This window comes from Pedobacter sp. (genome assembly GCF_037719805.1).
Classification (GTDB): domain Bacteria; phylum Bacteroidota; class Bacteroidia; order Sphingobacteriales; family Sphingobacteriaceae; genus Pedobacter.
Genome location: NZ_JBBJLZ010000001.1, coordinates 288,358 through 519,043 on the forward strand (window position 1 = coordinate 288,358; position 230,686 = coordinate 519,043).

210 protein-coding genes and 2 tRNA genes (2 of these 212 running past the window's edge) are annotated in these 230,686 nt (G+C 40.0%); 96 read left to right on the top strand and 116 right to left on the bottom strand.

What is annotated here, in order from left to right:
- Window positions 1–109: the final stretch of a class I SAM-dependent rRNA methyltransferase gene (locus WKF66_RS01350; RefSeq protein ID WP_489672601.1), read on the top strand. 1,076 nt of this gene lie to the left of the window's left edge; only the last 109 of its 1,185 coding nucleotides appear in the window; the start codon falls outside the window, past its left edge; it ends in the stop codon at window positions 107–109.
- A gap of 2 nt (window positions 110–111) precedes the next feature.
- Here WKF66_RS01350 and WKF66_RS01355 read toward each other — a convergent pair whose 3' ends face one another.
- The 7 genes from WKF66_RS01355 to WKF66_RS01385 form a co-directional block, all read right to left on the bottom strand.
- Complete coding sequence (locus WKF66_RS01355; RefSeq protein WP_489672602.1) at window positions 112–351, bottom strand: DUF6814 family protein; 240 nt, start codon at window positions 349–351, stop codon at window positions 112–114.
- Window positions 352–361: 10 nt separating this feature from the next.
- The gene (locus WKF66_RS01360; protein WP_489672603.1) at window positions 362–1,897 is read right to left on the bottom strand and encodes an MFS transporter; all 1,536 of its coding nucleotides are present in this window, start codon (window positions 1,895–1,897) and stop codon (window positions 362–364) included.
- Window positions 1,898–1,948: 51 nt separating this feature from the next.
- Window positions 1,949–3,004 carry a nucleoid-associated protein gene (locus WKF66_RS01365; protein WP_489672604.1) on the bottom strand — a complete coding sequence of 352 codons (1,056 nt, stop codon included), beginning with the start codon at window positions 3,002–3,004 and terminating at the stop codon, window positions 1,949–1,951.
- A 9-nt stretch (window positions 3,005–3,013) separates the two neighbouring features.
- A complete protein-coding gene (locus tag WKF66_RS01370; RefSeq protein ID WP_489672605.1) occupies window positions 3,014–3,802 on the bottom strand; it encodes a TerC family protein in 789 nt (262 codons plus the stop codon).
- An 81-nt stretch (window positions 3,803–3,883) separates the two neighbouring features.
- The gene (locus WKF66_RS01375; RefSeq protein ID WP_489672606.1) at window positions 3,884–5,128 is read right to left on the bottom strand and encodes a hypothetical protein; all 1,245 of its coding nucleotides are present in this window, start codon (window positions 5,126–5,128) and stop codon (window positions 3,884–3,886) included.
- A complete protein-coding gene (locus tag WKF66_RS01380; protein WP_489672607.1) occupies window positions 5,125–5,652 on the bottom strand; it encodes a hypothetical protein in 528 nt (175 codons plus the stop codon). The genes WKF66_RS01375 and WKF66_RS01380 overlap by 4 nt, the downstream gene beginning before the upstream one ends.
- A gap of 1 nt (window position 5,653) precedes the next feature.
- On the bottom strand, window positions 5,654–6,199 hold the full coding sequence (locus WKF66_RS01385; RefSeq protein ID WP_489672608.1) for an RNA polymerase sigma factor: 546 nt from the start codon (window positions 6,197–6,199) through the stop codon (window positions 5,654–5,656).
- A gap of 346 nt (window positions 6,200–6,545) precedes the next feature.
- On the opposite strand from WKF66_RS01385, the gene aspS reads away from it, so the two are divergent.
- Window positions 6,546–8,291 (top strand): aspartate--tRNA ligase, encoded by a 1,746-nt coding sequence (gene aspS, locus WKF66_RS01390; RefSeq protein WP_489672609.1) that lies wholly within the window; start codon window positions 6,546–6,548, stop codon window positions 8,289–8,291.
- 34 nt (window positions 8,292–8,325) lie between these two features.
- On the opposite strand, the gene WKF66_RS01395 is transcribed toward aspS, so the two are convergent.
- The 7 genes from WKF66_RS01395 to WKF66_RS01425 all read right to left on the bottom strand — a co-directional run bounded on the left by WKF66_RS01395 (window position 8,326) and on the right by WKF66_RS01425 (window position 13,237).
- Window positions 8,326–8,784 carry a hypothetical protein gene (locus tag WKF66_RS01395; RefSeq protein WP_489672610.1) on the bottom strand — a complete coding sequence of 153 codons (459 nt, stop codon included), beginning with the start codon at window positions 8,782–8,784 and terminating at the stop codon, window positions 8,326–8,328.
- Complete coding sequence (locus tag WKF66_RS01400; protein ID WP_489672611.1) at window positions 8,759–9,142, bottom strand: phage holin family protein; 384 nt, start codon at window positions 9,140–9,142, stop codon at window positions 8,759–8,761. Before WKF66_RS01400 ends, WKF66_RS01395 begins: the two co-directional genes overlap by 26 nt.
- A gap of 21 nt (window positions 9,143–9,163) precedes the next feature.
- The gene (locus WKF66_RS01405; RefSeq protein ID WP_489672612.1) at window positions 9,164–9,430 is read right to left on the bottom strand and encodes a YtxH domain-containing protein; all 267 of its coding nucleotides are present in this window, start codon (window positions 9,428–9,430) and stop codon (window positions 9,164–9,166) included.
- A gap of 59 nt (window positions 9,431–9,489) precedes the next feature.
- Entirely contained in the window at window positions 9,490–10,536 is a 1,047-nt protein-coding gene (locus WKF66_RS01410) for an AI-2E family transporter (protein ID WP_489672613.1), read from the bottom strand.
- A gap of 15 nt (window positions 10,537–10,551) precedes the next feature.
- Window positions 10,552–11,952, bottom strand: coding sequence for a sigma-54-dependent transcriptional regulator (locus tag WKF66_RS01415; protein WP_489672614.1), 1,401 nt, complete (start codon window positions 11,950–11,952; stop codon window positions 10,552–10,554).
- Between the two features lie 79 nt (window positions 11,953–12,031).
- On the bottom strand, window positions 12,032–12,814 hold the full coding sequence (locus WKF66_RS01420; protein WP_489672615.1) for an enoyl-CoA hydratase/isomerase family protein: 783 nt from the start codon (window positions 12,812–12,814) through the stop codon (window positions 12,032–12,034).
- A gap of 3 nt (window positions 12,815–12,817) precedes the next feature.
- Window positions 12,818–13,237, bottom strand: a complete 420-nt coding sequence (locus WKF66_RS01425) for a cobalamin B12-binding domain-containing protein (protein WP_489672616.1) — start codon at window positions 13,235–13,237, stop codon at window positions 12,818–12,820.
- A 78-nt stretch (window positions 13,238–13,315) separates the two neighbouring features.
- Between WKF66_RS01425 and WKF66_RS01430 the strand changes: the two genes are divergently transcribed.
- Window positions 13,316–14,977 carry a glutamine--tRNA ligase/YqeY domain fusion protein gene (locus WKF66_RS01430; protein ID WP_489672617.1) on the top strand — a complete coding sequence of 554 codons (1,662 nt, stop codon included), beginning with the start codon at window positions 13,316–13,318 and terminating at the stop codon, window positions 14,975–14,977.
- Between the two features lie 4 nt (window positions 14,978–14,981).
- Here the strand turns inward: WKF66_RS01430 and WKF66_RS01435 are convergent, their stop codons facing one another.
- Window positions 14,982–15,815 carry an N-acetylmuramoyl-L-alanine amidase gene (locus WKF66_RS01435; protein ID WP_489672618.1) on the bottom strand — a complete coding sequence of 278 codons (834 nt, stop codon included), beginning with the start codon at window positions 15,813–15,815 and terminating at the stop codon, window positions 14,982–14,984.
- Window positions 15,816–15,917: 102 nt separating this feature from the next.
- Here WKF66_RS01435 and WKF66_RS01440 point away from each other — a divergent pair, with 102 nt between their 5' ends.
- Entirely contained in the window at window positions 15,918–17,591 is a 1,674-nt protein-coding gene (locus tag WKF66_RS01440) for a dipeptidyl-peptidase 3 family protein (protein ID WP_489672619.1), read from the top strand.
- Between the two features lie 4 nt (window positions 17,592–17,595).
- Here WKF66_RS01440 and WKF66_RS01445 read toward each other — a convergent pair whose 3' ends face one another.
- The 8 genes from WKF66_RS01445 to gltX all read right to left on the bottom strand — a co-directional run bounded on the left by WKF66_RS01445 (window position 17,596) and on the right by gltX (window position 26,963).
- A complete protein-coding gene (locus WKF66_RS01445; RefSeq protein WP_489672620.1) occupies window positions 17,596–17,949 on the bottom strand; it encodes a response regulator in 354 nt (117 codons plus the stop codon).
- A gap of 38 nt (window positions 17,950–17,987) precedes the next feature.
- A complete protein-coding gene (locus WKF66_RS01450) occupies window positions 17,988–18,551 on the bottom strand; it encodes a chemotaxis protein CheB (RefSeq protein ID WP_489672621.1) in 564 nt (187 codons plus the stop codon).
- A complete protein-coding gene (locus WKF66_RS01455; RefSeq protein WP_489672622.1) occupies window positions 18,551–19,372 on the bottom strand; it encodes a CheR family methyltransferase in 822 nt (273 codons plus the stop codon). Before WKF66_RS01455 ends, WKF66_RS01450 begins: the two co-directional genes overlap by 1 nt.
- A complete protein-coding gene (locus WKF66_RS01460; RefSeq protein ID WP_489672623.1) occupies window positions 19,373–19,741 on the bottom strand; it encodes a response regulator in 369 nt (122 codons plus the stop codon).
- Window positions 19,742–19,744: 3 nt separating this feature from the next.
- Entirely contained in the window at window positions 19,745–23,329 is a 3,585-nt protein-coding gene (locus WKF66_RS01465; RefSeq protein ID WP_489672624.1) for a response regulator, read from the bottom strand.
- A gap of 14 nt (window positions 23,330–23,343) precedes the next feature.
- The gene (locus WKF66_RS01470) at window positions 23,344–24,468 is read right to left on the bottom strand and encodes a hybrid sensor histidine kinase/response regulator (RefSeq protein ID WP_489672625.1); all 1,125 of its coding nucleotides are present in this window, start codon (window positions 24,466–24,468) and stop codon (window positions 23,344–23,346) included.
- A 74-nt stretch (window positions 24,469–24,542) separates the two neighbouring features.
- Window positions 24,543–25,385: a KPN_02809 family neutral zinc metallopeptidase gene (ypfJ, locus tag WKF66_RS01475; RefSeq protein WP_489672626.1), complete on the bottom strand. Its 843-nt coding sequence runs from the start codon at window positions 25,383–25,385 to the stop codon at window positions 24,543–24,545.
- A 69-nt stretch (window positions 25,386–25,454) separates the two neighbouring features.
- Window positions 25,455–26,963 (bottom strand): glutamate--tRNA ligase, encoded by a 1,509-nt coding sequence (gene gltX, locus WKF66_RS01480; RefSeq protein ID WP_489672627.1) that lies wholly within the window; start codon window positions 26,961–26,963, stop codon window positions 25,455–25,457.
- A gap of 46 nt (window positions 26,964–27,009) precedes the next feature.
- On the opposite strand from gltX, the gene WKF66_RS01485 reads away from it, so the two are divergent.
- The 9 genes from WKF66_RS01485 (at window position 27,010) to WKF66_RS01525 (ending at window position 36,951) form a co-directional block, all read left to right on the top strand.
- Window positions 27,010–28,230 carry a sensor histidine kinase gene (locus tag WKF66_RS01485; RefSeq protein WP_489672628.1) on the top strand — a complete coding sequence of 407 codons (1,221 nt, stop codon included), beginning with the start codon at window positions 27,010–27,012 and terminating at the stop codon, window positions 28,228–28,230.
- Window positions 28,211–28,717, top strand: a complete 507-nt coding sequence (locus tag WKF66_RS01490) for a DinB family protein (protein WP_489672629.1) — start codon at window positions 28,211–28,213, stop codon at window positions 28,715–28,717. Before WKF66_RS01485 ends, WKF66_RS01490 begins: the two co-directional genes overlap by 20 nt.
- 98 nt (window positions 28,718–28,815) lie before the next feature.
- Window positions 28,816–28,998 carry a hypothetical protein gene (locus tag WKF66_RS01495; RefSeq protein WP_489672630.1) on the top strand — a complete coding sequence of 61 codons (183 nt, stop codon included), beginning with the start codon at window positions 28,816–28,818 and terminating at the stop codon, window positions 28,996–28,998.
- A 20-nt stretch (window positions 28,999–29,018) separates the two neighbouring features.
- Window positions 29,019–29,567 (top strand): DUF2911 domain-containing protein, encoded by a 549-nt coding sequence (locus WKF66_RS01500; RefSeq protein WP_489672631.1) that lies wholly within the window; start codon window positions 29,019–29,021, stop codon window positions 29,565–29,567.
- Between the two features lie 141 nt (window positions 29,568–29,708).
- Window positions 29,709–30,335 (top strand): TetR/AcrR family transcriptional regulator, encoded by a 627-nt coding sequence (locus WKF66_RS01505; protein ID WP_489672632.1) that lies wholly within the window; start codon window positions 29,709–29,711, stop codon window positions 30,333–30,335.
- Entirely contained in the window at window positions 30,332–31,648 is a 1,317-nt protein-coding gene (locus WKF66_RS01510; RefSeq protein ID WP_489672633.1) for a TolC family protein, read from the top strand. The genes WKF66_RS01505 and WKF66_RS01510 overlap by 4 nt, the downstream gene beginning before the upstream one ends.
- A gap of 19 nt (window positions 31,649–31,667) precedes the next feature.
- The gene (locus WKF66_RS01515) at window positions 31,668–32,711 is read left to right on the top strand and encodes an HlyD family secretion protein (RefSeq protein ID WP_489672634.1); all 1,044 of its coding nucleotides are present in this window, start codon (window positions 31,668–31,670) and stop codon (window positions 32,709–32,711) included.
- A gap of 3 nt (window positions 32,712–32,714) precedes the next feature.
- Complete coding sequence (locus tag WKF66_RS01520) at window positions 32,715–34,262, top strand: DHA2 family efflux MFS transporter permease subunit (protein WP_489672635.1); 1,548 nt, start codon at window positions 32,715–32,717, stop codon at window positions 34,260–34,262.
- Between the two features lie 100 nt (window positions 34,263–34,362).
- A complete protein-coding gene (locus WKF66_RS01525; RefSeq protein ID WP_489672636.1) occupies window positions 34,363–36,951 on the top strand; it encodes a phosphoenolpyruvate carboxylase in 2,589 nt (862 codons plus the stop codon).
- A 67-nt stretch (window positions 36,952–37,018) separates the two neighbouring features.
- Here the strand turns inward: WKF66_RS01525 and WKF66_RS01530 are convergent, their stop codons facing one another.
- From WKF66_RS01530 to WKF66_RS01580, 11 genes are all read right to left on the bottom strand, one after another.
- On the bottom strand, window positions 37,019–37,267 hold the full coding sequence (locus tag WKF66_RS01530) for a DUF6952 family protein (RefSeq protein WP_489672637.1): 249 nt from the start codon (window positions 37,265–37,267) through the stop codon (window positions 37,019–37,021).
- Entirely contained in the window at window positions 37,267–37,575 is a 309-nt protein-coding gene (locus tag WKF66_RS01535; protein WP_489672638.1) for a thioredoxin family protein, read from the bottom strand. Before WKF66_RS01535 ends, WKF66_RS01530 begins: the two co-directional genes overlap by 1 nt.
- A gap of 14 nt (window positions 37,576–37,589) precedes the next feature.
- Window positions 37,590–38,222 (bottom strand): peroxiredoxin, encoded by a 633-nt coding sequence (locus WKF66_RS01540; protein ID WP_489672639.1) that lies wholly within the window; start codon window positions 38,220–38,222, stop codon window positions 37,590–37,592.
- A 114-nt stretch (window positions 38,223–38,336) separates the two neighbouring features.
- The gene (locus WKF66_RS01545) at window positions 38,337–40,703 is read right to left on the bottom strand and encodes a S9 family peptidase (RefSeq protein WP_489672640.1); all 2,367 of its coding nucleotides are present in this window, start codon (window positions 40,701–40,703) and stop codon (window positions 38,337–38,339) included.
- 13 nt (window positions 40,704–40,716) lie between these two features.
- Entirely contained in the window at window positions 40,717–42,450 is a 1,734-nt protein-coding gene (locus WKF66_RS01550; protein ID WP_489672641.1) for a M14 family metallopeptidase, read from the bottom strand.
- Between the two features lie 12 nt (window positions 42,451–42,462).
- Window positions 42,463–44,106: a M14 family metallopeptidase gene (locus WKF66_RS01555; protein WP_489672642.1), complete on the bottom strand. Its 1,644-nt coding sequence runs from the start codon at window positions 44,104–44,106 to the stop codon at window positions 42,463–42,465.
- 84 nt (window positions 44,107–44,190) lie between these two features.
- On the bottom strand, window positions 44,191–45,372 hold the full coding sequence (locus tag WKF66_RS01560; protein WP_489672643.1) for an FAD-dependent oxidoreductase: 1,182 nt from the start codon (window positions 45,370–45,372) through the stop codon (window positions 44,191–44,193).
- Between the two features lie 176 nt (window positions 45,373–45,548).
- Entirely contained in the window at window positions 45,549–46,118 is a 570-nt protein-coding gene (locus WKF66_RS01565) for a YceI family protein (RefSeq protein WP_489672644.1), read from the bottom strand.
- A 70-nt stretch (window positions 46,119–46,188) separates the two neighbouring features.
- A complete protein-coding gene (locus WKF66_RS01570; protein WP_489672645.1) occupies window positions 46,189–46,995 on the bottom strand; it encodes a hypothetical protein in 807 nt (268 codons plus the stop codon).
- Between the two features lie 10 nt (window positions 46,996–47,005).
- Window positions 47,006–47,542, bottom strand: coding sequence for a heavy-metal-associated domain-containing protein (locus WKF66_RS01575; RefSeq protein ID WP_489672646.1), 537 nt, complete (start codon window positions 47,540–47,542; stop codon window positions 47,006–47,008).
- A gap of 75 nt (window positions 47,543–47,617) precedes the next feature.
- On the bottom strand, window positions 47,618–48,010 hold the full coding sequence (locus tag WKF66_RS01580; RefSeq protein ID WP_489672647.1) for an HYC_CC_PP family protein: 393 nt from the start codon (window positions 48,008–48,010) through the stop codon (window positions 47,618–47,620).
- Window positions 48,011–48,195: 185 nt separating this feature from the next.
- On the opposite strand from WKF66_RS01580, the gene WKF66_RS01585 reads away from it, so the two are divergent.
- The 3 genes from WKF66_RS01585 to WKF66_RS01595 are packed head-to-tail and all read left to right on the top strand — an operon-like array spanning window position 48,196 to window position 51,869.
- Entirely contained in the window at window positions 48,196–50,349 is a 2,154-nt protein-coding gene (locus WKF66_RS01585; protein ID WP_489672648.1) for an ATP-binding protein, read from the top strand.
- 45 nt (window positions 50,350–50,394) lie between these two features.
- Window positions 50,395–51,087, top strand: coding sequence for a peptidylprolyl isomerase (locus WKF66_RS01590; RefSeq protein ID WP_489672649.1), 693 nt, complete (start codon window positions 50,395–50,397; stop codon window positions 51,085–51,087).
- On the top strand, window positions 51,087–51,869 hold the full coding sequence (locus WKF66_RS01595) for an exodeoxyribonuclease III (RefSeq protein ID WP_489672650.1): 783 nt from the start codon (window positions 51,087–51,089) through the stop codon (window positions 51,867–51,869). The genes WKF66_RS01590 and WKF66_RS01595 overlap by 1 nt, the downstream gene beginning before the upstream one ends.
- Before the next feature lie 231 nt (window positions 51,870–52,100).
- Here the strand turns inward: WKF66_RS01595 and WKF66_RS01600 are convergent, their stop codons facing one another.
- From WKF66_RS01600 to WKF66_RS01630, 7 genes are all read right to left on the bottom strand, one after another.
- On the bottom strand, window positions 52,101–52,661 hold the full coding sequence (locus WKF66_RS01600) for a 5-formyltetrahydrofolate cyclo-ligase (protein WP_489672651.1): 561 nt from the start codon (window positions 52,659–52,661) through the stop codon (window positions 52,101–52,103).
- Between the two features lie 123 nt (window positions 52,662–52,784).
- Window positions 52,785–53,345, bottom strand: coding sequence for an elongation factor P (efp, locus tag WKF66_RS01605; protein WP_489672652.1), 561 nt, complete (start codon window positions 53,343–53,345; stop codon window positions 52,785–52,787).
- A 91-nt stretch (window positions 53,346–53,436) separates the two neighbouring features.
- On the bottom strand, window positions 53,437–54,051 hold the full coding sequence (locus WKF66_RS01610) for an ABC transporter ATP-binding protein (protein WP_489672653.1): 615 nt from the start codon (window positions 54,049–54,051) through the stop codon (window positions 53,437–53,439).
- 10 nt (window positions 54,052–54,061) lie between these two features.
- Window positions 54,062–54,847 (bottom strand): acyl-ACP--UDP-N-acetylglucosamine O-acyltransferase, encoded by a 786-nt coding sequence (lpxA, locus tag WKF66_RS01615; RefSeq protein WP_489672654.1) that lies wholly within the window; start codon window positions 54,845–54,847, stop codon window positions 54,062–54,064.
- Window positions 54,844–56,256, bottom strand: coding sequence for a bifunctional UDP-3-O-[3-hydroxymyristoyl] N-acetylglucosamine deacetylase/3-hydroxyacyl-ACP dehydratase (locus tag WKF66_RS01620; RefSeq protein ID WP_489672655.1), 1,413 nt, complete (start codon window positions 56,254–56,256; stop codon window positions 54,844–54,846). The genes lpxA and WKF66_RS01620 overlap by 4 nt, the downstream gene beginning before the upstream one ends.
- A gap of 5 nt (window positions 56,257–56,261) precedes the next feature.
- Window positions 56,262–57,332 carry a UDP-3-O-(3-hydroxymyristoyl)glucosamine N-acyltransferase gene (gene lpxD / locus WKF66_RS01625; RefSeq protein ID WP_489672656.1) on the bottom strand — a complete coding sequence of 357 codons (1,071 nt, stop codon included), beginning with the start codon at window positions 57,330–57,332 and terminating at the stop codon, window positions 56,262–56,264.
- Between the two features lie 121 nt (window positions 57,333–57,453).
- A complete protein-coding gene (locus WKF66_RS01630) occupies window positions 57,454–58,677 on the bottom strand; it encodes an HD domain-containing protein (protein ID WP_489672657.1) in 1,224 nt (407 codons plus the stop codon).
- A 103-nt stretch (window positions 58,678–58,780) separates the two neighbouring features.
- Here WKF66_RS01630 and porX point away from each other — a divergent pair, with 103 nt between their 5' ends.
- From porX to WKF66_RS01645, 3 genes are read left to right on the top strand one after another with little or no spacing between them, the layout of a single operon-like run.
- Complete coding sequence (gene porX, locus WKF66_RS01635; protein WP_489672658.1) at window positions 58,781–60,334, top strand: T9SS response regulator signal transducer PorX; 1,554 nt, start codon at window positions 58,781–58,783, stop codon at window positions 60,332–60,334.
- Window position 60,335: 1 nt separating this feature from the next.
- The gene (gene tsaE, locus WKF66_RS01640) at window positions 60,336–60,752 is read left to right on the top strand and encodes a tRNA (adenosine(37)-N6)-threonylcarbamoyltransferase complex ATPase subunit type 1 TsaE (protein WP_489672659.1); all 417 of its coding nucleotides are present in this window, start codon (window positions 60,336–60,338) and stop codon (window positions 60,750–60,752) included.
- Between the two features lie 60 nt (window positions 60,753–60,812).
- Entirely contained in the window at window positions 60,813–62,039 is a 1,227-nt protein-coding gene (locus WKF66_RS01645) for an alanine dehydrogenase (protein ID WP_489672660.1), read from the top strand.
- An 8-nt stretch (window positions 62,040–62,047) separates the two neighbouring features.
- Here WKF66_RS01645 and WKF66_RS01650 read toward each other — a convergent pair whose 3' ends face one another.
- A complete protein-coding gene (locus WKF66_RS01650) occupies window positions 62,048–63,367 on the bottom strand; it encodes a D-alanyl-D-alanine carboxypeptidase/D-alanyl-D-alanine-endopeptidase (RefSeq protein ID WP_489672661.1) in 1,320 nt (439 codons plus the stop codon).
- A 293-nt stretch (window positions 63,368–63,660) separates the two neighbouring features.
- On the opposite strand from WKF66_RS01650, the gene WKF66_RS01655 reads away from it, so the two are divergent.
- The 9 genes from WKF66_RS01655 (at window position 63,661) to WKF66_RS01695 (ending at window position 75,338) form a co-directional block, all read left to right on the top strand.
- On the top strand, window positions 63,661–64,527 hold the full coding sequence (locus tag WKF66_RS01655) for a phosphodiester glycosidase family protein (protein WP_489672662.1): 867 nt from the start codon (window positions 63,661–63,663) through the stop codon (window positions 64,525–64,527).
- Window positions 64,528–64,551: 24 nt separating this feature from the next.
- Window positions 64,552–65,484: a hypothetical protein gene (locus WKF66_RS01660; protein WP_489672663.1), complete on the top strand. Its 933-nt coding sequence runs from the start codon at window positions 64,552–64,554 to the stop codon at window positions 65,482–65,484.
- A 107-nt stretch (window positions 65,485–65,591) separates the two neighbouring features.
- A complete protein-coding gene (locus tag WKF66_RS01665; RefSeq protein WP_008241764.1) occupies window positions 65,592–65,783 on the top strand; it encodes a cold-shock protein in 192 nt (63 codons plus the stop codon).
- Window positions 65,784–65,891: 108 nt separating this feature from the next.
- A complete protein-coding gene (locus tag WKF66_RS01670; RefSeq protein ID WP_489672664.1) occupies window positions 65,892–66,479 on the top strand; it encodes a hypothetical protein in 588 nt (195 codons plus the stop codon).
- A 68-nt stretch (window positions 66,480–66,547) separates the two neighbouring features.
- A complete protein-coding gene (locus tag WKF66_RS01675; protein ID WP_489672665.1) occupies window positions 66,548–69,199 on the top strand; it encodes a DUF4175 family protein in 2,652 nt (883 codons plus the stop codon).
- 8 nt (window positions 69,200–69,207) lie between these two features.
- Window positions 69,208–69,654 (top strand): rRNA maturation RNase YbeY, encoded by a 447-nt coding sequence (gene ybeY / locus WKF66_RS01680; protein WP_489672666.1) that lies wholly within the window; start codon window positions 69,208–69,210, stop codon window positions 69,652–69,654.
- A 124-nt stretch (window positions 69,655–69,778) separates the two neighbouring features.
- Window positions 69,779–71,641: an ABC-F family ATP-binding cassette domain-containing protein gene (locus WKF66_RS01685; protein WP_489672667.1), complete on the top strand. Its 1,863-nt coding sequence runs from the start codon at window positions 69,779–69,781 to the stop codon at window positions 71,639–71,641.
- A gap of 62 nt (window positions 71,642–71,703) precedes the next feature.
- The gene (gene mnmG, locus WKF66_RS01690; protein ID WP_489672668.1) at window positions 71,704–73,566 is read left to right on the top strand and encodes a tRNA uridine-5-carboxymethylaminomethyl(34) synthesis enzyme MnmG; all 1,863 of its coding nucleotides are present in this window, start codon (window positions 71,704–71,706) and stop codon (window positions 73,564–73,566) included.
- A 143-nt stretch (window positions 73,567–73,709) separates the two neighbouring features.
- Window positions 73,710–75,338: an Ig-like domain-containing protein gene (locus WKF66_RS01695; protein WP_489672669.1), complete on the top strand. Its 1,629-nt coding sequence runs from the start codon at window positions 73,710–73,712 to the stop codon at window positions 75,336–75,338.
- A gap of 5 nt (window positions 75,339–75,343) precedes the next feature.
- On the opposite strand, the gene WKF66_RS01700 is transcribed toward WKF66_RS01695, so the two are convergent.
- Together WKF66_RS01700 and nadB are read right to left on the bottom strand one after the other, a co-directional pair.
- Window positions 75,344–75,853, bottom strand: a complete 510-nt coding sequence (locus WKF66_RS01700; RefSeq protein ID WP_489672670.1) for a gamma carbonic anhydrase family protein — start codon at window positions 75,851–75,853, stop codon at window positions 75,344–75,346.
- Window position 75,854: 1 nt separating this feature from the next.
- Window positions 75,855–77,441 (bottom strand): L-aspartate oxidase, encoded by a 1,587-nt coding sequence (nadB, locus tag WKF66_RS01705; RefSeq protein WP_489672671.1) that lies wholly within the window; start codon window positions 77,439–77,441, stop codon window positions 75,855–75,857.
- Window positions 77,442–77,889: 448 nt separating this feature from the next.
- On the opposite strand from nadB, the gene nadA reads away from it, so the two are divergent.
- Complete coding sequence (gene nadA / locus WKF66_RS01710) at window positions 77,890–78,888, top strand: quinolinate synthase NadA (RefSeq protein WP_489673326.1); 999 nt, start codon at window positions 77,890–77,892, stop codon at window positions 78,886–78,888.
- A gap of 32 nt (window positions 78,889–78,920) precedes the next feature.
- Complete coding sequence (thiL, locus tag WKF66_RS01715) at window positions 78,921–79,961, top strand: thiamine-phosphate kinase (RefSeq protein ID WP_489672672.1); 1,041 nt, start codon at window positions 78,921–78,923, stop codon at window positions 79,959–79,961.
- 1 nt (window position 79,962) lies between these two features.
- On the opposite strand, the gene WKF66_RS01720 is transcribed toward thiL, so the two are convergent.
- Window positions 79,963–81,207 carry a DNA recombination protein RmuC gene (locus WKF66_RS01720; RefSeq protein ID WP_489672673.1) on the bottom strand — a complete coding sequence of 415 codons (1,245 nt, stop codon included), beginning with the start codon at window positions 81,205–81,207 and terminating at the stop codon, window positions 79,963–79,965.
- 356 nt (window positions 81,208–81,563) lie between these two features.
- Here WKF66_RS01720 and WKF66_RS01725 point away from each other — a divergent pair, with 356 nt between their 5' ends.
- Window positions 81,564–82,259, top strand: coding sequence for a zinc metallopeptidase (locus WKF66_RS01725; protein WP_489672674.1), 696 nt, complete (start codon window positions 81,564–81,566; stop codon window positions 82,257–82,259).
- Here the strand turns inward: WKF66_RS01725 and apaG are convergent.
- Together apaG and dusB are read right to left on the bottom strand one after the other, a co-directional pair.
- Window positions 82,256–82,642, bottom strand: coding sequence for a Co2+/Mg2+ efflux protein ApaG (apaG, locus tag WKF66_RS01730; protein ID WP_489672675.1), 387 nt, complete (start codon window positions 82,640–82,642; stop codon window positions 82,256–82,258). The two genes, WKF66_RS01725 and apaG, sit on opposite strands and share 4 nt — an antisense overlap.
- On the bottom strand, window positions 82,627–83,625 hold the full coding sequence (gene dusB, locus WKF66_RS01735; protein ID WP_489672676.1) for a tRNA dihydrouridine synthase DusB: 999 nt from the start codon (window positions 83,623–83,625) through the stop codon (window positions 82,627–82,629). Before dusB ends, apaG begins: the two co-directional genes overlap by 16 nt.
- 53 nt (window positions 83,626–83,678) lie before the next feature.
- Between dusB and WKF66_RS01740 the strand changes: the two genes are divergently transcribed.
- Together WKF66_RS01740 and WKF66_RS01745 are read left to right on the top strand one after the other, a co-directional pair.
- Entirely contained in the window at window positions 83,679–84,584 is a 906-nt protein-coding gene (locus tag WKF66_RS01740; RefSeq protein ID WP_489672677.1) for a CPBP family intramembrane glutamic endopeptidase, read from the top strand.
- Window positions 84,581–85,387, top strand: a complete 807-nt coding sequence (locus tag WKF66_RS01745) for a phosphatidate cytidylyltransferase (RefSeq protein ID WP_489672678.1) — start codon at window positions 84,581–84,583, stop codon at window positions 85,385–85,387. The genes WKF66_RS01740 and WKF66_RS01745 overlap by 4 nt, the downstream gene beginning before the upstream one ends.
- Window positions 85,388–85,391: 4 nt before the next feature.
- Here WKF66_RS01745 and WKF66_RS01750 read toward each other — a convergent pair whose 3' ends face one another.
- On the bottom strand, window positions 85,392–85,598 hold the full coding sequence (locus WKF66_RS01750) for a DUF3820 family protein (protein ID WP_489672679.1): 207 nt from the start codon (window positions 85,596–85,598) through the stop codon (window positions 85,392–85,394).
- A 5-nt stretch (window positions 85,599–85,603) separates the two neighbouring features.
- The gene (mfd, locus tag WKF66_RS01755; RefSeq protein ID WP_489672680.1) at window positions 85,604–88,945 is read right to left on the bottom strand and encodes a transcription-repair coupling factor; all 3,342 of its coding nucleotides are present in this window, start codon (window positions 88,943–88,945) and stop codon (window positions 85,604–85,606) included.
- Between the two features lie 77 nt (window positions 88,946–89,022).
- On the opposite strand from mfd, the gene WKF66_RS01760 reads away from it, so the two are divergent.
- The 5 genes from WKF66_RS01760 to WKF66_RS01780 all read left to right on the top strand — a co-directional run bounded on the left by WKF66_RS01760 (window position 89,023) and on the right by WKF66_RS01780 (window position 93,157).
- Window positions 89,023–89,325: a DUF2752 domain-containing protein gene (locus tag WKF66_RS01760; RefSeq protein ID WP_489672681.1), complete on the top strand. Its 303-nt coding sequence runs from the start codon at window positions 89,023–89,025 to the stop codon at window positions 89,323–89,325.
- 7 nt (window positions 89,326–89,332) lie between these two features.
- A complete protein-coding gene (locus tag WKF66_RS01765) occupies window positions 89,333–89,692 on the top strand; it encodes a TM2 domain-containing protein (RefSeq protein WP_489672682.1) in 360 nt (119 codons plus the stop codon).
- Between the two features lie 28 nt (window positions 89,693–89,720).
- Window positions 89,721–90,818 carry a Nif3-like dinuclear metal center hexameric protein gene (locus tag WKF66_RS01770; RefSeq protein WP_489672683.1) on the top strand — a complete coding sequence of 366 codons (1,098 nt, stop codon included), beginning with the start codon at window positions 89,721–89,723 and terminating at the stop codon, window positions 90,816–90,818.
- The gene (locus WKF66_RS01775; protein ID WP_489672684.1) at window positions 90,818–91,561 is read left to right on the top strand and encodes a zinc ribbon domain-containing protein; all 744 of its coding nucleotides are present in this window, start codon (window positions 90,818–90,820) and stop codon (window positions 91,559–91,561) included. The genes WKF66_RS01770 and WKF66_RS01775 overlap by 1 nt, the downstream gene beginning before the upstream one ends.
- Before the next feature lie 96 nt (window positions 91,562–91,657).
- Entirely contained in the window at window positions 91,658–93,157 is a 1,500-nt protein-coding gene (locus tag WKF66_RS01780; RefSeq protein ID WP_489672685.1) for a tetratricopeptide repeat protein, read from the top strand.
- On the opposite strand, the gene WKF66_RS01785 is transcribed toward WKF66_RS01780, so the two are convergent.
- From WKF66_RS01785 to rsfS, 4 genes are all read right to left on the bottom strand, one after another.
- Window positions 93,154–94,236: a 3-oxoacyl-ACP synthase III family protein gene (locus WKF66_RS01785; protein ID WP_489672686.1), complete on the bottom strand. Its 1,083-nt coding sequence runs from the start codon at window positions 94,234–94,236 to the stop codon at window positions 93,154–93,156. The two genes, WKF66_RS01780 and WKF66_RS01785, sit on opposite strands and share 4 nt — an antisense overlap.
- A gap of 64 nt (window positions 94,237–94,300) precedes the next feature.
- Window positions 94,301–94,945 carry a LutC/YkgG family protein gene (locus WKF66_RS01790; RefSeq protein ID WP_489672687.1) on the bottom strand — a complete coding sequence of 215 codons (645 nt, stop codon included), beginning with the start codon at window positions 94,943–94,945 and terminating at the stop codon, window positions 94,301–94,303.
- A gap of 61 nt (window positions 94,946–95,006) precedes the next feature.
- Window positions 95,007–97,031 (bottom strand): ATP-dependent zinc metalloprotease FtsH, encoded by a 2,025-nt coding sequence (gene ftsH, locus WKF66_RS01795; protein WP_489672688.1) that lies wholly within the window; start codon window positions 97,029–97,031, stop codon window positions 95,007–95,009.
- Window positions 97,032–97,055: 24 nt separating this feature from the next.
- Window positions 97,056–97,430: a ribosome silencing factor gene (gene rsfS / locus WKF66_RS01800; protein WP_489672689.1), complete on the bottom strand. Its 375-nt coding sequence runs from the start codon at window positions 97,428–97,430 to the stop codon at window positions 97,056–97,058.
- Between the two features lie 41 nt (window positions 97,431–97,471).
- On the opposite strand from rsfS, the gene WKF66_RS01805 reads away from it, so the two are divergent.
- Entirely contained in the window at window positions 97,472–98,248 is a 777-nt protein-coding gene (locus WKF66_RS01805) for a biotin--[acetyl-CoA-carboxylase] ligase (RefSeq protein ID WP_489672690.1), read from the top strand.
- Window positions 98,249–98,330: 82 nt separating this feature from the next.
- Entirely contained in the window at window positions 98,331–99,314 is a 984-nt protein-coding gene (gene pfkA, locus WKF66_RS01810) for a 6-phosphofructokinase (protein ID WP_489672691.1), read from the top strand.
- Here pfkA and WKF66_RS01815 read toward each other — a convergent pair.
- On the bottom strand, window positions 99,309–99,827 hold the full coding sequence (locus tag WKF66_RS01815; RefSeq protein WP_489672692.1) for a 5' nucleotidase, NT5C type: 519 nt from the start codon (window positions 99,825–99,827) through the stop codon (window positions 99,309–99,311). The two genes, pfkA and WKF66_RS01815, sit on opposite strands and share 6 nt — an antisense overlap.
- A gap of 157 nt (window positions 99,828–99,984) precedes the next feature.
- Here WKF66_RS01815 and WKF66_RS01820 point away from each other — a divergent pair, with 157 nt between their 5' ends.
- The 4 genes from WKF66_RS01820 to rplS all read left to right on the top strand — a co-directional run bounded on the left by WKF66_RS01820 (window position 99,985) and on the right by rplS (window position 102,307).
- Window positions 99,985–100,545 carry a 30S ribosomal protein S16 gene (locus tag WKF66_RS01820; protein ID WP_489672693.1) on the top strand — a complete coding sequence of 187 codons (561 nt, stop codon included), beginning with the start codon at window positions 99,985–99,987 and terminating at the stop codon, window positions 100,543–100,545.
- A gap of 86 nt (window positions 100,546–100,631) precedes the next feature.
- Window positions 100,632–101,159 (top strand): ribosome maturation factor RimM, encoded by a 528-nt coding sequence (gene rimM / locus WKF66_RS01825; RefSeq protein ID WP_489672694.1) that lies wholly within the window; start codon window positions 100,632–100,634, stop codon window positions 101,157–101,159.
- 3 nt (window positions 101,160–101,162) lie between these two features.
- Window positions 101,163–101,840: a tRNA (guanosine(37)-N1)-methyltransferase TrmD gene (trmD, locus tag WKF66_RS01830; protein ID WP_489672695.1), complete on the top strand. Its 678-nt coding sequence runs from the start codon at window positions 101,163–101,165 to the stop codon at window positions 101,838–101,840.
- A 119-nt stretch (window positions 101,841–101,959) separates the two neighbouring features.
- Window positions 101,960–102,307: a 50S ribosomal protein L19 gene (gene rplS, locus WKF66_RS01835; protein WP_489672696.1), complete on the top strand. Its 348-nt coding sequence runs from the start codon at window positions 101,960–101,962 to the stop codon at window positions 102,305–102,307.
- Between the two features lie 131 nt (window positions 102,308–102,438).
- Here the strand turns inward: rplS and WKF66_RS01840 are convergent, their stop codons facing one another.
- Genes WKF66_RS01840 through WKF66_RS01850 form a run of 3 tightly spaced genes read right to left on the bottom strand, consistent with a single transcriptional unit; the run spans window position 102,439 to window position 105,863 of the window.
- Entirely contained in the window at window positions 102,439–103,098 is a 660-nt protein-coding gene (locus WKF66_RS01840; protein ID WP_489672697.1) for a phosphatidylserine decarboxylase family protein, read from the bottom strand.
- Between the two features lie 46 nt (window positions 103,099–103,144).
- A complete protein-coding gene (gene hpt, locus WKF66_RS01845; RefSeq protein ID WP_489672698.1) occupies window positions 103,145–103,702 on the bottom strand; it encodes a hypoxanthine phosphoribosyltransferase in 558 nt (185 codons plus the stop codon).
- A 1-nt stretch (window position 103,703) separates the two neighbouring features.
- Window positions 103,704–105,863, bottom strand: a complete 2,160-nt coding sequence (locus WKF66_RS01850) for a transglycosylase domain-containing protein (RefSeq protein WP_489672699.1) — start codon at window positions 105,861–105,863, stop codon at window positions 103,704–103,706.
- Between the two features lie 122 nt (window positions 105,864–105,985).
- Between WKF66_RS01850 and WKF66_RS01855 the strand changes: the two genes are divergently transcribed.
- Genes WKF66_RS01855 through WKF66_RS01865 form a run of 3 tightly spaced genes read left to right on the top strand, consistent with a single transcriptional unit; the run spans window position 105,986 to window position 108,027 of the window.
- Entirely contained in the window at window positions 105,986–107,056 is a 1,071-nt protein-coding gene (locus WKF66_RS01855; RefSeq protein WP_489672700.1) for an Mrp/NBP35 family ATP-binding protein, read from the top strand.
- Between the two features lie 37 nt (window positions 107,057–107,093).
- Window positions 107,094–107,339 carry a NifU family protein gene (locus tag WKF66_RS01860; RefSeq protein WP_489672701.1) on the top strand — a complete coding sequence of 82 codons (246 nt, stop codon included), beginning with the start codon at window positions 107,094–107,096 and terminating at the stop codon, window positions 107,337–107,339.
- A gap of 49 nt (window positions 107,340–107,388) precedes the next feature.
- The gene (locus tag WKF66_RS01865; RefSeq protein WP_489672702.1) at window positions 107,389–108,027 is read left to right on the top strand and encodes a hypothetical protein; all 639 of its coding nucleotides are present in this window, start codon (window positions 107,389–107,391) and stop codon (window positions 108,025–108,027) included.
- On the opposite strand, the gene def is transcribed toward WKF66_RS01865, so the two are convergent.
- Both def and WKF66_RS01875 read right to left on the bottom strand, forming a co-directional pair.
- Window positions 108,024–108,578 carry a peptide deformylase gene (gene def, locus WKF66_RS01870; protein ID WP_489672703.1) on the bottom strand — a complete coding sequence of 185 codons (555 nt, stop codon included), beginning with the start codon at window positions 108,576–108,578 and terminating at the stop codon, window positions 108,024–108,026. The genes WKF66_RS01865 and def overlap by 4 nt on opposite strands.
- Before the next feature lie 18 nt (window positions 108,579–108,596).
- On the bottom strand, window positions 108,597–109,826 hold the full coding sequence (locus tag WKF66_RS01875) for a M16 family metallopeptidase (protein WP_489672704.1): 1,230 nt from the start codon (window positions 109,824–109,826) through the stop codon (window positions 108,597–108,599).
- Between the two features lie 122 nt (window positions 109,827–109,948).
- Between WKF66_RS01875 and htpG the strand changes: the two genes are divergently transcribed.
- From htpG to WKF66_RS01900, 5 genes are all read left to right on the top strand, one after another.
- Window positions 109,949–111,838: a molecular chaperone HtpG gene (gene htpG / locus WKF66_RS01880; protein ID WP_489672705.1), complete on the top strand. Its 1,890-nt coding sequence runs from the start codon at window positions 109,949–109,951 to the stop codon at window positions 111,836–111,838.
- 162 nt (window positions 111,839–112,000) lie between these two features.
- Window positions 112,001–112,486 (top strand): Lrp/AsnC family transcriptional regulator, encoded by a 486-nt coding sequence (locus WKF66_RS01885; RefSeq protein WP_489672706.1) that lies wholly within the window; start codon window positions 112,001–112,003, stop codon window positions 112,484–112,486.
- A 116-nt stretch (window positions 112,487–112,602) separates the two neighbouring features.
- Entirely contained in the window at window positions 112,603–113,283 is a 681-nt protein-coding gene (locus tag WKF66_RS01890; protein ID WP_489672707.1) for a DUF4397 domain-containing protein, read from the top strand.
- Window positions 113,284–113,299: 16 nt separating this feature from the next.
- Window positions 113,300–113,866 (top strand): RNA polymerase sigma factor, encoded by a 567-nt coding sequence (locus tag WKF66_RS01895; RefSeq protein ID WP_489672708.1) that lies wholly within the window; start codon window positions 113,300–113,302, stop codon window positions 113,864–113,866.
- Entirely contained in the window at window positions 113,856–115,109 is a 1,254-nt protein-coding gene (locus tag WKF66_RS01900; RefSeq protein WP_489672709.1) for a porin family protein, read from the top strand. Before WKF66_RS01895 ends, WKF66_RS01900 begins: the two co-directional genes overlap by 11 nt.
- Here the strand turns inward: WKF66_RS01900 and WKF66_RS01905 are convergent, their stop codons facing one another.
- Window positions 115,110–117,260: a S9 family peptidase gene (locus WKF66_RS01905; protein ID WP_489672710.1), complete on the bottom strand. Its 2,151-nt coding sequence runs from the start codon at window positions 117,258–117,260 to the stop codon at window positions 115,110–115,112.
- Window positions 117,261–117,338: 78 nt separating this feature from the next.
- Between WKF66_RS01905 and WKF66_RS01910 the strand changes: the two genes are divergently transcribed.
- Complete coding sequence (locus WKF66_RS01910) at window positions 117,339–117,605, top strand: hypothetical protein (protein WP_489672711.1); 267 nt, start codon at window positions 117,339–117,341, stop codon at window positions 117,603–117,605.
- Here the strand turns inward: WKF66_RS01910 and WKF66_RS01915 are convergent.
- The 7 genes from WKF66_RS01915 to ruvX form a co-directional block, all read right to left on the bottom strand.
- Window positions 117,602–119,140, bottom strand: a complete 1,539-nt coding sequence (locus tag WKF66_RS01915) for a YifB family Mg chelatase-like AAA ATPase (RefSeq protein ID WP_489672712.1) — start codon at window positions 119,138–119,140, stop codon at window positions 117,602–117,604. The two genes, WKF66_RS01910 and WKF66_RS01915, sit on opposite strands and share 4 nt — an antisense overlap.
- A gap of 84 nt (window positions 119,141–119,224) precedes the next feature.
- Entirely contained in the window at window positions 119,225–120,565 is a 1,341-nt protein-coding gene (ffh, locus tag WKF66_RS01920; protein ID WP_489672713.1) for a signal recognition particle protein, read from the bottom strand.
- A gap of 94 nt (window positions 120,566–120,659) precedes the next feature.
- On the bottom strand, window positions 120,660–121,664 hold the full coding sequence (locus WKF66_RS01925) for a DUF3078 domain-containing protein (protein ID WP_489672714.1): 1,005 nt from the start codon (window positions 121,662–121,664) through the stop codon (window positions 120,660–120,662).
- A gap of 54 nt (window positions 121,665–121,718) precedes the next feature.
- A complete protein-coding gene (locus WKF66_RS01930) occupies window positions 121,719–122,471 on the bottom strand; it encodes a hypothetical protein (RefSeq protein ID WP_489672715.1) in 753 nt (250 codons plus the stop codon).
- 49 nt (window positions 122,472–122,520) lie between these two features.
- The gene (locus WKF66_RS01935) at window positions 122,521–123,438 is read right to left on the bottom strand and encodes a glucosaminidase domain-containing protein (protein WP_489672716.1); all 918 of its coding nucleotides are present in this window, start codon (window positions 123,436–123,438) and stop codon (window positions 122,521–122,523) included.
- A 4-nt stretch (window positions 123,439–123,442) separates the two neighbouring features.
- Window positions 123,443–124,072, bottom strand: a complete 630-nt coding sequence (locus WKF66_RS01940) for an O-methyltransferase (protein ID WP_489672717.1) — start codon at window positions 124,070–124,072, stop codon at window positions 123,443–123,445.
- A 26-nt stretch (window positions 124,073–124,098) separates the two neighbouring features.
- Complete coding sequence (gene ruvX / locus WKF66_RS01945) at window positions 124,099–124,512, bottom strand: Holliday junction resolvase RuvX (protein WP_489672718.1); 414 nt, start codon at window positions 124,510–124,512, stop codon at window positions 124,099–124,101.
- A gap of 305 nt (window positions 124,513–124,817) precedes the next feature.
- On the opposite strand from ruvX, the gene WKF66_RS01950 reads away from it, so the two are divergent.
- From WKF66_RS01950 to WKF66_RS01960, 3 genes are read left to right on the top strand one after another with little or no spacing between them, the layout of a single operon-like run.
- Window positions 124,818–125,966: a DNA polymerase III subunit gene (locus WKF66_RS01950; protein ID WP_489672719.1), complete on the top strand. Its 1,149-nt coding sequence runs from the start codon at window positions 124,818–124,820 to the stop codon at window positions 125,964–125,966.
- A 1-nt stretch (window position 125,967) separates the two neighbouring features.
- Complete coding sequence (ricT, locus tag WKF66_RS01955; RefSeq protein ID WP_489672720.1) at window positions 125,968–127,407, top strand: regulatory iron-sulfur-containing complex subunit RicT; 1,440 nt, start codon at window positions 125,968–125,970, stop codon at window positions 127,405–127,407.
- The gene (locus tag WKF66_RS01960) at window positions 127,400–127,867 is read left to right on the top strand and encodes a gliding motility lipoprotein GldH (RefSeq protein WP_489672721.1); all 468 of its coding nucleotides are present in this window, start codon (window positions 127,400–127,402) and stop codon (window positions 127,865–127,867) included. The genes ricT and WKF66_RS01960 overlap by 8 nt, the downstream gene beginning before the upstream one ends.
- On the opposite strand, the gene WKF66_RS01965 is transcribed toward WKF66_RS01960, so the two are convergent.
- Window positions 127,859–129,160 (bottom strand): UDP-N-acetylmuramoyl-tripeptide--D-alanyl-D-alanine ligase, encoded by a 1,302-nt coding sequence (locus tag WKF66_RS01965; protein ID WP_489672722.1) that lies wholly within the window; start codon window positions 129,158–129,160, stop codon window positions 127,859–127,861. The two genes, WKF66_RS01960 and WKF66_RS01965, sit on opposite strands and share 9 nt — an antisense overlap.
- Before the next feature lie 89 nt (window positions 129,161–129,249).
- Between WKF66_RS01965 and WKF66_RS01970 the strand changes: the two genes are divergently transcribed.
- The 7 genes from WKF66_RS01970 (at window position 129,250) to WKF66_RS02000 (ending at window position 143,861) form a co-directional block, all read left to right on the top strand.
- Complete coding sequence (locus WKF66_RS01970; RefSeq protein ID WP_489672723.1) at window positions 129,250–131,739, top strand: M14 metallopeptidase family protein; 2,490 nt, start codon at window positions 129,250–129,252, stop codon at window positions 131,737–131,739.
- A gap of 469 nt (window positions 131,740–132,208) precedes the next feature.
- Window positions 132,209–135,316: a SusC/RagA family TonB-linked outer membrane protein gene (locus tag WKF66_RS01975; protein ID WP_489672724.1), complete on the top strand. Its 3,108-nt coding sequence runs from the start codon at window positions 132,209–132,211 to the stop codon at window positions 135,314–135,316.
- A gap of 11 nt (window positions 135,317–135,327) precedes the next feature.
- A complete protein-coding gene (locus WKF66_RS01980; RefSeq protein WP_489672725.1) occupies window positions 135,328–137,007 on the top strand; it encodes a SusD/RagB family nutrient-binding outer membrane lipoprotein in 1,680 nt (559 codons plus the stop codon).
- 22 nt (window positions 137,008–137,029) lie between these two features.
- Window positions 137,030–137,962 carry a BT_3987 domain-containing protein gene (locus tag WKF66_RS01985; protein WP_489672726.1) on the top strand — a complete coding sequence of 311 codons (933 nt, stop codon included), beginning with the start codon at window positions 137,030–137,032 and terminating at the stop codon, window positions 137,960–137,962.
- A gap of 94 nt (window positions 137,963–138,056) precedes the next feature.
- The gene (locus tag WKF66_RS01990) at window positions 138,057–138,749 is read left to right on the top strand and encodes a hypothetical protein (protein WP_489672727.1); all 693 of its coding nucleotides are present in this window, start codon (window positions 138,057–138,059) and stop codon (window positions 138,747–138,749) included.
- Window positions 138,750–139,114: 365 nt separating this feature from the next.
- A complete protein-coding gene (locus WKF66_RS01995) occupies window positions 139,115–142,360 on the top strand; it encodes a SusC/RagA family TonB-linked outer membrane protein (protein ID WP_489672728.1) in 3,246 nt (1,081 codons plus the stop codon).
- A 16-nt stretch (window positions 142,361–142,376) separates the two neighbouring features.
- Window positions 142,377–143,861 carry a RagB/SusD family nutrient uptake outer membrane protein gene (locus WKF66_RS02000; RefSeq protein ID WP_489672729.1) on the top strand — a complete coding sequence of 495 codons (1,485 nt, stop codon included), beginning with the start codon at window positions 142,377–142,379 and terminating at the stop codon, window positions 143,859–143,861.
- Window positions 143,862–144,100: 239 nt separating this feature from the next.
- Here WKF66_RS02000 and WKF66_RS02005 read toward each other — a convergent pair whose 3' ends face one another.
- Window positions 144,101–144,160, bottom strand: coding sequence for a hypothetical protein (locus tag WKF66_RS02005; protein WP_489673327.1), 60 nt, complete (start codon window positions 144,158–144,160; stop codon window positions 144,101–144,103).
- 603 nt (window positions 144,161–144,763) lie between these two features.
- On the opposite strand from WKF66_RS02005, the gene WKF66_RS02010 reads away from it, so the two are divergent.
- Complete coding sequence (locus WKF66_RS02010) at window positions 144,764–146,905, top strand: RagB/SusD family nutrient uptake outer membrane protein (RefSeq protein ID WP_489672730.1); 2,142 nt, start codon at window positions 144,764–144,766, stop codon at window positions 146,903–146,905.
- A gap of 109 nt (window positions 146,906–147,014) precedes the next feature.
- On the opposite strand, the gene WKF66_RS02015 is transcribed toward WKF66_RS02010, so the two are convergent.
- Window positions 147,015–150,251 (bottom strand): S41 family peptidase, encoded by a 3,237-nt coding sequence (locus WKF66_RS02015; protein WP_489672731.1) that lies wholly within the window; start codon window positions 150,249–150,251, stop codon window positions 147,015–147,017.
- Between the two features lie 255 nt (window positions 150,252–150,506).
- Between WKF66_RS02015 and WKF66_RS02020 the strand changes: the two genes are divergently transcribed.
- Window positions 150,507–153,659 carry a SusC/RagA family TonB-linked outer membrane protein gene (locus tag WKF66_RS02020; RefSeq protein WP_489672732.1) on the top strand — a complete coding sequence of 1,051 codons (3,153 nt, stop codon included), beginning with the start codon at window positions 150,507–150,509 and terminating at the stop codon, window positions 153,657–153,659.
- 8 nt (window positions 153,660–153,667) lie between these two features.
- Window positions 153,668–155,137, top strand: coding sequence for a SusD/RagB family nutrient-binding outer membrane lipoprotein (locus WKF66_RS02025; RefSeq protein ID WP_489672733.1), 1,470 nt, complete (start codon window positions 153,668–153,670; stop codon window positions 155,135–155,137).
- 65 nt (window positions 155,138–155,202) lie between these two features.
- Here WKF66_RS02025 and WKF66_RS02030 read toward each other — a convergent pair whose 3' ends face one another.
- Window positions 155,203–156,108, bottom strand: coding sequence for a S66 peptidase family protein (locus WKF66_RS02030; protein ID WP_489672734.1), 906 nt, complete (start codon window positions 156,106–156,108; stop codon window positions 155,203–155,205).
- A 40-nt stretch (window positions 156,109–156,148) separates the two neighbouring features.
- Here WKF66_RS02030 and metG point away from each other — a divergent pair, with 40 nt between their 5' ends.
- On the top strand, window positions 156,149–158,254 hold the full coding sequence (metG, locus tag WKF66_RS02035; RefSeq protein ID WP_489672735.1) for a methionine--tRNA ligase: 2,106 nt from the start codon (window positions 156,149–156,151) through the stop codon (window positions 158,252–158,254).
- Here the strand turns inward: metG and WKF66_RS02040 are convergent.
- Entirely contained in the window at window positions 158,231–159,094 is an 864-nt protein-coding gene (locus WKF66_RS02040) for a hypothetical protein (RefSeq protein ID WP_489672736.1), read from the bottom strand. The genes metG and WKF66_RS02040 overlap by 24 nt on opposite strands.
- A 295-nt stretch (window positions 159,095–159,389) precedes the next feature.
- On the opposite strand from WKF66_RS02040, the gene WKF66_RS02045 reads away from it, so the two are divergent.
- From WKF66_RS02045 to WKF66_RS02055, 3 genes are all read left to right on the top strand, one after another.
- Window positions 159,390–159,463 (top strand) — tRNA-Arg (locus tag WKF66_RS02045).
- 51 nt (window positions 159,464–159,514) lie between these two features.
- Window positions 159,515–160,636 (top strand): tyrosine-type recombinase/integrase, encoded by a 1,122-nt coding sequence (locus WKF66_RS02050; protein WP_489672737.1) that lies wholly within the window; start codon window positions 159,515–159,517, stop codon window positions 160,634–160,636.
- A 669-nt stretch (window positions 160,637–161,305) separates the two neighbouring features.
- Window positions 161,306–161,740 (top strand): hypothetical protein, encoded by a 435-nt coding sequence (locus WKF66_RS02055; protein ID WP_489672738.1) that lies wholly within the window; start codon window positions 161,306–161,308, stop codon window positions 161,738–161,740.
- A 230-nt stretch (window positions 161,741–161,970) separates the two neighbouring features.
- Here the strand turns inward: WKF66_RS02055 and WKF66_RS02060 are convergent, their stop codons facing one another.
- Window positions 161,971–162,249, bottom strand: a complete 279-nt coding sequence (locus WKF66_RS02060) for a hypothetical protein (protein WP_489672739.1) — start codon at window positions 162,247–162,249, stop codon at window positions 161,971–161,973.
- Window positions 162,250–162,481: 232 nt separating this feature from the next.
- On the opposite strand from WKF66_RS02060, the gene WKF66_RS02065 reads away from it, so the two are divergent.
- Complete coding sequence (locus WKF66_RS02065; RefSeq protein WP_489672740.1) at window positions 162,482–162,844, top strand: hypothetical protein; 363 nt, start codon at window positions 162,482–162,484, stop codon at window positions 162,842–162,844.
- A gap of 596 nt (window positions 162,845–163,440) precedes the next feature.
- Here WKF66_RS02065 and WKF66_RS02070 read toward each other — a convergent pair.
- The 6 genes from WKF66_RS02070 to WKF66_RS02095 all read right to left on the bottom strand — a co-directional run bounded on the left by WKF66_RS02070 (window position 163,441) and on the right by WKF66_RS02095 (window position 167,521).
- A protein-coding gene (locus WKF66_RS02070; RefSeq protein WP_489672741.1) for an IS3 family transposase occupies window positions 163,441–164,519 on the bottom strand; the annotation gives its coding sequence in 2 pieces (ribosomal slippage) (window positions 163,441–164,258 and window positions 164,258–164,519; 1,080 coding nt in all).
- A 126-nt stretch (window positions 164,520–164,645) separates the two neighbouring features.
- Entirely contained in the window at window positions 164,646–165,068 is a 423-nt protein-coding gene (locus WKF66_RS02075; RefSeq protein ID WP_489672742.1) for a hypothetical protein, read from the bottom strand.
- A gap of 67 nt (window positions 165,069–165,135) precedes the next feature.
- Complete coding sequence (locus tag WKF66_RS02080) at window positions 165,136–165,360, bottom strand: SOS response-associated peptidase family protein (protein WP_489672743.1); 225 nt, start codon at window positions 165,358–165,360, stop codon at window positions 165,136–165,138.
- A 147-nt stretch (window positions 165,361–165,507) separates the two neighbouring features.
- On the bottom strand, window positions 165,508–165,768 hold the full coding sequence (locus WKF66_RS02085; protein ID WP_489672744.1) for a hypothetical protein: 261 nt from the start codon (window positions 165,766–165,768) through the stop codon (window positions 165,508–165,510).
- A gap of 274 nt (window positions 165,769–166,042) precedes the next feature.
- The gene (locus WKF66_RS02090; RefSeq protein ID WP_489672745.1) at window positions 166,043–166,423 is read right to left on the bottom strand and encodes a hypothetical protein; all 381 of its coding nucleotides are present in this window, start codon (window positions 166,421–166,423) and stop codon (window positions 166,043–166,045) included.
- Window positions 166,424–166,957: 534 nt separating this feature from the next.
- Entirely contained in the window at window positions 166,958–167,521 is a 564-nt protein-coding gene (locus WKF66_RS02095; RefSeq protein ID WP_489672746.1) for a hypothetical protein, read from the bottom strand.
- Between the two features lie 347 nt (window positions 167,522–167,868).
- Here WKF66_RS02095 and WKF66_RS02100 point away from each other — a divergent pair, with 347 nt between their 5' ends.
- Entirely contained in the window at window positions 167,869–168,474 is a 606-nt protein-coding gene (locus tag WKF66_RS02100) for a PAS domain-containing protein (RefSeq protein WP_489672747.1), read from the top strand.
- A gap of 73 nt (window positions 168,475–168,547) precedes the next feature.
- Here WKF66_RS02100 and WKF66_RS02105 read toward each other — a convergent pair whose 3' ends face one another.
- From WKF66_RS02105 to WKF66_RS02125, 5 genes are all read right to left on the bottom strand, one after another.
- The gene (locus tag WKF66_RS02105; RefSeq protein WP_489672748.1) at window positions 168,548–168,724 is read right to left on the bottom strand and encodes a hypothetical protein; all 177 of its coding nucleotides are present in this window, start codon (window positions 168,722–168,724) and stop codon (window positions 168,548–168,550) included.
- Between the two features lie 250 nt (window positions 168,725–168,974).
- Window positions 168,975–169,172 carry a hypothetical protein gene (locus WKF66_RS02110; protein ID WP_489672749.1) on the bottom strand — a complete coding sequence of 66 codons (198 nt, stop codon included), beginning with the start codon at window positions 169,170–169,172 and terminating at the stop codon, window positions 168,975–168,977.
- Window positions 169,173–169,788: 616 nt separating this feature from the next.
- Entirely contained in the window at window positions 169,789–170,103 is a 315-nt protein-coding gene (locus tag WKF66_RS02115) for a hypothetical protein (RefSeq protein ID WP_489672750.1), read from the bottom strand.
- Window positions 170,104–170,450: 347 nt separating this feature from the next.
- The gene (locus tag WKF66_RS02120) at window positions 170,451–170,945 is read right to left on the bottom strand and encodes a BLUF domain-containing protein (protein WP_489672751.1); all 495 of its coding nucleotides are present in this window, start codon (window positions 170,943–170,945) and stop codon (window positions 170,451–170,453) included.
- A gap of 228 nt (window positions 170,946–171,173) precedes the next feature.
- Entirely contained in the window at window positions 171,174–171,500 is a 327-nt protein-coding gene (locus WKF66_RS02125; RefSeq protein ID WP_489672752.1) for a helix-turn-helix domain-containing protein, read from the bottom strand.
- A 170-nt stretch (window positions 171,501–171,670) separates the two neighbouring features.
- On the opposite strand from WKF66_RS02125, the gene WKF66_RS02130 reads away from it, so the two are divergent.
- From WKF66_RS02130 to WKF66_RS02140, 3 genes are all read left to right on the top strand, one after another.
- Window positions 171,671–172,054: a response regulator gene (locus WKF66_RS02130; RefSeq protein WP_489672753.1), complete on the top strand. Its 384-nt coding sequence runs from the start codon at window positions 171,671–171,673 to the stop codon at window positions 172,052–172,054.
- A 175-nt stretch (window positions 172,055–172,229) separates the two neighbouring features.
- Window positions 172,230–173,036 (top strand): PAS domain S-box protein, encoded by an 807-nt coding sequence (locus WKF66_RS02135; protein ID WP_489672754.1) that lies wholly within the window; start codon window positions 172,230–172,232, stop codon window positions 173,034–173,036.
- Between the two features lie 30 nt (window positions 173,037–173,066).
- Window positions 173,067–173,390 (top strand): sensor histidine kinase, encoded by a 324-nt coding sequence (locus tag WKF66_RS02140; RefSeq protein ID WP_489672755.1) that lies wholly within the window; start codon window positions 173,067–173,069, stop codon window positions 173,388–173,390.
- 95 nt (window positions 173,391–173,485) lie between these two features.
- On the opposite strand, the gene WKF66_RS02145 is transcribed toward WKF66_RS02140, so the two are convergent.
- The 8 genes from WKF66_RS02145 to WKF66_RS02180 form a co-directional block, all read right to left on the bottom strand.
- A complete protein-coding gene (locus WKF66_RS02145) occupies window positions 173,486–173,746 on the bottom strand; it encodes a JAB domain-containing protein (protein ID WP_489673328.1) in 261 nt (86 codons plus the stop codon).
- A 261-nt stretch (window positions 173,747–174,007) separates the two neighbouring features.
- Window positions 174,008–174,385, bottom strand: coding sequence for a hypothetical protein (locus tag WKF66_RS02150; RefSeq protein ID WP_489672756.1), 378 nt, complete (start codon window positions 174,383–174,385; stop codon window positions 174,008–174,010).
- A 337-nt stretch (window positions 174,386–174,722) separates the two neighbouring features.
- Window positions 174,723–175,184: a JAB domain-containing protein gene (locus WKF66_RS02155; RefSeq protein ID WP_489672757.1), complete on the bottom strand. Its 462-nt coding sequence runs from the start codon at window positions 175,182–175,184 to the stop codon at window positions 174,723–174,725.
- Between the two features lie 337 nt (window positions 175,185–175,521).
- Window positions 175,522–176,250 carry a hypothetical protein gene (locus WKF66_RS02160; RefSeq protein WP_489672758.1) on the bottom strand — a complete coding sequence of 243 codons (729 nt, stop codon included), beginning with the start codon at window positions 176,248–176,250 and terminating at the stop codon, window positions 175,522–175,524.
- Window positions 176,251–176,291: 41 nt separating this feature from the next.
- On the bottom strand, window positions 176,292–176,450 hold the full coding sequence (locus tag WKF66_RS02165; protein ID WP_489672759.1) for a hypothetical protein: 159 nt from the start codon (window positions 176,448–176,450) through the stop codon (window positions 176,292–176,294).
- Window positions 176,451–176,533: 83 nt separating this feature from the next.
- Window positions 176,534–177,229, bottom strand: coding sequence for a HEPN domain-containing protein (locus tag WKF66_RS02170; protein WP_489672760.1), 696 nt, complete (start codon window positions 177,227–177,229; stop codon window positions 176,534–176,536).
- A 1-nt stretch (window position 177,230) separates the two neighbouring features.
- On the bottom strand, window positions 177,231–178,325 hold the full coding sequence (locus tag WKF66_RS02175; RefSeq protein ID WP_489672761.1) for a GmrSD restriction endonuclease domain-containing protein: 1,095 nt from the start codon (window positions 178,323–178,325) through the stop codon (window positions 177,231–177,233).
- Window positions 178,326–178,444: 119 nt separating this feature from the next.
- Window positions 178,445–179,143 (bottom strand): hypothetical protein, encoded by a 699-nt coding sequence (locus WKF66_RS02180; RefSeq protein ID WP_489672762.1) that lies wholly within the window; start codon window positions 179,141–179,143, stop codon window positions 178,445–178,447.
- A 231-nt stretch (window positions 179,144–179,374) separates the two neighbouring features.
- Here WKF66_RS02180 and WKF66_RS02185 point away from each other — a divergent pair, with 231 nt between their 5' ends.
- A complete protein-coding gene (locus tag WKF66_RS02185; RefSeq protein ID WP_489672763.1) occupies window positions 179,375–179,890 on the top strand; it encodes a hypothetical protein in 516 nt (171 codons plus the stop codon).
- 39 nt (window positions 179,891–179,929) lie between these two features.
- Here the strand turns inward: WKF66_RS02185 and WKF66_RS02190 are convergent, their stop codons facing one another.
- From WKF66_RS02190 to WKF66_RS02210, 5 genes are all read right to left on the bottom strand, one after another.
- Window positions 179,930–180,451, bottom strand: coding sequence for a hypothetical protein (locus WKF66_RS02190; protein WP_489672764.1), 522 nt, complete (start codon window positions 180,449–180,451; stop codon window positions 179,930–179,932).
- A gap of 724 nt (window positions 180,452–181,175) precedes the next feature.
- A complete protein-coding gene (locus WKF66_RS02195) occupies window positions 181,176–181,592 on the bottom strand; it encodes a hypothetical protein (RefSeq protein WP_489672765.1) in 417 nt (138 codons plus the stop codon).
- A gap of 11 nt (window positions 181,593–181,603) precedes the next feature.
- A complete protein-coding gene (locus WKF66_RS02200; RefSeq protein WP_489672766.1) occupies window positions 181,604–183,304 on the bottom strand; it encodes a hypothetical protein in 1,701 nt (566 codons plus the stop codon).
- 728 nt (window positions 183,305–184,032) lie between these two features.
- On the bottom strand, window positions 184,033–184,401 hold the full coding sequence (locus WKF66_RS02205; RefSeq protein ID WP_489672767.1) for a hypothetical protein: 369 nt from the start codon (window positions 184,399–184,401) through the stop codon (window positions 184,033–184,035).
- 1 nt (window position 184,402) lies between these two features.
- On the bottom strand, window positions 184,403–184,651 hold the full coding sequence (locus WKF66_RS02210; protein WP_489672768.1) for a hypothetical protein: 249 nt from the start codon (window positions 184,649–184,651) through the stop codon (window positions 184,403–184,405).
- Between the two features lie 115 nt (window positions 184,652–184,766).
- Here WKF66_RS02210 and WKF66_RS02215 point away from each other — a divergent pair, with 115 nt between their 5' ends.
- Window positions 184,767–184,982, top strand: coding sequence for a helix-turn-helix domain-containing protein (locus WKF66_RS02215; RefSeq protein WP_489672769.1), 216 nt, complete (start codon window positions 184,767–184,769; stop codon window positions 184,980–184,982).
- 176 nt (window positions 184,983–185,158) lie between these two features.
- Here the strand turns inward: WKF66_RS02215 and WKF66_RS02220 are convergent, their stop codons facing one another.
- The 5 genes from WKF66_RS02220 to WKF66_RS02240 all read right to left on the bottom strand — a co-directional run bounded on the left by WKF66_RS02220 (window position 185,159) and on the right by WKF66_RS02240 (window position 189,590).
- A complete protein-coding gene (locus tag WKF66_RS02220) occupies window positions 185,159–185,674 on the bottom strand; it encodes a hypothetical protein (RefSeq protein ID WP_489672770.1) in 516 nt (171 codons plus the stop codon).
- Window positions 185,675–186,185: 511 nt separating this feature from the next.
- Complete coding sequence (locus WKF66_RS02225; protein ID WP_489672771.1) at window positions 186,186–187,967, bottom strand: hypothetical protein; 1,782 nt, start codon at window positions 187,965–187,967, stop codon at window positions 186,186–186,188.
- A gap of 101 nt (window positions 187,968–188,068) precedes the next feature.
- The gene (locus WKF66_RS02230; RefSeq protein WP_489672772.1) at window positions 188,069–188,521 is read right to left on the bottom strand and encodes a hypothetical protein; all 453 of its coding nucleotides are present in this window, start codon (window positions 188,519–188,521) and stop codon (window positions 188,069–188,071) included.
- 116 nt (window positions 188,522–188,637) lie between these two features.
- A complete protein-coding gene (locus WKF66_RS02235) occupies window positions 188,638–188,940 on the bottom strand; it encodes a hypothetical protein (protein WP_489672773.1) in 303 nt (100 codons plus the stop codon).
- A gap of 68 nt (window positions 188,941–189,008) precedes the next feature.
- A complete protein-coding gene (locus tag WKF66_RS02240; RefSeq protein WP_489672774.1) occupies window positions 189,009–189,590 on the bottom strand; it encodes a hypothetical protein in 582 nt (193 codons plus the stop codon).
- 295 nt (window positions 189,591–189,885) lie between these two features.
- On the opposite strand from WKF66_RS02240, the gene WKF66_RS02245 reads away from it, so the two are divergent.
- Window positions 189,886–189,960, top strand: a tRNA-Arg gene (locus WKF66_RS02245).
- Window positions 189,961–190,177: 217 nt separating this feature from the next.
- Complete coding sequence (locus WKF66_RS02250) at window positions 190,178–190,414, top strand: Arm DNA-binding domain-containing protein (RefSeq protein ID WP_489672775.1); 237 nt, start codon at window positions 190,178–190,180, stop codon at window positions 190,412–190,414.
- Window positions 190,415–190,481: 67 nt separating this feature from the next.
- On the opposite strand, the gene WKF66_RS02255 is transcribed toward WKF66_RS02250, so the two are convergent.
- Window positions 190,482–190,739, bottom strand: a complete 258-nt coding sequence (locus WKF66_RS02255) for a hypothetical protein (protein ID WP_489672776.1) — start codon at window positions 190,737–190,739, stop codon at window positions 190,482–190,484.
- A gap of 235 nt (window positions 190,740–190,974) precedes the next feature.
- Here WKF66_RS02255 and WKF66_RS02260 point away from each other — a divergent pair, with 235 nt between their 5' ends.
- From WKF66_RS02260 to WKF66_RS02270, 3 genes are all read left to right on the top strand, one after another.
- Window positions 190,975–193,398 carry a glycoside hydrolase family 2 TIM barrel-domain containing protein gene (locus WKF66_RS02260; RefSeq protein WP_489672777.1) on the top strand — a complete coding sequence of 808 codons (2,424 nt, stop codon included), beginning with the start codon at window positions 190,975–190,977 and terminating at the stop codon, window positions 193,396–193,398.
- A 318-nt stretch (window positions 193,399–193,716) separates the two neighbouring features.
- Window positions 193,717–194,007, top strand: coding sequence for a helix-turn-helix domain-containing protein (locus WKF66_RS02265; protein WP_489672778.1), 291 nt, complete (start codon window positions 193,717–193,719; stop codon window positions 194,005–194,007).
- Entirely contained in the window at window positions 194,007–195,266 is a 1,260-nt protein-coding gene (locus tag WKF66_RS02270) for a type II toxin-antitoxin system HipA family toxin (RefSeq protein WP_489672779.1), read from the top strand. Before WKF66_RS02265 ends, WKF66_RS02270 begins: the two co-directional genes overlap by 1 nt.
- A gap of 52 nt (window positions 195,267–195,318) precedes the next feature.
- Here the strand turns inward: WKF66_RS02270 and WKF66_RS02275 are convergent, their stop codons facing one another.
- On the bottom strand, window positions 195,319–196,647 hold the full coding sequence (locus WKF66_RS02275; RefSeq protein WP_489672780.1) for a T9SS type B sorting domain-containing protein: 1,329 nt from the start codon (window positions 196,645–196,647) through the stop codon (window positions 195,319–195,321).
- Entirely contained in the window at window positions 196,598–198,127 is a 1,530-nt protein-coding gene (locus WKF66_RS02280; protein ID WP_489672781.1) for a hypothetical protein, read from the bottom strand. Before WKF66_RS02280 ends, WKF66_RS02275 begins: the two co-directional genes overlap by 50 nt.
- Before the next feature lie 170 nt (window positions 198,128–198,297).
- Between WKF66_RS02280 and WKF66_RS02285 the strand changes: the two genes are divergently transcribed.
- The 10 genes from WKF66_RS02285 to WKF66_RS02330 all read left to right on the top strand — a co-directional run bounded on the left by WKF66_RS02285 (window position 198,298) and on the right by WKF66_RS02330 (window position 211,458).
- Window positions 198,298–199,341, top strand: a complete 1,044-nt coding sequence (locus WKF66_RS02285) for a Fic family protein (RefSeq protein ID WP_489672782.1) — start codon at window positions 198,298–198,300, stop codon at window positions 199,339–199,341.
- Window positions 199,342–199,697: 356 nt separating this feature from the next.
- On the top strand, window positions 199,698–200,306 hold the full coding sequence (locus WKF66_RS02290; RefSeq protein WP_489672783.1) for an RNA polymerase sigma factor: 609 nt from the start codon (window positions 199,698–199,700) through the stop codon (window positions 200,304–200,306).
- A 90-nt stretch (window positions 200,307–200,396) separates the two neighbouring features.
- Window positions 200,397–201,566, top strand: coding sequence for a FecR family protein (locus WKF66_RS02295; protein WP_489672784.1), 1,170 nt, complete (start codon window positions 200,397–200,399; stop codon window positions 201,564–201,566).
- A gap of 351 nt (window positions 201,567–201,917) precedes the next feature.
- Window positions 201,918–205,454 carry a SusC/RagA family TonB-linked outer membrane protein gene (locus WKF66_RS02300; protein ID WP_489672785.1) on the top strand — a complete coding sequence of 1,179 codons (3,537 nt, stop codon included), beginning with the start codon at window positions 201,918–201,920 and terminating at the stop codon, window positions 205,452–205,454.
- A 10-nt stretch (window positions 205,455–205,464) separates the two neighbouring features.
- Window positions 205,465–206,844: a RagB/SusD family nutrient uptake outer membrane protein gene (locus WKF66_RS02305; RefSeq protein WP_489672786.1), complete on the top strand. Its 1,380-nt coding sequence runs from the start codon at window positions 205,465–205,467 to the stop codon at window positions 206,842–206,844.
- 10 nt (window positions 206,845–206,854) lie between these two features.
- Window positions 206,855–207,826: a discoidin domain-containing protein gene (locus tag WKF66_RS02310; protein ID WP_489672787.1), complete on the top strand. Its 972-nt coding sequence runs from the start codon at window positions 206,855–206,857 to the stop codon at window positions 207,824–207,826.
- Between the two features lie 12 nt (window positions 207,827–207,838).
- The gene (locus WKF66_RS02315; protein WP_489672788.1) at window positions 207,839–208,966 is read left to right on the top strand and encodes a redoxin domain-containing protein; all 1,128 of its coding nucleotides are present in this window, start codon (window positions 207,839–207,841) and stop codon (window positions 208,964–208,966) included.
- A 24-nt stretch (window positions 208,967–208,990) separates the two neighbouring features.
- The gene (locus WKF66_RS02320) at window positions 208,991–210,121 is read left to right on the top strand and encodes a redoxin domain-containing protein (RefSeq protein ID WP_489672789.1); all 1,131 of its coding nucleotides are present in this window, start codon (window positions 208,991–208,993) and stop codon (window positions 210,119–210,121) included.
- A gap of 53 nt (window positions 210,122–210,174) precedes the next feature.
- Window positions 210,175–210,951 (top strand): hypothetical protein, encoded by a 777-nt coding sequence (locus WKF66_RS02325; RefSeq protein ID WP_489672790.1) that lies wholly within the window; start codon window positions 210,175–210,177, stop codon window positions 210,949–210,951.
- A 243-nt stretch (window positions 210,952–211,194) separates the two neighbouring features.
- Window positions 211,195–211,458 (top strand): hypothetical protein, encoded by a 264-nt coding sequence (locus tag WKF66_RS02330; protein WP_489672791.1) that lies wholly within the window; start codon window positions 211,195–211,197, stop codon window positions 211,456–211,458.
- Window positions 211,459–211,554: 96 nt separating this feature from the next.
- Here WKF66_RS02330 and WKF66_RS02335 read toward each other — a convergent pair whose 3' ends face one another.
- The gene (locus WKF66_RS02335) at window positions 211,555–212,334 is read right to left on the bottom strand and encodes a helix-turn-helix domain-containing protein (protein ID WP_489672792.1); all 780 of its coding nucleotides are present in this window, start codon (window positions 212,332–212,334) and stop codon (window positions 211,555–211,557) included.
- A gap of 100 nt (window positions 212,335–212,434) precedes the next feature.
- Between WKF66_RS02335 and WKF66_RS02340 the strand changes: the two genes are divergently transcribed.
- Genes WKF66_RS02340 through WKF66_RS02355 form a run of 4 tightly spaced genes read left to right on the top strand, consistent with a single transcriptional unit; the run spans window position 212,435 to window position 218,160 of the window.
- Window positions 212,435–214,828, top strand: a complete 2,394-nt coding sequence (locus tag WKF66_RS02340) for a TonB-dependent receptor (protein ID WP_489672793.1) — start codon at window positions 212,435–212,437, stop codon at window positions 214,826–214,828.
- Window positions 214,829–214,861: 33 nt separating this feature from the next.
- On the top strand, window positions 214,862–216,115 hold the full coding sequence (locus WKF66_RS02345; protein ID WP_489672794.1) for a DUF4374 domain-containing protein: 1,254 nt from the start codon (window positions 214,862–214,864) through the stop codon (window positions 216,113–216,115).
- 41 nt (window positions 216,116–216,156) lie between these two features.
- Window positions 216,157–217,434 (top strand): PepSY-associated TM helix domain-containing protein, encoded by a 1,278-nt coding sequence (locus WKF66_RS02350; protein WP_489672795.1) that lies wholly within the window; start codon window positions 216,157–216,159, stop codon window positions 217,432–217,434.
- A gap of 12 nt (window positions 217,435–217,446) precedes the next feature.
- Window positions 217,447–218,160: a DUF4198 domain-containing protein gene (locus tag WKF66_RS02355; protein WP_489672796.1), complete on the top strand. Its 714-nt coding sequence runs from the start codon at window positions 217,447–217,449 to the stop codon at window positions 218,158–218,160.
- 20 nt (window positions 218,161–218,180) lie between these two features.
- Here the strand turns inward: WKF66_RS02355 and WKF66_RS02360 are convergent, their stop codons facing one another.
- From WKF66_RS02360 to WKF66_RS02405, 10 genes are all read right to left on the bottom strand, one after another.
- Window positions 218,181–219,341, bottom strand: coding sequence for a serine hydrolase domain-containing protein (locus WKF66_RS02360; protein WP_489672797.1), 1,161 nt, complete (start codon window positions 219,339–219,341; stop codon window positions 218,181–218,183).
- 136 nt (window positions 219,342–219,477) lie between these two features.
- On the bottom strand, window positions 219,478–220,221 hold the full coding sequence (locus tag WKF66_RS02365; RefSeq protein ID WP_489672798.1) for a DeoR/GlpR family DNA-binding transcription regulator: 744 nt from the start codon (window positions 220,219–220,221) through the stop codon (window positions 219,478–219,480).
- 73 nt (window positions 220,222–220,294) lie between these two features.
- Window positions 220,295–222,112, bottom strand: a complete 1,818-nt coding sequence (locus tag WKF66_RS02370; RefSeq protein ID WP_489672799.1) for a serine hydrolase domain-containing protein — start codon at window positions 222,110–222,112, stop codon at window positions 220,295–220,297.
- 33 nt (window positions 222,113–222,145) lie between these two features.
- A complete protein-coding gene (locus WKF66_RS02375) occupies window positions 222,146–223,327 on the bottom strand; it encodes a cystathionine gamma-synthase family protein (RefSeq protein ID WP_489672800.1) in 1,182 nt (393 codons plus the stop codon).
- Between the two features lie 30 nt (window positions 223,328–223,357).
- Complete coding sequence (locus tag WKF66_RS02380; RefSeq protein WP_489672801.1) at window positions 223,358–224,731, bottom strand: APC family permease; 1,374 nt, start codon at window positions 224,729–224,731, stop codon at window positions 223,358–223,360.
- A 9-nt stretch (window positions 224,732–224,740) separates the two neighbouring features.
- Window positions 224,741–225,805, bottom strand: coding sequence for a mandelate racemase/muconate lactonizing enzyme family protein (locus WKF66_RS02385; protein WP_489672802.1), 1,065 nt, complete (start codon window positions 225,803–225,805; stop codon window positions 224,741–224,743).
- Window positions 225,786–226,841 (bottom strand): N-acetyltransferase DgcN family protein, encoded by a 1,056-nt coding sequence (locus WKF66_RS02390; RefSeq protein ID WP_489672803.1) that lies wholly within the window; start codon window positions 226,839–226,841, stop codon window positions 225,786–225,788. Before WKF66_RS02390 ends, WKF66_RS02385 begins: the two co-directional genes overlap by 20 nt.
- A gap of 60 nt (window positions 226,842–226,901) precedes the next feature.
- A complete protein-coding gene (locus tag WKF66_RS02395; protein ID WP_489672804.1) occupies window positions 226,902–228,491 on the bottom strand; it encodes a serine hydrolase in 1,590 nt (529 codons plus the stop codon).
- Window positions 228,492–228,505: 14 nt separating this feature from the next.
- Entirely contained in the window at window positions 228,506–229,309 is an 804-nt protein-coding gene (locus WKF66_RS02400) for a DUF4397 domain-containing protein (protein WP_489672805.1), read from the bottom strand.
- Window positions 229,310–229,330: 21 nt separating this feature from the next.
- Window positions 229,331–230,686: the 3' portion of a SusD/RagB family nutrient-binding outer membrane lipoprotein gene (locus tag WKF66_RS02405; RefSeq protein WP_489672806.1), read on the bottom strand. It continues 300 nt past the right edge of the window; only the last 1,356 of its 1,656 coding nucleotides appear in the window; the start codon falls outside the window, past its right edge — the gene reads right to left on this strand; the stop codon is at window positions 229,331–229,333.

Below are 230,686 nucleotides of genomic sequence, written 5' to 3' on the forward strand. Positions count from 1 at the left end.
CAGAGAGGTTCAAATTATTAAGCAGTTTCACCAGCCGGAAGATCATCCTATAAGGATGTCTTTTCCAGAAGGAGAATATCTTAAAGGATTACTGCTAAGGGTGCTATAGGACTAGTCTTCGGGAAGTTTATCATATTCGCCTTTGAAAGCATAATATCCGAAGATCACTAATCCGGCACTTATGGGTATGAATATAAACAGAATAATTCCCCATTGAAGGGCGGTATTCGTTTTTGCTACGCCCTCTGCGGCTAAGCTTACCTTGTCCATCGCCTGGAAAAACAGGAAAATGATAGCCGCCGGTCCCAACACCATCCAGAATATGCCTAATCCTTTTTTTAATGCGTTCATCTTTCTTTAATTAATTGTTGCCTTCACCGTGATCGGGTTTTTTATTGGACAGATAGATTGCTCCGATAACGAAGCTTAATGCGGCAATCCCTATCGGGTACCATAGCCCTGATAAGGGTGTTGAGCCGGAGAAACTTGCAATCAGCGTAGCGATAAATGGTACCAGTCCGCCGAAGACACCATTACCCACATGGTAAGGCAGGGACATTGACGTGTACCTGATCTTTGTTGGAAATAGCTCTACTAAAAAGGCTGCTATCGGCCCATATACCATGGTAACGAGCAATATTTGGAAGAATACCAGGCCTACAAATTTCCAGAAGACAGCAGTAGATAGCTTTTTATCTTTATAAATATCTGGCGGAATCAGAGAGATCTTATTGGGATCCTCGTACTTGGTGAACGATTGAACCTGCGTGTAGGAACCTCCGCTCTTTAGCGAAATAATGGAGGTTGCCATCATCAGCGTATCGCTTGTATTGTCGATTTGTGTTCGCGTAATTATGGGCTCAGAAACAGATGCGATGTCTTGCGCGGTTACCTTAGTAACGTCGGTTTCATCCAGGAACACCTGATAAATAGGGCGGTAAAAGATAATCCCCAGGAGCATCCCTGTAAGCATGATCCACTTTCGACCCACCTTATCACTCCAGGAACCAAAGATGACAAAGAATGGTGTGGCAAAGGCGATACCCCACAAAAGGATATACCTGGAATCATTGAAATCGACTTTACACGTATTCTCTATAAAGGATTGCGCATAAAATTGACCGGTGTACCAGATCACCCCCTGGCCCATTGTTGCTCCAAACAACGCAAGCAATACCATTTTGAAGTTCGCTTTATTACTGAAGCTCTCCTTCAACGGGTTTTTTGACACCTTACCCTCTGTTTTCAGCTTGGTAAACATGGGGGACTCGTGCATTTTCATGCGGATATAGATCGAAACCCCTACTAACAATATAGACAATAGAAATGGTACTCTCCAGCCCCAATCAGCGAACGCTTCTGCGCCTAAAAGTTTCTTGGTGACGACAATGATTCCAAGGGAGAGGAATAAACCACCGGTTGCAGTAGTCTGGATCCAACTAGTGAAGAAGCCTCGTTTATTAGCCGGAGCATGCTCGGCAACGTAAGTTGCCGCGCCACCATATTCGCCACCCAGTGCAAGCCCTTGGACCAATCTCAAAATAAGTACTAGAATTGGCGCCGCATAACCGATGCTGGAATAAGAAGGTATCAAACCAATTAGGAAAGTGGATCCTCCCATTAAAACAAGCGTCAAAAGGAAGGTATACTTTCTACCAATAAGATCACCTAAGCGACCGAAAACTAAGGCACCAAAAGGCCTCACAATGAAACCTGCAGCAAAGATGGCTAGGGTATTTATTAAGGCCGAAGCACCAGCATCCGCAGGGAAAAGTTGCGCGCCAATAATAGTGGCAAGGCTTCCAAAAATATAGAAATCATACCATTCTATTAACGTACCGAGCGAAGAGGCTCCTATGACTTTAAAAATGCTGTTCTGCTGCGGTTCAGTACTCATTAACGTGGATCTATTTGGCTATGAAAATAAATCTACACTTTATTATGAAAACTACTGCTCTTCCTTAAAATAAACTTTATAGTAATTCATTGACCTATCATCGTCGAAACCCTTTTCGATCAGGTCTTTATCTCCATGGATGTAAATGTGAAAGTTCTTATCCAGCTTGATGATGCTTTTGTAAACCCTCGCCTGCTTTTTTACCGCAGCACCTGAAATGTCAAAACTATCTGGTATAGCGGCATCGAACTCTTCTTCAAAGTTCTTCTTGTAATTTTTAAAGGACGAAATACCTTCTTCATTTCCAATCACCTCATTGGAGAATTCATCTAAATCAAAGCTTTCTTTCTCTTTGAAATATTTCATTGACTTGTTCAACAGGTCGATCTTATCGGCCTTTGAAATCTCAAAGTCTTGATCCAGCTGCTCAGTGACAAAGTTCTTGTAAACGCCAAGCACGTTATTGGTCTGGTTGAAACTATCATTCCTGGTTTTTAGCTTCAGGAACTCATCTTTCCAGTAGACCGCTTCAGCACTTCGATTGGTTTGGTCTATTACTGCTACGCGGAAACCCTCCTCTTTATCGGTGTTGAAGATCAGGCATCCCTTATCCAGCTTATTAATATTGATGGCGCCTTCCTCATAACTCAGTCCGAAGCCATCATTTTCAGGATATACTTTCAGATAGGTCTCCTTCGTTTCAGATTTGAATATGCCAATTGCATCATGAAGCTCTCCGTCTATCTGAACATTTTCAAAGAAAGCTACATAAAGCTCACCAGCTTTGATCTTTGGATGTCCGGATACTTCATAGAGGTACTTTGCCAGCTCCTTGCTGTTATTATGAAACTTTTCTCCGTTTTCAAATATTTCAGCAGCAAAATGATAAACCTCGTTTAAGTTGAGGTCTGTATTGGGATGGAAAAAACGGTAAACTTCATTGGTTTTTTCAAAAGGACTTAAGAAATATTGCTGGAGCAAGTTGCGAAGCAGGTTTTCTTTCAGTGCAATCGATTGTTCAGACAATACATAGAACTCGTCCTGAGACTTGTTACCAATCCTATGGACTGACAGTTCGGCCATTGAAGCCTCAAAAAATGAAATCATACGTTGTTATTAGACCTTCTTGTCTTGTTTTGGTGAATCTTTAAGATGAACGGGGTCTTTTTTCGGACCAGTCATTTTAAGATTTAGCATTTCTACCAGTACTGAGAAAGCCATGGCAAAATAAATATATCCTTTAGGAATGTGTTGATCCAGCCCTTCCGCCAATAATGACACGCCAATTAATAACAAGAACGACAGTGCTAACATTTTAACTGTGGGGTGGTTGTTGACGAAGTCGCTAATCGTCGACGCAGAGACCATCATAATTCCTACAGCAATAACAACTGCTGCAACCATGATTTCAATATGGTCGGCCATACCGACCGCCGTAATTACAGAATCCAGCGAGAATACTACATCTAGTATCAGGATCTGAACAATAATTCCTGCAAAAGATTGAACTTTTCCTTTGATAGTATCCTCTTCTTCACCTTCTAGTTTATTATGGATCTCATGTGTACTTTTATAGATCAAGAACAACCCTCCGATGATCAGGATCAGGTCTCTTCCAGAGATGGCCATCTTCTCCAGCCACTCTTTATTAGTTACTCCAATGATATCCCCAATATTAAATAATGGATCCGTAAGTCTCATCACCCAACTTAGTGACAAAAGCAGCAATACACGTGTAAACATGGCAAGTCCCAAACCAACTGTACGTGCCCTTTTCTGTTGATCGGCAGGTAATTTTCCTGCCAGGATAGAGATAAATACAATGTTATCTATACCTAAAACGATCTCTAGAATCGTTAAGGTAAGGAGTGAGATCCAGGCTTCGGGACTGCTTAAAAATTCCATGTAGTAGTTTTGTTGCCCGCTAAGATAAAAAAAAGCTTGCTGATTACTCAACAAGCTTCTATCGTATTTGGTTTGTACGTTCTACTTAATTGTAACTGAGCCGTAATCAGATTTGATTTTTACTGTTGCGCTTCCCCCGTTACCTATCTTACCGTTATAATCTTTAGTTGATGAATAGTCTTTGGTATCATTTAGCAATTTTGCGGTCACGCGATCTGCATACTTAAAAGATGCATAACTGGTATGAACATCAAGGTCTGCATGATAATTACTGCTGAAGCCCAAAGCTATTGCGACATACTGGCCGTCAACGTTCAATGTTTTACAAGCATTGCTAATTTCTCCAACGCTGAGTTTGTTATAATCCATATCAAACCTTCCATCGCCATTTAACGAACCAACGCTGACACTTGTGTATTGGGATCTCAGATTAAGTTTACCTACTGATCCAATGGCGAGGCTGTTGTATTGTTGTTCAATATTTCCATTACCACGAATGGTTGCAATGTTGACATTGGAATATTGAACATCAAGATTTAAGTTATCTACGCTACCTATGTTTACGCCTGATCCGTACTGCTGCTTAATGGTGGCATTGCCTTTTATGGTTGTGATCTTTACCCCGGCATATTGTGTATTCAAGTCTATTGTATTTACGGTTCCAATGGTAACTGTAGAGCCGTATTGTTGTTTGATCACCGCTCCATTAAGATTCTGTACACTGCAGTTTCCGTATTGAACAGATATATAATTGTTCGAGTTTGTGAGATCCTGTGCTGTAAAATTGCCATATTGAACTTTGGCATATAGCGCACCAGAAAGATCGCCCATAGTTACGTTTCCATAAGTTTGTGATAAGGTAAGCGCGTTTGCTGCAGGCATACTCACGACGTAGTTAATGCGCACCTCTCTTCTCCAATTTTTGCCGTTGCGTCTCCCGTTGCCCCAGTTTCCATTTTCCTGAACCATTTTTGTCCTGTAGGAGATCTGATCGCCTGATTTTGAAGCTTCAATGCTTACCTGATCCAATAACTTCTGAGCTTCCTCATCTGTGTTACTGTAAGACTTAATATCGACATCTACCTGTATCTCCTTTCTATCCCATACTTTTATTTGAATGGAGCCATACTGGTTGCTCAACACGATTTTATCACTTTGATCTGCTGGAAAACTCTTACTAAAAGTTTTCGATCGCATAGGCCCATCTTCATTTTGGTACAGCGATACAGTTGTACTACTGGTATTTGCAACTACCGTCTGGGTTTGAGAAACCGCCTGACTTACTAAGAAGCATAGGATTGCTGTTAATCTGATTACATTATTCATATTCTATTCTCCTTTTTAATCTCTTCCACCTGATAAATTATTGTTAATTGTTGATTGATAACTTCTAGCTGAAGCTCTAAATTCTTTACCATTGCCTTTACGATCAACCTTCGATTAGGGCTGTTTTGTAACTCTTGTTTTAAGCGTTCATAATCAGCATCCAGCTTTTCGAGATCGGCGCTAAACTGTTTATAAAGGGCTGGATTCTCCTTTCCAAATACCTCAAGGCTGTCTTTCTTCTCTTCGATTAAGCTTGCAAAGCGCATTTCCTTTCTGGCGTAAAGGGGGTTAACATCAGCTATGCTAACTTCCTGTGGACGATTATGATAGGTATAAAAAAAACTGATGCTCATGATAGCGATAAGGGATGCGGCAATACCTATCCATACCTGCAGCCTTAAAGGCTTTTTTATTTTCTGTTCATCTAACTGATTTGCAATTCTACCCCACAGTTCCTCCGATGGTGAATCAAGATCAAACTCTCGTCTTTGACCTTTAACGTAATCTTCTAATTTTTTGCTCATCTTACCCTCTTTTCTTTTCTATTAAGCTATTTAACTTCATTTTGGCCCTCATGTACTGCGACCTGGATGTATTCTCCGAGATCTTTAAAATATGCGAGATCTCTTCATGATCATACCCTTCAAAGAGGTATAATGTTAATACAACCCTGTAACCATCTGGAAGCTGTGCCACGGCTTTCCTGATTTCCTCTACCTGGTATTGTAGATCTTCTTCGATGTGCGGTACTTCATCAGGTAGATCAACACCATCAAGACTAACAAATTCTGCTTTTCGTTTACGTAATTGATTGATGGATTTGTTAATCACAATCTGCTTTAGCCACAAGCCAAAAGTTGTTTCTTCCCTAAACGATTCCAAACGTGTAAATGCATCTAAAAAAGCTTCCTGTAAAACGTCTTCCGCTTCATCATCATCGTTAACAATTCTAAGGACAACATTATACATAGCTTTTGTATACAACTTGTACAACTCAAATTGTGCCTTCCGGTTTCCCTTCCTGCATGCTGATACCAGCTCGACATGTTTGTCTACGTATACGGTTTCCAATGTTGTTTCAATCGTTAGTTTAAAAGCAATTTGCAGTCATTCTATATGCCACCATCGTCATGCTAGCCAGATCGTCATATAAGTCACTCTCGTCATGCCGGCTCAGGCCTCACTAGTTCTCCCTTTCTCTTCCGAGATCTTGAGATAAACTCAAGATGACGGGAGGCGAGGCATAGCCAACTCCAGACTCTATTGTCAGCCTATTCCGAATCTCTGTTTTCTATAAGACATGCTGCTTATTGAAACGTTGCATGCTGCCTTAGAAATTTTAATATACCAAGTAAAATCAGTAGCTGCTGAAATATGTGGTTCAAAATCAATATTTTTGCCGCTTAATAAATTTAAGATGTTAAGAACAACTACTTGCGGTGCTTTATCTATAGAGAACTTAGGGGAAAATGTAGTCTTGTGCGGCTGGGTGCAGAAATCAAGAGACTTAGGTGGAATGACCTTTATAGACATCAGGGATAGGTACGGCATCACGCAGTTGGTTTTCAACATGGATGATAATACGGATCTGTGTGAAATGGCAAGGAGCCTTGGTCGTGAGTTTGTTATCAAAGCAAGCGGCTTCGTAGTTGAGCGTTCCAATAAAAATTTAAAGATGGCAACTGGTGAAGTGGAGATTAAGATCACTTCCCTTGAGATATTAAATGCTGCCAAATTACCTCCTTTTATGATAGAGGATGAGACTGATGGTGGTGATGATTTAAGAATGAAATACCGTTACCTCGATCTTCGTCGCAACCCTATTAGAAATAATATGGTCTTGCGACACAGGATGGCACAATCAGTTCGCAGATACCTGGATGCGCTCGACTTCATTGAAGTTGAAACTCCAGTATTGATTAAATCTACTCCAGAGGGTGCACGTGACTTCGTTGTCCCAAGTAGAATGAATGCTGGCGAATTTTACGCTCTGCCACAGTCGCCACAGACTTTTAAGCAGCTTTTAATGGTTTCTGGATTTGACAGGTACTTCCAGATCGTGAAATGCTTTAGAGATGAGGATCTACGCGCCGACAGACAGCCGGAGTTCACTCAGATTGACTGTGAGATGTCGTTTATTGAGCAAGAAGATATTCTAAATACGTTTGAAGGATTGATCAGAACGTTGTTTAAAGAGATCAAAGATATAGACCTTCCTGAGGTTCCGAGAATGCAATATGCGGATGCGATGCGTTTGTATGGTTCTGATAAGCCTGATACACGTTTTGACATGGCTTTTGTGGAACTTACAGATGTGGTTAAGTGCAAAGATTTCCCCATATTTGACAATGCCGAGCTTGTCATTGGAATTAACGCTTCGGGATGTGCCAATTATACGCGTAAGCAGGTTGATGAGTTGACAGATTTCATTAAACGTCCGCAAATAGGTGCAACCGGATTAATTTACTTAAGGCATAATGGAGATGGTTCACTTAAGTCTTCAGTTGATAAGTTTTATAGCGAAGAAGAGCTGCAAAAGTGGTCATCTGCCTTAAATACTCAGCCGGGCGATCTCGTATTGATCATGGCTGGAGCTAAAGATAGGGTGCGCAAACAACTTAGCGAACTGCGTTTAGAAATGGGAACCAGACTCGGGCTTCGTGACAAAAACAAGTTTAGCGCGTTATGGGTATTAGATTTCCCATTATTGGAATGGGATGAGGAATCCGGAAGGTTCCATGCAATGCACCATCCATTTACCTCCCCTAAGCCGGAAGATATAGACATGCTTGATACTAATCCAGCAGAGGTAAGAGCAAACGCTTATGATATGGTAGTTAATGGAACTGAAATTGGTGGGGGTTCAATAAGAATTCACGACAGAGCGTTACAAGCTTTAATGTTTAAGCACTTAGGCTTTTCTACAGAAGAGGCGCAAAAGCAATTTGGATTCTTGATGGATGCCTTTGAGTTCGGCGCTCCGCCACATGGTGGAATTGCATTTGGCTTTGATAGACTCTGTTCGATTTTTGCAGGTCTGGATAGCATAAGAGACGTAATCGCATTCCCTAAAAACAATTCGGGAAGAGACGTGATGATCGATAGTCCGTCTACTATAGATGAGAAACAATTAAAGGAGTTAAAGATTCAAACTGCCTTATAACAAAAAAGGGAACCTAAATGGTTCCCTTTTTTTATTAAAAGCTTTCCCTATCAGGGGGAATGCTATAGTCTATAGGGCGTGGCGCCTGTATCAATTTCTGTTTCTTTTTAGAACCGCCAAACCATGATTTCACCTTATGGAACATTCCTGTGAGGTGTTCTGCGTCAAGAGACTGTCCAACCTTTCCCGAGGCAAGTCCAACAAGCGCTTTGGTAATGAAACCTGAGCCCCTAAATATTGTACTATTCATCAATAGAGGAAGCGCTAATGACATCACTTTACCGCTGATATTAAGTTGCTCATCTGCTTTCTTGAAATTTGAAGGCGTAGCATACTTTTTTATCAGGTTAGCGGGTTTATATTGTTGCAGATAGATCTTTGCATCACCAACAAGTTCCTCACCCTGAATTTGTTGTCGAATCTGAAGGCTACCCATTTCAGCACGAAGTTCATCAAGATTGCTGATGTTATACTTTTTGTTTATCGTCTTCATCCTTATCTGCCATTTTGTTAAAGTAATTCTTGATTGTAAAGTTTATGATGGCCTTCTCAATATACTTGTCTTTGGTAAAATAAACGATAAGTGCCAGAAAAAGATAAATAAGTGCAACACACCCAAAACCCTGAGTAAAACTACCAAATACATCTGATAGAAATAATGCCAGGGTTAATGTCGCAAACAAAAATGCCAGTAAGAAACACACGACCACTAAGACATTAGTAACCACATCCGCAAAGATCTTTGAGACCTTTTCAACGAGATATAGTCGGGTGTACTCAACTTTGGTGTCTAAGTAGGACTTAGCATCAACGTATAAATCTTCAATACTTTTTTCTTTATGTTCTTGCATTACTTTACCTTTTTATGGTTGTTATGCGTGCTCATTCTCATCTGCAAACTCTTCTTCTGCCGGCTGAAGTTTACTTTTAACTGAAGTAACCACTTTATCTTTGAAGGCTGATAAGTTATTTATTTCATCTGCAGCTCTATCTTTTATAGACTCGCTCAGGTCTTTAAGCGACTGGCTTAATTTATCTCTAGTCTCAGTTCCTTTTTCTGGAGCAAAAAGCAAACCTAATGCTGCACCTGCAGCTAAACCTGCTAATAAACCTACTAATACTTTTGAATTATCATTCATAACTTTGCTTTTTTATGGTTAATACTAAACTGTAATCTTGGGAATTTATGCATTTATAACTAGTCGTGCTCGGAAATTGTTTTAATTCTTTCCAATCTGCCTGATGCCATGGCGCTTGTTTCATAGATCTTAATGAGCAAAATAAACCATGATAAAAGCAGTGGGCCGAAGACAAGTCCAAGGATTCCGAATAGGGGGATGCCGATAACTACGCCCAATACGGTGATTACCGGGTGTATATTTCCTACTCTCTTTGCGATCATAAAGCGCAAGACGTTATCAATGTTGATAATTACAACAAAACCAAAGATCAGCATTGCCCAACCTGCGAAATTATTGCCGTTAGCAAGCTGAAGAAGAGCTGCCGGAACAAAGACTATGGGAGGACCAAGAACAGGAACGAACGAAATAAATGTGGTTACAACTCCCCAGAATACAGGATCAGTATATCCCAAAAGGTAAAAACTGAGCCCAACGAGAGAACCCTGTACCAGAGCAATAAACCCCTGGCCTAATACATTTGCATAGGTGGTGTTGCGCATTTCTTCTGCGAAACGTTGAACATTTTGCTCTCTAAATGGGGCGTATTTAATAAGAGCCTGTTCAAACGCTTCCATCTGAACGAGCATAAAGAACAGTAAGAAGTACATTAGTAACAGTCCCAGCACTATGTTGAAGGCTCCTGAGATGATAGAAGGAAAAAGTTCCGTGGCCCATGTACCAGCCTTCTTTAGACCGTCTTCTACCAGGCTCTGGACATCCCCATTAACAGGTACAAGATGTTTTACCTTCTCCAACATTGTTTTTAAATAGGCTGGATTATTCTGCAGTTCAGCAATCTTCTCCAGCACCATACTGCTTAGCGCATAAAACGGAAGGATCAAAACAATAACTGAAATGAGAAGCAATAGAACCGCTGAAAAGTTCTTATTCCATGATCGTACTTCTACTAAGTAAATATAGCCGGGTCTTAAAATGGTATATAAAACAAGTGTGCTTAATATGGATCCAAAAATACCCTGCAAGGAATACGCAATTAAGCATCCAAGTGCTACAATGATTAGTAGGGTGATGTTGTTTCTTTGCTTATAACTAAATATGGACATACCTGTTAACTTTAGCTATGTGTCGAGATTAATAGCTCTCATCTTATTATATAACGTTTTTCTATCTATATTAAGAATCTTGGCTGCTTTAGTTTTATTGAAGTTTACCTCTCTTAAAACTTTAAGGATGGTATCATACTCGGCTTCCATGGCAGCGTTCTTTAAATCTCTTGGCTTTTCCAGCTTTACTATCGAATTTTCAATAACTGAAGCTTTGGCATAGGTGGAAATTTCAAGCGGAAGCGCCTTAAGCTGGATCTCCTGAGTTTCCGTAAGTAAAGTAGCTCTTCTTACTACATTCTTTAACTCTCTGACGTTACCAGGCCAGTTGTAAGTCATGAAGCATTGAACCACCTCTTCTGAAAAGGATTGGACGCTCCTGTTAAGTTCCTGATTTGCGACATTTAAAAAAGTATGGGCAAACACCATAATATCCTTGCCACGATAGCTCAATGGAGGAAGATCTATGGAGAATTCATTAAACCTATGGTAAAGATCTTCTCTGAAACGACCTTTTTGGATTGAGTGGCTGAGGTTTTCATTTGTCGCGACTATTATCCGTACATCCAGATCTATTTCTTTAGTACTTCCAATCCGCTTAATTTTACGCTCCTGCACTGTACGAAGTAACGCTGCCTGGATTTCGTAAGATAAATTACCTACTTCATCCAAAAAAAGAGTTCCCCCATTGGCCATCTCAAAATGACCGATCTTTGTATATAAGGCACCGGTAAAAGAGCCCTTCTCATGCCCGAAAAACTCACTTCCTGCAAGCTCTTTGGTCAACGACCCGCAGTCCATAGCCACGAAAGGGTTATCCCTACGGGGGCTATTTAAATGGATAGCCTTTGCAACCGACTCTTTGCCGGTACCACTTTCGCCGGTTAGAATCACGCTGTATGAAGTTGGTGCTACCAGCTGAATCTGCTTAAGTAATTCTTTTGACGCCGGACTTTGTCCAGCAACAAAATTATCCACCTGTATATAAGCTGGCTTAGCCAATTTATCTTTAGGGGGATCATTAACAACCTCTGCCTGATTTGCATTTAATGCAATTTGCGTCTCAATGGCCTTATTAATAGTATTAAGGATCTCATCCGGATACAATGGCTTAGTGATATAATCATATGCACCTAATTTGATGAGTTCAACGGCCAACTTGATATCAGAATAGCCCGTTATAATGATTACACCCGTGCCGGGAGACCGCTCTTTTATCTTGATCAGCATTTCCTTGCCATCAGTATCTTCCAATCTATAGTCACAAAGCACGAGGTCGTAAGTATCTCTTGAAAGATATTCCATCGCACTACTCCCAGTTGTAGCCGTTGATACGCTAAAATTGTTTCTGGTTAAAAATTTAGAAAGGAGTAGGCCGATGTTTACTTCATCATCTACAATCAATACTTTTCTCATATAACAGGGATGGGGGCTGATTATGAAATAAATATAGAAACATTTTATTACAATGGGCAAATCTTTCTACACTTGTATTTTAATGTCCTGAGAATACTGCTGCTCGTTTTTCAAGGAAAGCAGTTGTACCCTCTTTAAAATCCTGACTACTAAAACATCTTGCAAATTCTTGTATTTCTACTTCGAAACCGTCGACTCCTGAATTGGCCGATGCATTTATCGCTTTAATGGCACCTGCTACGGCAAGAGGGGCCCTCTTTTTAATTTTATTTAATATTTCTTCCGCTTTAATAATCAAAAATTCAGGAGCGACAACATAATTCACTAAGCCGATGCTTTCTGCCTGGGTTGCAGAAATCATTTCAGCAGTCGTGATGATTTCAATCGCCTTACCCTTACCAACGAGTTGGGTAAGTCGCTGTGTACCTCCATACCCCGGTATAAGACCCAAACTAACCTCTGGAAGACCCAGCTTAGCATTGTCGGAAGCAACTCTTATATGACAAGCCATTGCCAGCTCTAGCCCTCCGCCTAAGGCAAAGCCATTGATCGCGGCAACAACTGGTTTAGTTGACTGCTCAATCGCATTGAATACCGTCTCCTGACCATTCCGCGAAAGCTCCTCTGCCTGTATTTCATCAAAATCAGCAAACTCGGAAATATCTGCCCCGGCAACAAAAGCTTTAGGACCTGCACCAGTTAGCAAAATTCCCCTCACATCAGGATCAGACTGAGCCGCAGCAACAGCGGAAGCTAATTCCGACAATGTGTCTTTATTTAATGCGTTTAATTTGCTCTCCCGGTTGATTGTAATGTAAAGGATTTGTTCTCTTAGCTCAGAAGTGATATTTTGATAAGTCATAAATTAAAAGTTTCGATGTTCAGCAACCCAGGTTTGTATATAGTTCACGATGGTAACCATGGCCGTGCCTGGCGAAAAAAGCTCTCCTACGCCAATAGCTTTAAGTTTTTCAATGTCTTCTCCCGGGATAATACCGCCACCTGTTATCAGCACATTGGTTAGCTTTTTTTGTTTCATTATCTCTAGGAGTTTAGGAAAGACAGTCATGTGCGCACCTGATAGAATGGATATACCAATGGCGTCAACATCTTCCTGAAGAGCAGCATTAACCACCATTTCAGGCGTCTGTCGTAGTCCGGTATAAATTACTTCCATTCCAGCATCACGCAGGGAAGTGGCAATGACTTTTGCTCCGCGATCATGGCCATCCAGTCCAACTTTGGCTACCAAAACCCGAATTGGCCGATTTAATGAGTTACCCATAATTTATACTTAGTACACCGTAAATGTAGCTAATTTAGCCGTTTTATATTAACTTTGAGAACCTAATTTTACCATTATATGAGTGAGGAAAAATCATTGAATTTCATAGAAGAAATCATTGAGAACGATTTAAATACAGGAAAATACGAGACGCTGATCACACGTTTTCCTCCTGAGCCTAATGGATATTTACACATAGGGCATGCCAAGGCGATCTGCTTAAATTTTGGTCTTACTAAAAAATACGGTGGCTATACAAACTTAAGATTTGACGATACAAACCCGGTTACTGAAAAGACAGAATATGTTGACAGTCAACAGGAAGATATTAAATGGCTAGGTTTCCAATGGAAAAATGAGCTGTACACTTCTGATTATTTTGACACGCTTTACGACTACGCAGTTAAGCTTATTGAAGAAAATCTGGCTTACGTAGATGACAGTACAGCAGAGCAAATAGCGGAAGAAAAAGGCACCCCTACTGAGCCCGGAAGAAATAGTGAATATAGGAGCAGGACTATTGCAGAAAACCTTGATCTCTTTACCCGGATGAAAGATGGGGAGTTTGCTGACGGCGCTTGCACACTTCGTGCAAAAATTGACATGGCCAGCGTAAACATGTTGATGAGAGATCCAGTGATCTACCGCATTAAACATGCTGAGCACCACCGCACAGGTAATAAATGGTGCATTTATCCAATGTATGATTTTGCCCATGGACAAAGCGATAGTATAGAAACGATTACACATTCCATATGTACCTTGGAATATGTTGCACACCGGGAACTTTACGATTGGTTGATTGAGAAATTAGGTATATTCCCATCTAAACAATACGAATTTGCCCGTTTGAATCTTTCTTACACAGTGATGAGTAAGCGTAAGCTTTTACAACTGGTAAATGATGGGGTAGTTAGTGGCTGGGATGACCCGAGGATGCCAACCATAAGCGGATTACGCCGCAGAGGCTATACTCCTGAGAGCATCCGTGAGTTTTGCGAACGTATTGGCATTGCAAAAAGAGAGAACTTAATAGAATTGAGTCTTTTAGAGTTCTGCGTGCGGGAGCACCTAAACAAAACGGCTACAAGGGTTATGGCAGTCCTGGACCCAATCAAACTAATCATCAGCAACTATTCTGATGGCCAAGAGGAAAGTTTGGTTGGCGAGAACAATCCTGAAGCAGAAGATAAAGGTGGTTTGAGGGAGATTCCTTTCAGCAATGAATTGTGGATCGAGCGGGAGGACTTTATGGAAGTACCAGCCAAAAAGTGGTTTAGACTTGCACCTGGCGCAGTAGTTCGGCTTAAACATGCTTATATTGTAAAATGCGAAAGCTTTTTGAAAGACGATCTGGGAAATGTAACTGAAGTTCATTGCACCTATATTCCTGAATCTAAAAGTGGAGAAGATACCAGCGGCATTAATGTTAAAGGAACCATCCATTGGGTAAGTACTAAACATGCCAAAACTGCTGAAGTACGGATGTATGACCGTTTGTTCACGGTTGAATCACCAGACGCTGAAGAAGGTGACTTCAAGGATTACCTAAATGCAAATAGCGTTGAAATTCTTAAGAAAGTATACATTGAGCCTTATTTGGCAGATGCTGACAAAGACGCCCGATACCAGTTTATAAGAAAAGGCTACTATAGCCTTGACAAGGACTCTACGTCTGAGAACCTGATTTTTAACAGAACAGTTGGTTTAAAAGACGCCTGGGCAAAAGCAAACAAGTAATCTATTAGAGATACTTTTTGTAGAGATTGAACAAGATCATCTTATCCGAAGGAGTTAGTACAGGAGTGATGTCTGTCTGAACAAAGTGCCTTTTAAATGCAACAATGGCAGCTGAAATATTGCTGATATCATAACCAATTATCCTCAGTGCGAGTGTTGTATCAAACTCCACTGGGGATATTTCTAAAATATCGTCATACCACAATCCAAAACCTTTCTGAGCAAGTACCTTCCAAGGAAAATTATGGGGATCAGGCTTCCTGCTAGGTGCGATATCCGAATGTCCGATAAAATTAGCTGTTGGTATCTTATACCGCTTTTTCAATGTCGCTAAGATTTTAATTACGCCCCGAATCTGAGCTTCAGAATATGGTTCAAAGCCATCATTGTCAATCTCTATTCCAATAGAGGATGAATTTAGGTCGGTATCATTGCCCCAGCGCCCAATTCCGGCATGCTGAGCACGCAAATAATCATTAACCATTTGTACCACTTTCCCATCTCTGCCCACAACGTAGTGAGCACTCACTTCACTTTGTCCTTTAACAATGAAGGTTCGGATTGTTTGATCAGTAGATTTTTGAGCGGTATGGTGAAGGATTACGAAGTTAGGTCTACGAATGCCGAAGTTGATGGAACCAATCCACACCTGTGAATCAGCAGCCAGGGAATCGATACCTTGTGCTACAGGGGGAACTGCAGAAATGGTCTTTGCATAATCCTTTGACTGTTGTTTATAGATCTTATTAGTGGCAGCATATTTGTTTGTCGTACAGGACGCGAGAAGTATTAAAGGAATGGCTAAAAAGGGGAGAGAGAGACCTATCGTTGATTTCATAGTGCATGGATAAAGGTGTGAAATTACTATTTTTTACTATTTTAGCCCCAAATAAATCGTCAAATAATTGCGTGTCTTACATGCTAACTTACAACCCAATCTATGAAACCCTTTATAAAAGCTAGACTTTTTCTGGCAGGATGCGTCTTAGTATCCATAGTTAACGCCTGCACAAACAAAAGTTCTACGACTGTGAAACAAGAGGTTACTGGTAGGGATAGCTTACTGACCTATGTTGACGATCGTTTAAATATCTATGAAAAGGTAAAGCTGACAACAAACATTAATGATCTCACTATCTCTGAAAGACAAATCCTCCCCTTATTGATTCAAGCAGCAAAGGTAATGGATGATCTATATTGGAAGCAGGTTTACCCTCAGCGCGACAGCTTACTCAACACCATCAAAGATGAAGAAACAAAGGCTTTTATTTGGATCAACTATGGCCCCTGGGACAGGTTGAATGGCGACAAGCCCTTTGTTGCTGGCGTCGGACCTAAGCCTGATGGACTAAACTTTTATCCTGCAGGAATGACGAAACAGACATTGGAAAAGTCTGACGTAAAGGACAAATATGGTCAGTACACTGTGATCAGAGAAGAGAAACCGGGTACTTACATGTCTGTTCCCTACCACATTTTATATGCTACAGAACTCCAAAAGGCGTCGTCTTTACTTAAGCAGGCTGCTTTACTCGCAGAAGACGCTGGATTTAAAAAGTATCTTAATCTGCGTGCAGATGCATTGACGTCAGACAATTACACTGCTAGCGACTACGCCTGGCTGGATATGAAGACGAATACCCTGGACATAATTCTTGGTCCAATTGAAAACTATGAAGATAAACTTTTGAATGCAAGAGCATCTTATGAAGCTTATGTTTTAGTGAAGGATAAGGTTTGGAGCAAACGTCTTGCAAAATATGTAAGCATGCTTCCTGAACTTCAAAAGGGATTGCCTGTTGCAGCGAAGTATAAGAAAGAAAAACCAGGTACAGACTCAGAACTTAATGCTTACGATGTCATCTACTACGCGGGTGATTGCAATGCCGGATCGAAAACAATTGCCGTTAATCTCCCAAATGACGAAGTAATACAGACAAAAAAGGGAACAAGAAGATCTCAGTTGAAGAACGCAATGAAGGCCAAGTTTGATAAGATATTAGTCCCTATCTCTAAAGAACTAATCGACGCGGGTCAACAGCAGTATATAAACTTTGACGCTTTTTTTGCGAATGTTATGTTTCATGAAGTTTCTCATGGCCTGGGCATAAAGAAAACGATAACGGGCAAGGGCTTTGTTAAAGAGGCTTTACAAGAACAGTATTCGTGGCTTGAAGAAGGCAAAGCAGACATACTTGGTCTTTACATGGTTACCGGACTTCTTAAAAAAGGAGAGTTAGAGGGAGATATCAAAGAATATTATACTACTTATATGGCCGGGATTCTGAGGTCGGTTAGGTTCGGCGCGGCAAGTGCGCATGGAAAGGCAAACATGCAATGCTTTAATTATTTTAAAGAGGGCGGTGCTTTTATAAGGAATGCTAATGGTACTTATAAAGTCGACTTCGTTCAATTTGAAACGGCAATGAATAAGCTTGGCGGCCTAATATTGACATTGCAAGGGAATGGAGATAAGGCTGCCGTTGAGAAGGCCCAGAAAGAAAAAGCGATTATCACTACGGAGTTACAAGCCGACTTAGATAAGCTGACGAAAAAAGGTATCCCTGTTGATATTGTATTTGAACAAGGAGTTGATGTATTAGGCGTAAAGTAAATGCCTAAACGTGTGCGGTAATTATATCCTCTAATTCTTGTATGTCGAAGGGCTTGGACAGGTAACCATCTGCTCCAGCCTCATTTGCTAAAGCCTTAACATCGTTATTGGCAGAGAAATAAATTACCGGAATCGACTTCAAAGTGTCGTGATTTTTAAGTTCTCTTGTAGCTTCAATACCGCCAACATCAGGAAGCCAATTGTCCATAAAAATGATATCTGGTATATAGGCCATAACCTGATCTATAATATTATTTGAGGATGATGAGGTTTTAATCTCATAACCTGCATCTTCTAAAATTATAGTACAAAGTTCTAGTATATCTGCATTATCATCAAAAACAAATACTTTTTTCATTAACAGTAGCGAATTATATGAGTTGGCAAACTTATAAATTATTTAAGTGAATTTATAAATTCACCTATATTTTCAATGCTTAAAATCTCATCTATTTTAACATGCAGTTTCGCTTGAGCCGGCATGTAGGAGACTTGGGCGAAATCCGGATCCTGTATAATTGCAAGTCCACCCCAGGTTTTAACGGACTTTAAGCCATTTACCCCATCAGCATTTGATCCGGATAACAGTAAGCAGGCCAGCTTAGTCTTGTATACCTCCGCTGCGGTTTGGAAAGTCACGTCGATCGCAGGTCTTGAATAATTGATCTTCTCCGAATAATCAAAAGAGAAAGTGCGGTCTTGTTCAATAAGTAAGTGGTAATCAGATGGGGCTATGTAGATAGTTCCTGCACATATTTGCTCCTTTTCCTCTACTTCTTTTACTTTGAGCCTTGTTTTGCTGGAGAGCAGATCTGGCAGTAGAGAATCTGCCCCATGTTTGCGATGGATTACAATTATAATAGGAAAAGTTAATGCAGGATCCAATACTGGCAGTACCCTGAGAAGTACATCAAGGCTGCCGGCAGAACCCCCAATCACAAGTGCTTTACATCCGATCATTACTTAATTTTCCTCCATATCTTATTTAACGGTACTCTTTTATAAAGCTTTGAGATGTTAGAAAACTCTACCGTTTCTTTAGTACCCAAAGCCAGATACCCTAACTCTTCCAGACTTTCGTCAAAGAGGTCCAGTACTTTATGCTGTAGCTCGCGATCAAAATAGATCAGTACATTTCTACATAAGATCAATTGAAATTCATTAAAAGAATGATCTGAAACCAGGTTGTGCGTAGAAAATATCATTTTACTTCTAAGCTCATCGTTAAACTTTGCGAGAGAATAATTTGCTGTATAATAGGTCGAAAAATCATTAATGCCCCCGGAAGCGATATAATTCTCAGAATATTGCTTCATCTGACTCAAAGCAAACATGCCTTGGCGTGCTTTCTCCAGTACCACTGGATTTAGATCAGTAGCGTAAATAAGCGATTTCTGTAGTAGATTAAGTTCTTTTAAGATAATGGAAATTGAGTACGCCTCTTCGCCTGTTGAGCATCCGGCTATCCATATCCTTATGAAGGGGTAAGTGCCTAGCGCTGGAAGTACAGAATCCCTTAGCGTTTTAAAAAAAGAGGGATCTCTGAACATCTCTGTCACATTCACGGTAATCTGCTCAACGAAACGCTTAAAATATATGCTGTCGTTAATAATTCTATATCTGAACTCTGCAAAGCTTAATACCTTATCCAGTGTGTATAATCTGGTAATTCTTCTTTTTAAAGATGCTCTTGAATAACCTGTAAAATCGTAGCCATGATGTTCCAGGAGATCCGTAAGCAGTACCTCTACCTGTTCTTCATTGATAGCGCTTATATCCAATTAAAGTACGTATTTCTTAAGTAATCCTGTTAGTTCATCAACGTTGATAGGTTTTGAAACATACCCTACGGCACCTGCATTTATGCACCGTTCCCGATCTCCAACCATTGCCTGTGCAGTCACGGCAATAATCGGGATTCGATTTAATTCTGGTATTCTGCTTATTTCTGCAATTGCCTGATAGCCATCCATTCCCGGCATCATCATATCCATCAATACAACAGCGATTTCTCCATCACGCTTTAAAAGTTCGATTCCCTCTTCCCCGCCCACTGCTGATAAGCACTTATAACCTTTAGCCTTCAGAACAGCGCTTAGTGCGAAAATATTACGGTTGTCGTCGTCTATTATCAAAACTTTATTCACCATGTCTTAAACCTTGTCGTATAGCCAAACCCTGAGTAATGAGATGAGCTGATCAATATCTACAGGCTTAGAAATGTAATCAGATGCTCCCGCAGCGATGCATTTTTCCCGGTCTCCCATCATTGCTTTGGCTGTAACAGCCAGAACAGGCAATTGTTTATAGGCAGGAATCTTGCGGATCTCCCTGGTGCTTTCATAACCATCCATTTCAGGCATCATCATATCCATCAGCACAATATCTACTAAAGGGTTATCCTTAAGGAGTTGTAATGCTTCTTTTCCATCAGTAGCCGCCAGCACATGCATTTTATGTTGCTCAAGCGCTTTAGTTAGGGAGAAGATATTCCTCACATCATCGTCAGCGATCAATACAGTCTTATTATTCAAGACTTCATATAAGCCTCCTAATCGCGTAGACACAGGCTTTTTGTCACCATCATTAACCTTTTCCTCTACGAGATGAAGGAACAGACCCGCCTCATCGAGGATGCGCTGATAGGAATGGGCCGTTTTTACAACGATGGAATCAGCGTACTGCTTAATTCTGCTTTCTTCACCTTTGGAAAGGTTTTTCCCTGTAAAAATGATAATGGGAAGGTTTTCCAGCCCCTTAGTTTTTTTAATCGTTTCCAGGGTCTCATAAGCCCCTTTATCTGGAATGCCCATATCCAGAATGACACAGTCCACTTCCTTTCTTTGCAGCGCATCAATACCTTCTGCAACATCACCTGCAACTTCAGTAGTAATGCTGTAGTTGCTTAAGAAATAACTTAACGCTTCAGCATGCTGCTTATTTTCTTCAACGATCAGTACCTTTTTTGGATGTCGGCTTAGCGCATGCTCCAGTTTCTGGAAGATTTGCTGCATATGTTCCATGGCAACCGGCTTATTGATGAAATCAACAGCACCCTTTAGAAGGCTCTCTTTCTTAACCTCCAAAGAAGACATAATGTGAACGGGAATTGGCCTTGTAGCCGGGTTCGACTTTAACTCCTCCATCACCTGCCACCCATCTTTGACCGGTAACTGAATGTCTAATAATATCGCAAGAGGCCTATACAAATTTGCCAGTTCAATACCGGTGTCTCCACGAACGGCAACAACTCCCTTATACCCTCTTTTCCGGGTAAAGTCAAGCAAAATCCTTGCAAAAGAAGTATCGTCTTCTATTATGAGAATGATCTTATCCCCCTTGATAATGCGATCCCTGTCATCGCTTACCTCCTGTGGAATATGGTCTACAGTGAATCTTTCAGGCAAGGCAGGACTGTTAGGCTTACTGAAAGAACTCGCTACAACAGGTGCCGTAGGTACGATTTTCTCTTGAGCAGCTTCCTGATCAAATGGTATGGAGAAACTAAACTCACTTCCCACATGCTCCTTACTGGCTAAATTAATCTCACCCCCGAGTAGCTTGGCTAATTCCCTACTAATAGAAAGGCCCAATCCCGTTCCTCCAAACTTCCGTCTAGTGGAACCGTCTGCCTGCTGAAACGCTTCAAAAACCAACCCCTGTTTATCTGCAGGAATTCCTATTCCAGTATCGGTTACCTTAAATAATACCTTATTTTGATCTTCCTCTTTCCTTATTGTAAGCGTAACTTTTCCCTGAGACGTGAACTTAATTGCATTAGAAAGAAGGTTCTTCAAGATTTGTTCCAAGCGCATCTTGTCTGTGTTGATGTTTGGAATACCTTCTTCTAAATCTATTGCAAGCACAAGGTGCTTGTTTTTTGCAACAGGATTAAAAAGAGACCGCATATCTGTTGCTACTTCTTCAATAACGACAGGTGCAAACTCCAGGTTCATCTTGCCTGCTTCGATCTTAGAAAGGTCCAGAATTTCATCTATCAGGCCTAATAAGCCTTGTCCTGAACTTTGAATAACCTCTGCATATTCAATGTACTCTTTGTCTAGATCCTTGTTATCCGACATCAATTTAGACAACAGCAGAATGGAGTTTAATGGAGTCCGAAGCTCGTGGGACATGTTTGCAAGAAATTCTGATTTGTATTTAGTACTGAGCTCCAACTGCTCCGCTTTTTGTTGAATGTCCAGATTTCTTTCCAGTATCAATTGGTTTTTCTCTTCTAATAAGCTTGTCCGTTCTTCCAGCTCCTGGTTGCTTTGAAGCAATTCCTCCTGTTGTACTCTTAATTCTTCTTCAGATGTCTGTATCTTCTGACTTTGAGCTTCTAACTCGGCATTCATCGCTTCAAGCTCACTATGTTGAGCCTGCAGTTCCTCCGCCTGTGCCTGCGTCTCTTCCAACAACTCTTGCATGCGTTTGCGGTTTTGTGCAACATGAATAGCGATCGCAACATTTTCTGAAACACTGTTCAGAAAATCCAAATGAAAGGGCTTATAAGTAGTTAACGAACCAAGTTCGATTACACCAATCAAGACACCATTTCGTTTTACAGGCACTGCAGTGATGCTTTTAGGTCTTGTACTTCCTGAAGCATAGCTGATCGTCATTTCCCCATCAGGGATATCAGCAATCAGAATTGCTTTTCCAGATTTAACAACCTGCCCACAAATTCCTTCCCCTACTTTGATAATACGTTTTCTCTCATCATTTAAAAGTGCATAGCTTCCTTCCAGATGAAGATCTCTATCTGATCCTACCAAATAAAACACGGCGACTGCGCTTTCTGTGCGGTGTACAATCTCTTCAAGGACGTCATGAGCGAGAGCCTCAATGCTTTTTTCAGCTACAATTATATCGTTTACACTAGCAATACTGGATTGCAACCATTCTTTATCTGCTAGTAAAGAAAACGAATATTGCAACGATTCAGCCATCGCATTTAATGAACCGGCAAGGCTGCCCAGCCCATCTTTTTCTTTCTCGTCTAGCCTAATCTCGTAATCACCGTCAGAAATCCGTCCAGCTATGTTCTTAATCACATCAATCCTTGCGTCAATCTCTTGATTTTTATGCTGCAGTTCTTTTTGCAGCTCCATACGTAAGGTAAAATCGGAGGAGACCTTTCGATAAAAGAAAAACGTAATTAAGATAGCCAACGCTGCAGCAATAAGAATTAAAGCTGGCGTATAAGATGATATCTTATTTAGTTCCTGGGTTCTCAAAGTCAAAAGACGTTGCTCTTCCGCCTGCATTTTCTTAATGGTGTTCCGAGCGTCATCCATAAAGACTTTCCCTTTCAACAATTCGGATATGCTTACATTACCATTGTTATCCTTTACTTTGATCGTTTGTTCGATGATAGAAAGTCTGTTGATAACAATGTCTTGTAAAAGCTTAGTATTTTGCTGCTGAAATGGATTATCTGTTGTTTCAAGCGCTACAGTCTTTAATAAATCCTTCGCTCGGTCCTCAGCTCCGATGTATGGCTCTAAAAATACTTTGTCTCCAGTTAACAGATATCCCCTTTGCCCAGTCTCCGCATCTTTCAGTGTAGATATCACCGCATCAAGGCTTGACATCACTCTGTTGCTATGAGATACCAGATTAGCGCTCTTTATTAAATTTTGAATGCTGATAAAAGAGGCAAGGGACGTTATAAACAATATTAATAGGGAAAGTCCTAATCCAATCCTAAGGTTGCTTTTTAATGATGAATTCATATTTAGATTGTTGTCTATTCATATTCAGGTCCTGCGTTTACAGGTATGTTGAAGTAAAATTCGGAGCCCTCTCCCGACTGACTCTTCACACCAATTTCACCTGAGTGCCTTCTGATAATTTCCGCTGAAATGTATAGTCCAATACCTAAACCCTGGAAATGTATTGCAGTCTCTTCTACTCTGTAAAATTTATCAAAAACATGTTTCTGCATCTCCGGATCAATGCCGATGCCGAAATCACGAACACCAAGATAGATGCGCTCACCTATTTCTTCAAGATTAATTTGAACTTCATTAGTTCCTGGAGAATATTTAATTGCATTGGTAAGGAAATTGATCACTACTTGCTCAATGCGTGCCTCATCAGCATAAATTTCTTTACGAGCTGTGCCTTGTTTAAGAATTTTAAAGTCGGGATTTGATTGATAAATGATCTCAATCACACTGTCCAACATTATGTTGATATCAAAAAACTTTTTATTGAATTTAAGCTTACCGCTTTCAATTTTTGAGATATCAAGTAGATCGGCAATAAGGTCATTCAACTTCTCCATTTGTATCTGTGCCTTATTCAAATGCCGCTTCACAGTTGCAATGTCACCCCGATCAAGGTTCCTTTCTAAAAGTTGCATATATCCCTTCACACTTGTGAGCGGCGTTTTTAGCTCATGACTAGCGATGCTGATAAACTCGTCTTTCTTCCGTTCCGCCTGCTTTCTAAACTCAATCTCTTTTATTAGCTCCTTCTGGACTTCAATCAGTTTCCTGCTCTGTTCATAAATCCTATAGAAAGTCTTTACTTTTAATAATAAAATGTCGACGTCAACAGGCTTGGTGATATAATCTAGTCCACCTGAAGAGTATCCTTTGGTAATAAACTTATTGTCCGTGTTGACAGCTGACAGAAAGATGATAGCTGTTTCCTTAGCTTTACTGTAGCCTGAGATTGCTTCTGCAACCTCAAATCCATCCATACCAGGCATCTGCACATCCAAAATAATAAGGACATACTCATTTTTTAATACTTTCTTTAATGCTTCTTCTCCAGAAGAGGCGGTATCGACTTCGAAATTATGCTGCTCTAGAACCTTTTTTAGAGATATGATGTTCTCAGGAGTGTCATCTACTATTAATATCATTCTAGAGCGAAAATAGAAAAATTAAAGCTATACAACTCTAAAGAATATTTAAAGTATCGCTTCATAATCATGATTTATGGTAAATCGCTGGAACTGAATGTGTCTCCCTGGTTAAAATCACCAGTCTCAAAGCCTTTTTTAAACCAGTACATTCGCTGCGCAGATGTACCATGAGTAAATGCATCGGGCACCACTTCCCCTTGCGCCTGCTTTTGTAACTTATCGTCACCAATTGCATTTGCAGCATTTAATGCTTCTTCAATATCCCCTTCATCTAAACGGAAATCCTTTAAGTTTTGTGCATGGTGAGCCCACATACCAGCAAGGAAGTCCGCCTGTAGTTCTAGTTTAACAGATAGCTTATTATATTCTGTTTCACTTAATTGTCCCCGTGCCTGATCCAGTTTGGCAGAAATCCCTAAAAGATTTTGGACATGATGACCTACTTCATGAGCGATAACATATGCCTGAGCAAAGTCTCCCGCAGCACCAAAACGGTTTTTTAATTCCTGATAGAAGGATAAGTCAATGTATATTCTTCTGTCGCCAGGACAATAAAAAGGACCAACGGCTGAGCTCGCTCCGCCACAGGCAGACTGAACATAATCTGTAAACAAAGTGAGTTTTTCTGGCTCCTGATAGGTTGAGCCCATCTCACGAAATTGAATCTCCCACACTTGATTTGTGGATTCGAAAACTCCGTCAACGAATTTACCTTCCGCATCAGTCGGATCACCGGTTTTTCCTTCAACAGCAGCTTGCTGTCCGCCAGGTATCTGGCTCACTAGGCCTGTTAGGTCCTGACCAAAAATTAAACCCAGGATAACTACGACAATTCCGAGGCCACCACCAACGGCGCCACCGCTCATACCACGCCTGTCGTCGATATTGCCACTGCCTTTACCAAACCATTGCATAAAAAACCTTTTATATGTAAAACAATTCGATTCACCAATTTTTATACCAAATGACTTATTTTTAGCGTATTAATTAAAAGTTAGTATTGCAGCTTTAATTCTTTGTTGAACTTCGTTGACTCCAAGTGCTTTTGCGATATCAAAAATGCCGGGTCCAAATTTGCCTCCAACCAGCATTACTCGGAATGGAAGCATCAACTCTCCCGGCTTAAAGCCATGGTCTACAGCCATATTTTTGAATTTTTGTTCTTCCTCAAGTGGCTCCAAACTTAAGTCAAAAGAGAGAGCATAGGCCTTGAAAAAAGCGGCTTTCTCTGCAGTCCATTTCGGCTTAACGGCATCAACATCGTATTTTTCAGGAAAGGTGAAAAAGTATCCTGCCTGCGGCACAAAGTCCGTCATCAGATAACAACGATCTTTAATTAGGTCAATCACCGTTAACAGGTAAGCATCATCATGGACTGCAATTCCATTAGCCGATAGTTCCTGCCTTACAGCGGGCATCAAATGTTCGGCAGTCGCATTTTTAATCCACTCGTGATTGTACCATTTCGCTTTTTCAAAATCAAACTTTGCTCCCGCTTTACTTACACGTTCCACAGAAAATTTCTCTATAAGTTCTGATAACGAAAATAGCTCTTGATCCGTTCCGTCATTCCAACCGAGCATTGCCAGGAGGTTAACAAAAGCTTCCGGCATAAACCCTAGTTCCTTAAAACCTTTGGTTACATCACCAGTTCCAGGATCTGTCCAGTTCTGTGCATAGACAGGAAAACCCAAACGATCGCCGTCACGTTTGCTCAACTTGCCATTTCCATCAGGTTTTAAAATCAATGGTAAATGAATCCATTGAGGCATCTCATCCTCCCAACCCAAATACCTCCAAAGTAAAATATGTATTGGAGCCGATGGCAACCATTCTTCCCCTCTAAAAATATGGCTAATCTCCATCGCCCTGTCATCCGCTACTACCGCCAAATGGTAGGTTGGCATTCCGTCTGCCTTAAGTAGAACCTTGTCATCCACAAGATTTGTGTCGAAACTCACATGTCCTCTGATTAAATCCGTAAACGAGACCAATTCGTCTTCTGGCATTTTAATTCTAACTACATAAGGAGTGTTTGCAGCAATTAATGCCTCAACTTCTGCCGCCGGCAGTGTGAGTGAGTTGCGCATATCACCTCTCGTTGAAAGGCCGTAAGTGAAGTTTGGAATTTCCTTACGTTTCGCATCAAGCTCTGCAGGCGTATCAAAAGCATAATAAGCAAATCCATCAGTAATTAACTGATCGGCATACTGCTTGTAAGTCGCCTTTCTTTCGCTCTGTCGGTACGGTCCATAAGCACCCCCTAGCTGCGGACTTTCATTGGGTGAAATGCCACACCATTCCAAACAGGACACGATATATTCTTCAGCACCTTCTACAAACCTGGTTTGGTCGGTATCCTCTACGCGAAGAATGAACGTGCCATTTTGCTGCTTAGCAAACAAATAATTGAACAATGCCGTGCGGACACCTCCCAGATGTAGGCCGCCTGTAGGACTAGGGGCAAATCTTACTCTTACTTTCTTTTCCATATTACTGCCTGCAAAGATATATTTTTGTAATTTGCCTACATAATCTATGAATCCTTACGAGAAGAAGCGACGTTGGAAGTTCTTTCTGTTGATATTTGCCATCATAATAGGTGGTGCTTCGGTTTTTTACAGTGACTTCTTTGTGAAGAAAATGGAGCGTGAAGAACGGCTTCAATTTCAACTGTATGTTAAGGTTACTGAACAGGCGCTTTTGATGTATGACGATGATCGTTACACAGGATTAGTTGATCTTATCAGAACGAACAACAAGCTTCCTGTAATCATGACCAACGATAAAGGAGACTTCGTGGGCTTTGAGGGATTGGATTCGACAAAGACCTATTATGATGTGGAGAAGAAACCAGGCGTTGCGTATGATCCCGGGTATTTTCAAAGAGAACTGAGGGCAATGAAGAAACAGCATCCACCTACGCCTATCAATGGCTTAGGTGCAGATGGATCAAAATACTATATCTATCACAAAGATTCTCCAACATTAACACAGTTAAGATACTTTCCATATATACAATTGGGCGTTATTGCACTGTTTCTGCTAACCGCTTATGTAGCCTTCAGTTCTGCCAGAAAAGCGGAGCAGGATCAGGTTTGGGTAGGAATGGCAAAAGAAACGGCACACCAGCTTGGAACGCCCATTTCCTCTTTAATGGCTTGGGTAGAGCTCATGGCTACCAGGTTCAATGCCGAAGACGACCCTTTGATAGCAGAAATGCAAAACGACATCAAAAGGCTGGAAGTTATCACTGACCGCTTCTCAAAAATAGGGTCTAAGCCTATTCTTGAAGACCATGTGGTCTTTACCGTCATTCACAATTTCGTAGAATACTTCAGGCTTCGCACCTCGGATAAGGTGATATTTTCGATTACTGGCGATGAGCAAGTTAGAGCGCTTTTAAATGTTCCCTTATTTGACTGGGTTACTGAAAACTTGTTAAAGAACGCTGCGAATGCAATAGAGAACGAAGGAAAAATAACGATAAATATTGTTGAAAATCTAGCCAAAGAAGAGGTTTTTATTGATGTGACTGATACTGGTAAGGGGATTGCGAGGTCTAAGTTTGACGCCGTGTTTCAACCGGGTTATACCACTAGAAAACGCGGCTGGGGCCTTGGTTTATCACTAACTAAGCGTATCGTAGAGAACTACCACAGCGGTCAAATTTTTGTTAAAGACTCTGAATTAGGCAAAGGAACAACGTTCCGTATCATTCTTAAAAGTAGCATAATGTATGAACCGACCTCAAACTAATGAGTATCCCGCATGGGGAGAAACATATATCAAACTGATTGACGGAGATGTGTTAGAGATTCTGCAGCAACAGGCGACGGACTTTGCAGACTTGATTAGCAGTTTAACGGACATTGGCGACTATGCGTATGCTCCGGGCAAATGGACGATCAAAGAACTTATCGGTCATATTATCGATACGGAGAGGATTCTGGTTTTTCGGTTAACTGCATTTGCCAGAGGTGAGAAACAAGCATTACCTGGATTTGATGAGGACGAGTATGTAGCCGGGGCGGCATTTTCCGAGCGAAGCCTCCATAGCTTTTCAGAAGAATTCGCTTTACTGCGGCAGTCAAATCTATATTTGATACGTTCACTTAACGACAAAGCTTTAGATGCCTCAGGAATAGCATCAGGTCGCCTCATTTCAGTTAGAGCGATTGTTTATGTCATTGCCGGACACATTATTCACCATACTGCTATCATAAAAGAAAGATACCTTTCTTGATAGACGAATGTTTTCTGTCCTTTTTAATTCTTTCGAACTTAACAATTGTTATCCTCAAATAAAATAAATCAATATCTTTGAACTCTAAGTATTACATAATGACTAAACAAGAAAACAATAACAGTTTTGATTGGCTTTACTACGTTCTAGGCCTTTTCTTTGGAATTCTTACTACTTCTGCGATAACTATGAGTTTCGGATGGTTGCTATTTGGCGGTCTTTTAGGTCTTATATTTGGCGCGGTATTTTTAAACAAAATTGTTAAGGACCGTCAGCACTAATTTAACTTAAATCGTATAACATGAAAAAAGTATTATTACTGGCATTGTTTGCCACGTTCAGTCTTGCTGTCAATGCACAAGAACTGAAGTTCCCTGGTTTGGATGGAAGTCCCGCTGACCTTGCTTATTTTCCTGCAAATGCTGCGCAGAAAAATACTGCACCAGATATCAAATTAATATACGCAAGACCATCTAAAAAGGGCCGTGTTGTATTTGGTGAGCTAGAAAAATACGGAGCTGTTTACCGTCTTGGTGCAAACGAGTCGAACGAAATTACTTTCTTTAAAAATGTGACTGTTGGTGGAAAGCCAGTTAAAGCTGGAACATACAGCCTATTTGCAATTCCAAATAAAGACAAATGGACTGTCATTATTAACAGCAAAATAAATAGCTGGGGCGCCTATTCTTATGAAGAAGCCAAAGATGTCGTTAGAACTGAAGTTCCTGTGAAAACTCTAGCTACTCCTGTTGAAGCTCTTGCGATGATGTTTACAAAGACAGATACCGGTGCAGATCTTAACATTGGATGGGATACCGTCTCTGTTTCCTTGCCGATCACAATAAAATAATCCTTTCTTTAAAAAGCCGGATGCAATGCATCCGGCTTTTTTTATGCCTTAAACTTTCGTATCGTCAGCTATTTGTCATATCCAAAATCATATTTAATCAATCGTTTGATTAATCAATCGATTGATTAATTTTGCATCGAAATGAAGATGGAGAAAGCAGATAAGAGAGCCAGTATACTTGAAGCAGCAGAGAAGTTGTTTTCAGAACTTGGCTATGAGGGCGCTTCCACCCGACAAATTGCAAAGGAAGCCGGAGCCAATATGGCAATGATCAATTACTACTTCGGTTCGAAGGAAGGGGTCTTTATGGAGATCATGGGTCAGCGGATAGCTGATTTTAAGACCCAGCTTCATGAAATCAAAATGGCGAAAGTTACCGTCATGGAGAAACTGCTTCTTGTTGTAGAACGATATGCTTCAAGAATCATATGTAACATCACCTTCCACAAAATGATGCAGCGCGAACTTTCACTCCCCCAGAGACCTGAAATGTTTACCACAATTAAAAGTGCGATGATGGAAAATATGCTGGTTCTTGAAAGCATCATTACTGAAGGAATTGAAGAAGGAGCCTTTCGAAAAGTAGACGTTCGCATGCTGATTGCTACCGTAATGGGTACCATCAGCAACGTCGCCATCTCGCCATCCAAAATTACGTATGGAACATCGCTGGACATTAACATCAAGAAAGACAGAAAGCTGATTTCAGAACGTTTAACCGCCCATCTAAAAGATCTTATTACAATCTATTTAACACCCCAACAATGATACGTTATACTTTCAAAACGCTCTTACTCGCGCTATTGCTCCCAAACCTGATCTATGCCCAACAAGTTAAAAGACTGACCTTGCAGGAGGCATTGGCGCTCGGTATCAGCAATAGCAAGAATCTCAAACTTTCACAAAGCAAAATTGACGAATCAGTATCGAGGCTCGCGATCATTAAAGACAACGCTTTGCCAACTGCAAGCGCATCATTCCTGTACAATCATGCAGAAATACCAACAAATTCGTTGGTGATCGGCGGCGCAGATCCCATCCATCTTCCCCGACGTGCAGATGCATTTGTCGGTACTGCGGCTGTAGAAGAATTAATCTATAACGGAGGGAAACTTCGCTATGCTGAAGAATCAACTAAACTGCTGACTGAAGTTGCAAAGCTAGACGCCGAGAAAAGCAGAGAAGACATCAGCTATGCGGTGATTAATACTTATTTCTCCTTATTTAAAGTCCTTCAAAGTAAAAAAGTAGTTGCCCAAAACCTGGAGTCTATCGCAAGTCAGCTGAAACAATCGCAACGGTTCTTCAACCAGGGCATAGTAACTAAGAATGACGTTTTAAGATTCCAGCTACAGCAAGCAAACGTTTCGCTAACAGATATGGAAATCGAGAACAATAGAAAAATCATTAACTATAACCTTGATATCTTGTTGGGACTGGATGACGCAACTACAATTGAAATTGCAGACCCTGATAACTCTTTGACACCGGTGGGTACTTTAGGAAGTTATATCGACATGGCCATGAGCAATAGACAAGAACTGCAACAACTTGACCTACAAAATAAAGTAGCAGGAGTTAATATCAAATCTATCCAGGCCAATGCTTTGCCGACGGTAGGTGTAGGTGCAAATTTGTATTATATCAACCCAAGCGGAAGCTTCATTCCACCTACAAATCAGTACCTGATGCCAATCACCATTGGTGCTAATGTTTCATGGAACATTGCAAACCTTTGGACCAACAAGAATAAGATCTCGGAAGCAAGAATTCAACAGCAGAATGTTGTAATTCAAAAAGATATTCTTTCAGATCAATTTAAGACTGAGATTAATAGAAATTATCAGGACTACCAATTGGCAGTCAATAGAATCAAGATTTTAGAAACCTCTATTGCCCAGGCAACAGAAAATGATAACCTGCTTGCTTCAAAATATAAAAACAATGTGGCCTCTGCAATTGATAGAATAGATGCAGAAACCCTGCTTTATCAAGCTAAGATCAACCTGGAACTTGCAAAAGCAGACGCAGGTCTTGCTTACTATACCTTACTCAGATCAACCGGAAAAATAGCTAACTAATTCTCATAACAAACACGCAATGACTACTGAAACTAAAAAGAAGAATAAAGTTGTACCCATAATCTTAGGTGTACTCTTAGTAATAGGGGCCATTTTTGGAACCAAAGAATATTTGTATTACAGCAAACACGTAGATACGGATGATGCTCAGATTGATGGCGACATCAGCCCGGTTGTTGCACGTGTAGGCGGCTATGTGAAGGAGATAAAATTTGAAGAAAACACCTCCGTAAAGGAAGGTGACGTACTGGTAAAACTGGATGACAGTGACTATAAAGTGAGATTAGAACAAGCTAATGCTGGTCAACTCGGTGCCAGCGCAGGAGTCGGAGTATCGCAATCACAAATTGCTGCTACCTCAGCAAACACGAGTACCGCAAAAGCGAATATCGAAGCTGCCCGAGTTCAATTGATGTTAGCTCAAAAGGATTATGAGCGTTACGCCAACCTGGTAAAAGATGGTTCGATCACACAACAACAGTTCGATCAGGCAAAAGCGCAGAAAGAATCTGCACAAGCAGCCTTTACCGCTGCAAAAGATCAATATGTCGCGGCTGTTAAACAAGTTGGAACTACACAATCTCAATTGGCAGTAAGCAATACAGGTGTTACCGCTCGCCAGTCTGAAGTTGATCTTGCAAAACTTCAACTTTCTTATACCGATATCAAAGCGCCCGCTTCAGGCATCGTTTCTAAGAAAAACGTTCAGAAGGGTCAGTTGGTACAGGCAGGTCAGTCGCTATTCTCAATTGTGAATGAGAACAGCATTTATGTAACCGCCAACTTTAAAGAAACCCAACTCGAAGAGATAACCCCCGGACTTAAAGTTCAGGTAGAAGTTGACGCTTATCCAAATGAAGACATCCAAGGAGAGGTTTACAACTTCGCCCCAATCACAGGTGCCAAAGGATCGCTGTTACCACCGGATAATGCTACTGGTAACTTTGTCAAAGTGGTGCAAAGAATTCCTGTTAAGATAAAGATCACAAAAGCCTCGAAAGAAACAATGGCGAAATTACGCCCAGGCATGAGTGTTAAGGTTTCTGTTTCTATTAAAGACTAGATAATGGCCGAGCAAGGTTTAAAGAAGTGGGTAATCACGTTTACGGTAATCACAGCTTCCTTATTGGAGCTAATTGATACCACAATTGTAAACGTCGCCATACCCCAGATACAGGGAAACCTTGGCGCAACCCTTGAGGACGTCGCCTGGTTATCCACCGGCTATGCTGTTGCCAACGTAATCATTCTGCCTATGTCTGGATGGTTAGGAAGCAGATTTGGTCGTAAGAATTACTTTTTATTTTCAATTATACTCTTCACAATCGCTTCGTTCCTTTGCGGTAACGCGACCAATTTGGAAGAGCTCATTGCCTTTAGGATCCTACAGGGCCTTGCTGGTGGTGGTTTGATTTCAACAGCTCAGGCGATTCTAATAGAGACATGGCCCCGGGAAGACGTCGGTATCGCTACTGCCCTATTCGGTTTAGGCGCCGTTGTCGGACCAACAGTTGGACCTACCATTGGTGGCTATTTGTTGGAGATCAGTTCATGGCCCTTAATATTTTATGTGAATATACCCGTCGGGATTCTCGCCGCGTACTGTACCTACATGTTCGTTCGCGAAACCCCGAAAGAGGGTAAAGGCATGCCTGTAGATTGGTATGGTATCGCTTTATTGGCAATTGCAGTTGGAAGTTTGCAGACGCTATTAGAAAAAGGCGAAAGTGAAGACTGGTTTTCAACGCCATATATTACCGCGCTAGGTGTTGCTTCTGTCGTAGGTTTACTCCTCTTTATATGGAGAGAAATGAGCACCGACCATCCCATCGTGAACTTTAAGATCATGAGACACCGAAGCTTTTCTGTCGGCATGTTCACCTCATTTGTACTTGGGTTTGGACTCTACGGCTCTGTGTTTGTGTTTCCAATCTTTTGTCAGAATCTATTGGGCTTCTCCCCTTTACAAACGGGCGAACTCTTGTTTCCTGGAGGATTATGTACCATTGTAATGATGCCATTTATTGGAATCATGTTGAAGAAAAACGTTCCTGCGCAGTTTATGGCTACAATAGGTATGTTTCTTTTCTTCGTATTCTGTGCCATGTTAAGTAACTCCACGCTGCAATCGGGAACTAGTGATTTCTTTTTACCACTCATGATCAGAGGTGTCGGTATGGCGCTATTGTTTGTGCCCCTAACCACACTAGCTATTCAGGACCTGAAAGGTGCAGAAATAGGTCAGGGTTCAGGTTTAAATAACATGATGAGACAGCTAGGCGGATCGTTTGGAATCGCCGCTCTGACTACATTGATACACCTTCGTCAGGGTTTCCACAGAAGTAATTTAATCACTAATGTGAACGAATATAACCCGGCATTTACAGAACGTTTCAATGGATTTATCCAAAACTTTATCAGCAAGGGATATGGTTACCTCGATGCCAAAGTACTGGCAACAAAAGCTATCGAAGGTACGGTAACTAAACAATCCCTATTACTTACTTACAACGACGCCTATTGGATCGCAGGTTTGATTATGCTGTGCTCAATTCCGCTACTTTACCTGCAGAAATTCAAGAAGAACGTCGAAATTCCCGCAGATCTCCACTAATTTAAAAAGGCGTTATATTACTTTAACGCCTTTTTAAATCAAAATTAACCTAATTCTGATTGATAATTGGTAAATTATGCACGTAAATTACCAATCAAATATGATGCAGAAACAACGCGCAATAGGTCAAAGGGAATCGGTTTTTAACAATGAAGTCGTATCCCGTTTTGAACTTTATAACAGCCTTTTTCTTACCCTTCCTTTCTACAAAATCAAAGACACAGGGACCTTACTGCCCCTCTTCATTAAATACTGTGAAGAAGGTGTAGTAAACCATGAAACACCTGAAAAGATCATACACAGCTTCTTCAAAAAGTATACGCAACACGATACAAAGAAAGATATCATTGATCTGTTATTCAGGTTTATTCAATATATCGAACGACAAGTTGTATTATTTGATGCCGTTGAAGACGCTTCCTTCAATAAGCTCAATGCAGACGATGAAGAAAATGCACTCCTTTCTTATCTTAAAAAAGGAGTCGACAATTACCAGCTAACGGATAAGATTGAGAAATTGATAGAAGATTTTTCTTTGCGATTGGTGCTCACTGCCCATCCAACACAGTTTTATCCAGGAAGCGTATTGTCAATCATTACAGACCTTACTTCTGCAATTAAAAACAATGAGATCTCTACTATACATCTTCTGTTGCAGCAACTTGGTAAAACGCCTTTCTTTAACAAAAAATCACCAACGCCGGTAGATGAGGCACTTAGTCTCGCCTGGTATTTGGAAAATGTATTCTATTTTGCCGCTGCGAACATACAATCGGGCATAGATAAAACTCTTTCAGAGTACAGCATCGAACCTAAAAAGATTGTTGAGCTGGGCTTCTGGCCCGGTGGAGATAGAGATGGAAACCCAAATGTACATACTGATTCTACCATCCAGGTCTCTAAAATGCTTCGCCAGATCCTCTTCAGATGCTATTACCGCGACTTTAGAAATTTAAAACGTAGAATAACATTCAGAGGCGTAGAAGACGCAGTTGCCATTGTGCATGACATCCTTTATCAAAATGCTTTCGATCCGAATATAGAACATAAGAACATCGCAGAGGAAGTCATTAAGCACCTGCTAGACATCAAGGGCACCTTGCTAAGTGATCACGATGGCTTATTCGTAGACTTGGTTTCAGACCTTATCCGCAAAGTGGAATTGTATGGTTGCCACTTCGCGTCGCTGGATATCAGACAAGACAGCAGGGTACTCCGGGATGTTCATGCCTACTGCAGGCAGAGTAAACCAATCATATCTCTATTTCCGGAGAACTATGATGACCTTTCCGAACAGGACAAGATCAATGCACTATCATTCAAAAGCGCAAAAGTCAATTACACCGAAGAAGCTGATGCACTGATTGAGGACACACTGCAAACCATTGCAGAGATTAAACAAATCCAGGACAGCAACGGTAACCTAGCCTGTCATCGCTTCATCATTAGCAATTGCCAGCAGGCAAGTGATATTTTACAGCTCATTGAACTTTTCCTATGGAACGGTTGGGACGAGAATGACCTGAGCATTGACTTCGTACCTTTATTCGAGACCGTACATGACCTGGCAGTTGCTGCGAAGATCATGGAGACGCTTTATGCGCATCCCTTTTACAAAAAACACCTGGAAAGCAGAGGCAATAAGCAAGACATCATGCTTGGCTTCTCCGACAGCACGAAAGATGGCGGTTACCTCATGGCCAACTGGTCCATCTTTAATGCGAAAGTTGAGCTGACCGAAACGGCCAATAATCACAATATCCAGCTGGCCTTTTTTGATGGTCGCGGTGGACCGCCTTCAAGAGGAGGCGGTAAGACACACCGTTTCTATGCTTCCATGGGTAAAGAGATTGCGAACAAGAATATCCAGCTCACCATTCAGGGACAAACGATCAGCTCGCAGTATGGTTCGATCGACAGTGCTGAATTTAATATCGAACAACTAATAAACGCGGGCATCTCTGCCGGCATCAGAGAAAAGCACAATATTCTCTTAGATCCAGTACATAAAAACCTATTGGATGAAATGGCCGAAGATAGCTTTGAATCCTTCGTGGCGCTAAGAAAGCACCCTTTGTTCTTAAGTTATCTTGAAAAATTCTCTCCCTTAAGCTTGCTTTCGAAAATTACGATAAGTAGTCGCCCGGTAAAAAGGAACTCCGGCGAAAAGCTTAAACTGGAAGATCTGCGTGCCATTAGTTTCGTGACTTCCTGGAGCCAGCTAAAGCAGAACATCCCTGGATTCTACGGTGTTGGTACCGCCCTTAAAAATCAGGACGATAAAGGCAACTGGGAGAAGGTAGTAGAAACTTACAACGAGTCCGGCTACTTTAAAACGATCATAGAAAACTGTATGATGTCTATGAGCAAAGCAGATTTCGCTATAACAGCTCACTTTGCTAATGACAAAGATTACGGCGCATTCTGGACTATGCTTTTTGAAGAATTTGAGTTGTCTAAGCGAATGTTATTGAAACTATCCGGTCATACCACTCTAATGGAGAATTACCCTGCAGAGAAGCGCTCAATTGCTGTGAGAGAGAAGATAGTGTTGCCCTTGGTGCTTATCCAGCATTTTGCATTAGAGCAGCTTCAGGGCGAATTTTCAGAGCAAGAGCAGCAGTCCCTCGAGAAGCTAGCCATTAGAACCGTCTACGGAATTGTGAATGCTGGCAGAAACCTTGCATAACTTCTATTAACTGTATAAAAAAAGGCGATCCAAACAGATCGCCTTTTCCTTTTGCTTAACAAAACGTCTATCTATCGATAGATCCCATTACCTTTTGGCCGAAGGAATTAAGGGCATCCTTTTCAAGTGCGCCATCGGCCACGCTTGCATGAACCTCTAATGCTCCGCAAATATTGGTAATCAGCTCACCCGCTACGTCTACCTCCTGCTCACTTACGCCTCTGAACTCGCAATATGCTTCCAGAACGTTTAATGTAGCCTCAAGATCTTCCTTAGTGGTGTTCTGAAAAAACTGTCTTATAACTGGAATCTTCATTACTTTATCTTATCAAATAACTGTGTTAAAACTTCAGCTTTGTTTGTTTGCGTCTGGTCAACCAACACCCCTCCTTCGAAGGCAGCAAACGTTGGCAAATTATCAACGTTCGCGAGTTTACGTGAATTAGGTAATTTCTCCGCATCCACGATAAGGAATGCAACATCACCATTTTCCGCAGCCAGCTTTTTGAACTTTGGTTTCATGATTCTGCAGTTACCACACCATGATGCAGCATACTGAACCATTACTTTGTTGTTGTCAGCAACATATTGTTGAAGATTATCTTCGGTTAATTCTAAAAACATCGCTATTTATTTAATTAATGTGCACTTAGGTATTCAGCAACACCACTTCTATCGGCGCTCATTGCTGTTTTTCCTTCTTCCCAGTTTGCAGGACAAACTTCACCATGTGTCTGAACATGACTGTATGCATCAACCAGACGTAAATATTCTTTTACATTTCTTCCCAATGGCATATCGTTAACACTTTCATGGAAAACTTTACCAGTCTCATCAATAAGGTAGGTAGCTCTGAAGGTTACGTTAGAACCAGAAAAGATCTCATGACCTTCTTCATCGTATTCTACTTCCTGCTCCACAATGCCTAAAATATTAGCCAATTGTCTGTGAGTATCAGCAAGGATCGGATAAGTAACACCCTCAATACCGCCATTATCTTTCGGTGTATTTAACCATGCAAAGTGAACTTCATTTGTATCGCATGATGCACCAATTACCATTGTATTTCTTTTTTCAAATTCAGGCAATGCTTCCTGGAAAGCGTGTAACTCAGTTGGACAAACAAAAGTAAAGTCCTTTGGATACCAGAATAGCAACACTTTACTGCTTCTATTTACTGCTTCTTCAAAAACATTGATTTTTAAATCATCACCCATATCAGACATTGCGTCTATGCTGATGCTTGGGAATTTTCTACCTACTATTGCCATAATTATCTTGTTATTTTTAATCTGCCGCAAAGGTACGGCAAGCGTGCTTCAATATCAACCGAAGCCAACTAATTCAGGATACTTAATATTGATAACAGTATAGATAAATCCTATTTACTTTTTAAGAGTAGTTTCGAACAATTTATAGATCCGTTTATATTCGTCAGTCCAGCTACTTGGCTCTATGAATCCATGATCCTCAACCGGGTAAACAGCAAGCTCCCAATTGTTTTTGCCTAGCTCTATCAAGCGCTGGGATAACCGAACGATATCCTGGAAATGAACGTTTACATCTACCATCCCATGGCACATCAGCAAATTGCCTTTCAGACCATTCGCAAAGTATATCGGGGAACTTCTTTTATAAGCAATCTCATCATTAAAGGGCTCATTCAAAATGTTTGCTGTATACCCATGATTGTAATGCGCCCAGTCAGTAACCGATCTTAATCCTGCACCACTCGCAAAAACATCAGGTTCGGTAAAAAGCCCCATCAGAGTGATAAAACCACCATATGATCCCCCGTATAAGCCCACATGCTTAGGGTCGACATTATACTTTTCTACCAGCATCTTGACACCATCAACCTGATCCGTCAAATCCTTCCCTCCCATATGCCTGTAGATACCTGTACGATGATCTCTTCCGTAGCCAGAACTGGCAGTATAATCGATGTCAATCACCGTATAGCCATTATCTGCGAGAAGATTATTGAACATATACTCCCTGAAATATTGACTCCACCAGAAATGGACATTTTGTAAATAGCCTGCTCCATGCACAAATACCACCGCAGGCCTGTTCGGATGTGGATTCTTAGCAGGATATACTCTTGCGTAAACATCGGCACCATACCTGTTCTTGAAAGAAACCATATCCGGCTTGCGCCATTCATAAGATTTAAACTCTGCAGAAGACGAATTGGTTACCTGTACGGCTTTCGCTCCCGGCTTATTTGCCTGGATGTAGAGCTCCCATGGTTTATCCATATAGGAATAGTTGATGGCCAACCATTTTTCATCCGGAGAAAGCGTAACCTCATTACCGCCTTTCATACTAGTGATCTGCTCTAAAGCACCACCCTGAGCATTGAGCTTGTAGAAATGCGTAATCCCGGGATGTTCCTTATTTCCGCTTAGGTAAAACGTCTTCTTGTCCTTCGATAGTTGCAGGCTCTGAACTTCCCACTTGCCTGAGGTGAGCTGTTTCTTTTCTCCTGTAGCAACGTTTGCCAAATACAAATGAGAATAGCCACTCGCCTCGCTTTGAAAATAAATCTGGCTGTTATTGAGCCAACCGAGGTTTCTTGCACCAACACCCGGGCCGCCAATCCAGGCCTCATCACGCTGACGGTCTACCAGACTTACGTTTCCCGTCGAAATATCCAGCTTCAATATCCACAAATCTTTGTTGTCAAGCGCGTCAGCAACAACAATGGCTGTACTCCCCTCGTCGTTCCAAAAAGGACCTGCAAGGCTTACCTTACGGTCTTCGTTGCGCTTCTTGCGGTCTTCCAGTTGCTTTGGATAATCTTTCACATAATCAGGAAGGTCTTTGATCCCTGGTATCTGCGCAATATGAATGGAATATACCGTGTCTCTCTGGTTGTCATAAATGTAATTTTCATAAGCTGCCATAGGCTCCGCTACTTTGGTTCTTCCATTGATATCCTCTGTATAACCTGAGGCAGTCACATAATTCGGAACGATACTATTCTGCCCGTTCGTTGGCAGAGTTACCAGGCGGTAAGTAACATATCTCCCGTCGGGACTCACCGTCAACCCGGTCAATATCTTATCTTCTAAATAGATCGCTTTAATTGTTTTCTCTGTTCCTGCAACAGGAGGTCGCCCAAAACCAGCACGGGTAGAAACCACGGGCTTTTTATCTTTCTTCAACACATCGAATAGCTGTAACTGATCTGCTTTTAACCACATGTCCTGCGCAGATGTCGCTTTCCGATCTGCTGCGACGACCTTTTTGCCTTTAACAAAGTTGGTAAGCTGCTTAGTTTCATTGGTTCTAAGATTCACTAAAAACAAGTTGTCCCCCCTTTGATAACTAATGCTGCCATTCTTCAAAAACTTAGCGCCACTTTCACGTTCCACCGTGTTTGTCAGTCGTTGCTCAGTCTTTGTCTTCGGATTAAACAGATAAACATCGCCGCCCTTTTCGAACAGTGCCGATGAAAGTATAGCGTTATAGATCAATGATGAGCCTAAAGCTTTCTCAAGGATTTTTTCTTCTTCCTTCTGTGGCGTCAATCCATTTAAGCCAACGCTATATAGGGCATCTTTCTCCTTGTTCTCCGGATTCCAGTTAAAGAATACTTTCTTGCTGTCGGCCGACCAGCGGTAATTACTTGGTGCTACACCCATCCATTTGGGATCTCTCATTATCTTCTCTACAGTTAGTGGAAAAATCTGCTGACCCTTAGCAATGGAAGTAAGTAATAAGAAACCGATTATATATCTCTTCATAGTCTTTATAAAATTAGTTGGTTTTAGAGGCCGCGCCCCCTTTTTTACTCGTCACAGTCACCGTCATCTTTCCCGATCCTTTTACCAGCCAACGGACGGTCACAAATCCATTTCCGGGGATGTTGGTCACCTTAATATTGGTAGGATCCAATTTCTGTTCGGTAGTAATTCCGAGGTCCCGGTTAGTAACTGTCATTCCTGCAACAACGCTCACTCCCGACAAAGAAATCACATCAGGGATCTCAATGTTATTCTTTACATCCTGGCTGGAATGTGTGGGAATCATTCTCTCATTAATTACAATCGCGGTTACTTGTATAAAGCCACCACCAATGTCTTTTACTTCAATTTCCCCAACACTCAACTTAGGTGTGTTATAAGCATGATAAACACTAAACGCCATATTTCTATGCGCATCACTTTCTAGCAAAAAGCCGGGGTGCAAGCGTGTATAAGTCTTTTTGAAACCACCGATCTCGATGTCGCCATATTGTGGATGTTTAAAATAATGCCAGTCTATGAAAGCATCTTTCATTAGAAGATCTTTATCAAAGGTGTAAAGTTGATTCTGACTATCTTCTCCATCTGTTTTATTGTACATTGAATAGCCTGTCCATAATTCATTAGAGAAGGTATAGATACCCCGGCCACCATAAAACCAGTCCAACTCACCGCCGAAAACTGAATACAGATCTTTGTAAACAACGAGGTACTTGTATCCGGGCAGCATTTCTTCTCCCTTCTGACCTAAGGCGTCATAAACCCGCACATCTTGCGCGTTGTAAGTATCGAGATCTTCTAAAGCGCCAGGACCCCGAAGTATCATCCCTCCATTGTTGTGGTATGACTGCGCTGCCGCAATATTGGGATGTTTCATTACAAAGTCAACAATCGCCCTGTTTTCAGGCAGTGAAAAAGGATATTTATAAGCCCCGTTCTGTATATAGTTCGGTTGCCAGTTCCATCCCCAGTCTCTGTTTGGATCATATGACCCCTCTCCATCTTCATTAACAAAACCATCACTATCATTGTCAATACCTTCAGATCCTAGTAACTCATATTCCCCTTTTTCATCATTACCAATCATGATCATTCGCCTTGAATCAGAAGGATCAACCTTGTACCTGCCGTTAACATTTTTACGGCGCATCATTACGATCTGTCCATCTCCGTCCAGGTCATCGAAGCCATCTTCATTAACAGCGCCGTCACGGTCATTGTCAATTGGTATCAATCCTGATCTCGGCGAATGCGCCGTATTTGCCTGATGGATGAAGTTGTCACGTGCATCCGGGTTAATGGTTGGAGCGATATAAAAAGTCTTATCTGTTAATAGCGATTGAATGGCCTTGTTTCCGGCCGCATACATTTCTGCAAGATACCAAGCGGTATAAAGGGCAAACTCACTTCCCTGAATTTCATTAGAATGAATATTGCCATCAATATACATCGCAGGTTTTTTATCTGCACTCCCTGCCTTCGTATTGGTAATACTCATTACCCAAAGCTCCTTCCCCTGGAAAGACTTGCCCATAGACTCTAGTTTCACCAGGTCTGGATGGGCAGCGGCAAGCTTTTTACAGATCTCTGTGATGGCCGCGTGGTCATTGTATCTATTCAAACTGATCTGAACTTTTGGATTTGGTGGCGTACCTACTGCAGCCAATATATTCTCTGGCTTTTGAGCCTTGATGATTCCTGAACACAAAATCAATGCGCTCAAAAGAATGGTGGATTTAATTCTCATTATCGTCTTTGATTAAAGTGTGATATCAATAGATTTACTTCCGGTTGTCGGACTACCAGCCATTATACTGATTTTGCCACTTCCTTTAATAAGCCAGGTTAATTCCCGGAAATCCTTCCCCGCAATGCTCTCCAGAGATTGCGATTTGCGCCCGCTTACCACAGATTGACTGGGATTGATAGTCACTTTAACAACGATCTTCTTTAAAAAATAGCTCCGGTCACCAACGCTTGTATACGTTGGCAGCTCTCCTGCATTCAGTAACTGCAGTGAAACTCTCGTTAGCCCATCAGAGACTTTTTCCGTTTTTACGTTGGTCATCTCCAAAACAGGGGCCATCTTAGCCAGGTTAATTAGAAAGCTCGTGTGTTTTAACGTGATATCGTCTACCATCCTATATGGTGGATTGATAAGCACAAATGGATCAATCCCTCCAACTTCAACAATTTGCCCTTTAAAATCTGGATGATCAATTGTTCTCCAGTCGGTAAATGTATTGGTGATTCCCTGACTTGCTGCCCACCTCAAATAAGAAGCCGCAGCATCTTCATTCACAAACTTCTTTTCTTTCCGCGCTGTATCAGGACTGGTTTTAGGTACCCACCAACCTGGAGTACTAAAGCTCAGGCGTCCGTAATGGAAGTACGCCCATTGTGAAAAGTCGCCGCTCTCGGGGCTTACTTTTGGAGCATCTTTAGTATTAGTGGCTTTATTATAGCGTTCAGATACTAATGCGTTTGCTTTAACATCAGCTTCGTACCAGCTGGTGATCACCCGTTTTGCAACTCCGGCAGCATTGAATTGCACCGCTGAAGAAAGGTTATTGGAGGGCCCAAAGGTCACTACCGCGTACACATTAAAAGCATCAAACAGAAAGTCGAAGAGGGCCCTGTTTTCTTTTTCCGATACGGCGTAATCCCCGGTTCCCACACCAAAAGGTTTATAACTATAGCTGGAGTTCCTATTAAAGCCTACCCCTCCTATTCCGTCTTCATTGAATACTCCGTCTTTATCATTGTCAATTCCCTCAGACAACAACATATAACCACCAGTCTCCCCTTTTGCGAGATCGGCAAGAATCAATGTTTTTGGATCGTCAGAATTTAGTTTATACTTTCCAGTAAGACTCTTCACTCTCATCCATGTAATCTTCCTGTTGCCATCCAGATCATCTGAATCATCTTCATTCAATTTCCCATCCCGGTCGTCATCAGTTGCTGTTGCATTCCCAGTCCGCTCCGCTTTTACAGAAGCAAAATATTGTTCCGTAGCATCCGGACTCATATTTGGGAAGACGTAAAAAGTCTGTGTATTCAGGAGATTCCTGACGCTATCAGTGGAAGATGCAGCAAGAAGCTTTTCAGTAAATCCGATTGCGAGCTCTACGCCGAGCAAATGTTTGCCGTCAACACCACCAACTACGGCGATAGCTGGCTTCGCTTCTGTTTTTCCGCTACCCAGGGTAAGCATCCAGATGGTCTTCCCACCTGTAGTTTGGGCCAAAACCTTAGATTTAAACAGTTGTGGGTATTTATCCGAGAGTGTTTTCACTCTTTTCGCAAGAACAGCATTGCTACTGTAATCCTCTTGCCGCTGAGCTAAAGCCACAACGGCGAATAAAGTAAATAATAAGCTTAAAAAGTAGAGTTTCTTCATCAGTTTGGGTTATGACTGCAATTTATAGAAAATTGCCATCCCTAAATGATGCCTTCCTAAAGTTTTATAAATGTTACAAGTGATTTACCGGGTTATTCTTCCGGTTTTATCCACAATAACATTGAAAGGATTATTATAACTGTAAAATAACACAGAAAACTCCCTTCTGTTGATAATTCTCTTTTCATCGAACTCAGATGCAAACTTAAACTTGGTCTTCCAGTACTTGATGATCTCCGCCCTGGTAGTCACAGGAGATCTGCCCCCGGTATAGCAAACCAGATCAATAGTTGCACCTATGGTCATATCCTGACCCTTATGATCGTCGAACCAAATCTGTGCTTTATAAAAGTGATCTTTTAACGGCTGTGTAATCTCTCCGGTAGTAACTGCTTTCTCGGGACGAAAAAATGCTGTTCCATTCGACAACTCTGCTTGCAAAATGCCCGACAAGCCCACAAATTGCATGGCCTTCCAGTTGCTGTCCAGATCATTCACATCCGAAAATGGCATGATGGACAACCGGAAGTTAATTAGCTCACCTTGAATGTTCTTTAAATTAGACTCAGAAGTCTTTCTATCAAAAAACGCAGCATAAGCTGCAGTAGCACCTGCCGCCTGGCCGGCTGAAAAGCTTTCCTGCTCTTGGTTCAGCGCTAAGAAATTATTCTGGTCTGGGATCAAGAATTGGTATAAAGATAAGAAACTGGCATTGGTACTGCCAGTTTGAAAGCCAGCGGCAATACTGGTCTTGTAAAGATTATTAGTATAGTCTAAGTCCTTCCAGGAAGGAAATACATAGTTTATTTGCAAAGCCTGCTTGAGTTTACCAGAACGGTCCGCATCTACCAGAACCTCGGCTTTAATACTGCTTTTATTAGAAAGTTCAACAACCCATCCACCTCCCGATCGCTTAAATTTGGACCACGTAGCACTTTTAATGACAGTCAAATTCTTGATGGTGTCGGTGAAAAGCTTGATCAGGTCATTTGTATTTTCCTGCGGAGACGCTTGTTTGCCGTTATTAATTGCCTTTAAGAAATCGCGCTCAATACCGGAGACAATAGATTTGGAGGAAAGCACGGGCGAAAAACCTGCTTCTGTCATCAAGATGGTCGTTTTAACTCCCGATTTAGCGGCTTGAATCCCAGCCCCTAAAGCATTACTTCCATTCCCCACTACCAACACACCCGTCTTAACTGTTTGCGCCTGCACACTGCTTGCAACGATCACCGCAGCTAAGACACCAAAGAAAACCCTTTTCATCCCGTAATAAATAATTTGATGCAATATCTCTAAATTGATCGTATTTACGGTAAAAAGGTAGGCAATCGCTTGATTTTAACGATTTTTAACAATTAATAGCTTAACGCCAGAAACTCACTTTAATGTAAAGAGGTTTGCCCGGAAAAGGCTCCCGGAACAAACCTCTTTAATTCTGTTTACTTAGCTTTAGCAAACTCTAAATTAAGTATGATCATCACATCTTTAGCTACTCCAGCACCAGTAGGATCGTATTTAATGTTGTAATCCAGACGGTTGATTGTAGTCGTAGCATTGAACCCGGCTTTAGTGTTGCCTTGTGCTTCCGCTGTTCCGCCAAATACAACAGCAAATTTAACATCCTTAGTTACATCACGAATGGTCAATTTACCATTCAATTCATAGTTGTTCCCTGTTAACTTTTTGAAAGAAGTGCTTTCAAATGTCATTTTAGGATACGTCTCTGCGTTAAAAAAATCATCAGATTTCAAATGTTTATTACGTTGCTCAACATCAGTATCAATGCTGTTTACGTCAACAGCAAAGCTAATTTTTGCATCTGTAAGGTCCGGTTTTGCCGCAGTGACACTGCCCTCAAATTTTTTGAATGAACCGTCCACAAACGAAATTCCCATGTGCTTAACAGAGAAATTCACGAATGAATGCATTGGATCTACCGTCCACTTCGTTTGCGCAAATGAGGCTGTGCTAATGGCAACAGCAACAAATAGTAATACTAATTTTTTCATCTTTCTAATTTTGATTTAATGCAAACCTAAGGAAATGGATTCAAGAATATCTTGATGTAAGATAAGAAAGCTATTTGAGCACATTAAACAGATTTAGCTCTAAACGAACGAGATACATATTCTTTGTATACCGATCTTTCATATTTCCTGCGACTTCAAACCGATACCCGGCATCTATGCGTGTGCGACTATTTAACACCAGCTGTACAGCGGGAGCAAAGTCTATATACGACCGGCCATTGCTGGGATTGGTTTTCCCCAATACTTCAAAATACAGATTCAAATTAGGTTGATTGTAGTTCTTGTAAACAAAAGGCAGTAGCAGATATCCCGAAGATACACTGTACCCTAATAATTGCTCTGGCCGGTCCATCGTTGGATGTTGCTTTTCATCATCCCGAAACGCCTGCAGGTAACTTATTGATCCGGAGAGTGCCAGTTTGTGCAGCAATTGTGTAAAAATGACGCCCCCTTGAAAGCCACTGTTATCACCCTCTAAATTTATATCCTGTGTATAAGTAGGCCGTTTGCTGGTGCTGATTCTTGCAAATGCTGCTCCACGGAAGTGACTTCTCACATTATCATTTGATAAGAACCTGTACTTCGCATAAAGGCTTCCACCTTCCAATCGATACCGACCATCCATATCTGAGAAGAAGCCCTGGGCATGGGCCATCAGATTTTTATTAAAGCCGATCATAACCTCGGGGATTGTCCGTGTAACGAAGCCGGACTGCGACATTCCCTCATTGGTTAACCGGATACCCAGGGACTTCGATGGCATATTGCTGGCAGGTTCCGAAAAGACATATAGCTCCTGTGATTTAGCAGTGCCGCTTACTAAAAGCAGCACTGCCATGATCTGTAAGAATTTCATCTCAGAAACACTATATCGTTACATGAATAATTCTAGTTTTTACGCCATTGACAAGGCCAAAACCACTCACGTAGCTATCCAGTTTCAACTGCGCGGCTCTTTTCTTGAAGGCGCTGCCGGGTATGAAGTTCTTATCAACGATCGTCGCTTTAACATTCCCATTAAGTACCTGACTTTTAGCGTTAAGAACCTTAATTATGTTTGAGCCGACTTTTGCCTGTCCATTGGCATCTACCTTAACATTATTGAAGTTGAACGTAGTTACCAGATTCCCTACTGAAAACCCTGCATCCTGGACCTTTTGCTTGATAAGATCCACGTTTACTGGTTTGTCCTTTTTGAATTTAATCAGGAAAGTGTTGGTATTTAAGTCTGGTGTAATGCCTTCTACAAAGCCAAGCGTTTTAAGCGATTTCTCAGTTGCCTGAGAACACATAGAGCAGGTTAAGCCATTAACTTGTAATTCTGCTGAAGAAATTTGTTGGGCAGATAATGTACCTGCGCATAGAAGCAAGAATGCTCCAAATAGATATGTTATACTTTTCATTAGGATTATGATTGGAAAAATTTAAATGATAGAATTCAGTGATCATGAAAGATCAGATCTAGCTTTAAATAAATCCTAATTCCTAAAGACGCAGTTCAGAAGATGTAAAGAAAATATGGAAGATAGCGCTGGTGCCTTGTTTAAGGCCCCGGCAACAGAAAAGGAAGTAACTGACTTGGCAAGAAAGGAGAATCTTTGAGTTAAAAACAAAGTGATACTGAAATCCTGCGGTAATTTAACCTTGAATCCAGCCTCGTGACTATCTGTTATCTTAGCGGTTACTGAACTGGTCTCACAGCAATCGTGTTTTTTAGCTAATGCTTTTTCACCCTTACAGGCGCTACACTCAGCAGTCGCGTTCAGCTTTACCGATGATAACTTCCCGCTACAAAAATGCATATTAACAGCAAACCCAATCACCGTGATCAGGTAAAAGGCACAAAGTGCCGCCGCTATTTTCTGTTGCATTTTCATCAATATGCCCTAAGAGGTTCTATTAACCGATTATAATAATTGCAAATATAACGAAAAAAAATCATCAATAGTATAGGCAATAAGACTAATGCTCAGGCTGATGTTAAAACCTGATGGAATAATTTATAATACATCTTAAGTAAAAACAGAGTAACTTACAGCATCTAATCTACCTATCAATGAATATAAAAAGTGCACATATTGTGCTATTACTGCTATTAAGTGGGTTTTTTGGAACCATATATTATCAGTACCACAAAGCCAGCGAGATCCATGATGCTCAAGAAACGGCAATGAACATGCAGTCCTTATTGGAATCTTCCGACCTTTTCAGCTCTAACCTGGGTTCAATGCAACAATATTTTAGGAACTACGTGGCCAATCCGACATCAGTCCTTGCTACAAACATTGAATTCCACAGCACAATAGTTGATAGTGCTTTAATTAAAATGAAAAGAATTGGTGATGCAGGCAGTGACCTGAAATCGTTAACGGCAACAATGGGCTCCATTTATTACAAAGAAAGGGATATAATTCAAAGCTATATTTCACGTTCAGAAAATGTGGAGAGGGCGGATAAAAACACTGTTGAAGCTAGTGAGGCGCATATGGATCTGGTTTGGAGTTCCTTGTTTGAATACAGAAAGTCCCTTAAGCAAGGTATAATCGAAAAAAGTAATGCTGTTTCCATGTTCTCCGCCGATTCGAAACGCATGGCTTTAATTTCTCTAGGTCTTATAACAGCACTCGTTTTCACGAATGTTGTATTTTTTTACAACAATCGGAAACAAGAGCTATCACTCGAAAAAAGGCTAGCAGTGCAAGACCGGCAATTTGAACTCGTAGGCTCCTTGTTAGATAACACCACAACGAGCATGCACATCGTCGACAACGATGGCAGGATACTATATGTGAACAAGGCCTTTCTGGATTTTATTGGTCTGCCATCTGAAGAGGTCCATCAAAAAACGTTCAAAGAGCTTGAGAGCCCGAGACTGTTAAAATTCGAGAAGCCAGAGTTGAGGTATGATAACTTACCCCCTTTTGAGTCTCAAGAAACAGTAGAAGTGGAGGGCCAGGAGTATCACTTCTTTACAAGGAAATTTGACGTGAAGAATGCGGTAGGTGTTGTAATTGCTTCAGCACTTATAAGTCGCGACATCACAGAAGGAGTTCAAAACGAAAGAGGCTTAGAGATCTCTCGAGAAGAAGCTGAAAACGCCAGACTTACCCAGGAGCAGTTTATGGCGAATATAAGCCATGAAATTCGAACCCCTATGAATGGAATAATAGGAATGGCCGATTTGTTATCTGAAACAGCACTCCTTCCGGAACAACAAGATTACCTCGCCACGATTAAACAATCGTCAACAAGTCTGATGTCCCTCATCAATGATATCCTCGACTTTTCAAAAATTGAAGCTGGAATGCTTCAACTGGAACATATTCCTTTCAAAGTATCCGAGGTAATAGAACAGTCATTTGACCTTTTAAAGCTCAAGGCAAACCAGAAGAAAATCTATTTAAATTGTAACATTGACCATAAAGTTCCCGCAGCGCTGCTGGGAGACCCACTTCGGCTTTACCAAATCATGTGCAATCTTTTGTCTAATGCGATCAAGTTTACGGCAGAAGGCGGAATTAGTGTTACGGTTAGTGCAGAGGCTTTTAAAGCTCCGGAAGTGACTTTGCTCATAAAAGTTTACGATACGGGTATCGGTATACCACAAGATAGAATCAATTACATATTTCAAAGCTTTGCCCAAACCAGCCTTGACATTTCCAGGAAATTCGGCGGCACTGGTCTGGGGCTAACCATAGTGAAACAACTGGTGGAATTGCAGGGAGGATCTATATCAGTCGAAAGCGAAGAAGGAACAGGTAGCTGTTTTTCTATTGATCTGCCTTATGAAACATCACTGCCGGAGAGCTGGTCGGCAAATGAAAGCGTTAAGTTCTCACTTCTAGAAGGCCAGGAAGTCTTGGTTGTTGAAGACAATCTGATAAATCAGAAAGTAATCTCTTCGACACTAAAAAATGCCGGGATCATTGCCACTGTGGTTGACGACGGCTTCTCGGCTCTTAGTATCTTGAAGGACCGGAAGTTCCACATGATAATCATGGACATCCAAATGCCGGAGATCGATGGCAGGGAAACTACGATGAAGATAAGGAAAGACCTGAAGTTGAATGTGCCCGTAATTGCAATGACTGCTTCGGTTTCAGCAGATGAACGTGACCGGTGTATAAGCGCTGGTATGAACGAATACATATCGAAGCCTTTTATTAAAGAAAATCTTTTTGAAAAATTACTGTTGTTTGTAGAAATCTAGGACTACTTGAAGCGTTATCTTTGCAACAGATAACAAACCTAACAAATGACCAGAATTTTTACTTTACTCCTGTCTTTTCTCTTCCTGACCAGTTATGCTGCAAAACCTAAGAATCAGTACGTCAGGATAACAACAGACCTGGGAACCTGTATCATTAAACTATACAACGAAACTCCCTTACACCGGGACAACTTTATAAAGCTGGCGAAGAAGCATGAACTGGACGGCACGATTTTCCATCGGGTGATCAAAAATTTCATGATCCAGGGTGGCGACCCTGATTCCAAGACAGCGAAGCCAGGAGCAGCTCTCGGCGAAACATCAGTTGGCGCTAACGTTCCAGCAGAATTCAGAGATAGCTTATTTCACAAAAAGGGCGTTCTTGCTGCCGCGAGAGATGATAATGAAGACAAGTCATCAAGCGGTAGCCAATTCTACCTGGTACAAGGCAAAGTCTTTACCGATGAACAATTGGATGCAGTGGAAACGAATCGCTTAAAAGCAAAGATCCCAACCTGGCAACGTGAAGTCTACAAAACATTGGGTGGTGTTCCCCATCTGGACAGAAACTACACCGTTTACGGCGAAATTGTGAAGGGTCTTGAACTAGTAGATAGCGTTGCTGCGGTAGCTACAGGCGAGAATGACAGACCTGTTACAGATGTCCGGATGACGCTGACCTTGCTAAAGAAACGTGAGGCTAGAAAGCTTGAGAAAGAACTTAAAAAAGCAATATAATGAAAATCATATCTTATAACGTCAATGGCATCAGGGCGGCCTCAACCAAGAATTTCTTTGGCTGGCTGCAAGACTCAGGTGCCGATATGATCTGCCTGCAGGAAGTAAAAGCGTTACCCGTCCAAATCCCTGAGATTATTGCAATCATTGAGCAATTAGGCTACCATCACTATTGGTTTCCTGCTGAAAAGAAAGGCTACAGTGGCGTCGCTATCCTTACTAAGATAAAACCGAAGCATGTGGAGTATGGCTGCGGCGAAGAATGGATCGACAAAGAAGGACGCATTTTAAGAGCCGATTTTGAAGACTTTTCTCTGATGAGCCTGTATATGCCCTCCGGGTCGAGTGGAGAGGAGAGACAGCTTAAAAAGTATGACTTTATGCGTTTCTTCGATAGTTATATTGCAGACTTAAGATTAGAATTTCCCAAGCTCATTATTTCAGGTGATTACAACATCTGTCATACGGCTATTGACATCCATAACCCGAAGTCGAATGCTAACTCTTCGGGCTTTTTACCTGAAGAGAGGGAGTGGATGGAACTATTTTTAAGCAATGGTTTCATCGATACATTCCGGTTTTTTAATAAAGACCCTCATCACTATACCTGGTGGAGTTTCAGAGCAGGCTCGAGAGGTAAGAACCTGGGTTGGCGTATCGATTATCATCTGGCATCGGTGGCGCTACTAGATAAGCTAAAGAACGTGACAATCTTGCCAGATGCGATTCATTCTGACCATTGTCCGGTACTTTTAGAACTAAATACCGAAGTTTATAATTAACTTGCGGGATATATCAATTTCTCGCAAAGCTAATAACTTACGGAATTAGTCGGAGTAGGCTTTGAATCGACAGGGACCTAACAGGGAGATGACAGGGACACTGCCCCTATCAACTTCCTGTTAACTGCGAGTTAACTCCTGATTGCTGTCTGATCACGTCAAAGCTTACCATATACCTGTTCCAAGCCAATCCTACAGTTGGCCTGTGAACATTGAATTTCCAGACATAGCTTAGAATTTGAACGTTTGTTCTGGGGTGAGGCAAAGATTCAACTTTACATCATATTGATTGATATCTTCTATAGCCTCCATAGGAGGATAGAAACAGAGACCTACCTTTTGCGTTTCGATATCAAGAAGAAACCGGTCATAGAAACCTTTCCCATAGCCCACGCGATATCCCCTCAGGTCGAATGCCAACATGGGAACAACTACCAAATCAATCTCAGCGTTATGAACGTCTGAACCAATAGGCTCCAAAATATTGAATAGGTTTTTCGTTAAGCCTTCTCTTCCAGGATAAATATGATGAGTCATCAAAGAGGTTTCGAAATCTGCCTTTGGCACAACAATCCTGATGTCCGGATGGTGGTCCTGGAGCCAGTTGATTAGAATAAATGTATCGGGTTCCTTTTTATCCGCAATCGGTAAGAAGATATGAAGCGCCTTGACGTTGTTAAAGTCGAGCTTTTTAAATTGTTGCAAGAGCTTAAAGCTTAGTGCTTCGACCTCCTGGATGGGGATCCTGCTGCGCTGCTCGCCTATCGATTTTCTAATTTCGCTCTTTTTCATAGAGATCCGGTTTACTGTAAGTTCCACCGTCTTATTTTACAACAAACTTATAAAAAAAGATGGCCTCGGGAACCACTCCGAAGCCACAATCAACCTAAACCTAAACTTAACTATGAAAAACTCTTATTTAACTCTTTCTACATATTCGCCTGTACGTGTATCAATTCTGACTTTGTCGCCTTGATTGATAAACAATGGCACTTTAATCTCTACTCCGGTCTCTAATGTCGCATACTTCAATGCATTTGTCGAGGTATCGCCTTTAACTGCAGGCTCAGAGTAGGTTACTTCTAACTCCACATGCGAAGGTGCTTGCGCCATAATCGGCTCGTCACTTTCAAATGCTATAATTACATTCATGCCTTCTATTAAGAAACGCATGCTTTTTCCGAATAGTATCTTTGGAATATTGAACTGTTCAAAAGTCGCATTATCCATTACTACAAGGGCGTCACCATCTTCATACAAATACTGGTAATCGCTCGTTTCCACACGACAAATTTCTACCTCTTCATCCACACGAAATCTGTATTCAACCACTTTACCGGTCCTAACATTTCTCATTCTTGCTTGATAAAAGGCTCTTAAGTTACCCGGCGTACGGTGAAGATACTCTTCGACCTGTACTAATTCTCCGTTGAAACGAAGGATGTTACCGCTCTTTACTTCCGATGCTTTTGCCATTTGGTTTTGAAATTTTGCCGGTAATCACGGCCGTTTTTCGTGCCGCAAAGGTACAGACAGTTATCCAATTATACAATAGTTAATTTGAAATTTATTTGTAATCAGTGATTTGGACAAAATCCTGACAAAATGAATACTCATGTTCCTGATTTGAGCCAATAATTACGAGCCTGTTTGCCGTGTATTTACCTATCAATTCATGGTACCAATCTACCCCCTGTTTGTCCAGGTTCGAGGTAGGCTCATCTAAGATTAGTACGGGTGTATCTGCGCAGCAGGCAAGCACTAATTTGGTCCGCTGCTTCATCCCAGAAGAGAAATACTTTAAAGCTTTATCCTGTGACCTTGCCAGTCCCAGAAGGTCCAGAATGGCGCTTTTATCCACTAATGGGTGTGGCTCTTTGAATTGAAAATGAAAGTCTAGAGTCTCCTGAAGTGTAAACTCTTCAATAAGGTCCAGGTAAGGTGCGGCAAGACTCATTTTGCTGTAAACAGCTTCCGGGCTAACCACAGTCTCGTCCTGATAAGAAATTTTCCCTTCGGAAAGGGATAAGCTCCCCAGTAAAACGCTAATCAAGGTTGATTTTCCTGAGCCGTTCGGACCAAGAACCGCATAGTTCCCAAAGGGTTTAAACGAATAATTTAAGTTTCTGAAAATCCACTCCTGATTAAATCTTCTGCCGACGTTATCTAAAGTAATTTCCATGAATGGTCTATTAGCTCCCTGAGCCATAGCCCTTCATCACGCCCCTATTGGAGTTACGTATGAAGTCTACAATCTCGTCACGAATCTCCGTTGGCGCAAATTCAGCTTCGATCATGTCTAATGCTTTCGTTACGTTGTTGTTTTTCACAAAAAGCACCCTGTAAATTTCTTGAATTTCATTGATCTTCTCTGACGAGAAACCTCTTCTTCTTAAGCCTACGGAGTTAATTCCAGCATAAGAAAGTGGTTCCCTCGCCGCTTTTACATAAGGTGGTACGTCTTTTCTTACCAATGAACCGCCTGTCACGAAGGCATGCGCACCAACTTTGACAAATTGATGTATCGCGACCAAACCCGCCAGTACCACATAATCGCCAATGGTAATGTGCCCTGCTAATGTAGTGCTGTTAGAAAAAATACAATAGTTGCCGACTTCGCAATCGTGCGCGATATGCGAATAAGCCTGAATAAGACAGTTACTACCAATTACAGTTTTCCACTTGTCTTTAGTTCCTCTATTTATGGTTACACACTCTCTGATCGTGGTATTGTCGCCGATTTCAGCCGTAGTAACTTCTCCAGCGAATTTTAGATCCTGAGGTATTCCGGAAATGACCGACCCAGGAAATACCCTACAGTTCTTTCCGATTCTGGCGCCATCCATAATGACAACATTAGAGCCTATCCAGGTGCCCTCGCCTATTTCTACATCTTTATGTATCACAGCAAATGGCTCAATAACAACGTTATCGGCAATTTTTGCCTGGGGATGAATGTACGCTAACGGTTGTATCATGTTACTGGTTCGCTTTCTTTAACTTTAACTATTTGGGCCATCATCTCTGCTTCTACAACAACTTTGCCACCCACCATTCCAACGCCCTTCATTTGCGCAATTCCTCGTCTTATCGGTTCCATCAGATCACATCTGAAAACAATCGTATCGCCGGGAGTAACCTGTGCCCTGAACCTTACATTGTCGATCTTTAAGAACAAGGTAAGGTAATTTCTTGGATCAGGAACTGTACTCAATACTAATATTCCTCCCGTCTGTGCCATTGCCTCAATCTGAAGAACGCCTGGAAATACCGGCGCTCCCGGGAAATGCCCTTTAAAGAATTCTTCGTTCATTGTCACATTCTTTACGCCCACAACGTGTGTTTTGGACAATTCAAGAATCTTATCAATAAACAGAAAAGGTTGCCTATGTGGCAAAATATCCATGATCTGAACAACATCGTAAAGCGGCTTTACTGATGGATCATACACATGCTGTGTTTTTTTATTCTTCTCTTTTTTGATCGCTGCTTTGATCTTTTTGGCAAAAGCAACATTAGCCGCGTGACCAGGTCTCGCTGCCATAATGTGTCCTTTCAAATGCACTCCAACCAAGGCAAGGTCACCTATCATATCCAGCAATTTATGTCTTGCCGGCTCGTTCTGGTACCGCAGCTCCATGTTGTTCAAAATGCCCTGAGGAGCAACCTCTATTGCAGTCCTGTTAAAGATCTTTGCCAAATGGTCCAGCTCTTCTTTAGTAACCTCCTTATCAACAATTACAATAGCATTGTTTAAATCTCCTCCCTTGATCAGGTTGTTCTGAAGCTGGTATTCCAGTTCATGAAGGAAACAAAACGTTCTGCAGGAAGCAATTTCTTTTTTAAATTCAGCAATGCTCGAAATTCCTGCGTGCTGACTTCCCAAAACCGGTGAGTTATAATCGATCATACAAGTGAACCTGTAGTCGTCTAGTGGCATAGCCACAATCTCTACCTTACGGTCTGGCTCTGTATACGTAATGTTATGCGGAATTTGGAAGTATTCCCTATCTACTGCTTGTAACTGCATCCCTGCAGACTCTAATGCCTCTAAAAACAGGATTGCGCTGCCATCCATGATCGGCGTTTCAGGACCGTTAAGCTTAATTAGCACGTTATCTAAATCCATCCCAACCAGGGAAGCCATCACATGTTCTACAGTGCTTACACTTGCGCCATTTTGAGAAATAGTAGTTCCCCTTGCAGTATCCGTTACGTTATCGCAATCTGCGTCAACAATAGGACTACCCGGAAGATCGATTCTTTGAAACTTAAAGCCATGATTCTCCGGCGCAGGACAGAAAGTCAAGGTGACATTTGCGCCAGTGTGCAGACCAACGCCTTGTACGGAAACCTCTGATTTAATGGTTTTTTGTTTAACGTTCATGGCTGCTATAGTGTACTTTTATTTTCTTTAATTATTTCGTTTAACTCGACGATCGTCGCCTCTAAAGCTGCCACTCGCTTAACAATTGCGGGGAGCTGTTTAAATATGACGGAAGCACGCATCCAATCCCTTAAAGGTTGGGCCGGACTACCATGCCATTGTTTATTCTCTTCTGTGGTGTTAAAATTTATACCGGCCTGAGCGCCAATCTGTGTGCCTTTTGCCAGCGAAAGATGCCCTGCGATGCCTACCTGACCACCAATGACCGACTTTTCGCCAAGTTTGCTGCTCCCACTGATTCCTGTTTGAGCTGCAACAACGCTGTGTTCTCCAACGTCTACATTGTGCGCAATCTGGATCAGATTGTCAAGCTTCACTCCTTTTCTAATGAACGTGGAACCCATGGTCGCACGATCTATAGTAGTATTGGAACCGATCTCAACGTCATCCTCTATGATCACGTTACCAATCTGAGGAATCTTGGAATAAGTTCCGTCAGGCTGTGGGGCAAAGCCGAAGCCATCACTCCCAATTACCGTATTCGCATGTATAGTTACCCGGTTACCAATAATAGATCTGTTGTAGATTTTTACACCTGCATTGATGGTACAATCCGCGCCGACTGTCGAATCGGCAGCAATACTTACCTGCGAATGGATTTTGGTATTGTCTCCAACTTCAACATTCTCAGCAATATAAGAGAATGCTGCGATGTATACATTCTTACCAATTTTGGCCGTCGGATGTATAAAACTTGGCTGCTCTATACCGGTATGGTTGTTCATTTGAGCGGCAACCTCGTTGTACTTTTCCAACAGAACAGAAAATGCGCTATATGGATCTGCAACTCTAATTAACGTACTGTTTATCTCTTGTGATGGTACAAAATCCTGGCCTACAACAACTACCGAAGGGTTGCTAGAGTATAAAAAGCTTTCGTACTTTGGATTCGATAGAAAACACAATGAGCCGGGTTTACCGCTCTCTATTTTTGAAAGCTCCTGGACCTTAACGTCTTCATCTCCTTCAATGGTTCCATTTATAAACTCGCTTATCTGCTTGGCAGTAAATTGCATTTTACAAAGTTATATGTTAAATTGATATGAACAAATAAACCTATTTGGGAGAAGGCTGCTTTCATTCAAGTATTAGAACACTAAAAACGAGATTAAATATCTATTATTTTGTTAAATAATGCTAAATGATTCTGGGATAACACAAGATGTGCTTTTTGACGGTCTTATCCAGTGATTCTAAGTTAGATAGATCAGAAGCCTTAGCAATGTCAATGGTGGTCCTATTCTTCAACAAAATGTTGATGTTGCTATCGGCGGCATTATAAGCTCTATTGCTGATTACATCTGTAAAAACAAAATACCGGCCCTCTTCAACGGTCAAATTCCATGCTTGCTCTGTATCTTCTCTAAAGCGTTGCACGCGCGCTGCATCTGGAGCATCGTTGGTGATCTCCACCTTATACAAGTTTCTATCGGTTAGCATTTTACAAAGCCTGGAAAGGATCTTGTCGGGCTGCTCCCTCCATGCCTTGATGGAGGCGAAAATATCCTGATCATCTAACTGGACGAATTGCTCCAAATGGATCTCCGAGTTAAAAAAAGCTTCTTCTGTGATCTGGTTATTTAAAAAGTGCGCAAGCGCCGGGGTAGCAAATAGTATGGTTCCGTTCGACGATAACTCCTTTGCACGTTTTAATATCTTAACCAGAAGTTGTTCACCGGCGATTACCGTTTTATGCAGGTAAACCTGCCAATACATTAGCCTCCTGGAAGTGAGGAAGTTTTCAATAGAATAGATTCCTTTTTCTTCGATAACCAGGTTGTCGTCAAGAACATCAAGCATTTTAATGATCCTGTCAAAGCTAATCACACCCTCACTTACCCCGGTAAAAAAGCTATCCCGGTTAAGATAGTCCATACGGTCCAGGTCCAGTTGTCCGGATACCAGTTGCGTTAAAAAGTTCTTATGGTATTTCCCTTTGAAGATAAGGATCGCCTGTGTTAGTTTTCCTTCAAACTGAACATTCAGCTTTTCCATGATCAGCATGGAAATATCTTCATGTTTAATGCCGTTCACTAAGGAGTGCTCCAATGCGTGAGAGAATGGACCATGGCCAACATCATGGAGTAGAATCGCAATTTTAGCAGACTCCTCCTCTTCTTTTGTGATTTCGTGACCCTTACCACGCAATACATCAATGGTTAGTCCCATTAAGTGCATGGCTCCTAATGCATGGTGAAATCTTGTATGTAAAGCGCCGGGATAAACCAGGTGCGTCATGCCCAATTGCTTGATGTACCTAAGCCTTTGAAAGTAAGGATGGGAGATCAGATCAAAGAGTAATTCGGAGGGGATGGTGATGAAGCCATAAACTGGATCATTAATTATTTTCTTTTTGTTCAATATTCAAAAATAAATTATACGGTACAAAAATTGCTATTTTTATCGATACTAAGAAAGAACTAGTTTCATTTCAACGTTTAATTTACATCATATAAATAATATAATGCAGGAAACCAAAATCCTATGGGCCGATGATGAGATCAACTTATTAAAACCACATATACTTTTATTGAATGAAAAAGGTTACCATGTAACCACCTTTACCAATGGCAATGATGCATTAGATGCCTTCAAAAACGAATTCTTTGACCTCGTTTTTTTAGATGAGAATATGCCTGGAATGAGCGGATTGGAAACGCTTACCGCAATAAAGAACATCCGCAATGATGTTCCCGTAGTACTGATCACCAAGAGTGAAGAAGAAAATCTGATGGAGGATGCCATCGGTTCTAAAATAGACGATTACCTCATCAAACCTGTTAACCCGAAACAGGTACTGTTAACTATAAAGAAGATCATTGACAATAAGCGCCTGGTGAATGAAAAGACATCGATGGCTTATCAACAGGATTTCAGAAGACTGGGGATGAGTTTAAATGATAAGCTCAGTTACGAAGAATGGGTTGACATTTACAAAAAGTTGGTATTCTGGGAGTTGGAGCTTGAAAAGTTAGATGATCCACAAATGCATGAGATCTTAACCATGCAAAAGTCTGAAGCGAATACCCAATTTTCTCGGTTCATAGAAGACAACTACCTGGGCTGGGTGAATGGGAAAGAGAAAGCGCCATTACTCTCGAATGAGTTGCTGAAGAAAAAGGTGTTCCCTTTGATCAATAGCACCACTCCAGTATTCTTTATCCTGATAGACAACCTTCGCTACGACCAATGGCGAATCATTAATCCATTGATCACTGAATATTTCAAGCTGGATGAGGAAGATACGTATTCCAGTATCCTTCCTACAGCAACACAATATGCCAGAAACTCCATATTTGCCGGCTTAATGCCATTAGAAATGGAGAAAAGGTTTCCTTCGCTTTGGCAGAATGACGATGATGAGGGAGGTAAAAATATGCATGAAGAGGCTTTTCTTGCAGATCAGATCAAGAGAAGCGTTCGTAAAGACTGCAAATTTAGTTACCATAAGATCCTTACCTACGATGATGGAAAAGCGCTTAACGAGCAACTGAACAATCTAATGCAAAATGAGTTCAATGCCATTGTTTACAACTTTGTTGATATGCTTTCACACGCAAGAACAGAGATGCAGATGATTAGAGAACTGGCAAATGATGATGCGGCTTACCGTTCGCTCACGCTTTCCTGGTTTGAACATTCTCCACTTATGGAGTTACTTAAGAAGATCTCGCAGAAGAACGTGAAGGTAGTCATCACGACAGATCATGGTACGATCAGAGTAAAACACCCAAGTAAAGTCATTGGGGATAGAAGCACCAACACCAACCTGCGTTACAAACAGGGCAGAAATCTTAACTTCAATGCAAAAGAAGTATTTCTCATTAAGAACCCTCATGAAGCACAGTTGCCTAAGATCAACATCAGCTCTAACTACATCTTTGCTAAAGAGGATAAATATTTCGTTTATCAGAATAACTACAATCAGTTTGTGAACTACTACAATGAGACGTTCCAACACGGAGGTATTTCCCTGGAAGAAATGATCATTCCCATAGCTACATACAGCAGTAAATAAAATGAACATTACGCTGAATAGCCTCCTCGACCTGGAGGAGGCTGCTAAAACACTGTTAGACTTCAATAAGCAGAACAAGATGTTCGTCTTTTACGGCGAAATGGCTGCTGGAAAAACAACGTTCATCAAAGCAATCTGCGCCGAACTGGGCGTCCGGGATACGGTTTCAAGTCCTACTTTTTCAATTGTGAATGAGTATGAAGGGAATGGACAGAGGATCTATCATTTTGACTTTTACCGCATAAATACCATCCAGGAAGCATTTGATATTGGTTATGAAGAATATTTCTATTCGGGCGATATTTGCCTGATCGAGTGGCCGGAGAAAGTTCAGGAACTGTTACCCGAACATTATGTGAAGGTAGAAATCAGCACGATTGACCTGGATAAAAGAACGCTTTCAATTAGTAACGTATAATTGATAATTGGTCACATTCAGTTATTATACGTAATTTAAAACAAAATTTTACTCGAAGAAATGGCTACAGGATTACGCGAAGGAATGGCTCAGATAGCTCAAAAAGGCTTACTGCAACCCAAAGAAACTTTGTCGGAAATAAATAAGAGAAGCAATAGCCTGAACATCGGGATCCCCAAAGAGATTTCTTTTCAGGAGAACCGCATTCCGCTTACTCCATTATCCGTTGCACTACTGGTTAACAACGGACATCGGGTAGTCATTGAATCTGGTGCTGGGAACGGCGCCAATTTCTCAGATAAGGATTATAGCGAACAAGGAGCCCAGATTTCATTTGATAAAAAGGAAATCTTTGCCGCGGATATATTGGTCAAAATTGCCCCTCCTATGCTAGAGGAAATTGCCTTAATGCATAAAGGGCAAACGTTGATTTCAGCCCTACAGATGGGTGGATTAAAGGAAGCCAGTCTTAAAGCCCTGATGAACAAGAAGATTAACGCGCTTTGTTTTGAGAACCTGAGGGATGAGGGTAATGTTTTGAGCGTAGTCAGGGCAATGAGCGAGATTGTTGGCGCCACCTCAATATTTATTGCTGCAGAATATTTAAGCAGTGTTACCGGAGGTAAAGGCTTAATGCTTGGTGGCTTCACGGGTGTACCTCCCACGGAGATTGTTATTCTTGGGGCAGGAACTGTTGGTGAATATGCGGCCAGAACCGCCCTATCCCTTGGCGCAGAAGTAAAGGTCTTTGACAGTTCAATTTATAGATTAAGGCGTTTGCAGAATAACCTTGGAAGCAGGGTATTTACCTCTGTTATGCAACCTATAGTCCTTGAAAAAGCGATCACGACATGTGATGTCGTCATTGGTGCTATCCGGGCGTTAAATGGCCGAAGTCCATGCCTGGTGATGGAGGAAACGGTTGCACGCATGAAGCCCGACGCTGTGGTGATTGATGTAAGTATTGATCAGGGCGGTTGTTTTGAAACCTCGGAGGTGACAAACCATGAAGACCCCGTTTTCCGTAAGCATGATGTGATCCACTATTGTGTGCCCAATATAGCTTCAAGAGTGCCTAGGACAGCGTCTTATGCTTTAACCAATATATTCACCCCAATTTTGGTCGACATAGGTGAAATGGGCGGCTTAATGGGTGTTGTGTGGGCCAAGCCTGGGATTAGGGATGCGCTGTACATTTATCAGGGTCATCTGACTAATAAGGATTTGGCAAACCGGTTTAACATCCCATATAAGGATATTGAGTTATTGGTGGTGTCTAATCAGTAAGCTTTTTGCTAGTAATTCTCGTGGATATAGGTCATAATCCTCACCATTTCTTTTCGTACATCTGATGTGGGAACCACAAAATTGTTGTTAAGAAAGGAGAACAGATAGGTTTTACCCTTTTTAGTCAGCACATATCCACTTTGATTGTGCACGTTGGCCAGCGAGCCTGTTTTGCCGAATACAAAAGGTTGTGTCGTTTTAGGGTAGGCGTTTCTTAACGTGCCTGACATTCCTCCTGCAGGCAGCATTTTAAATAATCTTTTTGGATCATTCACCTCCTTATAAATCATATCAAGAAGTTTAATCACTGATCTTGGTGTCACCAGGTCATATCTTGAAAGCCCTGATCCATCAGCCCAAATGAATTTATCAGGCAGCTCAGTAAGGTATGTTTTCTGAATATGCGCGATTGCTTTTTCGCTACTTAGTTCTTGCCCCAACTTATCGGAATACACCAAAAGCAACTGTTCTGCGATAAAGTTATCACTTGGCAGCATCATCTCCTTTAACACAGAGTCGGACTTGATACCGTATACTGTTTTTGCATTGGCAGGCATCAGCATTTGAATGGTTTCCACTGTTTTTCCTAAGGTATCTGACAGAATTTGAACGGTTGTGTTTACACTTACTTTGAACGGCACCTTCTGGTTGTAATTCGCTGCGGGCGCTACTGTTGGATGTGTAAACTTATTCTCTGTAAAGCCTCTTGTTACACTAAATGTGCTTGCCTTTGAGGTTGGGTCTGCGCTTGTAAGGGGCACGAATGCTTTTGGACTAATTGTTAAGGATCCGTTTTTAAAGGCATAGTCGACCAGGTTATCCATCAGTGGAAACTCGTCTATTTCTGCCTGGTAGTAGTCGTTATAATCGTCCCATTGCCAACCTTTGCCATAAAAGCTCCCTTTATATCTACCGCTGGCGAAGAACAATTTCTTACCGGATGCTTTCAGGAAATTATAGGCCTTGACGTTCTTTAGTTGCGACTGTAGGTTGGATGGATCGCCGGTTCCCCAGAAGATCAGCGAATCTCCTTTCTCGATATACCGAAGGGAAGGTATAGAATCAGGCAGCATCTTCAGACCGGCGTAAAATGTGAAAAGCTTGGTATTTGACGCTGGGGTAAAATACTTGTCTGCATCCTGCTGGTACACCACTATTCCTTTAGCAGGATCATAAAGTTCAAAGCCTGCTTGATACTTTTTAAGCACCTCAGACTTCTGAAATACGTTTGACACTTTGCGAGCCATTTGTCGCTCTGCAGAACAGCCCGTGAGCAATAAAGAAAAGGTGCCGAATAGCGTTATGCCCTGGAAAAGATTTTTAACCATGTAAAAGTATTTATACCGGTCACTAATTTATAAAATAAGTTTTAGGAAAACGCTTCAGGGTATAAGGACGTTACAATTTAGCATGATTTGCATTTGTTGATACTTCCGGTATTTATTCGTGTTCTACTGTATGTCTCCTCCCCCTTGGGTAATCGTTGCCAGGCCCTCTCTAGGGCTAAGGGATATACCAACGCCCTAGCAAGGCCCTAGCAACCCCCTAGCAACGCCCTGGAAACCACGAATAAACACCAAAAAAAACAGTCATATAAATATTTAAGCTTTATCTTTCAGGTATGTTTAGAAACCCCCTTCTTATACTGGTATTACTCGGACTCTCTTCTATTAGCCTAGCTCAGAATCAGGATTCATTAACCTTCGTACATACAAAATGGAAAAAGAAATCAATTGGAGCTAAATCCCGGCTGATCACTCATCACTTTAATACAAAAAACCTTTTTTCAGCCAATCAGAATATCAGCTATATCGAGGTCAAGAAGAAAAGAGCTGCTGAGTTTGCTATCGGACAAGAATTGAAGGTATTAAAGCCTACCCCTGCTTTTGGGATTGAGGCCAATGCAGTTGCTGCCGTTAACGGTACCTTTTTTGACGTTAAAAATGGGGGCTCAGTTGACCTGATCAAAGTGGATGGAATAGTCGTTGCAGAAAACAGGCTAGAACCTTCAGGAAATAGGGCAGCACATCAACAAGCTGCTGTTCTAATTGAAAATGGTAAACTAAGTGTCAGAAAATGGGACGGTTCTCCAACTTGGGAGCTGGAAGAGAAGGCGCCGAATATGATGGTTACCGGTCCGTTGTTGTCAATAGATCAGGTCGAGGCCAATTTGGATTCCGGTTCGTTTAATGTCACCCGTCACCCCAGGACGGCCATTGGAATAAAACCTAACGGAAGAGTTATCCTGCTTACTGTTGATGGAAGAAATGACAATTCAGCCGGAATGAGTCTGTTTGAGCTCAGGAATATTATGAAATGGCTTGGATGTACGACATCCATAAACCTCGACGGTGGTGGATCTACGACGCTTTGGGTAGCTGGTGAAGGAGAAAATGGCATTGTCAATTACCCTACCGACAATAAGAAATGGGATCATAAAGGAGAACGAAATGTTGCGAACACAATCCTTTTAAAGAAGAAGCGTTAATTTAGGCGCGATACTTAAGATATAATGAATAAAAAACTACTGCTCTCCACACTAAGCCTTACTGTTCTCCTTTTAGGCTGCGGAGAGGACCCACAAAAACTTAGAGAGAAAAAGATTGGCAAGAAGCTGGATTTTACAGCGATCGTTGGCATTAAGTATTACGAAGTAAAGAGGCGTTTCAGTACAGGATTGTCATTCAATGAAATGGGATTCCAGCAGGAACCGACCTGGATGATTCAATTTAAATCTAGCGATACGGTCTCTGCATGGAGCCCACAGAAACAGCGAATGCAGCCGTTCTATCTGCTTTTTGATCATGGTAACGTGTATAATTTTGCAAAGGAATACTTTAGGATCAAGAAAATCAGCAAGGACAGTTTATTGTTTCAGCGGTTGCATTTGAAAGGTAAAGAGATATCAAGTGATATCAGATCAGACGTCAACATTGTTTACTATAGTGAGGATTACATACAGAACACACTAAAGACCACGGTCCCTGAACTACAGAAGCCTACCCGAGCAGATACCGTTTATATTAAAAATCTGAGAGCGAAATCTAAAAAGGATCCGGCAAGCGCAAAGACAGCATTCGCCGGTCGGCAGCCAGTAGTTTTCACACCAACCAGCCCTATAGCTAAGGTCAAAAAGATTTCTACTGTAAACACGTTGATGGGAAGAACGGAGTCTTACGACTACCTGTTTCCTAAATACCGGTTAGAGATTTCAAATGCTTATCAGGACTTTGCTTATGAGCTATCGGCGGTCGTTGATGATAAAGGTCGGATTCACATGACCCAGCTTTATTTCATACAGGCTGAATTCCTCGAGTCCAAGAAAAAGGCTGTTCAAGGGATATTGGACGTTTATGTCCGGAACCTTTTTAAGGTAAGACCGGGAAGCACGTTAGGTATGGCCCACTCAAGTGAAATCAAGCTGATTCTGGTAGGTAAAAAGTAACAAAAGCTTGCGGTTTCTACCTATATTCACCAAAAACAGAAGCTATTGCATTTTAATTGAAAAATATATCTGTACATTACACACTTAATTATTTAATACATAATACAATGCAAGAAGGAACAGTAAAATTTTTTAATGTAACTAAAGGTTTCGGATTCATTATCCCTGCAAACGGAGATAGCGAGATCTTTGTACATTCAACAGGCCTTATCGATGAAATTCGTGAAAACGACAAAGTTGAGTACGACGTTGAAAGCGGTAAAAAAGGGTTGAATGCGATTAATGTTAAAGTAATCTAGATTATTAAAAACATAATTGTGCAGAGGATGACTTAACGGTCATCCTCTTTTTTTTGGCGCTGAAGTTTTTAGAATATTTTCTAACTTAGTAGGTATACCCCCCAGTCTATGAGCAGCAACTATGATCTTCTGGTTTCTAAAATCAATGAATTCACTCAGAAGTTCTATCTGAACAAGTTGCTTAGGGGAACTATTTATGCCATCTCCTGCATCCTGGGATTGTTTTTATTGCTTTTCCTATTCACTTATTATTCAAACCCGGGCATCGGCCTTAAAACCGTCCTATTCTTTAGCTACTTGTGCGTTTCCGCATTGTTGATCTGCTATTGGGTGGTCATTCCAGGCTTATCCTATCTGAGTTTAGGGAAAAAGTTAACGTTAGATGAGGCTGCGAAATTAATTGGAAATCACTTTTTCAATGTAAAAGATAAGTTGCTGAACACGTTACAGCTAAAAGCGCTGGCTGACAAGAGCCCGGAGAACAGTCTGTTAATCCTTGCTGGTATCGATCAAAAGATCATGGAGTTAAAGCCTGTTCCATTTACTCAGGCCATTCGTTTGGCTGAAAACAAGAAATACATAAAATACTTCCTGTTACCGCTTTCTATTATCATTTTTATTGGGATCATCGCTCCTGCAGTGCTCAAAGAAGGCACAACCGTTTTGTTCAATATGATAAGGAAATACTTCCGATAGCCCCTTTTAAGTTCAATATCGAAAGTAAAACCCTTAGTTTTATACAGGGTGACGACGCAAAAATAGCTTTGAAACTTAGCGGAGATGAAATCCCTCAGGAAGTTTACCTATCTGATGGACTGAACACCTATAAGTTAGAAAAGACAAGCACTACGACTTTTACCTATACCTTTAAAAACATTCAAAAAGGTAAGCGAATACAATTCTCTGCAGGAGGTTTTAATTCAGAGACATTTACGTTAACCGTAAATGCAAGGCCTTCCATAATAAGCATGAAGGCACTTTTAACGTACCCTTCTTACCTCAGAAAAGCCCCTGAGGAAATTCAAAATGCTGGTGATATCCTTGTGCCAGAGGGCACGATGATTACCTGGAATATTGTAGCAGAAAACAGCTCTTCACTAAATTTTAGGATTGGCAATGAAAGGCACGAACTAACCACCACTGATAAGGATTTCAGGTTTAGTAAGAACATCCGTAACGATCTTTCGTATCAAATAAATCCAAAAAACTCCTTCGTAAGCACAAACGATTCTCTTTTGCATCAAATTACCGTGGTAAAGGATGAGTATCCTGGTATATCTGTAGTAGAAAGTCCAGATTCTATTTCGAGTAAAGCCATTTATTTTTCAGGAAAGGTCTCCGACGATCATGGCTTTAGCGCATTGCTCTTTACGGCTAATGTTAAAGAAAATGGAACCACCAAAAGCTCAATCAGAAAGCCGATCCAAATCAAAAGGAATGTATTGGAAGATTCTTTCTTTTATGTTTGGAATATAGCGAATGAGCCGTTAAAGGGCGGTCAGACGGTAGAATACTACTTTGAAGTAGCGGATAACGACGGGGTAAATGGAGCGAAGAAAACAAAATCTGAGATTAAGCTCTTTGAAGCACCAACGGCGCGACAAATTACCGAAAAACTGAATACAGGGAGCGCCAACTTAAAGCAAGAGATGGAAAAAGCGATAAAGCTTGCGTCTGACGTTGAAAAAGAAAGTAAGAAACTAGGAGCGGCTTTGTTAGACAAAAAACAACTTTCTTTCGAAGACAAGAAGCAGGTTGAACAACTATTGGAAAAGCAAAAGCAGCTGGAGGCCAAGGTTGAAGAGATCAAAAAGCAGAATCAAAAAAACACGGTCGTAAAGGAAGAAAACAACGTTTTGAAGGATGACCTAGCTGCAAAGCAAAAGCAAATTGACGACTTGTTTAACAATGTTTTAGATGATAAAACCAAGTCACTGCTACAAAAGCTGCAGCAGATGATGGACGAAAATAATAAGGATCAGGCTCAAAACGAGTTATCTAAAATGCAGATGGACGATAAATCATTAAAGAATGAGTTGGACCGGATCCTTGAGTTGTACAAGCAACTTGAATTTGAACAAAATCTGCAGCAGAACATAGATCAGCTAAAAGATCTTGCCAAGCAGCAGAAAGACCTTGCACAGCAAAGTAAGCCGAAGGAGGCCAAGGCTCAGGATCTGAAGTCAGCTCAGGAGAAACTCAACCAGGATTTTAAAGATTTAAAGAAAGAACTTCAAAACATCGACAAGAAGAACCAGGAACTAGAGCGGCCAAATGCCTTTAAAGCCCCTGAGCAGGAAGCAAAAAACATTGAGAATAAACAAAAAGAAAGCAAAGAGGAGTTAGATAAGGGTGATAAGAAAGATGCTGCTCAAAGTCAGGATGAGGCGGCCGAGCAAATGCAGCAGATGGCTAAGAAGATGGAAGAGATGCAACAGGAATCTTCAGAGGCAGACAACAAGGTAAATGCGGGCGAACTGCGCCAACTTCTTGAAAATCTACTAAAGACATCATTTGATCAGGAAAAGGTGATGTTGGCCTTGAGAAACCTGAATTCTGGCGACCCGCTTTATACGAGTAATGTTCAGAAACAAAGGGCAATTAAAGACAATCTGAAGACCATTTCAGATAGTTTATTCGCGCTGAGTAAGCGGGTACCGCAAATTGAATCGGTAGTGAATGAGGAGATGCAGAAGATTAATTTGAATGTAGACAAGAGCCTTGAGAACCTGGGTGAGCGAAATACTTCCAGCGCTAACCGGAACCAGCAATATGCGATGACATCGATCAATAACCTTTCTTTGATGTTAAGCGAAGCATTGTCACAACTTCAAAATGCCAAAAAGAATTCTAAAGGCGGAGGCAAAAGCAAGGGAAGCATGAAACAGCTTCAGCAAATGCAGGAACAGTTGAATAAAAACATGCAAAATGCCCGCCAGCAGATGGAAAAGAATGGCAACCAGGGGAAAGTACCAAAAGGACAGATGAGCCAGGAATTTTCCAAAATGGCACAGCAGCAGCAGATGATCAGGGAAGCGATGCAGAAACTGAACAGGGAGCAGAACAAAGATGGTAAAAATGGCATGGGGAACCTCAATAAGATGGTTGAGGAGATGAAGAGCACAGAAAACGATCTGGTTAACAAAAGAATTGAACAGCAGACCTTGGATCGTCAGAAGAAGATTTTGGATAAGATGCTTGATGCAGAAAAGGCAGAGCGAGAGGAAGATGAGGATGTAAACAGGGAGGCAAAAGCGGCAAAGGAATTTCCTCCTTCCTATAAAAACATGTTGGAAAAGTATAAGGCTCAGCAGCAATCTGAAACAGAATGGCTTCAGAAACTGCCGCCAGGTATGAATTACTATTATAAGAATAAGATTACGACCTACTTTAAATTGTTAAATTCGCCGAAATAATTCTTAGCATGTCTGCAAGTTCCATCCATTTTTTTACAGAAGATGTAAATTACGTTATCAAACAAAAACGAATTCTTAAGGAGTGGTTACTGTTTGTAATTGAAAACGAAAAGTACGCTTTGCAGGAACTGAACTTTATACTTTGTTCGGATGATTACTTGTTGAATTTAAACCAGCAATATCTTGATCATGACACCTATACGGATGTGATCACTTTTGATAATTCCGAAGAACCGAAAACTATAACAGGAGATATTTTCATTAGTATTGACCGGATAAAGGAAAACGCTGCTACAGTAGGCGTTTTAGCCAAAGATGAACTTCACAGGGTGATGGTGCACGGAACCTTGCATCTACTCGGCTATAAAGACAAAACAAAGGCCGCTAAGATTCAAATGACTTCCATGGAAGACCAATACCTGGCTGTTCTCAATAAGACGCTTACAGCGCTTTAAATTCATGCCTTTCTTGTTTTCTGACAAAACGTTGAGGTACGGGACGTTCTGAGTTCATGCGATAAGGTATTTATTGTTTACTTTTGTGGTAATTTCTTATCCATAACAACGTTAAACACAGACTTTGAGTACATTAATTGCAGCCGAAAACTTAGGCCATGCCTATCATGATGAATGGTTATTTAAAAACCTGACACTGGGAATCCAGACTGGTCAGCGGGTAGCCCTTGTGGGTATAAATGGAGCCGGCAAAAGCACACTTCTAAAACTTCTTGCTGAACGGTTCTCGCCTCTTGAGGGTAAAATTGTCAAGAATAAACTAATAAAAATTGGTTTCCTGGATCAGGAACCCACCTTCACGGAGGGCTACTCTATTAGTGACTTTATATTTTCTTTAGAGAATAAACAGCAACAGCTGATTAAAGAGTACGAAGAGCTGATTGAGGACCCTAATCCGGATGAGAAAAAGCTCAATCGACTATATGAGGAGCTGAGCGAGCATAATGCCTGGGAATATGAGCACGAGATCAAGACTATTTTAAGCAGGATGGGTATCACCCATCTTCAGCAGCAGATTTCAACACTATCCGGGGGACAGAAAAAGAGGCTTGCTTTGGCAAAGCTTTTAATAGAGGATCCGGACATTTACGTTTTGGATGAACCTACGAATCACCTGGATATTGATACAATAGAATGGCTGGAAAGCTTACTTACTTCTGGCAACAAAACTATTCTATTAGTGACCCATGATCGTTATTTCCTCGACAATGTATGCAATACTATCGTTGAACTAGACAGGGGAAAGATGTACAACTATAACGGTAAGTACGCTTATTTCCTGGAAAAGAAATTTGAGCGTGAGGCTGCTGATGAAAGTACCTTTCAGAAGAATAAAAATCTGCTTAAGAAAGAGTTAGAGTGGATGCGGAGAATGCCTCAGGCACGTGGAACAAAGTCACAATCAAGGATCAACGCTTATTATGATCTGGACGAGAAAACAAAACAACGCTCTGACAATCAAACAATTAACTTGAATATGAAGATGGCACGCCAGGGTGGTAAGATTCTGGAGTTAGATCATATCGGGCAAACCTTTGGCGAAAAGAACATCATTAGCGACTTCACTTATACGTTCAAAAGAGCTGACCGAATTGGACTTGCAGGTAAAAATGGAACGGGTAAGTCAACCTTGTTAAATATTATTACTGGGAATCTCACGCCTGAAAGAGGCAAAGTTGGAACAGGAGAAACCACGGTTTATGGTTACTATAAACAAGGAGGTTTGGCCTTCAATGAGAAAGAACGTGTTATTGATATCGTGAAGTCAGATGCTGAATACATTAAGATGGCGGATGGGTCAATGATTACTGCATCTCAATTGTTGACGCTGTTTCTTTTCCCTCCTAAGAAGCAGCATGGCATGGTGGAGAAGTTGAGTGGTGGAGAGAAAAAGAGGTTGCATCTGATGAAGGTACTTATGCAAAACCCTAATTTCTTAATTTTGGATGAGCCTACGAATGACCTTGATATTGATACGTTAAACGTATTGGAAGAGTTCCTTGAAAACTTCCCTGGTGTGTTGATTCTGGTATCCCATGATCGTTACTTACTAGATAAGATGAGTGAACAGTTATTTATCATGGAAGGTGATGGTATTGTAACTATTTATAATGGTAATTACTCTGAGCATAGAAATAGTTTAGAAGCTGCAAAAGAGAAAACACCGGCTAAAGAAGTTAAGACTGTCGAGAAAGAAAAGACCTCATCAAAAAAACTATCTTATAAGGAGCAGAAAGAATTAGAAGAGGCAGAAGCAAAAATCCAGCAGTTAGAGCATGAAATTGCGGATTTAAACAAATCGTTATTTGCGTTAGATAGCGATCAATACCAAAAAATACAGGAAGTAAATGATGCTAGTCAAGCACTGCAAAGCCATTTAGACGATGTAACCGCTCGGTGGTTAGAGCTGTCTGAATTGGCGTCTTAATTATGATGTTCCACGTGAAACGCTTGTAGCGTGTTCCACGTGGAACATAAACAAACAATACTATGTTTAAACAATACGATGTGATAGTAGTAGGTGCAGGACATGCCGGATGTGAAGCTGCAGCAGCGGCAGCAAATTTAGGCTCGTCAGTCCTCCTTATCACTATGAATATGGAAACAATTGCTCAAATGAGTTGCAATCCTGCCATGGGCGGGGTAGCAAAAGGGCAAATTGTAAGAGAAATAGATGCAATGGGTGGCTATTCCGGCATAATCTCGGATAAGACTACGCTTCAATTTAGAATGCTAAACCTATCAAAGGGACCCGCCATGTGGAGCCCGAGGTCTCAGAATGACAGGAAACGTTTTGCCGAAGAATGGAGACTCGCTTTAGAAAGAACTCCAAACGTGGACTTCTGGCAAGATATGGTTAGCAGCTTAATCATCAAAGGCAATACTGTAGTTGGGGTGAAAACCTCTTTAGGTGTCGAAATTCAAGCCAAATCGGTCGTACTTACGAACGGAACTTTTTTAAATGGTCTCATACATATTGGAGAAAAGAAATTCGGCGGAGGACGTACTGGTGAAAAAGCGGCTACTGGAATTACGGAGCAACTCACGTCAATAGGTTTTGAAGCCGGAAGGATGAAAACAGGAACACCTCCAAGAGTAGATGGCAGATCTTTAAATTACTCTTTGATGGAAGAGCAATGGGGAGATGAAAATCCCGGCAGATTTTCCTATACCGATGTAAAGATTCCAACAGAGCAACGATGCTGCTGGATTACATATACCAACTCTGATGTACATGAAACATTAAAAGAAGGCTTTGAGAAATCTCCTATGTTCACTGGTAGAATAAAAGGGTTAGGCCCCAGATATTGTCCTTCCATTGAAGATAAGATCAATCGTTTTGCTGAACGTGAACGCCACCAAATATTTGTCGAACCAGAGGGGTTGAATACCTGTGAAATTTATGTAAATGGTTTCTCTACTTCCCTGCCTGAGGATGTACAATACAGAGCACTAATTCAAATCCCAGGATTTGAGAATGCAAAAATGTTCAGACCCGGGTATGCTATTGAATATGATTACTTCCCTCCTACCCAACTTGGATTGACACTGGAGACCAAGTTAATTGCTAATCTCTATTTCGCGGGTCAGATTAACGGAACAACAGGATATGAAGAAGCAGCAAGCCAGGGCTTTATTGCAGGGATAAATGCACATCAAAAAGTGCATGATAAAGGAGAATTGATTATGAAGCGCTCTGAATCCTACATCGGCGTATTAATTGATGACTTAGTAACTAAGGGAACTGAAGAACCTTATCGCATGTTTACTTCCAGAGCGGAGCACCGTTTACTGCTTAGACAAGATAATGCAGATATCCGCCTCTCTCCTATTGGCCATAAGCTTGGACTAATCAGCGACGCCCGTTTGGAAAAAGTTAACGCGAAAATATCCAATTCAGATTCCATCGTTGATTTCAGTAGAAAGCAAGGAATCGAAATGGGTACAGCGAATGCACTGCTTGAATCGTTAGGTACAAGTCCGCTGAATCAGAATGTCAAAATAGTAAGTTTATTAGGACGGCCTCAAGTTGGGATCAACGATATAAGAACGGTTAGTGCCCCCTTCGATAGTTTTCTAGCAACCTTCGATCAGGAAACAATTGAGCAGGCAGAGATAAAGATTAAGTATGAAAGCTATTTTGAGAAAGAGCAGGAGATTGTGAACAAAATGCAAAAGATGGAAGACAAAGACATCAATCCGGATTTTGATTATGGTCAGTTGATTTCTTTATCCAAAGAAGCGAGAGAGAAACTGCTAAAGATCAAGCCCCGAACATTAGGTCAAGCTTCACGAATATCTGGTGTTTCACCATCAGATATATCAGTTCTGATGGTACATATCACGAAATAGTACTTAAGTCGCTAATAATTAACGAGTTACATTTGTATTAGCTGTTTTTAAAAACGGCCTAATATAAGCGCCTCTAAGCGCATAAAAATTTTATTTAATTAGTTATACTAAAAACGATATTAAGCTCAATAAAACGCATCTAAATGAATAAAAAAGAGATTAAGCGTAGTTCAAGCTACGTAGCACTCCTTACCGTCTTAATTTTAATGATTTACGGATGTGCAAGCATACAAACTCCTCAGGGCGGACCAAGAGATGATAAGGCTCCTGAAATAGTTAGTATGCTTCCGAAAAATCTGACAACGAATTTTAATTCTAAAAAAATTCTAATCGAGTTCGATGAGTATTTTAAAATTGAGAATGAGGTAAAAGAGTTTAGCATCTCTCCTGAACTTAAGGTAGCCCCTACCCTCAAAGTTAAACAAAGAAGATTAGAAATCACCTTTACAGACACGCTTGAGAAAAACACCACTTATACATTAAATTTTGGAAAGGCTATCGCTGATATTAACGAAGGTAATGCCATTAAAAACCTAACCTACGTTTTTTCAACCGGCCCGGTTCTGGATTCTCTCAGCATCCGCGGAAGAGTAACCAATACAAAGACGGGTAAACCCGAATTAGATGCAGTAGCTTTCATCTTACCTCTTAACAGAGATACTTTATTTGGAAAAGGCAGGCCATCAATTTATACCCGTACAGATAGTAATGGTAACTATCAGTTGAACAACCTGAGAAAAGATACTTACAGAATATATGCTTTAAAGGAAACCAATGGAGACAAGATATATCAGCAGCCTACGGATGAAATTGGTTTCATAAAAGACTCTGTCGTTTTAACGAATAATATTGACAGTGCAAATATTAAGCTCTTCAAGGAAGACGCCTTGGTATTTCGTATCCTGGAGAGAAAGTTAGAAAAAGACGGCTCAATATCTTTCACTTTTAATCAGAAACTTAAAAAGCCGGAAGTAGTTGTGTTAGATCCTCCAGCGTTAGATGTAAGCAAAAGACTTAAGTTCAGTAAATATCATGATTCTTTAAAATTATGGTTAACGGATCTAAGCTTTGACTCGACAAAGATCAGCATTAGAGACGATGGAAAATTATTACAAACAACTACAATTACCCGTGGTAAAAAGGAGACTTACACGCGTGTACTTACTGCCGCAGGAAACCTTGATGGCAGTACCTTAAATCCAAACCACCCGTTAAGACTCACATTTAATTTACCAGTAGATAGTGTAGATAGAACTAAGATCACATTATTAGAAGACTCTGTGGCCGTTTCTAACTTCAGCATTACTAAAGACAGTCTTGATTTCTTAACTTATATCGTGCGCTATCCCTGGAAAGCAAAAAGACCTTATGATATAAAATATGGAGCCGGAGCTTTTACGGCCATTTTTAACGCTAAAAATAAGGAGTTCACTCAAACCTTTACTTTAGGAAGTAGAGATGATTACGGGACATTAATTGCAAAGATTGTAGTCCCGGAGAAGAATAAAAGTTACATTCTTGACATTTTAAATGAAAGTAGCGCCGTAATCAACACCAGTGTTTTAACGCAGGATACGACGATCACTTTCCAAAACTACAGGGCTGGAAAATATTTTTTACGCATCACTTATGATAACAACAAGAATGGCATTTGGGATACAGGGAACGTATTTAAAAGGGTGCAACCCGAACGCATTTGGAATGAACCAGTCGAAATGTCCATTCGAGCCAACTGGGACCGGAACGTAACAGTTACTATTCCAAAAGAATAATAAGGCTATTTAAACCAGTCGGCGTACATGATATAATTGTCTGGTAGTTTATTTAATAAAACCCGTTGCTCCTCAGTGATGGGTTTTATTTTTTTCGCTGGTGTACCTGCATAGAGAAAACCACTTTCACAAATCGTGTTCTCTAATACCACCGAACCGGCAGCAATTATAGTGTATTCTTCTATAATTGCATGGTCCATTACAATTGCGCCCATACCAATAAGAACATGATTTTTTACGGTACATCCATGGACGATTGCATTGTGGCCGACCGACACCCGATCGCCAATAACCGTAGCTGCCTTTAGGTAAGTCGCATGGATGACAGCACCGTCCTGAATGTTGGTATCATCACCAATGGTAATGTCATTCACATCGCCACGAATCACAGCATTAAACCAGACAGAGCAGTTATTTCCCATTGTGACCGTTCCAACGATCGTTGCATTTGGGGCGATAAAACAGTTATCTCCCCATCGTGGGTGAACACCTTTAACCGGTAGTATTATAGCCATATTAAAAAACGGTATCTTGTAAATTATGTTGATGAACAGGATAGTCGGTAGTATAATGTAATCCCCTACTCTCCTTTCTTGCCATTGCGGATTTAATGACCATAAAGGCAACTTGAATGATATTTCTAAGCTCACACAGCTTCACAGAAACTTTATTCATTTTATAAAATTCTTCTGTTTCCTGGTGCAATAGATAAAGTCTTCGCATTGCACGCTCTAATCTAAAGTCTGACCTGACAATACCAACATAATCACTCATTAATTTTTGTGTTTCACGAAGGTTGTGTGTCACGAGGATATCTTCATTAGACTGAGTCACCCCATGTGCATCCCATTCCGGAATATTATCTGGAATTACATTATTTTTAAATGCCTGTATGGCATCCAGATAAATGCGATGAGCGAATACAGGTGCTTCCAGCAGTGAATTAGAAGCTAGTCTGTTCGCTCCATGTAATCCTGTAGAAGAGCACTCCCCACAGGCATACAAATTATTAATAGAAGACCTGCCATGTTCATCTACGAGAATACCACCACACATATAATGTGCAGCGGGTGTAACAGGTATCAGATCTTTAGTCATATCAATACCAATAGACAGACACTTGGCATATATATTAGGAAAATGACTCAAAATGTCAGCCTTTTTCCTATTTCGTATATCAAGATATACGAAGTCTTCACCTGACTTTTTCATCTCAGAATCGATTGCCCGGGCGACGATATCCCTTGGAGCCAGAGAACCACGCTTGTCATATTCATACATGAATTCTTCACCATTTTTCCTACGTAATACCCCGCCAAAACCTCTTACTGCTTCTGAAATTAAGAACGCCGGATACTCACCAGGGTGATATAAGGCCGTTGGATGGAACTGAATAAACTCCATATTCCTCAGTTTACCTTTAGCCCGGTAGACCATTGCCATTCCGTCTCCCGTAGCAATAACAGGATTAGTTGTGCTGGAATAAACATGTCCGGCGCCTCCTGATGCAAGGATAGTCACATTTGCTAATATCTTTTCCACATCGTTAAGCTCTGTATTAAAGGCATATACACCATAACAGTTGATGTCAGCTGTACTCTTATCAACATGTAACCCAAGATGATGTTGAGTGATTAACTCCAAACAGAAGTAATGTGTTAATATCTCGATGTTGTTATTCTCGTGGATCTGCTTGAGGAGTACGCTTTCAATTTCATAACCTGTTACATCCTTATAATGTAAGACGCGGTTCTCTGAGTGGCCTCCTTCCTTAGCTAAATCGTATACACCGGTTTGGTTTTTATCAAAGTTTATCCCGTAGTCAATAATCTCCTGAATGCGTTGTGGACCTTCACGAACCACTATTTCGACTATCTTTTCATCGCATAGACCATCTCCGGCGACAAGTGTATCTTGAATATGTTTTTCAAATGAATCGTCTTTATCAACAACAACCGCAACACCACCCTGGGCATATTTAGTGTTGGATTCATCCTCATTTGACTTTGTAACGATTAGAACTTTACCATGCTGTGCCGCCTTTAATGCAAAGCTTAAACCTGCAATACCGGACCCTATGACCAAAAAATCAACTTTTCTCATTAATTATCAATAATAGCGACAGAATGTTAACAACTCTTAATAAGTGTTAACTTAATGTCTAAATAAATAGAGTAATTATTTCACAATGTTTAAAGCTACTCTAAAATGATAATCGAGCACAATATTTTAACTTATTTTTAAGCAACTTTGTATACGTTGTTAACGTTTTACACACCTGTTAACAATAAACAAATGTCTATTGATAAGTTTATAGATTAATTAATATCTGGTTGTAAATCAGTTGAAGTCTTCATTTAAAAATCAATTAATATGTGGATAAATGACTAGTAACTCAGATTCTACCATTAAAAAACAATACTTACAAACATTACCAACACACTAATAAACAATAGAAATCTATTTATATTAAATAATTATAAATTATTGATCTGTTGAAAGCGCTTACCTTTACAAAACCTCAACAGGGAAGAAAAGAAACATGAAACCGATGGAACTGGATACTTTAGAAGAATTAAGCAGGAAAGGATTTATAGATGAAAAAATAGATCCAAGGCTTGACTTGTTTGAGGAGATTGAGAGGTTAAAAAAAGAGAAAAATGCAATTATCCTAGCACACTACTATCAAGAACCTGATATACAAGATATTGCAGATTATATTGGCGACAGTTTGGGGCTTTCTCAGGAAGCAGCAAAAACCGAAGCAGACATTATTGTTTTCGCCGGCGTGCATTTTATGGCGGAAACCGCTAAGATTTTGTCTCCTGGTAAGAAAGTATTGCTCCCTGATGTTAAAGCCGGTTGTTCACTAGCTGATAGTTGTCCACCGCACTTATTTAAAAAGTTCAAAGAGAAATATCCGGATCATGTTGTGATCACTTACGTGAATTGCACCGCTGAATTGAAAGCAATGAGTGACATTGTATGCACCTCAACAAACGCTGTCCAAATTGTAGAGAGCTTACCGAAAGACCAGAAGATAATTTTTGGTCCTGATAAGAATCTGGGTGCCTGGGTTTCCAAGAAAACCGGTCGCGATATGGTCTTGTGGAATGGCGCCTGTATGGTTCATGAAATCTTTTCAAGAGAGAAGATCACTAAGCTTAAAGAGCGCCACCCGGCCGCTAAGTTTATCGCACATCCCGAATGTGAGGAAGCGGTATTGCAAATGGCAGATTATATCGGATCTACTACGGGATTGTTAAAATACACATTGAATAGTGAAGCCAGAGAATTCATTGTGGCAACTGAAAGTGGAATTATTCACCAAATGGAAAAGGCTAACCCAGGTAAGACCTTCATTCCGGCCCCACCGAATAACAATTGTGCTTGTAATGATTGTCCGTACATGAAAAGAAATACACTGGAGAAATTGTATTTATGTTTAAAAAATGAAACGCCAGAAGTGACGGTACCGGCTCACATCATTGCGGATGCTAGAAAGCCGATTGAAAGAATGTTAGAAATATCAGCACGGTTAGGGCTGTAGATGATTGGAATTTAAGAATAGGAAAAAGTAAAATGTTTGAGAATAAAGAACGTACGGATATAGCAGAACTGGGTGAATTTGGCTTAATTAAACACCTGACAGACAACTTTAAAATTAGACATGAAAGTAGTATAAAAGGTATTGGTGATGATGCTGCAGTTTTGAATTTTGGAGACAAAGAAGTTCTGATATCGACAGATTTATTGCTTGAGGGAATTCATTTTGATCTTGCCTACGTACCATTGATGCATTTGGGTTATAAAGCCGTACAAGTCAATCTAAGCGATATTTACGCCATGAATGGAATTGCTACTCAGATTACCGTTTCTATTGGGCTGTCGAGCAAATTTCCTTTAGAAGCTGTTGAAGAAATTTATAAGGGAATAGAGCTGGCTTGCAACAAATTCAATATTGACCTGATTGGAGGTGATACTTCGTCCAGCAAACAGGGTCTGATCATAAGCGTTACGAGTATTGGATATGCTGATAAGAAAGATGTTACTTACAGAGATGGAGCTGAAGAAGGTGATCTACTTTGTGTTTCAGGTGATCTGGGAGGTGCATATGTTGGTTTGCAAATATTGGAACGGGAGAAGCTGGTCTACTTAGAAAATCCTGAGATCCAACCTGATCTTGAAGGTAAAGATTACATTATAGAAAGGCAGTTGAAGCCTGAAGGCCGAAGAGATATTGTAGATCTTTTGGCACAAATGGATATTAAACCTACCTCTATGATTGATGTATCTGATGGTCTGGCTTCTGAAATACTGCACATCTGTCAGAAATCTGATAAAGGATGTAATCTTTATGAAGAGAAAATACCGATTGACCCGGTGACTTACGAAACGGCGAGGGAACTTGGCCTGGATCCAACCGTATGTGCTTTAAGTGGTGGGGAAGACTATGAGTTGTTATTTACCATTAAACAGTCTGATTATCCAAAACTAAAGAATGATGTCGATATAAGTGTGATTGGTCACATTACAGATAAGAATTCGGGATGTAAAATGATCTCCAAATCTAATGTTGTACATACCATTACGGCACAAGGGTGGACTGCCTTTAAAGGATAAGTTATTCAATCTCCGTATTAAGGTCTAGAAACCTGGTATCAATTTGTTTCGTGGTCTTAGCCCCAAGTTTACGGATTTTTTCTGAGGTACTGGATAGGTTTCCGGCACCTGAACTCAGTTTATTTAATGCTTTATCATACGCATCCTGACTTTGTCTGATGTTTTTTCCGATGGATTCCATATCATTAAGGAATCCGACAAACTTGTCGTACATGCTTCCACTTAGACGTGCTATCTCCAGCACATTTCTATTTTGTCGCTCTTGTTTCCAAATACTGGCAATCGTTCTAAGTGTTGCTAATAATGTTGAGGGGCTTACAATTACGATCTTTCTGTCCCATGCAAAGTTAAACAGATCTGCATCCTGCTGAATTGCTATTCCAAAGGAAGATTCTATTGGCATGAATAGCAGTACGAAATCAGGAGAATTTATTTGATAAAGCTCATGGTAGTTCTTACCGGATAATCCCTGTATGTGTGTTTTTACTGATAGAATATGCTGTTTCAAGTAAACTTCGCGTTCCTCCTCCGTTTCGGCAGAAGACAGTCGCTCATAGGCGACAAGCGATACTTTGGCATCTATGATCACATGTTTTTCATCAGGTAAGTCTATAATTACGTCGGGTTGCAGTCTATTACCTTCCTGATGGTTTAAAGAAGCCTGTAATCGATACTCTCTATCTTTTACTAAACCAGAGCGCTCTAAAACCCTTTCGAGAATCACTTCTCCCCAATTGCCCTGTTTCTTGCTGTCCCCTTTAAGTGCTCTCGTTAAGTTACCGGCTTCCTCGCTGATCAGTTTACTTTGATCCATGAGTTGCATGATCACACCTTTTAACACATTCCTTTCGTCGGACTCTGACTTATAAACCCGGTCGACTTTTTCTTCGAAAGCTTTTATATTTTCTTTTAGAGGGTTGATGATCAGATCCAAATTAACCCTGTTTTGAGCCGTAAATCTAGCTGATTTATCTTCAAGTACTTTGTTGGCGATGTTTTCAAACTCCAATTTAAATCTTTGTTGCAGTTCAGTGATGTAAGATTCCTGCTGTATGTGCTTTTCACGCTGTGCGATCAGTGTTTCTTCAGCTTTAATCACTTTCTCCCGCTCATTCATGTAGTTGAAGCGAAGATCATCCAGTTCTTCCTGAAGCTTTAATTTATCTGCCTTTAATGAATTGATGAATTTCAGCGTCATGAAGGATACTAAAATTACAATCAATACGGATATAACTATTACTTCCATTACTAATATTTTTAACAAAAGTGCTGAATATATTAGCCTGCTGCAAGTTTTAAATGAAAGTGCTACTGTAGTTAACTGAATTAACTTCCACGTATTTTGGAGTAATTTGAGTACAGTTAATACGTATCAATGACTTTGTTACACAGTAGACAGATGACGTATAAAGTAGAATAACTACGTACTCAGCCGATATTTAACTAAGTATTTATAAAATACCATAGAAAGATGGTTAAACATTATATCTTTCTATTAACAATATCAAAAGCGACAGGTAAACCGCACTTAGCGGTTTGTATGAATTGTAAATGAGGAATGCTTTTTGTTTTAAACCCTTTGAAGAACATACACTTATAATAATGGGAATCTATTTTATTTTATTGATCCCGGTTCTGATACTAAGCATGTTTGTGCAGTGGCGATTTAGAAGTAAATTTTCAAAATATGCAGAAATGCAGTTGAACTCGGGATTTTCAGGAAAAGAAGTTGCAGAAAAGATGCTGCACGATTACGGAATATTTGATGTGAAGGTCATGAGCACAGAAGGCCAGCTGTCTGATCATTATAATCCGGGAGAAAAGACAATCAACCTGAGTACGGACGTTTATTATGGGCGTAGCGTTGCAGCGGCAGCTGTTGCTGCTCATGAATGTGGGCATGCAGTGCAAGATACCAAGGCATATGGTTGGTTGAACCTAAGAACCAGTATGGTGCCTCTCGTTAGCCTCACTTCAAATCTGTTGCAATGGGTTTTAATAATTGGAGTATTTTTAATAGCATTCACCTTTAATCCATTTGTACTCACCATTGGAGTGGCTGGTCTTGCCATTATCACACTTTTTAGTATTATCACATTACCTGTGGAATTTGATGCAAGCAGACGCGCATTGATCTGGCTTAAAAACAACACAATGGTGTTATATACTAAAGAGGAACATGCACAGGCAAAGGATGCGCTTTGGTGGGCGGCTATGACTTATGTAGTATCAGCATTGGGGGCAATGACCAATCTTATCTACTATGTATCTATTCTATTCGGCAGAAGCCGTAATTAATTGAGTCGGTATGGAACAATCAATTCAAATTCAGGGATATTCACGGTAAACTCGGTTTCATCTGCCAGGCGGCTCATTAAATAATTTCCGCTCATGCTGCCAATTTCGGTAGATAACTGACAACCAGAAACATAGGAATAATCTTCTCCCGGCTGCATAACAGGCTGAACACCAACCACACCTTCACCTTCTACTTCCCTCTGAACTCCACAAGAGTCGAAGATGAACCACTGCCTTCTTTTCAACTGAACGGCATAATCGGACAGGTTTTCGATGCGGATGCGATAAGCGAACATGAAATGGTCATTTACTGGATTTGACTGTTCATCTTCGTAACTTGTTTCGACGGAAATCTTAACTCCTTGGGTTATAGCTGTAACCATAATTCTGAGTATTTATCTGCTATTTCGTCCAATATAGCATGAATTGTTTCAATATTATCTTCTTTTACCAATTGCATTCTATAATTTTTAAAATCAGGAATTCCCTTGAAGTAATTTGCGTAGTGACGTCTCATTTCAAATATACCAACACGAGGGCCCTTCCAGGCAATAGATTTTTCGAAATGGGTGCGGCAAACGGTTACTCTCTCTGTAATAGTTGGGCCAGGCAGTATCTCGCCGGTTTTAAAAAAATGCTTGATTTCTCTGAATATCCAGGGGTAGCCGATTGCCGCACGACCAATCATAATACCGTCTACTTCAAACTCCAATTTCCAATCAGCAGCTTTTTGAATGCTGTCAACATCGCCATTTCCAAATATTGGAATCTTTATTCGTGGATTCCTTTTAATTTCACGAATCAGCGTCCAGTCGGCCTGACCCTTATAGAGCTGGGCTCTGGTTCTTCCATGAATCGTGAGTGCTTGAATCCCTATGTCTTGCAATCGTTCTGCAACTTCCTCTACGTTTTTCGTTGTATCATCCCATCCCAAACGTGTCTTAACAGTAACCGGTAAATGTGTAGCCTTTACAACGGCCTCAGTCATTTTTACCATCTTATCTACGTCCTGAAGTAAGGCAGAGCCTGCTCCCCGGCAAGCAACCTGTTTAACCGGACAGCCATAATTGATGTCCATAAGATCAGGTCCGGCAGCAGTGGCGATTTCTGTAGCTTCCCGCATGTGATCAATTTCACTCCCAAATATTTGGATTCCAATTGGGCGCTCGTACTCAAAAATATCAAGCTTAGCTCTACTTTTAGCAGCATCCCTTATTAGTCCTTCAGAAGAAATAAATTCGGTATACATCATATCTACTCCGCTTTGTTTGCATACAAAGCGGAAAGGCGGATCACTTACATCCTCCATGGGAGCAAGTAACAATGGGAACTCACCAAGATCAATATTTCCTATCTTTACGGACATTTTTCTATCTTCAAACAAAAATTCACGCTACAAAGGTACGAACTTTACAAATAATGAATTTCATTCAAAAGCCACGAGAAGAAAATAGTCCATATCTCCAGTTACTTATGCTTGTTTTCTATGCATTCCTGGGATTGCTCATATGCATGATTTTGGCATTTATCGTACTTTTTATGATGTATGGAATGGAATTGATAAGCAATCCTGCCATACTTGTCGCACCTGATTTAAAGTATAGGCCCGCGTTACAGATCTTATTGTTTGCGCAGTCTGTTGGCTTGTTTGTGATACCTCCTATTCTCCTTGCCATCACAGAAGGGACAAAAGTTAATGTGTTTTATGGATTTAGGCGGCCAGAATTAAAACTGATATTGCTGGTTTTTCTGATAATGATTTTCAGTACGCCATTGATGGAATGGGTGACAATTGTTAATCAAGGGATGAAGTTGCCTGAAGCGTTGAAGGGATTAGAAGAATGGATGCGAAGAAGTGAGGATTCACTCCTAGAAACTACAATGTTGTTATTGAAAATGAGTAACGTTTGGGAATTTCTGCTCAATCTGTTTCTTATTGCATTAGTTGCTGCAGTATCTGAAGAGTTGATGTTTAGGGGCGCTTTGCAGCGGATTTTTGGTAGAATCTTTAATAGCCGACATGCCGCGATCTGGTTTTCTGCCTTTGTGTTTAGCGCAATACACATGCAATTTTATGGCTTTCTTCCAAGATTTTTGCTCGGAGCCGGGTTTGGTTACCTGTATCTTTGGAGCGGTAGCTTATGGTACAGCATTTTGGCTCATTTTTTAAACAATGCTTTTGCGGTTTGCCAGGCTTATTACCTACAAAAGCATCACCTTCCGCTCGACGTAGACAACGTGAGTTATTTTGCCTGGTACGGTTATGTTATTAGCTTCGCGCTTAGCATTATTGCTTTCCAGCTATTTAAAAAACAATCTGAATGAAAACTCGCGCGATCACCGCTTTCTTTTTTACCATTGTCATGCTTGGCTCCATATCTTTAGGAAGCTATGTATTCAGTGCATTTTATCTGATATTAAGTCTGGCAACTCTTTTGGAGTTTTTTAAGCTCATAAAAACTGCGGGTATCAGACCGCATAGAAATATTGCTATTCTCGCAGCCACCTTGATATTTTTGATGACAGCAGGCTATCATTATTTGCAGTTTGAAACAAAATATCTGTTATTATTGGTCCCTTTGATCTTTTCAGTATTTATTAGCGAGCTGTATAAGAAGGAGAAAATTCCCTTTGCTAACATTTCCTATACGTTTGTTGGGTTCATCTACGTGACCGTGCCTTTCTGTTTATTTTATTCGCTTGGCTTCATGATTAATTCTGAATATAATTTTCATATCCCACTCTCCTTCCTGCTGATGCTCTGGGCTAGTGATACAGGGGCATATCTATTTGGCAGTAAATTCGGTAAGACCAGGCTATTTGAAAGGCATTCCCCGAAAAAATCCTGGGAAGGCTTCTTTGGAGGAATGTTTACTTGTGTAGTGGTGTCGTATATTCTATCTCTGTTTTTTAAAGATATGAATCCTTTCTATTGGGCAGGAATGGCTGTATTAATAGTCTCCTTTGGTACTTTAGGAGACCTTGTAGAATCGATGCTTAAAAGGAGTTTAAATGCCAAGGATTCAGGCAGTATTTTACCTGGGCACGGAGGTTTTCTCGATCGATTTGATGGATTGCTGCTTGGAGCACCGGTAGTGTATGTTTACGTCTATCTGATTTTAAACTAGCAGGCTACCTTAAAGGCTTAAGAAGATACTCTAATCCATTAAGCTTGATCTCATATAGTGTAGCGATCATTTGCCCTAGCTTTCCAGGAGGAAAGCCTTCCTGATGGAACCAGACAAGATAGGTCTCCGGTAAATCGCACATAATGCGACCTTTATACTTCCCAAAAGGCATTCTTTGAGTAACGAGGTCTTTTAATATTTGAGGATTCATGGGGTTTATCTTACAACCATTTCTAACATTTCCACTGCTTCATCAACGGTTTTCAATCCTTCAAAGGCAATTCTAAGGCTGTCTTTAACCTCCTTCAGATTACATAGGCGAGGATGAATTTGGGCAAAATGTAATATTTTATTGAACATAGTGGAATCAAAAAATCGTGATTGCTTGTCTGCTATAAAGTAACCCCTTAAAGTTCCCTTCTTATAGCTTAGCTTTTCAAAACCAAGTTGTTTGGCTACCCACTGAAGGCGCAGTACATTTAACATGGTCTTGACTGGTTTTGGAACCGGACCAAAACGATCTGTAAGCGCACCTTCAAAGGCTTTTAGTTGGGGTTCATCTTCTATTTTAGAAAGCTCCGTATACAGGTTATATCGCTCTGTGATATTGGTTACATAATCATCCGGGATGTAAAGCTCCAGGTCGGTGTCTACTTGAGTAAATGTTACGAACGGCCGCTCTTTTTCATCTTTAAAAAGATCTTTGAATTCGTCCGACTTCAACTCCTGGATAGCCTCATCTAAGATTTTATGGTACATTTCGAATCCGATTTCGGCAATGAAACCACTTTGCTCTGCACCCAATAGATTTCCGCTTCCGCGGATGTCCAGGTCACGCATGGCAATATTGAAACCACTACCAAGGTCGGAAAACTCTTCTATTGCGCTCAATCGTTTTCTTGCTTCTGAGGTAAGTGTGGACAAAGGCGGGCTGAGAAGGTAACAGAATGCCTTTTTGTTTGACCTACCGACCCTACCGCGCATCTGGTGAAGATCGCTCAGTCCGAACATATGGGCATGATTGATTATAATTGTATTTGCGTTAGGGATGTCCAACCCGGCTTCGATAATCGTTGTGGCAACCAGAACATCTTTTTCTCCGTTAATAAAATTCAGCATCACATCTTCAAGCTGATCACCGTCCAGCTGGCCATGTGCGATACCGATCCGGGCTTTCGGAACCAATGTTTGAATCAATCCTCCAAGCTGAGGAAGGTCATTTACTCTATTGTGAATGAAAAAGACCTGGCCCCCGCGGTCCAGTTCGAATTGCACTGCTTCCTGAATTAATTTGTCATTAAACACATGCAGTTCTGTATTTACAGCCTGCCGGTTTGGCGGTGGCGTACTCATAATTGAAAGGTCCCTCGCTCCCATCAAAGAGAAATGCAAGGTACGTGGGATAGGTGTTGCGGTAAGGGTTAGGGTGTCGACATTGATCCTTAATGCTCTTAGTTTTTCTTTTGAGGTAACTCCAAACTTCTGTTCTTCGTCAATGATCATGATTCCTAGATCTTTGAATTTTACATCCTTACTCAGTAGACGATGTGTTCCGATGATGATGTCAACCTTGCCATCTGCCACTTTGGCCAATGTCTCTTTGATCTGTTTATTGGTTTTGAAACGATTGATGTAATCTACGGTGCATGGAAACTCCTTAAGACGGCTGGTAAACGTTTTAAAATGTTGAAGCGCAAGAATTGTTGTTGGTACCAGTATCGCGGCTTGTTTACCATTCGCTACCGCCTTAAACGCAGCGCGGATGGCGATTTCAGTCTTGCCAAAACCAACATCTCCACAAACCAGTCTATCCATTGGATGTGGCGCCTCCATATCTCTTTTAACGTCAGCAGTCGCCTTTACCTGGTCTGGGGTATCTACGTAAATGAAAGAGGCCTCCAGTTCGGTTTCCAGATAACCGTCAGGGTCGAAAGCTGTGCCCACCTGAGCCTTCCTTAAAGCGTATAGCTTTATGAGGTCTCTAGCAATGTCTTTAACTTTTTTTTTTGTAGTCTTTTTAAGCTTGTCCCAGGCTTCGGTACCTAGTTTGTTCATTTTAGGTGGAGTGCCATCCTTACCGCTATATTTAGCGATGCGGTTCAAGGAATTGATATTCACATACAATAGATCGTTATCAGCATACACCAATCTGATCATCTCTTGTGTTTTACCATTTACCTCTACTTTTTCCAGACCAGCGTACTTACCAATTCCGTGGTCGATATGTGTAACGAAATCGCCCGGCTTGAGGTCACGGAGTTCTTTTAGGGTTATCGACTGACTACGTTGGTACCCTCTTTTAAGCTTGTATTTATAAAATCTATCAAATATTTGATGGTCAGTATAAAAAGCAACACGTTGCTTTGGATCTAAAAACCCTTCCCGAAGTGGAATATTGATCGGTGTGAACTTCGCCGTTTTATCTATATCATCTAAGATGGCATACAGACGTTCTGTCTGCTTAGGAGAAGAACTAAAAATGAAATTATGGATATGTTCCTTTTCATTGTCTTTTAAATTATGAATAAGAAGGTTAAAGTCTTTATTGAATGAGGGTTGCGGTTTGGTTTCAAATTGGAGGACATGCTCGCTTTTATAAAAGAATTGCTTTCCAAATTCTACCAATACAAAATCCTGAAAGATATCTGCCATCATCTTCTCATCTGTAAAAGCAAATTTAGGATCAATCCAGTCCAGGTTTTCCTGTTTCTCTTTTGCCGGCAGGGCTTTCCAAAGTTCAGTTGCCTTTTTATAACCGGTTTTAACGATGTCCAGCGTAAACTCCACATCTTTAAACCATAATTGCGTATCCTTTTCAATATAGTCAAGAAGACTGATATTGCTTTCTGTTAAATATTTCGATTGAACGTTGGGGATAATTGTCAGTGTTTTTACATCCTCAACAGAGAGCTGGCTTTCTATTTCGAAGGTTCTGATACTTTCAACGATATCTCCGAAGAATTCGATCCGGTAGGGCAAATCATGGGAAAAAGAAAAGATATCCACGATGCCTCCTCTTATTGAGAACTGTCCTGGTTCGTAAACGAAGTCGGTTCGATTGAAGTCATAATCAATCAAAAATTCATTGATAAACTCGATGCCCAGCTTTGCATTAAGACCAATTTCTAGCGTATTCTTCTCTAAAACACTTCTATCGATTACTTTTTCTGCTAATGCTTCAGGATAAGAGACGACAATTTTTCCAAACTCTGAATGATGATTAAGTTCATTTAATACTTCCGCACGTGCTAAAACATTAGCGGTATCGACCTGTGTAAAGTCAAAGGCTTTTCTAAAAGAGGATGGAAATAACAGCACTTCTGTATCAATGATGCTCTCCAGATCAGAAAGGAAATAGGATGCTTCTTCCCGATCGGGCAAAATAAAAAGTATCGGTTTGTGAAGCAAGAAGTAAGAAGCTACAGCAACGGTCGCGTCGGAGGAACCAACAAGTCCCTTGAGTTGAACCTTTGTTCCTTTACCCCTATTCAGAGCTTTTGCCAATGCTACAATGCGCTCATCTGCCTTGTAATTGTTAATCAGGTCGCGGATATTCACAACACAAATGTAAGATTTATGATCAGCTTTCGGTGTAACAATAGAGGCAATATTACATCTAAAAGGAAAGGGATCGCATGAAAAGGCTTGGCTCAATACCGCTGGAACTCTTGTTTTGGGTAGCTTCATTAATTGGCTTAGCTCTGGCAGAACCGGAAATTCACGGACATGCTCAGCATTTTACACTTTGTCCGCTGGCAAACCTTGGATTTCAGTGGTGTGCCGGATGTGGAATCGGAAGATCGATCACTCAACTCTTCCAGGGCAATATTGAAGAGAGTTTAGCTCATCATTGGTTCGGAATTCCTGCCTTGACTATAATTTTGTTCAGGATTTGGACGTTGAGTAAACTGCGATTTAAAAGTTATAAATTAATTTAAGAAAGATATGTTTGATTCACCATTTATGTCGCTACCAGGCATCTCGCCGCAAGAATATTCGTACTTGCAGAGTGCAACCACAGGATTTAGTGAACAACAGCTTAGGGGATTTTTGATGATCTATAGCAGCAAACGAAGGAATCCTGATGACATGGTTTTATACTGTATTTTAGGATTTTTCATTCCAGGATTGCCAAGGTTTCTAGTCAACCAGATCGGAATGGGCATTCTATACTTCTTTACAATTGGACTATGCTTCATCGGCACAATCATTGACCTGATCAACCACAAAAATCTTGCGTTTGAATATAACCAGCGCATGGTATTTGAAAGTTTACAGATGGTGAAAATGACAAATATCCAATAGATATCAAACCATCTTATAACTTTACCACATGAGATTATCAGTTTTGATCAAGCATCTGGAGGAGTTTGCGCCACTCAATTATCAGGAAGACTATGACAATTCCGGACTTGTTATCGGCGAGCTGGAACTTGAAGTCGTCGCTGCTTTGGTTGCATTAGACTGTACTGAAGCTATCGTAGATGAGGCAATAGCGCATGGTTGCAACTTGATTATTACTCACCATCCGATTGTGTTTAAAGGCCTGAAAAAAATCACAGGCAAAACGTATGTGGAGCGTGTAGTACTCAAAGCAATAAGAAATAACGTTGCACTTTATGCAATCCATACTAATTTGGATCATGTAAAAGGTGGCGTCAATGCTGTAATCTGTAACCGGTTAGGCCTTACCAATCTCAAGACGCTCAGTCCAAAGGGAGATTTTCTTAAGAAACTTGTTACCTTTTGTCCGACTGATTTTGCACCGAGGCTTCGGGAGGCATTATTTGCTGCCGGAGCTGGTAATATAGGGAACTACAGCGATTGTAGTTTTTCTGTGGAGGGTGCTGGAACATTCAAAGCTGGAGAAGACACGGATCCATTTGTTGGAGCGCAAGGGGTGTTACATAAAGAAGAGGAAGTGAGAATAGAAGTTGTTTTTGTTGCTCAGCAGCATCGCAAGATTATATTGGCGCTTCTGGAAAATCATCCTTATGAGGAGGTCGCCTACGACGTTTATGCATTGGAAAACACTTATGACAATGTAGGCTCAGGAATGGTCGGTTGGCTGGAGGAATCGATGGATGGTTTGGCTTTTTTAAGATTTGTGAAGGACCGGATGGATGCAACTGTAATCAGACACACGAGTTTACTGCCAAAAAGGATTAAGAAGGTGGCTGTTTGTGGTGGTTCGGGGAGCTTTTTGTTGCAACAGGCGATTGCTTCTGGAGCAGATGCTTTTGTTACCGCGGATTTCAAGTATCACGAGTTCTTTGATGCTGACAGTAAGTTGGTTGTAGCTGACATTGGACACTTTGAGAGTGAACAATTTACATCTGATTTGTTGATAGATATTATTCAAGAAAAATTTCCTAACTTTGCAATCCGTTTAACGGAGCACAATACAAACCCCGTAAATTATTTGATTTAATGGAACAAACTGTAGAGCAAAAGCTAAAGGCTTTATACGAATTACAAAACCTGCATACTAAAATTGATAAGATTCGCCAGATACGCGGAGAATTGCCAATGGAAGTTGCTGACCTTGAAGATGAGGTTGCAGGGCTTGATACACGTATACAAAAATTCAAAGCTGAATTGGATGATACCGAAGACGCGATTGTGACACGTAAAAATATGATTAAGGAGTCGCAAAACCTGATCAAGAAATACGAGACACAACTTAAAGACGTGAAAAATAACCGTGAATATGATGCTTTAACTAAAGAAGTTGAAATTCAGACTTTGGATATACAGGTTTCTGAGAAGAAGATCAGAGAGTTTGGGTTTGATATCGCTACTAAAACGGAAGTGTACGAAAAAGCTGTTGCTGACATGGAATTGAGGAAAAAAGACCTTGATATCAAGAAAGGTGAACTGGAAACCATTACTGCAGAAACGGAAAAAGAAGAACAAGGATTATCTAAAAAAGCTGAGAAAGCGGAAACTCAAATTGAAGAGAGACTTCTGACTGCTTATACTAAGTTGCGCGGAAATGCCAATAACGGCTTAGCTGTTGTAACTATTGATCGTGATTCGTGTTCTGGTTGTTTCAATCAGATCCCACCACAGCGTCAATTGGATATCCGTCAACGCAAAAAAATCATTGTTTGTGAACATTGTGGAAGAATCCTCGTTGATGAGGCTTTAACGTTAGAAGTAGCTCCTGTTTAGGATTTTACATATTTTATTAGAGGCCGGAAGTTCCGGCCTTTTTTGTGCCTGTTTGTTCCGGTATAAGTAGGTTTTAATAACTCAAAAATTAAGGATGTGATTAAGCATTTTACTCTTGCGCTTAAGTGGACTTTTTTATTGTTGTTGGTTCCAGGTGGTAGCGCTTTTGCTAAATTCGATTTCAATGCCAATTGTTTAAAGGCATATGATGCGGTTTTTTCCTTAAAACTTGCTACAGCCAGGCAATTGATTGCAGCAGAGAAACGAATTAATCCAAATAATGGAATTGTTCCGCTTTTAGAAAATTACGTCGATTATTTCTATTTGCTTACTACAGATAGCAAGGTTGAATTTGACAGATTAAAGCAGAAGAAATCTGATAGGTTAGATTTGCTGGAGGAACAAGATGTTAGCTCTCCCTACTATCTATATGCTCAGGCAGAAGTTAATTTACAGTGGGCACTTATTCGTGGTCGTTATGGAGAGTATTTTACTGCAGCACGGGAAATTAAAAAGGCACAAGGGCAGTTGCTGGATAATCAAAAGCTGTTCCCTGCGTTTGTGCTGAATTCAAAAGGAATCGGATTAATCAATGCTTTTTTAGGAAACCTGCCTGATGGCATTCTAAAGAGTACACTCTCCACATTGGGAATTCGTGGAAATCTGACAACTGGCATTGCTATGCTAGACAGGCTTGCAGAAACGCTCCCTCAGTCGAAATACGAGCCATTTTTTGAGGAAGTGGTGTTCTATTACTCGTTTGTACTTAATGACATTGCTCACAGCCCCGGAGCCTATGCTAAGACCATGAAGTATTCGGCAAGAATTAGTAATGCTAGCTTGATGAAAACGTACCTTCAGGCAGTAGTAGCTTCAAAATCAGCGCATAATGACGAAGCGATATCTATATTGCAGGCTCGCCCGACTGGTTCTGCTTACCAATCTTTTCCATACTTAGATTTTTTGTTAGCTAATGCCAAACTCAATAAACTAGATTATTCTGCTGCCAACGATTTCTCTAGGTTCCTGCAGGTAAATAAAGGGGTTAATTACATTAAAGATTCAAACCTGCACTTGGCATGGGTAGCCTTATTGAAAGGCCACACTGACGCTTATAACGCCTTTGCATCTAAAGTGAGGTCTGATGGATATACTTACCAAGAGAAAGACAAGCAAGCCTTGAATGAAGCAAATGATGCTGCTCCACAAGTGGCGCTGTTAAAAGCGAGACTACTATTTGATGGCGGATATTATTCAAAAGCGCTAGAGCTCCTGTCTGGATCAGATGATAACGACTTTGCTGCTGGAAGAGATCGCACCGAATACTATTATAGACTTGGCCGTATCCTGGATGCGTTAGACCGGGATGAGGAGGCTGTGCTTAAATATGACCTGGCGATCCGGGGCGGACGAAATCTGAAGTACTATTATGCTGCAAATGCAGCATTGCAAGCAGGAAAAGTTTTTGAGCGTAAGCGACTTTGGGCCAGATCTAGAGCATATTTTAATCTGGCTATCCAGATGAAAAATCACGATTATGAGAGTAGCATAGAGAACCAGGCTAAAACCAGTCTGAATAGAGTTGCAGGGAATTAAAAACGATATACAACAGCATTTATATGCATTCCAGCTCCTACCGAAGCGAATAAAGCATACTCTCCCTCAACAATCTTATAGCCTTCTACTTTGTTTTTCAATACCAAGTCGATCAACGTGGGAATGGTCGCAACTGAACTATTTCCCAGCCATGATATCGTCATTGGAACCAGATTTTCTGGAACAGTATCAAGATTGTATAGTTTAAACAGGCGCTTCATAATGGCATGATCCATCTTCCCATTTGCCTGGTGGATAAATACCGTTTTAATGTCTTTAATATCAACTCCAGATTTGTCGATGGCTTTCTTTATCACTTGTGGCACGTTAATCACAGCGAATTCATATAATTTGCGGCCATTCATTTTAAGGTATAGGTTACCCGAAAGCTCGTTTGGGTTATAGCTTTTACCCATTGTGAGCAGTGAGCCGTATGTTGCTGCAAAAGTCTGTGACTTGTGAGCGATGACACCAACACGATCAACAGATTCCCTTGCTTCAAGTATAACCGCTGCGGCACCGTCTGAAAAGATCATGCTGTCTCTATCATGTGGGTCAATGATTCTAGAAAGTGTTTCAGAACCAATAACCATGACTCTTTTAGCATCCCCGCTTTTTAGTAAATAATCGGCCTGTATCACTCCTTGAAGCCATCCTGGGCAACCAAAAATAAGATCATAAGCAACACAATCCGGATTCTGGATACCAAGTATTTCCTTTACCTTTGCGGCTAAAGCTGGAATCATTGCAGTTCTGTTACTTTCCTTTTCAATATCCCCAAAATTGTGACAAAGTATAATCTGGTCCAGATCCTCTTTGTCAATCCCAGCATCCAAAATTGCTCTTTCAGCAGCTACTGCGGCGATGTCGCTGTTCACAACGTCATCGTTAATGTACCGCCGTTGATTTATTTCAGTTATTTCCGAGAACTTTGTTATGATCTCATTAATGTCCTTGTCGATCAAGGTACCGTTGTCATAAAAAATAGAGCTTAAAAATGAATCGCCCGATATGATATTCTCTGGAATAAAGCTCCCGGTTCCTTTAATAACCGAGTATAGATTTGTTGTATTGCTCATTTTGAACCGCAGACTGTTTTGGTATACGGTATAAAATTAAGCTAATAATTTTGGAATTGGAAATTTAAGAGAAATCTTCAACTAGAAATACAAACAATTCCTTAGGACCATGCGCTCCTAGAACCAATGTTTTTTCGATATCAGCAGTTCGACTGGGACCAGTGATGGTGCTGATCATGGAAGGAATTTGACTGCCATATTTATTTTTGATGAGCGCGAAGGCATCCTTGAGATCCAGCACAATTTGTCCGGTTCTTGCAATAACAATATGGTGGTGTGGGAATATGCTTAGACGTCTGCCGGCGGCATTTTGATTAGAAACCATTATGGAGCCGTTTCTTGCAATTAATGCCTCACACATAGTTATTCCGACCTCTGCAAGGTGGAAATCTTTATCTGTCTTGTAGAAAGGGAATTCATAAGTAGCAAGAAGGTCCTGTAACTCAGGCTCCCAACAGTAAATCTTTCTCCAGTTGAACCGCTCGGCAAGCTGAAGCATGTTCTCGATGAAGTCTATTCCATTTTCGCAATAAATAAAGTTTCCTGAAACTGCGGTTAGTTGTTCAGCAAATAATACTTCCGGGTATTCGGTGTTTTTTGCATAAAGTGAAGTGTCTTCTAAATTGGGATAGGGGCTATCTCTTTTTTCAAGGAGAGCCTTCCTAATCTTTTTTAGCATAAACTCTTTCGGGGAGATGTTTTCTTGCATACCAAAAATGATTTGCGGCCAGCGCTATTAGAACTGGCCGCAAAAATATGTATCCTATAAATTAAGCTTCTTCGGGAGTGATCTGACCCGTGATTCCGGCTCCTAACTCTGTTCCAGTAATTGCTCCTTCAAAAACACGCTTTCCAAAGATTTCTTCCAGATCATCCTTAAACAGAACTTCTTTTTCAATTAGAATGTCCGCAAGTTTGATAAGTTTATCCTTGTTGTCTGTTAAGAGCTTAATAGCCCGTTGATATTGCCCTTCAATTAAGGCCGATATTTCAGAATCTATTGTAATAGCGGTTTCTTCTGAATATGGTTTGCCAAAGCTGTATTCATTTTGTCCGGATGAATCGTAATAAGTGACATTACCAACTTTCTCGTTTAATCCGTAGATAGTAACCATTGCTCTGGCTTGTTTTGTAACCTTCTCCAGATCGCTCAGAGCACCTGTTGAGATCATATCAAACATTACCTTCTCAGCAGCTCTACCGCCCATTGTAGCGCACATTTCATCAAGCATTTGGTGCGGGCGTACAATCAAACGCTCTTCTGGAAGATACCACGCTGCCCCTAAGCTCTGTCCACGCGGCACAATAGTCACTTTAATTAATGGAGCAGCATGCTCCAACAACCAACTAACAGTTGCATGTCCAGCTTCATGAACGGCTATTGCTTGCTTTTCTTTGGTAGTGACAATCTTGTTTTTCTTCTCCATACCCCCAACAATCCGATCAACGGCATCAAGGAAATCTTGTTTATCAACTGCTTGTTTGTTTTTACGAGCAGCAATTAGTGCTGCCTCGTTACAAACATTTGCGATATCTGCCCCAGAGAAACCAGGAGTCTGTTTTGCAAGAAACTCTGTGTCTAAACTGCCATCTTTTTTAAGCGGTTTAATGTGGACTTCAAAGATTTGTTTACGTTCAATAACATCCGGAAGGTCTACATAAATTTGTCTGTCAAATCTACCGGCTCTCAATAAAGCCTTATCTAAAACGTCAGCACGATTAGTAGCGGCCAGAATGATAACATGAGTATTTGTACCAAAACCATCCATCTCTACAAGCAGTTGATTCAGGGTATTTTCCCTTTCATCATTGCCGCCCATCATACTATTTTTTCCTCTTGCACGACCTATCGCATCGATCTCATCAATAAAGATGATACATGGTGACTTGTCTTTAGCCTGTTTGAATAAATCTCGAACACGTGATGCGCCTACACCCACGAACATCTCTACGAAATCAGAACCTGATAAAGAGAAGAATGGAACCTGAGCCTCACCAGCAACTGCTTTAGCCAATAGAGTTTTACCTGTCCCAGGAGAACCCACCAATAATGCACCCTTCGGTATTTTACCTCCCAGGTCAGTATATTTCTTTGGATTTTTAAGGAAATCTACAATTTCCATCACCTCTTGCTTAGCTTCTTCAAGACCTGCTACGTCGTTAAACGTCGCATTAACCTGACTTTCTTTATCGAACAAAGTAGCCTTAGACTTTCCGATGTTAAAAATCTGTCCGCCTCCACCACCGGCGCCACCGCCCATACGGCGCATAATAAAGATCCAGAAGCCTATAAACAACAGGACTGGAATGATTACCGTGAAGAACCAGGAGTTAAATGAACTTTGTCTGGTGTCCTTTTCAGCAAGTATTTGTTGCTCAGGAGGTATACCCTTTTGTGATTCACGCAGCTGAGTATCCAGTGCATCCATTGAGCCCGCAGTAAATGATACAGTTGGGCCGGTATTACCACCAATGCTATTTTTATTTTCGTATTGTTTGTACTTCGATTCTTTAAGTCTGTCTTTCTTAATGTAGACATCCACCTTAACAAGGTCCTCGTGTTTATATGCGACTAGCTTTTCTACATCACCAGTAAGCAACATTTGCTTCTCAAAAGCCCTGTATGGTATCGACTTGCTGGCATCAGTATTGAAAAGGAATTGTAATAATATAATTCCCAAAATAATCGCGGCATAAACCCAAAAGATATTGAATTTAGGGCCCTTTTGAGGCTTCTTAGGAATATTCGGTAATTTCTTTATCAATTTTGACTTGGTATCCTGTGTCTCTTTCATTGTTAGATCAAAAATTGTAAGTGATTAAGCGCTTTTATAGGAAGTCGTCTGGGCGTCTCCCCAAAGATCTTCAATTCCATAAAATTCGCGTTTTTCGGTTTTAAATACGTGCACAACAATGTCAAAATAATCTAAAATAATCCAATCAGCGGTTTCTTGCCCCTCTTTACGCCATGGATCAGTTTGAGTATTTTTGTAAATCTCTTCTTCCACGCTGTCAGCAATTGCCTTAACTTGAGTAGAAGAGTTTGCACTACAAATGATGAAGTAGTCTGAAACAGAACTTTTGAGTTCTCTTAAGTCCAAACGGACGATATCGTTGCCTTTTTTTTCTTGGATGCCTTGAACGGCTATTTCTGAGAGGTATGTAGAAAGGTTTCCTATTTTCTTTTTTACCATTAAAATGTTTTAGGTTTGTTAAACAAATATACGATCAACACTTGCAAGATAAGACTTTTTCCACTTTATTTATCGCTAGAAACCTTATCCAATTATCAGCTGTTGATTCCACTAATAATTATTTAAAGCAGATGGTCTCAAAATCCGAGCCATTAGCAGAAGGGACTGTTATTATGGCAGATGATCAATTTGCCGGTCGTGGTCAGCAAGAAAATACATGGCATTCGCAGTCTGGTCTAAATCTTACCTTCAGCATTTATTTAAGGCCCCACTTTCTCCCGGTCGAACATCAGTTTAAGCTTAACATGGCGGTTAGTATAGGCGTTATAACAGCGTTAAAGGACTATCTAAATGCTGGTCTAAAAATTAAGTGGCCAAATGACCTCTATTATAATAATAGAAAACTAGGTGGTATTTTAATTGAAAATACGATTTCTTCAGGCAGCATAAAGAGTAGCATAATTGGAATCGGGTTGAATGTAAACCAGCTGGATTTTGAGAGTCACCTTGAAAATAAAGCCTGTTCCTTAATTCAAATTTTACATAAACAAGTAGATTTAATCGCGTTGTTAGGCAAGATCTGTCACTGTATCGAAGTGGAGTACTTGAATTTAAGAGCAGCTAAACCAAAGGATCAACAATCATTGTATTTAGAAAATCTGTATCAATTTGGTGAAATCAGCAGCTACAAAAGTAAAAATACGATGTTCGAAGGGCGTATTAGTGGCGTTTCTGAAGAAGGCAAATTACTAGTGTTTCATCAAGGCAAAGCGCATAGCTATGGTCTCAAAGAGATAGAATTTTTAGATAACAATTAAAAATTATAAGTAATTTCACGGCCAGAACCTAAAATAGGGTCTTCAAGTTGAAGGCACACAATTAAGGGTACAGAGCGAAGTAATGAGTAAAATAAAAAATATAGGAGTATTAACTTCAGGTGGCGATGCTCCCGGTATGAATGCAGCAATAAGAGCTGTTGTTCGTGCAGCGATTTATTATAATTTGGAGGTAACGGGAGTGTTGAGAGGCTATGAAGGATTGATTAACGGAGATTTCATTGAGATGGATCGGAAGTCAGTAGCAAATATCATTCAACGTGGAGGTACTATATTAAAGACCGCCAGAAGCGAGGCGTTTCGCACGAAGGACGGCCGTCAAGCGGCTTATGACCAGCTGAAGCAAAAGAACATTGATGCCTTAGTGGTTATTGGAGGAGATGGCACCTTTACTGGAGCAGACATATTTTCCGCAGAGCATAAGTTCCCTATTATTGGATTACCTGGCACAATTGATAACGATCTTGAAGGAACAGACTTCACAATCGGATATGATACCGCTATTAACACTGTTATTAATGCTGTTGATAAGATCAGGGACACAGCGGAGTCCCATGACAGGTTATTTATTGTTGAAGTCATGGGTCGGGATTCCGGGTTGATCGCCCTCCGTAGCGGAATTGGTGTTGGTGCGGAAGCCATTATGATTCCGGAAGCCAATATGGGCGTGGATGGTTTGGTTACGCGTCTTGAAAGCGGGCGCAAAGACAAGGCTTCCAAAATAATTATTGTAGCAGAAGGTGATGAAATGGGTGGTGCTTTCAATGTCGGAGAAATTCTAAAAAAGAAGTTTCCAGCATATGACATCCGGGTTTCAGTTCTTGGACACATTCAACGAGGTGGAAAACCAAGTTGCATGGACCGGGTTTTGGCTAGTCGTTTAGGCGTCGCCGCTGTGGAAGGCTTACTTAACGGACAATCTGGAGAGATGGTAGGATTAAAAAATCGGGAGATTATTTTTACGCCTTTCAGTCATGCGATTAAGCATATTGATGCAAAAGAAATTAGTGCGGCCTGGTTAAAGTTGGTGGAAATACTTTCCCTATAAAAGCTTGTCTAAAACTTCCTGCCAATTATTTACCCGCTCATAATCGCTTATTAACAGGTTGTGCGGTGATGTGAAGAGAATCTTTCTGCCGCTAAAATCGATAAAGTTCTTAGCGCGGTCATCAATGAGCACATCTGCATTTATTATTTTGTCACCACAAAACATGATGTTCCTCCAATTGATAAAAGGAAAATGCTCTCCTAACCAATCCAGTTTATCTTCTAGAGAATTCCGGAATTCCATAGCAGCAGAAACGATATAAACATCATTATGTTCTTGTAATTGTTTCACCGCTTCCACCGCACCTTCCATTACGGGCAAGTCTCTAAAGAAACCTTTTTGATTAATGTATTCGTACCATTTATGATTGATATCTGCAGGCAAATGATGAAAGAATTCCTTGCCTGGCTCTTGCACTAGATCAGTAGGAACGTTATAGTCTCTATTATAAAGTTTTATAAATTTGTTTATAGGGTCGGCCAGAACCTCATCCATATCGATAGCAATTCTCATGTGATCTGTTTTCAGCAAATATCTTTAATTAGCCCTGCATAATTGTTAAATGAATTTAATATTATAGCATCTTGCTAATTGTTAGTATTTTAGTTACTTTTGCTGCCCCGCAAGCATACAGCTCCGGGAACTATGTTGAATACATAATCTATAAAGAATGGCAACTAAAATCAGATTGCAAAGATTCGGTAAAAAAGGTAAGCCTTTTTTCCACGTTGTGGTAGCGGATTCCCGCTCACCAAGAGATGGTAAATTTATTGAGCGTTTAGGTTCTTATAACCCGAATACCAATCCAGCTACTATCGAATTAAACTTCGACAAAACTTTAGACTGGATGAACAAAGGTGCTGAACCTACGGACACTTGTCGCGCTATCCTATCTTACAAAGGTGTTTTGTACAAAAAACACTTAGAAGGTGGTATTAAAAAAGGAGCATTAACTACAGAACAAGCAGATGCAAAATTTGCTGAGTGGTTAGACGCAAAAGATGGCAAAATTGAAGGCAAAAAAGACAACCTGACTAAGTCTAAAGACGAAGTAAGAAAGTCTGCTCTAGCTGCTGAAGCTAAGAAAAATGCGGAACGTGCTGCTGCTCTTGCAATTAAAAATGCACCAGTAGAAGAAGTTGTAGAAGAAAGTCCTGAAGGCGAAGAGGCTCCTGTAGCTGAACCGACTGAAGAAGCTCCTGCTGCAGAAACAGAAGAAGAAAAAGGATAGTATTTTATTATTCTGAGTAATAGCGAAGGGTCTTTCAAAAGAAAGACTCTTCGCTATTTTTTTTAAACAAAGATAACCCCACAAAATTGAACTTAGACGAGGCATTTTATATTGGATATGTTACCAAAACCAAAGGATTGAAAGGGGAACTACAACTCTATTTCGAATATGATGAACCTTCGCTACTTGAGTTAGATACGGTTTTCGCTGAAATCAGTGGTAAATTGGTTCCATTCTTTGTTTCTTCCTATAAACTTCATGTAAATAGTACAGGCAACTTTTACTTCGATGATGTCGATCATATCGATAAGGCACAACCGTTAGTCAAAAAGAAGATCTACCTTCCGCTCACTAAGATGCCAGACCGCTCAGATGATGACTTCCATTTCAACGACCTTAAAGGCTTCATTGTTTCGGACGAAACACATGGGGAATTGGGAGAAATCATTGAAGTGAATGAATATCCGCAACAATTCGTTGCTACAGTAGTGTATAAGCACAAGGAAATACTTTTTCCATTGAACGATGATATGATTATTGAGATCGATGAGGATGAAGAAACAATTCTTGTCAAGCTGCCTGAAGGATTATTGGATCTTTATATAAACTTTTAGTCTATGCGTTTTGATATTATCACGGTTTTGCCGGCACTGCTGGAGAGCCCCTTTGCTCACTCCATCTTACAAAGGGCACAAAAAAAAGGTATTGCAGAAATTTTTGTCCATAATCTGAGAGAATATTCTGAGAACAAGCAGAAAAGCGTCGACGATTATCCATATGGTGGCGGAAGTGGAATGGTAATGTCTATTGCTCCATTTGCAAAATGCATAGAAGAGTTAAAATCAGAACGGGATTATGATGAGGTAATTTTTATGAGCCCAGATGGTGTTACGTTTAGCCAAACAATCGCAAATGAACTTTCTGGTAAGGGAAATCTGATGATTTTATGCGGGCATTATAAAGGAATCGATCAAAGAATCAGGGATCTGTTTGTGACAAGGGAGATCTCCATTGGTGATTATGTGCTTTCAGGCGGCGAGCTTCCAGCAGCCGTAATTGTAGACGCCATAACGAGACTTATTCCCGGGGTTCTTAATGATGAGACCTCGGCTCTATCAGACAGCTTTCAGGGAGAACTTTTAGATGCTCCTATTTACACCAGACCATCAGACTGGAATGGTCATAAAGTGCCGGATGTGCTCTTGAGCGGACATGAATCCAAAATCAATGAATGGAGGCATGAACAAGCTGTAATCCGAACTCAGACAAGGCGGCCAGATCTTTTGGACGACTAAAGATTAGCAAGTAACATAATTTGTGGAAAAAAAACATTTCACTTTCATTTATAAAATAAAATTCTTAATATTGCAGTCCGATTTTAAACAACAAAAAGTCGGCTTAATAGCTTAAAATCATGGATTTAGTAAAATTTGTTGAAGAGCAGGTAATCGTTAAAAATGAGTTCCCTGCATTCAAATCAGGAGATACAGTGAGTGTTCACTATAAAATTCGCGAAGGTAATAAAGAACGTATTCAAATTTACCAGGGAGTAGTATTACAACGCAATAGTGTAGGCGCTAATGAGACGTTTACTGTTCGTAAAATGTCTAATGGTGTTGGTGTTGAACGTATTTTCCCGATCAACTCTCCAAACATTGCAAAGATTGAAGTGAACAGTCACGGTAAGGTTCGCAGATCAAAATTATTCTATCTACGCGAGCTTACTGGTAAAGCAGCTCGTATTAAGTCTAAGAGAGTATAATCTACTAGAAATAAACATAATAGCCTTCCTAATTTATTAGGGAGGTTTTTTTGTATGTAAATGATTTTAAAATAACTTCTCCTAGTTTTTAGAGAATTAGTGATAGACAGGATGGAAGCTCATCTCAGCATTTATATCAATTCTGCCAATACGGTTATACCGCCTTTTACAACTTGATTTAGTTCAACATTAATTTTGGTGCCAAGTGGTAAAAACACATCTACTCGTGAGCCAAATTTAATAAAGCCAAACTCTTTTGTTTGTTCTACTTGATCTCCTTCTTTTACATACCAAACAATCCTTCGCGCTAAGGCACCTGCAATCTGTCTAAATAAGATAGGAGTCCCATGCTCATGTTCTACTACTACAGTAGTTCTTTCATTCTCTGTGGAAGACTTAGGGTTCCATGCGGCTAGATACTTGCCTGGATGATATTTAAAGAACTTTACGATGCCAGATATTGGATTCCTGTTAATGTGAACGTTTACGGGAGACATGAAAATCGACACTTGTAACCTTTTGTCTTTAAAGTACTCACCTTCTTCTGTTTCTTCAATCACAACAACCTTTCCATCTGCAGGGCAGATTACAAGATCATTTCCCGAAGTAAATAAACGACCGGGGCTTCTAAAGAATTGCAGAACAATTAAGAAAAGTGCGACTGAAAGGATATAAATTGACCACCTCAACCATGCAATATCAGCAAACCTATAATCTATAATTGCATTAACTATAAAAATAAAAAGGAGAGAAACGGCAATAGTGGTATAGCCTTCTTTATGTATGGTCATTGTTTTAAGTTATGTAAACGTTGTAAAATTGATAAAAAATATTGGATTAAGTAGGATTACTCAAAACTGATTTTGCTCTGTAGATGTCTTTAAGGTTCCTTCCAAGCCCGTCATAATCCAAACCATAGCCTACTACAAAGTCATTTTCAATTTCGAACCCAACATATTCTAACTCATCAATTGGCGATTTAAGTGCTTTAGGCTTAAGCAAAAGTGAGCATACCTTGAGTGATGAGGGAATTTGCTTTTTAATTTCTGCGATGATGTAGTCGAGTGTAAAACCTGTATCAACAATGTCTTCAACAATAATCACATCGCGTTCATTCAAGTCGTCCGGAAGTCCAAATGCTTGCTTAATCTTTCCGCTACTCTCTGTGCCTTCGTAGGTTGCTACCTTGATAAACCCCACTTCGCAGGAAACCGTGATTTCTTTTAGCAGATCTGCCATGAATAAAAAGCTGCCATTCAGGACACCTATAAAGTATGGGCAACGGTTTTCATAGTCTACATTCAATTGAATTCCAATCAAGCGGATGCGCTTGCAAATGTTGTCGTTCTCAAGGAATATTTCAAACTCCTTGTCAGCTATTTGGATGCTATTCATGCTAACCGTTTTCCTTCTTTTGTTTTTCCAGCTCTTTTTCCTTTCGGCGCTCTTCCCTTTTCTCTTGCCGGATTTCTTTTTTTGTCTTCACCGTATCTACTGTCGATGCAGGTCTGGCTACTGTGTCCTTTTTACCTCCAAACAATCGGTCAAATAATGTTTTAGATTCATCTTGTGTCTCAATCGCTGGTAGCGGATCCTCGCCATCAAATGCATTCGTATCTATCTCAGTGGTGTCTGGAAGTAAGTATTGTCTTAAACCTTCCCTCAACCTTACATTATAAAAACCATAACCGCTCGTATCCGAGGGTGTCAGTCCTCGCCTGGCCATAATGTTACCAATGTATTGGAAATAATTGTACATATAGTCTTTCAGACCACCGTCCCCTCGAAACTTGAACAGGGCTATCTTCGGCCTTGGGACAATATTTGCCAGGAAGATTCCTTCTCCGATGTTAAGTTCGGAGGGCGACTTACCAAAATAGTGACGGGTTGCTTCTCCAATACCATATACATTTTGGCCCATCTCAATAATATTGAAATAAACTTCTAACATCCGGTTTTTAGTTACCAGTCTGTTGTTTTCAATCAACCAGACAATCAGTATTTCCTCTGCTTTTCGAGCAAGCGTTTTCTTTCTGCTTAGGAAGACGTTTTTTACCAACTGCATGGAAATTGTGCTGCCACCTCTTACAAATTTCTTTTCTTTAAAATTTACCGCAAAAGATTTACGAATAGATTCTTGTACAAATCCCTTGTGTGAAAAGAAAGAAGGATCCTCTGAGGTTAGAATTGCATTTTTGAAATTACTCGAAACAGCTGATAGGGGTGTGTAATTTGGATTAGAGGGGCCAATCATAATATCCCTCATCGGTTTACCATATTCGTATGGAGTATACACAAAAGGTCCGTTGATCTTTTGAAGGTCGATTTTACCCAATTTCGTAATCTTAAACTTAATAGGAGTGAGCCCCGAGTTAAATTTAACGCTATCTGGTTCTGAACTATCCAAATAAAAGTTGAGTGCATATTGAACCTTCCCACTTACCTTCAAGCCCTCCAATGATTCAAACAATCCTTGTGGAAATGCATTTAAGAGCTCTTGAGCATCCTGCTCTGGAGCATTTAGCTTAACTTCGTATATCTTATTTGGGCTTAAAGTGTATTTGAGATAAGGATGTATTTCTGCTTTTTTCAAATAGATCGTTGATGTGCTGTCCAGCGCTACAAAATTTGATCCGATGAGAAGGTCAGCATCTATTCGTGCCTCTGGGACAATAATATCGTTGGCTGCGATCTTAGCATGATTAATAAGAAGATTTCGAACCGACCATGAACCTTCGATTTTATAATCATCACCGCTGTAATCAGCTCCCTTAAGTACAGTTCTAATGGTATCGAAGCTTATTGTAGCTCGTAATTTATTATTCAGGTATGGCAATTCCACTTTTTTATGATCAGCGAAAACCATCACGTCAAAATGCTTGCTTCCTGCCTTAACCTCCCCATTTACATGCCATGTTGCCTCCGTATTGTTAACAAGAATGGTAGACTGCAGTAGTCCACCATCAATTGTAACAGTTGTAGTTAAAAATGAAAGTTTAGCGGTATCATTATCATTTACTGACAGCAAAAGATTTTTAATCTCCATATCATCAGGAACTTTGTACAGGATCTGATTTAGTAAGTTATTTGCAATATCTGATAGGGCAACTTTTGGCTTGTTCTCGGTACTGTCCTTCTTTTTACGCTTTAGGAAGAAGTCAATATTGGTTAACGAGTCTTTAAAGACTAGATTAAGCTTGCCATCGTTTAGATTGATTTTAGAAAGTTTAACGTTACCAAAGAGCAATGGCCACAATTTAACACCAATGGTCAGATCCCTGATAGTTGTTAAAGTATCCCGTTCTTTAGGTACTACAGATATATCCTTCATATGGACAGTGCTTAAGCCGTTAAATCCGACTTCGCCAATCTTTACCTCTAAATCGTAGTCATTTTTGGCTTTGGAGAGTCCTTTAACGATCATCTTTTGTAACAAAGCTTCCCGCTTACTATAAGCTATGCTGCCTGCGATGAGAAGGAGTATGGTGAGGATTCCCAAAAGCCATGCACCGATCTTCAGGTACTTTTTGGGAATGTTAATTTTTGGAAGCTGCATGCTATAAATAGGTGTTTAATGCTAAACGTTGAATACAATCTAAAAGTTTAATTCGCGTTAAAATTACAATAAAATGGGGCATATAAAAGTTATATCGCCTTGATTTAGTTAAATTTGCTGCAATGATAATACATCCCGAACAAGTGCTTTCAGCTCTTAGAAATGTAGAAGATCCTGATCTTAAAAAGGATTTAGTAACCTTAAATATGATTAAGGATCTTAAAATTGAAGGAAGCGTTGTGAGTTTTACGCTAGAGCTTACTACTCCTGCATGTCCGATGAAAGATATGTTGAAGAACGCTTGCAATAATGCAGTTAAACATTTCGTCAGCAAAGATGCTGAGGTTCAGATTAACGTGACTTCAAGAGTTACCAAGCCAATGGATACCACTCAACTGAAGGATATCCGCAATATTATATTGGTTTCTTCAGGTAAAGGCGGAGTTGGAAAATCAACGGTTGCCAGCAATTTAGCCGTTACTCTAGCGGCCGATGGCGCGAAGGTTGGCCTTATAGACGCTGATATTTACGGTCCTTCAGTTCCAATCATGTTTGATCTGGTAGGAGCAAAGCCCTCAGCCAGAGAAACAGAAGACGGAAAAACACTGATCCTTCCTATTGAAAAGTATGGTATAAAATTGCTTTCTCTTGGATTTTTTGCAGATCCTGATCAACCGGTTCCATGGAGGGGACCAATGGCTTCAAATGCTATTAAGCAATTATTTAATGATGCTGACTGGGGAGAGCTTGATTATCTTATTGTTGATCTTCCACCAGGGACAGGGGATATACATATAACTATCACGCAGAGTTTCCCTATTGCAGGAGCTATCATTGTCACCACCCCTCAACAAGTTGCCCTCGCAGACACCCGAAAAGGTTTGGCGATGTTTAAAATGCCCAGTATCAATGTCCCAATATTAGGAGTCGTGGAAAACATGGCCTACTTTACACCAGAAGAATTGCCAAATAACAAGTATTACTTGTTTGGTAAAGATGGCGGCAAACAACTGGCAGCCTCTTTCGACGTACCTTTTTTAGGAGAGATACCAATCGTTCAGGGTATTGCAGAAGCAGGAGACAGTGGTTCTCCCATAGCATTGGATGCATCAGATATCATTAGCAAAACCTTTTCTCAAATAGCCGGACGGGTAGCTCAGCAGATCGCAATCAGTAACGCATCTCATAATTGATAAAAATTACGTATTTTTATACTTTAATATACAACCAATGAATTTAACAGAACAAGTAGAGCAGGCACTAGAGAGCATACGTCCATACTTAATTGCAGATGGGGGTGATGTTGCTATAGAAGAAATCACAGAGGATAATGTAGTTAAATTGAAACTGTTGGGTAACTGCGGTTCTTGCAAAATGAGTTTCATGACGATGAAAGCCGGCATTGAGCAAGCAATTATGAAATCAGTTCCGCAAATCAAATCTGTAGTAGCAGTCAATTTGGCTGAGCCGGTTTAATTTAACACAATTTAACTAGTCGTGTTGTTATATAGCGGTAAATTTGTATATGAAGTACCCATTAACCATCATATTGCTTCTTTTCTTTTCATCAGTTTTTGCACAACAAATCCCTGAAAAGAAACTTATCCAATTCTCCGGGATCATAACCGATGTAGATAGCAATTCTGTGGTACCCTATGTTACGGTAACAAATTTAAGTAACAAAGACCAGAGGTACGCTGCAAACTACAAGGGCTTTTTCTCATTTATTGCTCATCCTGGTGATACCATTTTATATACTGCAGTTGGCTACAGAGACTTATTACTTCCAATACCATCAGATATCACAGACACTAAATACACGGCCTTAGTAAAGCTTAAATCTGAGATTGTGAACTTACCAACAGTAAGGGTATATCCCTGGGCTACAGTGGAAGATTTTACAAGAGACTTCATGACTATGAAAATAGCCGATGATGATTATTTGATTGCAGTTAAAAATCTATCAAGAGAAAGCATTTCCGCGTTAATGATGACCCTCCCGAGAGATGGTGGGGAGATTCAAAGTGCCAACTTCAGACTTAATCACTGGAATTCTTTAAATAAGAACATGGTGCAATCCAATCCTTTACTTAACCCTTTTGCCTGGGGTAAGTTGTTGGAATCTATTACCAAAGGAGATAAAAGCCGAACTTCTTCAAATTAACGTTTCTTCCGCTGGTTGGGAAACCGCATCTTATAATCTGTGTTAATATTTCCTTTTGAAATGTTTTCTAACTTACTCTGCAACATTCTTTTACGCAACAGGCCAAGTTTATCGGTAAACAATGTACCCTGAATGTGATCGTACTCATGTTGGATGATGCGTGCGGGCATTCCTGTAACGGTTTCTTCATGTACCTGCCAATTCTCATCGTAATATCTAATCGTTACGTTCGGTTTACGCATCACATCTTCTCTCACGTCGGGAATACTTAGACAACCTTCATTAAAAGCCCAAGGCTCTCCCGTTTCTTCTAAAATCTCTGCGTTAACAAATACCTTTCTATAACGCTCCTTGTCCTCAGTACCAGTATCAACAATGAAAAGGCGGATAGGCAAGCCAACTTGAGGCGCAGCTAACCCTACTCCGCTAGCATTGTTCATCGTATCAAACATGTTGATTATCAACTGCTGCAAATCCGGATAACTTTCATCAATTGGAGTGCATACCTTTTTAAGTACTGGATCTCCATATGCTACAATGGGTAACTTCATGGTACAAAGGTATAAATATTACACTGAAGGATAAAAAGTTAAGGAGCTCAAATTGCGCTCGTCAAGTATTTCTGCACCAATTGAAGCGGTATCAGCTGTCGTGACTGCCTGTATTTTCTTAAAAACAGTTTCTAAGTCATCAATCCGATCGTATTCCAATAGGCTTTTGGCCATAGAAATGATCAGCCCGATCCTGTTTTCCTCGCCTAAGGCAATTTGCCCGATAAATTTGTTTTTAGCTTTCTGGAGCTGAATTTCCGTTAATGGGTGCTCTCTGAGTTTTTTAAACTCTTTATTGATCAAAGATAACGCCTTATCCACCTTCTCAACGTCAGTGCCAAAGTATAGAGTGAATATACCTGTATCTGTCAGGGGACTATAACCAGATTCTATAGTATAGGCAATGCCGTGCTTTTCTCTTATCTGAAGATTCAATACCGAACTCATCCCTGTGCCCCCAAAATGGTTATTCAACAATAGCAAACCGGTTTTATAAGGGTCATGAAGAGAATAAGCCTGGCAACCCAGTACGGTGTGGGCCTGTGATATAGGTTTAACCTGCGAATTTGTAAAGACCGGCTGCTTTTTAGGGATCAGGCGTTGCTCTTTATACGGATTCTCCTTGATATCAGCATAGTGCCTGGTGCCTATCCTTACCAATTGGGAGAGCGAATAATTGCCGATCACGGCGATAACAATTTTGTCAGTATGGTAATTTTCCGCAATAAATTTAAGGATGTCTGCCCTCTGTAAAGAGGTGACAGACTCAGCGGATCCAAGAATATTTCTACCCATCGGATGGCTCGCAAAAACTAGATCCTCAAAATCATCATATATCGCTTCCTCCGGTTGATCCTGATAAGAAGCAATTTCATCTAAAATTACACCTTTCTCTTTTTCCATTTCTTCTTCCGGAAAGGTAGAATGAAAAACGATATCATTAAATAGTTCCAGGGTCCTGTCCAAATAAGGGTTTAGAAAACTAGCATGAATGCAGGTATATTCTTTCGTGGTATAAGCATTGAGATCTGCACCAACACTTTCCAGGCGATTTAGAATTTGGTTTGTGTTTCTCTTTTCAGTTCGTTTGAAGATGAGGTGTTCTATAAAATGTGCCAGCCCTGATTGGTTTTCCTCTTCGTCCCGTGAACCACTATTGATGATAATGCAAGAATGGGAAATTGTTGAAGCAGAGGGGACATGAAGCAAGCGAATCCCATTAGGTAAAGTATGAACATTGTATTCCATCGATGTACAAATGTACGGAGAAATGTTCTATTCCACCTTTAGCCATCCTGTCAATTTGACAATGTAATGGGTTTTGGAATAACCATTGCTACCCTCGTTACGTACTTAAATCAGTTAAAAATATGAGCATAGAAGAAAAAGGAAGTATTTCCATTCACACAGAGAATATTTTCCCGATCATCAAGAAATTCCTGTATTCAGACAATGAGATCTTTTTAAGAGAGCTTGTTTCAAATGCCGTAGATGCGGTACAAAAAATCAAAAGACTAGCGGCGCTTGGACAATATAACGGCGAACTAGGAAATCCTTTAGTAGAGGTTTCAGTTGATAAAGAGGCGAAAACCATCACTATTACCGACAATGGTTTAGGGATGACTGCTGAGGAAATTAAGAAGTACATCAATCAGGTTGCATTCTCCGGTGCAAGCGAATTTGTTGAGAAATTTAAGGATGCTAAAGATGCTAATGAGATCATTGGTAAGTTTGGCCTTGGTTTTTATTCTGCATTCATGGTTGCAGACTTAGTTGAGATCCAAACTTTGTCTTACCAGGAAGGCGCAGAGCCAGCCCGTTGGGTATGTGACGGAAGTACCGAGTTTGAGATTTCAGCAGGGAATAGAACCACACGTGGTTCACAGATTATCTTACATATAAATGCAGAGTCAGAAGAGTTCCTTGACAATAGCAAATTAGAAGGCATTCTAGACAAGTACGGGAAGTTCCTACCTGTTCCAATTAAGTTCGGTACAAAAACCGAATCAGAGCCAGATGGTGAAGACGAAGAAGGCAAGCCGAAGACTAAGAGCGTTGAAGTTGATAATATCATTAATACAACCAACCCGATTTGGACAAAGGCACCTGCAGAATTGTCAGACGAGGACTACCTTTCTTTTTACAAACAACTTTATCCTTTCTCAGAAGATCCTTTATTCTGGATCCATCTCAATGTTGATTATCCATTTAATCTAACGGGTGTTTTATACTTCCCTAAGGTGAAGAATGACTTCGATATGCAACGCAACAAGATCAAGTTGTTCTCCCGCCAGGTATTTATTACTGATGAAGTAAAAGATATCGTTCCTGAGTTCCTGATGCTCCTTCACGGGGTGATTGACTCGCCGGACATTCCTTTAAACGTTTCGAGAAGCTTTTTGCAGGCTGATAGCAACGTGAAAAAAATCAATAGTTACATCACTAAAAAAGTAGCTGATAAATTACAAGAATTGTTCAACAAAGACCGTAAGGGCTTTGAAGAGAAGTGGAGCGATATTGGCCTATTCGTAAAGTATGGAATGGTTAGTGAAGACAAGTTCAATGATAAAGCGAAAGATTTTGCTTTGTTAACCAATACCAAAGAAGAGTTGTTCACTTTAACCGAATACCATGATAAGGTTAAGGATTTCCAAACAGACAAAAACGGACAAGTAGTTTATATCTATTCCAATGACCCTGCAAAACAGGATAGTTTCATTCAGTCTGCCAATAAAATGGGATATGATGTCTTATTGATGAATTCACCTATTGACAATCATTTTGTACAACATCTGGAACAGAAGCTGGATAAGACATCACTGAAGCGTGTAGATTCAAGCGTCGGCAGCAAGCTAATTGACAAAGACGATCACGTAGAGTCAGTTTTAACTGAAGACCAGGCTAAGGCTGTAAAAGAGGTATTTGAGAAGGCAATTGTTAAACCTGGATATACTGTTGAAGTGGTTGGATTGAATCCTGAGGAATTACCTGTAACAGTAACCATGGACGAATTCATGAGACGAATGAAAGACATGGCGGCCATGGGTGGCGGAATGGGTTTTTATGGAAATATGCCAGACAGTTATAAAGTAGCGATCAATGGTAATCATAAATTGGTTAGCAAAATTCTTGCTTCAGATAATGAAGAAACTAAAGGATTGTTAGCAAAACAAGCAATTGATTTAGCATTGTTGGCTCAAGGTATGTTGACAGGGGCAGAATTGACTGCTTTTGTTAGCCGAAGTGTGGAGCTTATCTAAGCGGTACAGGCATACTTAACGCACATATGGTCAGAAAAAAGAGAGGATAGTTCCTCTCTTTTTTTGTAAGCGATATTTTATAACTTAATTAATAGTAGATATTAACTTAAAACAAGTTACATTGCGAAACCCAATATAAATTTAACCCTCAAGAACGCCCTCATGATAAACCTTTTAGATCCGATTAATGTTGCTATTTGCGAACTTTTATTAGGTAACGCGAAGATGACGATGAAAGAATTAGGGAAGCAAATCTTTTTATCGGAGGAAGCAACTAGACATCATGTCAAAAAGCTAAAAGATGACGGCTATATTCTCGGCTACCATGCAACATTAAATAAAGCTAAGTTTGCTCAGGTGGTATTGATGTACTATTATATCAAACTTCTAAGCAACGCGGGAGACAATATTATACTTTTCATGGATAAGTCCAAGGAAACACCGCAGATAACGAATTGTCAACATGTCGCGGCAGATGGGTACGACTTCATAGTAACAGTAGAGTCTCTCAGCCTTTTGGAAAACAATCGAATCATAGACCTCGGGCTCTGTCAGTATTTTGATATTTATTCGATTTCAAGTGCCGTAGTACTAAGCGAAACACGAGCGAAGAACATCACAAGTTTGGCTTCGCATATCAAAGGCTGAAAATAAGTAAATTTCTTGTAGCGTTTCTTTAGGTTCTCTCGTATACAATCTCAAAGTGTTAATGGCCATTAACCTATTGTTTGATTGAATTGAAATCGTTTACTAAAGAAAGAATAATGAAATTTAAATCCCTTATTGCAGCACTTGCAATCACCACACTTTTAGGATCTTGTATGAAAGATGATGACATACAACCTCAACAACCTGTATCAGGATTGAGCATTGTACAAGCTTCACCAACAACAGAAAGCCTTGATGTTTATGTTGACAATACCAGAGCAGTGTTCGACCTTGCTTATGCTAAGAAAGTTGATTACCTGAATTTATTTCCTGGAAACAGGAGGTTGTCAATTACTAAAAAGGGAAGTCAGACCAGTCTGCTTGCAGAGCAGTTTACACTTAAAGACTACATTGGATATACCCTGTTCATTATAGACAAGTTAGAAACTGTAAAGTTTTTGTTCCTGGAAGATGACCTCTCACAGCCAGCTGCAAGTAAAGCTAAGGTTAGATTTGTAAACTTAAGCGCAGACGCTCAAGCACTTAATCTTTCCATCTCTGGTAAAGAAACTGACCTTGTAACGAATAAACTGTTTAAAGAGTACAGTACCTTTGTTGAAATTGATGCGGCAGAAAAAGTCACCTTCAACGTAAAAGACAAAACAACCGGAGACCTGGTATCGAGTATTGCTGATATAAAAGTCGAAGCTGGCGGAATTTACACCGTTTGGGTAAAAGGGTTAAAATCTGCTACAGATGATAAAAAGTTAGGCGTAGCTGTTTTTCAGCATAAATAAATTCTTAATACCGCGAATGCTCAAGCTTGAAGACGCCATCACCGGCTGTCAGCAAAATAAGAATAAGGCGAAAGAAACGATTTACAAATCGTTTTACGGCTACCTTATGGGCGTAATAATCCGGTATGTCAATGATAGGAATGACGCAGAAGAACTAGTGAACGATTGCTTTGTTAAAATCTTTAAGAACATCGCAACGTTCACTTTTCCTCAAAATCCAGAAGAGCTTCCAAAGGCATTTAAAGGATGGATTGCTAAAATCTCTTCCAGAACAGCGATCGACTTTCTGCGCACGAAAAAAACAAAGGTTTATGTTGATGACCTTGATGACCATCAGCATCCGGTTACAGAAGTTAACGTGATCTCAAAATTAAATGTACAAGACATACTGGCTTTGCTGGACGCTCTTCCTGAAACACAACGGATTATTTTTAATATGTATGAAATAGAAGGTTTTTCTCATGATGAAATCTCTAAGATGTTAGCTATATCTGGCAGTTCAAGCAGAGTTTATTTGACACGCGCAAAAAATAAGTTAAGAACATTATACTCAAAATCATTAATTCAATCGTATGCCAATTAAACGTTTGAAATCTTCCACGGAAGAAGAACTGATTACTCATATTAAGAATAGCATGGCTATTCATGAGGAGGAGTATGCGCCTGGGGCATGGGAAAAATTCAATCAAAAGGATAAGAAGCGCTCCGGAATAATATATTGGATAGGAGGGTTAAGCAGTGCTGCGGCGCTTTTGCTTATTGGTTTTGGCTTATTTTTATTTCAACCTGGAAAAATTAATAATACCGTCGCTAATCAAAGCATAATTAATAAACCGGCTTCAATTGAAAGGTCAGATCCTAACAAAGATAAAGAAAGCTTAACAAACGGACATACCGTATCAGCACAGGTTGAAGAAGGTAAAAGTGATAAAATTGCTCTTAGCCCTACTGTTATTTCTAACTCGGACCCGGTCTTTGCTGCGGAAGAGTCGCTGGCAGCTAATTTAAACGCGACGATCAGTCCAACGTTACCAGCAACAGACAACTCCCAACAACATAATTCTGTTGCCGTTACTACGCCAGATCAACCTGTCAGACCGGAGAAAAAACCGCTTACAGTCGAAGAGTTTCTAGCTAAAGAAAACCAACGAATTGCGGCTACACAACAGAAAACAAACAATCAAGCGACCAATAATAAATGGGACCTTGGCCTTGTCGTGGCGCCATCTATAGGTAACAATGATAAGCTAAACATGGGTTATGGTGTAAGCATGGCTTACAATTTAAATAATAAGGTTTCTCTGGGCTCAGGACTTTCTTATAATGAGATGGGAGCTTCCAAACAGATAGTAGGCAATAACGCTCCAAACAGCCCTTCTTCAAATGCGTTGGTTAGCGATAGTAAAAGCCTCCAATCTATAAATACGCATGTTACTGGCATAGATATCCCGCTTGAAATCCGCTACAATTTGAGTAGTCGCTTTTATGCAAATGTTGGCGTGTCCGCGTTTGCGGTAATCAATCAACAGCAAAACAATGTTTACCTGCAGGGCACAGTTGTTCAACGCTCAGCACTAGATTTTGCCGGCGATCTGCAGCCTCAATCGTTCCTGGTAACTGAAAAGGTCTCGGAAAAGGCACCGGAAACGATAGCCCCTGATAGTAAACTTATTGGATTTTATAACTTCTCATTTGGATACAAGCAGCGGATATTTAAGGATAAGTCAATCGGTATTGAGCCCTTTATGAAGGTTCCGATGAAGAACGTTACAAAAGAAAACCTGCGCCTTCTAGGCACAGGTCTTAAGATTAAGTTTGACTTCTAGCTATTTCGAGATTCCCTCTAACGCAAATAAGAAGGCATAGTTCAGTGCGATATCTTTCAGATAGTCAAATCGCCCGGAAGCGCCGCCATGACCAAAATCCATATCTGTTTTTAGGAGTAGTATGTTTTTATCAGTCTTAGTTGCCCTTAGCTTTGCCACCCACTTCGCCGGTTCAAAATATTGGACCTGACTGTCATGGAGTCCTGTGGTAACTAACATGTTTGGGTAAGCCTTTTTCTGGATGTTCTCATAAGGCGAGTAGCTTTTCATATAGCTGTAAGCATCTTTATTCTTTGGATTTCCCCACTCGTCGAACTCGTTTGTTGTCAAAGGAATACTTTCATCGAGCATCGTATTCACGACATCTACAAAAGGAACCTGTGCGATAATTCCGTTCCAAAGATCTGGAGCAAGATTGATTACCGCCCCCATTAACAACCCACCTGCACTTCCGCCCTGGGCATACAGATGCCCCTTCGAAGTGAACTTCTCAGAAATCAGGAAGTTCCCACAATCAATGAAGTCATTAAAGGTGTTCATCTTTTTCATTAACTTCCCATCGTCATACCAATAACGGCCCATCTCTTGTCCACCACGGATATGTGCCAATGCATAGACAAATCCTCTATCCAGTAAGCTTAAGTTGTTGCCCGAGAAGCCTGCGTCCATAGTGGCGCCGTAAGATCCATAGCCATACAAAAGCAGTGGTGCCGAGCCGTCCTTCTTAAGCCCTTTTTTATAGACTAGTGAGATCGGTACCTTAGTTCCATCTTTGGCCGTCGCATATACGCGTTCTGTAACATAATCTTCTTTGTTATAACCGCCTACAACTTCCTGTTCCTTCATCAATGTCTTCGTTTTAGTCTGCATGTTATAATCATACACCGAATTTGGAGTCGTCATTGACGTATAGATATATCTCAGGATCTTTAAATTATATTCCGGATTACCACCGTTTCTTGCGGTATAAGTAGGCTCGCCAAAATCCAGGTAATGCTCATCAGCGCTCGTCAAACTCTTAACCCGAAGCTGTGATAAACCGTTTTTACGCTCAGATAAAACAATAAAGTCCTTGTATTCGTCAACACCACTTAATAAGACGTCTTTCCGATTCGGAATCACTTCTTTCCAGTTTTCTCTTCCCGGCTTATCCAGTGGCGTCTCCATCATCCTGAAGTTTTGAGCGTTCCAGTTCGTTACAATGAGAAACTTATCGTCCAAAGCCACGACATCATATTTCATGTCTTTTGCCCTTGGGGTAAAAACTTTAAAGGAACTTTCTGGTTGGCTCGCAGGGATCATACGAATCTCATCAGACATTGTGGCTGATGAGTAAATAAATATAAACTTACCTGATTTCACTTTTGCCACGCCGATATAGTTTGACTTGTCCTTCTCCTCATAAACAACGGTGTCACTCAAAGCAGGCAAACCCAGAATGTGTTTCTTAATTTTTTCACTCAACAACGTCTCCGCGTTTTTCGAAGTATAAAACATCGACTTGTTGTCAGCCGCCCACACCGCGTAGCCTTCTGTATTAGTCACGGCATCTTTGTAGATTTCTCCGGTTTCCAGATTTTTAATATGTAATATATACTGCCTGCGCGATACCTCATCTACTCCATAAGCCATCAATTTGTTATCAGGACTCACGCTAAAGCCTGAAACGGAATAATAAGGGTGACCTTTTGCCATCTCGTCCACATCCATTAAGACTTCTTCAGTAGCTTCAAGACTACCCTTCTTCCTGCAATATTTATAATACTGTTTACCGTCTTCAGTCCTCCTATAATAGTAGTAGCCGTTATCCAACACCGGTACGGATTCATCCTTCTCCTTCACCCGTCCTTTAAGTTCTTTAAATAAATCTTCTCTAAATGCTTTTGAACCACTCATCATTGTATCCAGATATTTATTCTCAGCGTTCAGGTAGTCAACAACTTTAGAACTGTCAGGTCCTTTCTTGAAGTAATCGATCATCCAGTAATAATTGTCTACCACCGTATCTCCATGGAGGATACGCGTTTTCGGTTTGATTTCTGCTACGGGAGGTGTAGCTGCGGGCCATTTATAAGTTTCCATTTTATTATCTTTGTTAGTACAGGACAGTGCTGTTGTGATCAGCAGCACTGCGGGGAGAATTCTCTTCATATCTGTAAGGCTTAGAGGTTGGTCGGTGCAAATTAAAATTTATTCGTTTACAAACCTCACATTATTAAAGAATTAAGTATGCAACAACCATTTGATATTACATTAGCAAATATAGATTATGCAGTTTTCCCAGAGGGAAATGACGTTTATGTAATCTTTAAGGAAGGGAAAGAATACGTTTCCATTCAAAAAGATACTGATCTCCAATGGATAAAGCTGGATGCAGAAACAGGAACCCCGATCTTTGAAACTGATGAGGAAATCAATAACATCGGACGGGAAATACTTGCCTATGTGCCTGAAGAGGAAGACGAAGAGGAGCTTGATGAAGAAGAGGAAGATTAACCTGCCCAACTGTCTCTATCTAAACTTCTGTAATGTATTGCTTCTGCCAAATGCTCAAGCTCAATAACGTCACTTTCTGCGAGATCAGCAATTGTGCGGGATACTTTTAAGATCCTGTCATAAGCCCTTGCAGAAAGCCCCAGTCTTTCCATCGCCTTCTTAATTAGTGCTTGCCCACTGGCATCTATCTTGCAAATCTGGCGTACCATATTTGGACTCATCTGTGAATTATAATGCAGGGTCGAATCGTTTTTAAATCGGAGGTCCTGTATATCTCTAGCTTTTATAACCCGGGTACGAATCACCTCACTTTTTTCAGCCGCAGAAAGGGAAATTAACTCATTGAAGTTTACAGGAGTTACCTCCACATGCAAATCTATTCGGTCCAGCAATGGTCCGGAGATCTTTCCAAGGTATTTCTGCACAACACCGGGAGCGCAAGTGCATTCCTTCTCCGGGTGGTTGTAGAATCCACATGGGCATGGATTCATTGAAGCGATAAGCATAAAACTTGCCGGATATTCCACACTCATTTTCGATCTGGAGATCACAATGGTCCGTTCTTCCAATGGCTGTCTCATTACTTCCAAAACACTTCTTTTAAATTCAGGAAGCTCATCTAAAAACAATACACCGTTATGTGCCAAAGAGATCTCTCCAGGTTGCGGGTTTGAACCGCCACCCACAAGTGCCATATCTGAAATTGTATGGTGAGGACTTCGATATGGCCGTTCCGTCATCAGTGCATCCGAAGCACTAAGCTTTCCGGCGACGGAATGTATCTTTGTAGTCTCTAGCGCTTCCTGTAAATTTAGTGGCGGCAAAATGCTTGGCAAACGCTTCGCCAGCATGGTTTTTCCTGAACCTGGGGGCCCAATCAATATTACGTTATGCCCGCCTGCTGCGGCGATTTCCAATGCACGTTTGATGTTCTCCTGTCCCTTAACGTCAGAGAAGTCATGATCATAACAGTTTACTTTTGTGAAAAACTCATCCCTCGCCTTCACCACCACAGGCATATGTACTTCTGTCTTCGTAAAAAATGAGATTACATCTTTGAGGTTTTTCATCCCATAAACCAGCAACTCATTCACTATAGCAGCTTCGCGTGAATTATCTAGGGGTAAGATGAAGCCTTTGAAGGATGCCGCCCTCGCTTGAATAGCAATAGGTAAGGCTCCTTTTATAGATTGTAAACCGCCATCCAGAGACAGTTCGCCCATTATGAAGTACTTATCCAGTTCATCGCTTTCGATTTGTCCCGAAGCTGCCAGAATAGCTATAGCAATTGGCAGGTCATACGACGAGCCCTCTTTACGGATATCTGCCGGAGCCAGATTGATCACGATCTTCTGCCTGGGCATTTTAAGCCCGGCGCTTTGAACGGCGCTCTCAATACGCCTCAAACTTTCTCTGATAGCGTTGTCCGGCAACCCAACAATATGGTATCTATTTCCTGTGCCAATGCTAACTTCAACCGTTATGGTTAATGCATTAACGCCGAACACAGCACTTCCATAAGTCTTTACAAGCATAGCGCAGGTTGATTTACCTGTCAACTAACCTCTATAACTAAAAACTGATGTGGTTAAAAAAGAAGGTTTATTTTGAACGACCGGCTACATTCTGCCCTGAGGCATTTTCGGCATGTTTTTCATCATCTTTGCAGCTGCAGCAGGGTTAGAAAACTGCTTCATTACCTTGCGCATATCTTCAAATTGCTTAATCAGTTTAGTAACCTCTTCGATTTTTGTGCCTGATCCTTTGGCAATACGTAGCCTTCTGCTTTGCTGGATGCTGTCAGGGTTTTCACGCTCGTATTTCGTCATCGATTGAATAACTGCTTCTACGCTTTTAAAAGCATCATCTTCAATGTCAACGTTTTTCATCATTTTACTCACTCCAGGAATCATACCCATCAAATCCTTCATGTTACCCATCTTCTTGATCTGCTGAATCTGGTTGTAAAAGTCATTGAAGTCAAACTTATTCTTACGAATCTTTTTCTGAAGCTCAGCAGATTCTTTCTCGTCGAACTGCATCTGAGCACGTTCAACCAGGGAAACTACGTCACCCATACCTAAAATACGGGAAGCCATACGTTCAGGATAGAATACATCAAGGGCTTCCATCTTTTCACCTGTACCGATAAACTTGATGGGCTTGTTAACAACAGATTTGATTGATAATGCTGCACCACCACGGGTATCACCATCTAATTTGGTCAATACAACCCCAGTAAAGTCCAGTCTGTCGTTGAACACTTTAGCTGTATTCACCGCATCCTGACCAGTCATCGCATCTACAACAAATAAGATTTCATGAGGCTTAGTGCTTGCTTTAACAGCAGCGATCTCGTCCATCATTTGCTCATCTATTGCTAAACGACCGGCGGTATCTATAATGATAACATTTGCATTTTGCTTCTTACCTTCAGCAATACCTTCCATTGCAATGGCAACAGGATCTTTCGATTCGATATTTGCATAAACAGGAACACCAATCTGCCCACCAAGGATCTGAAGCTGATCTACTGCAGCCGGACGATATACGTCACCTGCCACCAACAAAGGCTTCTTACCTTTCCCCTTCAGGTAGTGCGCAAGCTTTCCGGTAAAAGTGGTTTTACCAGCACCGTTCAGTCCCGCAATTAAAATGATCGTTGGATTGTTTTTCAGATCAAGTTCTGTAACCTCACCACCCATTAAAGCGGTAAGTTCATCGTTCATTACTTTGGTAAGCAACTGACCAGGAGAAACCGCCGTCAAAACATTTTGACCTAAGGCTTTTTCTTTTACATCGTCAGTAAAGGTCTTTGCTGTTTTATAATTCACATCGGCATCAAGCAATGCTTTACGAATTTCTTTCATGGTTTCCGCCACGTTGATTTCCGTAATACTGCCTTGTCCCTTTAAAACTTTAAATGCACGGTCTAGTTTATCCTGTAAATTATCAAACATCTTCTTTAATGCTTAGTGTAAAAAATGGTGAGTCCCAAAGTTATTAATTTTGTGGGTAAACAGAAGGTAAAAATATTATACAATTTTGGTGTTTTTACCTGGGGAAGGTAAAGCCAAATCCAATGGAAAGGTTCTGTCGCGCTTGTATTTCTTTATCTGCATCCTTATCAAATAAGGCTGTACCAGTTAAACTCGCATTCATAAATCTATTGATCTTCGAAGTCAATCGTACATCCATACTGTGATCCACATGGTCCAATGGGCGATCGTAAGGAATGAACATATTGTACCTGAAGTAAAGACCAACGTTAGTAAAAATCTGTTTGTCAAACTGACTAGTTACCTGGAAAGCGAGCTCATTCCTAAATTTTTTATTTTTGCTTCTATCTACACCGAAATACCCTCTATTATATTTTTCGTTATAAACGGTTGTGTCTGTAATGAAGGTTTGTTTTGCTGTTCCAGTACCAAATCTCGTAGAAAAATAGTTGGTTGGCTTATATTCAAAACCGATCGACTCTGTCAAATAGCCTGGAGCCATAAATTTAGAGATCAAAAATTGTTGTTCTGTATTGTCAATCCTTTCATAGGCAAAGCCTCTGTCAAACTGAGATTCGAATGTTACTGCACCATAAAAAAACCAGCTTTTTGAAAATTGCAAGTTGGCCTTATTGTCCCAGAATATCCTGTCTTTGGTCTTCTTTTGTAACTGATCCTTATTTTTTACCTTGCCATATTCTAACCTGATCTCACTCGTGTAGCTATAACTCTCCTTGCTATAAATCGTTCTGTAGTTCAGCAATCCGCCAATGGCAATGTTGTTAACTCCTCCACCTTTCCAATTCTTGGAATACTGACCCTGGTTTAAGTCGATACCAATGTTTGTTACCGTCTTCCAGTAGTTGATCTTTTCCGATAAAACAAGTGGTGCAATAGGAGTAGGCTTGTATTGGATAGTTCCTGTTCTGGCAGGCAAAGGACTGCGTTTTAACTTGATTTCCAACCCTTTAGTGTTGATCGGAATCGTATCTATCTCCTGAGCTATGGCACCAGTAGACACAATAAATAACAATAAGAGGCAGATATTAAAACGCTTCATTAGTACAAAGAAAAACAAAAATGTGACTTTATGAAACTTTAATTTAGCTTTTTATTAAAACTCCTTGACAATAACCTTCGGAAGTGGCTGTAGCCTAAACGCGGCCGGATTCCGCTTATAGCTCGCGTAACTATTCCTTAAAAACACTACAAACGCATATTCCGAAGCAGTTAGCACAAAATCGTATGTCGGTCGATACTGCTCCATAAAATCTATTGTCACTGAATCAGATAACTGTAAAATCGTCTTGACATAGTCAGGTCTAAACCGGTAATCAATGATCGACTCTCTATAATCTCGCTCCAGGATCTTTTGAAGATGGCGGGCGTTCTTTCCTTCCCGGCTCAACAAATTATAGATCGCATCGATTCCCAATCCGGCTCCTGTCGGGCCAACGCTAAGCAGGTTCTTAGAACTGCCTCTGTCCAGTTTATATTTGTATTCTTTCAACCGTTGCTGGTATTGCTCTTGAGGACTAAGCTTTTTACCTGTTATGGAAACTTCCTGGAGGTTTATACCTAACGATTTCAATTGGAAATAGATTGCCTGAGCGCCTTTTAATACAACGGTATCTACTGCATAACCCTGTAACACGGCAAACAACGTATCCCCAGGTGCCGCAGAAATACGGAATTCGCCTTTCGAAGTGTTGTAAATGCCCTCGTCTTTTTTGGAATTATAGATGTACACTTTAGCCAGCCGAAGCTTGGAATCTTTATCAATCACAAAACCCTGCACCGTGCCGGTTTGTGCAGAAAGCTTAAAGATCATAAAAGAAAAGAAAAACAGCAGGCAATAGAATCTCATAGGATCACAAAGCTACAAGTTAACTAAATGCTGCGACCGCACATTAACATTATTTAACTAATATTAATGTTTGCCCGATTTTAATGGCATTATCAATAATGTTGTTTAACGATTTAAGCGCTTCGATGCTGATATTGAACCTTTTAGAAACATTATATAACGTGTCACCTTGCTTCACCACATATGTCTTGTCTGCTGGGATTGTTTGAGTCGAAGGCGTAGTCGTGTCTGTGATTGGTACAACAATCTTCATAGGATTAATTGCCGTGGTATCCGTCACTTTCAATACCTGCTTTGATGGCGGCGTTTCAACAGGCGTAAACTTTTTATACTCTTTTGGCATGTTGGCATTGATTTCAGCGAATACCTTGTCTTCACGCTTCAATTTTTCTGTTTCAGATTCCGATTGGTCATACTGGTACAACTCGTATTTGTCAATGATGTTAATCAGCATGTCCGGATATTTTGGGTTTGTCGCATAACCAGCCTGCTTTAAACCTCTCGCCCAGCTTTTATAATCGTTCTTATCCAGCTCAAAAAGAAAGCTGTATCGTTTTCTTTTTAAAAACTCAGAGTGATCCTTAAATGATTCTCTGGCATCTTTATATACTCTGAAACAATCGTTCGCTTGATCATCATCCTTAAAATAGCCCTTTCCCTTCCAATCAGATGTGCATTTTATTCCAAAATGATTATTCGCGAAACGGGCCAGACTGCTATTGCCGCTTCCCGATTCAATGATCCCTTGCGCCAATGTTATACTAGCTGGGATTCCATAGCCGTTCATCTCTTCGATTGCGACACCTTTGAATTCGTCAATATAGGAGAGTGTTGTACGAGATTTATAGTCGGGATTTGCTTTTGTAGCAGCCTTTTCAATTTGCTTGTTGTTTTTACTGTATTTCCTGGTTGAGCATGCGCTCAAAATCAGCATCATAAAAACGAAGGGAAGTATAATTCTAGTCATCAAGTTACTTTTTTCTAATAATAAATAGCCCATCTCTTACCGGAAGAATGATCTTTTCTACCCTGCTGTCATTAGCAACTTTGTCATTAAAGGCGCTAATATTTTTGGTGTCTTTATCTTGTGCATTATCCAATATTTTCCCGCTCCAAAGCACATTGTCTACAATGATAACGCCTCCGGGTCTCACCCTGTCGAAGACTACATCGTAATAAGTGCCATTATTTTTTTTATCTGCGTCAATAAAAACGAGGTCAAAAGTTTCTTCTAAATCAACAAGGCTTTGGGTAGCATCACCAATAATGTATTTGATTTGATCATTGAATGCGGAGGCAGCAAAATTCTTACGAACCATATCTTCTAGCTCTTCATTAATATCAAGCGTATATAGCACGCCATCTTTCGCTAATCCTTCTGCGAGACAGAGGGTGGCATAACCTGTAAAAGTGCCAATCTCTAATATTCTGGAAGGACTAAGCATTTTGCTTAGCAGACTTAATACCCGTCCCTGATAGTGCCCCGACAACATTCTGGGCATTAGCACCTTTAAATATGTTTCCCTGTTTATTTTTTGAAGGAGCTCAGATTCCGGTTCGCAATAATTTAAGAGAAGCTGTTGGAGATTGTCATCTATCATGTTTTCTTTCTAAAGGGCGCACTCCATTAACGGGGCTGTTCCATAAAATATTGCAGAATGATGGTTGCCGCAATCGTATCCACCCGTTCTTTATTCTGGCGGTCCTGTTTTTTAAGGCCGCTTTGCATCACCGTCCTTTGCGCTAAAACGGAAGTATAGCGCTCGTCGATCCAGTATTGTGGAATTTCCGGGTAAGTCCTTCTTAGTGTTCTTGCGAAGCCTTTAACATGCTGCGCAGAATCGGATGGACTACCGTCCATTTGCTTTGGGTCACCAAATACGAAGGCCTCCACTGGCTCCGTTGCCATATACTTGTTTAAGTATTCCAGGATATCTTTAGGATGCACGGTATCAAGTCCTGTCGCAATGATTTGAAAAGGGTCGGTGACGGCAAGGCCGATACGTTTAGTTCCATAATCAAAAGCAAGTATTCTAGGCATGTTTAAAGGCGTTCTGAGCAAATGCATTTTAGTTGCAGTGGCTTCAAAGATAGGGAATATATGCAAATCAGAACTTCTTTAGTCTCCACATGCTGGACTCTAGCTAAAAGTAATTTCTAGCCTCATTTAGTCCGCCTTGGTACCCCCTTGACTCTGCTTGAGCGGTAGCAAGGGGGTACCAAGGCGGTATCAATGCGGTACCAAGGCGGAACCAACCCAAGCGCAGTGCAGCTTGTCCTATACTGAAATAAGTCATAAAATGTGCCCGCATTCGATTTTGTGTAAATTTTAGTATTTTGCACCAAATGCAATTCAAGAACATAGTAGGACAAGACCACATCAAGCAACAGCTGCTGCAAACGGTTGCGGATAACCGCATTAGTCATGCCCAGTTATTTTTGTCCTGCGATGGAAGTGGGGCATTGCCGCTGGCAATTGCCTATGCCCAGTACATCAATTGTCTGGATAAACAGGCCGATGACAGTTGTGGTGTCTGTTCCTCTTGCAGAAAATATGAGCGTTATATCCATCCGGACCTTCATTTCTCTTATCCATTCTTCGCTTCGAAAGATGTCAAGACGGCGGTAGATGTACTGGAAGAATGGAGAAGTTTACTATTGGAAGATCCTTACATCGATTTGGATATTTGGCGCTCTAAGCTTAATGCCGATAACAAACAGGCTAATATCAATATCGCCGAATGTCATGACATCATTAAAAAACTAAGTTACAAAGCTTTTGAGGGAGACACAAAGGTGTTGATTATGTGGTTACCAGAATACCTGGAGAAAGAAGGAAACGCATTATTGAAAATCATTGAAGAACCACCTGCAAATACTTTATTTATTCTTGTGGCAAACAACCAGGAGCAAATTCTTTCAACTTTACTTTCGCGGACGCAGATTGTTAAGATTCCGAAGCTGCCTTTTGATGTTGTGGAATCTTATCTGATCAACAAGCATAATCTTTCAGACAATCAGGCTACGGAGTATAGCTTTCTTGCGGATGGAAATTTGATTGATGCGAAGCAGCTGGTGGCCAATACTCACAATGAAAATTCAGAGAAGTTTGCAGAGTGGCTTAGGATGGGGTATGGCAATAAAGTGCTGGAGCTGACGGCCTTTGTGGACCAGATTGCTTCTTGGGGTAGAGAGAATCAAAAGAATTTTTTGAAGTATGGAATCAGTTTTCTTAGGGAATGTAGTTTGCTGCTAAGTGGTGCTGATGAACTGGTAAAGTTGCCGCCCCTCGCACTGCAAACTGCCAGGAAATTGTCTGCACATGTATTAGATTTAAACATGGCTGATGCCATCATATCGGAATTGGAAAAAGCACACTATCACGTGGAAAGAAATGCGAATCCTAAAATTCTGTTTTTAGATGTATCTTTACAGCTAGTAAAAATTATTAAGTTCAAAACGTTCCCGCAAGGGACTCAATATATATACAATTAATATGGGATGTGGAAGTTGTTCTACAGGTGGCGGTTGCGCCCCCTCGGGCTGCAAAAGTAACGGCTCATGCCTTACTGGTGGCTGCGGAAAAATGGAAGTTTACGATTGGTTGTCCAACCTGGATACACCAACAAATTATAAGCCTTTTGAGGTAATAGAAGTTAAATTTAAAGGCGCAAGGAAAGAGTTTTTTCTAAATCATGACAACATATACCTCGAGATAGGAGAGTTAATCGCGGTTGAAGGTGCTACTGGTGGCTATGATATTGGCCACGTTTCCCTTACGGGAGAACTTGTTCGAATTCAAATGAAGCGCAGAAAAACGCCTATCGACCAGGTGACCAGAAAGGTATACCGTAAAGCTTCAGAAGTAGATGTCGAGAAATGGAAGCTAGCTAAGGGCCTGGAGTGGGAGACCATGCATAAGGCACGTACTTTGGCTTTAGACCTTCGCTTGTCAATGAAGATCAGCGACGTTGACTACCAGGGTGATAAAACAAAAGCGACGTTCTTTTATACTGCAGAAGGGCGTGTGGATTTTAGAGAGCTTATCAAAAAAATGGCAGAGACCTTCCGGATCAGAATCGAAATGAGACAGATCGGAATGAGACAGGAAGCAGGAAGATTAGGCGGAATCGGCTCGTGCGGTCGCGAATTGTGCTGCTCTACCTGGTTAACTAACTTCAAAACGGTTTCTACTGCCGCAGCAAGGTACCAGAATCTGTCGTTGAACACTTTAAAACTCGCAGGTCAGTGTGGTAAATTAAAATGCTGTTTAAATTATGAGCTTGATACGTATCTGGATGCACTAAAAGACATTCCGGATCGCATTGAGAGCTTACAAACAGAGATCGGCGTTGCCCGTCATCAAAAGACAGACATCTTTAAAAAAATTATGTGGTTTGCGTATCCCAACACAGAAGATTGGATCCCTTTGAAAGTTGATCGCGTAAAGGAGATCATGGCTATGAACAAAAAAGGTCAGAAACCAGTCAACCTAAAAGAAGAGGCAATTGAATTGAAACCTTCTGCCGTTGTCGAGAAAGTGCATGATTATGAGAATGTTGTTGGCCAGGATAGCTTAACACGCCTGGACGACAAACAACGTAATAAAGGGACGAGAAACAATAACAACAATAACAACAATAATCGGAATAAAGCGCCTCAGGGAGCAAATCCTGGTCAGGCAGTGAAACCTCCTCAGCACATTAGAAACAGACCTGAAGTGAAAAAAGAAGGTGGGGCTCCAAAACCACAGGGAAATAATCCACGGACTCCAACAGCTGTACCAAAATCTCCGGTCGCTGGTCCAAATCCTGAGGGACCTACAACACCAGTTGAAGGGCAAGCGGTTGTAACAACGACTCCGTCGGCCAACAGGAATAGGAACCGAAATAAAAACCGTAGAAATAAGCCCAAGGATAAGCCCACAGATGAATAGCGTTAAGGGTCTGTGGTCAGTGCTTGCAGTGGTCCTTTTATGTTTCTCCGGTTGCGACACCAGTAATATTGTAGACATCAACATAGAGATGCCTTCACACAGCTGGGGTTATGACCGGAAGATCAAAGCTATAATTGATGTTGCAGATCCTTTACAGCCTTATACTATTTATTTCAGGGTAAGAAACACAGCCAGCTATCGGTACTCGAACATCTTCGTGCTCCTCCACATCAGTGGAGGCGGCATGAAAAAACAGACCAAAAGATTTGAATATAAATTGGCAGAGGCGGACGGTCAGTGGACAGGTTCGGGATCAGGCAATTTATTTACGAGTGTGGTGCCAATGGTTACCGGGTATAAATTTCCGAACAAGGGCAAGTACCTTATAGAGATTGAGCAGAACATGCGCGATAATCCCTTACGGGAAATAAGCGATGCGGGTATTAAGATCTCAAAGTAAGGGAAGAAGCTGTTCTAAAGCCATTCCTCTGGAACCTTTTAGTAAAATGAGGCTGTTTTTTATTGGATTGGCTGCCAAATAAGTCAAAGCTTCTTTAGGCGTTTCGAAAAATAGGCCTTTAATTCTTTCCTTCATTTTGAAAAAAAACTTTCCAATAAAGATGCTAGTATCGACTCCTATTGTTGCTGCATGGTTGGCAATAAGCTCATGTTGAACTGCAGATTCCGGGCCGAGTTCAAACATATCACCTATAATGATTACTTTTTTGTTAGCACTCAAATGCTTTAGATTGTCTAATGCGGCCGTCATGCTGCTTGGATTGGCGTTGTAGAAATCGCAAATCACAGTGTTGGTTTCTGTTTTCGTTAATTGTGAACGGTTGTTTCTAGGATAATAGCCTGCCAAACCGTCGTTTATTTGCTGCGGCCTAACCTCAAAAAACCGCCCTATGCAGATTGCTGCTAATATATTCTCAAAGTTATAGGTACCCGTTAAATTAGCTGAAGCCGCGTATACTTTTTGCTCGCTTCTCCATTCGAGATTTATTAATGGATCAGAAGTTAATAATTGTCCTGAGACGAAGTTGGCTTCATTAGCACCGTAATAAATAATCTTATCTAATCCTGCTGTATTGCTCATTTCGAGCAGATGAGAATTGTCGGCGTATACAAATGCATATCCATGATTAGCTTTTATCCAGGCATATAACTCTGCTTTACCTTTTTTGACGCCTTCGAAGCCACCGAAACCATCAAGATGTGCCATGCCGACGTTACTAATTAGCCCATGTGTAGGCTGAGCAATTGTGCAGAGTAATTCGATCTCCTTTTGGTGGTTTGCGCCCATTTCTATGACGGCCATCTCAATGTCCGTCCTTATAGATAGTATAGATAACGGAACGCCGATGTGGTTGTTCAAGTTACCGTACGTAGCGAAAGTTTTGTATCGCTCTGATAAAACTGCCTTTATTAATTCTTTCGTGGTTGTTTTGCCATTACTTCCGGTAAGGCCAATTACCGGGATACTTAATTTTGAACGGTGATGTTTTGCCAGATCCTGCAACGTTGTCAAAGCGTCTTCTACCAAGATGTGACGCTCCGCATTATGATATATAGGATTATCTATGATAGCAAAAGCGGCACCCGTCGCTAAGGCCTCATCGGCAAAGGTATTTGCGTCAAAATTATCGCCCTTTAAAGCAAAAAATAAGCAACCATTACTAATATTCCGGGTGTCGGTACATATAATGGGATGTTTTAAGAACAGCTGATAAAGGGATTCTACGGTTGGCATGAAAAATACTGATAAGTGATATGGTAAAATTACATTATGAAAGAGAAACAAAAAATAATCTTTACTATTTTGGAGCATAATAACTACTAATGAGAAATTTTCTGCTTCCTATCGCATTCCTCCTCGTCGGCTGGACCACCAGTACTGCACAAGTTAAGTCTCCAGATGAATTTCTTGGTTACGCTTTAGGCAGTCGCTTCACCACACATCAAAAAGTGGTAGACTATTTTAAATATGTTGCTGCGGCTCATCAACAGGATATGAAGCTGCAGACTTACGGTAAGACTTATGAGGGTAGGGAACTACTGACAGCGATCATTTCATCGAAGGAGAATATTAAAGATCTGGAACGCATTAGAAAAAACAACCTTGATATTAGCAAGGCGATCAAAACAGCTACAAAATCTGGTAAACAGACGGCAGTGCTCTGGTTAAGTTACAATGTTCATGGTAATGAGGCAAGTTCCACTGAAACGGCGATGCGTACACTATATGCACTTACAGAACAGAAGGACAATAACGTTAATGACTGGCTTAAAAATGTAGTGGTGATCCTTGACCCTTGTCTTAATCCAGATGGCAGGGAACGTTACGTCACCTATTTTAATGGTGTAGTTGGCAACAAACCGAATCCAGATCCAATGGCTAGAGAGCATTTTGAGCTTTGGCCAAACGGCAGACCTAATCACTATTACTTTGATTTGAACAGGGATTGGGCATGGCAGTCGCAGGTGGAGACCCAGCAGCGATTAAAGCTTTACAATGAATGGATGCCAGAAGTGCACGTGGATTTTCATGAGCAAAGTTACAATGAACCCTACTATTTTGCTCCGGCTGCAGAGCCTATCCATGTAGACATCACACCATGGCAACGTGCTTTTCAGGTCACTGTTGGTAAGAACAATGCAAAATATTTTGATGAAAACGGATGGCAGTATTTTACTAAAGAGCGGTTTGATCTTTTATATCCTTCTTATGGAGATACCTATCCTTTATATAATGGTGCAATAGGAATGACTTATGAACAGGGGGGAATAGGTGCTGGTCTGGCAGTAGTTACAATTGACGGAGACACTTTGACTTTGAAAGATAGAATTGATCACCATTATACTACAGGCATGGCGACTCTTGAAACCGTTTCCAACAATGCAGATCGGTTAGTATCAGAATTTAAGAACTATTTTGATAAGGCCGTTTCTTCTCCACCGGGCATCTATAAGACCTATGTAGTAAAAGCACAGAACCTAAGCAGGGTAAAGAAGTTAGCCGAATTACTTACCAGAAATAATATTGAATTCGCTTATGGATCAGAAAGATCTCCTAAAGGATATAGCTATGAAAGCAAAAAGACAGAGGTGTTTAAGATTGGCAGAAACGACCTGATTGTTAACCTGTCCCAGCCTAAAGCCGTTCTGGCGAATGTATTGTTTGAGCCGCAAACCTCGATCACAGATTCAAATACGTATGACATTACGGCTTGGGCGCTTCCATTTGCATATGGTCTAAAAAGCTATGCGGTTAAAGAATCGTTTAAAGGGAGCTTCTCTTCTATTGATGATAAAAGCGATGAGCCTTTGTCGATCGTTAAGCCTTACGCCTGGGTACTTCCATGGAGTTCGGTAGAGGATGCGCAGACCTTAATTGCGCTACAACGTGCGGGTGTCAAATTGCGAATTGCAGAGGAAGGATTTTCCGCTTCCGGTAAGTCTTTTCCTTCAGGATCACTCCTTATATATAGAGCAGAAAATGAAAGGTCGGTCAAGAACCTCTCCGGCAGGATTTCTACAATCCAAAAAGACTTAAATATGAAACTATTCCCCGTGGCCACAGGCTTTGTAGAAAAAGGCAAGGATTTCGGTTCCTCTGTTTACACGCCAATTATTGCTCCGAAAGTTGCTGTCGTTGGAGGTACCGGAATCTCTTCACAGGGAATGGGTGAAGTCTGGCATTTCTTCGAACAAGAATTGAAATATCCATTGACGGTGATCGGTGTTCAAAACCTTTCAAACTTAAACATTAATAAAATAAATGTGCTGATCATGCCTGATGGATCTTATGGGGATGCTATAAATGAAAAATTAGAGGACTGGATAGGTGCTGGAGGAAAAGTAATCATGATGGAAGACGCCATCTCAAGCGTTCAAGGGAAAAAGCCTTTCGACATCAAGCTTAAAGAACTACCTAAAGAAGAGAAAAAGCCAGTCAATTCCAGGCGATACCTCACACGAAATCAAGATGACCATTCAAGCGCAATCCCAGGTGCCATTTTTAAAGTTGATCTGGACAACACGCACCCATTGTCTGCTGGTTTAGGTGATTATTATTATGCTTTAAAAACGGATGATAAGATTTACGAGCCTTTTGGATCGACATCAAATACGGGGGTGCTAAAACCCAATAGTTACATTGCTGGGATAGCCGGGAAATCTGTACTTAAGAAACTTGACAACGGAATGCTTTTTGGGGTTCAAAATATTGGAAAAGGGGCAGTTATTTATCTTGCATCTGACGTTCTTTTCAGGAGTTTCTGGGAGAGCGGCAAGCAAATGTTCGTAAATGCAGTGTTTTTAGTTTATTAAGAAGAGGCCTATAATAACATATAGTTTCGAAAATGTTAATTCTTTCTGAGAACTCAGCTCATCCTACAATACGAGTCATAAAATTGTCATAAAAATTACCGGTCCAAATTGGACGTGCTGTCTTATGTATATTTAATTAAAGTTTAAAAGCGCTAGATAATCTAATTTAGCTGTGGGGGAGGAAGCTGCGAGTATATTGCAAACCAATTTATTAGTGACCTTTATTGCGTCAACTGTTCATAGGAGCAACTATTATGTTTAGATTTAGAGATATTTAGCACAAAAGTTACTAAATTCGAAGACATCTTGCAATAACGGTGATTATATTATGCTTTTTGTCTAAAAAGCTTAAAAATCCACATCGTTGCCTCCATTTTAATCATAAGTTTCATTTTTTTTAGATTCTAAAGTAAAAAACGAGTATCATTGTAATTATTAACTACTACTAACTAACTAAATTTTATTGTTTATGAAAAAACTTTTACAAAGTTTGTTCATTCTAATGCTGTTTGCAGGATCTGCTATAGCACAAGAACGTACAATTACAGGTACAGTAACCTCAAAGGGAGACGGATTACCTCTCCCAGGTGTATCAGTAAAGATTAAAGAAGTACCAGGTTTAGGGACTTCAACAGGCGCAGACGGAAAGTACGCCCTCCGTGTACCCGCAAACGGCAAAACATTGACATTTTCGTATCTAGGGTACACACTTCAGGAGGTCACCATTACATCGACTGTAGTTAATGCTTCGATGACGGACGATGCGACTTCGTTAACAGAAGTTGTGGTAACAGCAGGTGGTCTATCAACTACACGTGCTCAATTAGGTACTGCGTCTACTACGGTTAAAACTCGTGAGCTAACACAAGCTAAACCAACGAATGTTGCGGCAGCCTTAGTTGGTAAGGTTGCTGGTTTGCAGTTAAATACGGTAAGTAGCGGTGTCAATCCAAATTACCGTTTGGTATTACGTGGTAATCGCTCCTTACTTGGAAATAACCAAGCTCTTGTTGTTGTAGATAACGTTATTGTTCCCAATAACGTTTTAGGTAATCTAAATCCAGATGATATTGAAGATATCCAGGTATTAAATGGTGGTGGTGCGGCAGCCCTTTATGGTTCAGATGCATCTAACGGGGCTTTAATCATCACTACAAAAAAAGGGAAAAATGGTGCCCCTGTAATTAGAGTTGGTCAAACAACCAATGCAGAGAAAATCAGTTTCTACCCTCAGTTACAACAAAGATTTGGTTCAGGTGCAGATAACGACCTTCAAATTTATACTAATCATGAAAATCAGCAGTACGGTCCTGCATTCGATGGCAGGCTTGTACAAATCGGTGATCCTTTAGAAGATGGAAGTATCCAAACAATACCTTACAGCGCTAATGACTCTAAGGACAAATTTTGGGATACCGGTATAACTAACATTACGGATTTTTCATTATCTACAGGTGATGATAGAAGTACTTATTATATTTCCGCCCGTTATTTAGACACTAAAGGAACCACGCCGAAAGACAAATTCAATGCGTTCTCACTAAGATTGAACGGAACAAGGTCATTCAGTAAAGCTGTTGATGCAAACTTCTCAGTAAACTATGTGCAAAATAGAACGGACATTACCACTGCGACTTCATCTATGTATGATCAGATTTTACAGACACCTGCTCAAATTCCTTTGACTAATTATTCCGATTGGAGAAATGATAAATTTGCGAATCCTAACGGTTACTACAATGCATATTATGCAAACCCTTATTTTACTTTAGATAACGAAAGGTCAGTTGCAAGACAGGACCAACTAGTTGGTAACGTTGATTTTAGAGCAAAAGCAACTGATTGGTTGAGTTTCTTATATCGTGCAAACATAAGTACTACCAATAACTCCAATAAAAACCGCGTTAATAAATTTGTTTTAAGCGCGTATACAAAGAGTCTTGGACTGTCGTCTTTAAAAAACAATGACATTCCAGGTAGCGTTTCAGATGGAGAAAGCTATAGTACACAATTGTTTACTGAGTTTCAAGCGAATGTGTCTAAATCAATTTTAGAAGATCTAAAATTAGATTTCACATTAGGAACTAGTTTAAGAAGTAATACTGCTAAAAACATTGGCGTTGCGGCGCAAGGTTTGACTTTTGAAGGATTATACAATGTTGCCGCTCGTTTGGCTGCTAATATCACTGGATCAGAAAGCAATTCAACTGCTCGTCAGCAAGGTGTTTATGGTGACTTGAGGTTAGGTTACAAAAATTATTTGTATTTCCATGCGTCTGGTCGAAATGACTGGTTCTCTACACTTCCTGAAGCGAGCAGATCAATCTTCTATCCAGCTGTAGATGCTTCATTTATTGTTACTAATGCTTTCCCAAATTTAAAGGAAAGCAATATTTTAAACAGCTTAAAAGTTAGAGCGGGTTATTCAACCGTGGGTAACGTAAACCTAAATGCTTATAGCTTGCTAACAACATTTGGACAAAATAACGGTTATCCATATAACAACAACCCCGGTTATTCAATTGCAACCGTTATCTACAACCCTGCTTTGAAACCAGAGATCACTAACGGTTTTGAGGGTGGTTTTGAAGGATCTTTCTTTGGAGATAGATTAACAGCTACTGTCAATTATTTTAATACCAAAACAAATGATCAAATTGTTCCTGTAAATATTTCAGCAGCATCAGGTTTCTCGACTTATTATACCAATACTGGTAAAGTGAGTAATGAGGGTATGGAAAACACGTTAAATATATTAGCTTATCGCAATACTGATTGGGAAGTTAATGTTGGTGGAAACTATACTTATTTAGAAAATAAGGTTCTTTCTATCAGCGCTGACGTAAGTCGTTTAGGTTTGTCAACTGGTGGTACAGCTCAAACATATGCAGAGGCTGGAAGCCTATATCCAATTTTAAGAGGTAGCGCATTTAAACGTGATAGTGAAGGCCGTATCATAGTAGACAGAAATACTGGATATCCATCTGCAACAGAATCAATTGAGGTATTAGGAAATTCTAGTCCTAAGCATATTCTTGGTTTAAATGGTTCAGTACAATACAAGGGCTTAAGATTAGCTGCGGTTGCGGAATATAGAGGTGGATATAGTATTTTTAACTCAGGTGCTGATGCATTTGAATTTTCTGGTGCTGGCGTGAGAACTACAATGTATAATAGAGAGCGTTTTGTAATTCCTAATTCATCATACCTTGATCCGACTACGAACACTTATGTTGCTAATACGTCCGTAACGGTACGAGATGGTGGGGCAGGATTTTGGTCTCAGTCTTCTCCTAATAGAGCAATTGCTGAAAACTATGTTGTTAACGGTGCATACTGGAAAATTAGAGAAATCAGTTTATCTTATGATTTACCAAAAAGTATAATAAGCAACCTTGGCGTAGTTAAAGGGATTAACATTGCTGCACAAGGAAGAAACTTATTCTTATTTACACCTAATGAAAACTTATATACTGACCCAGACTATACCCTTGGTAATAATGCAATTGGTATCAATACATTAAGTCAAACTCCACCGACTCGCTTCTTTGGTGGTTCAATTTCTGTTACTTTTTAATTAGATAAACAATGAGAAAATATATAACTATAGCCGTTTTAGGGGCTGTTTTACTTACAGGAAGTTCCTGCAAAAAATTCCTTGACGTAAACGATAATCCGAACAGTCCAACTAGTTCTACTGCAAATATCGTTTTACCCGCAGCTATCTTGGCAGCTGCAAGGTCTACTGTTGCCTTTGACAATTTTGGGGCATGGACTGCTGGATATAAAGCTAATGCTGGCGGATACGGTGGATTCGGCACCCAATGGACCTATGAATTTACTAGTACTGATTATACTGGCATGTGGAATGACTCCTTTGCAGCCATTAATCAGTTAAACTTTGTAATAACAAATACTGATGCTACAGGACCATTAAAATATTATAATGCCATTGCTAGAGTGATGAAAAGCTGGACTTATCAGCGTTTAGTCGATCAGTACGGAGATGTACCTTATTCTGATGCTGGACAGGGTGTAGCCAAGTTAAGTCCTAAATATGATACTTATGATGTTGTTTATAAAGCTCTTTATGCAGATTTAGATGCTGCAATTGCAGTTATGGCAACTGCACCTGTTACTAACGTTACGACTGCAGTTACTGGTGCACAAGATCCGATGTTTGGTGGTAGTTCTACTGCTAGCTTAGTAAGATGGACTGCTTTTGCTAACACAATCAAGCTTAAAATGCTTGTAAGAGCTCAAAAAGTTGCTGCTTTATCTTCGTGGGTTGCTACTGCTAAAGCATCTTTACCAACTACTAGTGCTGGATATTTGACAGATGACGCTATTGTGAATCCTGGATTCAATTCTGCGACAGCTTCTCAAATTAGTCCGAAATGGTCTGCATATGCATGGGACATCAATGGCACATCCATTACAGCTGGTTTGTCAAGTATTCCAACTCCTTTCATATTAAGTTTTTATCAAGGCGGAAAAATAACTGATAATGAACGTGGAAGAATGATTTACGCTAGTTATAATACAAACATTACACAAACAATTGGTTTAACTTCAATAACCTTCGTTGGTCCTTCAACTAACCAGTTAGGCTTTGATGTTGACCCGGTAAAGAGAGGTGTAGCGGGATCTTACTGGTATAGTGGCCTACGTTTTGGACCAACAACTACACGGCTTACGGGAACTGGAGCAAATACTGGAACAGATATCGTGGGTGTCCTTAAAGGTGCTTCAATGGGTCTTGTTGTAATTTTAGGAGCAGAGTCTTATTTATTGCAGGCGGAAGCAGCTTTGCCATCAGTTGCCATACTAACTGGTAGTTCGAAAGCATTATTTGAAAGCGGAATTCAGGCATCGTATCAATACTTAGGGAAAAATGCCGCTGGAACATACATCCATACTACACCTTCGCTTACATTAAAGAATAATTATGTTACAGCTAATACCGCAAATCGCTTAGTTAATTTTGATTTAGCAACAACTGAAGCAACAAAATTAGAGGCGATTATAACTCAGAAGTATATAGCGGTTAACCTTATTAACAGTGAAGAAGGTTATAATGAATTTAGAAGAACCGGATACCCTACAATCGTCCCTGGTTCAACCACTGCTTCAGAAACTTTTGCTTCATTAAAAGCACCAACTAACTTGCCTGCTCGTGTACTTTATCCTGCAACAGAGTTTCAGGTTAATTCTGAAAATGTGCCTAAAGGAGTAACTCCTAAGACCAAGTTGTTCTACGCTAAATAATTTAATTTTAAAGACTATTATTATGAAAAAATACTTAAACCTGGTATTACTTTTAGCGTTAGCTGTAAGTTTGACGTCGTGTTTGAAAGATAAATACAATGCATTGGATCCAGATAAAAGTCCTAGTGTTGTTGAGTTTAAGAATCCTGGCTTTATTTCAACCAATTCTCCTGCCGGATCAATATATTCTGTATATGATCAATCATTTCAAATTGATCCAGTCGGCGTAACTGTTACCTATACCGTTCAGCTTTCTGGTGCAAAGTCAGCCAGCGAGGACGTTACTATTAATATTGGGGCTAATCCGACTGCGGTTACAGCATTCAATGCTGATATGAGAATAAAAAATCCGAGTTACAATGTTTACGAGGCCCTACCTACAAACGCCTACTCATTTCCTCAAACAACTTATGTAATTCCTAAGGGTCAAAGCACCGTTGACGTACGCGTTTTGTACAAAACTTCGGAATTCCTATTTGGTAAAAGATACGCATTTCCTTTGGCAATCACTTCCACATCATTCGGTTCGGTTAGCTCAAACTTTGGCACTATCCTCTTAAATGTAGTTCAGAAGAACCAATATGATGGAGTATACGCTTACTCAGGAACATTCTTTAGAAATACAGCAACGGGTCCAGATAATACTTTGGGAGGTACGCTTGTTGCAGGACTTACTAGACCGCTAGTGACGTTAGGTGCAAATACCGTTTCGTTTGCGCCGTTATTTGCCACTGGAGCTGCAGTAGCTGGTATCGATGGGACTTCCTTAACTATTGATCCTGTAACGAACAACGTTACCGCTGCTTCTACAACAAATGCAACGTTAAAAAATACTCCGGGCGCTGTTAATAAGTATGATCCGGCTTCAAGAACTTTCACCATTGCTTTTGAATGGGGTGATGCACCTAACAATAGAGCAATCACCGCGGTTTTAAAATATAGTAATTCGAGATAGGCATTGATTTATTTAACAGAAAAGGCCACCAGTATGGTGGCTTTTTCTGTTAAATAAATTCAGAAAAAATGATAATTTTTAAAAAAAGTATACGATGAATAAGATTTTAATAATTCTGCTATTACTTTCTAATTTATGTGTCGCTCAGAATAAAGGAGCTGCACGCGAAACGCTGCCCGACGGCTCTACTTTAACTTACAATAGTTTATATGGTAACCTGAATGGGGCATATACAATATCGATCGAAAACGATCCAATTTTAAGGGGGTCCTTCAACAACGGGAAACGTGTAGGAAATTGGTTCTTTTTTAATCGGGATAAATCGCTATTTATGCGATATAACTATGACCTTAATAAGTTACTTTCAATAGATGAAAAAAAACTGGCTTTAGCAAAAACTACAGTACTATCGTCTGACGAAAATATTAGCAAGAAAGCGTCGGTTCCAATCCCTCTGTTATCGCTTGATCAGTATTTTGCCTTAATGTCTGAAGAGGTTAAAAAAGTAATTGCAAAAGGTATTTCAAGAAACGTAACAAGAGTGGAAGCACAGATATTAGCAAAAATAGATACCCTTGGTCTTGCGTCTTATGAGGTCGTCTATAAAATAAAAGGTAAGCAGACGACTCAAAAGTTCACCCCCCTCTTTGGTACTTTAAATATCGAATGGATACCTGCGATATATGAGGGGAAACGCTATCCTTCTGAGTTTAGTTACGATTCGGAACTGGAACTTAGACAAGATGCTGAACATATCAAAAGGTTTTACTGGGGCCCAAAGAATTAGGAGAGGTTAGCACCAATAGATGCGCAGCTATAAATTATAGTTTTATATAGCAGACAGCGAATTGTTTTCCTTTTAAGGCTTTTTTCTAAATATTCTTTAAAAACATCTAACAAATCAAAGAATGACAATATTATCATGGAAAATCTTCAATCAAGACTTTTATGTAAAATTCATACTTAGTAAATATTTATAAGAGAAAACAAGTTGTCGTTTGATGATATTTTGTTGAATATAATCTGTAAGATCTTGACTTTTAACCGTCAAGTTAATGTCATAATAAACTCTGTTTCCTAGATGTATGGCGTTCTGTGTAATTCTAGATTATATATTTAGGTATTATTAACTAACCTAATTTCAATAACTTTATGAAAAAACTTCTACAAAGTTTGTTCATTTTGATGTTTTTAGCAAGCGCTGCTATTGCTCAGGATCGAACAGTTACCGGTGCTGTCACAGACAAATCAGACAACAAACCCCTCCCTGGAGTTACCGTTCGGATTAAAGGTTCCAAGCTCGGTACTCAAACTAACTCAGACGGTAAATACTCGCTTATCGCAGCTTCTTCTGCTACAGAATTAGAATTTTCTTATGTTGGTTACTTAACTCAAACGGTTGCTATTTCAGATGTAGTAAATGTTTCTCTTGCAGGGGACGCTACTGCTTTATCTGAGGTTGTGGTTGTTGGTTATGGTACAACTACACAACAGGCTTTTACTGGGTCTGCTAAAGTTGTTTCATCTACTCAACTGGAGAAAAAACGAGTTTCTAACGTTACACAAGCATTAGCTGGTGAAGTAGCCGGTGTTCGCGTTGTTAATACCAGCGGACAGCCTGGAACTGTAGCAACCGTTCGTATACGTGGAATTGGTTCTGTATCAGGAAACAGAGATCCTCTATATGTAGTTGACGGTGTGCCCTTTTCTGGTGGTCTTAATTCAATTAACGTAGCAGATATAGAGTCTACAACTGTTTTGAAAGATGCTGCAGCCACCGCAATTTATGGATCAAGAGGTTCGAATGGGGTAGTTGTAATTACTACAAAAACAGGAAAGGGAAAAGAGTCATTTATCGATGTTGATGCGAACTTCGGTTCTAACATGTCTTTGATTCCTCGTTATGATGTAATTAAATCTCCAGAACAATTTATCGCTTTAGCTTGGGAAGGTTTATACAATCAAGGTAGAGGATTGGCTACGCCGTTAACTGATGAAGCAGCTAGGACTTATGCAAACAACCGTTTGTTCGGTCCTACTGCAGGTGGTCTTAATGCAACTACCAACATTTGGAATTCTACTGGTGCGAATCTTATAGATAATGATACAAGACAAGTAAGAGCAGGTGTTACTAGAAAATATGATCCGGAAAATTGGGAAGATTATGCCTTTCAAAGCTCTAACCGTAGTGAGATTAATGTTAGATTAGGTGGAAGTGCAAACAAAACCAATTACTATACTTCACTAGGTTATCTGAATGACATAGGGTACTCTATTAAATCAGACTACAAACGTCTTACTGGTCGTGTAAATCTTACACACGAAGTTAAACCTTGGTTAAACGGTGGGATGAATTTATCATTCACGAACTCTAAAAGAAATCGTGGTGGACAAACAGAAGATTCAGGGAGTGTATTTTGGTTTGTAGATAATATTCCTCCTATTTATCCACTTTTCTTAAGAGACGCTACAGGTGCAAAAGTTCCAGACCCCTTCTTTGGTGGTGATCAATATGACTATGGTACTACTGGTAGAAGATTCGGATCATTAACCAATTCAATTGCAGACGCAAAATATGATACCTTCAGAGATGACCGCAATGAAGTAAACGGAAACGTATCTTTGAATGCAAATATAATTGAAGGACTTACTTTCGAAAATACTTTTGGCTTACAATATTATAACAATAAAAATATCAATAGAAATAATAAGTTCTATGGATCTGCTGCATCTCAAAACGGTGCAATATATTTAGAAAACACAGAACTAACATCGATTAATCTTTTGAATCTATTAAGATACAAGAAGAATTTTGGTGACCATAACTTACAAGTGTTGGCAGCTCATGAAATAACTAAATACAAGTTAAACTATATTGATGCTTCAAGGTATAACTTGGTTCTTAATGACAGTGAGGATATCAACAATGGTACGGTAACTAACCCAAGTTTTTCTTACACTGATGCTTATGCATTGGAAAGTTACTTCGGTCAAGCGACTTATGACTATAAGAACAGATACTTTTTATCAGCTAGTTTAAGAACGGATGGTTCATCTAGATTTTTGAACGATAAATGGGGAACCTTTGGATCAGTTGGTGCAGCATGGTTAGTTTCTAATGAAGATTTCATGGCTTCTCAAACTATTTTTAGTTCTTTAAAATTAAAAGCAAGTTATGGTCTTATAGGAGATCAGGCAGGTGTTGGCTTTTATCCGGGCTATAATTTGTTAAACATTGACAACGTTGGTGATCAACCAGGACTATCGATTAATACCATAGGAAATGCTGATTTGACATGGGAAACTTCTAAAATGTTCCAAACGGGTGTAGAATTCAATATTGGCAGATATGTTACTGCTGCTGTTGATTACTACTCAAAAAATACTGACGACCTTATTTTCAATAGAGGTGTTGGACCATCGAGTGGTTTTGCAAACATTAGAGTAAATGGTGGTAAGTTAAGAAATCAAGGTGTTGAATTTGATGTTGTAGGTCACCTATTAAAAGGTGAAGGATTTTATTTGGACTTAGGGGTCAATGGAGAGATGTTTTCTAATAAGTTAACAGCCATGCCAATTGATCCGTCAACAGGTCAACAAAAACCTCTAGATCCTCAAGGTAATTATGCATATTCTGCTGGTCATTCCATTTATGATTTCTACTTGAGAAAATATATTGGTGTGGATATGGCTGATGGTAAATCAATGTGGGAAACATATTTCATTGATACAAATGGCAACGGTGTACCAGATGGCGGATTGATTGAGAATCTTGCAGGTGAATATATTGGATCATTGTCATCTTATTTGGCAGCTAATCCAGACAAAGTAGGTCAATTGGTTAAAACAACAACCAAGACTTATCAGAATGCTACTCAGCAGTATGATGGACGTTCTGCTATTCCTGATGTTAGAGGTGCAATTAATTTAAATGGTGGTTTCAAAGGTTTTGATCTTAGCATTCAAATGATATATAGCCTTGGCGGTTACGCTTATGATGGTGCATATGCAACATTGATGGGTAATGGTTTGGTTGCAAATAATAACTGGCATACAGATATTTTGGACAGATGGCAATCCCCTGCTCAACCAGGTAATGGCATCGTTCCTAGGATATCAAATAATCAGGATGCAAACGTGAGTAGTGCATCAAGTCGTTTCATTACTAAAGCAGATTACTTCTCTTTAAATAATATACGTCTTGGTTATACTATCCCTGCGAACATCACAAGTAAGTTTGGCGTTGCTGGTTTAAATGTATGGGTGTCTGGTGATAACTTATATTTTACTAGCAAACGTGAAGGATTTAATCCTTCAACTTCAGAGCCGGGAAGTACTAACATGTACAGATATTCTCCGCTATCAACAATCTCAGCAGGTTTAAGAGTTAAGCTTTAATTTAAAATTGACCAAAATGAAAAATAATAAATATATAATTGTTGTCCTTGCTCTCACATTATCTGTGAGCAGTTGCAAAAAAAGCTTTTTAGATGAAGCCCCTAGCGAGAATGTTTCTCCGGGTCAAATTGCTGAAGAAGCTAAAAGAGATCCTGCAGTACTTGCGGCTTATACCCGTGGACTATACTCTAGTATGTACAATACTTTTACTGGAGGCACAACAGGTCATGATGACTTTGGCCAGAAAGGCTATGATATCTACTCTGACATGTTGGCTTCTGATATGGTTCTTGGTGCTTTAAATTATGGTTGGTACACAACTGTTATCAGGTACCAGGCTACAAAAGATTTCACTCAAAATGCTGCGTATATTCCTTGGCGTTATTATTACCGCGTTATACTTAGTGCAAACACTTTAATTGATTTACTGGGTGGAAACGATGCGGTTTTAACTGACGCGACCCTTAAGTCTAATATGGGACAGGCTAAAGCAATGAGAGCTTATGCGTATTTTTACCTGACTCAATTTTATGCACCAAAAGGATATGGAACTGGCTCTGAGAAAATCTTGCCTTTGTACACAGATTCGAAAACTACCAATCAGCCTTTAGTTGCTTCCTCTGTGATTTTTGATCAGATGATAAAAGACTTAACTGATGCAGTTACATTGCTAACGGGAGTTACGAGAGCAAGCAAGGGCGAAATCAATGCAGATGTTGCAAATGGTTTACTGGCTTATGTATATGCTGCCAGAGGTACTAATGCTGACCTTGCTCAGGTTGTTACCTTAACAAGTGCTATCATAGCTAAACGTATCTATGTACCTTTAACAAAAGACGAAGTTACTACAAACGGTTTTAATGATGTATCAACATCTAGCTGGATGTGGGGTTCAAATTTGGAGATTTCAAGTGGTCTGGATCTGGTATCCTGGTGGGGTCAAGTTGACATATTTTCTTACAGCTACGCATGGGCTGGTGACCCTAAATTTATCGATAATTCGCTTTATACTTCTATAAGAGCTGATGATGCAAGGAAAGATCAGTTTGATGATAACGCAGACTACGGAGGTTTACTGCCATCCGGTAAATTCTTTGATCCAGGAAGAGTAGAAGGAGGGCAAAGAACTATTATTACCGATCTTGTATATATGCGCATTGAAGAGATGATATTGCTTAATGCAGAAGCTAAAGCTAGAATGGGTCAGGATGCACCTGCAAGAGACGAGCTGAAATTATTGCTTAGTCAAAGGATAACAGACGTAAGCTACTTAAACAGCTTAGGCGGTACTGCCTTACAAGAGGAGATCTATCAGCAAACGCGTATTGAACTCTGGGGCGAAGGAAAGGTTTATCTTGCGATGAAACGCAATAAGCATTCTATCACCAGAGGAAGTAACCATTTGTTCTTCGCAGGACAAACCTTTACTTATGATTCTGATGATTTAACTTTCCCAATACCACAGGCAGAAGTTATAAATAATCCAAACCTTAATAAGTAGGTCTAACAACAAGACAGATAAATAGTGCCGCCATTAATAGAAAGAGGCTAATAATCGAAAGTGATTAGCCTCTTTTTTTATAGTTTATTTTTCGGATATTTTATTTAAGAAGACTTAAGTCTCTTTGATTAAATCTACGAATGATTTTAGGTCTAGTAAATTCAATAAAAGGCGTTATTATGGCCTTATCTAGTCTGCGTTTTTCTTTAAGTTCTGTGCGATTGCCTATAACTCCCATTCTATTCTACTCTTGACTTGCCACGTAGCATAAACCTTCCGAACCCATAGTGCTGCTTGATATTTGCGAAGACGGGTTCTACATTAAAGCACTGCTTTTTCCGATGCTATACGCCTTCCTCAGTATTTAACAACTCGTGGGCTAGCCGTTTTGGCCTTCTAAGTCTATGTGACTAAAATCTATCAGGTACAAAGCTTGTTATCTGTCAGGTATAAGTGTTTTGGAAATGTATGCCGCGATAAAGCTGGTTTTATTAATTTTATTCACCTAAGGTTCGAATTATATGGTAAAAAACACCATTAGTATGGAATATTATTATGTTTTAAGAGAACTTCTAAATATTTATAGATTATTTTAGTAATTCCCAGCCTCTTTAAGAAATTTCTTCGGAGTTGTTTGCATCACCACCCTACGTCAATAAAATCTAGATTAACCAATATAAATTTGTGTTTCTAATCCTTTAGGCAGTTATCTAATCGATAAGAGCTGCCCAATTGTAGTTCACCAAATAATATTTGGTCTTTTGGTCTTTTTGCTTACCGAATCATATACATGTAAAGTCATCATAATGTCAAAACATTTTGCGCAACATTTTGAATTACTGACTGCTAAATCGTAGATTCCTATATTTAAGCATTATTAACTAACCTAATTCCATTATTTTATGAAAAAACTTCTACAAAGTTTGTTTTTTTTGTTGCTTGTAGCTGGAACGGCTATGGCACAAAATCGTACTGTTACGGGTACAGTCACCGATAAGGCTGCTGGAAAACCGGTTCCAGGAGTGAATGTTAAAATCAAAGGCACTACGGTAGCCACTTTGACAGGTGCTAATGGTACGTTCAGTATCAGCGTTCCCCAATCTGCCACAGCTTTGGAGTTTTCCTCGCTTGGCTTTGCTACTCAGTCAGTGACAATCGGATTTGATAACGTAGTTAACATTGCTTTAGAAGAGAGTTCAAGTGAACTTAACGAGGTAATCGTTGTTGGATATGGCACGGCTAAGAAAGAAAGCTATACCGGCTCTGCATCAGTTGTGGGCGGAAAAAACTTCGCAGACAGACCAAACACATCTCTTCAAAAATCCCTTCAAGGCGCTGCAGCCGGAGTACAGGTTACAAGTACATCTGGTCAGCCAGGAGCCGCTACGGCAGTACGTGTCCGTGGTATTGGATCATTAAGTGCAACTGCGAGCCCTCTTTATGTTGTCGACGGCATTGCTACAACGAGTGGTGACTTAACACAAGTTGCTCAGTCTGCAGATATTTTATCTGCATTAAATCCAAATGATATAGAATCGGTGACGATCCTTAAGGATGCTGCAGCTACAGCAATATACGGATCCCGTGGTGCCAATGGTGTCGTTTTGATAACTACAAAGCAGGGAAGAAACGGCGATACGAGATTTAACGCTAGTATAACTACTGGGAGATCTGGTCAAGCTGTCGAAAAACATGATGTTCTTAATGCACAGGAATACTACAAACTTTATTTTGACAGTTATTATGCGCAGCGACTTGCTGCGGGTTTAGCTCCAGACGCCGCTGCTGTGGCAGCAAATACCTTAGTAAGAAACCGACTTACAGTGAATCCTTTTAATACTGTTAACCCGTTCGTTGCTGGCGGTAATCTTGCCCCTGGAGCCGCACTCTTCTACGATACCAATTGGAGAGACGAAGTTTTAAGAACTGGAATAACAAACGATGTTAACGTTTCTGCCAGTGGTGGTAGCGAAAAGTTTAAGTTCTATACTTCGGGTGGTTTCTTTAATGCTCAAAAAACAGCCTATTTAGCTGAAACGCGAGCGTTAAGAGCAGATGCTTATTTCTGGTTAGTAAGATGGTTTGGTAAGCCCTACACTTTAGATCCGGAAGCTCTTGGCGTACCTATCGTTAAAATGCCACTTGGTCCAACTGATGTTCCTCCAACCAGATCAAAAGTGAAGGAGGTGTATGCTTTTATATTGGAAGACCTACTATTCGCGGAAGCTAACATTCCTGCAACCAAAACGAGTATCTATAGAATGAACAAAGCTGCGATCCAAGGATTTTTAGCGCGGGTTTATTTAACTATGGGTAATTATCCGGAAGCAAGTAAATATGCGAAGTTAGCACGTGCGGCCAAACCATTGAGCACGGGCGCTGCTTTATTAACAGGTTTTAATAATCCGACTTCAGAGTGGATTTATGGTATCAATGTAAGAACTGATGATAATCAAGGCTTTATTGCTGTTCATTCTTTCTATGATCCTTTTGATATCGGATACTCCAGCTTTAGGGCTACGGATAGCTTTTTGAATTCCTTTGCTGAAGTGGATGTTAGAAAGAAGCAATTTTTGGTTGGTGGAAAATATACCAGAAGGGGCACTGAAGGTTGGTTGATCAATAAGTTCGACTTTAATAGTACTCCTGCCAATAACCAGGTACTAATCCGTTCTTCTGAGATGTATTTGATCGAAGCAGAAGCTGAGGCAAGACAAGGCGCGGCAAATGAAGCAGCTGCTAAGACGGCATTGCTCGCTATACAGTCAAGAGCTGGAGTCGCTACAACTCCTTCATTAAATACTGGAGCAGCTTTGATTGCTGAAATAATGGCCGAACGCGGAAAAGAGCTTTATGGAGAAGGCCATAAATTCTTTGACCTGCTTAGGACTAAAACAGCGGTTACAAGAGCTGCAGGTGTTGGCCATTGGGCAGTCGTGGACTTCCAACCTGGCGACAACAAGTTAGTGCTCCCTATACCACAAGTTGAGCTTAATGCTAATCCAGCAATGAAAACCCAACAAAATCCAGGTTATAGCAACTAATATAGCGTATCAAAGTACCGATGCAATCGCCTCGGATTAATTCGAGGCATTTAACAAAAAGACCAGGTAAAACATGTTTACCTGGTCTTTTTTGTTGGTGAAAGGAATGTTACTTTACATCTTTCAAAAGCTCCTGAATAGCAATCTCCAGTTGTTGATCTTTTCCATTGTCAATCAAGCCAGGCATATTCTTAACCTGGATATCTGGTTTCGTTTCATTGTTTTCTAACCATTCTCCCGCTTTATTCTTTGCGCTAATAGGGATTGAGCCCCATCTGGTCCCATCTTGAAGCATTTCCCATCCAGCAAAGCTGCAGGTACCGGGAACAGGCATTCCTACTGTCTTTCCAATATGCAAGTCTTTATAACCACAAGAGAAACAGTGACCATCACTGTAATTGGCCTCATTGAACATGGCTAAAGTAGGCTTAGTCCATCTAAACGTTGGCTCAAATCCTACAGACCGCTTATCAGTAGCATAATCTAAAAACTTTTGACCTGTAAAGAACATGGCTAAGTCTGATACGAGGTCTCCACCGCCATTAAATCTAGTGTCAACAATTACTGCCTTTCTATCGGCGTATTTACCCATCATTTCTTCATAAATGCTCCTATAGGGAGCATCGCTCATCCCCGGAATATGTACGTAACCAAGTTGCCCTTTACTAAGGCTGTCAACCTCATTCTGGTTTATTTTAACCCACCTGCGGTATAGTAACTGGTTTTCTATCCCAAGACTAATTGGTTTTATAGAAACTTGATATCTCACATTGCTCTTAGGATCGAGCAATTCCAATAAGGTTATTTGCCCGGCCTTTCTATTCAAATATTTGGCGAAATCCTGGTCAGCTTCAATCACATTCCCATCAATCTTTTCAATTAACATACCTGCTTTTGCTATCCCATTAGCTCTATCAAGAGGACCTCCTGCTAGAATTTCAGCTATAAGTACCCCATTACCATTATGTTTGTAGCTTTGCAGGATGCCTAAGGAGGCTGTTGCGTCATCCTCAGGGGTTGTACTGCTGAATCGTGCTCCAGAATGTGAAACATTTAGCTCCCCAAGTAATTCCGACAACATTTCAGCAAATTCATAACTGTTTCCTATATGAGGAAGGTATTTTTTATAAGCTGGACGCAGTCCTTCCCAGTCCGCACCATGCATATCTGAAATATAAAACATGCCTTTATTTCTTAACCAAACATGATCGAACATATGCTCACGTTCAAGCTCGGTGTTAATTAATACCTCGCCCTCAATGGTTATCTGTTCCCTTTTATTATTATCCATGTTTATTTTAGAAATCCTTCCGCCGCTCAAGAGATATAGGTTTTTCTGTGCCTTATCCCATACCAAACTGCCAGAAGGCCCGTCTAAAGGTATCTCCATCTTTGTTTCTTTGGTTCTGAGATTTGTACTCCACAAATTAGCCCCTTTTTCAAAACTTGCCAGATAATAGAGCTTTTCGCCGTCTTTTGAAAGCACAGCATCTCCTAACGCAGAGGAATGAATTGTTAATCTTGACTTTCTGTTTTCTATACCGTCAAAATCAAACTTCAACGTCGAGTCTGGCTTGGAAACCTTCTTGTCTTTCTCTTTAGCATCTTTTTTGGCCGCTTCTTCACGAGCCTTTTTATCAATAGCTTCCATGTCCTTTAGCAAAGCGAAATCATCTTTATCTAGATTGAACCGGTCCCAAGCTTCTTTTGTGAAAAACATACTGTATACATCTCGCTGAGACGATCCGCTATTCGCATGAGCTTTCATACCATCGCGGTTACTGAACCAAAGCATCTGCTTCCCATCATTTACCCATTTGGCGTTCCCATCGCCATATCCGCTTTTTGTTAAATTACGCATAGGAAGCTTTCCTTGGGCGTCAAGCAATACAACCTCTCCATTAGACATTGTTGGGCGATAAGTTGCCAACAGCCATTTGCTGTCAGGGCTCCAGGTAAAGTATTGATCCCCATCTTGCATATAAAAAAGCTGGTCAGGGGTAAGAAGTGTCGCGGTGGACGTGTTGCTAATTTCGAACACCTTAAGTGTCCTTCTATTTTCTATAAATGCAACCTTCTTCCCGTCTGGAGAAAAAGAAGGCATGTAATTATCCGCATCATTGCTGATAAGAGGCTTTTCGCTCAATAGAGTGGATGCGAAAAAATAAGGCTCTTCTTTGCGCGTTTTAGATGTTTGGTAAATGCGCCATCTACCGTTTCTTTCACTAGAGTAAACAATGGACTTTCCGTCAGGAGCAAAGTCAACAAATCTCTCTTGCTCTGGTGTATTAGTAACACGCTTCGTCATTTTGCCATCTGCTGAAGTCACAAAGACCTCTCCTCTGGCTATAAATGCAACTTCCTTACCATCAGGGGACACGGCAAATTCTCTAACACCTCCATTAATGGCAACTACGCCATCATTATTGCTTTTCTCCTGGGTATTGATAATTACGTCAACCTTTTTTGGCTGACCGCCAGACTGCATGGTGTAAAGCTCCCCATCATAACCAAAACTCAACAGACCGTTATTAGAGCTACTTAAAAACCTTACTGGAAATTTCTTAAAGCTTGTAATTTGCGTGCTTTTGCCTTTTTCACTAATAGGCATCTTGTGAACGTTAAAGTTCCCGCTTTCTTCGCTTAGATAATAAATCGCTTTTTCTTGATCAGCAAAAACCGGGTTCCTGTTCTCCCCATAAAAGGTACTCAGTTGTTGATGCTTATTTGTCTTTTTATCATAAATCCAGATGGCTCTGGCAACAGAAGACTTATGATGCTTACGCCACTCGTTCTCGCCGCCTTTCTTATCATGATAAATCATTTTCATGCCGTCCCTGCTCGACTGGACATACTCAGCGGGGATGGTGAATTCCTGCTCAATTCTGCCCCCTTTTGCGGGAACGCTATATAGTTCTGGCTGTGAGGCGGTAGGGTATTGCCTATGAACTATATCGTCCTGTCTAACGCCTCCAAAAAGAATAGATTTGTTGTCCGAAGTAAAACTAAAAGGGAATTCGTCTGCTGAATGATAAGTCAATCGCTTAGCCTGCCCTCCGTTTGCATCCATAATGAAAACATCAAAATTGCCGTAGCGATCTGATGCAAAGGAAATTTGCTTTCCGTCTTTGCTCCATGAAGGCATAAAATCATGCGCTTCGTGAAAGGTAAGTTGTTGCGCTGTCCCGCCGGCACTGGATATTTTATAAAGATCTCCTTTATAGGTAAATGCTATGCTTGTCCCATCAGGTGAGATCGATGGATAGCGCATCCATTGGGGCTTAGTTTGTCCGTCTGCATTAAAGCCTATGAGGCATAATAAAAATAAGGTAAAAATTCTTTTCATAAATATATAGAATAGTTGATAGCTCGAATTTAAGCTTTGGTTGATAGGTATCAAAGTAACATTTGCATTATCTATGGGAAGTCGCATAATTTAGCTACACACTGATCTATTAAAGTCGATACGGCATGAATACATTAATTATTGCACTGAAAAAGTTCTCTTTTCCTATAAATATTAAATAATCAGTAAAATAATTGTTATTATTGGGTACTAAACAACCAAGAACTACTAATTACTAATCTAAATTTTGACTTTATGAGAAAACTTTTACAAGTTTTGTTCATTTGTATGCTATTTGCTGGATCTGCAATAGCTCAAAATCGAACAATTACTGGAACAGTCACTGACAGTGAAGACGGAAAGCCACTTCCAGGGGTAACCGTAAGAATTAAAGGCTCCCAAGCGGGAACTACTACAAGCGCAAATGGTAAATATGCCTTAAGTGTTGTGCCAAATGGTGCCACTATCGAGTTCTCTTTCATTGGGTATCTAATGCAGAGTAAAACAGTTACAGGATCTAACACGATCAGCGTTGCGCTGGTTGCTGATTCGAAAGCCCTTACAGAAGTTGTAGTAACTTCCTTCGGTGTGGAACGTAGCAAACAGTCGCTAGGTTACGGTACCGGACAAATTTCTGCTGCTGAACTGACAACGGCGAAAACTTCTAACATTACCAACGCACTGGGTGCCAAGGTTGCCGGTGTCCGCGTCAGTGGTGCTGGTGGTGCGTTTACCGGATCAAGTGTAATCATTCGGGGCTTTACCACGTTTACAGGTAGCAATCAACCACTCTATGTAATCGATGGGATCCCAATCGATAATGGTGGCGGTGGTCAATCTTTACAAACAGGAGCATCTTCTTCAAATCGTGCATCAGACATAAACCCTGAAGACGTTGAAACCATCTCTGTACTAAAAGGTGCTGCAGCAACCGTACTTTATGGTTCACGCGCTGCTTCCGGCGTAATCCTTATCACGACAAAGAAGGGTTCAAGAGGCGCAAAGAATGCGATTTCATTTACAAGCAGCTACAATACAGGGACAGTTAATAGACTGCCTGAATATCAAAATGAGTATGCACAAGGAAATAATGGAATTTACAATCCAGGTAGCATAACATCCACTGCTGGTGGTTTGGCCAATGGTGGTGGTACCGGTGGTACGACCTCTTGGGGCCCAAGGATCGCAGGACAAACGGTAACCAATTTCTTTGGTCAGCCTGAAGTGTTAACCGCTTATCCAGATAATGTGTCGGACATATTTAAAACTGCAATGACGCTCCAGAACAATATTAGTTTTTCTGGAGGAGGAGACAATTCTAATTTTAGGATCTCTTATGGTAATCTTGCTGAAACCTATGTCTTAGATAATAACAAATTGTCCAGGAATAACCTTTCCTTCAACGGATCAACAAAGGTAAATAGCAAACTTACTGTTGGAACTTCGTTCACCTACACTAATAACAATTCAAAGCGTACTGCACAAGGTAACCAATTATCAAATCCTTTATTCCGGGCATATTTTACGCCAAGAAGCTATGACTTAAGCAATACCCCTTTTGAAGACGCAAATGGAAACCAATTGTGGTATGGTGCAGAAGATCACCCTTACTGGTCTATGAAGTATAATAAGTATAATGACGATGTAAACAGGGTTTATGGAAACTTTAACGTTCGTTATGACTTTACAAGTTGGATCCACGCCGACGTTAAAGTAGGAACTGACTTCTATAACAGACGTAGCAAAAGTTTCGATGAAATTGGAAATAGAGGAGGCGGGTTTACAGGCTCAACCGGTAGACTTGTCGGCGGTATCCTGGATGCAGAAAACGGCGTCCGGAACTTAAATACTTATGCAACCGTAAACGCAAACAAAACCTATGGAGACTTTAACTTTTCACTAGCTGTTGGTAATGAGTTGGTGCAAAATTATAGCTATAATTCATCCACAACAGGGTATCAGTTAAGTGTTCCTGGTTACAATAACCTACAGAATGCCACCACATTTTTCCCTTCTAAAGGAAGCACATTGACAAGATTGACAGGCTATTTTGCAGACTTTATAGTTGATTATAAAAATTACCTGACTTTGGATCTAAAAGCGAGAAACGATTATTCTTCGACATTAACCAAAGCAAATAGATCAATCTTCTATCCTGCAGCTGCCCTAAGTTTCCAGTTGACAGAAGCCTTCCCTTCCATAAAAAGCGATTATATCAATTTAATCAAACTGAGAGCTAACATCGGTGAAGTTGGTAAAGGTGCTCCAGCTTATTCAACAGATACCTATTACTCTAAAAGTGGTGCGAGTGATGGATTTACAACAGGAATTATCTTCCCTTATAATGGGTTAACAGCATTTACACTTAATAATGGCGCTGGTCAACCAGATATTACGCCAGAGTTCACTAGAGAAATTGAATTTGGTGGTGAATTTGGGTTTTTCAATAACAGATTAACTATTGATGGTTCGTACTACTCCAAAAAAACGAGAAATGTTATTTTATCGGTTCCGGTTTCCGTAACATCGGGTATCGGATCTGTTTTCCGTAATGCTGGTAAATTATCTACTAAAGGGGTCGAGTTATTGGTTGGTGGTACGCCTATTAAAGCTAAAGACTTTTCATGGGACCTGAGTGTAAATTTCACCAAGTACAAATCGATTGTAGATGAATTGGCCCCTGGCGTTTCAGTTATAACATTAGGTGGTTTCACTACGCCAAACGTAAGACTTGTAGCTGGAGAAGAGTATGGGTCGATATATGGCAATGCCTACTTAAGAAATGCAGACGGGCAGCTTATTTTAACTGCTGCAGGCTTGCCTCAGGCAACAGCAGATGTCAAGAAAATCGGTAATCCAAATCCAAATTGGACGGCGGGAATTCAAAGTAACATGACTTATAAAGGAATCAACTTATCTGTATTGCTTGATAAGAGATACGGTGGTGATCAGTATTCCAGGAATATTGCTGATGTACAACGTAATGGGGTAGCCTCGGAAACTGCAGAATTGCCTAGGTACGATGCTAGTAATGTGTTGCAGAATAATCAAATGTTTACGGGTGTTCTCGCAAATGGACAGCCTAGTACAACAATGATCTCTTCACAATTATACTATGGAAACACAGGTAAGTATGTAGCAGCTGAAGGTTATATTTATGATACCAGCTGGTTTAGAATTAGAGAAGCTTCACTATCCTATACATTGCCAAAAGCATTGTTAAGTCGGTCTCCATTTGGAACTGTTGAGGTAGGTGTATTTGGAAGGAACTTATATTTACATGCACCGAATTATCCTCATTTTGATCCTGAACAAAATGCCTTAGGCATCTCCAACGCTCAGGGTCTTGAATTTAACTCCCTGCCGAATACAAGAACATTTGGGGTGAACCTTAGATTAACTTTATAACTACTATTATGAAAAAGCTTAAATATATATATACGACGGTGATAGCTGCGCTGGTGCTTACTTCCAGCTCATGCGAGAAATTCTATGATGTAAATGCAGATCCGGATGCAATTCTGCAAGCGCCAATGCCCACAATATTAACATCAGTAACGGCTAATGTTGCTTATTTTTCGGGTAGTGATTTGAACAGATTTTCGCTGCTTTTAATGCAACAGTATTCGGGACAAAGTAATGGTACCCTGAATCAAACGCAAGAGTACGACAAGTATTTAATCACAGGTAATGATTCAAATAACTTGTTTAGTGCAGCCTTTGCAAATATTCTAAACGATATTGAGAACATCATTAAAATTGCTGAAGAGGAAGGTAGTCCTAACTATTCCGGTGTTGCTAAGCTATTGAAAGCGTATATGTATCAAATTATGATTGATACTTATGGAGATTTGCCATACGCTGAGGCTCAGAAGTTAACGTTAAATGTGGCTCCTAAATACGACGATGATGAACAGATATATAAAAATCTGATCACATTAATTGATGAAGGAATCGCGGGTGTAAACGCGACCACTTCGAAACAGGTGCCGACAACGAACTCAACGATTTATCCAGGAGCTTTTGCTACCACCAAAACAAATTGGGTTAAATTTGCAAACACCCTTAAATTAAGAATCTACCTACATTATTCTGAGAAAGAGCCTGCGTTAGTAACTTCCCAAATGAACGCACTGATTGCTTCTGGTGCCACATTTATGGCTGCCAATGCAGATAACTTTCAAATGAACTTCTTAAATATCGCTGGGGGAAGAAATCCAATTGATCAGTTTGAGACTAGTAGAGCGGGCTACCTTGTTGCCGGTAATCAAATTGTTAGCATGATGAATACAGCAGCCGATCCAAGGAGAGCCTCGTATTTCTCTCCGTTCACCACTGCTCCTATCTATAGAGGTGCGGTAGTTGGTGCTGCCAATAACTCGACATTGTATTCTAAATTACATACGTATTTAAGAGGTAGCCTGGCTGGTACGACATATACTGGTGATGCTCCTGTACGTATGCTTACTTTTGCAGAATACAATTTTATTAGGGCAGAAGCGGCTTTACGATTTAATGTAACTGGAGTTGCTCAAACTTTTTTCACTGCCGGAATTACTGCGTCCATGACTGCAGCGGGAGTTTCTACCACTGATCAAGCCACATATCTACTTGCTAATGGAACTCTTACAGGAACACCAGCTCAACAGTTGAAACAAATCATAGATCAAAAGTACATTGCTAATTATGGCGTAAATGTGGAACCTTGGACAGATTGGAGGAGAACAGGATACCCAGCTCTTACTCTACCTGCCAATGCGGTGATTGCATTTACCCCAAGATCACTGTACTATCCTCAGTCAGAAATTGATTCAAATCCAAATCTTCCTGGGGGTGCCCAAAAGACTTCCCTTGGCTCAAGAGTGTTTTGGGATACAAGACAATAAAACCAACAAACCAAAAAGGGAGACATCGACAAGATGCCTCCCTTTCTTTTTATAAGACGTTTAATTTAAAGTACTCTTAATTCAGTTTGTTCAAGGCCTACGTTCAAAATGCCCTTCTTTCCTACCACCATTGCCCTGTTATCGTCAATGTGCCCTACTGGAAAGTTGAAACATACCGGGTAATCATATTCCTTCACCAATTCCCAGATTACCTTTTCAGGAGAATCTCCGAATGGGATGTCTTCAATCTCAAAGCCGTTAAAAGCACCAATGATTAAGCCTTTCAATTTACTCAATTTCCCGGCACGCTTAAGCATCCGCATCAAGCGGTCTATAGAATATTCATGTTCGCCTACATCTTCTATAAATAAGATTTTATCTGTATAGTCAATCTCCGATTCTGAACCCTGCAACATCACCAAAAGGGTCAGGTTACCACCTATGAGTATACCTTCTGCTTCACCAATACGGTTTATTAAAGTGTTCGTGGTACTAGATTCGTAGACCATCTCGCCACCAAACAAAGCCGTTTTTAATGAAGACATAGCTTCTGGGGTAGAATCTTCAAATGTGTAAGGCATTTGTCCGTGGATGCATTGCACCTGGTATTTCGCGTATACGTGCGACAATAAAACAGTAATATCACTGAAGCCTACAATCCACTTTGGATGTTCTACGAATGTCGTAAAATCCAGCTCATCAATGATTCTTAGGGTACCGTAACCACCCCTTCCGGCGATCACTGCCTTAATTTCTGGATCGTCAAGATACTGTTGCAAATCTGCTGTCCGTAAGGCATCATCACCTGCAAATTGGTGGTAGCTGGCGGTTACAGTTTGGCCAACAACCACTTCAAGGCCCCAATTTTCAAGGATCGCAATGGCGGCATTTATGCTCTTCGGAAGTTTCTTTGCCGGACAGACAATCGCGACTTTGTCACCCCTTTTTAAATACGCTGGCTGTTTAATCATTAGTAAAACACTTATCTTTGCCAAAATAATAAAAATAGTTTTGGATAACAGTAAAATAAAACGATATACCGTTACAGCTGCTTTGCCGTATACGAATGGTCCGGTTCACATCGGTCACTTGGCTGGCGTATACCTTCCTGCAGATACTTATGTACGGTATTTAAGGTCGAATAAACGCGATGTGAAATTCATTTGTGGCTCTGACGAGAATGGCGTTCCCATCACTTTAAAGGCTAAGAAAGAGGGGGTTACTCCGCAGGTTATTGTCGATAAATACCATAAGATCATTGGAGATTCTTTTAAAGAATTCGGCGTATCATTCGACATTTATCACCGTACTTCATCCTTAATGCACCACCATACGGCCTCAGAATTCTTTGAAACTTTATATAAAAAAGGCGTCTTCACTGAGGAAGTAACTGAACAATATTACGATGAAAAGGCACAGACCTTTTTAGCAGATAGATACATCACCGGAACTTGTCCGAAATGTGGCAATGAAAACGCTTACGGCGACCAGTGTGAAAACTGTGGTAGTACACTGAATGCGACCGACCTCATCAATCCAAAATCTACCCTTTCTGGAGAGAAACCAGTTAGAAGAGAAACTAAGAACTGGTTCCTTCCACTAGACAAGTATGAAGACCGTTTAAGGGCTTATATAGACGGCCACAAAGATTGGAAGCCAAACGTTTATGGGCAATGTCAAAGTTGGTTAAACGCAGGCTTACAGCCAAGAGCGATGACCAGAGATCTGGACTGGGGAGTTAAAGTTCCTGTCAAGGGTGCAGAAGGCAAAGTATTGTACGTTTGGTTCGATGCTCCGATAGGATACATTTCTGCTACTAAAGAACTTTTCGAGTACGCCAGACTAGATGTTTGGAACCCGAAGGCTGAAGAGTATTATATCAATCAGAATGAAGTTGAGAAGGGAAACTGGGAGGACTATTGGAAAAGCGAAAATACTAAACTGGTTCACTTTATAGGGAAAGACAATATCGTTTTCCATTGCATTATTTTCCCTGCGATGTTGATGGCACATGGCGAGTATACGCTTGCAGAGAATGTACCTGCAAATGAGTTCTTAAATTTAGAGGGACAAAAGATATCTACTTCAAAAAATTGGGCGGTTTGGCTTAACGAATACCTTGTAGAATTTAAGGATAAACAGGATGTATTAAGGTATGTGCTTACCGCTACTGCTCCTGAAACGAAAGACAATGATTTCACCTGGAAAGATTTTCAGGCAAGAAATAATAACGAATTGGTCGCTATTTTAGGGAATTTCGTCAACAGAGTGACGGTTTTAACCCATAAATATTTCGCTGGAAAAGTCCCGATGCTGATGGAGATTAAGCCCGAGGATCAGCAGGTCATCGATGATCTAGCAGCTTTTCCGGCAAAGATCAGTGCTTCCATTGAAAGCTATAGATTTAGAGAAGCCCTATCAGAAGTGATGAATGTTGCCCGATTAGGGAATAAGTACCTGGCAGAAACAGAGCCGTGGAAAGTTATAAAGACTGATGAAGACCGTGTGCGTACGATTCTGAACATTTCGTTGCAGATTGTGGCGAATATTGAGATTCTGATTGAACCTTTTCTGCCCTTTACGGCGGATAAGCTAATGAAGATGCTGAACTATGGCGGACACCTCTGGGAAAATGCTGGTAGTATCAACTTGCTAAATCGTGGTCATCAATTAAACGAACCCGTACTCTTATTTGAAAAGATAGAAGACGAAGCGGTACAAGCTCAAATAGATAAGCTAAATCAAAGCAAGGCCGACAATATTGTACCCGCTGCGGTAGAATCTGCGAAAGAAGATATCCAGTTTGAACAGTTTTCGGCGATTGACATTCGTGTAGCGACTATTATTGCTGCGGAGAAAGTAGAGAAAACAAAGAAATTACTCAAGCTGACTCTTGACACAGGTATTGACCAGCGGACTGTGGTTTCTGGAATCGCAGAACATTATGCGCCTGAAAATATTATTGGACAGCAAGTTAGCCTAGTCGTGAACCTTGCCCCAAGAGAGATCAAAGGAATTGTTTCGCAGGGTATGATCCTGATGTCTGAGGATGCCAATGGTAAGCTGGCTTTTGTGGCTCCTATTGACAGCCACTCAAATGGCAGTATAATTAGGTGATCCCAATAGCAATTGAGCGGGAGCAGGCGGCGGCAACGTAAGTTGTCGCCCAACTTTAAAGTCCATTTTATTCCACTTTTTGGTCACAGATCTATCTACCATTCCATCCGTTATCTGGGCGCTTAAAATGGCGCTTGGGTTAAATTGCTTATTATTTGTTATTATATCACCTGCAAATGTGGTCTTGTAATATTGTAATGAGATTCCCATCATGCATAGGCAGCCAGGCTGAGTGTGGAAAGCGGCAGATTTCTCTGGGATAATTGTTGTAGGATTATTCTTTCCAATATCAAACAGTTGGGATTGTTGGTCGGTGTAGAATCCGTTTTCTAAGTCAAACAATCCACAGGTTAGAACTATTTTGCATTTACTAATCATTGAAGGGAATATAAAATCCCTTGGTAAATTCATCTCAGCGATGCTGATATGAACCCGGTTATCGGATGTATACTCTACTAGCGGCTGGCTAAACATATATTTTTCGAAAGGCGATATGATGTTAAAGTTGAACCCGATCAATCTTTCAAAGGTGTTTGGTTTGAAGTTGAAATTCAAATTTGTTTCGTCTAAGGCGGGCCTAAAACATTGATTTACGAGCCCTGTGAGGCGGACAGACATGCCGCCATCATGAAGTCCGTTATATACATCATACATAGAGATTCTAAAATAGTTGGCTAGCGTACTGGCTTTTCCAAAAACCGTGGAGCTATTTATTGTTCCAGTGGTTTTGTTGTATTTCGGCTTCTCTGAAAGCCCTTTAACGATTTGCACGCCATTTCTTTCGCTATAGGAAGTGTGGCCGATTGTTCCTCGTGTGAATCCGTTCTTGATTATTGCCATGATTTATAGTTGGTTACAGTAAAGTAAGGGTACGGCTTATATTGCGCTATCATAGAGTCTGATATAAAAATGATACAAATCAGTATTAAGTCCAATTTCTAACAGTCCAGATTGGACTTGCATTGCTTTTGTATTGGACTTGTATTGGACTTGATATTATTTCAACTTAAGCAGTAGCGGTTAGGTATGGCCACTATTGAAGTTTGTTAAGGGAATGATTTGTTGGTAACAGGGCGTTTTATTATTATATTTGCGCCTGCCAGTTGAGGGATCGCTTTATTGGCGATTGAATATTGGTCCCGTAGTTCAACGGATAGAATAGAAGTTTCCTAAACTTTAGATATGAGTTCGATTCTCGTCTCATGATCAAGCACTTAGCCTGTATTAACGTGAAGTTGAGTCTATAGATGAGTCAAAATCATGTTCAAACAACCTAAAATCTTTATTCCGCAAGACAAGTCGGAAAGAGCTTACATCCTTTATTATTACAATGGTAAACGATTTAGAGAATACAATGGCAATAAGCTAAATCTTGAGATTTATCCTAATCATTGTGATCGTCTAGCAGACAAAAAGCGACTATTGAGCAAACTTCAATTTGAAGTAACAAAGGCTTTAGAATCTGGCTGGGATCCTAATGTTGTTGAAGTTCCTCCCAGTGAGATTTCTCTAAAAAATGCTCTAACCATAGTTCGAGATGAAAAGCTCAATTCTAATCTTTGTGACTTATACAAGCGAAATCTAAAAGCCGTTTGTAGAATGTTTATAGATTTTGTTCCTTCAAGGATGCTGAATGACAGATGTGATATGGTGACCCTTGAAACTGTAGAAAGCTTTCTAAACACGTTTCAGTCCAGTGAGAGAAACTATATCAATAGAAGAAGACTATTGCATACCTTCTTTAATGAGATGGTAAGAAAAGGTTTTTTAGTAAAGAATGTGGTAAAGGAAACAAAAAGTGCTCGAGCAAAAGCTAGCTTACATGAACCATACTCTCAAGAGCAACTTAAACAGGTACTAGGCTATTTAAAGATTCATTATCCAAATCTTCACTTATGCTGTCTGTTGACTTATGGCTGCTTTTTACGTCCGCATCATGAAATACGTTTACTAAAGATGAAACACATCGTTCAGGATTATGGACAAATTCAATTGTCTGGGAGTGAAAATAAAAGCAAAAGAATACGAACAGCTTACATTCCAAATTATATACAAGAGGAATTAAGAGCAAGACTTACCAACCTCGATGATACGGAAGCCAACATTTTCACCTTTACTAGAACACCATATAACGTAGGATATTTCAATGTAATGTGGGGGAAAGCTAAACTTAAGATGATCCAGGAAGGAATCCTTTCTCCTAAGCAAACTATTTACTCTTTCCGGCATACAGCTGTAGTAAATGTGTATCGAAAGACCAAGGACTTGCAAATTCTCCAGCAGCTCCTTCAACATTCAAATATGATAGTAACTCTCAATTATCTTCGTGGACTTGGTGAAATCAATGATGAACGTCTTAGGGATGTATTGCCAGAATTATGATGTGATATAAAATGATTTAGGACAGTGAATTTTAGGTATTAAACCCTTTCTTTTTACTGTCCTATTTTAAAATCTATTCACTCACTTTTAACAAAATATATTCTGTTCGAAATTCATCAAAATTTGGAAGAGGAAGGACAGTAGATTTTAAGGTATAGACCCTTTTGTTGTAGTGTCTTTTTTATTTCTCGATGTTCATGTAACTCAATCCCTTCTTTTACAAAAAACACTATCCAATTATTTAGGTTAAAAACATAACTAGATAAATCTATAAATTGAGGATTATTTCTTCTAAACGATATCGTACATTAGATACCTCTCGATTAAATCCTTTCTTAGGCATTAGTATAAAGACTAAGAAATATCTATCAATAACTCATTATCAGAAACTAAAATTGCTATTTGATTAATGAAATGGGTTCTTGATAATTTAAGGTATTGCCTTCTGTTTTATTAACAAAAGTGTAGCAAATACTATCGACTATTAACCTATGTTTGTCAGCGTGATCGAAAAACGAGGGAATAACGATAATAGAAGTTATTTAAAGATGAAAGCACTGTGAGCATAACTTTCCAGATCATTCTTACCCTAAAAAAACAACTATCTTAATCGATGAGCTATGTATATAGAAGAGTACTGTATCATAATTAAATATATTTGATTAAAGAATGAACGAGAAATCAATTCCTGGTTGGACAATAAATATTAACGAAATTTCAAATGGCGTTTTCAAGGTGACACTAAACGACGCTTTTGGACGTAAAGCAGAAGTGATTGACAATGCAACTGACGAAACTATTGAAAGAGCAGTTAGTGATGCATTTGACATCGAAAAGCAAGTCTCGAAAAATTGGAATTTGTTTCTATACGACCTTTCTAATCAAATATTAGACGATACAGACATTGAGAACAGAGAATACAAGGATAAAGCATTTGGTTCTTGGTTTATAGAAAAACAAGATAAGCGTTTGATCTATGACGGTAAAGACAGTGAGCTAATACTTCAAACTAGATCCGAATGTAATTGGACAAACATTGACGGAATTAAAAGAGACGACCTTAAATATTCAAATTTTGTAAGGCAAATAAATAAGCTGAAATAAAACACTAAACACAACAGCATCAGCACCCTGCAAAGCGGGCGAACGTCGTGACAGAAACTTTTCAGCTTATAATAAAAATGCGAAAGTTGCTGCATTTGTCAGACAGTGCAGCATATAGGAAGTACAGCCTAAGTGGTTACTAAATTATCATTAATCGGTGCTTTTCTAGGATATTTTAGGATTTCAGGTATGCAAATAGGTATGCGCAATTAAAGTAGTCTCTTCAAATTTTAAGACGTAGATTTAATTTCCCATTCATCTCCACCGGTTTCTCTTTTGGCCATATATCCTGTAGGCAAATCTCTCAGTACTTTAAGTGTGTCGTCCAATGCCAGTATTTCACCAAGAGATATGATCTTATAATCCTCATCCTGGAGATTAGTTTCTTTTCCACTGAATTGCCAACATCCGTCATCAAAATGATAAACATATAATACTGGGGAACCTAGGTCAATAATATATTTGGTTGTAAAGATGGCCGTATTTTGGTTCTCTGTAAAATGGTCCATTATTGTCATTATTATTTTTGCTGTCATCTACGTTTGAAGGCGCTAACTCATACAATAATAGGCAATTTATCTCCTGAACTTTGTCTTTCTCCTATTATCAGTGATGGGTGGATTCCATAGAAACATCCTTGCCGTTCACCAAATATGGAGGAAATAGTGATAGACATAATAAAAAAGTCTAATCCATTTTTAAAGAAGTGCTTTTAAAGTAATATTCATTAATTTGCTGTATATGATACATTTACAAATAGATCAATTGAAGACGAACTTAAGCTTGGGTAAAACGGTCGAGCAGTGGCTTGGTTATAAAAAGTACAAAGATTATACTTTATTAAGGTGGATAAGGATTGAAATGGAAAAGAATCAAGAATATACAGTTGCCTATATTGAGTCTTTTGATGAAGGCAATATTGACTTTATTGATATCTACGAATTCGGGACGCTTGATCCAGATGAACCTGCAGGGGTTTTAACTACTTTTTCTAACCAAAGCGAAGCTATAAATTTTTCAATACGAGAATACGGGGCCAAATTGGATAAATTTGTATCAGAAGGCATGATTCAAGAAGAATATTCAATTTATCTGAAAAACTAATCCGATTTTGCTGTCTAAGAAAATGGTAGAATAATGTGAATTTTAAACTTAACCAGTAAGGCGAGGTTAAATTCTTACCGTAAATACAGCATCAGCCGTAGGTGATAAGCCACCAGTGCGGGTGGGACTTTCTTTCGATTCTATGTTTCAAATAACTCCATAATCAACTTGGTTTATATTTGCAGGCACATCACTATTAACCCTCGGATTACTTAATAAACCCCTGTTATTGCAGAGACTTGTAATTTTAACTATGTTATTTAATTAGAGCATATGATTACAGTTTAATAGACATTTTCAATTGAAAATCCTAGTTGGAAGACTATTATAACTCCACGCAGCAATGTATGGAGTTTTTATGAGAGCGATTTTTTGACTCTTAGAGCAATATTTTTTAAATCCAGATATGTAACTAATCTTCGATATGATTGTTGTCTTTCCTTTACTTAAAACACAAGTAAGCAAGGATGCTAGCATTATATATTAAACTTTAATAAATGATAGATCCACGATACCTTCTACTAACGATATTATTAGTTGTATATACAGGTCTATGTGTAAGCTTCCCGTAAAATCAGACCATTCAAAAGTAGAATTTAGCTGCTAATATCTAGCAACAAATCAGCTGGCGTTTTAAAGCCTAGTGCTTTGTGTGGCCTATGATTATTGTAATCATACATCCATTCTTCAGCTTTTTCTCTTACTTCGTCCAGTGTTCTGAATATGTAAGCATTCAATAATTCCCTACGCATACTCCCGTTAAATCGTTCCACATATGCATTTTGAGTTGGTTTACCGGGTTGAATAAATATCAAGGTAATCTTTTTCTCATTACACCAATCCCCTAGCTTATCTGAAATGAATTCTGGACCGTTGTCGACTCTAATCATGCTTGGTAGACCTCTATACTGCTCTAACGCTTCCAATGCTCTTACAACCCTATGAGCTGGTAACGACAGATCAGGCTCGATGCACAAGATTTCCCTGTTATAATCATCTACTATGTTCAGTACTCGAAATTTCCTTCCGTCCCATAAGCTGTCGCTCATAAAATCGATTGACCATACCTGGTTGATGGCTTCAGGAGTAGACAGAATTTGTTTTACTCTGGCGGGAAGTCGTTTTCTTGCTCGCCGTCTTATATTCAATTTCATAGCAGTATAAACCCTGTATACCCGTTTATGATTCCAAAGAAAGCCTTTGCGTCTCAATCTGTGGTAACATTTCCAAAACCCAATAACAGCATGCTTTTCAACGAGCACTTTCAGCTCATCAATAATCTCATCATCATCTTTCTGCTTATGAATATAGAAACAACTACTTCGAGGAACGTTTACACATAAACACGCCTGACGATGGCTGATTTTCTTGACCATTTCTTCCACCAGCCCGCGTTTTTCATCAGACGTTAACGCTTTTTTTCTACAGCTTCTTTAAAAGTTTCATGTACCAGACTCAGATTTGCATACATTTTTTTAAGCCGGGCGTTTTCATCTTCCAGCTCCTTTATCCTTTTCAGTTCGTTAACTTCCAGACCACCATAACGCTGACGCCACTTGTAGAAGGATGCAGTGCTTACACCTAAATCACGGCATAGCTCATTAACATTCCTACCATTTTCATGTTCCTTGATTGCTTTGACAATCTGAGTCTCCGTAAATCTTGACTTTTTCATATTACACATTTAAAGTTAAAAATTCTTTTTATCGCCCGCGCTACGCTTGGTCGAGAATTCTACTTTTAAATGGTCAGCTTTTAGGGAAGCTTACATATGTAACTGAGCTTAGTTTCATAAAGATACTTAATGAGTGGTACCAGATAATCTAAACACTTTAAATTCAACTAACGCTTCTTGGTAGCCATTTGGTAATTTTTCGACAATATAAAAGATGTACTTTTCATTAAACTTTGTTCCAGACTCATAGGCAATATTTTGAAGCTCATTCCAAGCCAAATATCGATGGTTTGGAAGACTGGGAAGAAATTTCGGTTTATCTCCATAAGTAAAGTTCAAATAGGCATTAATTGTTGGAATGCATTTACAGGCAAAACTATAAATATTCTTTAGTTCTTGCCCAATAACAAGTATCTGATTACCTGGCCGAACACCGGCTGTATCTGCTAAATAGTAAATTGTCTCCTTTTTAGTTTGACTAAATCCTGAGCTGTAATTTATAAATACACAAAACATTAATATTATTACAAATTGGTGTGCTTTCATCATTCTAATATCGACAATCTATTGCAGCTTTGTTATCTGAAGAACCATATACTTAATTACTTTATAAGACTTACTTTCCATAATTTACCTTGTTAATTATTGAAGCAACATCACTATTTACTCTCTTATTACTCAAATCTTTACTTACTGTATATGAAGCCATATCCGTATCATCACAGGGATTCATTAGCTCTTTTATAGAAACTGGTGATAAATCTGGAAAAATCCAGTCATTTATAAGTTGCTCATCTAACATCAAAGGCATCCGCTTAGCACTGTTATGAATATCGCTCATGCTAATTTAGAAATATACAATTTTAAGTGAAATCATCTCTATCCAAAAGCTGTTAACAAAGATTGCATAGATCGAGGCTAGGTGGCGGCAAGTGATTACCTCAGGATCAATGCACAATGGCAACGATAGAATTAATAAAAACAGTAATTAAACAGCAATAAGCTCTGTTAATGGCGTATTAAATAATTGATTTTTTGCAATATTAGGATAGCATTTTTCGATAAAATCAACATGAGCTGAGAATGAATCGCATTTTTGAGTTATCGTTCCCTTATCTAAATTTAAGACACATACAATATAGTAGCCACGTTTCGTGATCTCGATTTGTTTATCGATTAACTGATATTGATTTATCGCGTTAGTAGCTTTATAGCCTAAGTCAATGTCTAAATATATTATTTTGTGCATCTTAAATCAAATTATTTGCTGATGGGGGGCGAATATAATGTAAAACAACGCATATAAAAGTCAGTGTGAATACGGTTGTAGTACGTTTTGTACGCTCATTTTCTCAGAGGTGAGGCTATATGTGATAATAGATGTTGCTATTTGAGAAGCATTTACATAAATGACTTGCTGGTATTATTTTATATTTTGAAGATAGATATGTGCAACTATTTAAAGCTTTCTTAATCAACTTTATGAAGTGGCTATATTACCCAGTTCGTAGTTGGCTTCAGTGCTAAAGCATTCTGGTAAGCATATAATATTTTACCGTTCTGCTAGTATGAATTCCAACATACCTGAATGTATATTCAATTTCGTAATCTGGAATGGATAATGAACTCAAAGAGTTGAAAACAGATGGTTCTAGTTTCCTTATAAATTCATCAGCAAAGAGCTTCGGCTTATCAACAAAGTATTTATTAACAAAACTATCAGGTAATCGGGATAAATCAATATCCACTTTACCGTTCCCTTGATAAGTGATAAGCCTGTCAACATCCTTCACCATACAAGATATTTTATCATTATTCACAGTCCAATGATGGAAACTACTGTTTAAAGTTGATTTTATCTGTTCGTCTTCTACTGGCTTGTTTAGTTTAACAATTGTTCCCATACCACAAATTTATGCTAATATTTTTAGCATTCTATATTGATATTGAAAGAAGATGTATTATCTCATTATCTTGAAATCTATTTAAACAGATACTAACACTATACCAATTCAATTGTAGAGTCTTGTACTTCAACACTTAAGTACTGTTGTTTAAATTTATTTGGTTACAGTTGTTTGAACTTGGATGAGTTAAATAAATCATTGAGAGTCTCTATCATTAATTTGGTAGGGGCTCTTTATGTTGCAAAATACAACCATACGGAATACTTATTTAAACGAAAGATCGAATACTATACTCTATATTAGGTTATCGGCTGGTTACCGATTCATAAATTAGTTTAGCTTAGATAGTTAGAAGCCCTTACTGTAAAAGGTAAGGGTTTTTAGTGTTCAAACAATTGTCATCTCTATACGTTGTATATACAAGGTTTATTCAAATGAAAGTTTCACTAGTCTCTATCTATTAATTTAGGTAGGGATTTTCTTTATAAGAATTGAGTACACCTTAGATAATTAACTCTGAGTGAATCCATATCAGCGCTCTTCCATTTCAATTGCATAGCCAATTGCTTCAACATCTTTCTCGCTTATAAGATCATCACTTACCCATAGAGGTCCATCTTCATGTTCAACATGATGTCTAATATTACCTATTCTGTTTGTCCCAATACTAATATCGAATGTACAGTCTTCCAGCGGTGTTACTAAATATGCCTGATCTTTGATTACGACTTCAAAAGGTTCCTCTGTTTCCATTTCGTTTTCTATAATAGTAACATTCTGTTTAAAAGTTGGATAAAATGTAAGCTCATCAAGCTGCATACGATCAGGCCCATAGATCTTGATTTTAATCGGTTCAGTTACTTCATATTTCGCTTCAACCATTATTGAGTCCACGATACTAAATATACGATCTGTATAATGATCAACCTGTATTACTTCTGGAACTTGAATACTTATAACGTTTGAATCTGTAGGTTCAATAATAAACTTATGCCTGCCTAGCTCTGGATCAATTTCTTCCGCTTTTAAGCGAGTTTGCTCAAATTGATTTGCAATCAGTATTGCTAGTTCTGAAGTCTTTGTAGTTACATCCATGGAATTTCCTCTATAATTAATGGAACATCACTGTTTACCTTTTTGTTACTTATATCATTACTGATGGTGTGCTGCCTTATGGTATCATCCCATGGATTAATCAATTCTTTTATAGACAGATTATGACTGCCTTCTCTAATAGAGGACTAAATCAAGGTGAAGCTATTTATAAAGCATTGCGTATATCATTTCATGCAAGATACTTCAAGAACTCAATAATAGGTAAGCAGGTACCGTTTGAATTTAAAAAAATCAAACAATAAGCCCTATAGCAAGTTAAAATTGGAAGTCGGGTTTATTTCCCTTAAGTATGATTATTTATAGCACCAAAGATTCAACTAGTTTATATGGATGAAGAGATCGAATTGATAAATAGACTCTTGGGAGAACAGGCTTGGCTGCTGACAACGGTATTAAGCGCGAACAAAAGCGGCATTGTAATAACTGATCACATTGCGGAGGATCAGCCAATAATATATTGTAATGATGCTTTCTTGATAATGACAGGCTATTCAAGAGAAGAAGTCATTGGAAAGAACTGTAGGTTTTTACAAGGTACACAGCTAAAATTACACTCAAGGACAAGAATAAAGATAGCTTTGGCCAACGGGGGTTACTGTAATGAACGGATTATTAATCATAAGAAGGATGGTTCATCGTTCATTAATGATCTTTATCTTGCTCCCATCAGGGATGCAGATGGAACTGTAACTCATTACATTGGTGTCCAAAATCAAATTACCGGAGAAAGAAACGAGTCAATTTACGGCTCAGGGATATCTCATGAGTTGCGGACGCCTTTGACCGCCTTGAAAGGTTGCCTTCAACTCTTGAGCCGGGATCTTATACCAGATGATCTATTTGCTCAACAGAAAATTCTTCTCGAAATGTCTCAAGATAACCTTAATCGGCTTAGTAAAGCGATAGAAAATGTAATACAAACTAACCGGTAATTCTTGGTTATAGATATAATATTATATCCATAATAATATGATTTAATATTGCTCAATGCGTCTGGCTATAATCTCAGTATGCTATCTCATCTGTTATTGAAGACACATCACTATTTATCTTAGGATTCCCAATATCTTTGCTAATGGTCCATGCTGCCATACCGGTATAATCACAAGGATTCATCAGTTCTTTTGTTAAAATGGGTAATATGTTCGAAGATATCCAATCGTACCACAGATGGTCTAGCATCAATGGCATACGTTTAACGCTATATGTATGTCAGTTATAAGTTCATTTGCTTCATCCGTTAATTTACTGAATGTTGTCATGTTATTCCTTGTAGCTGGATCAGTCTAATGTGAGGCTTTACGACAATTGGTTAATGTCTAGTTAAAGCAACTGAAAACCATGAGGAATAAAACAGTAATTTAATCACATCCACACGTATATAGCACCGAATCGGTTTGGCAATTGAGCTTCATGACCTCGAACGATACCTTTAATCATTCAGTGCTTGTAATCCTTTGTCTGTCAAAGTAGCAAAATGTTCATTATCTATTTCGTTAATTTCAATAAGTCCTTCCCTTGCTAAACGCGTAAAACCAGCTTGACTTCTCATTATAGTTTTGTCTAGCTTGATTTTTTTATTTTGGGATACATAAGTTAGAACCCTTTTTAGAAGTGGCATGTTATTCATAATTTGACTTACCCAGTAAGTATTAATCTTAAGATACAGGTATATAACGCAAATGCAGGCAACGTAATTATAATCTTACATAACATCCATAATGGACCTTTACAGATTCAACTATCATAACCACATTTACTTGATATTAATTTAAATTTTCTAAATTAAATACAACTGGATAGAATATAATGATGTTTAATGTATATTAGATTTTACCTAAATATTAAACATATGAAAGATCTTTACTCAATAGAACAATACTCATTGCAAGAATTGCAAGCAGACTGTATATCCTCTGCGATACAGCTTAATGATGCCTTGAAAGATGTCGTGGAAGATAATTTTAGCTCAGTTTATGTTATAAAATATTATGCTAACTGTGTAAAAGCTAACAACGAATGCATTCAAAGGATCATTCAATACCATAGTTGAAACTTTAGTGATAGTAAAAGAAGATGTTACAAATCAACATTCTTACTTAGCGATGAACCAGTATAAGGAACGGTAATGATCATAGATGTCAGCTCCCGTTAAATAAACGCTCTCGAAGTAACTATGCTGCCTTAAATGAAAGAACCAGAATTTGATGCTTATGAATAATCCATCTGAATTAACCCGTTGTTTCCTATTTATCTTTAATTAATTCAGAGTATCGTTCTAGGAATTTGATGTATTTATCCTTCCAATATGCATCATCTCCTGATGGTGAAGATTCTTCGTTTTTCAACTGGACAACAATTGCTGTTCGCTTACCTGATGAAAAGTCATGTTTGATAATATCCGATATTCTGTGCATTATTGACTCATCAATAACTTCCATCGTAAACCAACTATAGATTGTTCTGCGATTAACACCTAATCCAATGGCAAGGTCAGTTATATTTAGTCCAGTTCTCCTTACTGCTCTTTCGAGCAATTGTCCCATATGAATTTCACCCATACAACTAATACGTATTGTACCACAAGATAGTACGTATTTCTCGCAATAAAAGCTTTAAAATGCTCTTTTATTTAGTTTAGGGTTCTCGTATTCAATTTGTTACGACAATTTGTTGATATTATGTATCAATCCAGCAGCTGGTAGGTGACACGTTCACATTCTAGTGATTCTTTTTGATCATAAAAAGATCAGCAAGCATTACAGCCCCTGAAGGAGTTATAAGTTACATCTCCTCCAGGAAGCCGAGCGTTGATTCTTTCTCTGTCTTAAATGCGTCACCCATAATAGTTTTGAATAAAGGAAAACTATTAGTAAATCATAGTATTACCAAAGCTGAAGTATTAAGCTCAAAGGCTATGATGTTTCACATCATCTAGGCCTTGTAGATCCCGCCTTGACTGTTCCTTTTGATCATAAAACGTTTTCATAAAATCGATTAGGACGTTGTTATCAAGATCCCCATCTTCAGACAATACTGATAGATTCATAGAAAAGAAAAGCTCTAACTTTGGATTGCTAATTAGATGTAGACGCTCAAATCCCATATTCCAAGATTCAAATTTCCTTTTGTTTATATAACCTTCCTTGATCACGCAAATATCTTGGTGCCGGGGATCCTGTTCAATAATAGTAAAGACGTCTTCCATATCGCTTTTTTTGCCTTCTATCACCTGAATAAATTGGCATCTCGTTTCGCCATCAAGTACGCCTTCAACATATGCTAGAAACCCGGTTATACCATGAAGACTGTTCCAGGTTCTGGATTCAGATACTAATTCTTGTAACTCTGTATTATTGAAAGCTCTTTCTGCGTTACTTATGTAGAGTATGGTGTAAAGCATATTTGTTTAATTTTAGGTTCGGTTAACGTACCACCAAATCTCTTCATGGTAGGTGATGCCGTGTAGCTAATATAACCTAATGGCGCAATCATATGAAAGAAAAAGTATTCTATATAGTTGTATTATTCGGGTTGGTTATGCTTTCAACTGGTGTCAGCTTATTTAGCTTTGTTTTCGAAAAAGAATGTCATAGTTTACCATTAAGAGCAGCTTGAGTTCGATTTGCAACTAAGTATTGGTTTCTAATAGTTTTGCATAACGTTCTAACAGGTCTAGATACTTATTTTTCCAGTATTCCTCATTTCTTTCCTCTTGTAATGGATGCTCTTTAATATGGCTTTTTGTAATTCTAGGGATCGTTTTATCAAGGGAATAAATATCATAAGATATGGCGCTTGATATCCTTTGCATCGTGATCTCGTCAATTACTTCTTGCTTAAACCAATTATATAAGGTGCGACGAGTAATATTTAATGCAGCAGCAAGTTCACTTATATTGATTCCCTTCTTCCTAATTACTTTTTCAAGAAGTTGACCCATATGAATATCGTTCATCTAATTATGCATGTAGCTGGATCTAACATCAAGGCATATTTGTTATGTGAAATTATGAGAATTATTATGAAATAGCGTGAATTCGATTACTTTTGTGTATTATATTGTCATCTTATCCGTTAAGTCACGGTATAATGGAATTAGTAAGGTAATACTATAATTATTACAGTATGGGGATGAATCTGGGAAACGTTTTATATATCGACGACGAGGCATTCAATCTTAATGCATTTATGGCTACGTTTAGAAGGCAATTTCGTGTATTCACAGCCGAGTCAGCAATTGAAGGTCTAAAGGTTTTAGCAGAGATTAATATTGATGTTATTATTTGTGATCACCAAATGCCGGGTATTAAAGGCATAGACTTCCTGAAATCTATCATTCCTGACTATCCAAAGCCGATAAGGATTTTGCTTACTGGTCAAGCTGATGCAAACCTCGTGCGAGATGCTATTACCAACGGATATATTTATAAATGCATTTATAAGCCATGGGATTCAGACGCACTCTTGAACGATATAAAAGAGGCTATAGTAACAGGAGACCTGCGTTAGCAACTCATTCTATACATTTGGATTCTTATGCGTGTAGCATGCAATAATGAGGTGGAAACAATAAGTCCGTTTGACTGTATTACATTTATTATTAACAGAAGGCTTTAACTTGATCTTTAATAAACGAATTCATTTTCTTAATCAATAGGTTTGGCTTTGGATAGTTTTGGTACGTATGGATGACATTGAATCACTAAATAAGAAGATCGAGGCATTACAAAAGGAAAACGATCATCTATATAAAGAAGTACAAGAGTTACAACTAGATCGAAGTTCTGTTCGTATATCCCATGAGGAACAAGCGGATTATCAGGAAAGTCAAGTTCGGTTTCGCACCATATTCGAGTCCTCTAATCTTGGCAATAAAGTCATTTCTTCTGATTTAAAAATCTTGCAATTAAATGCTGCTATGGTAGAGTTGTTAGGGTATGATAACAAAGAAGACATAATTGGCACCCGTATTTTAGACTATGCTCCTGAAGAATTTCATGAGCACTGGTTGTTACTTCAAAAGAAATTATGGAAGACTAATATGCCTTCTTTCACATTGGAAACGTGTTTAAAAAAGAAAGATGGTTCTATCGTCTGGTGTCAGGTCAATTCAATTTTATTTAAAGATCATGGTAAAACATTAGGATATACCACGGTAGAAGACATCACTCAACAGCATATTTTACTTACACAGAAGGAAGAATTTATAAGTGTTGCCAGCCACGAACTTAAGACACCCGTTACTAGCCTGAAAGCAAGCATTCAGCTGATTCGAAAATTAATGAAACCAGGTATTATAGTTACAGATAAACTAGCTTACCTCACTGATACGGCAACGGCAAGTGTTGTTCGGCTTACTCACCTAATAGATGATCTATTAAGAACCACTAAATTCGAACAAGGTCAACTTTCTCTTAATTCTAGATGGTTTGAAATTGGAGATCTTATTGACTCGTGCTGCGATCATGTTTCATTACAGGGGAAACACTAACTCACTTATAGCGGAAACAAGCGTATCAAAATGTTTGGTGATCAGTTTAAGATTGAGCAAGTAGTTGTCAACTTCGTTAATAATGCGATTAAATATGCCCCTGATTCTGAAGAAATCATGCTTTATGTTGACCAAGACGATGATGCAGTAACGGTTTCCGTTGTTGATAAGGGGCATGGCATTCCAGCAGCAGAACAGCCGCGCATATTTGATCGGTATTACCGAATCGTGGGACAACCTAATAAGCCTGACAGTGGTCTAGGTCTTGGATTGTACATCTGTGCTGAAATCATTCGACGACACGGTGGAAAAATTGGTGTGAATAGTATAATTGGAGAAGGCTCAAGTTTTTAGTTTACCCTGCCATCAGGCCCTGATATTCATTAAATAAAAAGTGATTTCAATGAAGACTTAGCCAGGATGAATAATCCTAGCTAAGCCTTAAGCGTTTATATCAATCCCTCATCACTCATACTATAGTAGCCATTAGCACTGATGAAAAGGTGGTCTAAAATGGGGATATCTAAAAGTTTACCACCTTCAACCAATTTATCGGTAATTCTTATATCTGCTTCACTTGGATTTAATTCTCCACTAGGATGATTATGAGCCAATATAAGCGATGTTGCTTTTAGTTTTAATGCAGTAGTAAACAATAACTTTGGATCAACCACAGTGCCTGCGGTTCCACCTTGTGAGATTGTTGAAATTAAAGTACTTTATTTGCTCTGCGGATTATAGTGATGGCAGTTGATAATTTCTTTTATAAAACATAATCAGGGAAGTTGCTGGTTACTACTGCGAAGTACCAAAACCAACGTTGCGTATCGAGACCCACGTCTCTTTGGTAATTAGATCTGCAGGATCTTGTCAATTCTATAAATCAAATATCACTTGGTTCATTGTAGGCGTTTGTCAAACACGCATTTAACTGTCAGTTGCTTCTATCACTGCTTCATATAAATTCTCATTCAATTGGTTACATCGTAGCTGTTAAGAATAGATTTGTTTATATGATCAAAAAAATGAATTTTACCGTCTTCAATTCTATCTAACCATATTAAATGTCTCAGCCGACCGATATATTCAGACTCATATGTTGTGCAATTTATTTTGACGATTTTAAAAACTGTTCCGCAAAACCTTTTAACGCATATAGGAGCATACAAATACCCGTTTTCAATTAGCACGGGTCCCCCATATCGTCCAGTCATAACTTGACCATTTATCATTAAATTCCCAACTACTGGAGCAGCTTGTGCAAATTCCATCAAATCCGAGAATACTACCTCAACACCTCCATTATTCTTCTTAATATCAAACTCCCATGGGGATTCTAAATTCATCATCTTACGAGCATTACGATGCAATATAAGAAATATGCTTTCTTTTACGATTTGTTATTGCTCACCGCCTGCGAACATCTCGAAAGGGCCAAAGGAGAAGTACACAGGTACGACTTTGGGTATGTTATTACACAAATCGCTTGAAGAATAAAAGCTGTCCCGTCTGAGTGTCTGCATAGTTGAGCTGAACTGAGAAAGACGATACCTTTTATAATCGCTGAATGTTAGAAGAAATAAGGTAGTCTTTCATGAGCGACCCCGCTTACTAAAAGCCTAAAATCGTGATAGAATGCATGCGCGCAGATTGGGCCAGTATGTTGGTTCTAAATATGTACAAGGATTACATTAATCCCTCATCACCCATGCTGTAGTAACCGTTGGGACTGATGATAAGGTGGTCTAGTACTATCACATCCAATACTTTTCCACCTTCAATTAATTTCCTGGTCATAATAATATCCTGTTCACTTGGTTTTAATTCTCCACTAGGATGATTATGAGCCAATATAAGCGAAGATGCTTTTAGCTTTAATGCAGTAGTAAACAATAATTTTGGATCAACCACAGTGCCTGCTGTTCCGCCTTGGGAGATGGTTGATATTGCAAGCACCTTATTTGCTCTGTTTAACAATAAAATTTTAAACTCTTCACAAAGTTCAATTGTGTCCTGATTCCAGTTGCTGAGTAGTAATGAATAGCATTCGGATGATTTACTGATCTTGGGTCTTAGCGTTATATCACACTTAGATTTGTAAACTAGCTGAACTTCTGCAACTGTAAATGATGTTTGTTTCTGTACCATATGGATTAAATTAATTATGGTACAGTGGCAAGCTTTGAATGAATCTAAGCCAAGAAGCAACGGAATAAATGGATTGTGTTGGGGTGGTGTGTTTATGCCGGAATTTCTTGAGGCGTGATGAATGTAAGGTTAGATTTGTGTAGTGATTAGTTAGATCTATCAGCATGAAAAATATGGTGAACAAAAGTTTCAAGGACTTCCTGGGGAAAACATTTGCAATGAGAAACGTGGTAGATCTTGTTTTATGTAGCCCTAATCACTATGATAGCAAAATCTGTACTTGGCATAGATTGAAAGGGTGGGCGAAAATTGAAGTTGATTGGTCGGAGGAGGAAAACTAATAAGTCAACTTCATCAAGTCGGATTTGACTATTGGTATCTTAAATCCGTATTTCAGACAAATATCTTTTACCAAAGGAACTATCCAATCAGGCGCAGTTGGACTAACATAAATGTAATCTATTAAAGATTTTACATTTATATTGATTGAATAATACGGTTCTTTCGGTAGGTTATCTTGTCCATTGAACCAGATTAAAGCTCTTACTTCCTGTTCGTATTCAAAACTCAGCCGCTTATGTGTTACGGGATAAAAAACGTTTCCAGATGGAATCGACTCAATGTTATAGTCCTTATACTTAACTTTTCCTATCTGGATATCAACTTCTGAATCAACCAAACATTCTTTTAATCTCTTGACCGTGCTTCTAATCGCTAAGCCGTACTCATTCAATGCATATAATTTCCACATTGCTGCAGATTCAAGTCTATTAGAATGCCAACATGATACAAAAAAATGCTTTTTATGTCTTGCTCCGGACCTTTCTGCCAACTGCTTGAACTGATATTTTTTTTTGCGATCTGGATCCGATTCTTTTTCAATCATATTTTGGAGAATTAGAGGATTTGAATAAGCACCTTCGTATGGATCTTCGAACGTATCTAACCGGGTAAAGTGTAAACTAGAGGAAGTAATTAAACTTAGAAATTTCGCTAAGTCTAAATACTTCCATAATGTGGATTGATCCGGAGGAGTCTTTACAAGTAAGTGTTTTGCATATGGCATGTTAATCAATAGCTTTCAAAAAATGTTGATGTACAAGATAATTATTTTATCCATAGAACTTCTTTCTGATTACCACATCCAAATATGTTAAAGAAAGCCTCTAGAAATGGCTTGGCTTCAGCTTCTTCATTACTTGTATCTTCCCATTCTTTAGAGAAAGCAACTGCACGGTCTTTGATTTCATTCCAGCTTAAAGCCATAAATCTAAATATATTGTATGTTGATGTAGTGAACCTAATTGTCGAACCTTAGGTTCAGCTCGAAAATGGTATACCAATACACGCTAAGTCCAAAACTCAGTGCCGGAAATTTTTCCTATATGAGAATATACGATCCGATCCTTAAGCTCTATAACTTCTGCAATGTTCTTAAAATGCCGTGTAATGTCTTCAAAGGTAATTGCAGATGCACCTTGATGAGCTATTGATTCTCGAAGGCTAAGGAATGATTCGATTGAAGTTTTAATGTCTTTCTTAGCTTTTTTATTTAGCTCCGTTAGAATGTCATTAATTCCAAGTCTGAAGTAAAGGATCTTTAGATTCTTTGTTGATGGGTATTTGTTTGTTCCAATTATATTTGATGGGTGGACTTGCGAGATGAACGTTTCAGTTCCATCCAGCAATTTGTAATAATTTTTATCAACTGCAATGCTGTTAAGGAGGATCCTTTCATCAGAGCTATTGTAATAGTTCCGATAAAAGACAACTTGATTGTCCAAGAGTGCTTTAGTTCTTATATTAAGAGGAATATCCGATAGCCTCGCTCTTTTATTCTTAAAGCTGTATAATAAATCTTCAATGAGATTCTTGGTGTAATCCTCCATACGTGCAGAGAGCAGAAATATGCAAGATTGATTGATAAGCTGTTTATGGTCATAATTAAGCGGAGAGGATTTGTAAGAAACTTTTTTAGCAAGCCTTAATAACTTGATATGTTCTGCTTGGAATTCTTTTCTCGCCCGACTTTTAGAGTAAGACATATTATAAAATGGAATTAAGAAACTCTGTATATTCTGCAATCCTTCTGTTAACTACATTTTTATCAGTTGTTGCCTTAGTAATGGTATTATAAAAGTCATCGTTTCTTAGCAACAGTTCTAAGCTATTAATTACTTCATGTTTGTTAATTTTAGCGATGTGTTCAAGTGATGGATTAAGTGCATTCATCGACAACATTTGAGCCTCATAAAGAGCTGTATTTGCCTTAGGCCTTTTCCTGTTCTCGTCGAAAGTTTTGAAGGCGTATTCGCCATACAGGTAATGACATTTATTAAGGTTTGAAGCAAAATTATCTGATAGCGTACTTACGGTATCCATCGCTAAAAAACGATTATCCTCGGCATATTTGTTTAAGAAAACGGACATTGGTTTTTCATAAACCTCACTTCTTTCTAACAAGGCAAAGTATCTCAAGACCAGTTCATCGCCCTTCATCCTGTTGTCATTTGTCGTCGATGTAAGTTTTTTAAATATTGATGTTTTCGCAAGTTCTTCAACCTTTGTCATTAGAGTCCCGTTATATATGCCATGTCTCAGTTCTTGAGGATTTAATCTAACGGAACCTGTATTTAATCTTTCAAACACATCAAATTTGATTTGCGGGTGTGTCTCCTTTAGAATTGCAATGCAGCGGATAGTCCTATTGATAATATGCCTTTGAAATCTTGGGTCTAGCTCGCTGAAAGTTAACCCATCCAACTCAGGGTAAGTTGATAATCCTGTTAATGGAAACCCATCATTCAAATACAAGCTGATACTAGTCAGGCGTTGGTTGCCGTCTATTACAGATAGTGTCTCATCATTGTTTTGACTTAAATAGATCACAGGTATAGGGCATTGAATTATTAAGGATTCTATTAATCTTGAAGCTTGAATTCTATTCCAAACATAACCCCGTTGAAAATTTGGGATTACAATATGTTCATTGTTTATGTAGTCATTTATAGTAGAAACAGTAAAGTCATATGTTTCAGTGATTAGTTTCCTTTTCTCGGCAGGAATATTTAATACTTCAACTTCGAATTCGTCATTGTCTGGGAAGATTCTATTTGCAAGAATAGTTGATTTGTTATCCATCGATCTGTATCTAATATGTTTATAGCATTTACACATCTAAAATAGTGTAAAGAGTTTAGTAATCCTCAAGTCGAATAGATTGCCTGACAAACATAGGATTACATTCTTATTTAACTTCTTTAAAAGACGTCTATGTCTCCTAGGTATTTTGTGGACTTTACATTGCTTTCTTCAAAGAATCTAACAATGAACTTAACAGCTGGGATTTCAGTTTTTTCACGTAGTACGTTGTTTTCAATTAAATAGTTAAGAGAATTACGCAGCTTGCTTTGATAGAAATTAAACAGTTTGTAATAAAAGACGTCAGAGTAATTTGAGCCTAATTTGGACAGCTCAATTCGATTCTCTGCCATTTTAAATGACTTTATTAATAGTATCACTTTGTAGCCATGCATACTTTTGAAAAAAGCTTCTTCGCTTATTGAATCGAAATTAAGATTCTTAAATAACGTAAGTAATGCATAATAACCAGTCCTTGTTTCCTTGTTGCCTTCTACATTAGCCTCAAATGAATAATTATCAAGCTCGATTTCAAGTTGGCTCAGTAACAAAAATATCATATCGCCATCCGACTTTAGTCTCTGGTCCTTATTTGATTTTATTTGCTTAATCAAGGCAAAAAATATTAGTACTGAAGATATAGCGGTGAAGAATGGAGTAGTTATACCACTTAATGCTGTCCCTATATTTGCGGTCTCTGTTTGAGTAAGATCCAACTCATTAATAAAAGCTGGACGTAGCACTATACTAACAGCAGTGCTTGTTATGATAAGAAGAACAATAAAGGTTGCAATAATGATTACTAATGGTTGCTTCATGACTAAATTATCCTCTAATATAGCAATTGTAAAGATATCTTTTTGGTAAGTAGTTTAGCGAACCTAACCTCGCGAATTGAGCCGACAAGGTGCGAGAGGGAACACGCAGTGTGGCTCGCATTATGTTGCAAACAGAAGACGTAGTCGCAGTTCGACGCTAACTGTGTACATTGTAAACTTATTTTGTCTATAATCTTTGATAATTCTTATTTTGGAAAAAATTAAAGATAGGTGAACACAACAAATTATCGGTTAAGATCTGATAAAAGGACTTACGCTTGCATTCCACTTCTGATATTAATCGTTTGCATATATATCGGAATTTATCATTCACACCGTTATTTTGGATTTGATAGTGATTTCTGGCTAGGAATCACTGGCTTACTTTGTCTTGTTGCTTTACATACAATCCTGTTTGATGTCGGGAAGGTCAACAAGTACAAATTTTCGTTTTTCGTATTGGTGGTAGGAGTGCCTTTGCTCTCACTCGTAATCCTAATGCACATGACGTACAGAAAGCACCAATTTGCAGGCAATAAAGTTAAAGTTCCCGGTGTAGTCACTGAATTATTTACTAGGAGAGCTAAGCGTAGTCATACAGATTATGCAATCTTCACTTATCAAGTAGATCATAAAGCTTTTAGGCAAATTGTAAAGAATGAAGATAACAAGCTATACGTTGGAGATACGATTATAATTGTGTGCTCTGCTGCTGATCCAGAGGTTTTTAGATTTGTTTCTAAATAGAACAATGCTTTCCTAAATTAGCCACTAAATCTTACAGACCTAGAATATCTTTTTACCGGAAATTAGCTTCTTTGTCAACTTCTTGTTATGAATTTGACTTCGAATTTTGGAACGCAAGATCCAGTGAATAGCTATTACAAAAGCGATCGTTGTAAGGAATGTTACCAAATGCAAGCCCAACCAAAAGTAAAGCACTGCTAACAACGCAAAAAGGCCAACCTCAATGTAGTAATTGTCAGTTTTTTGATTACGCTGATTAATTATCATTAAATTACCTCGTCCCTTACTTATTCGCTCAGCAACTTTTTTAGTCAGGCCTTCAACACTATAGTACTTATCAAGGTCAGATAGGGTAAAACATATTACAAACTCGAGTTCCAATCGGTACATAAAGTCATAATACGCCTTGACTCCTTTAAAGCTGTTTTTTAGGGAATCTTTACGGTGTTCTGGGTATGTCAGGTAATCAAGGAAATGAGATTCAGTGTAATAACCATTTGGGTTTCTTCTCATCTTTGAGAATTGCTCAAGGATCTTATCTTTTATCTCTTCCTCATTCATTATTTAACATTAGCATACCAAGATAATCAATATATCATTTAAACCATACGCTGTGCTCACCGCCTGCGAACGGATCGAAGGTGCCAAAGGAGAAGTACGCAAGTACGACTTTGGCTATGTCCAATCACAAGCAGCTTGAAAGAATGAAAGCTGTGAAGCCTGAGTGACAGCGTAGGTGAGCTGAACTGAGAAAGCTTCTGCATTATAACCTTGAACAACGTGAATGTTATAATACAGGGGGTGCTTTCATGAAGCAACTTTCTTGAGCATGGCATAACGAATGACAGATGAATCTGGCGTGATGTTTTGCGCTCACAACCGTTGCGGAATACCTATTTTCCTAGCACTAGCTTTTTTCAAAACCCACTGAACTTATGATAGAACGAACTGGTTCGCAGTGTTTGTAATAGGAAGTACCAAATTCTCGTTCGACCACAGTATCATGACCAGTCCAACCCATTCACGGCTTAAGCCACCATCTGTGGATAGGGTTGGTATTAGGAATGTTGGCTATTGAATATCGCACTCTATTTATTTGAAACAGTTTTATTTAAAACTTTAGCATCTGTGGTCATATTGATGCCTGAAACAACTGTTTAAATTCATATAAGTCGATTGAATTATAATCTCATATTAGTGAAAGATCCCTAGATCGGCACGAATCATATAGTGTTGTGAACTCGGTATTAAAGGGATGTTACATCTACCGTCTAACAAAACTCAATTAATCTGTAGGAAATGACCGAAGCTTAAAAATCTTTTGCTCAACGAGAACAATTTGATATCCCTTATTCAACTTTTCAACAATATAAAACACATACTTGTCGTTAAATTTTTCTCTAGAATTGAACGCAATTTCTTGCAATTCCCACCATGCCAAATATTTATGTTTTGGCAGGAATTGTAAGGGAGTTGGTTCCTTGTTGTAGATGAAGGCTAGAAAAGCATTATTAGGTGGAATACACTTACAAAGAAATATATATGTATTTGGTACTTCATCATTGATGACAAGAAGTTGGTTACTAGGGCTGACACCTGTGGTATCTGCCAGATAATAAATAGTATCTCTTTTAACTTGGCTAATACCAAATCTAAAGTTGAAAACAATTAAAATAACTACAATTAAAAGAACTCTTGACATCTTTTCTTTTTTTAAGGACAGTTTACAGGTACTTTAGCAGACAAAACAGCATTTATTTGGGAGACAAAGAATGTGGTCATATCTTGATCTGAAAGGTTAAATCGGGCAAGCAAACCATTATAAGTTGAACCTAAAATATTCGCCTGCGCTAAAGTGGGATTATCACCTAGTCCATTCATGCCAACTAGCATCGCTTTTCTAGCATCCTGTAAAGAAAACCTGTCTACTCCGTTAACTTTTCCACCATAAGCCACTAACATGTCGACCATCTTATCAAACTGATTAGTCATCATTGTGTAGTGAGAGTTGAAATTTGTATCATCCCCTAGCACTAATGAATTTTCTAGCCACCATGCTTGCAAAAAGTCAGTGTAACTGGGGGCGAAGAAGTTTGGAACTGTACTCTCCTTGAACGCAAAAAAGTAAGCTCTGTGCGCATGAGCAGTCTCATGAATAAGTGTAGCAGCAACTACAATTTCCGAAGCATTGTTGATCATGTTGGAATTAAGGTAAATAATTGAACCTGCCCCAGTAAACGAGGAAGGATCTCCCATCGTAATGCCGTTTTTATAAAGACCTCCCTGTCCCCAGGACATGGGTTTAGCATCATATTTAACACTCGGTTTAGAGAAATTAAAAAATGGATTACTTAGCTCTTTAAATGCATTAACTGTCAAGAGTTTATTCAAAACGATTTTCACAACACAAGGAAACTTGGCTTGTAGACTATCAATAATAATTTCCGCTGTACATGGGCCAAGTCCGGTCGTCCCTCCTATACATCCACATGGCGAGGTGTAAGCCCCCCCGTCAACTACGCCAGCACAGTCAATAAAAATGTCACGTCCTCCAGGTGGTGCTTCGGGTGTTGGATAAGTACAAACCTGTCGTGCAAACCCTAAGTTTTCCCAATAGACGATAGTTCCATTCTCATCCCTCTCAATATACACATAGTAGTAACTTTCGCAACTCATCTCTCCCGAGTAGACTGGTTCGAAAGCACTGATTTTCTTCCCATTGTTTTTAGAGGCAGAATGATTATTCTTATCTAAAGTTTGTCGGCCTATACTATACTGGGACTCCTTTGTTGAAGATGCTGGTAAAACATTTTTAGTAGCACTCACTTCACCTTTCCTTTCCTTTCCTTTTTTATAGTATTTTCCTTTCAAAATATGATAGTTTAAATCATATGTAGTGAAAATACCGGTGAATTGAGGACTTGTCAATTCAGATGGGTCTGTAATAAGGACATCACCTTTGATATTTATATATTCCTTGGTGCTGTAAACCTCTCTTATATTCCCTTGTACTATTTTTCCATCTTTTTCAATAAAAACAAACTTGCGACTGTAGTCGACACTATCTGAGGAAATAACATACTTAGCGATTGGTACGACAATTACTTTCTTACCTTCTGATGTAATTTCCAATTTAGCTTTTTCCCATTCGGGAGTAGGCTTGGCTCTTGTTATCACTTTCTTACCACTTGCTTCCAGGCTGTTTAACATCTGAGACTTAAACTCTAACTTAGCTCCTTCGTTATTATAGAATTGTTTAGCGTTCTCTAACAAGGATTTACTAGGAATTTCCCATTTGTTGCTTTCGTCTTTTTTACAAGAGAAGAGGAATAACAATGGAAATATCAAACAAGATACCATTGAAAGCTTGAATTCAGTAAGGGATTGGTAACCTACTTTTTTTATAGAAATCATTCGAGAGCTAGATTGTTAATCAAAACTAACATAAATATTTAAAATAGCAACCACTATTATCATTTAAGTGCTTGACGCTTAATATTATTTTATATGTTATCTTAATAACTGGATCTTACATAAATTATATTGGGATAGGGTAGGAATTTATAGCCGACATAAGCCGCTGGTCTAAAAATGAGCAACATTACTGCTGCTCATTACATCATACGTTTAACCGTCTCAAAAGGCAGAAATCTTATATGACCCTTTTCTGGGTTATCAAAACTAAGACGTAGATTCTGTATCGTATTTGTTTTTCAATCGTCAGGGCCTCATTCAACCAGTTATCCTTCAATGCCTTTATATAGCTTGCCTTTTGATTTAATCACAACTGACCACTTGTATTCGGATTTATCCGGCAGATCAACGGTTGATACATCTTCTTTCTTCCTTTTACCAAAAATCCATAATAGTAAAATACAGGTGAAAAGTATTAGTGGGTAATAGACAATGTCCATTTTACCATCTAAAGATTATTGCCATCAGTATAAATGCAATTGCAACTGTCAAGAATAAAGACCAGCCAACACTGTTAGTTATTCCTTGGAGAATGCTAAATAAAAATAATAGTACTCCAATTACAATAGTCGCAACAATTGTATATCCCAAATAAGCTAGTCCTATATCAACTAAGGTGCAGGAGCTCATCATGCACGATATCAGGAATAGTGCTATGAGTTTGATTTTCATAAATTGTTGACCTCCGTTGTAATAGAATTTAGTATACCTATTATAGCTCCTAAGATCCAAGTAGCAAAGCCTATATAGCATATAGCTTTTGATATCGGGTTGCTCATAAATCCGTTTGTGGTTTCCAAATCTGCTCCAGGTATCATCATGCCTATAAAAAATGTTATAATCATAGAAAGTGTCGTTGACATCAAGAATGCACTCAAGAACGCTGCTATTCTTAGATCTGGTATTCTTAGAAAATCGGCAGTCTGTTTTGCGATTGGTTCATCAACCATAAATAACCCACCTACCATAGTTAAGATAATACAGACAATTACAACTATAATTCCTCGTGCCTTAGTGGCTTTGTTGTAAGTATCCATCTTATTTTAAATCTGACGGTTTCACCCACACAACTGAATCACGATCGGATTTAGGTCTGTGTATGTTCTCTGGAAAATAGACTTGCCCATTAGGACTTTTTATCATTTCAACAGGGACTTCATATACTTGTTGAACCTTTTGAGCTTGCGGTTGAATGTTGTCAGTTTGGGTAGTCTCTTTGTTCTTTTCTTGACAACTGGATAATGAAGTAATTGCAAACAATGCAATGTAGAGTGTTCTTGTATTCATACGTTAATTTTGTTTAGGTAAAAATAATAAATACTTAGTTATTACTAAGTAAGGCTTGCTAATTTATTTTCGTCTTTAGGGTGTGATTAAAAACACTGTTAAAACTGAGGTAGAAATGTTTGTGATTAATAAGGCAAAGACCTTTAGAGAGCAAGCAAAACTATCTCAATCTGAGCTAGCTTTTAAGCTTGGAGTATCAAACGGTTTTGTAGGGCAAGTTGAAAGCATGAAATCTGCTTCTAAATACAATCTAAATCATATTGATAAACTCGCGATAATCTTCAAGTGCTCGCCTAAAGATTTTTTGCCCGCAAATCCAATAAATAAGTAAAAGGCTCCGAAGAGCCCCTTTCTCGTTTACTAATTCTTTGTCTTCTGTAATTCGTAATGTAGATTATGTTGTATGCATGATATAACAAAGAATCGATCACTTGCTATACCTTGTCTTATTTCGCAACACAATTTACTTACTTAAAAGAAAAGTAAAAGGCTCCGAAGAGCCCTATACTAGTTGACTGGCTCCTTTTCTTCAGTTGTTACTGTTGAAGTTTCCGTGTCACCATCAACCACTCTGCGATAAAAGAAATTCTGAATGTTGGTAGGAGTGTAGTTCACCCGGAGCGCATATTGGATACCTTCAGTTTCAACTTCAGACTGTGTAACCTTGAATGCGGTTCTTAGTAAAGAGTTGGTAAGGTTGTTTCCTAACTTGGTTAAGCTTACCTCATCCAGATCCACAAATATAAATAGCCTTCCATCCTTGTTTGTAGAAAGGGTTATATTCCAGAAATGATTGATAAATTCCCTTACCACTGTAGTATTCTGAGGATCCTTTGTGTGTTCCACCTTTACCCAGGTTCTGAATTTTGGTAAATCAAACCGTTTCATCAGTTCGATTGCTGCTTTGGTAATTAGGTCATAGGCTTTTGTAACCTCATCATTTGTTGATTGCAATTCAGTTGTAATCATAACGAACTGAGTTTTGGCTCCTTGAGCTTTTCTTGATTTTGTTGTTGTGTTCATGTTATTTAAGTTTTAAAGTGAAATTTGTGTATATGAAGAAAGCCTGCATTTTTTAGGTGCAGGCTGTTGTTTTTTGTAAATGGAAGATAGGTTGCTGGGTTGGGTAAAGTCTATTCTGAACGATTGAAAATCCCGGTGCCGCAAATTCTGTCGTGCTGGTCTATTCCAGTTGAAAATAGTTTTTAGGTATATGGAAGTTCGGCCTTCTGTTACAAAAACTGCCTATTTGCTGGTAGTGTCTTGCTTTCTTTACAGAAAGGTTTTCACTATATAATTCATTCCCCAAGATCAAGACTACGGGGGCATGTTCTGATATACCGTTGTCGGTGGACTTACGGGCAGCACAGATATATCTGGTATAAAAAATTATAAAAAATTTAAAACCCCAACCGTTAGGTGGGGTTTTAAATCAACTGTTCAGTGCGCCTCAAATGACCTATTATTTTGTTTTCATTAGAACTGAAAATGGACAGTATTTTTCAAGGGTTTATATCTTGATTTTTACTGTCTTTTATCTGGCAAATTTGCATGAATAGATCCTGTATCCTTTTTCTGTATAACCCTTGATTGATGTGCGAGAACTTACTTCGAAGTATTCCTTCAAAAGTTCTATTGTAGGTAAAAGGTTAAGGCCATAACTTTGAATTGCCGCAGCTAATCTTTTCTTAAGTACACTAGTAGGTCCAGCGTAATTATCTTGAAATTCCGATTGCAATGCGTTAATGAAGCCAAAATCTGACTTTGCATCGTTCTTTCGCTTTTGCTTAACAGCATCCTTAATTTGCTTTTTAGAATAACTGTTTTTTGATAGCTCTTGAGCACCTAGAACGTAGTATCCTTCAACTATTTCTGGAAAAATCATCCTTAATTCATTAATTACTTCGCTTGCATTATTTATTGAGTAGGCTTCGCGTTCTGCTTGCTCCAACTTTTCTAAAGCACCGATTAGCTTAGATGTTAACTCTTTAATGCTAGAGTTTGATGAGGATTTAGGATCTTCTTTGTCCGAGTAGAAAAACACCTCTTTTTGAATTGATGGTAGGAAATGACTACTGCAATAGGCTTCATGCCACGCTGAACTATTATGAAACAGATGTTTCACCGTCTCTTCGTACATAAAATTGTCTACCATAAAATGATTTGTAGACCCGTCTTCACTTATAAAGGTTGAGTATTTTACTAGTTGCAGCGCTTCGTTTAACGTATCAAAAGCTCCAGGATTGGTAGTTGAGTTACGCAATGTTCTAATTAAGTTGTAACTTTCTTCACATCCTTCCAAATAGCTTTTGGCTTGTTCCGGAGTCTTAGTAGAAATATTCTGATCGAAGTTAGATATTGCGATGACCTCTTTCACCCCGTTACGAAACCTGCCAACGATTTGAACTGCATCACCATAAGGATCAATAGCTGTATGATAAGCTATATTAAGGTTGGTTACCATCACAACTGTCGGCATTAAATCCATAAATATATCAACTGCACTGTTAAACCTACTGGTGAAAAAGTTGTACTTTGCAAAATTGTCAGTAAGGTTTTCAAATGATCTATTGGAGCCGAACGCAGCTAGTTCCTTAGCTTTTTTCTTTGAGCAATAAATGTTGCTATCCTCAGCAATTCCAAGATCCTTTATAATTGCTGCAATGCCTTGTATGGAATTTAAAAAAATGCACACGCATTCCTCATCACAATTACTAAGGAAATTTTTTAAGCTCATTGAGACATTGTTTGTTTCAATCAGTTTTATCAGCTTCTGATAGTTATGATCCGGTTCTATAATCAGACATTCAAAATTATGCTGTAAAAATCTTGGATCTGATGGAATAACCGCTGTAGCTGAAATAAATGCTTTATTTTTAAATTTAAAAAAGTCATCCATTGGAAGAATAATTGTCTCCCTATATCCAACATCTTTCATTGTACGATCGCACTCGTCAAACAGAATAAAATAAGTACTGTACAAGTCTATGTCTAGGTTTGCAGCTGCCTCTAAAACCTTATAAAAGGATTCCGGTGTTACCAAGAATTTTTTAACAGGGTAGCTTTCGTTTGACATATACTGCATAATGTGGGACACATCAATCCCTTCAAATACGCCCATTATACCCTTTTGTTTTTTACCCTTAATTACAGGGACATTTGGCTCCAGAATAATAGAGTTTCTTTCGGTGTTTAATTCTAAATAAGTAGCACCAATTCCTGTTTTCTTTTTCCATACTACTGTATTAGTAGGGATTTCGTTGATTATCTCACTCAAGTACTGATATTCAGTAATATATAATTTCTTTTGTATCATTATTTTATGCGTAGTGATTCCTTTGCAGGATCATTTGAAAATATGTTGCTTGTTTTTTATAAGGAGAGCAGATCTGCTCTCCTTATTTTAATTTTAAAGCCCTATTGTGATATGGCTTCTTTGTACAATTGCTCTAGGTTAGTTTGAACGCTGTATTCACCTCTTAAGTAGCCGTGAAGTAAATCATCAAGGCCTTCAAAGTTGTTTACTCTCATTTCAATTAAACCAGTTCTGCTAAAAAGCTTGATCCAGTAGTATTCTATCCCATTTTTGTCTGTAGATGGAAAACCGGAAGTGTTAATTTTTACACCTTCTTTCATGTAATTTAGAAGGGTATTCACCCCACGAATCTGGTCCGTAGGCGATTCCTTAACCAATCTAATAATCACATCTGTAGACAATACTCCCATTTCACCATTTTCGATAATCATGGTTTTAGCGTCTAATAACGTTTTTGTGTCAGCTAAATGCGAGCTAACTTCTTTAGCTGATTGATCTCTTTCAGCTTTAATCTGACTGATAAAAAGATCTTCTTCTTTTTTAAAATTTTTCATTTTCTTGTTATCTTGTCTTTTAGTATCTCACAAACGAATGCTTTGATAGGACTTGATGATGCGAAGAAACAGCCTTAGGAAATGAAGCATGAAAAAAAGAAATTTGATTTAGTGCATCAGTCTGGGAGGGCTTTAAAGGCGGATTTATTTTTCATTTCTTCTTTAGAAAAACTTTTTTTTAGCTTAAGCTTAATAAAGCCACCTTTTCTTTTTCTCCCTGCATCCCTTATATGAAGTGCAATAGATCTAGGGTCGTTAAGACTAATAATTTTTGAGAAGTCCATTAATCCAAATAGAGAAAGGATGCTAAAGATAATTACGCAATAGCTAGCTTTAATTTCAGCGTCTTTTCTATTAACAGTTTCTGTCTGCAGGTATTCTTTGAGCATGGTTATAACGAAACAAGTGAATTCTTTCATGACAACTTGAGCTTCGTCACTTGTTGTTTCTAAAATTGCATTAATAAGATTATTGATTTCTTTAGCATTTAGAATCTCACCTTGTCACTACTGAACTCCTTTGTACTGGGAAATTGCTGTAGATAATTTATACGATTCTTTATAAGAGGCTTTAATAATGAAATTTTTTCTGAATGTCCTTCAAGTTCAACTCTTAACCCGGGAATGTCTTTACCATTGTGCCTATGCTTTAATACAATTTGAATCGCATCATTTTCAGGTTCCTCTAAGAGGCTAACTAAAACATGCAGTTCTTGGAGGTCTTTAAGTATACGCTGGTGAATATTCAATTGATTGTCGGATATGTGATCTTTCCAACCACCCAGCTCAATATTAATGGCATTCTGAACCATAGCAAGCATATTGTCTGCATGAATCTTATTTAAACCATATAGCTCAGTAATTTCGTAATACCTAAAAGTGGGAAGTAATTGATCTGATTCAACATCAGAAACTAGGTATAAATTTAGTGAAGTATGAAAGCCCGGAACCGGATCATTGTCAATATTGCTAAATCTATTGTAAGCATCAGATGAGGGATGATATTTTTTGATGACTTCAAGGTCAGCAGAAACAGAAAGTTCAATATTAGTTAAATTATAGTGACTCATTTACGAAAATACAGATATCGAATGTAAAAGGGCTTTAAAAATTAACGACAGGATAGTGAGATTTTATGTTTCTTTACTTACCTGCCTTTTACACTTATTATATTGTATTGTGTGTGGTAATTTTGAGTCAGTAGATGAGTCAAAATGATTGAAAATACGTTTATATGAACGTTTTTTATTCTTATATTTGCCGCAGTTAAATAATGTTTTACAAGACGATATTTAGCGTTTTTACAGGTTAAGTGCCTGATTGATAGCAACATTTTAAGCTTAGCTTTATTGGCGATTGAATATTGGTCCCGTAGTTCAACGGATAGAATAGAAGTTTCCTAAACTTTAGATATGAGTTCGATTCTCGTCGGGACCACCAAAGCACTCATCGAGTGCTTTTTTTGTTTAGAATCGCCTTCCAGGCCATTTTTCGAATAAAAGCATATCATATTGTATAGATTAAAACAGGCCATTCGGTTACCTGTTTTGTTTTTATAACTTGGTAACCAAATCCGCTTTAATTGGTTGATAAGAAGTGTTTTTGTAAAGAGTGCTGGCGCTACAAAGATCCAATAATCACTTAAAAACGAACCATTATGGTTACCAAAAAGAATCTGTCCGTTTTAGTATGGCTATGCCGCAACAAGAAAAGCAAGAAATCGGGGTTGGTACCGATCTATCTTCGTATAACGATTAACAGTGAAAGTGATGAGTTATCCTCAGGGAGAAAGACACTTGAATCTGTCTGGGATAACGAAAGGAAAAAGGTTGTCGGTGATGGCCGCAAATTCACGAAGTTAATGACCGAATCTCTCAGATCCAGACAGATCTGAAAAGGCGCTGTGTCGTGCTGGACGCAATGTATACACTTGTCACACCGCAGATGCTCAAAAATGTATATCATGGTTTACCAGCGATGACTGAGAAAGAATTGAAGTGTAAGAATAAGGAATTAACTCTCATCGAAGCGGCAGACCGACACATTTCATTTGTAGGGAAATGGTAGAACGGAACAAGCTTGCCGTTTGGTACACTAAAGACATTCAAAACGACCCGAATTTTACTGTTGACTATTATTACCGTATGTCCCATCATAATCAACTCTTTCGTGAGGGGTTTTCCAATATGCCCTATCAAACCTGTAATAACGATATTCATGGTTCCTTTTTTAGTTAATCACAAAGGTGCAGCAAGGCAATTGAGCACAAGTAACCAAATTCCAGAAGGTAGTAACTAGATTAAGGTGATTATTGGTAAGCTAACACTATAGTGGAATCCTTCAGGATTCAGAACTATTGGTAAAAATTGAGTTTATAAATTGATCTATTATGCGAAATCATTTGCTTACTTAAATGTTTAAGATATATTAGTACATAACCTTTTATAAACCAACATGAAAAAAATATGTTACCTGTTGATCCTGATTAGTATATCAGGCTTCTCACAGGCTCAAAGTAGTCGCTCGGTCTTAGATTTTGATCAGAACTGGACGTTCAACCTGGGCGATGTACCCGATGCTAAGAACGCTGATTTCAAAGATGCCAGCTGGCGGAAATTAGATTTACCTCACGACTGGAGCATAGAGGGGGAATTCAAAAAAGAAAATCCGGCTACTGTAGAAGGTGGCGCATTGCCAGGCGGTATAGGCTGGTATCGTAAAACCTTTACGATACCGCAAACTGATAAAGGTAAATTGGTTTATATTGCTTTCGACGGTGTCTATCAGAAAAGCGATGTGTGGATAAACGGACATCATTTAGGTTACCGACCAAACGGCTATATCAGTTTCAGATATGAACTTACGCCCTATTTAAATTATGATGGAAAAGCCAATGTGATAGCTGTGAAGGCTGATAATTCTTTACAGCCAAACTCACGCTGGTATTCTGGTTCTGGCATTTATCGCCATGTATGGCTGATCAGCACCAACAAAATTGCCGTTAACCATTGGGGTACTTTTGTTACTACACCAAAGGTAAGCGCTAGTCATGCCGATGTTACTCTGAGCGTGAGCATAAAAAACGTAGAAGGCAATACTAAACTAGCCACCATTATCAGCAGCATTTACGCGAATGGTAAGGTAGTAAAAAGCAACACCCTTAAAGTCGTGAATTTAAAGGATACGGTGACTACTGTGAACCAGAATTTTGTTGTAGATAACCCTGTATTATGGTCTGTCAACACGCCCTTCCTATATAAAGTACAAACTAAAATATTGATTAATAATGTGTTGGTTGATCAGTATGAAACACCGCTTGGTATTAGGTATTTTAATTTTGATGTAGATAAAGGATTTAGTCTGAACGGTGTTTCCATGAAGATAAACGGCGTTTGTCAACATCACGATTTGGGCGCTCTCGGCACAGCCTTTAACGTGCATGCGCTGGAAAGGCAGTTCAAAATCCTAAAGGAAATGGGTGTTAATGCAATTAGGACCTCTCACAACCCACCAGCACCTGAGTTTTTAGACCTTGCAGATCGCATGGGCTTTATCATTATGGACGAAGCATTCGACGTATGGCAAATTCATAAAAGGCCTCAATTTGACTCCCATCTTTTTTTTAACGAATGGCACAAACGCGATCTGGTAGATCAGATCATGCGCGACAGGAACCATCCTTCGGTGATGATATGGAGTATTGGGAATGAAATACCTGAGCAAAGAGATACCAGCGCGACACGTATCTCTCGTGAGCTTGCTGGTACTATCCACGAACTGGACACGACAAGGCCAATCACGACAGGCAATAACGAACCTGGTACCGGCAATAAAATTGTGGAATCCGGCGCGGTTGACCTTTTAGGCTACAATTACCACAACGATAAACTGGCAAATTTTCAGAAGGATTACCCAGGTAAAAAATTTATTGGTACTGAAACTGCCTCAGCGCTGGAAAGCCGCGGTGTATACAATACATCGCCCGATACGATTCAACGCTGGCCTGGAGGCATGGTAATAGATGGCAAAAGGGTAAGAAGACCCATGAATGCCGATAATACCGTTAACGCATATGATAATATATCTGCACCCTGGGGTTATACCCATGAGGAAACGTTGAAAATATATAAAAAATACGCTTTTCTATCTGGCCAGTTCGTCTGGACCGGGTTTGATTATATAGGCGAACCATGGCCTTACCAATGGCCATCCCGCAGCTCATACTTCGGGATAGTAGATCTTGCTGGATTCCCTAAGGATGTTTATTATTTGTACCAGGGCGAATGGACCAATAAAACAGTGCTTCATATATTACCGCACTGGAATTGGGAAGCGGGTAAAGTTGTTGATGTATGGGCCTATTATAGTAATGCCGATGAGGTGGAACTGTTTTTAAACGGCAAATCATTAGGTACAAAATCAAAACAGGGTGAGAATCTTCACATCGCCTGGAAAGTAAACTATGAGCCGGGTACACTGAAAGCTGTATCACGCAAAAATGGAAAGGTGGTGTTGACTACCGAAGTCAAAACTGCAGGAGCACCAGCCAGAATAGAACTAAGTGCAGATAGGAATAGTATACTTTCAAATGATCATGATCTATCTTATATCACTGTTAAAATTGTAGATAAGAATGGTATCATGGTGCCTAATGCTGATAATGATGTCAAATTCAGCTTATCAGGAGCGGATAGTTTCCTTGCAGGTGTTGATAACGGAAGCCAAACTAGCCACGAATCGTTTAAAGCAGATCACCGTAAAGCATTTAATGGTTTGGCCCTTGCAATTATTGGCGCTAAGAATAAACCGGGTAAAGTGAAGATAACAGCAACTTCCGGAGGCTTACCTGCTGCATCTTTGTCAATTACTATAAAATAAACCCGGTGGCGATATACTTTCTGATAACCATTGCACAGGAGGTTGCTTTAAGCCCATTTCTATTTCTTTAGCGGGAGACTTGTCTATAATCTAGGCTCCCGCATTTAGATTGTTTAAATAGTAGACGAAAACCTACTATCTTTTTTCTAAATAGCAGGCATTATGTTCGTTTTCATTTAAGAGGCTTAGACCTAACAATATTTTTTACAATATTATCAGCCAGTTTAGGCACCTTATGGAGGTCTAATAATTACTATATAACCAAGATGGATATTATTATATCTATTTTGGTTATATTTGGATATAATAATATCCATTATGAAGTCAAGGAAGGTTGTGGTATTTCCCAAGTATCAAAAAATTTGGGATCAGCTTGGTGAAAATATCAAGCTGGCCAGAAAACGCAGGAAACTGACTGCCATTCAGCTTGCTGAACGTGCTGCTATTGAAAGGGTAACCCTTCGGAAAATAGAGCGAGGTGACCCTAGTGTGTCTATGGGTGCATATTTCAATGTACTTAGAGCATTGAAGTTACAGGAGGATTTCCTTAGACTTGCTGTCGATGATGAACTTGGTAGAAAACTTCAGGACTTAGATTTGTTAACCTGATGGCAGCAACGAAAACAGACATCTGGGTTTATGCTCATTGGAAGGGTATGAGTGCCCCAAAATGCATAGGTGTAATATCTGCACAGCAAAGTAAAGGGAGCCGAATATTCGGTTTTGAGTACGATAATGACTGGTTAAGGTCAGATCAATTATTCTTACTTGATCCCGAAATTGAATTATACTCAGGAACTCAATATCCGGATAAAAGAGACAACTTTGGTGTATTTATGGATTCAATGCCCGATACATGGGGGAGAAAACTTATGCTTCGTCGTGCTGCACAAATGGCTCTCTTAGAAGGAGAGTCGATAGCAAAACTATATGAGATCGATTTCTTGTTGGGCGTGCATGATATCTCAAGAATGGGTGCACTCCGATTCAAATTGGATCCTAACGGTCCTTTTTTAGATGACAATAAAGATAATCCAACCCCACCAATAACGCATTTGCGAGAGCTGGAGGCCAGTGTTAAAGCATATGAAGAGGATGAGGATGTGAAAAATGGGAATGAATGGATTCCAATTCTTTTTGCGCCGGGATCATCGTTAGGTGGAGCTCGGCCAAAAGCAAATGTTATTGACTTAAATGGTCACCTATGTATTGCAAAGTTTCCCTCAAAAGCCGACACAATTGACAAAGCAGCATGGGAATACCTGGCTTACGAGCTGGCCTGCAGAGCAGGAATTAATATGCCTATTTGCGCTCTTGAAAAAGTAAGGGGCCCATATCATACATTTTTATCGAGACGGTTTGATAGGGAAGCAGAGCAACGGATTCATTTCGCATCAGCAATGACCATGACTGGGAACAGTGAAGATACCATTAGAGATGTCACTCCAAGTTACCTTGAAATAGCAGAATTTATACAAAATTATGGTTCTAACATAGTGGAGGACTTACAGCAATTGTGGAGGCGGATAGTGTTTCATATGGCGATCTCCAATACAGATGATCATTTTAGAAACCACGGATTTCTGCTGGAAGAAAAGGGTTGGAGATTATCCCCCGCCTATGATATTAATCCATCGATAGATAAAAATGGGCTGGCTTTAAATGTTGATATGCATAATAACGCGCTGGATTTCGAGCTTGCTAAAAGTGTTGGTCAATTTTTTCAGCTTAATAAAGATCAGATGGATAAAATTATCCAAGAAATCATTATGGTAGTGGAGGATTGGCGGTCATTAGCATCTAAACTGGGGATATCACGCGCAGATCAAGAGACCATGTCTCCCGCATTTAGATTAGTTACAGGATAGCAGAATTTGTAGATGATTGTTTTCTGCTCAATCATAGGCGCTGCTGCAATTATTACTTGATCAGGGAGATATAGCCCGATAAGCGTTTCTGGTCATAATTGTTGAGTTCAATTATATAGTAATAGGTACCGGTTGGCAGAGGCTTACCATTATGAGTGCCATCCCAAGGTTTTAAATGCGCCAGGCTTTCGAATACTTGTTGACCGTTGCGGTTGAAAATTGTCAATATGCTTTGCTTAAAGGTGTCTAAGCCGGGAATGTTCAAAATATCATTAATACCATCGCCATTCGGTGAAAAAGCATTGGGGATTATTAATTTCTCGTCCACAGCGATAGCTACTTCATCACTCACTACAAAACATCCGTTTGCCGATGCTACCGTAAGCCGGTAGGTGATATCGTTGGTGGGGTTTGCCATTGGGTTAGCAATAGAAGGGTTATCAAGATACGTCGCCGGTGTCCAACTGTATGTAGCGCCTTCTGCATCGCCAACCTGGGCATTTAGCTGCACTTTGTCGCCATTCTTTATTGCCTTGTCAGCGCCAGCGTTTACCGTTGGCTTGTTTACTACGGTTACTTTCACCTGTAACGAAGTACTGCAATTACCATTAAAAATCATCACCGTGTAGTTTGTGGTTGTAGTTGGGGCAGCTTTTGGCGATGCAATATCTGTTCCGGAGAGGCCTGCAGCGGGCGACCACGAGTATCGAATGCCACCGGTAGCAGTTAGCGTTACGGCATTGCCTATACAAACTGTCTGTTCGGCCGATACTGTCGGTATAGGCCCAGAAATAATAGTAATTGTAACTGTATTACTTGGTGTGCCAATATTGCAGGGTATGTTTGTGATCAGTCGACGGTAATAAGTAGTGACACCAACCGATTGTGGGTCATATTCTTTTGCTGTGGCGCCGTTAATATTAGTAAAGTTAATATTATCTGTTGACTGCTGCCATTGGTAATCAACAACACCAACTGCTTTCGGCACAGACCCGCGAAGCAAACCAGCATCACCAGCATTGCAAAAACTGATCACAGCCGGAGCGGTAATCGTGTTAAGCGTTGCGGATTCTAAAAGGGTAAGTGTAACTACATTGCTAACATTTGGCACCGCACATTCCGATGTAACTAGTCTGCGGCGGTAATAGGTTGATGCAGATATTACCGGTGGATCAAAATCTTTTGATACTGCGTCTGTAATATCTGTAAAGGTTTTATTATTCAATGATTGCTGCCATTGGTAAGTGTAATTATCACCGACGGGTATGCTACCGGTGATAAGACCCGGATCAACGCCAGGGCAAATATCGGTAACTGGTGTGGTTGCCGTGTTATTCGTAATCGGTTTTTCTATTGTAGGCGTGTAGCGTACAATAAACATATCTGCAAAGCCACTTCTGGGGTTCAGCCATGTTTTTAGCCGTCATGCTATTGACCCCACATCCCGTACCGTTAAAATTAACAGTTGACTGAAACGCACCACTTACAACTATTTCCTTGCTGCGGTTTACAGTTACGTCCTGGAATCCATATTTCAAGAAGTCACCTCTAAAGTCAAGGTTAATGAAAGTACTGGGAGCGACAATACCCTCTATACGAAATGCCCATTGATAGTTGCCATTCTCGTCATAGTTAGCCAAAAGCATGGCAATCGTCCCGTCGGAATTGAGTTCGGATACAGACGGAGATGGATCAACATCAGCTTTTCCGGTAAAATTGCCGGTAAGGTATAAACTGTTATCTAGCCCGGTTGCCATTCCAGCGTTAAGCATAGTAGCACCTGAAGCACCAATACTTTTATGATACAATAAATTTCCGCCCGATGAATATTTTGCAATGAATATATCCTGAAATCCTTTAGCAGTTAGCGTTGGCGATACGCCAAGATCTATTTGATAGTTAAACGAACCATTAATATAAATGTTATCCTGACCATCTAAAGCCAACCTGACATTGTTCCTGGTTGTATTCGTATTAATGATCTTGATCCATTGTAAAATGCCGGCAGACGAATATTTAGCTAAAAACATAGCATTGTCTGCGGTAACATTAAAGGGCGTACCCAGTGGATTATAGTTAACCATACCGCTGGTGTAGCCTGACACAATAATATTATTGTCTTTATCGACTAATGTTTCTAACACTGAATTGCTAAATGGGCCTGTTGCTCCGAGATTAAATTTCCATATCACATTACCATTGGTATCATACTTTACTACCAAACCATCTACAGTTCCTTTGGCTGGAAAAATCCCCTCAACGTCTGGTGATCCCCCAAACGTATAAACAGCTACCAAGTTACCGGCGTCGTCGCTGGCCACATTATATCCTGTTTGTACATCCTGATATATAATAAGTCTGTTGGGGTCTACTGGTATATCTTTGCTGCCGCTTTCAATTAGTTTTTCCCATAACACGTTCCCACTGTTGTCAAGATGCAAAATAAAAGCATCAAGATAAAGGTTTACGTTGGTCAGCGCTTTGTTAGAAGATCTTTGGCCAATAACGGTGATGTCGCCGTTACGGTCAATGTCGAGGCCATTCCCAACACCCTTAAATGGCTTTACCCAAACAAGAGCACCAGCGACACTATATTTAGCAATAAAACCACTAAAATTTAATCGAAGGGTAGTTACGCCTGCTGAAGGATCGAAATCAAGTGTATTATATTGATCACTAAAATTGCCCGTCACATAAGTATTGCCTTGAGCATCAGATTTCATATCAGATGCATAGACATTAGCATCCGAGCCGCCAATATCTAACAACATACTAGGGGCTACAGGGACCTTTTGCCCAAACCCGCAAACAGGTAAAGTAAGCAGCAAAGCAAAAAAGTATAATAATTTATTGTAGCGCATGAGCTTGTTAATCTTCAAGTTAGAAATATTATTTCATTTAATGAATTATTTTTGGGGCCTAAACATCCGGCAGGGGGTTATACGAGTTTTATTCTAGTTAGCTATCGGCTCATTTTCGATTCTTATCGGACCATATCGGTTCATTTTAAGTGCTTTTATTATATTTGTATGTGAGCTCAGTTAATATACATACCGAAACACTGAATTTGGATTGGAAATTGATTACCCTGATCAGCGACATAGATCGTTTTGATGCCTCTTGGAAAGCAATTGAAAGAAAAGAAGGTCAAAGCCTTAAAGAATTGAAATCAATTGCTACTGTCCGGAGTGTGGGAGCATCGACACGGATAGAGGGATCCAAATTAAGCGATGTCGAGGTTGATGTGCTTCTAAAAAATATAGATGTTTCTATGCTTGAGGAGCGTGATCAGCAGGAAGTTGTTGGTTATTTTGAAGTCCTTGATTTAGTTGATGAAGGCTATGAACATTTGCCAGTCTCAGAAAACGGTTTGAAAAATTTGCACAACCAGCTTTTGAAATACAGCCAGAAAGACAAATGGCATAAAGGAAACTATAAACAACACACTAACGCTGTTGAAGCTCACCTGCCTGATGGGACCAGTCAGATCATTTTTCAAACCACGCCTCCCGGGTTCGCTACTGAAGATGCAATGCGTGCAATGATGTTCTGGTTTGACGCTGATAAAGAAACCCATCCACTGGTTAAGTCTGCATTGTTTTGCTACGAATTTGTCTCTATACATCCTTTTCAAGACGGAAATGGACGGTTAAGCAGATTGCTTGCTACACTTCTTTTAAGAAAAAGCGGTTATCAGTGGATTAGATACGTAAGTTTTGAACATGAAATTGAAAGCCAAAAAACAGAATATTACAGAGTGCTAAGAGCTTGTCAGGCACAGAGACCAGGGGAGAACATTACGGAGTGGGTTATTTTTTTTCTGTCCAGTCTTAGAAATATTCAACAAGCTTTGATGATCAAACTAGATACTTACGGTGTTGAGCAAAGTATTTCAATTAAGGAAAAACAGCTACTCTATATTGTAGAGCGCAATGCTGGAATTAAAACTAGCGAGATGGCTAAAAAGTTGGCAATTTCAAATTCAACAGTCAAAAGAATGCTTGACAAATTAATCATATTGAAGCTAATTGAAAGACAGGGCGTAGGTCCTGGATCATATTATACGCTGTTATAATTTATTGGCCCATTATTGGTTCTTATTGGCTCATATCAGCCCAAGTAAGAAATGAAGGCCAGCAATACTTGATGTATACATTTTGATGATAGCCTTTTTTGCATGTTTAATAAGTATACAGAAGATAAATTCAAGCAAATGAATTGATTAAATTCAAACAATACCGATAGTAGATAGACCTTAACCATTTTCGTGATAACATAATGACTATAGTTTACGTTCTGTTCAGTTTCTAAGGTCAAATGATGATTGTTTCGTTAGTTCTAGAACACTGAGCCTCGCAGATTCTTAGAATTCTCGTACATTGGCTACAAGTTTCAGGTGTTTTCAGGATATCGCATGAAAAAAAAGCAGAAATGAAGGAAATGGTTTATAATTTGGTTGACGAAGTTGAGCTTTTCGCAAATTTTGCTAAGGGTGATGAACATGCTTTCGAAACCATTTACAGACACTACTCTAAGAGACTTTTTCCTTTCGTATTGAAATTGGTCAGGGTTCCGGAATTAGCAGAAGAACTGATTCAGGATATCTTTGTTAACATCTGGATTAATCGAACAGCCTTTGCCGAAGTTACCCATCCCACTTCATATCTTTTTAGCATCGCCAACCGGCAAGCCCTTAAGTACCTAAAAAAGGTTGCCAATGACACTAGAATACTAAAAACCATCACTAATTATGAAAGTGCCTCTACGAATGAAACCGAAGAACGCATCATCTTCAGAGAAAGTGTAGCTTCCATTAAAGCCGCTGTAGCACAATTGCCCGTACAGCGGCGCATGATATGGGAATTAAGCAGAAACGAAGGTCTTAGTCACGAGCAAATTGCTGAAAAGTTGAAGATATCCAAGAATACTGTAAAAAATCAAATGGTACATGCGACGAAGCATATTCGTAATTTCCTTGATGGGCAGGCTGGATTGCTTACCGGACTAATAATTATATCGCTGTATTATAGGAATTTATAAGTTTCTTTTTAAGTCAAGTAGTCCCATATAGGTAGTTATAGTACTTATCTATATAAAGCCCTTGAAATAAGCGGCTGTTACAATGATCCAATGCCGATAAATCCATCCATTAAAGAATTATTTTCAAAATATATTGAAGGCGAAGCCTCCGTTCAGGAGACTACCCTTCTTTTTAATCTGATCGCGTTGAGTGAGAATGATGCAGAGGTAACTGACATCTTAGATGCTGAACTTAATGACACGCCCTTTGCAGCTAACTATGATCCTGCTTGGGAAGCTATACTTCACCAAGTCAAAGCTCATACTGCTGTGATTCCAATCACATCTACTAAAAAAAGCGCTATACAATTGTGGACCCGCATTGCAGCGGTAGCCGCAATCTTACTTATTACCTTCGCTACATATCTCTTCATTGGACGTCAAAAAGAATCCAAATACGCGCACCTTCTTGCAAATGACCTCCCTCCAGGGAAAGTCGGGGCCACATTGACCTTGGCAAATGGGAAAAAAGTTGGTCTAAAAGATTTAGCTATCGGGGAAGTGATGAAGAAGTCCGGTTTATCCATTTCAAAAACGGCGGATGGGCAAGTCGTTTATCAGGCTCAATCCGGGCAGAACAGTTCCAATGCGCTAAATACTCTAACTACTGCAATTGGCGAAACGTTTATACTAACCCTTCCCGATCAAACAAAAGTTTGGCTCAATGCTGCTTCAAGTTTGACCTACAATCCATCGCTAACTGCGAATGGAATACGGAAAGTTAAACTGACAGGTGAAGGCTATTTTGAAGTTGCTAAAGATAAAGACCATCCCTTTATTGTAGAGAGCGGAAATCAAACTGTAGAGGTTTTAGGAACTCATTTTAACGTAAATGCCTATCCCGATGAAAAAGCATACCGGACTACGCTGTTAGAGGGGAGTGTTAAAATTACCGACCAGGGGCATTCGAAAATATTGGCGCCAGGAGATCAAGCATTCAATAGTAGCGGAAATATCAAATTGAGTCAGGTAGATCCGGAGTTTGCAGTTGCCTGGAAGAGCAACAATTTCGTATTTGACCGCCTGGATATCAAAGAAATTATGAAGATGATCTCCCGTTGGTATAACGTGGAAGTAATTTATAACGAAGAGATTCCGTCAGGTACGTTTTGGGGATCAGTATCCAGATTCGACAATATATCAAAAGTTTTGATTTCACTTGAAGCTACGGGAGATGTACATTTTAAAATAGAGGGAAGAAAAATATATGTGCTCCGATAAATATTAATTGACCTAACCACCTAAACCAACCTTATGCAGAAAACCATACGATAGAAAAGCCAACAAAAGAACCAAGGTTGGATAAGAACCATACCCTGATTGCAGTCAGGATATGGTAAGAATGGCCTTGATGAAAAGATTATCAACCGAACCGCAGATGCCTGAAGCTTAAGAACGCCGGCAGACTGCAATTAACCAGACAAACAAACTTAGACAATTCTGCTAATTATAGCAATGTTGACGGTATTACACTGGCCGCTAAGTCTTTGTCACAAACCGAATGAAGTGTTAAATAAACAACGAAAAACGAACCAGGGCAAACGGAAGTTTGTCCATAAACTATGGCTGATTATGCGATTAACCACCGTGATATTAATAGCCGCGATCATGCAGGTTAGTGCTGCTAGCTTCGCACAAAAGATTAGCTTAAATAAAGCTAATGCCTCGCTTGAAGATATTATTAAGAACCTAAGAACACAAAGCGGATACAATTTTATAGTTCCCGGAGCACTACTTGACAAAGCAACATCTGTTAATATTAAGGTTAAAAATGTCGAGCTTAAAAAAGTGTTGGATGAGATTTTCGAAAAGCAGCCAATTGCCTATGAAATCAACAACAACACGGTTACTCTAAAACCGAAGGCAAAGAACTTTTTGGAAAACGTTCTGGACAGGTTTCTTGCGGTTGACGCTACTGGAAAAGTGGTGGATTCTGTAAGTGGAGCTCCACTCGTGGGTGCCACGGTAATGGTGAAAGGTCAAAAAACTTTTGCCAGGACTAAAACGGATGGCACTTTCCTGCTTCAAAATGTAGCAGAGGGGGTGACTTTAGTGATCAGTTATGTAGGCTATACCCAATTAGAGATCACATCGGCAAGAGATCTTGGCATAATACGCATGTCTGTTGATGTAGGAAAACTGCAGGAAGTTGCTGTAACTGTAAATACGGGTTATCAAAAAATCAAACCAGAACAAAGTACGGGTGCAGTTTCACAAATTACTACAAAAGCCTACGAATCCAGGATCAGCACAAATTTCTTGGATGGATTGGTGAACAGATTACCTGGTCTAATGATTAATAATAATGTCCAATTTAATAGTACACTACCAGGCTCTGCAACTTCCAGTTCAAGACCACTGTTTAACATAAGAGGTATCTCTACTATGTCTGCCAATCAAACTCCACTGATTGTAATTGACGGTTTCCCAACAGATCTTACGCTGGACATGATTGATCCCAACGAGATTAAATCGGTGACTATTCTTAAAGATGCTGCAGCTGCAACGGTATATGGCGTAAGAGCATCTAATGGAGTAATCGTGATAGAAAGGAAGCAGGCAATTGCAGGAAAGCCCCAATTCACATTTAGAAGCACTTTTGGTTTAACCCCCAAAGAGGATTATTCACGATATCGCTGGGCTAAAGATGCATCAGCAATTAATGTAGGGTATTGGGCAGCTACTCAGGCGGCAAATGTAAATAGTCAATCTTATGGGTTATTATTTTCCGCGGCACAGGGACGTATTACCCGATCTCCGGTTTATTACATATTAGCTCAGGCTGCAGGTAGTGTAATCACTGCTGATCAGGCAGCAAGTACTCTTGCTGAAATGTCAAGCTATGATAATCTTCAGGATTATAGTAACCTATTTCTTCGCACCGCAGTAACCCGTACGCATAATTTCAATGTTTCCGGAGGTAACGATAATGCCTTGTACTATATTACGGCTAACTATACTGGTAACTTACAGTCGCAGTTGAAGAACAATGACAACAGGTTCTCTCTTACCGGTCGCACTACATTAAAATTATCCAAGAAACTTTCCCTCGAATTAATAACAGAATATCAAGAGCAACGGTCTAACAGTGCCCCAGTACCGGGTGTAAATTCTGCGGTTCCATTTGAACGTTATCAGGATGTAAATGGTAATCCTGCCCCAATGATTGGATCAAGCATTTCTCAACCGTTCAATAGCTTCCTAATGTCTCAAGGATTTCAAGATAATAGGTATTATCCCCTTATTGATTTTAATGAGATTCGGGATAAATCACGCACCGTTAATAACCGTACTAACGCCAACTTCAGATACCTGCTGGGCGCTGGTTTTGACTTATCATTTGGAGGGATTTATGAAACTTCTCGATTTGATAACAATCATCTCGCCAGCCAGCAATCTTCTGAATTGAAACAAGCTATCAACTCTTATACAATTAGAAATGCAGATGGTTCGCTCAAATATAGCATCCCCTTTGGCTCCTTCTTACGCCAGCAAAATGGAAGCACATCAAGTTATACCGGTCGTACACAATTGAATTACAATAAAGTCTTTGGAGATCATTCCTTCAATGCCATATTAGGTGCAGAAATTAGAGATTTCATAAATCAGGGCAATTTGACGTCAGCTTTTGGGTACAATGATGAAACATTGGCATTGCAGGGAGTAGATTTTGGCTTAATAAATTTAGGGTCAACAACAGTCAAAGGCAGTTTAATTTCATCACCATCGTACACTGGTAGAATAAATGAGTTTTTCAATCAACAATCTACTGAGGACCGTTTTCTATCAGGTTACACCAACATCGTTTACTCCTATAAAAATACTTACTCACTCACAGGAAGTATACGTATAGATCAGTCCAACCTTTTTGGTACAAACCCTAAGTATAAATATAAACCACTCTGGTCGTTAGGTGCAGCATGGAATATTCATAAAGAGAAATTTTTGCAGGACGTAACCTGGATAAATCAGCTCAAACTACGGGCCGCTTACGGCTTCAATGGTAACGTAGCTAAACTATCTCTACCGGAAGTAATCGCCATATCAACAGTTAATCCTTATATTCCAGCATCTAATCAACCCCTTGGGTTACTCTCTTACGCAAACAGTAGCTTGCGCTGGGAACAAACTCAAAACTTTAATGTGGGTTTAGATTTCGATGTCTTTAAAAACATCAGCGGATCTTTAGACTACTACCAGAAAAATAGTACTGATTTGTTAGGAAACGTTTTAATTGACCCTACACTCGGTGTAAGTCCCACACTAATTAACCAAGCCAATATCCGCAATCAGGGTTTGGAGCTTAGCTTACATGCAGACTGGATATCTACAAATAATTTCAACTGGAATACCGGCATTGTGGTTGCCCGCAACACTAGCAAAGTATTAGAGGTTTACCGAAAAGGAAGCTACACTCCTGAGGCGTTAAATGCGTTGGGTTATGTAAAGAATTTCCCGGTCGGTGCAATGTTTGGTTATGATTACGCAGGGCTCGATAATACGGGGTATCCTCTTGTCAGAGATCCTAATGGTAATCTGCTCGCAACGAACGTTAATTTATTAGGAAATGCTACTGCGGCGGCAATGGCGAGCGAAACTTCAGGGCTAACCCATTATTTGGGTTCATCTATTCCAACTCTTAATGCAGGACTAAGTAACCGCATTGACATTGGGGATTTTTACTTTTTCGCTATGGTAAATTATTACGGTGGGTTTAAGGTAAGAGTGCCAAGACCTAACCCATCTGCTCCGAGGGCATTTGAAGGATCAGGTAATTATTGGAAAGTACCTGGTGATGAATCGAAAACTGATATACCGAGCCTAAATGCCATTCTAACGAGTAACAATTCAAACAATACGTATAACTGGTCTGAGCAATCCGTGGTGCATGGTGATTATATCACGCTCGGAGATCTGACCGTATCCTATAGCTTGGATAAACTGAAGTTTATGAAGAATTCGGGTTTTAGAAATTTCTCGATCAAAGCGCAGGGATCCAATTTGTATTCCGTTGGATTGAATAGATACAAGTTTAGTATGGGTACTGGAAACTATGCAAAATCATACGTTACGCCCACTTACACGATTGGCCTTTTTACCAATTTTTAATATTAGAAAAATGAAAGATTTTAAACACCTCGCAATTTTAGTATTTATATGCTTGCTATCTGTAGGTTGCGATAAGTATCTAGATATAACACCAAAAGGAAGAAGGCTACTAACAACTGTGAACGACTACGATCAATGGATGAACGACCCATCACTCGTTTTGGGGGTTGGTGGACAGCAATGTATTATAAACTATCTTGGCGATAATACAGATTTCGTAAACATTACTACACCACCTACTATTTCAACTGAGCTACTATACACATGGTCTCCACAGTATTCATTTGACATCAACACAGCACCTATCATATGGGGTGACCATTATGCTAAGATCAATGCCTTTAATACCGTACTTGTAGGAATAGATGATGCGACAGGCGGAACAGCAGGGCAAAAAAAATCGCTTAAGGCTGAAGCCTATTTAGGCAGGGCGCTGGAATATTTTTACCTGCTTAATGAGTATGCTAAAGTGTACGATGCAACTACAGCGAGTACAGACTTGGCGGTGCCTTTTGTGACATCGAATGATGTGAGCCAAAAAACTCCCCCGCGCGCAACCGTTGCTGATGTATATCAGCACATTATCGATGATATGGCCATCGCTATTCCAAATCTCCCACCTGATAACAGCATAAACCGGTTTCGCGGATCGGTAGCTTCTGCATATAGTTTATTATCCAGGTTATATTTTTACGCCCTGGACTACCCACAAGCGCAAAAATATGCAGAATTGGCATTAGCGAATACTAAAGCTGCGATGCTTGATTTAAACGGGGCTAACCCGGCTACTAATATGTTGGGTGCACAAACCGATGTAATTTATGGGCGTATGAGCCTTGTGTTCTCAGTTTCCGCCACCCTTGACTATATGCGCACCTTTGCCGCTAACGATTTAAGGGTTAGAAAGCTTTACACCAGTACTGATGCTTTTAGGTTTACAACAAGAGGTGGGACGCAATATTCCCCTCCAGTGGTCTCCCCGGCGACCAATTATTTTTACACGAATACCGGCACCTCTGTGCAAGAGATGAAACTGATTGCCGCAGAATGTGCTGTACGTGCTAACAACTTAAGCACGGCCTTACAGTATCTGGATGAAGTTCGTAAAAACAGATTTGCTACAGCAAGCTATGTCAAATATAGCTCAACTATACAGGAGAACGTTCTTCAGGAAATCTTATCTGAGAGAAATCACGAATTGGGCTTTGCAGGACTACGCTGGTTTGATATGCGCCGTTTAGACAAAGAAGGTAAGATGGAGACTGTGTACCGATACAATGCTCAAGGTGGGATTGTTGCTACACTGGAGCCACACAGCAACAAGTACACTCTTCAAATACCTTATCAGGTAATGAATTTTAACCCGGATATGATACAGAATCCAAATTAAGTCCAGAAACATGAAAGCATTTAAATTTAGTATTATAGCAGTTTGTTCATTAATATTATTGTTAATGGCCTGCAAAAAAGATAAAGCCAGTCGCGAAGTCCTGTCAGAAGGCAGTGTCACATTCGATTTGCCGGCGTCGACAGAAGTCGTGGCAACACCTATTGAAATTAAAAATGTAAGAGTGGTTAGTTTTGAAATAAAAGCTTCATTACAGGGTAATACATCTTCCGATATACATTATGTCACGTTTGCAGTAGACACGACTAAAATTGCCGCTTACAGATTGAAGTATGGAAATAGTGCAATTCTGCTTCCTTTGGCAAATTACCTTTATTACAAGCCAATCGCAACCATTGCGGCCGGTTCCTCAGTTTCGGAAGCAGCAATTTTAAACCTCAATGTTCAGCCAACATTTAAGGCACGTAGTACATACGTGCTTCCCCTTGTCATTTCCGCTGTTGATGGTCAGCCGCAGGACCCGGCAACCCGAAGGGTTGTATATTATGTATTTAATACAGGAGAACCACTTTACGTAGATCATACTGGTTTTACTGTAAGCGCAACTGCATCGTCTGTTAACGGAGCCAATGTAGCGAACAACGCGGTGGATGCAAATACATTAGGGACGTATTGGTTAAGTAACATTTCTCAATCTTTACCACAATGGGTAAACGCTGATTTTGGAAGGGCTGTTACTTTTTCAGGATTAGATTATTTCTTTCCAACGGCGATAAATTATGCAACTCTAGGCGGCAATACTACTTCTGTCAAGGTAGAAACAAGCTTAAACAATACTACTTGGGTGGATAAGGGCACTTATGCAGTAGACATTAAAAATGCGGAGCGAAAACAGACGCTAACTTTGCCTTCACTAACTACAGCCAGATATTTACGCTTTACCGTATTGGCTGCAGCCCCCTATTTATCTGGCGGAGTTTCATATAGTGTTTGCTTTGTTAGCGGAATTGTATTAAGAAATTAATTTAAACCAAACATGAAAAAATACTTATTCATATTGCTCATGCTGCCTTTCATGGCGATGGCGCAAAAAACCTATACTATTTCTGGCAAGCTTCCTGCTATAAAAGTTTCAGCGAAGGCTTTTCTTGTCACCTTACAAAGCGACTCCTGGAAAGAAACCGATTCGGTGGAAATAATAGATGGCGAATTTCAATTTAATGGCAGTGTGCCCGAAGCGCAGCAGGTTATGCTTGTAGTGAAACGCGCTGATGCACCAAAAAATGGTAATTCAAGAGATAGCCAGGGCTTCTTTCTAGAAAATTCGAAGATCTCTGTAATGGGTAAGGATTCTATCAAAAATGCGGTCATTACTGGTTCGGTTTCTAATCGCGAATATCAGGAGGAACAAGCACAGGTCAGTCCTCTTATTAGATCCATCATGCAACTACAAAAAGTGACTGGTGCAAAATCGAAAGATGGTGCATATATCAAATCACTGGAAGAAAGAAAGAAGGCTTCCGATAGCATCGGAAAACTCGTTGTTGCCATTAAAGACCTTCATGTAAAGTTTGCAGAAACGCATGTAAACTCTTTCATGGGCTTATATACCTATCATATGAATGTTCTCGACAGTAAGTTCGAGTCAGCGAAGGTAGAGCCTTTGTTTAACCGGTTTTCGCCAAGCTTAAAAGCTTCGCCATTGGGTAAGCGTACTATAGAGAAACTAGAGATTGGCAAAAGACGCCAAACTGGTTCAAAGGTTACCGACTTCACTCAAAATGATATTGAAGGCAAGCCCTTTACACTCTCTAGTTTAAGAGGAAAATATGTACTGGTTGATTTCTGGGCTAGCTGGTGTGTGCCCTGCCGTGCAGAGAATCCAAACGTAGTTAAAGCCTACAATGCATTGAAAGATAAAAACTTTGAGATTGTAAGCGTTTCGCTTGATGCTGGTAAAAAGGAATGGGAAGCGGCGATTAAAAAAGATGGTATGCCTTGGATTCATGTTAGTGATCTTAAATATTGGAAAAACGAGGTTGCGTTAATGTATGGCGTTAATTCCGTACCACAAAACGTATTAGTCGACCCTCAAGGGATGATTATAGCGAAAAATCTCAGAGGTGAAGACCTATTGGAGAAATTGAAAACTTATATAAAGTAGTACAATACATTAAATAATTATAATATGAAACTCCACATAAAAACTCTAATATCCATCGTGTTTAGCTTATTGACAACAATTAGTATGGCACAAGACAAATTTACCATAACCGGCACACTTCCTCAAGCAGGGCCAGGTAAGATGGTGTTGTTAAGTTATGTAAATAACGAAGGTAAGTCTGCAAAAGACAGTGCCCTGGTAACAAACGGTAAATTTAAAATCACTGGTACTACAGCTTTTGGAAACAGGTCATACCTGGAACTAAGGCCAGTTGCCAGAGATACTACCAAAAAGAGAAGAGCGTCCGATTTTAAAGAGTTCTATTTGGAAAAAGGCAATACTATAGTTGCAGGAAAAGATAGCCTTTCATCATCTGCTATTTCGGGAACCAAAGTTCAAAAGGAGAATCTGGACTATCATGCCCAGATGGATCCGGTTCAGAAACAATACCAGCAAATCGTGACCCGCTATTATAAAGCAAGTGCCGCGAAAGACTCTGCCGCATTGAAGCAAATCTCTCTTGATGCTAAACCAGTAGTGGCTAAGATGGAATCTACGCTTGACAACTTTATCGCCAGTCACCCTGATTCTTATATCACTGCCGATTTGATATTAAGTAACAAAATGATGGTGATCGATGTCGTCAAATTTGACCCAATGTATACCGCCCTTACTCCACGGGTACTAACTAGTTTTAGCGGTCAAAAAATTACGGATAAGTACAATAAGGCGAAGCAGTTTGCTATAGGAAAATCTATTGATTTTACTCTTCCTGATAAAGACGGTAAAGAGTTTAAACTCTCCTCGCTAAAAGGGAAATATGTGCTGGTAGATTTTTGGGCAAGTTGGTGTGTACCTTGCCGTGCCGAAAATCCTTTCATGCTAAAAGCATACAATGAACTGAAAGATAAAAATTTCGAGATCGTCGGGGTTTCTTTGGATGAAACAAGGGCAGCCTGGATGAGAGCTGTCGACCAGGATAAATTACCATGGATCCAGGTAAGTGATGTTAAAGGTTTTAAAACGGAAATTGCGGTACGTTTTGGTATCACAGCCATCCCTCAAAATGTATTAATAGATCCTGATGGAAAAGTAATTGCTAAAGACCTTAGAGGTGCTGATGTTAACAAAATGATCGCAAGCCATATCAAATAATCATATCCTGTTCTTGATTAAGTTAATAATTTAATTATAACTCACAATAACAGATGAAAATAACGCCTAACTTGATGTTTTTGTTACTGGTCTTTGTCGCGCTTGACGGCTTTTGCCAAAATCTTCCTTCCTTGGGAAGACAAAAGGAGGCTATGATCTTTTACACCACCACAGTAACTTTTTCAGGAAATCAGATGGTTTGGTCAGACTCTTTATTCGTTCGCAATTCTTTAGTATTAGAACTAATAAAGACAGATTTCGTACATGATTACACAAACCTTCAAACAGGGAAAACGAATAGTACCTCAGAGAAACGACTAGATTGGTATTATATAACTGACGTGTCACGTGGCGTAGGCATGGGTTTTAACGTTAAAAAGGAACCAATCGAGAAGAACATCAAAACCTTTACCGCTAAGTCAAAGGATTTGGGATACGGAATGATCGCGGAACCGTTTCTACCTAAAGACGGTTATAGCGTAAAAGATTTTGCTAAGGTTAGAGATACCTTAATAAACGGGCAAAAATGCTTTGTTATCTTAGCCAATAGAAAAGTACCTGTGACTTATAATGGTATTATGGATGAATTGCTATTTACAAAAATGGTTATCAACCCTAAAATTATAGGGCAGAACTATCCCTTTATTAGTGAGCTGTTAACCAAAAGTTTTGGAGGTGCAATAGTATTCGCTCAATCACAATATAAAAGTGGTGTAAAATTCAGTATGAAGCTAGACTACAAACAAGAATTAACAGCAGCTTATAGCGTGATTTTTGATAAATATTGGGGTTTATACTTATCTAATATTGTTCTTGTAGACAAATTGTAATGTGGATTTAGTTTTAATACCCGGAGCAAACTCATAGCAATTGCTCAATAAGTGGGTACCTACCTTCCGAGATTAACAATTACTCTTGTATATAAATGTTTCTCAAATAGTTACATACATTATCACATACTACCTCAAATCCGAGAAATAAGCTTACAATCCGCTCTACAATCGTATTCTCACTTAATATGGAGGCTGTTTTTCATACTATATTAGCCGTATCAGCTAATAATTTTGACTAATATGCATCGAATAATCTACTTTGACCCTAACCTTGGTTATAAAAGCGCCTATATCAGAAACAGTCTAGATTTAATAAATAAACAAGTTGAAATAACAAATCAGGAAAACCACATTATTTGCATCCTGGATATAGATGGAAAGACAGTATTAAAGAAGTTTGAGTCATTCTTTAAACATGCTGTCTTTGTCAATGGTATTCGTACACTTCCAGAATATGTCTTAGCAGCTTCCTCAACGCCGTTGTCCTCAATAACAAGATCTTAATCAAGATGCCTTTTTAAAATATTACACGCCTTGGGAACGCTGGCATAAAGGAGTAGACAACGTTTCACCGTGGCGTATTAGAAAGAGGTTCCAGGCTTAAAGGAGATAAAGAAGAGGCCAGAAAATGTGTGCCACTTTCCTAAAAAGGGCGGGGGAGATGTCAAACTTCTTCTTGAATGCCACAGAAAAGTGGTTCACATGTTTATATCCGAGCATTGCAGCGACTTCTTTGAGACTTAAACCCTTTTGCTGGCTTAAAAGTGTCTTCGCCTCAGTCATTTTTAGGTCGTGCAAAAAAGTATATATCGTTTTATTAAATAGATTCTTAAATCCTTGCTGCAACTTGGTGCGATTCATGCCGGCCAGCACTGCGAGTTCTTCAATAGAATAGTAAACCTTCAGATTTTGAGCCATTAAATCCCGCACTTTTTCCAAAGATTTCAAGTCTTGTTCAGACCAATTATATAAGGTCATGTCAATGGCATCGACTGAGAGGATTTGTAGTAAAAGTTCGGCGGTTTTTGTGATGAGATAGGACTTCTTAAATTCTGGTTTAAAAGTACAAAGTAACATATCAGAAATTATGCTACGCATCAATGGCGACAAAGGTTCAGTAGTAGGTTTTATACTTAGTTCGGACGTCTGCTCATGGTCCATCCCACCAAACTTCACGATGACCGCTTGAGGAACAATTATTGTTAATAGAAATTTCTCTTCCTTTTTAACCTCGGATGGCGACTGGTCAGCTGTCCATTTCAGAAATCTTCTTTTAAAGAAAGTATCTGAAATAGTTAATGCAACTAATGGATAGTCAGAGCTTTCGAAAGCACATTCCAATAGTTCCTCTTCTTGTTTCCTAATTTTTGCTTTAAACATATTCCTGCTTAATCCGTACTAATTCCTGCATATACCGTAGGAACAAGCTATTACATTTGCAGCAATATTAAGAATTAGTCTAAATAAGAACAAACAATACATGCATTTTTTTACCAAACATCTTTCGATAGTTTTTGCTTCAGTGGCATTAGTGCTTTTGAGCACTGGGGTACACGCACAGCTAAACAGCATGCTTAGCGGTACTATTAAGAATACAACTGGTGTTCCTTTATCCGGCGCAGGAATAAGTATCATTTCTCTTCAAAAATCTGCAGTGACGGCTCAAGATGGGACCTTCCAGATCTCAGGTGTTCCAGCAGGGAAGTACAAACTTAAGATTACCTATGTAGGGTATACTGAAACAACCTTAAATATCACTTTACCATTGACTGATGGTAAGCCTTTAATCATTACTCTGAAAGAAAATCAAAACGATTTGTCTGGCATTACTGTACTCGGACGCACGAAGGCACAGGAAGTAAACAGACAGGCCTTTAACGTAACTGCGATTGACGCGACTAAGCTTTACAATACAACGCTTGACATTTCAAGTGCCCTGGATCGGGTCGCAGGCGTTAGAGTAAGGGAATCCGGAGGAGTGGGTTCCAATTTCAGCGTATCATTAAACGGGTTTTCAGGCAGGCATATCCGTTATTTTATAGATGGTATCCCGATGGACAATTTCGGATCCTCTTTTCAACTCAATAACATTCCCATTAATGTTGCCGAACGTGTAGAGGTCTATAAAGGTGTGGTACCAATGTGGCTGGGTTCCGATGCTCTTGGTGGAGCAGTAAACATAGTAACAGGCAACAAAAATAGGAACTACGTAGACGCTTCTTATTCTTACGGGTCCTTTAATACGCATCGTAGCGTGATCAATGCTGCAGCTACTACTAAAAATGGATTTACGGTACAGTTGAGTGGGTTCCAGAATTATTCTGATAACGACTATAAGATAAACATTGCCACCCTGCTTCAGAACAATATGCAGGCCGATAAGAAGTCGGCCTCAGTGCGGAGGTTCCATGATGTTTACCACAATGAAACTTTGATCGGTAACATTGGTGTTATTGGAAAATCATGGGCGGATAACTTCCTGGTTGGAATGACCCTGGGTCAGAATTATAAAGAAATGCAAACTGCAGCCAGGCCTACAGCGGTTTACGGTCAATTGCACAGGCGCGGAAATATTGTAATGCCTTCATTGAAATACAAGAAGACAGATTTAATTCCCGGATTAGATGTGACGATTAACGCGAACTATAACCTAGGATATGAGACGACTATAGATACGGCAAGAGCAGATTACGATTGGGACGGTATCCGTGATCCCAAAGTAAGTATGGGAGAGAATGACGGAGGACAACATATTAAGTATAAAAATAACAACGGGCTTGCAACAGCCATGGTAAGCTATAAAATTACAGAGCACCAGGCAATAGCGGTGAATAACGTGTTCTCAACTTTTGATAGAAAATCAGATAACGTATTATTTTCCAATCTCAACACACTCAATGTGCCAAAAAAAATGGACAAAAATGTCCTTGGTTTTGGTTATTCTTATGATGTAGACAGTAAATGGAGCGTAAATCTTTTCAGTAAATATATTCTGCTGAAAAGTATCGTAAACAACTTCAACCAAAAAAATCTAGACCATAAATTAGGATATGGTACAGCTCTGGCGTACTATGTCAAACCGAACCTGCAGATCCGCGGTTCGTACGAATTGACAAACCGGATGCCGGAAGCGAACGAGATTTTCGGTAACCTGGAAAACGAAGCCGCTAATCCACTACTGAAGCCCGAAAAGAGTAACAATTACAATTTGGGTGTGATCTATGGTTTTAAGGTAAACGAAGTAAATCACTTTTCTATTACTGCAAACGCTATATATAGAGACTCTAAAGACTTCATTTTTAGTAGGCTTGTTGGCGGGACCGGCTCTCAGAGAGACTTCACAACTTCTGATAACCGTGATGGTGTACGTACGACTGGTTTTGATAGCGAAATCAGATATTCTTATAAGAACTGGTTAAGTGCAGGAGGTACGCTCACCTATCAAGTATTAAAGAATATGCAGAAGCATGACTGGAATCCCAATACCAAAGCTTATTATCCAGAAGAGAGCCTTGTCTACCTGGATCAAATGCCTAATATTCCTTACCTGTTCGGTAACGCTGATGTTTCAGGGTCCTTCCGAAATGTGTTTAAAAAAGGTAATAGTCTAACAATCGGTTATAACATGCTTTATGTCAACCGTTTCTGGTTGGATTGGCCAAGCTTCGGCAACCCGACTGAAGAGGATAAAAATGCCATTCCATTACAGATTTCTCACGACTTGAATTTTGTCTACAGCGTAGATAACGGCAGATACAACATATCACTGGAGGCAAAGAACCTAACAGACAAACCGATGTTTGACAACTTCGCGCTACAAAAGCCTGGACGCGGATTCTATTTGAACTTCAGGTATTTCATTAAAAAATCATAACAATAATCACATCATAAATTAAAAATAATCAACATGAAAACAACGATTACCAATACACTGCTTGCCTTGGCATTTGTAGGTGTTTTAAGTTCTTGCGAAAAAAAATCTGACAGAGAGGTTATCCCGGAAAATCCTGGAAATTACATCATAGCAGTTACACCTACTGCGATTGCAGGCAAGGCAGATTATCTGCTGACCGCAAGTAGTTTGGAAAGTGGCGCAGCTTCAATTATAGGAAACGGAACGGAACAAGACGGTACTTTCAGATACTATGTAACAGCCAACAATAAGTTTTTTAGTATGCTTTATGGACGTGGTGCCCCAGGTGCGGTAACTGTTTATGGTGTAACTGATGGCAAACTAAAAAAACTGAACGACTTTACCGCGGCCACAGTACACGCCTTTGCACCGGTTAATGATGATATTTTGATGATGAGGGTGCCACGATCAATCGCAGCTGCAGGTACGCCGACAGTTTACAATTGGTACCGTGTCAATACGACAAGTAATGCACAGATTGCTGAAGGAACTATCGATGCAATAGCGCCAACAGGCAATGGTGAAATTGCACATATTAGTTGGATAAAGCAGGTTGGCAATAAAGTATTTGCACCCTTTTTCGGTATTACTGGGGGTAACTTCTTTACAAAATATCCTGACCAGGCTGGAATCGCTGTATTCTCTTATCCAGAAATGAAGTATGAAAAAACGATTAAAGACACAAGAACCAGTTTTATAGGCAGGTATTTCACGGATGGTTTGGGTCTTGTTGAAAATGGTGATGTTTATGCCTTTTCCTCATCAGTAGCTACAGACGATGATCCTGCTACAGCTGCTGCCGACGCTAAACTGACTTCAACGAAACCTTCCGCCATTACCAGAATTAAAGCTGGAACTACGGAGTTCGATCAGAGTTACTTTTTCAATTTTGAAGAGATCTCAAAGGGATATGTAATCACAGACTGGATCTATGTTGGTCAAAACAAGTTTGTGGCGAATATTGAGCCTAAGGCAACTAAGGGCCCCTATGTTACTGGTAAACTTCTGGCAATTGTTGATGTGGTCAATAAAACCGTGACAGGCGTAACTGGCTTTGCTGAAGTTAAAAATATTTCTAGCGTGACCACTACAAACTATAGCCCTAAAGATGGTAAGACCGCTTTTATTGGAGCGAACCTGGTTGACGGCAGCACTTATGTTTACAAAATTGATGCAACTACTGCGACAGCTACAAGAGGTATAAAAGTCGAAGGCGGGTTAATCACAGCAATTCAGCACTTGCAATAATTTAATCCTAAACACAAAACAATAACCAAACGATTAGAACAATGATAACATCCAATAAAATTTTAACACCTAAAAAAAAGAGCAAAGACTCTCTTTTTAAGAGGATCAATAAATGGCTGCATTTATGGCTGGGGTTGGCCTCAGGTATTATTGTTCTGATCGTTTGTATCACTGGTTGTATCTGGGTTTTTAACGAAGAAATCACAGGGCTTATGGAACCTGAGACTAAAATTGAGAAACGAAACAAGCCCGTGTTAAGTCCTTCGCAATTGAGTGCTGTAGCTAAACAGGAATACCCGGATAAAGTCATCGCATATGCGCAGTACTTACAGGGACGTGCCATTACTGTTAATCTTAAAAGTCCCAAAGAACAAGGAAGACGAGGTGGTGGTGTGACGCTGAAAGTGGACCCTTACACCGGTAAAATATTAAAAAAAGATGTCCGTAAAAAAGGTGAAACGGATTTCTTCAGGGTGATTTTAAATGGTCACCGGTTCTTATGGTTACCATTTGCAATCGGACGGCCAATCGTAAATTACGGAACCCTTGTATTCGTCGTTCTATTAATAACCGGATTAATATGGTGGTATCCAAAAAAGTGGAACAAAAGTACTACAGATAAAAGTTTTAAAATTAAATGGGGTGCTTCATTTAAACGCGTGAATCTGGATTTACACAATGTTCTTGGCTTTTACTCGCTCATTTTGTTACTATTTATTGGGCTAACAGGAATGGTATATGGTATCAGCTGGTATAGCGAAGGCCTCTACTGGGTGACTACAGGTGGCAAAAGCCTCGAAGGGCGGGGCGGGGGCCGTCGGATGCAGTCCGACTCTCTTCAAGCCGGACGATTTACTCCAGAGGAAGCCATGGACCTTGCCTGGCAGAAAGTGATTTCAAAGCACCCGAAATCTGAAGGATTTTATTATTCTTTCCCTGACACAGCCAGGGCAAAAGCCACCATAGGAATCACAGTATATCCAACGGCCGGACAATTTTACAATAGTCAGGGTTATACCTTCGATCAGCACACATTGAAAGAACTGAAAAGTAAAGATGTATACTCGATCGCTTATGAAGATGCCGGCTTTGGCGGTAAGCTAAGAAAAATGAATTACGATATACATGTGGGCAGCATACTCGGCTTTCCAGGTAAAGTGCTGGCGTTTTTATCCACATTAATAGGAGCGTCCCTCCCTGTAACAGGATTCTTAATTTGGTATGGTAGAAAATTCAAAAAGAAAGGTAAAAAAAATAAAGTAGCATCAGTTAATCTAAGAGTTGAAGCAACTAAGGAATTACCAAACGAAGTTATTTAATATAAAAAAAAGATGAAAAAAATTAAGATCATAGTAACCGTATTATTGCTTTCCCTTAGCTCAAGTGCTGCATTTGCACATGCATTATGGATTGAAACTACTTCAAAGGGTAAGTTGGGACAAAAGCATGTGGTTAAAGTGTTTTACGGTGAGTTTGTAGCGGGAGAACGGGACAGTGTTGCTAAATGGTATTCTGATGTAAAAGATTGTAGCCTTTGGCTGGTTGGTCCGGATCAGAAAAAAGTTCAACTACATCTTACTCCTGGAATAAATTACTTTGAAAGTTCGTTCACTCCTGAACAGAACGGGGGATATATTTTATTGGTGAGCCATGAAGCGAAGGAACTGGGCGGTGCAACAAAATATCATTTTCTTTCAAGTGCAACAGTAGCTGTGGGGAAGGTCTTGCCTGAAAGCAGTAACAAAAGTAATTCGTTAATGGTGCATGCTGACAACGTACTATCTGCCCGGTTAAATAAAGCACTAAAATTGAAAGCCTCCTTAAAAGGTGCCCCAGCCACTGGAAAGTCGATCACCGTATTTTCTTCTAACGGATGGTCAAAGGAACTGCTTACTGACACAAATGGCATAGCCGAGTTTACACCTTTATGGACAGGTCAGTATCTAGTAGAAGTTAGCGATACTGACAAGATACCGGGTAAGCATAACGGCAAAGATTTTACATCAACCTGGAAAGGTGCAACGTATAACTTTGAAGTAAAATAGTAAGTACTTAATGCATGGTTTTACTTTATAAAATACTTATAAAGCACATTCATCGTTTTACGGTTCAAAATGTTGATATCATCGCTACCGGGATAATAGGCCTGGTTGCTGCCGTTGCAGATCACCACAATACCAAATTTTTTTCTAGCTTGAAAGAACATACCGCTGGTAAGTCCGTATGAGGATCCGGTATGCCCTACCAATTCTTTACCCTTGATTAAATCATGCGAAAGGCGAAGCGCCAGGCCATACCCGCCTTCCCCATCCGATACCTTCGTCTGCATGATCTTTGAGCTTTTTTTAGAAATGATACGTACACCATTGAACTTGCCATAATTCATGTGCATCATCATATACTTGGCCAGGTCAGTAGCAGAGATTTTCATGCCGCCGGTTGGAGAGAAAATTGGCGTACTATATCCCAATACATAATTTTTCACTTCTTCGCTGCGAGGATTGTAGGCCAGCGGTGCATTAACCAGATGCTTAGTTGTACCTTCATATTCGTAAAGTTTGGCAAAGCGACTATTATCGAGCGAATCTACGCAGTAGCCGCCATACAAATCCAGCGGATCCAATATATGGTGCTTAACATACTGATCAAATCGCTCGCCCGATAAACGTTCGATCACGGCGCCCACCATATTGTAATTCAGGTTGCAATACTCGTAACCGTTTCCTGGCTTATAGGTATTGTAGCATTTAGCGAAATTTGGGTTTTTACCTGGGTTGATGGCATCCAATGTGAAATAGCCCTGACTATCATTTACACTCGAGGTGTGCGACATCACCATTCTCAGGGTTATTACAACGTCAGGAAACTTGGGGTTGCGTACTGTGAAACCTACCAGTTGGCTGAAATCATCGTCTAGCGAACACTTTTTAGCTTCTATCAGTTGCATGATTGATGTTGCAGAAAATGATTTCGATATGGACGCAATACGGAAAATGTTGTTATCGGTAAGTGGTCTTTGCGTTTCCATATCCGAAACACCGAACGAATGCGTGTAGATGATCTTATTCTTTTTAACGACCGCTACGGACATACCTGCTGCGGTCAACTCCCTCATAATTCCCTGTATCTCTGCTTCCGCCTGTAACACTTGTGCAGATGCAGATATGGTTGTGATTACCATTATCATCATGGCGATCAGACGTTTTGAAGTGCTTATGTTATGCATAATTTTTAAGATTTGAATAAATGATATATTTCTTTACTTTCTTACCGTTACACTGGCCTTAATAAATAGTACTCCTCCATCCTTCAGCTTGTCAATAGCGGTAATAATATATTGGTAACTTGTGCCTGCTGATGCGTTATAATACATTAAGGATCTTGGTATATTCAGCCAGTTTTGAATTGGTCGGCGCAACGTCGGTTATCAGATGGGTTATTGCGTCAAGGTCGCAGATTCTCAATTTCTGGTAGGAGTCAAGCTTTTCTGAGATGCTGAGTACGGCTGTTTTATGAGCGGCCTTGATCATCGCTCTTTTCACGTGTACCACTTCCCAGTCCGAGTCGGTGATGCCTTCGGCTACGGAGATGCCATTTGTGCCTAAGAAACACAGGTCAGGTTTGATATCAGCAAGCTGGCTGATCACGTGAGATCCGGTCACGATGTGTGAGTTAGGTGCCAGTTGGCCGGCGATCAAATTAACAATCATATCAGGCTTTTCTACTAATTCGAGACCAACCAGGGGACTAGTGGTAAAGACGGTGCATTGCATGTGATCTGGAAAAATCCGGGCCAGCTGGATCATTGTAGTTCCGCCGCCAACTAAAATGATCATTCCATCTTCCACCAAACCGACAGCCTTTCTTGCAATCTCCCTTTTACCCTCCTTGTTATAAACATCTTTAGCAGAGAACGGGTAGTGGAATGACTTAGATAAGGCCCCGCCGTGCACCTTCACAATATTCCCGTTCTCAGCCAGTTCGTTCAGGTCTCTTCTAACGGTATCTTCCGAAACGCCAAGTTGAATGCTCAGGTCGGCGGAAAGTACCTTATTGTGAATGTTGATCTGGCTTATTATGTACTGTTGTCTTTCTTCTTTAACCATAAAAGTCAAAAATTATTAAATTGGTCAGGGCCTGTACTTCAGATTTCTTCACACGTGCCAGTGCGACTTATATCTATTGCTTGTTCTTGATGTGAAGAGCCTTAAATATTGAATCAAAAATTCGTTGTGTGATTGCCAGGTCAGAAAGTAACGGAGACGTCACCGGATGAACGCGGTTAGTTAAAAGGATAAAAATTAGTTTCTGATCTTGATCCACCCAAACGCGTGTGCCTGTATAGCCGGTATGCCCGAAGGTATTGAGCGATGCGTATGCCGACGGGTAACTGCTGTTGGGCCGCTTACGGTCGAAACCATAGCCACGGTTGCTGAGCTCAGATTGCTTTGAAGTAAACTGTTTAACAGTTTCGGGCTTAAAGTACCGCGTACCGCCATAGCTGCCATCATTCAGCAACATTTGAAAATATATGGCCAAATCCGTAGCCGAAGAAAACAAGCCGGCATGCCCGGACACACCTCCGGCCATGGCAGCACCAGGATCGTGCACATAGCCTAACAACAGGGTATCGCGGTAAAGCGTATCCACTTCGGTAGGGATGATGCGGTTTTTGTTAAAACGATATAGGGGCGAGTAGCCTGCGGTCTGCATGCCTAGAGGGCGGTAGAAATTCTCCTGAACATAGTCTTCCAAGTGTTGATCTGACAGGCTCTCCACGATCTCTTTCATGAAATACATACTCAAGTCGCTGTATACATACTTCGACGTATCCTTGATGGGTGAGTTAAGCATTTTAGGCCACATCACTTCCTTAAAATAGTCCTTTCGGAAAAAGTATCGCTCGCCTGCTCTAACGGGATAAGCGGCTGATGAATCCCTTCTAAAATCCTCCGGCTTAATGCTTGTAAAGAACGGGATGAACGGCGTGAATCCGGCCTGGTGCAGCATTACCTGTCTTACCTGTATATCTTTTTTATCCGTTTCGCGTGCCTTGGGTATATAAGCGCTAATTGAGGTGTCCAGCTTGAGTTTATTCTGTTCTACTAAGCGCATCACCGAAGGGGTAGTTGCGGTTACTTTGGTGATGGAGGCCAGGTCGTAAATATCTGTTGGTTTAGTCGGTATTATGGGGTCATAAGTATGATAGCCATAAGCCTTGTCAAAAATTACCTTGCCATCCTTAATAACCATTACCACAGCACTTGGCGAGGCCCTTTTGGCAATGGCTTCGCTAACAATGCTATCGATCGGATTTTGGAGCATGCCGATGTCAATCCCCACTTCTTCGGGCACTGTATAGCTTAAACGGTTAGCCGTTGTGGTAAAGCCGCTGCCTTTACGGTAGTCGGACGAAACGGTGGACGGAAGCCTGGCAGTTACCGGCATACCTCCGAAAATGGACTGCGCCACATAATTGGCCGATGCAGGCGATTCCTTTGGCGTCCAGACCATCGGCACTTTAAAAGTTTTCAATTTGCCGATCATATCCACTTCGCCGAAGGCAGCAATTATAATGGTTTTGCTTTTAAGGTTATCGGTAACAAACTCCTGGAACTTTGGATCGTTCAAGGCGGTGTTAGTGACCTCGAGGATTAGCGTGTTGTAAAATTTGAGATCGTAGCTGAGGTTGGCCAGGGTAGCACCACCCGACTGGTAAGCCGATGCTGCAAAGCTTGTGACCGTAGTAAAATTGTTCATCAGACTATCAAAAGTAGCCGACTCCTTTATGCCAAAATTAACGCTGGCGATCTTATTACCGGCTAGGTTAACGATCGGCACAGCACCAGACAAGTTATTCAGCAGCACAGTGGTTTGTTCTACTTTTTTAAACGCTCTCAGCAATTGCTCATTCGCCTTGTGTTGCTTTTGTGCATAGGCACTCAGCGCCATAACCTGGCCAAGCAAAAAAGTTGTGATTATGATTCTGATCCTCATAATAATTTGGTAACTAAGTTTAATATGGAAATGTTAAAGTGCTGCTAAAGCATCATCCAGGTCCTGCAAAAGGTCGTCTACATTCTCAATGCCTACCGAGTACCTGATCAGGCTCTCTGGAATGCCTAACAATGCACGCTGTTCTTCTGTAAGTTCCACATGACTAGTAGTTCGCGGTGGACCGGCAAGGGTGCTCACTGAGCCTAAGCTTGCGGCTAGATGAACCAATTTTAACGAGGGCAAAAACTTCTTTACCAATTCGTAGTCGCCATTTAACGAAAAACTTAGAATGCCGCCGAAGCCGCGCATCTGTAATTTTGCTATATCGTGACCCGGGTGTGTTTCCAGCCCAGGATAAAAAACATCGCTCACCTTATTATGCGCTTTCAGGTAACGTGCTATCTTCATTGCCGAAGCATTTTGCCGCTCGATACGCAGGTCAAGCGTTTTCATGCCTCGTGCTATCATATAGGCAGAGTTAGCTTGCAGGCTTGCACCCGTGATCTCCCGGTATTGAAATACCTTTTGAACCAATTCTTTTTTGCCTGCCAACAAACCACCCATAGCATCCGAATGTCCACACAGGAATTTCGTAGCGCTATGGATTACCAGATCGGCGCCCAGTGCAAGTGGGTTCTGGTTTATTGGGGTCGCAAAGGTGTTATCCACCACTACAATAGCGCCCACCTTTTTCGCGGAGGCCGCCAGTCTTTTAATATCGATGATCTTTAGCGTGGGATTGGTCGGCGTTTCCAGGTAAAGCAGGTCGCAGCCTTTGGCTACCTCGGCTTCCAGTGCTTCGTGGTCGGTGGTGTCGTGCAGCTTTACTTCCACGTTCATGCCAGGCAGAAAATCGAGAAACAGCTTACTTGTGCCGCCATAGGTATCCTTAACGGATACCACTTTTTTACCTGGGCTCAAAAAAGTAAACAGTGTGTTACTGATAGCTCCCATGCCTGTAGCGAAGGAGGTACAAGCCTCTGCTCCCTCCATTACGCGGAGTTTTTCTTCCAGTACGGCTACTGTTGGATTGGTATTGCGGCTGTAGATATAACCTTCGGATTTGCCGGTGGCTACGTTATACCATTCGTCGAGGTCGGTGTATGCAAATGCTACGCTGTTGTTGATGGGCTGTGTTACTGCACCTGTGTCCGAAACACTTTCTTCGCCGGCCCAAACTGCTGAGGTGCCTAATTTATATTTGGGAAATTCCATGTTATATTTTTTTACAGTGATAGCTATTTATTAATCTCTACCTTTTCTAAGGTAATACAGGTATACCGGCACGCCGGAAAAAATAAGTGTTAGCCCGATGAGGGCCTGTATTGGTTTCTGGACAATGGTAACACCTACCAGCGTAAGGCAGAACAATGCGAAAATAGCAGGGAGCACCGGATAACCAATTGCTTTGTAAGGACGATAGGCATTGGGCTCCTTGATACGCATCACGATCACGCCAACTGCAGTGGAACCGTAAAATATGAACGAGGCAAAAATGAGCAGGTCTGTCAACTGGTCGAAGTTGCCTGACCACAATAGCGCAACAGCCCATATACATTGCCACATGATCGCTTTCGATGGTGTTCGATAAATTGAGTGGATCTTACCGGTGCTTTTCAAGAAAAGCCCATCACGTGCCATGGCGAACAATATACGGGACGACATCAGGATGGTACTGTTGGTACAGGTAAAGGTGGTAAGCAAAATAAGGCTTGAAAGTACTACAGCACCAATATTTCCGCTTAGTATGCGCGCTACCTCTACCGCAGCGATCTGGTTAGCTGTGCCATGCATGGCGGCCAATTGTTCCACGGGCAAAACATACAGGTAAACTGAGTTAACAATCAGGTACAGCACAATAACAGCGATTGTACCAACGCCTAACGCTATAGGCAGGTTCTTTTGTGGGTTCTTGATCTCCTCACCAATATAGCCGATATTGTTCCAGCCCTCGTATCCCCAGAAGGCGCTAAGCGAGGCTGCAAAAAAAGCGGTAACCAGCTGCCAACCTTCAGGCGGATTCACTTCGTGCGAAAGATTACTTATGTTGCCTTGACCGGAGAAGAACACCGCAACTACCGAACCTAATATCACCATAATAATACCGACGATCAGGAAGTGGCTAAGCCGTTCGCCGAACACTACTCCCCGGTGGTTAACAAAACTAATCGTGATGATCAGCGTTGTTGCTAATATTTTGATACTCGCATTCTGGCCAACTGTCCCCAAACCCGGTATCGTGAGGCCTGGGAGCTTGACCAGCACGTTGAACGATTCTGAAAAGATGTAGGCCAGCGCCGCGATCGTTGCTGATTTCATCACAGTAAGGTTACCCCATCCGTAAAGGAAAGAAAAGAACTTACCATAAACTTTTTTAAAGTAAACATATTCACCACCGGAGCCAGGCATCATAGCCGTAAGTTCAGCGGTGCAAAGCGCACCGATCAGGCTTAATACACCGGCCACCACCCAACAGGTAAGAATCAGCTTTGGCGAACCCAGCGCTGCAGACATGGGTGCTATCTTTTTAAAGATGCCGGATCCGATGATAGCGCTTATCACCAATAAAACTGCCGGAAGGCGGGTTATAGTTCGTTTTAGTGATGGTTCTTCGGTCATAAAAAATTCTTATATAGAAGTGAGGCCCAGCCCCGGCAAATCGTTCGGGATCATATAGCCATCTTTAATGGTAAAGCCGTTTATCACTATATCTTCCGCCAGGTCGAGGCTGCCATCAAGGTCGATGTAGCGCGTGTGTGGACAGGCGAAGGCTGCATGCAGTGCAGCTGTTATGCTGATCATACTTTCATCATTACAACCCCAAAACAAACTGATCCGGGCTTGTGCGGCAATGGTAGCGATCTCGAATGCAGAGGTGATGCCCCCGCACTTCATTAACTTAATGTTGAATATACCGAACGCTTTTTGCCGTGCCAGCGTAAAAGCAGAACGGGTACTTTTAAGGGATTCGTCGGCAGCCAGTATGGCTCGCGTTTCCATCGGCAATTGCAGCAGATCGTTCTCCATACCGGGAAGGAAAGGCTGCTCGATCAGTTCGACCTGATGGCCTTCGGTCAGGCGGATAAACGTTTTCAGCTGGTCCATGTCATAACCGGTGTTGGCATCAACACGGATCATAAAATGGGCGCCGTATATTTCACGTAGCTTGATAATACGTTCGGCATCCAATTCGGCGTTACGACCAGTCTTTATTTTTAATGCACGGAAGCCACTTTCGTAGTATTCTTGTGCTTCTTCCAAAGTTTCGACCACATCTTTGATACCAATCGTTACCGAGGTTAGCATCTTTTTGTGACGGCGACCATAAAAGTTGAGCACCGAAATGCCCATCCACTGGCAGAAAGCATCGTGCAGCGCAATATCGATCGCAGCCTGCGTACCCGGATACTTTGAAAAAGCCTGACGATAGGTATGAATATGAGCCAAAAAACTACGTATGTCCTTACCTGCCAGTTGAGATACCAGGTCTGACTCTAAATTGGCCAGCGTATCGTCTGCCGATTCGCCTACCACTTCTACATCAGTGTTTGCCGCACCCATACCCCTGATGCCGTTCTCCAATTCCACTTCAAAAAACACGATCACGGCATTGTAGAATGTATTGCGCGCAATGGTATACGGTCTTTTGAGGGCCAGCAGTTTGCGGTAGGCTTTAACTGATCTTATCTTCATTCGTTTTTGTTCTTAATAGCGGAACGATGCTTGCGCAACCATCCTCTAAAGGCAATATAACCGGCACATCTAATTTAGCTGCATAGCTCTGCTGATAGGCACGCGCTTCTTCTAAAGTGCAGTGCTGTGTATTCAGCGCAACAGCGATCACTTGGGAGCCATACATGTTTATCAATTTGATCTCAGACTCCAGCGACGGTACTTTACCGAACGCTTCATGTTCATCAAAGTATTCTCTTTTTGGCGAATGTACCATGATTACCATCTTCGCATTACCTGATATCAGCATTTCTGATCCGCAAGGACCGCTCGGATTCCTCAAAGCGGCCTGCCCTTCAAGCAATATCACATCGGGCTGAGTTTCTTTATAACAGGTCAGTATGGCATTCTCCAATTCACCGCCAACAAAATCGTTCAACGTGGAATCAAATATAAAACCGTATTTGCCACCTTGCAGCCAGCCGGTTTGCCCGGTGTAGATCATTTGGGCGCTAATGCCTGCCAACTTGCAAGCCTCCACTATAAACATGGTCGTGGTGCGTTTGCCAAGCGCGCAATCGGTACCTAATACCGCTACAATTGGTATCTGCAAGTTGCGGACCTCGCCGGTCCAAAAGTGTAGATCTTTGCGTTGTTTAGGTCTGCGCACATCTAGAAGCTTAACATGATGCTGTTCGGCCAGCGCTACAATATCCTCCCGCTCAGCCAGATAATCGTGCAAGCCGTTAATGATCGAGACGCCATGCTTAATAGCCGTTCTTACCTGATCGATCATAGCCGGCGGAAATATTCCCCCTGTTGTGGCCACACCTACTACACAGTAGTTCGGTTTTAGGGCTAAGCCCTCTTCAATTGTTTTGAACACAGGAATATCACGATGTTTTCCATCTAGTACTTCACCTGCATCATTGCCGGCCTGCAATTCGTCCACTACGCCAACAATGCGGAAACGGTTACTTTCTCTAATAAGTCCGTGCGCTGTTTTAGCGTCGGGGGTGTTCAACAGGTCTCCTGTTAAAATGATAGCTGTTTCCATTTAAAATATTTTTCGTAAAGCACTGATGTCTTTCCGCAAACCCCTGTATCAACTTTACTGTTACTTCACCTTTTCGGAAACTGGCTTGAGTAGCAGTTCTCCCATATCCATATCAGAATCAGGATCAATGATTCTGAACTTTACCCGGTCTATACTGCTATCCGCATTCAGCGAAAAGGTAACATAACTATCAGCCTTCAAAAACTTATTACGAAAGGTAGCAATGAATGTATCGTGCTGAAAATGCTTTATATCGGCTACCAGATGTGTAAGTTGCTTGAACCGCATCACTACGCTGGTATCTTCTTTAGCGATGTTAACGTCACCATACATGGCATCTCGGTAATTACCCATGTACTTCTCAAGAGCCAGCGACGCCTTGGCACTAGTGTCGCGTTTTAGGAGATGCTTAGTTTGATCTTGGGCCAGCTTCTCCCTATTTATATCATACTGCTTTTTATAATTGCTAAGCCAATCGTAGGGTTTGTTCTGCATGTAATAATCAAGCACATGATAAATGATCGACCAGTATGCCGGTGTCGACTCTTGATTAGTAAATACTGAGATGCCTAAGTTTAATGCAGGCACCATAGCTACCTGTGACACAAAACCGCCTAAAGCACCACCATGACCCACAACCTTGTATTTGCCATAATTATAGGTTCGGAAGCCTAGTGCATAACCATAGAAGTCCATTTGCGCCGGTTTTAGGCCATCCGGTTGTTTGACTATCGGCATGGGCCGCACAATCCTCCACAACTGGTTAGTAGTTGAAGGTTCGAAAAGCTTGAGGTTAGTTGGCGTACGGCCTGAATCTAACTGCGTTATTAGCCATTTAGCCATGTCGGTAGCGTTGGTCATGATTCCGCCTGCCGGATTGCCTGCATCGCCAATGTTCAGGTCTGTCCACTCGTTATAAACCTGAACCTTTCCGTCTACTCGTTTATGTGAACCGGATACGTTCAGGGCATTCTTCACGGTCGAGAACCTGGATATGCTTTCGCTCATGCCTAGCTTATCAAATATGCGGGTTTTCACAAAATCTTCCCAGCTCATACCTGACCGGGCAGCCACTATCTCACCTGCGGCCATGTATAAGATATTGTCATAAGCATAAGTAGTCCTGAAATCGTACACCAGTGGTATGATCCTAAGTTTACCTAAGATTTCCTGGCGGGTAAATGCCGATGGCGGAAAATTCATCAGGTCGCCAACATACGCAGGTATACCACTGTGGTGAACCAACAGGTCGCGGATGGTAAGATGGGTAGTAACATAAGAATCCGACATGCGGAACCAAGGTAGGTGATCGATCACCGGGTCATCCCATTTGATCCTTCCATCTTCTACTAACATTGCCAAAGCTGTAGCTGTAAAAGCTTTAGAATTGGATGCGATGGAAAATAAAGTATGCGAATTCACCGGTAGAGGCTCGTTCAACTTTTTTACTCCATAGCCTTTAGCCAGCAGCACCTTCCCGTTCTGCACAATGGTCACGCTAGCGCCGGGCACCTCAAAAGCTTTGAGCACATTGCTGATGTAAGCATCCAGCTCTGGGGGAACTCTTGTTGGTTCTTTGCCTTGTGCAAAAGCAGAGGATACCAGCAAGAGGAATAAAGCGGTCAGTAAGAAGTTGCTAATATACTTCATTTGTAAAGTACCAGCTATCTTACAAGGTAGAACGAAACATATGGTCTTTGTGCAGCAGTTGTCTTGCCACTATAGCCCGTAGCAAATGCTGTATAGACCCGTCGTTCTAAAAGTGTGCTCGCACTTAAATAACTAGCTATAATGGTTGCGCTTGTTTTCGCTGCACCAGCCGGACGGATCTTCCAGGTTCTGGCTGCTGCGGATTTGGTCACAAATTCTGGACTGGCTTGCATAAAGCCGATATTGGCTGCCTTTAATGTATCTAAGCTCTGATCACCGACAGTGGCAGTTGCAGGACCGTAATAAAGATCTACAGCTGGCACGTTTGGTAGCAGATTAACAAAACGGTAACGTGCAAAGCTAGAGTCCGGCATAGCAAAGTTTTCCTCCACCAGTAGATTCTTTGTCGTTGCCAAGGTATCTGCAATATGTACCGAGTATTTCTTACCTGCAGCCAATTCTAAGGTAGTACTGTACAATACGATCGAGTCGGTTCCATTATCGACTTTTTTAGGCAGCACTACAGAAAGGTTGATGCTACCCGGATCTACTACAAGGAAATCGGGTTTTGAATCACCTCCTGTATTATAACCACCACCAGGGAATGGTGATCTTGAGGTAAGGAGACCACTGACACGCTTATCGTTTATTTTAAAGACAACAGACCGGTTATTAGCATACATGGAATTATAATTGATCTTTAAAAGGGTTTCGTTACCAGTCAGTTTTTCAACATCGCCGTAATCCAACACATTTTTTGTACAACCAGCTGCTGCAAGCACTACTGCACAAACTGCTATAATTGAAAACTTCTTCATTTTTAATCTTTTAAGTGTTTATTAATTCGGCAAGCTAAACCAAAGTTCTTTGGTCATGTAATCAAGATCCAATCCACCCCATTTAGCCAACTCCTCAGCGTTCCATACATACTCCGAGTTATAACGCGGTCTGAATCGGTAAGCGAATTTGCCTGAATTGTTGGTTGATAACTCTCCGGCCGTTAATTGGTAGTAAGTTTTGAAAATTGTTGGCGAGTAGTGATATTTTCTGAGATCGCACCATGTTTCCAAACTTGCCCAGCCCCACTGTGCAATGTATTTTTGCTGCATAATATCGGCCAGGGTAAGATCTGAGGCGTTTTTAGCGACTTCAGATGATGCGATGTAAGCATTATACTCTGCATCGCTGATAGCCGGATCAGGTGCAGTCGATGTACGTCCGTACTGGTTGAAAAAATCAAAGTGTGCACGGATGCCGTTAATATAAGACGTGTAAGCATTTGCCTTATTACCTTTGATAAACATGGCTTCCGACTTTACAAACTGTAGTTGACTATAAGTCATGATAGGATAACGTGCTCTGTCGGTAAAAATATAATGGCCGATCAAACCAGTTCCACCGGCTGGTATTGTCCCCAAAACAGTTGGAACGGTCACTGTTGCATTTCCCAAATTCGGCGTTATCGCCTGATAACCAAATGTATTAATATCCGGCTGTCCGGTAACTTTTACCACTGCTGGTGTAGCAGGCATCATACGGTACATGCGAGGATCAAGCGACGCAAATGTTAAAGAATTTACAAATATCGGTGTGCCAGCTGATGTTCCTCTTACACCGCCGGTCAATAATTTAAATATAGTTGTTGTTGGTCTGCCGTAGTAAGTAGTACTTGCAGTAAGATATCCCATTTGCACACCAAGCGGATTTGAATCGGCAGCAATAGATGCAGTGAAGCCTATGGTGGCATCTTCGGCTTCATTGGCAAGCGAAAGGTCAACATATTTGGCCACACTATCGGCATATTTTGCATTAAACTCAGGTTTGTTAACTAAGTGGCCGTACTGTAAAGCAAAAAGACCGTAAACAAACTTTCTCCATTTAGCCATATCGCCTTTGTAGATACCATCACCTGACGTGCCTGCCAAGGTTGCTGCATAGCTTACTGGGCTGGTCATATTACTGTATTTGATGGAAAGATTACCCCATTCTCTTACCTTAGCATAAACATCCGGTTGGTCCTGGTATTTAAACCTTAACTGCCCAACGGTAAAAGCCTCGTCTAAAATAATTGGTCCGTGCAGATCGGTTGTCATTTGGTAAGCCCATGCTTTGATAGCATAGCCAATAGCTGCATACTCATATTTCTGATTGGTGATAGCATCGTTGATCATGTTCTCCAGGTTAAGGCCCAGATC

Coding starts and splice junctions, on each gene's coding strand:
- WKF66_RS02030 (WP_489672734.1), bottom strand. CDS start 156,108: ATGATTAAACAGCCAGCGTATTTAAAAAGGGGTGACAAAGTCGCGATT.
- WKF66_RS02105 (WP_489672748.1), bottom strand. CDS start 168,724: ATGCTAGACCATCTGTGGTACGATTGGATATCTTCGAACATATTACCC.
- WKF66_RS02320 (WP_489672789.1), top strand. CDS start 208,991: ATGAAACTCCACATAAAAACTCTAATATCCATCGTGTTTAGCTTATTG.
- WKF66_RS01575 (WP_489672646.1), bottom strand. CDS start 47,542: ATGAAAAGTATAACATATCTATTTGGAGCATTCTTGCTTCTATGCGCA.
- WKF66_RS01425 (WP_489672616.1), bottom strand. CDS start 13,237: ATGGGTAACTCATTAAATCGGCCAATTCGGGTTTTGGTAGCCAAAGTT.
- WKF66_RS01355 (WP_489672602.1), bottom strand. CDS start 351: ATGAACGCATTAAAAAAAGGATTAGGCATATTCTGGATGGTGTTGGGA.
- WKF66_RS01820 (WP_489672693.1), top strand. CDS start 99,985: ATGGCAACTAAAATCAGATTGCAAAGATTCGGTAAAAAAGGTAAGCCT.
- WKF66_RS02010 (WP_489672730.1), top strand. CDS start 144,764: ATGAAAAAACTTCTACAAAGTTTGTTTTTTTTGTTGCTTGTAGCTGGA.
- tsaE (WP_489672659.1), top strand. CDS start 60,336: ATGAACATTACGCTGAATAGCCTCCTCGACCTGGAGGAGGCTGCTAAA.
- WKF66_RS02055 (WP_489672738.1), top strand. CDS start 161,306: ATGAACGAGAAATCAATTCCTGGTTGGACAATAAATATTAACGAAATT.
- WKF66_RS01595 (WP_489672650.1), top strand. CDS start 51,087: ATGAAAATCATATCTTATAACGTCAATGGCATCAGGGCGGCCTCAACC.
- WKF66_RS01700 (WP_489672670.1), bottom strand. CDS start 75,853: ATGGCTATAATACTACCGGTTAAAGGTGTTCACCCACGATGGGGAGAT.
- WKF66_RS02400 (WP_489672805.1), bottom strand. CDS start 229,309: ATGAAGAAGTTTTCAATTATAGCAGTTTGTGCAGTAGTGCTTGCAGCA.
- WKF66_RS01450 (WP_489672621.1), bottom strand. CDS start 18,551: ATGATCGGATGTAAAGCACTTGTGATTGGGGGTTCTGCCGGCAGCCTT.
- WKF66_RS01440 (WP_489672619.1), top strand. CDS start 15,918: ATGAAACCCTTTATAAAAGCTAGACTTTTTCTGGCAGGATGCGTCTTA.
- WKF66_RS02075 (WP_489672742.1), bottom strand. CDS start 165,068: ATGATGAAAGCACACCAATTTGTAATAATATTAATGTTTTGTGTATTT.
- WKF66_RS02375 (WP_489672800.1), bottom strand. CDS start 223,327: ATGGAATTTCCCAAATATAAATTAGGCACCTCAGCAGTTTGGGCCGGC.
- WKF66_RS02275 (WP_489672780.1), bottom strand. CDS start 196,647: ATGTTTATTGTACGCTACACGCCTACAATAGAAAAACCGATTACGAAT.
- WKF66_RS01740 (WP_489672677.1), top strand. CDS start 83,679: ATGAATTTCATTCAAAAGCCACGAGAAGAAAATAGTCCATATCTCCAG.
- WKF66_RS01430 (WP_489672617.1), top strand. CDS start 13,316: ATGAGTGAGGAAAAATCATTGAATTTCATAGAAGAAATCATTGAGAAC.
- WKF66_RS01460 (WP_489672623.1), bottom strand. CDS start 19,741: ATGGTGAATAAAGTTTTGATAATAGACGACGACAACCGTAATATTTTC.
- WKF66_RS01885 (WP_489672706.1), top strand. CDS start 112,001: ATGATAAACCTTTTAGATCCGATTAATGTTGCTATTTGCGAACTTTTA.
- WKF66_RS01530 (WP_489672637.1), bottom strand. CDS start 37,267: ATGAAGATTCCAGTTATAAGACAGTTTTTTCAGAACACCACTAAGGAA.
- WKF66_RS01535 (WP_489672638.1), bottom strand. CDS start 37,575: ATGTTTTTAGAATTAACCGAAGATAATCTTCAACAATATGTTGCTGAC.
- WKF66_RS01540 (WP_489672639.1), bottom strand. CDS start 38,222: ATGGCAATAGTAGGTAGAAAATTCCCAAGCATCAGCATAGACGCAATG.
- WKF66_RS01950 (WP_489672719.1), top strand. CDS start 124,818: ATGCAATTCAAGAACATAGTAGGACAAGACCACATCAAGCAACAGCTG.
- WKF66_RS02085 (WP_489672744.1), bottom strand. CDS start 165,768: ATGCACAAAATAATATATTTAGACATTGACTTAGGCTATAAAGCTACT.
- WKF66_RS02140 (WP_489672755.1), top strand. CDS start 173,067: ATGTTTGGTGATCAGTTTAAGATTGAGCAAGTAGTTGTCAACTTCGTT.
- WKF66_RS02100 (WP_489672747.1), top strand. CDS start 167,869: ATGGATGAAGAGATCGAATTGATAAATAGACTCTTGGGAGAACAGGCT.
- WKF66_RS01655 (WP_489672662.1), top strand. CDS start 63,661: ATGTTTAGAAACCCCCTTCTTATACTGGTATTACTCGGACTCTCTTCT.
- WKF66_RS01435 (WP_489672618.1), bottom strand. CDS start 15,815: ATGAAATCAACGATAGGTCTCTCTCTCCCCTTTTTAGCCATTCCTTTA.
- WKF66_RS01875 (WP_489672704.1), bottom strand. CDS start 109,826: ATGGAATACAATGTTCATACTTTACCTAATGGGATTCGCTTGCTTCAT.
- WKF66_RS02065 (WP_489672740.1), top strand. CDS start 162,482: ATGATACATTTACAAATAGATCAATTGAAGACGAACTTAAGCTTGGGT.
- WKF66_RS01545 (WP_489672640.1), bottom strand. CDS start 40,703: ATGAAGAGATATATAATCGGTTTCTTATTACTTACTTCCATTGCTAAG.
- WKF66_RS02215 (WP_489672769.1), top strand. CDS start 184,767: ATGTTTGTGATTAATAAGGCAAAGACCTTTAGAGAGCAAGCAAAACTA.
- WKF66_RS02360 (WP_489672797.1), bottom strand. CDS start 219,341: ATGCATAACATAAGCACTTCAAAACGTCTGATCGCCATGATGATAATG.
- WKF66_RS01670 (WP_489672664.1), top strand. CDS start 65,892: ATGAGCAGCAACTATGATCTTCTGGTTTCTAAAATCAATGAATTCACT.
- WKF66_RS01525 (WP_489672636.1), top strand. CDS start 34,363: ATGATGCAGAAACAACGCGCAATAGGTCAAAGGGAATCGGTTTTTAAC.
- WKF66_RS01550 (WP_489672641.1), bottom strand. CDS start 42,450: ATGAGAATTAAATCCACCATTCTTTTGAGCGCATTGATTTTGTGTTCA.
- WKF66_RS01905 (WP_489672710.1), bottom strand. CDS start 117,260: ATGAAGAGAATTCTCCCCGCAGTGCTGCTGATCACAACAGCACTGTCC.
- WKF66_RS01565 (WP_489672644.1), bottom strand. CDS start 46,118: ATGAAAAAATTAGTATTACTATTTGTTGCTGTTGCCATTAGCACAGCC.
- WKF66_RS01980 (WP_489672725.1), top strand. CDS start 135,328: ATGAGAAAATATATAACTATAGCCGTTTTAGGGGCTGTTTTACTTACA.
- WKF66_RS01935 (WP_489672716.1), bottom strand. CDS start 123,438: ATGACTAGAATTATACTTCCCTTCGTTTTTATGATGCTGATTTTGAGC.
- WKF66_RS01720 (WP_489672673.1), bottom strand. CDS start 81,207: ATGGAAGTAATAGTTATATCCGTATTGATTGTAATTTTAGTATCCTTC.
- WKF66_RS01560 (WP_489672643.1), bottom strand. CDS start 45,372: ATGAAAAGGGTTTTCTTTGGTGTCTTAGCTGCGGTGATCGTTGCAAGC.
- WKF66_RS01970 (WP_489672723.1), top strand. CDS start 129,250: ATGAGAAATTTTCTGCTTCCTATCGCATTCCTCCTCGTCGGCTGGACC.
- WKF66_RS01860 (WP_489672701.1), top strand. CDS start 107,094: ATGAATTTAACAGAACAAGTAGAGCAGGCACTAGAGAGCATACGTCCA.
- WKF66_RS02365 (WP_489672798.1), bottom strand. CDS start 220,221: ATGGTTAAAGAAGAAAGACAACAGTACATAATAAGCCAGATCAACATT.
- WKF66_RS02300 (WP_489672785.1), top strand. CDS start 201,918: ATGCGATTAACCACCGTGATATTAATAGCCGCGATCATGCAGGTTAGT.
- WKF66_RS01985 (WP_489672726.1), top strand. CDS start 137,030: ATGAAAAAATACTTAAACCTGGTATTACTTTTAGCGTTAGCTGTAAGT.
- WKF66_RS01695 (WP_489672669.1), top strand. CDS start 73,710: ATGAATAAAAAAGAGATTAAGCGTAGTTCAAGCTACGTAGCACTCCTT.
- WKF66_RS01785 (WP_489672686.1), bottom strand. CDS start 94,236: ATGAGCAATACAACAAATCTATACTCGGTTATTAAAGGAACCGGGAGC.
- nadA (WP_489673326.1), top strand. CDS start 77,890: ATGGAACTGGATACTTTAGAAGAATTAAGCAGGAAAGGATTTATAGAT.
- WKF66_RS01775 (WP_489672684.1), top strand. CDS start 90,818: ATGGAACAAACTGTAGAGCAAAAGCTAAAGGCTTTATACGAATTACAA.
- nadB (WP_489672671.1), bottom strand. CDS start 77,441: ATGAGAAAAGTTGATTTTTTGGTCATAGGGTCCGGTATTGCAGGTTTA.
- rplS (WP_489672696.1), top strand. CDS start 101,960: ATGGATTTAGTAAAATTTGTTGAAGAGCAGGTAATCGTTAAAAATGAG.
- hpt (WP_489672698.1), bottom strand. CDS start 103,702: ATGAATAGCATCCAAATAGCTGACAAGGAGTTTGAAATATTCCTTGAG.
- WKF66_RS01665 (WP_008241764.1), top strand. CDS start 65,592: ATGCAAGAAGGAACAGTAAAATTTTTTAATGTAACTAAAGGTTTCGGA.
- gltX (WP_489672627.1), bottom strand. CDS start 26,963: ATGGAAAAGAAAGTAAGAGTAAGATTTGCCCCTAGTCCTACAGGCGGC.
- thiL (WP_489672672.1), top strand. CDS start 78,921: ATGTTTGAGAATAAAGAACGTACGGATATAGCAGAACTGGGTGAATTT.
- WKF66_RS02195 (WP_489672765.1), bottom strand. CDS start 181,592: ATGTCAAGAGTTCTTTTAATTGTAGTTATTTTAATTGTTTTCAACTTT.
- WKF66_RS01770 (WP_489672683.1), top strand. CDS start 89,721: ATGAGATTATCAGTTTTGATCAAGCATCTGGAGGAGTTTGCGCCACTC.
- WKF66_RS02040 (WP_489672736.1), bottom strand. CDS start 159,094: ATGGCAATAATCAAGAACGGATTCACACGAGGAACAATCGGCCACACT.
- WKF66_RS01510 (WP_489672633.1), top strand. CDS start 30,332: ATGATACGTTATACTTTCAAAACGCTCTTACTCGCGCTATTGCTCCCA.
- WKF66_RS01890 (WP_489672707.1), top strand. CDS start 112,603: ATGAAATTTAAATCCCTTATTGCAGCACTTGCAATCACCACACTTTTA.
- WKF66_RS02155 (WP_489672757.1), bottom strand. CDS start 175,184: ATGGTACAGAAACAAACATCATTTACAGTTGCAGAAGTTCAGCTAGTT.
- WKF66_RS01960 (WP_489672721.1), top strand. CDS start 127,400: ATGAATAGCGTTAAGGGTCTGTGGTCAGTGCTTGCAGTGGTCCTTTTA.
- WKF66_RS01725 (WP_489672674.1), top strand. CDS start 81,564: ATGGGAATCTATTTTATTTTATTGATCCCGGTTCTGATACTAAGCATG.
- WKF66_RS02280 (WP_489672781.1), bottom strand. CDS start 198,127: ATGCGCTACAATAAATTATTATACTTTTTTGCTTTGCTGCTTACTTTA.
- WKF66_RS01555 (WP_489672642.1), bottom strand. CDS start 44,106: ATGAAGAAACTCTACTTTTTAAGCTTATTATTTACTTTATTCGCCGTT.
- WKF66_RS01855 (WP_489672700.1), top strand. CDS start 105,986: ATGATAATACATCCCGAACAAGTGCTTTCAGCTCTTAGAAATGTAGAA.
- WKF66_RS01990 (WP_489672727.1), top strand. CDS start 138,057: ATGAATAAGATTTTAATAATTCTGCTATTACTTTCTAATTTATGTGTC.
- WKF66_RS02130 (WP_489672753.1), top strand. CDS start 171,671: ATGGGGATGAATCTGGGAAACGTTTTATATATCGACGACGAGGCATTC.
- WKF66_RS01645 (WP_489672660.1), top strand. CDS start 60,813: ATGGCTACAGGATTACGCGAAGGAATGGCTCAGATAGCTCAAAAAGGC.
- aspS (WP_489672609.1), top strand. CDS start 6,546: ATGTTAAGAACAACTACTTGCGGTGCTTTATCTATAGAGAACTTAGGG.
- WKF66_RS01750 (WP_489672679.1), bottom strand. CDS start 85,598: ATGAATCCTCAAATATTAAAAGACCTCGTTACTCAAAGAATGCCTTTT.
- WKF66_RS02190 (WP_489672764.1), bottom strand. CDS start 180,451: ATGAATGAGGAAGAGATAAAAGATAAGATCCTTGAGCAATTCTCAAAG.
- WKF66_RS01940 (WP_489672717.1), bottom strand. CDS start 124,072: ATGATAGATGACAATCTCCAACAGCTTCTCTTAAATTATTGCGAACCG.
- WKF66_RS02090 (WP_489672745.1), bottom strand. CDS start 166,423: ATGGGAACAATTGTTAAACTAAACAAGCCAGTAGAAGACGAACAGATA.
- WKF66_RS01505 (WP_489672632.1), top strand. CDS start 29,709: ATGAAGATGGAGAAAGCAGATAAGAGAGCCAGTATACTTGAAGCAGCA.
- WKF66_RS02230 (WP_489672772.1), bottom strand. CDS start 188,521: ATGAAAAATTTTAAAAAAGAAGAAGATCTTTTTATCAGTCAGATTAAA.
- WKF66_RS01400 (WP_489672611.1), bottom strand. CDS start 9,142: ATGCAAGAACATAAAGAAAAAAGTATTGAAGATTTATACGTTGATGCT.
- WKF66_RS01660 (WP_489672663.1), top strand. CDS start 64,552: ATGAATAAAAAACTACTGCTCTCCACACTAAGCCTTACTGTTCTCCTT.
- WKF66_RS02340 (WP_489672793.1), top strand. CDS start 212,435: ATGCATTTTTTTACCAAACATCTTTCGATAGTTTTTGCTTCAGTGGCA.
- WKF66_RS01965 (WP_489672722.1), bottom strand. CDS start 129,160: ATGCCAACCGTAGAATCCCTTTATCAGCTGTTCTTAAAACATCCCATT.
- WKF66_RS01490 (WP_489672629.1), top strand. CDS start 28,211: ATGAACCGACCTCAAACTAATGAGTATCCCGCATGGGGAGAAACATAT.
- WKF66_RS02205 (WP_489672767.1), bottom strand. CDS start 184,401: ATGGATACTTACAACAAAGCCACTAAGGCACGAGGAATTATAGTTGTA.
- WKF66_RS01375 (WP_489672606.1), bottom strand. CDS start 5,128: ATGAATAATGTAATCAGATTAACAGCAATCCTATGCTTCTTAGTAAGT.
- WKF66_RS01395 (WP_489672610.1), bottom strand. CDS start 8,784: ATGAAGACGATAAACAAAAAGTATAACATCAGCAATCTTGATGAACTT.
- WKF66_RS02220 (WP_489672770.1), bottom strand. CDS start 185,674: ATGAACACAACAACAAAATCAAGAAAAGCTCAAGGAGCCAAAACTCAG.
- WKF66_RS01580 (WP_489672647.1), bottom strand. CDS start 48,010: ATGCAACAGAAAATAGCGGCGGCACTTTGTGCCTTTTACCTGATCACG.
- WKF66_RS02310 (WP_489672787.1), top strand. CDS start 206,855: ATGAAAGCATTTAAATTTAGTATTATAGCAGTTTGTTCATTAATATTA.
- WKF66_RS02135 (WP_489672754.1), top strand. CDS start 172,230: ATGGATGACATTGAATCACTAAATAAGAAGATCGAGGCATTACAAAAG.
- WKF66_RS01745 (WP_489672678.1), top strand. CDS start 84,581: ATGAAAACTCGCGCGATCACCGCTTTCTTTTTTACCATTGTCATGCTT.
- WKF66_RS01650 (WP_489672661.1), bottom strand. CDS start 63,367: ATGGTTAAAAATCTTTTCCAGGGCATAACGCTATTCGGCACCTTTTCT.
- WKF66_RS02325 (WP_489672790.1), top strand. CDS start 210,175: ATGAAAATAACGCCTAACTTGATGTTTTTGTTACTGGTCTTTGTCGCG.
- WKF66_RS01500 (WP_489672631.1), top strand. CDS start 29,019: ATGAAAAAAGTATTATTACTGGCATTGTTTGCCACGTTCAGTCTTGCT.
- ybeY (WP_489672666.1), top strand. CDS start 69,208: ATGTCTGCAAGTTCCATCCATTTTTTTACAGAAGATGTAAATTACGTT.
- WKF66_RS01485 (WP_489672628.1), top strand. CDS start 27,010: ATGAATCCTTACGAGAAGAAGCGACGTTGGAAGTTCTTTCTGTTGATA.
- WKF66_RS01495 (WP_489672630.1), top strand. CDS start 28,816: ATGACTAAACAAGAAAACAATAACAGTTTTGATTGGCTTTACTACGTT.
- WKF66_RS01585 (WP_489672648.1), top strand. CDS start 48,196: ATGAATATAAAAAGTGCACATATTGTGCTATTACTGCTATTAAGTGGG.
- WKF66_RS02120 (WP_489672751.1), bottom strand. CDS start 170,945: ATGCTTTACACCATACTCTACATAAGTAACGCAGAAAGAGCTTTCAAT.
- WKF66_RS01850 (WP_489672699.1), bottom strand. CDS start 105,863: ATGCAGCTTCCAAAAATTAACATTCCCAAAAAGTACCTGAAGATCGGT.
- WKF66_RS02110 (WP_489672749.1), bottom strand. CDS start 169,172: ATGAATAACATGCCACTTCTAAAAAGGGTTCTAACTTATGTATCCCAA.
- pfkA (WP_489672691.1), top strand. CDS start 98,331: ATGAGTAAAATAAAAAATATAGGAGTATTAACTTCAGGTGGCGATGCT.
- WKF66_RS02160 (WP_489672758.1), bottom strand. CDS start 176,250: ATGCCATATGCAAAACACTTACTTGTAAAGACTCCTCCGGATCAATCC.
- WKF66_RS02210 (WP_489672768.1), bottom strand. CDS start 184,651: ATGAATACAAGAACACTCTACATTGCATTGTTTGCAATTACTTCATTA.
- WKF66_RS01380 (WP_489672607.1), bottom strand. CDS start 5,652: ATGAGCAAAAAATTAGAAGATTACGTTAAAGGTCAAAGACGAGAGTTT.
- WKF66_RS01445 (WP_489672620.1), bottom strand. CDS start 17,949: ATGAAAAAAGTATTTGTTTTTGATGATAATGCAGATATACTAGAACTT.
- WKF66_RS02395 (WP_489672804.1), bottom strand. CDS start 228,491: ATGAAGTATATTAGCAACTTCTTACTGACCGCTTTATTCCTCTTGCTG.
- WKF66_RS01405 (WP_489672612.1), bottom strand. CDS start 9,430: ATGAATGATAATTCAAAAGTATTAGTAGGTTTATTAGCAGGTTTAGCT.
- WKF66_RS02175 (WP_489672761.1), bottom strand. CDS start 178,325: ATGGATAACAAATCAACTATTCTTGCAAATAGAATCTTCCCAGACAAT.
- WKF66_RS02115 (WP_489672750.1), bottom strand. CDS start 170,103: ATGGGTGAAATTCATATGGGACAATTGCTCGAAAGAGCAGTAAGGAGA.
- WKF66_RS02305 (WP_489672786.1), top strand. CDS start 205,465: ATGAAAGATTTTAAACACCTCGCAATTTTAGTATTTATATGCTTGCTA.
- WKF66_RS02000 (WP_489672729.1), top strand. CDS start 142,377: ATGAAAAATAATAAATATATAATTGTTGTCCTTGCTCTCACATTATCT.
- WKF66_RS01765 (WP_489672682.1), top strand. CDS start 89,333: ATGTTTGATTCACCATTTATGTCGCTACCAGGCATCTCGCCGCAAGAA.
- ftsH (WP_489672688.1), bottom strand. CDS start 97,031: ATGAAAGAGACACAGGATACCAAGTCAAAATTGATAAAGAAATTACCG.
- WKF66_RS02270 (WP_489672779.1), top strand. CDS start 194,007: ATGGCAGCAACGAAAACAGACATCTGGGTTTATGCTCATTGGAAGGGT.
- WKF66_RS01865 (WP_489672702.1), top strand. CDS start 107,389: ATGAAGTACCCATTAACCATCATATTGCTTCTTTTCTTTTCATCAGTT.
- WKF66_RS02060 (WP_489672739.1), bottom strand. CDS start 162,249: ATGGACCATTTTACAGAGAACCAAAATACGGCCATCTTTACAACCAAA.
- WKF66_RS02345 (WP_489672794.1), top strand. CDS start 214,862: ATGAAAACAACGATTACCAATACACTGCTTGCCTTGGCATTTGTAGGT.
- WKF66_RS02200 (WP_489672766.1), bottom strand. CDS start 183,304: ATGATTTCTATAAAAAAAGTAGGTTACCAATCCCTTACTGAATTCAAG.
- dusB (WP_489672676.1), bottom strand. CDS start 83,625: ATGTCCGTAAAGATAGGAAATATTGATCTTGGTGAGTTCCCATTGTTA.
- WKF66_RS02265 (WP_489672778.1), top strand. CDS start 193,717: ATGAAGTCAAGGAAGGTTGTGGTATTTCCCAAGTATCAAAAAATTTGG.
- WKF66_RS02330 (WP_489672791.1), top strand. CDS start 211,195: ATGCATCGAATAATCTACTTTGACCCTAACCTTGGTTATAAAAGCGCC.
- WKF66_RS01415 (WP_489672614.1), bottom strand. CDS start 11,952: ATGAGAAAAGTATTGATTGTAGATGATGAAGTAAACATCGGCCTACTC.
- WKF66_RS01570 (WP_489672645.1), bottom strand. CDS start 46,995: ATGAAATTCTTACAGATCATGGCAGTGCTGCTTTTAGTAAGCGGCACT.
- WKF66_RS01410 (WP_489672613.1), bottom strand. CDS start 10,536: ATGTCCATATTTAGTTATAAGCAAAGAAACAACATCACCCTACTAATC.
- WKF66_RS01910 (WP_489672711.1), top strand. CDS start 117,339: ATGCAACAACCATTTGATATTACATTAGCAAATATAGATTATGCAGTT.
- WKF66_RS01815 (WP_489672692.1), bottom strand. CDS start 99,827: ATGAGAATTGCTATCGATATGGATGAGGTTCTGGCCGACCCTATAAAC.
- WKF66_RS02225 (WP_489672771.1), bottom strand. CDS start 187,967: ATGATACAAAAGAAATTATATATTACTGAATATCAGTACTTGAGTGAG.
- efp (WP_489672652.1), bottom strand. CDS start 53,345: ATGGCAAAAGCATCGGAAGTAAAGAGCGGTAACATCCTTCGTTTCAAC.
- WKF66_RS02240 (WP_489672774.1), bottom strand. CDS start 189,590: ATGAGTCACTATAATTTAACTAATATTGAACTTTCTGTTTCTGCTGAC.
- WKF66_RS02260 (WP_489672777.1), top strand. CDS start 190,975: ATGAAAAAAATATGTTACCTGTTGATCCTGATTAGTATATCAGGCTTC.
- WKF66_RS02315 (WP_489672788.1), top strand. CDS start 207,839: ATGAAAAAATACTTATTCATATTGCTCATGCTGCCTTTCATGGCGATG.
- WKF66_RS01365 (WP_489672604.1), bottom strand. CDS start 3,004: ATGATTTCATTTTTTGAGGCTTCAATGGCCGAACTGTCAGTCCATAGG.
- WKF66_RS02235 (WP_489672773.1), bottom strand. CDS start 188,940: ATGAAAGAATTCACTTGTTTCGTTATAACCATGCTCAAAGAATACCTG.
- WKF66_RS01470 (WP_489672625.1), bottom strand. CDS start 24,468: ATGATATTAATAGTAGATGACACTCCTGAGAACATCATATCTCTAAAA.
- WKF66_RS02355 (WP_489672796.1), top strand. CDS start 217,447: ATGAAAAAAATTAAGATCATAGTAACCGTATTATTGCTTTCCCTTAGC.
- WKF66_RS01515 (WP_489672634.1), top strand. CDS start 31,668: ATGACTACTGAAACTAAAAAGAAGAATAAAGTTGTACCCATAATCTTA.
- lpxD (WP_489672656.1), bottom strand. CDS start 57,332: ATGCAATTTACTGCCAAGCAGATAAGCGAGTTTATAAATGGAACCATT.
- WKF66_RS01420 (WP_489672615.1), bottom strand. CDS start 12,814: ATGACTTATCAAAATATCACTTCTGAGCTAAGAGAACAAATCCTTTAC.
- apaG (WP_489672675.1), bottom strand. CDS start 82,642: ATGGTTACAGCTATAACCCAAGGAGTTAAGATTTCCGTCGAAACAAGT.
- WKF66_RS02370 (WP_489672799.1), bottom strand. CDS start 222,112: ATGAGGATCAGAATCATAATCACAACTTTTTTGCTTGGCCAGGTTATG.
- WKF66_RS02390 (WP_489672803.1), bottom strand. CDS start 226,841: ATGGAAACAGCTATCATTTTAACAGGAGACCTGTTGAACACCCCCGAC.
- WKF66_RS01840 (WP_489672697.1), bottom strand. CDS start 103,098: ATGACCATACATAAAGAAGGCTATACCACTATTGCCGTTTCTCTCCTT.
- WKF66_RS01610 (WP_489672653.1), bottom strand. CDS start 54,051: ATGGAAATTACTTTAGATAACGTCGGCAGAAGATTTAATCAGGAGTGG.
- htpG (WP_489672705.1), top strand. CDS start 109,949: ATGAGCATAGAAGAAAAAGGAAGTATTTCCATTCACACAGAGAATATT.
- WKF66_RS02025 (WP_489672733.1), top strand. CDS start 153,668: ATGAAAAAGCTTAAATATATATATACGACGGTGATAGCTGCGCTGGTG.
- WKF66_RS01370 (WP_489672605.1), bottom strand. CDS start 3,802: ATGGAATTTTTAAGCAGTCCCGAAGCCTGGATCTCACTCCTTACCTTA.
- WKF66_RS01975 (WP_489672724.1), top strand. CDS start 132,209: ATGAAAAAACTTTTACAAAGTTTGTTCATTCTAATGCTGTTTGCAGGA.
- WKF66_RS02335 (WP_489672792.1), bottom strand. CDS start 212,334: ATGTTTAAAGCAAAAATTAGGAAACAAGAAGAGGAACTATTGGAATGT.
- WKF66_RS02150 (WP_489672756.1), bottom strand. CDS start 174,385: ATGATGAATTTAGAATCCCCATGGGAGTTTGATATTAAGAAGAATAAT.
- WKF66_RS01925 (WP_489672714.1), bottom strand. CDS start 121,664: ATGAAGCGTTTTAATATCTGCCTCTTATTGTTATTTATTGTGTCTACT.
- WKF66_RS01760 (WP_489672681.1), top strand. CDS start 89,023: ATGAAAAGGCTTGGCTCAATACCGCTGGAACTCTTGTTTTGGGTAGCT.
- WKF66_RS01790 (WP_489672687.1), bottom strand. CDS start 94,945: ATGCAAGAAAACATCTCCCCGAAAGAGTTTATGCTAAAAAAGATTAGG.
- WKF66_RS02015 (WP_489672731.1), bottom strand. CDS start 150,251: ATGAAAAGAATTTTTACCTTATTTTTATTATGCCTCATAGGCTTTAAT.
- WKF66_RS02125 (WP_489672752.1), bottom strand. CDS start 171,500: ATGAACGATATTCATATGGGTCAACTTCTTGAAAAAGTAATTAGGAAG.
- WKF66_RS02095 (WP_489672746.1), bottom strand. CDS start 167,521: ATGGATGTAACTACAAAGACTTCAGAACTAGCAATACTGATTGCAAAT.
- porX (WP_489672658.1), top strand. CDS start 58,781: ATGCAGGAAACCAAAATCCTATGGGCCGATGATGAGATCAACTTATTA.
- WKF66_RS01895 (WP_489672708.1), top strand. CDS start 113,300: ATGCTCAAGCTTGAAGACGCCATCACCGGCTGTCAGCAAAATAAGAAT.
- WKF66_RS02080 (WP_489672743.1), bottom strand. CDS start 165,360: ATGAGCGATATTCATAACAGTGCTAAGCGGATGCCTTTGATGTTAGAT.
- WKF66_RS02170 (WP_489672760.1), bottom strand. CDS start 177,229: ATGTCTTACTCTAAAAGTCGGGCGAGAAAAGAATTCCAAGCAGAACAT.
- WKF66_RS01900 (WP_489672709.1), top strand. CDS start 113,856: ATGCCAATTAAACGTTTGAAATCTTCCACGGAAGAAGAACTGATTACT.
- WKF66_RS01590 (WP_489672649.1), top strand. CDS start 50,395: ATGACCAGAATTTTTACTTTACTCCTGTCTTTTCTCTTCCTGACCAGT.
- WKF66_RS01360 (WP_489672603.1), bottom strand. CDS start 1,897: ATGAGTACTGAACCGCAGCAGAACAGCATTTTTAAAGTCATAGGAGCC.
- def (WP_489672703.1), bottom strand. CDS start 108,578: ATGAAGTTACCCATTGTAGCATATGGAGATCCAGTACTTAAAAAGGTA.
- ruvX (WP_489672718.1), bottom strand. CDS start 124,512: ATGCCTAGAATACTTGCTTTTGATTATGGAACTAAACGTATCGGCCTT.
- WKF66_RS01995 (WP_489672728.1), top strand. CDS start 139,115: ATGAAAAAACTTCTACAAAGTTTGTTCATTTTGATGTTTTTAGCAAGC.
- ypfJ (WP_489672626.1), bottom strand. CDS start 25,385: ATGCAATGGTTTGGTAAAGGCAGTGGCAATATCGACGACAGGCGTGGT.
- WKF66_RS01930 (WP_489672715.1), bottom strand. CDS start 122,471: ATGAGATTCTATTGCCTGCTGTTTTTCTTTTCTTTTATGATCTTTAAG.
- ricT (WP_489672720.1), top strand. CDS start 125,968: ATGGGATGTGGAAGTTGTTCTACAGGTGGCGGTTGCGCCCCCTCGGGC.
- WKF66_RS02050 (WP_489672737.1), top strand. CDS start 159,515: ATGTTCAAACAACCTAAAATCTTTATTCCGCAAGACAAGTCGGAAAGA.
- rsfS (WP_489672689.1), bottom strand. CDS start 97,430: ATGGTAAAAAAGAAAATAGGAAACCTTTCTACATACCTCTCAGAAATA.
- WKF66_RS02180 (WP_489672762.1), bottom strand. CDS start 179,143: ATGAAGCAACCATTAGTAATCATTATTGCAACCTTTATTGTTCTTCTT.
- lpxA (WP_489672654.1), bottom strand. CDS start 54,847: ATGATACAACCGTTAGCGTACATTCATCCCCAGGCAAAAATTGCCGAT.
- WKF66_RS02255 (WP_489672776.1), bottom strand. CDS start 190,739: ATGAATATCGTTATTACAGGTTTGATAGGGCATATTGGAAAACCCCTC.
- WKF66_RS02290 (WP_489672783.1), top strand. CDS start 199,698: ATGAAGGAAATGGTTTATAATTTGGTTGACGAAGTTGAGCTTTTCGCA.
- WKF66_RS02385 (WP_489672802.1), bottom strand. CDS start 225,805: ATGAAGATAAGATCAGTTAAAGCCTACCGCAAACTGCTGGCCCTCAAA.
- WKF66_RS01600 (WP_489672651.1), bottom strand. CDS start 52,661: ATGAAAAAGAGCGAAATTAGAAAATCGATAGGCGAGCAGCGCAGCAGG.
- WKF66_RS01465 (WP_489672624.1), bottom strand. CDS start 23,329: ATGAATTCATCATTAAAAAGCAACCTTAGGATTGGATTAGGACTTTCC.
- WKF66_RS01520 (WP_489672635.1), top strand. CDS start 32,715: ATGGCCGAGCAAGGTTTAAAGAAGTGGGTAATCACGTTTACGGTAATC.
- WKF66_RS02380 (WP_489672801.1), bottom strand. CDS start 224,731: ATGACCGAAGAACCATCACTAAAACGAACTATAACCCGCCTTCCGGCA.
- trmD (WP_489672695.1), top strand. CDS start 101,163: ATGCGTTTTGATATTATCACGGTTTTGCCGGCACTGCTGGAGAGCCCC.
- WKF66_RS02295 (WP_489672784.1), top strand. CDS start 200,397: ATGCCGATAAATCCATCCATTAAAGAATTATTTTCAAAATATATTGAA.
- mnmG (WP_489672668.1), top strand. CDS start 71,704: ATGTTTAAACAATACGATGTGATAGTAGTAGGTGCAGGACATGCCGGA.
- ffh (WP_489672713.1), bottom strand. CDS start 120,565: ATGTTTGATAATTTACAGGATAAACTAGACCGTGCATTTAAAGTTTTA.
- WKF66_RS02165 (WP_489672759.1), bottom strand. CDS start 176,450: ATGGCTTTAAGCTGGAATGAAATCAAAGACCGTGCAGTTGCTTTCTCT.
- WKF66_RS02250 (WP_489672775.1), top strand. CDS start 190,178: ATGGTTACCAAAAAGAATCTGTCCGTTTTAGTATGGCTATGCCGCAAC.
- WKF66_RS02020 (WP_489672732.1), top strand. CDS start 150,507: ATGAGAAAACTTTTACAAGTTTTGTTCATTTGTATGCTATTTGCTGGA.
- WKF66_RS01620 (WP_489672655.1), bottom strand. CDS start 56,256: ATGAACGTTAAACAAAAAACCATTAAATCAGAGGTTTCCGTACAAGGC.
- WKF66_RS01915 (WP_489672712.1), bottom strand. CDS start 119,140: ATGCTTGTAAAGACTTATGGAAGTGCTGTGTTCGGCGTTAATGCATTA.
- WKF66_RS02350 (WP_489672795.1), top strand. CDS start 216,157: ATGATAACATCCAATAAAATTTTAACACCTAAAAAAAAGAGCAAAGAC.